Source organism: Streptomyces sp. NPDC046915 (genome assembly GCF_040644935.1).
GTDB lineage: Bacteria > Actinomycetota > Actinomycetes > Streptomycetales > Streptomycetaceae > Streptomyces.
Genome location: NZ_JBEYXB010000003.1, coordinates 454,788 through 652,282 on the forward strand (window position 1 = coordinate 454,788; position 197,495 = coordinate 652,282).

The following is a 197,495-nucleotide window of genomic DNA, read 5'->3' on the forward strand; positions in this document are numbered from 1 at the left end:
CACCTCTGAGTGGGAGGCGGGGGCCATGCGATCGGTGAGCCGCACCGGACTGGTGAGCGCGGGTCTCGGGCTCGGCGCGGTCGGCGGGTTCGTCGGCAGTCTGCTCAGGGAACGGAGCGCACTGACAGCCGCTCGCGAGACCGCGGGCGAAGGAAGCGAGGAACAGCCTTCATGGGGCGCCGGCTCGTACCGCTCACGTTGGACAACCTTCAGGACCTTCCCAAGCGCTGTCGCTCGTGCGTCTTCTGGGAACTGGACCCGGTCAGCGGCGAGGCCGCGGTAAAGGCAGGGACAGCTGCTCTGGAGAAGGAGGCGTGGATCTCCGCCGTCCTGCTGGACTGGGGATCCTGCGGCCGGGTGGTCTATGTCGATGACATCCCGGTGGGCTTCGTGCTCTACGCTCCCCCCGCCTATGTCCCCCGGTCCACCGCGTTCCCCACGAGTCCGGTGTCCCCGGACGCGGTGCAGCTGATGACGAGCTTCATCATGCCGGGCTATCAGGGGCAGGGGCTCGGCCGGGTGATGGTCCAGACGGTTGCCAAGGATCTCCTGCGCCGCGGCTTCAAAGCCATCGAGGCGTTCGGCGATGCCCGCTGGAAGGAACCGGCCTGTCTGCTGCCCGCCGATCATCTGCTGGCCGTGGGTTTCAAGACGGTCCGGCAGCACCCCGCACATCCCCGGCTGCGGCTGGAGCTCAGATCGACGCTCTCCTGGAAGGAAGACGTGGAGATGGCGCTCGACCGGCTGCTGGGAGCCGTACAGAAGGAACCGGCCCTGCGACCCCTCTGAAGCAGCGGGGGCAGCTCCTCCAAAACAGATGGGCCAACCCCGAGGGGTTGGCCCATTCGTGTTTCACGTGAAACGTCACTCGGCGATGAAGTCCTCGAGGTCGCGGACGATTGCGGCCTTGGGCTTGGCGCCGACGATGGTCTTGGCGACCTCGCCGTGCTGGTAGACGTTCAGGGTCGGGATCGACATGACGCCGTACTTCGCGGCCGTGCCCGGGTTCTCGTCGATGTTGAGCTTCACGACCTCGATCTTGTCGCCGTACTCGGCGGCGATCGCCTCGAGGGACGGAGCGATCTGACGGCACGGACCGCACCAGGCGGCCCAGAAGTCCACCAGGACGGGCTTGTCGCTCTTGAGGACGTCCTGCTCGAAGGAGTCGTCGGTCACGTTCTTCAGGTCGGCCACGGGTGGCTCCTAACGGGTGCGTGCGGTGGGGTGTAAGGGGGTCAGACAGCGGTCTTCTCGGGCTCCGGCTCCTCCTCGTCCGCGAGGGCGGAGAGGAAGCGCTCGGCGTCCAGGGCGGCGGAACAGCCCGTGCCGGCCGCGGTGATCGCCTGGCGGTAGGTGTGGTCGACCACGTCACCGGCGGCGAAGACACCGGTCACATTGGTGCGGGTGGAGGGCGCGGCGACCTTCAGGTAGCCCTCCTCGTCAAGGTCCAGCTGGCCCTTGAACAGCTCGGTGCGCGGGTCGTGGCCGATCGCGATGAACAGACCCGTCACCGCCAGGTCCGACAGCTCGCCGGTCTTGATGTTGCGCAGCTTCAGGCCGGCCAGCTTGGGGTCGCCCTGGATCTCGGCGACCTCGCTGTCCCATACGAACTTGATCTTCGGGTCGGCGAAGGCGCGCTCCTGCATGGCCTTGGAGGCGCGCAGGGTGTCCCGGCGGTGGACGATGGTCACGGACTTGGCGAACCGGGAGAGGAAGGTGGCCTCCTCCATCGCGGTGTCACCGCCACCGATCACGGCGATGTCCTGATCCCTGAAGAAGAACCCGTCACAGGTGGCGCACCAGGAGACACCGCGGCCGGACAGCGCGTCCTCGTTCGGCAGGCCGAGCTTGCGGTGCTGGGAGCCGGTGGTGACGATGACGGCCTTGGCCCGGTGGACCGTGCCCGCGGTGTCCGTGACGGTCTTGATCTCTCCGGCCAGGTCGACCGAGACGACATCGTCCGGGATCAGCTCGGCACCGAAGCGCTCCGCCTGGGCGCGCATGTTGTCCATGAGCTCGGGGCCCATGATGCCGTCGCGGAAGCCCGGGAAGTTCTCCACTTCGGTGGTGTTCATCAGGGCACCGCCGGCAGTGACGGCTCCCTCGAACACCAGGGGCTTCAGCGACGCGCGCGCGGTGTAGAGCGCCGCCGTGTAGCCGGCGGGCCCGGAGCCGATGATGATCACGTTACGGACGTCGCTCACGGCTTGATTCCTCGTCTCTGGTCTGCGTCATTCGACCGGTGGGAGCACCTTCGGAGCCCTCACCCCACCCAACGGATCCTAAGGGGCGCGCATTCCCGGTGTGTCCGGGCACACGGGGGTTCACCCACGGTACGGATTACCACGTTGGGCCGGGACGAAGCCGCCTTGTTCAGGGACGTGCGAGGGACTGCTTCGCCAGGACCTTGCCCGCCGAGACGGGCTGCCGGCTGACACAGGCGGCGTCGATGACGTAGGCCGTGACCCGGGCGGGGTCGGAGGTGTCGGACACCACGACGAGGAAGGCGTTCTTTCCCTCGTAGGTCCCTGTCTTCGCTCCGAGGACGTCACCGTCACCGTTGCCGTGGATGCCGTCCCGGACGCACTCCGGGACGGGGACGGAGGGCTGCATCAGGGTCTTGGCGCTCTCGGAGCCTCGTTGTGGCTTCTTCGTCGTCGAGAGGAGGCCGTCCACCTGACTCCTGAGGTCGCTTCCGGAGAAGGTGCCGACGGAGGCCGTCTGCCGGCCCTGTGTCGTCGAGCTCGACTTGTCGGTGCCGAGGGACTGAAGGAAGAGGGATCCGGCACCCAGGACGGCTGCGGTGAGGACGGCACCCAGGACGACGGTCCGGCGACGGCGCCCGCGTCCGTGATCCTTGCGGCCCGGCCCGGTAGCCGCCTGCGGGCGTCCGGCGGGGCGGTCTGCCGGTGTCGGTGTTTCACGTGAAACATGAGTCACCGGTGCCTCGGCGGCGAGGGCGGCATCGATGCGGTCGGCGACATCGGCGGGCATGCGGGGCGGCTCAGGCAGTGCGCCCAGAAGACCCCGGATCTCTTCCAGGGAGGCGTGGACGTCGGCGCAGAGCTCGCACTCCTCCAGATGGCGTCGTATCTCCTCGGTCCGGGACGGTGGGAGGAGGTTCTCGGTGAGGTCGGAGATCTCGGCGACGTCCGGGTGCCCGGCCGCGTCTGTCGTGGAAGTCACGCTCGCCCACCTCCGCCCTTCACTGTGTCCTGAGGCCCCGCTGCGGGTGGGACGGATGTCCCCTGCGTCCGGTTCCGTGCTTGGCCGGGTTCTTTCCCGTCGCCGGGTCTTTCCGGCCGTAGGTGGGAGAGCAGCGGCAGGAGCCTGGCTCTGCCTCGGGCGCAGCGGCTCTTCACCGTGCCCGTCGGCACATCCAGGACACGGGCGGCCTCGGCGACGGGGTAGCCCTGCATGTCCACGAGGACGAGGGCGGCGCGCTGGTCGGGCGGAAGAGTGCCGAGGGCTTCGAGGAGCTGGCGGTGCAGGTCGTTTCTCTCCGCGGGAGCCGAGGCCGCCTCGTGCGGCTCCAGCAGCTGCTCGAGGCGCTCGGTGTCGTCGACGGGAGCGGTCTTCCGTGAGGCGGCCTTGCGGGCACGGTCCAGACAGGCGTTCACCGTGATCCGGTGCAGCCAGGTCGTGACGGCCGACTGGCCCCGGAAGGTGTGTGCGGCCCGGTAGGCCGACACCAGCGCGTCCTGGACCGCGTCAGCGGCCTCCTCACGGTCCCCCAGGGTCCGCAGGGCCACCGCCCACAGCCGGTCCCGATGCCGCCGAACGATCTCCCCGAAGGCGTCGGGATCACCTTCGACGTGTCGGGCGAGGAGATCCTCGTCCTTCGCGTCGCCGTAGCCGGCGCCATCTGTCATCCGCCCCTCCCTCGGGGGCAACCTTACGGACTTCCCGGCTGGAATCCAGCCTCAGCTGGTCACCTTGATGTCCGCCACCCTGCCGCGCCACTGGCCGTCCGGCTGCGACGGCAGCTTGGTCAGCCACACCAGGACGTACCGCGACTTGAGGGACTTCCCGGGCTTGAGCTCCACGGTGGTTCCCGAGCCCGCGGCGACCTTGGTGTAGGCGGAGAAGGATGTCGGCCGAGAGCCCGGGTCTCCGCTCGCACTGCGGAGCTCGACCGACGTGTCTCCCTGGAAGGTGACGGTCACCTTCCCGACCTGCTGGGCCTTGCCGAGGTCCAGGATGATGCCGACGCCCGATTTCAGGTTGCCGAAGTTCGGGCTCAGGTAGAAGTCCGTCTGCCAGTACGTGCTTGTGCTGTTGTCGTAGGCCTTCCCTATGTCGGCCGGCTTCTCGGAATGGTCTTCGCTGAAGGGGTCGAAGTCCCAGGCCTTGGTGATGGTGATCGGCTTGCCGGAGGCGGTCGGCTTCTTCTTGCCGCCCTTGTCGCCCCCGTCCGTGGTCTGCGTGGTCGGCTTGTCCTCGGACTTGCCGTCCTGGTTCATCAGGGCGTCCGCGAGCTGCCAGCTGCCGAGGCCCAGGGCGGCGATGAGGAGGGCGGAGACCGCCCACTTCAGGGCCTTGCCGGTGCGGCTCTGTAGCGGGGGCGGAGGGGTCGTGAGCGGCTGGGTGGCGCCGGGGCGCGGCGCGGGGCGGCCGTACGTGCCCTGCTGGTAGGTCGTGCGCTGGTACTCCGGCGGGGCCGTGAACGCGGGCTCCGGCGGCCGGATGCGCGGCATCTCCCCGATCGCCTTCACCAGTTCCTCGGGAGTGGTGCAGGGCGATTCGTGCCGGGAGGCGGTGGCACCGTCGTTGGCCAGTGCCCGCATGGCGAGCTCGGACAGCCCGCGGTGCACACCGGCCCGCACCTGGTCCGGCGGGATCAGACCGATGTCCTTGGGCAGGCCGGACAGGCCGTAGGCGTCGTTCTCGTACGGCCAGCGCTGGGTCAGCGCCGCGTACAGCAGGGCGCCGATCGCCTCGGTGTCGGTGCGTTGGGGGGTGTCGGAACTGATGCCGCGCAGTGCCGCGTTGACGGCGAGACCGCGGATGCGCCACTGGCCGGTGGAGGCACGCAGTACGGCGTTCGGGTTGAGACGCAGATGGGCGAGGCCCTCACGGTGGGCGGCGGCCATGGCGGAGGACACCTGGCTGACCAGCTGGTAGGCGTCGTGCGGTTCCAGCGGCCCGGCGGACAGCAGTGTGGACAACTCGGTGGCGTCGGGCAGCCACTCGTGCACGACGTACACGAGGTCGTTCTCCTCGACCGCGTCCAGGACCTGGACGAAGCGGGGATCGCCGAGCAGCGCGGAGGAGCGTGCGGCGGCCAGCACCGAACGGGCCCGCGCGTGATCCGCGGGCAGGACGTGGACGCCGACGGCACGCCGGAGTTTCTCGTCCACCGCTCGCCAGCTGCTGAATCCGTCCAGACGGGTGACGCACTCCTCCAGACGGTAGCGTCTGGCGAGCTTGTGACCGCTGTGCAGTTCGGGAGGCGAGGCCTTTCCAGGACCGTCCGTCCCGCCGCTCCCCTCCACCTCGTCGCTGTGTGTGTCCCGCTCCGGGTTCTGGGCCACCCCGTCGGCCGTGGACTGGTCCGCCTTGGCGGTCAGCGGCTCGTCACCGCTGTTGTCTGCCACGTCGACGGCAGCCGTGCTACGTTCCGCCACCGTCGTTCCCTGCCTCCCCATCCATTGCACCCTGTCCGACGCCGAAACCAATTGTGCCCACAGTCCGCCGCTATGCACGACACGCGGCGGCGAACGATGGTTGTGCGCGTACCCCTGCCTCAGCGCCCCAGGCGCCCGCGCACCATGCCCACGAGGGAGTTGAGCTCGTCGATGCGCATGCGTCGGGCAGCGACGAAGAAGACCCCCAGGAGGACCGCGCCACCGGTCAGCAGCGCGGCGAAGGAGCCGAGAACGCCCTGACCGAGAGTGTGGCCGATTCCGTAGCAGGCCGCACCACTGAGCAGGGCGGCGGGTACGGAGGCGATGCACAGCCGGGCGTACGTCCTGGTGACCCTGGCGCCGTCCAGGTCGCCGCCGAGCCGCTTGCGCAGCCGCTTCCAGGCGACGCCCACACCGATCGCGTAGGCGAGGCCGTACGCGGCCGCCATGCCGGCGACGGCCCAGCGGGCGGGGAGCAGGAAGTAACAGGCCCCCGAGGCGCCCGCGTTGACCACGGCCACGATGACGGTGTTGTAGAAGGGCGTGCGGGTGTCCTCGTAGGCGTAGAAGGCACGCAGGACGACGTACTGCACGGAGTACGGGATCAGGCCGAGGCCGAAGGCCATCAGCATGAAGCCCATGTTGGTGGCCTCGCTGGTGCCTGAGGAGCCGAAGATCAGCGTGCACATCGGGATGCCGAGCGCGACGAAGCCGAAGGCGATGGGCACGATCGCGACCGCGGTCGTGCGCAGGCCCTGCGAGATGTCGTCGCGGACGGCGCCACTGTCGCCTTCGGCGGCCGAGCGCGAGATGCGCGGCAGCAGGGCCGCCATGAGGGAGACGGTGATGATGGCCTGCGGCAGGCCCCAGATCAACTGGGCGTTGGCGTAGGCGGCGAAGCCGGTGCCCGCGACCCCGGCGTCCTTGCCGGCGGCGGTCGACAGCTGGGTCACGATCATGGCGCCGGCCTGGTTGGCGAGGACGAACAGCACCGTCCACTTGGCGAGCATCGCGGCCTTGCCCAGGCCGTGGCCCCGCCAGTCGAAGCGCAGCCGCAGCCGGAACCCGGTCTCGCGCAGGTACGGGATCATGGCCAGGGCCTGGACGACCAGGCCGAGCAGCACGCCGATGCCGAGGAGGCGCTGGCCCTCCGGCGGGATGTTCGTGACGGTCATGTGGGAGTTGGCGGCGGAGCCGTACACCCAGATGAACATGCCGAGCGTCACGATGATGACGATGTTGTTCAGGACCGGGGTCCACATCATGGCGCCGAACTTGCCGCGCGCGTTGAGGACCTGACCCATCACCACATGGATGCCCATGAAGAAGATCGAGGGCAGGAAGTAGCGGGTGAAGGTGACCGCGACCTCGTTGGCCGCCGGGTTGGTGGCGACGGAGTTGGAGATCATCCGCACCAGCAGTGGAGCGGCGAACATCGCCAGCGCGGTGAGCGCGGCGAGAGCCACCATCACGAGCGTCAGCAGTCGGTTGGCGAAGGACTCGCCGCCGTCCTCGTCCTCCTTCATGGAGCGCACCAGCTGCGGCACGAAGACGGAGTTGAGACCGCCGCCGACGGTGAGGATGTAGATCATCGTCGGCAACTGGTAGGCGACCTGGAAGGAGTCGCCGAGGAAGCCGAGGCCCAGCGCGGAGACGATCAGCGCGGAGCGGACGAAGCCGGTGAGGCGGGAGACCATCGTGCCCGCCGCCATGACGGCGCTGGACTTCAGCAGGCCAGCGGCCTTGCCGCCCTTCTTCCCGACGGGAGCCGCGGGAGCGGCGGCCTCCTGGCCCGGGGGGCCCGGGGGGCCCGGGGGGCCGCCGGGGGCGGCTGGAGCGGGCGCGGAGGCGGAAGGACCGGCGGCGGGCGGCGCCGCGGCGTGGGAAGCGGCGCCGTACGCCCCTGGCCCGGGATACGGAGCGGCGGGGTACGAGGCCGCCGGGTACTGCCCGGCGGGCGCCTGGGGCCCGCCCGGTGCGGCGGCCGGGCCCGGTACGGACGGGGGCTCCGTCGACTGCTGCCCGCCGCCCTGCTGCTGGTCCCGGAAGAGGTGTGCGAAGGCGTCCGGCTGGTGGCGCTCCTCACCGGAGTGCGTCACCAGGTCGTCGACGCCCACGAACTGGGTCGTACGGGGGTCGTCGCCGTACGGCAGGTACTGGGTCGGGCCGGACGGTTCCGGAGCCGGGGTCTGAGCCCACAGGTGCGGGTCGGGAGCGTACGGGGACTGGGCCGGCTGAGCGTACGGCTGCTGCTGCGGATACGTGCCAGGGGGCGGCGGGGGGTGGGCGGCACGGTCGTACAGCGCCTCGGCGACCGGGTCCTGGGCGGAGAGGTCCTGTGCCCGGTAGGGGTCCTGGTCGTAGGCGTCCTGGAGGTACATGTCCGCCGCGTGCTGCGGCGGCACCTGACCGGGCTCGGGCGACTCGGGGTAGCCCGAGCCGGCCGCGGCCTGGCCGCGGTCACCGTCGTACGGCGAATTCATGGTTTACCCCACCTCATCGTCCCCGGGCCCACCGGCCACGACATCGCTCAACGGTCCACTCTCTCACCCGTCCCGGACGGGTCGGCGCTTTCCGGTGCGGTGTCCGGTGTCGGGTCACTCGGCTGCTCCGGGTCGCCTGCCCGGGAGTGCCTGTCGGATTCCTCCGTGAGACGGTCGTCGTCGCCTTCGGGGTTCTCCGGCCCCTCGGTGTCCTCCCCCGCCTCGTCGGGCCCGTCGCCCTCGGCCTGCCGGGCGGCCGCGCGCTTGCGCTGTGTGTACATGCGGAATCCGGCGAGCACGAGCAGCAGGACACCGCCGCCGATGACCAGCATCACCGTGGGCGTGACCTCGGTGACCTTCACGTCGAACTGAACCGCCTGGCCGTACTTCTGGCCGTCCTGCGTGTACAGCTGGGCGGTCACCGTCACGGGGCCGTTGGCGTTGGCCGACGTGGTGAACTTCACGGACTGACTGTGTCCGCCGGACACGGCGACGGGCTGCTCCATGTAGGCCTTGCCGCCGATCTTGAGGCGGGTCGGCATGGTCGAGGTGAGGCGCAGCATGAGGTGGTCGGCGCCCTGGACCAGGTTGTTCTGGACGGTCACCGGGATGGTGGCGCTGCGGCCGGAGAGCTTCGTCTCCGACTTGGGGATCAGCTTGACCTGCTGGGCGAGGTCGTCGATGTAGTTCTCCACGGCCTGCCGGAAGCTGTCCGCGGTGCGGCTCCGGTCCCGCCACGACAGGGACATCTCGCGGTTCATGGCCCGCCCGAAGGGGGTCACGACCCGGGACTGGTCGGTGAGGATCACCTTGAAGTTCTCGAGCTTGTCCTCGGTCCGCGCGATCTGCTCGAAGGCCGAGCGAGGCAGCTCCTGCTTGCGCAGCGAGGAGGGATAGGCGGACGTCGACGGGATCCGTGTGGTGGCGTCGGCGTCCGGCTTGGCCTTGGCCGTGGCGGCGAGATCCTGCGACTGGCTCCAGGTGCTGCCCTGGAGGGCCGTGATCGCCTGGGCCATCGCCTGGGCCTGCCCGCCGGACGGCATGCGCTGCGGGGCGACGACGATGCTGCGCTGCTTGTCCGTCTGGTGGTCGAGCTCCAGGCTCTGGGCCAGGAACTGCTGCACGGCGAGCGTGGCGGCGCCCGCCTTCGTCAGGTCGCTCTCGAACGCCGTGGACAGCCGGGCGTCCGCGACCACCGCGGTGGTGCCTCCGCCGACCGGACGGGCGGCGGAGGGCGTGTAGGACAGGCTGCCGTTCTCCTGGAGGCTGTCGCTGCGGGCGATCACCTTGTCCGCACCGGCGGAGGTGGCGACCTTGATGATCGAGGGGTCGACGGCGCCGTCCACGGGCCAGGCGAACTCGGTGCTCGGTGTGACGTGGAGCACGGTCTTCACCGTGGTGGAGGCGACGTCGGTGGCGTCCTTGAGGTGGCTCAGCGAACCGGTGACGCTCGTTCCGTTGTGGGCGAGGGAGGCCAGGTCCGGGTCGGCGAACGGCAGGGCGACGACCTCCTTGCCGGCCACCGCTTCCTGTAGATCGGCGAGCCACTGCTTGGCGACCGCCTGATGGGTGCCGGCCGTGGTGGTGTCACCCGGGCCCTGGATCTTGTAGGTGCCTGCCATCGCGTCCACGGAGGCCAGCAGGTCCGGGTCGATCACCCAGGTGACGTCGAGGTCCTTGCCCAGCGCCAGCATCTGCGCCAGGCGGCCGCCCGGGGCGATCTCCTTGGCGAGGTCGTCGTTGCGGAAGACGGGCGTCTGCTGTTCGCCGGCGCCGGTCTTCGCCGTCATGTGGACGGTGGAGATCAGCGGCCACAGATACGTGGTCTTCGTCTGGGTGTCGGCCTCGCCCGGCTGCCACGGCAGGAAGGTGCGCCGGATGCCGAGCACCTGGTCCCACGGCTGGGCGGACGTCTGGCCGGAGAGCGAGACGTCGAACTCGTAGACGCCGTCCTGGCCGAGGTCGAGCTTGTCGATCGGGACGGAGATGCTGAAGTGCTCGGCGACGCCCGGAGTCAGCTTGTCGAACTTCTCGACGTACTTGCCGCCGACCTCGGAGCCGACGGAGGTCTGGAGGTCGTCGGAGCGCTCGGCGGTGGTGTCGATCGCCGAGCGGGTGTCCAGCTGGGGACCCACCCGCAGCCCGACGTGCGCGTCGTTGACCGTCTGCTTGCCGTTGTTGGTCACCGTGCCGGAGACGGTCAGCGTGTCCCCGTCGGTGGGCGCGCTGGGGCTCAGGGAGTCAAGGGAGACGTCCACCGTGTCCGAGGCGGCGGCCTGGGCGGGAGCGGCGGCGGGCAGCTGGAGCAGGCCGGCCAGCAGCGGCGCCCCGGCGAGCAGTGCTCCGGTGCGCCGCAGCCAGCGGCGGGCAGGTGAGGGACTCATCCCCTGGAAGTCTGCCGCCTCGGCCACGCGCTCGCCCGTCCCTCGTCGTCGTCAGTGGTCGTCGGAATGTGCGTCCACGCATGGTAACGATGTGCGCCGAGGGGAAGTGCCGCGGTCTGCTCCACAAGATCCGAAGACAGTACCGCCCCGCCCGGTATTTCCCGCCACCCCACCCGGTATTTCCACTATCAAGGGGAGAACGGGCGTACGTGGCAAAGGCTGGCTTTGTGAGGAAAGACATCCCTCTGTTCCCGTGTACTTAATGGAGGCGCTGCCGGGCAGCCGGGCCACGTACCCTCTTCTGTTGTGCCGAACGCCAACGAAGACACTCCCAACGCCCTCAGCCAGGCGCAGCAGCGCGCGGTGAGCGAACTGCTGCGGGTGGCCCCTGTCGCCGACGATCTCGCCCGCCGTTTCCAGGAGGCGGGGTTCTCCCTCGCACTGGTCGGCGGCTCGGTCCGGGACGCGCTCCTCGGCCGGCTCGGGAACGACCTGGACTTCACCACCGATGCCCGGCCCGAGGACGTTCTGAAGATCATGCGGCCCTGGGCGGACGCGGTCTGGGAGGTCGGGATCGCGTTCGGCACGGTGGGAGCGCAGAAGAACGCCCGTGTCGAAGACGTTGATCGATGCTTCCAGATCGAGGTGACCACATACCGGTCGGAGGCGTACGACCGTACCTCGCGCAAGCCCGAGGTGTCGTACGGGGACTCCATCGAGGAGGACCTCGTCCGGCGCGACTTCACGGTGAACGCGATGGCGGTGGCGCTGCCGGAGAAGGAGTTCGTCGATCCGCACGGCGGGCTCCAGGATCTTGCCGCTCGGGTGCTGCGTACTCCTGGAACGCCTGAGGCGTCCTTCTCCGACGACCCGCTGCGGATGATGCGGGCCGCGCGTTTCGCCGCCCAGCTCGACTTCGAGGTGGCCGACGAGGTCGTCGGCGCGATGAAGGAGATGGCCGGGCGGATCGAGATCGTGTCGGCCGAGCGGGTACGGGACGAGCTGAACAAGCTGATCCTTTCCGCGTACCCCCGCAAGGGGCTGACGCTGCTGGTCGACACTGGCCTCGCGGACCATGTGCTGGCCGAGCTGCCCGCCCTGCGCCTGGAGAGCGACGAGCACCACCGGCACAAGGATGTCTACGAGCACACGCTGATCGTTCTGGAGCAGGCGATCGCGCTGGAGGAGGACGGTCCCGACCTGACCCTCCGCCTGGCGGCGCTGCTGCACGACATCGGCAAGCCGCGGACGCGCCGCTTCGAGACGGACGGCCGGGTTTCCTTCCACCACCACGAGGTGGTCGGGGCGAAGATGACCAAGAAGCGCATGACGGCCCTGAAGTACTCCAACGAACTGGTGAAGGACGTCTCACGCCTGGTCGAACTCCACCTGCGCTTCCACGGCTACGGCACCGGCGAGTGGACGGACTCCGCGGTCCGGCGCTACGTCCGTGACGCGGGCCCGCTCCTCGGCCGCCTCCACAAGCTGACCCGTTCCGACTGCACGACCCGGAACAAGCGCAAGGCGGCCGCGCTGTCCCGTGCCTACGACGGTCTGGAGGAGCGCATCGCCCAGCTCCAGGAGCAGGAGGAGCTCGACGCGATCCGCCCGGACCTCGACGGCAACCAGATCATGGAGATCCTGGGGGTCGGTCCCGGCCCGGTCGTGGGGAAGGCCTACAAGCACATGCTGGAGCTTCGCCTGGAGCATGGGCCCATGGGTCCCGACGACGCGGTGGCCGCGCTCAAGGGGTGGTGGGCCGAGCAGAGCTGAGGCCGTGGAAGTGGTGCATGTTTCACGTGAAACATGCATGGCGGAGCGGCCGGGACATGAAGAGGGGCGGTGTTTCACGTGAAACACCGCCCCTCTCCGCTTCGTCCTTACTTCTTGTAGTCCTTCAGGCAGAGCAGGAAGTCGCTGCCGCTCTTCTGCTCGGTGTAGGCGTACTGGAAGTCCTTGGCCTTGGTCTCACAGGAGATCTGGGCCGAGGTGCCGGAGTACGTGCCCTTGACCTTGGCCAGCACCACGAACTGGGCCTTGGACGAACCACAGTCCACGACCTCGAGGTCCGGGTTGGTGTCGTTGGTGCTGCCGCGGTGCATGCAGTCACCGACCTTCGCCGTGTCGGCGTCGTTCCGGCTCGACAGGTAGCCGCCGATGGCTGCGCCGAGGGCGATCACCACGATGACGATGGTCCTGATCATCTTGAAGCTGATCTTGCGCTTGGGAGCCTGGGGCGGCACCGGCGCGTACGGGGCGGCCTGCTGGGGGAAGCCGGGCTGGGGCGGGTACGGTGCCTGACCCTGCGGCGGGTAGGGAGCCTGACCCTGGGGCGGGTACGGAGCCTGGCCCTGCGGCGGCGGAGTAGTCACTCGGGGGTCCCCCTAGAACGTGGATGCGCGTGGCGCGAAATAAGACCCACGTAAGTTAGCGGTTGCCACTGACAACCCTGTAACCCAGGAAGCCTCTGTGGCCGTGATGTGACACTTACCGTCGCTCAAAGCGGGCCATAGCAACAGCAACCACTCCGTAGACCACGGCGACCAGGACCACCAGCACGACCGACCGGCCGTCCGGCGGGAGCATGAGGGCGGCCACGGCCGCTGCGCCGACGAAGGCGACGTTGAAGAGCACGTCGTACACGGAAAAGATCCGGCCTCGGAAGCCGTCGTCGACGGTCGACTGGACGACGGTGTCGGTGGCGATCTTCGCGCCCTGGGTGATCAGCCCCAGGACGAAGGAGGCGACCAGGAGGGGGCCGGTGGCGAAGGGCAGGCCGAGCGCGGGCTCCAGGAGCGCGGCGGACCCGGCGCACACGGCGATCCAGCGTCCGGGGCCGAGCCGTCCGACCGCCCAGGGCGTCACCGCGGCCGCGGCGAAGAATCCCGCGCCGGAGAGCCCGAGGGCCAGCCCCAGCAGACCGAGCCCCTCTTCGGGGCCTGAGGAGAGCGCGTACCGGCACAGCATCAGCAGCATGACGAGCAGCGCGCCGTAGCAGAAGCGCATCAGCGTCATCGACGCCAGCGCCCAGGCCGCTCCTCGGCGCGCGGGCGCGGCGAGGTGGCGCATTCCCGCCAGCAGATCACGTGTGGTTCCGGCGAGCGCGGCGCGCAGGCGTGGCCGGCTCGGTGCGCGCTCGGGTCCCAGCAGTCCGGGGGCCATGGTCAGTGACGCGAGGGCCGCGCACAGGTACAGCAGCGCTCCCAGCAGGACGACGGTGGCATCGGAGTCGGACACCGCCAGCCGTACGGCGAAGGCGAGGCCGCCGCCCGCGGTCGCGGCGAGCGTTCCGGCGGTCGGGGAGAGCGAGTTGGCGATCACCAGGCGCTCGGTGTCGACCACGCGGGGCAGCGCGGCGGAGAGGCCGGACAGGACGAAGCGGTTGACGGCGGTGACACACAGGGCGGAGACGTAGAAGAGCGCCTCCGGGACGTCGCCGGCCATCAGGAGGGCGGTGGCCGCCGCCAGCAGAGCACGCAGCAGATTGCCGTACAGGAGGACCTGGCGGCGCCGCCAGCGGTCGAGGAAGACCCCGGCGAAGGGGCCGACCAGCGAGTACGGCAGCAGCAGTACCGCCATGGCCGAGGCGATCGCGGCGGGCGAGGTCTGCTTCTCCGGCGAGAAGACGACGTAGGCGGCGAGTGCGACCTGGTAGACACCGTCGGCGCCCTGGGAGAGCAGGCGGACGGCGAGCAGGCGCCGGAAGTCACGCAGGCGCAGCAGGACGCGCAGGTCACGGACGACGGGCATGGGGCACAGCCTCACACAAGGGAGGGCCCCCGGGGCGGAGTACCCGGGGACCCTCTCAGCCCTGGCAGGAGCGTTTTTCGGCGTGGCCGGTCGGCTAGCGCTCGACCTCGCCGCGGATGAACTTCTCGACGTTCTCGCGAGCCTCGTCGTCGAAGTACTGCACCGGCGGGGACTTCATGAAGTACGAGGACGCCGACAGGATCGGGCCGCCGATGCCGCGGTCCTTGGCGATCTTCGCGGCGCGCAGGGCGTCGATGATGACGCCGGCGGAGTTCGGGGAGTCCCAGACCTCGAGCTTGTACTCCAGGTTCAGCGGGACGTCACCGAAGGCGCGGCCCTCGAGGCGGACGTAGGCCCACTTGCGGTCGTCCAGCCAGGCCACGTAGTCGGACGGGCCGATGTGGACGTTCTTCTCGCCGAGCTCCCGGTCGGGGATCTGCGAGGTGACGGCCTGCGTCTTGGAGATCTTCTTGGACTCCAGGCGGTCGCGCTCGAGCATGTTCTTGAAGTCCATGTTGCCGCCGACGTTCAGCTGCATCGTGCGGTCCAGCACGACACCGCGGTCCTCGAACAGCTTCGCCATGACGCGGTGCGTGATGGTGGCGCCGACCTGGGACTTGATGTCGTCGCCGACGATCGGGACACCGGCCTCGGTGAACTTGTCCGCCCACTCCTTGGTGCCGGCGATGAAGACCGGGAGGGCGTTGACGAAGGCGACCTTGGCGTCGATGGCGGCCTGGGCGTAGAACTTCGCCGCGTCCTCGGAACCGACGGGCAGGTAGCAGACCAGGACGTCGACCTGCTTGTCCTTCAGGACCTGGACGACGTCGACCGGCTCCGCGTCGGACTCCTCGATGGTCTCGCGGTAGTACTTGCCGAGGCCGTCGAGGGTGTGGCCGCGCTGGACGGTGACACCGGTGGTGGGCACGTCGCAGATCTTGATCGTGTTGTTCTCGGAGGCGCCGATGGCGTCCGCGAGGTCGAGGCCGACCTTCTTCGCGTCGACGTCGAAGGCGGCGACGAACTCGATGTCCCGCACGTGGTAGTCACCGAACTGCACGTGCATCAGGCCGGGGACCTTGGAGGCCGCGTCGGCGTCCTTGTAGTACTCGACTCCCTGCACCAGCGACGCGGCGCAGTTGCCCACGCCGACGACGGCTACGCGAACCGAACCCATTCCGGTTGCTCCCTGTGTGTACGAGTGAGGCCCTGAGTGGGTCTCACGTGGCGGTGTCGTCGGGCGTATCCGGTCCGGGGGTGTCCCCGGACCGGGGCAGGCCGCCCGGCGCTCCAGATGTGTTGTCCTGCTGAGCGGGTCCCCCGGACGCGGAACCTTTCAGGTCCCGCCCGGCCCGCTCGCTCTCGATGAGCTCGTTCAGCCAGCGCACTTCGCGCTCCACGGACTCCATCCCGTGGCGCTGCAGCTCAAGCGTGTAGTCGTCGAGGCGCTCCCGGGTGCGCGCCAGAGAGGCGCGCATCTTCTCCAGGCGCTCCTCCAGACGGCTGCGCCGGCCCTCCAGCACGCGCATCCGCACATCGCGCGACGTCTGGCCGAAGAAGGCGAAACGTGCGGCGAAGTGCTCGTCCTCGTAGGCGTCGGGGCCGGTCTGCGAGAGCAGCTCCTCGAAGTGCTCCTTACCTTCTGCCGTCAATCGGTACACGATCTTCGCGCGGCGGCCGGTCAGCGGAGCGGCGAGTGCGTCCTCGTGCGTGTTCCCCGGTTCCTCGATCAACCAGCCGTTGGCGACCAGCGTCTTGAGGCAGGGATACAGCGTCCCGTAGCTGAACGCACGGAACACACCGAGGGACGTATTGAGTCGTTTGCGCAGCTCATAGCCGTGCATCGGGGACTCGCGAAGCAGGCCGAGTACGGCGAACTCGAGGATCCCGGAACGCCGGCTCATCGTCGCCTCCCTCGTCCTTGTCTCGCTTATCTCGCTCTGATGTATCGACTCGATACATCTAGACGATAGAACGGCCGTCCGCACGCGACAAGAGGGGTGACGGTGAACGGGATCACATCACCGATTCGTAGGAGGTGAGTTGCCCTATTTGCGGCGAACCTCGGGACTCGGAGGGTTTTGACGGTGCGTAGTCTGTGCGGCATGCACACCACCGGGAACCAAGTGATGCCTGGGGAGCGTCGATGTCCTCGGTGCAGTACGGGTGAATGCAGGAACGACCGCATCCGTACTTCGGGGGGACCGGAAACCAGCCGCCGTTTCCAGGCGCGCATGGGTGCGCCTGCCCGAGGAGTAATCGTTCGATGAGCGAGCACCGTCGCAAACAGCCGCAGCCGCAGGGAGGCGGACGTGCCGCGGCCCGACGCGGTCAGTCCGGCTCGTCCTCCGGCCGCCGCGCGGCTCCGCGTGACGCCACCGGGTCCCCTTCCGACGCCTACGGCTCGGGAGGTGATGACCACCAGTACGGTGGCCGCGCCGAGACCCGCCGTGCGGCACAGAGAAACACGGGCGGCCGCCGCAGAGGGGCCGACAACACCGGACCGGGCGGCCGGCGCGGTGGTCCCGGCGGGCCGGCCGGTCCTGGGCGCGGCAGAGGCCGGGTGAGTGAGCCCGCCAGGAAACGCTTCATCGACTACCCGCGCGCGGGCAAGTACGGGTGGCGCCGCTGGATGCCGTCCTGGAAGCTCGTCTCCGGGCTGTTCATCGGGTTCATGGGCAGCCTGGTCGCCACGTTCGGCATCGCCTACGCGATGGTCTCGATCCCCAGCGAGAACGACGCGGCCAAGTCCCAGAACAACGTCTACTACTGGTCCAACGGCAAGCAGATGGTGGCCACCGGTACGGGTGCGAACCGGCAGAATATCCCTATCGAGCAGATCCCCGAGGCCATGCAGTACGCGGTGATCTCGGCGGAGAACAAGAGTTTCTACTCGGACTCCGGTGTCGACCCCATGGGCATCGCCCGCGCCCTGGCCAACATGGCGCGGGGCGGTCAGACGCAGGGTGGGTCGACGATCACCCAGCAGTTCGTCAAGAACACCTACCTGACCCAGGAGCAGTCGATCTCCCGGAAGTTCAAGGAGATGTTCATCTCCATCAAGGTGGGGACGAAGCTCAAGAAGCCGCAGATCCTCCAGGGCTACCTGAACACCTCGTACTACGGTCGTGGCGCCTACGGCATCCAGGCCGCGGCGCAGACGTACTACGGCAAGGACGCGGTCGATCTCAAGCCGAACGAGTGCGCCGTGCTCGCGGCCCTGCTCAAGGGCCCGACGTACTACGACCCGGCCGGAGCCACGGACCTCGACAAGTCGGCGACCCAGGCTGCCAACACCAAGCGTTCCAAGGACCGCTGGGGCTGGATCCTCGGCGAGATGCACAAGGACAAGCACCTCAGCGACGCCGACTACCAGACGGCCATAAGCCACTACCCCATGCCTCAGGGCCGCAAGGCGACCAAGGGCATGACCGGTCAGATCAGCTATCTGGCGGATACGGCGAAGAAGTACGTCCTGGCGCACTCCGACATCACGGAGGCGCAGTTCGACAAGGGCGGCTACCAGATCTACACGACCTTCGACAAGGACAAGGTCAGCGAGCTGACCGCGGCCGTGAAGAAGATCCAGAAGCAGCGCCTGAACCCCAAGACGCGGGAGCTGGACAAGTACGTCCAGTTCGGCGCGGCCTCGGTGGTACCCAATGACGGCGCGATCGTCGCGCTCTACGGCGGTGCCGGTTACGAGAACGGCCACTTCACCAACAACGCCGACACCTCGGGTGTCCCCGTCGGTTCGACGTGGAAGCCTTTCGTGCTGGCCGCGGCGATGGAGTACGGCACGTACAAGACCGACGGTGAAGGCATCTCACCGCTGAGCAAGTACAACGGCGATGATCACCTCAAGGTGAGACGGCCGGACGGCACGTACTTCCTGAACAAGGACAACTCGACCTTCTTCCAGAACAACGAGAGCAACCACGCCTGGGGCTACATCAGCCTTCGCAAGGCGATGGAGCAGTCCGTGAACACGCCGTTCGTGCAGCTCGGCGTGGATGTGGGTATGACGCACGTACGCGATGTCGCGAAGGCGTCCGGCATCCTGGAAGACAGCATGGCGACGGATCTCAACCCGTCGTTCGCCATCGGTACGTCGACTCCCAGCGCCATCCGCATGGCCGACGCCTACTCGACCTTCGCCGCCTCCGGCAAGCACACGGACCCGTACTCGGTGACGCAGCTCAAGTACAACGGGACGGAACAGCCCGGCTTCTCCAAGCCGAAGAGCAGCCAGGCGATGGACGCGAACATCGCGAACAACGTCACGGACACGCTGGAGAACGTGATCCAGAACGGTACGGGTCAGAACGCCAAGGCCCTGGGCCGTACGGCGGCCGGCAAGACCGGTACCACCGACAGCAACAAGTCGGCCTGGTTCGTCGGCTACACCCGGCAGCTGTCCACCTCGGTGGCGATGTTCCGGGAGAATCCGAAGGACCACAAGCTGCTCTCCATGAACGGCACGGCCGGCGTCGCCTCCATCCACGGTGGTGACATCCCGACGTCGGTGTGGACCGAGTACATGAAGGCCGCGCTCAAGGGCAAGTCGGACCTGAGTTTCCCGGATGCCGAGAAGATCGGTGAGGTCTCGGACGAGGCGGGCGCCCCCACCCCGACCCCGACGGTCACGCCCACGCAGCCGACCGAGACCCCGACTGAGTCCCCGAGCCCCACGCCCAGTGACACGCCCACCACGGAGTCGCCCTCGCCGACCGACACCTGCCAGTTCGGCTGGGGCAACTGCCAGAACGACGGTGGTACCGACGCCGGCAATACGGACGGAGGCATCACCCAGTCGCCGACACCCACGGACACCACGGGTAACGGCAACACCAGAGGTAACGGCAATGGAGGCCTCTTCGCCGGTTCGAACGGGGGCTAGACCAGGCCTCCGACCGGTTGGTGGTCATTTCGCCCGCCAAGGGTGTTTCACGTGAAACATGGGCCGCCGCACCCGCGAGGTGCGGCGGCCCTCGGCGTATTCCTAGACAGGTACGGCAGGATGTGCCCCATGCCCAGTGCAGAGACGACGCCCGCGAGCGTGCACGAGCCCGAGCCGGTGCGACCCGCCCGAGGGGAGCCGGTGCGGCCGACCAGGGAGGACGAGGTCGCCGCGGCCGGCAGTGAGCTGATCGGCGGCCCCATCGGGCGGCGCGCCCTGCTCGGGACGTCCTGGTGGACTCCCGTCCGGGTCGTGGCGCTTGTGGCGATCGGCATGTTCGCCCTCGGCCTGGTCCAGAAGGCACCCTGCTACAACAGCGGCTGGTTCTTCGGCGCCAGCTCGCAGTACACGCACGCGTGCTACTCGGACATCCCGCACCTCTATCAGGGGCGCGGCTTCTCCGACGGGCTGGTGCCGTACTTCGACAAGCTCCAGGGCGACATGCAGTACCTCGAATACCCGGTCCTGACCGGTGTGTTCATGGAGGTGGCCTCCTGGCTCACGCCCCACAGCGGCAGCATCCAGCACCAGGAGCAGTGGTACTGGTTCGCCAACGCCGGGATGCTGATGGTGTGCGCGGCCGTCATCGCCGTCTGCGTCGCCCGGACCCACGCCCGGCGCCCCTGGGACGGCCTCCTGGTCGCCCTGGCGCCCGCATTCGCGCTGACCGCCACCATCAACTGGGACCTGCTGGCGGTGGCGCTGACGGCCGCGGCGATGCTGATGTGGGCCCGGGGCCGCACGGTCGCCTTCGGTGTCCTGCTGGGGCTCGCCACGGCCGCCAAGCTCTATCCCGTCTTCCTCCTCGGCCCGCTGCTCGTGCTGTGCTGGCGCGCGGGCAAGTGGCGGGAGTACTTCACGGCCGTGGGCGGCGCGGTGGTCGCCTGGCTGGCCGTGAACCTGCCGGTGATGGTCTTCGCCTTCGACGGCTGGTCGAAGTTCTACACCTTCAGCCATGACCGGGGCGTCGACTTCGGCTCCTTCTGGCTGATCTGGGCCCAGAACTCCAGCAACCCGCCCACCACCGACACGGTCAACTTCTTCGCCACGCTGCTGGTGGCGCTGTCGTTCGTGGGCATCGCGGTGCTGACCTTCACGGCCCCGCGCCGGCCGCGCTTCGCGCAGCTGGCCTTCCTGATGGTGGCCGCCTTCATCGTCACCAACAAGGTCTACTCGCCGCAGTACGTCCTGTGGCTGGTCCCGCTGGCCGTGCTCGCCCGGCCGAAGTGGCGGGACTTCCTGATCTGGCAGGCGTGCGAGGTCTCGTACTTCCTGGGCATCTGGATGTACCTCGCGTACACGACCAGCGGGGACGCCCACAAGGGACTGCCGACCCACGGCTACCAGTGGGCGATCGCCCTGCACCTGCTGGGCACGCTGTACCTGTGCGCCGTCGTGGTCCGGGACATCCTCATGCCGGAGCGCGACGTGGTGCGCCGCTCCGGAGACGACGATCCCTCGGGCGGGGCGCTCGACGGCGCGGAGGACGTCTTCGTCCTCGGCCCGGCGGCCCACCCGCCGCGGCACGCCGTGCACCTCGAGCCGGCGTACGGCCCCCAGGTGGAGTGGGGCAGCCGAGGACCGGATTCCCCCATCGACGGTTCGCCCTGAGCGAACATGCCGGAGGCGGAGACACGTAAAAGGCCGTACACAGTGGTCCCGGAGGACCCGTGTACGGCCTTTCGGCTGCCGGCCGGCCGGATCAGCGGTCGACGATCCGGTCGAACTGCGTGGTGGTGTGCCGCAGATGGGCCACCAGTTCCTCGCCCACCTTCGGCTCGGGCGCATCCGACGGGACGAACAGGATCGACACCTGCATGTGCGGCGGCTCCGCGAACCAGCGCTGCTTGCCGCCCCAGACGAACGGAGAAAGGTTCCGGTTGACCGTGGCCAGGCCGGCCCGTGCGACGCCCTTGGCCCGCGGCATGACGCCGTGCAGGGCCTTCGGGGCCTCCAGGCCCACCCCGTGCGACGTACCGCCCGCCACGACCACCAGGAAGCCGTCCGAGGCCGCCTTCTGCTGGCGGTAGCCGAAGCGGTCGCCCTTGGCGACGCGCGTGACGTCCAGGACCGCCCCGCGGTACTCGGTGGCGTCGTGGTCCCCCAGCCACAGCCGCGTGCCGATGCGGGCGCGGAAACGGGTCTGCGGGAACTGCTGCTGGAGCCGGGCGAGTTCCTCGGCCTTGAGGTGGCTGACGAACATCGTGTGCAGCGGCAGCCGGGCCGCGCGCAGCCGGTCCATCCAGCCGATGACCTCCTCGACGGCGTCCGAGCCGTCGGTGCGGTCCAGCGGCAGGTGGATGGCGAAGCCCTCCAGCCGGATGTTCTCTATGGCCGAATGGAGCTGCGGCAGGTCCTGCTCGCTGATGCCGTGGCGCTTCATCGAGGACATCACCTCGATGACCACGCGGGCGCCCACGAGCCCGTACACGCCGTCGATCGACGACACGGACCGGATGACCCGGTCGGGCAGCGGCACCGGCTCCTCGCCGCGCCGGTACGGCGTCAGCACCAGCAGGTCCCCGCCGAACCAGTCCTTGATGCGCGCGGCCTCGTACGTCGTGCCGACGGCGAGCACGTCCGAGCCCAGTCGCGTGGCCTCTTCCGCCAGGCGCTCGTGCCCGAAGCCGTAGCCGTTGCCCTTGCAGACCGGGACGAGCCCGGGGAACTGCTCCTGCACGTGCTTGTGGTGCGCCCGCCAGCGCGCGGTGTCGACGTAGAGCGTGAGCGCCATGGCCGGACCTGGGACCTTTCTCGTGGGCTGCGGTGGGAAAGAGGTGTGAACGGTGTGAAGCCTATGGAATCAAACGGCCGGGCTCAGCGGCGCGACATGTAGATGTCCAGCGCCTTGTGGAGCAGCTTGTTGAGCGGGAAGTCCCACTCGCCGAGGTACTCCGCGGCCTGACCGCCCGTGCCCACCTTGAACTGGATCAGGCCGAAGAGGTGGTCGGTCTCGTCCAGCGAGTCGGAGATGCCGCGCAGGTCGTAGACGGTGGCGCCGAGCGCGTAGGCGTCGCGCAGCATCGTCCACTGCATCGCGTTCGAGGGCCGCACCTCGCGGCCGATGTTGTCGGAGGCGCCGTAGGAGTACCAGACGTGCCCGCCGACGATCAGCATCGTCGCGGCGGAGAGGTTCACGCCGTTGTGGCGGGCGAAGTACAGCCGCATCCGGTTGGGGTCCTCGGTGTTGAGGGCCGTCCACATGCGCTGGAAGTACGACAGCGGGCGGGGCCGGAAGTGGTCGCGCACGGCCGTGATCTCGTACAGCCGCTGCCATTCGGCGAGGTCCTGGTAGCCGCCCTGGACGACCTCGACGCCGGCCTTCTCAGCCTTCTTGATGTTGCGGCGCCACAGCTGGTTGAAGTTCTTGTGGACCTCTTCCAGGGACCGGTTGGCGAGGGGCACCTGGTAGACGTAGCGGGGCTGAACGTCGCCGAAGCCGGCGCCGCCGTCCTCGCCCTGCTGCCAGCCCATGCGGCGCAGCTTGTCGGCCACCTCGAAGGCGCGGGGCTCGATGAAGTCGGCCTCGACGTCGCGCAGGCGCTTCACGTCCGGGTCCTGGATGCCCTGCTTGATGGAGTTGGCCTCCCAGCGCCGGATGATCACCGGCGGGCCCATCTTCACGGAGAAGGCGCCCTGCTGCTTGAGGTGGGCCAGCATCGGCTGGATCCAGTCGTCCAGATTCGGCGCGAACCAGTTGATGACCGGGCCCTCGGGGAGGTAGGCGAGGTAGCGCTTGATCTTGGGCAACTGGCGGTAGAGGACCAGACCCACGCCGACCAGCTCGCCGGTCCGTCCGTCGAACCAGCCGAGGTTCTCCGAGCGCCACTCCGCCTTCACATCAGCCCAGGCCGGGACCTGCATGTGGCTCGCCGACGGCAGGCTCTGGATGTAGGCCAGATGCTGCTCTCGGCTGATGGTCCTCAGGGTCAGGCTCATTCGGGGCGCTCCTCGGGCTGGTGTGTCCCCCTGGGTACAGGGGCTCCGGCTCACGCGCCGAAGCCTACTGCGCCTTTCGAGCGCCCCGACTGGGCATGGGGCACCTGCGCCCCGGCCTGCGGCCCGCCGGGGCGTTCCACGATGTTCGGAAAGAAGTCCGGACGGACGGCGTCCGGAGGCTCAGCCGATGAGGCCGCCGAACAGTCCGCCGTTAGCCATACCGAGCATGAAGCCGACCCCCGAGGCACCGAGGCCCACGATCAGCCCGAATCGCTCGCGCGTGGTCACCGAGACCCACTGTCCGGACACGCCGGTGAGCAGGCCCACCAGGCCGGCCCAGGAGCTGAGCAGGTGCAGGCTGCCGAAGAAGCCCGTGATGAAGGCCGTCACGCCGAGCACCAGCGTCACCGCCATCAGGGCGTCCGGGAGCGGATGGGTCTTGCCGTCGGTGGCGAAGAGGGATCCGGCGGTGTTGGGTCGCAATGCCTGTTGTGCCATGGGGCACCTCCTGCGGAAGGCGGCGCACGGTAGCGCCGTACACACCCGATGTGTACAGACTGGCGGCCTTCCCGGCCGGATTTCAACCGGAAGCAGGTGTGCGGGTAGTGTGTACCGTCTGCACCGGTGTCTGCCCAGGCCTGATCGTCATCTGATCGTCAGCGGCCCTGATTCGTCAGTGGCTCTGATTCCAGTGGCGTTGTCAGTGGCGGCCGATACCGTTGCGTACGCATCACAACCCTCCTGCCACGGAACGACCGTGGCCGCTGAGTCCAAAGGAGGTGGGTTCCACATGCGTCACTACGAGGTGATGGTCATCCTCGACCCCGATCTGGAGGAGCGCGCTGTCGCCCCCCTGATCGAGAACTTCCTCTCCGTCGTCCGCGAGGGCAACGGCAAGGTGGAGAAGGTCGACACCTGGGGCCGTCGTCGTCTGTCGTACGAGATCAAGAAGAAGCCTGAGGGCATCTACTCGGTCATCGACCTGCAGGCCGAGCCTGCGGTCGTGAAGGAGCTCGACCGCCAGATGAACCTGAACGAGTCGGTCCTCCGGACCAAGGTCCTCCGCCCCGAGACCCACTGAGCTCTCCCGCTCAGTTGATCCCGGGATTCGAGTAGCACCAAGCAGCCAGCAGCAAACCCGCCGAGAGGTTCCCCCATGGCAGGCGAGACCGTCATCACGGTCGTCGGCAACCTTGTCGATGACCCCGAGCTGCGCTTCACCCCGTCCGGTGCGGCGGTCGCGAAGTTCCGCGTCGCGTCCACTCCCCGCACCTTCGACCGCCAGACGAACGAGTGGAAGGACGGCGAGAGCCTCTTTCTGACCTGCTCGGTCTGGCGTCAGGCGGCGGAGAACGTCGCCGAGTCGCTCCAGCGAGGCATGCGCGTCATCGTGCAGGGCCGGCTGAAGCAGCGGTCGTACGAGGACCGCGAGGGCGTCAAGCGCACGGTCTACGAGCTGGACGTCGAGGAAGTCGGCGCCAGCCTGCGCAACGCCACGGCCAAGGTCACCAAGACCGCCGGCCGCGGTGGCCAGGGCGGTTACGGCGGCGGTGGCGGCGGCCAGCAGGGTGGCGGCGGCTGGGGCGGCGGCCCCGGTGGCGGCCAGCAGGGTGGCGGCGCTCCCGCCGACGACCCGTGGGCGACCGGCGCTCCCGCCGGTGGTGGCCAGCAGGGCGGCGGCGGTGGCTGGGGCGGTGGCTCCGGCGGCGGCGGTGGCGGTGGCGGCTACTCGGACGAGCCTCCCTTCTAGGCCCTCGGGCCAAGGGCGGGTCGTACCCAAACTTCTTGATCACACAGGAGAAACACCATGGCGAAGCCGCCTGTGCGCAAGCCTAAGAAGAAGGTCTGCGCTTTCTGCAAGGACAAGGTCACGTACGTGGACTACAAGGACACGAACATGCTGCGGAAGTTCATTTCCGACCGCGGCAAGATCCGTGCCCGCCGCGTGACCGGCAACTGCACGCAGCACCAGCGTGACGTCGCCACGGCCGTGAAGAACAGCCGTGAGATGGCGCTGCTGCCCTACACCTCCACTGCGCGCTAAGGGAAGGGTGACCGAAACATGAAGATCATCCTCACCCACGAGGTCTCCGGCCTCGGTGCCGCGGGCGACGTCGTCGACGTCAAGGACGGTTACGCTCGCAACTACCTGATCCCGCGGAAGTTCGCGATCCGCTGGACCAAGGGCGGCGAGAAGGACGTCGAGCAGATCCGTCGTGCTCGCAAGATCCACGAGATCCAGACCATCGAGCAGGCCAACCAGGTGAAGGCCCAGCTCGAGGGCGTCAAGGTCCGCCTGGCCGTGCGTGCCGGCGACGCCGGTCGCCTCTTCGGTTCCGTCACCCAGGCCGACATCGCTTCGGCGATCAAGGCTTCCGGTGGCCCCGAGGTCGACAAGCGCCGCATCGAGGTCGGTTCGCCGATCAAGACGCTGGGCGCCCACGAGACGTCGGTGCGTCTGCACCCCGAGGTTGCCGCCAAGGTCAACCTCGAGGTCGTCGCTGCGTGATCGCTGCGCTCGGCTTGAACGGCTGAGGCAACTCGGCTTGCACGGCTGAGAGAAGGGGCCGCACCTGCTGGTGCGGCCCCTTCTTCGTTGTGTTGTCTTCGTTGTGTTTCACGTGAAACGGTGGTTTCGAAGCAGCGGTTTCACGTGAAACGGTCAGCGCGTTGCGCCGGTGACGATCCAGCGGCCCGAGCGGGTACGCAGCCACAGCGTCAGCATCCGTACGGTCATCATCAGTGTCATGGCTGCCCAGAGCGCGGTGAGTCCGCCCCCGAAGACGGGGACCAGCAGCGCCACGGGGGCGAAGACGGCAAGGGTCACCAGCATGGCTCCGGCCAGGTACGGCCCGTCCCCCGCGCCCATGAGTACGCCGTCGAGGACGAAGACCACTCCGCAGATCGGCTGGGAGAGCGCCACCATGAGCAGCGCGGGCAGTGCGGTGTCCTTCACCACGCCGTCGCTGGTGAACAGCGGCAGAAACAGCGGTCGCGTCACGATCACCAGCAGTCCGAGAAGCACCCCGACGGCCACGCCCCACTGCACCATCCGGCGACAGGCGTCCCGGGCCCCCCGGGCGTCGTCCGCGCCGAGGTAGCGCCCGATGATGGCCTGCCCGGCGATCGCGATGGCATCGAGGGCGAAGGCGAGAAGGCTCCACAGGGACAGGATGATCTGGTGGGCCGCGATGTCGGCGTCACCGAGGCGGGCCGCGACGGCTGTGGCGATCATGAGGATCGCCCGTAGCGAGAGTGTCCGGATCAGCAGGGGCGCGCCGGCATGGGCGGAGGCCCGGATGCCGGATGCGTCGGGCCGCAGGGATGCTCCGTGTCGACGGGCTCCTCGGACGACCACGGTGAGATACACCGCCGCCATCCCGCACTGGGCGATCACCGTGCCCCAGGCGGAACCGGCGATGCCGAGACCGGCGCCGTAGACGAGACCGACGTTGAGAACGGCATTGGCGACGAAGCCCGCGACGGCCACGTACAGCGGTGTCCTGGTGTCCTGGAGCCCGCGCAGGACACCGGTGGCGGCGAGCACGGCCAGCATGGCCGGGATGCCGAGGGCGGAGATCCGCAGATAGGTCGTCGCGTACGGGGCCGCGGTGGGCGAGGCGCCGAAGACGTCCACCAAGGCAGGTGCCAGGGGCAGGACGAGGGCGATGACCGTGGCGCCCAGCAGCAGCGCGAGCCAGATGCCGTCCATGCCCTGGCGGATGGCCGCCTGGAGGTCGTCGGCGCCGACGCGTCGGGCGACAGCCGCGGTGGTGGCGTAGGCCAGGAAGACGAAGACGCTCACGGCTGTCGTGAGGAGGGCCGAGGCGACCCCGAGGCCGGCGAGCTGGGCCGTGCCGAGATGGCCGACGATCGCACTGTCGGCCATGACGAAAAGGGGCTCGGCGACGAGTGCGCCGAAGGCGGGTACGGCCAGGGCGACGATCTCGCGGTCGTGCCGTCTTGGGCCGGCTCCGGGGATCGTGGAAGCCTGTGGCATGAGCACTAATCTAATCGTCCACAGGTAAGAGATGCAATCGAGTTGCGATCCTTACTTGTGGTTGTAGGTCGCATGCTTGCGCACCCCTCTTGGGGCGATCTTGGTCCGACTGGGGAAGTTTTTCTTCTGCACAGCCGGTGGACGGGAAAGGTGCTGGTCAAAGCTGTTTCGAGGAAGCGATCGAGGGCTTGTTCACAGGGCTGTCCACCGGGTCGTGCACAGGTTTCGGCGAGTTCTCCACAGCATCCGGGCCGTCGTCCACATGGCCTGTGGATAACCAGATTGGCTGACGGTGCCGACGGGCCTACCGTTGTCCGGCGCCCGCTCCTTCTCTCGGCCTCGGAAACCTCACAAAACCGACGCGATGGAACCGGAACTGGGCCTCTAAGTTGTCAGTGCCGTGCCGTACAAAAGAGGGCACGGCGAGGTCCGCCCGGGCGGACGGGAGGAGGTGGCTCGGTGAGCATTTCCGAGCCCTTGGACGATCCGTGGGCCGACAGCGGTCCCAGCGATCGTCTGCCCGCCTCCCGCCGGAGCAGCGGTGGCGGCCGCGGCCGTGACGAGCAGCACGACCGGGGCGGCGACGGCGGCGCCTGGGACGGCGGTGGTTCCTCCTTCGAGCGGGTGCCGCCGCAGGACCTCGACGCCGAGCAGTCCGTGCTCGGCGGCATGCTGCTCTCCAAGGACGCCATCGCCGACGTCGTCGAGGTCCTCAAGGGCCACGACTTCTACAAGCCCGCGCACGAGACGATCTACCAGGCGATCCTCGACGTCTACGCCAAGGGCGAGCCCGCCGACCCCATCACCATCGCCGCCGAGCTCACCAAGCGAGGTGAGATCAACAAGATCGGCGGAGCGGCGTATCTGCACACCCTCGTGCAGACGGTGCCGACGGCGGCGAACGCCGAGTACTACGCCGAGATCGTCCACGAGCGAGCGGTGCTGCGCCGCCTCGTCGAGGCCGGCACGCGCATCACGCAGATGGGATACGCGGCCGACGACGACGTGGACGAGATCGTCAACCGCGCCCAGGCCGAGATCTACGCCGTCACCGAGCAGCGCACCAGCGAGGACTACCTCCCGCTCGGCGACATCATGGAGGGCGCCCTCGACGAGATCGAGGCGATCGGGTCGCGGAGCGGCGAGATGACGGGCGTGCCCACCGGGTTCACCGACTTCGACTCGCTGACGAACGGCCTGCACCCCGGCCAGATGATCGTCATCGCGGCACGTCCCGCCATGGGTAAGTCGACGCTGGCCCTGGACTTCGCACGGGCCGCCTCCATCAAGCACAACCTGCCGAGCGTCATCTTCTCCCTCGAAATGGGCCGCAACGAGATCGCGATGCGTCTGCTGTCCGCCGAGGCCCGTGTCGCCCTGCACCACATGCGCTCGGGCACGATGACCGACGAGGACTGGACACGGCTGGCCCGCCGCATGCCGGACGTGTCGGCCGCACCGCTCTTCATCGACGACTCCCCGAACCTGTCGATGATGGAGATCCGGGCCAAGTGCCGTCGGCTCAAACAGCGCAACGACATCCGGCTGGTCGTCATCGACTACCTCCAGCTGATGCAGTCCGGCGGCTCCAAGCGTGCCGAGAGCCGTCAGCAGGAGGTCTCGGACATGTCCCGTAACCTCAAGCTGCTCGCCAAGGAACTGGAGGTCCCGGTCATCGCGCTCTCCCAGCTCAACCGTGGCCCCGAGCAGCGCACCGACAAGAAGCCCATGGTCTCCGACCTGCGTGAGTCGGGATCCATCGAGCAGGACGCCGACATGGTCATCCTGCTGCACCGCGAGGACGCCTACGAGAAGGAGTCTCCTCGCGCGGGCGAGGCCGACCTGATCGTCGCCAAGCACCGAAACGGCCCGACGGCCACGATCACGGTCGCCTTCCAGGGCCACTACTCCCGGTTCGTGGACATGGCGCAGACCTGATCGGCTCGACTTCCTGCTCGACGGCATCGCCGCGGCCAAATCAACTCGACGCCCACGGGCCTTCCGGGGTGGACTGGCGGCATGACGACATCTGAGGAAGAGCTGCTGCCCGGCACACGTCGGGCATTGCGGCACCGGATCGCCGTGGCCCAGGCCGAAGGGCGCGCGCCGTCGCTGGTCGCGGCAGTGGTGCGGGGCGGGCGAGCGGTGTGGCACGGAGCGCGGACCTGTGTGGACGGCCATGGGCCGGACGAGAACGTGCAGTACAGGATCGGTTCGATCACCAAGACGTTCACCGCCGTCCTGGTGCTGCGGCTGCGTGACGAAGGTGTGCTCGACCTCGGTGACCCGCTGGAGAAGCATCTGCCGGGCACCGGTGCGGGGGAGGCGACCATCGCCGAACTGCTCGCGCACACGGGCGGGCTGGCGGCCGAGTCGCCGGGACCCTGGTGGGAGCGGACTCCCGGTTCTCTGCGTCCGGAGCTGAGTGACGTCCTGGGTGAGCAGCCCCTGCTGCATCCGGTCGGCCGCCGGTTCCACTATTCGAACCCCGGCTACACGCTGCTGGGCGCGCTGGTGGAGGAGATGCGTGGCACCCCCTGGGAGGAGGTCCTCCGGCACGAGGTACTCGAACCCCTGGGCCTGAACCGTACGACTGCCCAGCCGCAGGCACCCCATGCGGGTGGCTGGGCGGTGCACCCATGGGCCGACGCTCTGCTGCCGGAGCCGGTGGAGGACCTCGGCCGTATGGCACCTGCCGGCCAACTGTGGTCTACGACCGGCGACTTGGCCCGCTTCGCGGCCTTCCTGGCCAAGGGCGACGACCGTGTTCTCGGTGCGGAGTCGGTGCGGGAGATGCGGACACCCGCGGCGCCGGCCGAGGCCGCGGATGTGATGGACGGTGCCACCTACGGCCTCGGTCTGCAGATCCAGCACCGCGACGGCAGGCTGCTCGTGGGGCACTCCGGCTCGTTGCCGGGCTTCCTGGCGAACCTCACCTTCAGCGTGGCGGACGATGTCGCGGCCGTGGTGCTGGCCAACTGCACTTCCGGTCCCCTGCTGTCCGTGGTGGGCGCCGACCTCGTTCGTATCGTCGCCGAGGCCGAGCCAAGGATTCCCGAGCCCTGGCGCCCCCTGTCCGAGGTCGACCGCTCGGTGCTGGAGCTGGCGGGGCAGTGGTACTGGGGCACGCATGCCTTCGCTCTGCGGGTGGCGGCCGACGGGCTCGTCTCCCTGGGGCCGCTGTCCGGCAACGGCCGCAGCTCGCGTTTCCGGGCCAACGGTGACGGCACCTGGACGGGACTGGAGGGTTACTACGCCGGAGAGCTCCTGCGGCCCGTACGGCGCCCGGACGGAGCCCTCAGTCATCTCGACCTCGGGTCGTTCGTGTTCACGCGTCAGCCGTACGACGGGGAGGCTCCCGTCCCCGGAGGGGTGGACGCGGAGGGCTGGCGGGGGATCGGTTAGCCGGCCCGCGCCGCGGGTGGCCTGTTTCACGTGAAACAGGCCCTCCCGGCCGGTCTCAGAGCGGGAGCTTGAATCCCACGTGCGAGGCCGTGAAGCCGAGCCGCTCGTAGAAGCGATGGGCGTCGGTGCGTGTGCTGTCGGACGTCAGCTGCACCAACTGGCAGCCCAGCCGCCTGGATTCCTCGATCGCCCACTCGATGAGCCGCGTGCCCAGACCGCTGCCCCGTTCGTCCGCATGGATGCGGACACCCTCGATGATCGACCGGGTGGCCCCGCGCCTCGACAGCCCGGGAATGATCGTGAGCTGAAGTGTGCCGACGACTCGGCCCTCGCGTTCCGCGACGACCAGATGCTGGTTCGGATCGGCGTCGAGCCGCTTGAACGCGGTCAGGTACGGGGTCAGGTCGTCCGGTGACTCGCGCTGTGCGCCGAGCGGGTCGTCGGCGAGCATGCCGACGACGGCGGGGATGTCGTCGGCGACGGCGGCGCGTATCTCGAAATGATCTCCCATGGGCGCAGCCTATGCGGGCACGTTCAGCGACTCCACCACGCGGACCAGCGGCGCCAGTCCAGGACTCATGGCCGCTTCGTCGAGTGCCTCCCGCAGGGCGGCGTCATTGGTGGGCCGCGCCTCGGCCAGCAGTTTGAGCCCGGCCTCGGTGACGTTCGTGTAGATGCCCCGGCGATCGGTGGGGCACAGGTAGCGCTCGAGCAGCCCGCGGTCCTCGAGCCGGGTGACCAGCCGGGTGGTGGCGCTCTGGCTGAGGACGACCGCGTCGGCGACCTGCTTCATCTGGAGGTGCCCTCCTTCGCCGTCGTGCTGCCGGCTGAGCACGTCCAGCAGGGAGTACTCGCGCACGCTCAGGCCGTGCCCGCTCTGCAGGGCGCGCTCGATGTGCGTCTCGATCCTCCCGTGCAGCAGGGACAGGGCGCACCAGCCCTGTGCGAGCGCGGTGAGCGCGGGGTCCGTCGCTGTCATGTGGCGTTCTCCTCGTCCCGGAGCGGCTGCCATCCAAGGATAGGGCAGCGCCGCAATAGCCTGCGCTTGCATATAGCCCGCGTGTGCAATTATTGTGGACGCACGCAAAGCGCACCTGCAATCGTCTGGGAAGGTGTACCCCACATGCCTCTCGCGCTTCTGGCCCTCGCGATCGGGGCCTTCGGAATCGGAACGACCGAGTTCGTGATCATGGGCTTGCTGCCCGAGGTCGCGGGCGACTTCGGGGTTTCCATCCCCGCCGCGGGCCTGCTGGTCACCGGCTACGCGCTCGGCGTGGTGCTGGGGGCTCCCCTGATGACCGCGCTCGGCACCAAGGTCTCCCGGAAGCGGATGCTGATGCTGCTGATGGGTCTGTTCATCGCCGGGAACCTGCTGTCCGCCGTCGCCCCCGTCTTCGCGGTCATGCTGATCGGCCGTGTGGTCGCCTCCCTCGCGCACGGCGCGTTCTTCGGCATCGGCTCGGTCGTCGCGGCCGACCTGGTGGCGCCGGACAAGAAGGCGGGCGCCATCGCGATGATGTTCACCGGCCTGACCGTCGCCAACGTCGTAGGTGTCCCGCTGGGCACGCTCATCGGGCAGCACATCGGCTGGCGTGTCACCTTCGGCATCGTCGCGGGCCTCGGCGTGGTCGGCCTGGCCGGCATCGCCAAGCTGGTGCCCGAGCTGCCCAGGCCCCAGGGCGTGCACCTGCGCCACGAGCTCGCTGCCTTCAAGAACGCCCAGGTTCTGCTGGCCATGGCGATGACCGTCCTCGGCTTCGGTGGTGTCTTCGCGGCCATCACCTACATCGCGCCGATGATGACCCACGTCGCCGGTTTCGCCGACGGATCCGTCACCTGGCTGCTGGTGCTGTTCGGTCTCGGCATGGTCGGCGGCAACCTGATCGGCGGCAGGTTCGCCGACCGCGCGCTGATGCCCATGCTCTACGTCTCGCTGGGCGCCCTGGCGGTCGTACTCGCGCTGTTCACGCTCACCGCGCACAACAAGGTCGCGGCAGCGGTGACCATCGCCCTGATCGGCGCCCTGGGCTTCGCGACCGTGCCGCCCCTGCAGAAGCGTGTCCTCGACCAGGCGCATGGTGCTCCGACACTGGCGTCGGCCGTGAACATCGGCGCCTTCAACCTGGGCAACGCCCTCTCCGCCTGGCTCGGCGGTCTGGTGATCAGCGCGGGCCTCGGCTACACCGCGCCCAACTGGGTCGGTGCCGTCCTCGCCGCGGCGGCCCTGGTACTGGCCCTGTTCTCCGCGGCCCTCGAACGCCGCGACAGGGCCCGCGACACCGCGGTGGCCGCCCCTGCACGCGCCGACCAGCGCGCAGCCGCCCACCACTGAACCACCGCGCTCCCCGAGCACGATGTCCGGAACACCACAAGGAGAAGCACCCCTCATGAGCACCACCACTGTCGCCCCGCTGACCACGCAGGACGCCGAAGCCCTCGTGCACGCGGCCCGCGAAGCGGCCGAGGCCACCGGAGCCACCGTGAGCGTCACCGTCCTGGACGCGGGCGGCCACCTGCTGGCCTTCCGCCGGGACGACCGTGCCGTACTGATCTCCGGTGAGACCAGCACCCGCAAGGCCTACACGGCGCTCCAGCTGAACGCCCCCACCGCCGACCTCGTCGACGCCGTCCAGCCCGGCGCACCCTTCCACACCCTGCCCACCGCGCTCGACCGGCCCTTGCTGTTCATCGCGGGTGGCATCCCGGTCCACCGCGACGGCCGCCTGATCGGCGCGATCGGCGTCGGCGGTGGCACGCCGGAGCAGGACCACGGCTTCGCCCTCACCGCAGTGGAGACGCTCGCCTGATCACGGAGTCCGTCAGCGGTGAACGCCGGCCCCGCGGTGCAGCGGTGGCCGGTGTTCCGTGTGCGGGGGCGTCTCAGCCCGCCGCCACCGTCAGTGGGGCGAATCGGCGGGTCCAGTCACCGGGCAGGTCTGTGACGCCGTACGTCATGACGGAGTTGAAGGCGACGGACTCCAGCCCGCGCTCCTTCACCCACGCCAGCAACCCTTCGTGCCGTACGTCGATGTCGGTCCGCAGCGGGCGGTCCGTGTGGGCGGCGAGCGAGGCGAGGAGGGCCCGTGCCGTCTCGGCGTCCCGGGCGATCAGCGGTCCGACGACCTGCGTGTCCATATTGGGCCAGGCGCCCGCGTACCCGGTGATCCGGCCGTTCTCCTCGGCGACTCGTAGCTGGTCGGCGAAGGCGGGAAGCCGCGTGATGATGTGGGTGCGGTCGGCCCCGAACACCTCCTCGTCGAGCCGGAGGATCGAGGTGAGGTCCTCCGCGGTTGCCGCACGTGTCGGGACGCCGTGCTCCGGCCCACCCGGGGTGAAGTGTCCCCTCACCATCTCCGCCCGGCCGGTGACCTTGAAACCGAGCTCTTCGTAGAGCGGGCGCCCGTACGGCGTCGCGTGCAAGGTCAGGGGCGTGGTTCCCATCGCGGAGACGACATGACGCATCAAGCGGCGTCCGACGCCCCGGCGGGCATGCCGCTCGGCGACCAGGACCATGCCGAGGGCGCCGAGAGCCGGGTGGTCCTGCGGGCCGTACTGCGTGACGACGCACGCCGCGACCAGACCACCGTCGGGATCGTCGATGCCGTAACCCCGTCCGGCGACGAGGAGGAAGCCCCATTTGTGTTCCTCCCGTGGCCACCCCCGGTCTTCGGACAAGTCGGCGCAGGCGGTGAGATCGCGCAGCGTCAGACGGCGAATGGGCAGAGCGTCGAGGGATGGAGTCGGCACGCAGGTCAGGCTGTCCGACCGGTGCCCTCTGCGTCCACCTGTTTCGAGGCATACGCAGGTGCTTTTGGCCATGTCGTAGCCGTCCGAGCAGCGCACGGACAGGCATGGGGTGTTTCACGTGAAACGTCGGCGAACGATGCGCATCCGGCAGGCCGCAGAAGAGTCACCAAGCCTTCCCATTAACCTCGAGGCCATGCCGAGACTTCATCTCTTCGATCTTGATGGCACTTTGCTGCATGGAACGACCGCTCCAGTGGAAATTTCCCGCCAACTCGGTTTGGAAGCCGAGGCGGTGGCCCTCGATCTGGAGATCGCGGCAAGGCGGATCGGGCCGCCGGAATACGCGATCCATGTGCGTGCGCTGTGGGCGGAACTCACCGAGGCGCATGTGGCGGCCGCTTTCGAGGGGGCTCCTTGGCTGGCCCGGATCCGTGAGGTGTGGGCGAGGATCAGGGGTGCCGGTGACTATTGCGCCGTGGTGTCGCTCTCGCCTTCCTTCTTCGTGGAACGGCTCCTGAACTGGGGAGCGCATGCGGCGTTCGGATCCCGCTTTCCCACCGTGCCGTTCACCGAGCCGGTGGACCCGGCCGGTGCGCTCAACTCCGCGGCCAAAGTGCGGATCGCGGACCAGTTGTGCAAGGAGTTCGGGGTGACCCGTGCGGACTGTGTCGCTTACGGCGACTCGTTGTCGGACCGGGATCTCTTCACGGTGGTGCCGGTGTCGGTCGCGGTCAATGGGGACGCCAGTCTGACGGGTCTCGCGACACACTCCTACACGGGACGGGATCTGTGGGATGCCTACCAATTGGTGGGCCCCGCCCGGTAATCGAGGGAATCACTGGTTCGGGTCCGAGCCGATTCGCCGGGGGAGCGAGGGGGGACTTGTGCGGCGGGCGGTGGCCGGTAGGGTCGACTGCGGTTCACGACGCAGCTCAATGAGACGGATAGATCGAAGGCCGCATTTCCGGGTATGCGGCCAGAAGTATCCGCGCCGGGGTGATGCTGCGGCCGACCGCGGGGGGAAAGCAGGCATCTTCCGATTCGGAAGTGCGCAGACCGACCGAAAGATGTTCGAGGCGAGGCACACCATGGACGCTCCGACCACCACGTCGGCGGACAACGGCACATCCGGCGGAGGTGGCTGGTTCACGCCACACACCGCACCGCCGGCGCCAGTGGACGGTGATGGACCGGAACACCCCTCCACGGATGCTCCCGCCCCCAAGGGGCACGCGGAGCCCCCCACCGCCGTGGGCGCCTCCCCGGACGCCCTCCTCATCCGCCGCACCATGGCCGAGGTCGCCCCCGTGGCCGAGCAGGTCACCTCGTACTTCTACGCCCTGCTCTTCGTACGTCACCCCGGCCTGCGACCGCTGTTCCCGCCCGCGATGGACATCCAGCGGGAGCGGCTGCTGAAAGCGCTGCTGACGGCGGTCGAGCACATCGACAACACGCCCGTCCTCGTCGACTACCTGCAGAATCTCGGCCGCGGTCACCGCAAGTACGGCACCCGGCCCGAGCACTACCCCGCCCTCGGCGAGTGTCTGATCGGCGCCCTGAGCAAGTACGCCTCCGCCGTCTGGGGCACGGAGACAGAGGCGGCCTGGGTGCGGGCCTACACGAGGATGTCGCAGATCATGATCGACGCGGCGGCCGCCGACGAACTGCGCTTGCCGGCCTGGTGGTACGCCGAGGTCGTCGCACACGATCTCAGGACGCCGGACGTAGCGGTCCTCACTCTCCGCCCGGACCAGCCCTACCCCTTCCTCGCCGGGCAGTACACGAGCGTGGAGACACCCTGGTGGCCCCGCACCTGGCGGCACTACTCCTTCGCCTCCGCCCCCCGCAGCGACGGGCTGCTGACATTCCATGTGAAGGCCGTTCCCGCGGGCTGGGTCTCCAATGCCCTGGTGCACCGGGCCCGCCCGGGGGACGTCATCCGGCTCGGTCCGCCCACCGGGTCGATGACCGTCGACCACACCACCGACAGCGGCCTGCTCTGTCTCGGCGGCGGCACCGGCATAGCGCCCATCAAGGCGCTGGTCGAGGATGTCGTCGAGCACGGCGAACGCCGTCCCGTCGAGGTGTTCTACGGCGCCCGCACGGACCACGACCTGTACGACATCGACACCATGCTGCGGTTGCAGCAGAGCCATCCCTGGCTCTCCGTCCGCACGATCGTCGACCAGCAGACGAACCTCCAGCTCCCGGACGCCGTGCGCGAGTACGGACCGTGGACCCAGTACGAGGCCTATCTCTCCGGACCGCCCGGAATGATCCGCAGCGGTGTCGACGCGCTCAGGGACGTCGGTATCCCCTCGGAGCGGATACGCCACGACTCGGTCGAGGAACTCGTGGTCGCGGGGAACTGAGACTCAGCCCAGATCCGGTGCATGCATGGCCCGCACGCCCTCGATGTTGCCGTCCAGGTAGTGCCGCAAGGACAGCGGGACGAGATGGACGGAGGCGATGCCGACCCGTGTGAACGGCACACGGACGATCTCGTACTCGCCGGTGGGCTCGTCCATTTCGGGACCGTGGCGCAGCGAGGGGTCCATGGACTCCAGCCGGCAGACGAAGAAGTGCTGCACCTTCACACCGGTCGCGCCGCCGTCCTCGCCGATGTGCTCCACGGTGTCCACGAAGCAGGGCACCACGTCGGTGATCTTGGCGCCGAGTTCCTCGTGCACCTCGCGGTGCAGGGCGTCGACGACGGTCGTGTCGCTCGGCTCGACCCCGCCACCGGGAGTGACCCAGTAGGGATCGACACCAGGCTTGGTGCGCTTGATCAGGATCAGGTCGTCACCGTCGAGGAGAACGGCACGGGCGGTGCGCTTGACCACGGGTCGGACGGTCATGGGAGAAATGTCGCCCGGTTGGTTCCACGTGAAACATCGCAAAGCGCCACCGGGCGAGCGCGCGCCGTGACCGCGGTGCGCCCCCTGCTCAGCACCAGTCGGCGGCCGCCCGCTGAAGCCACTCGTGCGCCCGCGCGATATGCGGCATCGCGAGCGTGCCGGTACGCACCACCAGGAAGTATGTCCGCAGCGGGGGCACGGCCGGCTCGTGCAGCGCGACCACGTCACCCTGCTGGACGGCGGCGGTGCACAGATAGCGGGGCAGTACCGCCAGCCCGGCCCCGGCGGTCGCACAGGCAAGAACGGCGCGCAGGTCGGGAACGATGACGGTGCCGGACGCGGAGGGGCGGGAGTCGAAGACGGAGGCCCAGTAGCGGGAGACGAAGGGCAGCGACTCGTGGACCTCGACCACGGGCAGATTCTCCAGGGCGGCGGCCCCCTTGCGGCGCGGTTTCCCCGAGTCGATCCGCTCGGCCCAGCGAGGGGCGGCGACCAGGACGTGCTCCTCATCGCACAGTGGAGTCGCCGTGAGCAGGGCACCGCGCGGACGGGCCGTGCAGATGACCAGATCATGATGCCCGGCGGCCAGCCCCTCCAGAATCTCCTCGGCGTTCCCGAACGAGGCGCGCAGTGCGAAGCCCCGCCAGTCGTCCCCGGTGAGCTCGGTGAGGGCGGGGAGCGCGCGTTCCGCGGTGAACTCGGGCGGCCCGGCGAGGTGCAGGGTACGTGACGAGGACTCGTCGTCGAGCCCGGTCTCGGCTATCTCCACGAGCGCGTCGAGATGCGGCGCGGCCTTGTGCGCGAGCTCGTCGCCGATGGTCGTGGGAGTCACCCCGCGGGCCTGCCGCAGGAACAGCGGGCGGCCCAGTTGTCTTTCCAGGGTGCGGATCTGGGAGGTGACGGCCGGCTGGGAGAGACCGAGAAGCGCGGCGGCGCGGGTGAAGGAGCCGGCCCGGTGCACGGTCACGAAGGTGCGCAGCAAGGCCAGATCCATGGAACGCCCTCCCCTTTCCCTGCCCTTCTCCCGCCCCCCGGACAGGTCCAACTATAAATAAGTCGATAGGCCCCTGTCGCTAGCGTGATTGGACACTGACAGAGAGTCAACTAGCCTTGTTCGCGCGGTTCTTCGCGCGCGGAACCGGGACGGTCCGAGCCACGAGGGGGGAGGCTCGGACCGTCCGTCGTCCACGGCCGGATCCCATCGGGTTCTCGTCCCACTGCCAGTCCGCGGTCAATCCGCTGTCAGTCCGCCGTCTCGTCCAGCGCCCGGAGCACGTCCGCCACCAGGTCCTGAGGGTCCTCGGCGCCGACCGACAGCCGGATGAATCCCTCCGGTACCGCGTCCCCGCCCCAGCGGCCGCGCCGTTCGGCCGTGGAGCGGATCCCGCCGAAGCTGGTCGCGTCGTCCACGAACCGGAGGGCGTCGAGGAAACGGTCGGCACGCGCGCGCGTGGGCAGCGTGAAGGAGACGACACACCCGTAGCGGCGCATCTGCTGTGCGGCGATCGTGTGCGCGGGGTCCTCCGGCAGCCCCGGATATCGCAGCCCGGTCACCTCGGGCCGCCCCCGCAGGGCCTCGGCGAGCGTCAGGGCCGTGGCGTTCTGCCGGTCCACCCGCAGCTGGATCGTGGCCAGGGAGCGGTGGGCCAGCCAGGCCTCCATGGGCCCGGCGATCGCCCCGGCGATCTTGCGCCAGCGGCGTACGGCGGCCATGGCCTCGCCGCTTCGGCCGGTGACGTATCCGAGCAGGAGGTCCCCGTGCCCGGTGAGCTGCTTGGTGCCGCTGGCCACGGAGAAGTCGGCGCCCAGCTCCAGCGGCCGCTGCCCGAGCGGCGTCGCGAGCGTGTTGTCGACGGCGACCAGGGCCCCACGCGCGTGAGCCGCGCCCACGAGCCGCCGGATGTCGCAGACGTCGAGCCCGGGATTGGCCGGCGACTCGATCCACAGCAGCCTCGCCCCGTCGAGGACCTCCAGCTGGGCGTCGCCGCCGGTGGGCGCGGTGCGCACTTCGATGCCGTACGCCTCCAGCTGGGCGCGCACCAGCGGCAGCGCCTGGTAGCCGTCGCTGGGCAGCACGACAGCGTCCCCGGTACGCAGCTGGGAGAACAGCACGGACGAGGTGGCCGCCATGCCGGAGGAGAAGACCAGCGTCTCCACACCGTCCCGCCCAGGGGCCTCGAGCTCGCCGATGGCGCGCTCCAGCAGGGTCCAGGTGGGGTTCTCGTCGCGGCCGTAGGTGTACGGCCCCGTGGGGTCGCCCGGCAGATGGAAGTGGGCGGCGAACACGGGCCCGGGCAGGGCGGGCTCGTGCTTGACCGGCTTGGGCAACCCGGCCCGCACCGCGCGCGTGCCCTCGCCGGAGCCGGAGCCGGAGAGACCGTACCCGGCGCCTCCAGGGCCCTTCTCCGCGCCCGGGCCGGTGTTGCCCGCAGCCGGTTCGCTCATGCCGCCCGTCCCTCCGCTTCGTGCCGTACCGCGGCGAGCAGACCGGTGCTCGCCGCCTCCACCATCTCAAGACACTCCTCGAAGCCGTCCAGGCCCCCGTAGTACGGGTCCGGTACGTCCAGGTCGTCGGCCGCGGCGGGATCGTAGGAGCGCAGCAGCCGCACCTTCCGGGCGTCCTCCTCCGTGGGCGCCAGGCGGCGCAGGGCCTTGAGGTGGCCGGTGTCGAGGGCGATCACCAGGTCGAGGCGGCCGAACCAGGACGCCTGGAACTGGCGGGCGGTGTGGCCGCTGTCGTAGCCGTGGTCGTCCAGGACGGAGACCGTGCGCGGGTCGGCGCCGTCGCCCTCGTGCCAGCCACCGGTGCCGGCGCTGTCTACCTCGATGAGCTCCTCCAGCCCCGCCTCCGCCACACGCGCGCGGAAGACGGACTCGGCCATCGGGGACCGGCAGATGTTGCCGGTGCAGACGAAGCAGACGCGGTAGGTCATGGCGGGCTCAGTCCTCATCGGGCAGGACGACGTGCAGCGCCCAGGAGACGATCGAGATGATCAGGCCGCCGAGCACGGCCGTCCAGAAGCCCTCCACGTGGAAGCTCAGGTCGAGCTTGTCGGACACCCATGAGGTCAGCAGCAGCATCAGCGCGTTGACCACCAGGGTGAACAGGCCGAGCGTGAGGATGAACAGCGGGAAGGTCAGCACCTTGACGAGTGGCTTGACCAGCCAGTTCACCACGCCGAAGACCAGGGCGACGGCAATCAGCGTGCCGGCCTTCTTGGCGGTGCTGTCACCGGTCAGAGTGATCTTGTCGAGCAGCCATACGGCAACCGCCAGGGCGCCAGCGTTGGCGATCGTCTTGACTATGAAATTCTTCATGTGTCTGATCGTGGCAGACCTGAACGGCTGCGAGCAGTAGGGCGAGGGCGACAACAGGATGAAGGCATTCCGGCTGGACGAACTGGAGGCGGAGCGCGCCGCCAACGAAGGTGCCTACCTCCAGTTCCTGCGAGAGCGGAACATGTCGGTCGGCCTGTACGCCCTCAACGCGGGCGAGCACGACCCGCAGAAGCCGCACAAGCAGGACGAGGTGTACTTCGTCGTCAGCGGCCGCGCCTCCATCACGGTCGGCCTGGAGACCACCCAGGTGGCACGGGGCAGCGTGGTTTTCGTGCCGGCCGGGGTCGCTCACAAGTTCCACCACATCAGCGAGGACCTCAGGGTTCTGGTGGTGTTCTCTCCGCCCGAGGCGTGAAGCCGTCCCCGTGATTCCCTAGGGGAACGCTCAGGGGAGGACAAGGGATGCGAGGGCCCCGCCGGGCCCGCTCGCGGACCTAGCATCGAGGCAGGACATCTGGAGCACGACTTCGAGAGCAAGGGACAAGGGCAATGCGAGAGATCTTCGCGGGTCTGCCGTGGTGGGTGAAGTGGGTCGCGGTGCCGGTCATCGCCCTCGTCGTGTTCGGCGGCCTCATAGCCACCGTCGTCGGGTTCGTGATCGGCCTGCTCTTCAAGGCGCTGGTCTTCGTGGCCCTGGTCGGCGGACTCATCTACATCGTGCGGAAGTTCATGGCGGGCTCCTCGTCGCGCAGCGACTGGTGAGGCGCCGCGGGAGCCGGTGACGGTAACAGGGATCGCCGGTTCCCTCGGGCGAGGGAAGTTTTCCGGGCGAGCGGTCCACGGGCGGTGGCGGGCCGTTAGAGTCCGGAATTCGCCACGGGGCCCAGCCCCGGGGACGGCATACACCCCACCCCGTGTTCCTGCTGCACGGGCTGCCCCCTCGCGCTTCGGGAGTGACCTCTTGGCCACGGTCGACACCGCACCCGCGGAACCGCACGCACCCCCCACCCAGCCCCACCCACGCACCGCCACACCCCCGGCCGGGCGGCCGCACACCGTGGCGATCCCCGAACAGCGGCAGTCCGCGACCCTCATCGGATCCGTGCAGCGCGCGATGCGCCTGCTGGAGACCGTCGCCGGTCACGAGTACGGGGCCCCGGCCAAGCAACTGGCCCGCGAGACCGGCCTCGCCCTCCCCACGGCGTACCACCTGCTGCGCACCCTGGTGCACGAGGGCTATCTGCGCCGGGAGAAGGGACTGTTCTTCCTCGGCGAAGCGGCCGAGCGGCTGAGCAGCAGCGGAGCGAAGCAGAAACGTCGCAGCACGGTCGCCGACGCGCTCGCGCACTGCCGGGACTCCATCGGTGTACCGGTGTACTACGCCATGTACCGCGAGGGCGAGATCGAGGTCATGTGCGTCTCCGACACCCCGGGCAACCCCGCGGTCGAGGAGTGGGCCGACTTCCGCGAGACCGGGCACGCGCACGCCATCGGTCAGTGTCTGCTGTCCCAGCTGGACGAGGAGGCCCGCCGGGACCACCTCGACCGTTACCCCGTGCAGTCCCTCACGCCGTACACGGTGCGCGACGACCGCTCCCTGCTGCGGCGCCTTGAGCGGATCCGGCGGATGGAACCGGCGACGGAGCGGCAGGAGTACGCGCTGGGCACGGTCTGCGCCGCGATCCCGATCACCGTCGGCACCACGGCTGCCACGATGGCCCTCTCCCTGCCCTCCCACCAGGCCGACCGGCTGCTGCCCGCGGTCCAGCGGCTCCAGAGAGAGGTCGGACGGCATCTGGGCTCGATCGCGCTCTCTATCAGTATCTGAAAACTCACTCCTTGTGATCTCTTGTGTACTTTCAGCAAGATTTCATCAGTGTCAAAGGGGTCATTACCGGCCAGTCGGTGTCCTATGACGGGATGGGCGATGCGCGAGTCCGTACAGGCAGAAGTCATGATGAGCTTTCTCGTGTCGGAGGAGCTCTCCTTCCGCATCCCCGTGGAACTGCGATACGAGACATGCGATCCCTATGCCGTGCGGCTGACCTTCCACCTGCCCGGTGATGCCCCGGTGACCTGGGCCTTCGGGCGCGAGCTGCTGATCGACGGGGTGGGCCGGCCGTGCGGCGACGGCGATGTGCGCATCGCGCCCGCCGGCCCCGAGGCGCTGGGCGAGGTGCTGATCCGGCTTCAGGTCGGTGCCGACCAGGCCCTGTTCCGCTCCTCGACGCCCCCGCTGGTGGCCTTCCTCGACCGTACGGACAAGCTGGTGCCGCTGGGGCAGGAGGGGGCGCTGGCCGACTTCGACGCCCACCTCGACGAGGCCCTCGACCGCATCCTGGCCGAGGAACAGAGCGCCGGCTGAAGCGTTACGGCAGGACCCGGCCCGGACGCTGCGCCTCGGCACCGGGGAGCTTGCAGTAACGCTTCTCCGCAGATCTCGCCAGCTCCTGACGGATCCTCACCGCTTCCTGCGCCTGCCCCGTCCGCCACGTGCCGGGGGCGACGAGGTCACGGTGGCCACGGCCGGCTCCGCTCCAGGACGATCGGCCGCCACCACCAGGGCCGCGAGGGCGGTGGTGACCGGTACGGAGGCCACCAGACCGATCGAGCCCACCAGCGTGCGCACGATCTCCTCCGCCACCAGCTCGCTGTTGGCGACCGTGCCCACACTGCTCTGCGCGATGGAGAACAGCAGCAGCAGGGGCAGCGCGGCACCCGCGTAGGCCAGCACGAGTGTGTTGACCACGGATGCGATGTGGTCGCGGCCGATACGGATGCCCGCACGGTACAGACCCCGCCGGCCCATCGACGGATTGGCTTCGTGCAGCTCCCATACGGCCGAGGTCTGGGTCACCGTCACGTCGTCCAGGACACCGAGCGACCCGATGATGACACCGGCGAGCAGCAGACCGCTCATGTCGATCGACGGATACAGGCCGTGGATCAGACCGGTGCTGTCGTCGGTGTTGCCGGTGAGGGCCGCCCAGCCGATGAACAGCTTGCCGAGGACGCCGATCAGCGACAGCGAGACCAGCGTGCCGAGGACCGCCACCGACGTACGGGCCGACAGACCGTGGCACATGTAGAGCGCGATCAGCATGATGGCGCTGGAGCCGACGACCGCCACGATCAGCGGGTCCGATCCGTGCAGGATCGCGGGCAGGATGAAGAAGTTGAGGATCAGGAAGCTGATGGACAGCGCGACCAGTGCCATGACGCCACGCATCCGCCCGACGATCACGACGGCGAGGGCGAAGAGCCCGGCCAGCAGCGCCATCGGGAAGCGCCGGTTGACGTCGGTCACCGAGTACTGCAGGTCCTTCGGCGCCGAGGGCTCGTAGGCGGCCACGACCTTCTCGCCCTGGTGCAGCTGCCGCGGCTGGTCCGGCTGCACGATCTCCGTGAACGTACGGCCCTTGTCCTTGCCGGTGTCGACCCGGATCGTCGCCTTCTTGCAGGTGCCACTCGCCTTCTGCTGCGTGGAGCTGCCCTCGGCGGTGGAGGCGTCGCCGGCCGGGGTGCCCCCGGAGGCGTTCGCCGACTTGCAGCTGACCTCGACGACCTTGGCGACCGTCGCCTGCTGCGTCTGCCGGTCGAAGCCGACCCCCGTTCGCTGGTGCGGAGGGGCGCCGCCGGGCCACAGCACCACGAGCCCGACCGCTACCGCCGCGGTGAACGGGATCAGAACGGCCGCGATGACCCTGCGCAGATGCTTGGAGACCGGCGTCGCGGGGCCGTGGCTGTGACTGTGGGAGTGCCCGTGTCCCCCGCCGTGTCCGTCTCCTCTGCCGCGCCCGTGCCCTTCACCGGCGTCATGACCGAATTCTGAGCCGTCGCCAGGGCGGTGCCTGTGCGGCGGCTCGGTGGGCGGGTACGGAGGCTGTTGCGTCGTGGTCACCGCCCGATGATTGCAAGAACGGGCAGAGGCGCACTGTTCACCGCGCCACAAATGACGCTAGCGTGGAGGCACCTTTGCACACGCGGGAGCTCGGAGCACCGGGCTGAGAGGGCGCTGACCTCCGTCTTCGCGATGTTTCACGTGGAACACCGACAGACGGAAACCGCTGCGTCGACCGCCGAACCTGTTACCGGGTAATGCCGGCGTAGGGAGTAGGTCTTATGACCAACAAGGACGCACGCACGCCTGCCTCCACGCAGCTCTCCAGCGACGGGGAGGCCGGGAAGTCCATCGGCTGGCACAAGGGGTATGTCGAGGGCTCACGCCCCGACCTGCGGGTGCCGGTCCGTCAGGTGCACCTCACCAACGGGCAGTCGGTCACGCTGTACGACACCTCCGGCCCGTACACCGATCCACTCGTCGAGACCGACGTCCGCAGGGGTCTTTCGCCGCTGCGGGAGAACTGGATCATCGGCCGCGGTGACACCGAGGAGTACGCGGGCCGTCCCGTCCGTCCTGAGGACGACGGGATCAAGCACACCTCGCCGCGGGGTGGCCTGCGCAACCTCGACGCGGTCTTCCCCGGACGGCCCCGCCAGCCGCGCAGGGGCCGGGACGGCCAGGCGGTCACCCAGCTCGCCTATGCCCGTCGAGGTGAGATCACGCCCGAGATGGAGTTCGTGGCGCTGAGGGAGAACGTTTCTCCCGAGGTCGTCCGCGAGGAGATCGCGGCGGGCCGGGCCGTGTTGCCCGCCAACGTCAACCACCCGGAGATCGAGCCGATGATCATCGGCAAGCGGTTCCTGGTGAAGGTCAACGCCAACATCGGCAACTCGGCGGTGACGTCCTCCATCGAGGAGGAGGTCGAGAAGATGACCTGGGCGACCCGCTGGGGCGCCGACACGGTCATGGACCTGTCCACCGGCCGCAACATCCACACCACCCGCGAGTGGGTGCTGCGCAACTCCCCCGTCCCCATCGGCACGGTGCCGCTCTACCAGGCACTGGAGAAGGTCGACGGCAAGGCCGAGGAACTGACCTGGGACGTCTACAAGGACACGGTCATCGAGCAGGCCGAGCAGGGCGTGGACTACATGACCGTCCACGCCGGTGTGCGTCTGGCGTACGTGCCGCTGACCGCGAACCGCAAGACTGGCATCGTCTCGCGCGGCGGCTCGATCATGGCGGCCTGGTGCCTGGCGCACCACAAGGAGTCGTTCCTGTACGAGAACTTCGAGGAGCTCTGCGAGATCCTCGCCGCCTACGACGTCACGTACTCGCTGGGCGACGGGCTCAGGCCCGGTTCGATCGCGGACGCCAACGACGAGGCCCAGTTCGCGGAACTCCGAACTCTCGGGGAACTCAACCGGATCGCCAAGCGTTACAACGTACAGACCATGATCGAGGGCCCGGGACACGTCCCGATGCACAAGATCAAGGAGAACATCGACCTTCAGCAGGAGATCTGCGATGAAGCTCCGTTCTATACGCTCGGCCCGCTGACGACAGACGTCGCACCGGCGTACGACCACATCACCTCCGGCATCGGTGCCGCGATGATCGCCTGGTGGGGCACGGCGATGCTCTGCTATGTCACGCCCAAGGAGCACTTGGGCCTGCCCAACCGTGACGACGTCAAGACCGGCGTCATCACCTACAAGATCGCCGCCCACGCAGCCGACCTCGCCAAGGGGCACCCGGGTGCCCAGGAATGGGACGACGCGCTGTCCGACGCCCGCTTCGAGTTCCGGTGGGAGGACCAGTTCAACCTCGCCCTCGACCCGGACACGGCACGGGAGTTCCACGACGAGACGCTTCCGGCCGAGCCCGCCAAGACGGCCCACTTCTGCTCCATGTGCGGGCCGAAGTTCTGCAGCATGAAGATCTCACACGACATCAGGCGTGAGCACGGTGGAAGCCAGGCCGAGATCGAGGAGGGTATGGCGCAGAAGTCGAAGGAGTTCGCGGCAGCGGGGAACCGGGTCTATCTGCCGGTCGTGGACTGACGCGGAGGCGCCGCCTGTCCGGCTTGCGCCCCCGGCCGGGGGCGCAAGCCGGGGGTCATTCCGGCTGGTGCTCCGGGCCGCCGAAGTCCGGGCTCGTGTAGTCCGGGCTGCTGAAGCTCGGGCGCGGGCCAGGGGTGGTGCCGTCGTCGGGGCTGCTGAATCCCGGTCGGCCGTAGCCGAGCCGGGGCATGCGTCCGGTCGGCCCCGGCGGGGTCATGCGGTGCAGTGCGCCGGTGCCGGGGGTGGCGAGCGCTTCCTGGAGGAAGGGCAGGATGCCGCGCTCCAGCAGGGCCTCGTGCCAGGCTTCCCTGGCCCGGGTCACTTCCTCGGTCGCCTCCCCATGGGGTCCGTCGAGCGAGGGGTTGTTGCGCAGGGCGGTGAGGAGCAGGCCGACGGCGGCGACCAGGATTGCGGCCGCCGTCATGGCGCCGAACACCCAGCCGGTGGTGATCATCGTCTGGGCGAAGGCCGGAGCCGGGTCCAGCATTTTCAATATGTAGCCGACGAGGAGGAAGATCGCCGCGGCGGTGCCGGCGAGCACGGGAGCGAGGACCGCGACGACGGCGACGGCGCCCGCGCCGGCGGTCTCGGCGGCCTCGCCCAGGGAGGTGGCCAGTCCCATCGGACCCGTGACCGGCTCCGCGGGCTCGGACAGGGGTACGGAGGACGGGACGGGCGGCGCCGGCCGGCGCAGTTCCTCGCGGACCTTCACGTAGTGCTGGTACTCGGTCGCTGCGGCCGCCGTGATGAGTGCGGTGGCGTTGAGCGCCATGGTGCGCAGTTGTTCGGGGTTGAGCCGCTGTCCTACAGCGGCCAGTTCCGGGCGGTGTGGTGCGGAGCGCAGCGCCTCATCGAGGATCCGCTCGTATTCCTGGCGGTCCTCGCTCAGCAGGTGCTGCGGAACGCTGTTCATGTGCATCCCCCGATGCTCCGTAGGGCTTGGGGCTCGCACGTCGACGAGCCGTCGGGCAGAAACGGAGGGGAGCCTGCTACGGATAAGCCGATGGTAGAGCCGTCACGGCGCGTGGTGACAGGGGGTTGCCAGAAATTGGGTGCCGGCCTGCACGAACGCCGCCGGGTGAACGCCTGCCCGGCGAACGCTCAGCCACCCAGGGGAAGTTGCTGGACCAGCAGCTTTCCGGCCATGGTCACTCCGCCGTCCATCGCGATGGCCAGCCCGTCCGCGTAGACGTGGGGTCCCTCGACCACGGGGCCGGTGTCCTCGTCCTCGTCCTCGGAGCCGACCTCGCCCAGGAGGTAGGGGATGGGGCTGTGGCCGTGAACGATGCGGGTGCCGCCGTACGTATCGAGGAGGGAGCGCACTGCTTCGGCGCCGCCCTCGCGGAAGGAGAAACGCTTGGTGAACTTGCGGAACAGGTCCCAGACTTCGTCCGCGTCGTTGCGCGTGATGGTCTCGCGGACGGTGTCGTTGACCCCTTCGATGGAGTCGCCGTAGTCGAGATAGGCGGTGGTGTCGGAGTGGACGAGCAGGTAGCCGTCGACCTCCTCGACGGCGTCCAGGCGGGCCATCCACTGCAGGTGGTGGTCCTGGAGGCGGTCCATGTCGGTCTTCTGGCCGCCGTTGAGCAGCCAGGCCGCCTGGAAGGTGGCGGTGCCGGCGCCCGAGTTGACGGGGGTGTCGCCGAACCGCTTGGCGCCCAGCAGCAGCAGCTCGTGGTTGCCCATGAGCGCCTTGCAGTAGCCGCCGGCCGCGGCGGCCTCGGCGGACAGCCGCATGACCAGGTCGATGACGCCGATGCCGTCCGGGCCGCGGTCGGTGAAGTCACCGAGGAACCACAGCCGGGCGGTGCCCGCGCACCACTGGCCGGCGGCGTCGATCAGGCCCTTCTCCTGGAGGGCGGCGATCAGCTCGTCGAGGTAGCCGTGCACGTCGCCGACGACGTACAGCGGGCCCGGCCCGGTGTTGGGCTGCACGGCCGGTGCGGGGCCGGGCTCGACGGTCACCTGGACGGTGTCGCCACGGTTGATGACCGGCAGGTCGCGCTCGGTGGGCGTGTACCCCTCGGGGTACGCCTCCTCGACGGCGGGCGCGGTGTCGCCGGGATGGGTGCTGCGCACGTACGGACCGGTCTCGTTGACGTACGCGGGCACCCGGAAGTCGCGCAACGTCGCCGTCCGCTCCACCTCGGGTCCCTGACCGGCCCCCTGAGTCATCAGACCCCTCCACCATCGCGCCGCATCTGCACCGCATCGGACTGCCTGGTCGCAGCGGCCCCCGCGGTGTCGTGGGCCCATCATAGGAATGCGGATCGCGCCGTGTGATGACCCAGGGGTGGTGAATCGGAGCGAGACGCCGGTTCACCGCGGCTTTCGCCCCGTTTGGGCCGGGGTTCGGCCGACTGCTGATCCCGATGCCGGCCGCCTGCGGTCCCCCCTCGGGCCGTCGGCGGGTCTCCGGACACTTCTCCTCCGTCGCGGCGCCGGGGCCGGCCGTCAGCTCCTCTCCGGCGCGCGGGGCGGGCTGATGGTGGTGCGGGGAGGCCGGCGCTGGGAGGAGGTGCGCACGATCAGCTCCGTCGGTATCACCTGCTCCACCGGGTGGTCCGAATCCACGCCCTCGATGGCGTCGATGAGTAACTGGACCACGGCCGTGCCGATGCGGCGGGGCTTGAGGGAGAGCGTGGTGATGGGCGGCTCGGTGTTGGCGTACACGGTGGACTCGCTGCAGCAGACCAGGAGCAGGTCGTCCGGGACGCGCAGGCCGTAGCGGCGGGCGGCGGCCAGCAGGTCGGTGCCGTTCGGGTCGAACAGGCCGTAGACGGCGTCCGGCCGGTCGGGCCGGGCGAGCAGCCGGTCGGCGGCGACGGCGCCGGCGCAGGGGTCGTGCGCAGGGTAGGCCTCGTACACCGGGTCCTGGCCGACCCGCTCGCACCAGTTCAGGTACGCGCTGGTCGACAGGTGCGTGTAGGTGTCCGTGGTCGTTCCGGTGAGCAGGCCGATCCTGCGGGCCCCGGCGGCGGCGAGGTGGTCGAGGATGCCGAGGACCGCGGCCTCGTGGTCGTTGTCGACCCAGGCGGTGACCGGGAGGGATCCGGCGGGGCGGCCGTCCGAGACGACCGGCAGGCCCTGCCGGACCAGCTCGCTGACCACGGGATCCTTGTCGGAGGGGTCGATGACGACCGTGCCGTCCAGGGCGACGTTCGACCACACGTCGTGGCGGGAGGTCGCGGGCAGGATCACGAGGGCGTAGCCGCGGGCGAGCGCGGCCGAGGTGGCCGCGCGGGCCATCTCGGCGAAGTACGCGAACTCGGTGAAGGTGAAAGGTTCATCCCCGTAGGTCGTCACGGTCAGGCCGATCAGACCGGATTTGCCGGTACGGAGTGTGCGGGCGGCGGCCGAGGGACGGTACCCCAGCCGGTCGGCGACCTCGCGGACATGGCGGCGGGTGGCGTCCGGGAGCCGGCCCTTGCCGTTGAGGGCGTCGGAGACGGTTGTGATGGAGACCCCGGCGGCGGCGGCGACGTCTCTGATGCCCGCCCGGCCCGGCCGACTGCCTCGACGTGAGGTTTCCGCGCGGCTCACCTGGTGCTTCCCTGCTGCTGTCATGGCGAGCCGATAGTAGGGCTCATGCGGTGGGGTAGTGCGGACGCATATGCACGCGTTGACAGGCACGTTTCTGCATGGTCATAGAGGGTCAACTACCTTGGAAACAAAGGTAGTTGAACGTTCCAAAGGCAAGACGTGACTTGTCGGCGCGGATAGGCCTGCTAAGTGTCCGATGTCTCGAAGAGGTCTCAACTCACCTTCATGGGTGATGCGCGCCAGGGCGCGAGCCACCGGCGCATAGATATATGTGCGGCGCGCCCCCGATACGTACGCCTTGGGGTGGTGATGCCCGTGATGCCGGTGTGGCGGAGCGCATGGTGCGGCGAGCCGCAGGAGGTCATCGCTCAGCTGTACGCAGAAACGCCGAATCCTCTTAAGGTGAGGAGTATTGGAAGCCGGCGGCGCTGACGGTCCGCCGGTGGTCGCGAGGAGGACTGCGGTGAGCGAGACGAGCCCCAAGCTGCGCGCCGAGCTGGAGGGTATCCCCACCTACAAGCCGGGCAAGCCCGCCGCGGCCGGTGGCCCGGTCGCGTACAAGCTGTCCTCCAACGAGAACCCCTACCCGCCGCTGCCCGGGGTGATGGAGACCGTGACGGCGGCGGCCTGCTCCTTCAACCGCTACCCGGACATGGCGTGCTCCGGCCTGATGGAGGAGCTGTCGGACCGCTTCGGCGTGCCGGTCTCCCACCTGGCCACCGGCACCGGCTCCGTGGGCGTCGCCCAGCAGCTGATCCAGGCCACCAGCGGGCCGGGCGACGAAGTGATCTACGCCTGGCGGTCCTTCGAGGCGTACCCGATCATCACGCAGATCAGCGGGGCGCGGTCGGTGCAGGTGCCGCTCACGCCGGGCGATGTGCACGACCTGGACGCGATGGCGGACGCGATCACCGACCGGACCCGGCTGATTTTCGTCTGCAACCCCAACAACCCGACGGGCACCGTCGTGCGGCGGGCCGAGCTGGAGCGCTTCCTCGACCGGGTGCCCCGCGATGTGCTGGTGGTGCTGGACGAGGCCTACCGGGAGTTCATCAGGGACCCCGAGGTGCCCGACGGTGTCGAGTTCTACCGGAGCCGGCCGAACGTCTGCGTGCTGCGGACGTTCTCCAAGGCGTACGGTCTCGCCGGGCTGCGGGTCGGCTTCGCGATCGCCCATGAGCCGGTGGCGGCGGCGCTGCGGAAGACGGCGGTGCCCTTCGGCGTGAGCCAGCTGGCGCAGGAGGCGGCGATCGCCTCGCTGCGCGCGGAGGACGAGCTGCTCGGCCGGGTCGGCTCGCTGGTGTGCGAGCGCAACCGCGTGGTCGACACGCTGCGCGCCCAGGGCTGGACCGTGCCCGAGACCCAGGCCAACTTCGTCTGGCTGCGGCTGGGGGAGCGTACGGTCGCGTTCGCGGAGGCCTCTGAGCAGCACGGTGTCGTGGTCCGGCCGTTCCCGGGCGAGGGTGTGCGGGTGACCATCGGGGAGACCGAGGCGAACGACATCTTCCTGAAGGTGGCGGAAGCGTTCCGCAAGGAGTCCTAGACGGGCCACGGGCCGGCCGGATCCTGCCTGGTGGGAACGGTCGGCCCGGCTGAAGGACCCCCCTCTCCGGTGTCGGACGGCCATGCGTCATAATGGCTTGTGAATGTGAACGCATTCACAAGCCTGTCGAGTAAGGAGGCCGGCGACGTGGAGTTGGCTTTGGCGCCGGAGACGCTGGCGCGCTGGCAGTTCGGCATCACCACCGTCTACCACTTCCTGTTCGTCCCCCTGACGATCTCACTGGCCGCCCTCACGGCCGGGCTGCAGACGGCGTGGGTGCGCACGGAGAAGGAGAAGTACCTCAGGGCCACCAAGTTCTGGGGCAAGCTCTTCCTGATCAACATCGCGATGGGGGTCGTCACCGGCATCGTGCAGGAGTTCCAGTTCGGTATGAACTGGTCCGACTACTCGCGCTTCGTCGGCGACATCTTCGGCGCCCCGCTCGCCTTCGAGGCCCTGATCGCGTTCTTCTTCGAGTCCACCTTCATCGGCCTGTGGATCTTCGGCTGGGACAAGCTGCCCAAGAAGATCCATCTGGCCTGCATCTGGATGGTCTCGCTCGGCACGGTCCTGTCGGCGTACTTCATCCTCGCGGCCAACTCGTGGATGCAGCACCCCGTCGGCTACCGGATCAACAAGGCGAAGGGCCGCGCGGAACTCACCGACTTCTGGGCGGTGCTGACCCAGAACACCGCGCTCAGCCAGGCCTTTCACACCCTCTCCGCGGCCTTCCTGACCGGCGGCGCCTTCATGGTCGGCATCTCCGCCTACCACCTCACCCGCAAGAAGCACGTCCGCGAGATGAAGACCTCGCTGCGGCTCGGCCTGGTCACGGTCGTCATCGCGGGCCTGCTCACGGCGGTCAGCGGAGACACCCTCGGCAAGGTGATGTTCAAGCAGCAGCCGATGAAGATGGCGGCCGCCGAGGCGCTGTGGGACGGCCAGAAGCCGGCGCCGTTCTCGATCTTCGCCTACGGCGATGTCGACAAGGGCCACAACACCGTGGCCATCGAGATACCGGGCCTGCTGTCCTTCCTCGCCAACGACGACTTCAGCTCGTACGTGCCCGGCATCAACGACGTCAACAAGGCCGAGCAGCAGAAGTTCGGGCCCGGTGACTACCGGCCCAACATCCCCGTCGCCTTCTGGGGCTTCCGCTGGATGATCGGCTTCGGCATGGCGTCCTTCGCCATCGGCCTGGCCGGGCTGTGGCTGACCCGCAAGAAGTTCCTGCTGCCGCAGCACCTGCGGGTGGGCGACGACGAGGTGCCGCACCTGGTCCTGCTCCCGAACAAGGCGCTCGGCCCCAAGCTCACCACCTGGTGCTGGCGCATCGCCATCTGGACGCTGGCCTTCCCGCTGATCGCCAACTCCTGGGGCTGGATCTTCACCGAGATGGGCCGCCAGCCGTGGGTCGTCTACGGCGTCCTCCAGACCCGCCAGGCGGTCTCCCCCGGTGTCTCCCAGGGCGAGGTCCTCACCTCGATGATCGTCTTCACCACGCTGTACGCCGTCCTCGCCGTCATCGAGGTCAAGCTGCTCGTGAAGTACGTCAAGGCCGGACCGCCCGAGCTCACCGAGGCCGACCTCAACCCGCCCACGAAGATCGGCGGCGACACCCGTGACGCCGACAAGCCGATGGCCTTCTCGTACTAGGCCTCGGGTCAAGGGAGCTGCACTGTCATGGAACTTCACGACGTCTGGTTCGTCCTGATAGCCGTCCTGTGGACCGGCTACTTCTTCCTCGAGGGTTTCGACTTCGGGGTCGGCATCCTCACCAAGCTGCTCGCCCGTGACCGGCCCGAGCGGCGGGTGCTGATCAACACCATCGGTCCCGTCTGGGACGGCAACGAGGTGTGGCTGCTCACCGCGGGCGGCGCGACCTTCGCCGCCTTCCCCGAGTGGTACGCCACCCTGTTCTCCGGCTTCTACCTGCCGCTGCTGGTCATCCTGGTCTGTCTGATCGTCCGGGGCGTCGCCTTCGAGTACCGCGCGAAGCGGCCCGAGGAGAACTGGCAGCGCAACTGGGAGACGGCGATCTTCTGGACCTCGCTGATCCCGGCCCTCCTGTGGGGCGTGGCCTTCGGCAACATCGTGCGGGGCGTGAAGATCGACCAGCACTTCGAGTACACCGGGAACCTGGTGGACCTGCTGAACCCGTACGCGCTGCTCGGCGGACTGGTCACCCTGACGCTGTTCACCTTCCACGGCGCGGTGTTCACGGCCCTGAAGACCGTCGGGGACATCCGGACGCGGGCACGGAAGACCGCTCTTCGGGTCGGCCTTGTCGCCGCCGTGCTGGCGCTGGCCTTCCTGCTGTGGACGCAGGCCGACAGCGGGGACGGCAAGAGCCTGGTCGCCCTGGTCGTGGCGGTCGCCGCGCTGGTCGCGGCACTCGTGGCGAACCAGGCCGGGCGTGAGGGATGGTCGTTCGCCCTGTCCGGGGTCACCATCGTGGCCGCGGTCGCGATGCTCTTCCTGTCGCTCTTCCCGAACGTCATGCCGTCCACGCTCAACGAGCACTGGAGCCTCACGGTCACCAACGCCTCGTCCAGCCCGTACACCTTGAAGATCATGACCTGGTGCGCGGCGATCGCCACGCCGATCGTGCTGCTGTACCAGGGGTGGACCTACTGGGTGTTCCGGAAGCGGATCGGGACGCAGCACATCGCCGAAGCCGCGCACTGAGGTGTGTTTCACGTGAAACCGATCGATCCGCGTCTCCTCCGGTACGCCCGCGCCACCCGGCTGTTCCTGGTGGCGGTCGTCGGCCTGGGTGCCATAGGAGCGGGACTGGTCATCGCCCAGGCCATGCTCATCGCCGAGGTGGTGGTCGGAGCCTTCCAGCACGGCCGGCCGGCCGGTGAGCTGAGCACTCCCCTGCTGCTGTTGGCGGCCGTGGCGGCCGGGCGTGCCCTGGTCTCCTGGCTCACCGAGCTGGCCGCGCACCGGGCCAGTGCGGCGGTGAAGTCGGAACTGCGCGGACGGCTCCTCGATCGGGCGGCGGCGCTCGGTCCCGGGTGGCTGAGCGGGCAGCGGACCGGCTCGCTGGTCACGCTGGCCACCCGGGGCGTCGACGCCCTGGACGACTACTTCTCGCGCTATCTCCCGCAGTTGGGGCTCGCGGTGGTCGTACCGGTCGCGGTGCTCACGAGGATCGTCACCGAGGACTGGGTGTCGGCGGCCATCATCGCCGGCACGCTGCCGCTCGTCCCGCTCTTCATGGTGCTGATCGGCTGGGCCACCCAGTCCCGCATGGACCGCCAGTGGCGGCTGCTGTCCCGGCTCTCGGGGCACTTCCTGGACGTCGTGGCAGGGCTGCCCACGCTGAAGGTGTTCGGGCGGGCCAAGGCGCAGGCCGAGTCCATCCGGCGCATCACCGGTGAGTACCGGGAGGCGACCCTGCGGACCCTGCGGATCGCCTTCATCTCCTCCTTCGCGCTGGAACTGCTCGCCACGCTCTCCGTCGCGCTGGTCGCCGTGACGATCGGCATGCGCCTGGTCCACGGCGACATGGACCTGTACACCGGTCTGGTCGTCCTGGTGCTGGCGCCGGAGGCGTATCTGCCGCTGCGCCAGGTCGGCGCGCAGTACCACGCGGCGGCGGAGGGGCTCGCGGCGGCCGAGGACATCTTCGCCGTGCTGGAGACGCCCGTTCCGGCGGCCGGGACCGGTGCGGTGCCGTCGGGTGCCTCGGCCCTCGATGCGGCCTTCGAGGTGGCCTTCGAAGGGGTGACCGTCCGCTATCCGGGGCGCTCCGGGGACGCGGTGACGGATGTGTCTTTCACGCTCGAACCCGGGGAGACGGTGGCGCTGGTCGGGCCCAGCGGCGTGGGCAAGTCGACGCTGCTGAACGTGCTGCTGGGGTTCGTACGGCCCGATGCGGGCCAGGTGCGGATCGGGGGAGTCGATCTCGCCGGCCTCGACCCCGCGCAGTGGCGGTCGCGGATCGCGTGGGTGCCGCAGCGGCCGCACCTGTACGCCGGGACGATCGCGGAGAACGTACGGCTGGCCCGCCCCGGCGCGGACGACGAGGCGGTACGCCGGGCGCTGCGGGACGCGGGGGCGCTGGAGTTCGTGGACGCGCTGCCCGAGGGTGTCGCGACGGTGCTCGGCGAGGACGGGGCCGGGCTGTCCGCCGGCCAGCGCCAGCGGCTCGCGCTGGCCCGGGCCTTCCTCGCCGACCGGCCCGTGCTGCTGCTGGACGAGCCGACGGCCGCGCTGGACGGCGCGACGGAGGCCGACGTGGTGGCGGCGGTCCGGCGGCTGGCCGTGGGGCGGACCGTGCTGCTGGTGGTGCACCGGCCGGCGCTGTTGGAGGTGGCGGACCGGGTGGTGCGGCTGGAGGTGGCCGAGTCCCCCGCGTCCCCCGTGTCCGCGGATTCCCAGTCGCGGACGTCCGCGGCCACGGGAACGGGACAGACACCGAACGGCACTCTCGCGGATAACGAGCCCGCGACCGACCTCGCGGTGTCCTCGGGGGACGTCCTCGGCCGCGTCCGTGCCCTCGCCGGTCCCCGCCGCGCACGGCTCGCGCTGGCGCTCCTGCTCGGATCGCTGGCGCTCGGCAGCGCCGTGGGGCTGATGGCGACCTCCGGGTGGCTCATCTCCCGGGCCTCGCAGCAGCCGCCCGTGCTCTATCTGATGGTGGCCGTGACGGCGACGCGGGCCTTCGGGATCGGGCGGGCGGTGTTCCGGTACGCGGAACGGCTGGTGTCGCACGACGCCGTGCTGCGGATGCTGGCCGACACCCGGGTCGCCGTGTACCGGCGGCTGGAGCGGCTGGCCCCCGCCGGACTGCGGCGGACCCGGCGGGGCGACCTGCTGACCCGGCTGGTCGCCGACGTGGACGCGTTGCAGGACTACTGGCTGCGCTGGCTGCTGCCCGCCGGTGTCGCGGTGGCCGTGTCCGCCGCCTCCGTCGGCTTCACCGCGTGGCTGCTCCCCGAGGCCGGGGCCGCGCTCGCGGCAGGACTGCTGGCCGCCGGGGCCGGGGTGCCGCTGCTGACCGGTGCCGTGGCCCGGCGTGCCGAGCGGCGGCTGGCGCCCGCCCGGGGAGTGCTCGCGACCCGGGTGACCGACCTGCTGACCGGCACCGCCGAGCTGACGGTCGCCGGTGCTCTGCCCGCCCGTACGGAGGAGGCGCGGCGAGCCGACGGCACCCTCACCCGGATCGCGCGGCGCGCCGCCACCGCCACCGCGCTCGGCGACGGGCTCACCGCGCTGTGCTCCGGCCTGACCGTCGCCGCCACCGCCCTGCTGGGCGCCCAGGCGGTCGCCGGGGACCGGCTGAGCGGTGTGGCGATGGCCGTGGTCGTCCTCACCCCGCTGGCCGCATTCGAGGCCGTACTGGGCATGCCGCTCGCCGTGCGGTACCGGCAGCGGGTGCGCCGGAGCGCGGAGCGCGTGTACGAGGTGCTGGACGCGCCCGAGCCCGTACGGGAACCGGCACGGCCCCGGCAGGCTCCCGCGTCGCCGTTCCCGGTCGTCCTCGACGGGCTGACCGCCCGCTACCCGGGAGCGGACCGGGACGCCCTCACAGGGCTGGATCTGACGCTCGCCGAGGGCCGGCGCGTGGCCGTCGTCGGACCGTCCGGGGCCGGCAAGACGACCCTCGCCCAGGTGCTGCTGCGGTTCCTCGATCCGCGTGCGGGCTCCTGGACGCTGGCGGGTGTCGACGCCCGCGCGCTCGAAGGCGACGACGTACGGCGGCTGGTCGGGCTGTGCGCACAGGACGCCCACCTCTTCGACAGCTCCGTACGCGAGAACCTGCTGCTGGCGAAGAAGGGCGCCACCGAGGCGGAGCTGCGGCACGCGCTCGCGCGGGCCCGGCTGCTCGACTGGGTGGACGGACTGCCCCACGGGCTCGACACGCTGGTCGGCGAGCACGGGGCGCGGCTGTCGGGCGGTCAGCGGCAGCGCCTGGCGCTGGCCCGTGCGCTGCTCGCCGACTTTCCGGTGCTGGTGCTCGACGAACCCGCCGAGCACCTGGACCTGCCGACGGCCGACGCGCTCACCGCCGATCTGCTGGCCGCCACGGAGGGCCGTACGACAGTGCTCATCACGCACCGGCTGGCCGGGCTGGAGGCCGTGGACGAGGTGGTCGTGCTGGACGAGGGACGGGTGGTGCAGCGAGGGCCGTACGCCGAGCTGGCCGCCGTGGACGGTCCGCTGCGCGCGATGGCTCGGCGGGAGGCGGCGGCGGAGGCGCCGGCGGGCACCCGCTGACCCCGGGCGCCCCGACCCCTTACAGCCGTTCCGCCAGCAGCCGCTCGATGATGACGGCGACCCCGTCCTCGTTGTTGGCCACTGTCCGTCCCGAGGCGGCGGCCACGACGGCCGGGTGGGCGTTGCCCATGGCGTAGGACTGGCCCGCCCAGGTCAGCATCTCCACGTCGTTGGGCATGTCGCCGAACGCGACGACCTCCTCGTGGGAGATCCCGCGCTCGGCGCAGCACAGGGCGAGCGTGCTGGCCTTGGAGACGCCGGGGCCGCTGATCTCCAGCAGGGCGCTGGGGCTGGAGCGGGTGACGGTGGCCCCGTCGCCGATGGCGAGGCGGGCGACGGTGAGGAACGCGTCTGGGTCCAGCGTGGGGTGGTAGGCCAGGATCTTCAGGACGGGCTCGTCGGGGGCCGCGCCACCGGGGGCCAGCAGATCCTCGGCGGGTGCGAGGTCGTCCGGTATCTCCATGTGGAGCTTCGGGTAGTCCGGCTCCTGGTGGAAGCCGTACGTCTGCTCGATCGCGTACACCGTGCCGGGGGCCGCGTCGCGCAGCAGACGTACGGCGTCGAGCGCGTTGGGCCTGGCCAGCTCGCGCACCTTCACGAAGCGGTGGGTGCCGGGGCCGCCGTGCAGGTCGACCACGGCGGCGCCGTTGCCGCAGATCGCCAGGCCGTGGCCGTGGACGTGCTCGCTGACGACGTCCATCCAGCGGGCGGGGCGGCCGGTGACGAAGAAGACCTCGATCCCCGCCTCTTCGGCGGCGGCCAGCGCGGCGACCGTCCGGGGGGAGACGGACTTGTCGTCGCGCAGCAGGGTGCCGTCGAGATCGGTGGCGATCAGCCGCGGCGGGACGGCGCGGGCCGGGGTCTCTGGCTGTCGAGTCGCTGAGGTCACCGCGCCATTCTCGCGCATATGCCCGCACGGCCGTGCGGGACTTCGCACAGTTGAGTCACGGCCGGTGCACGGACCGCACTCGGCCGAGGTCAGCGCAGCTGTGCCGGGGCCTCCATGGCGATCTGCTCGAAGACCTTCTCGTCGGCCGCGAAGACGGAGTCGGGGATGGGCCAGTGGAGCACGATCTCGGTGAAGCCCAGCTCCTGGTGCCGGCCCGCGAAGTCCACGAAGGCGTCCAGGGACTGAAGGGGGCGGCCGCGGTCCGGGGTGAAGCCCGTGAGCAGGATCTTGTCGAGCCCGGCCGTGTCCCGGCCGATCGCGGCGCAGGCGTCGGCCAGCTTTCCGACCTGTCCGCGCAAGGCCTCGACCGACTGCTCGGGCGTGCCGTTCTCGTACAGCTTGGGGTCGCCGGTGGTCACCCACGCCTGGCCGTGCCGCGCGGCGAGCCTCAGGCCGCGCGGGCCGGTGGCGGCCACCGCGAAGGGCAGCCGGGGGCGCTGGACGCAGCCGGGTATGTTGCGGGCCTCGTGCGCCGAGTAGAAGTCGCCCTCGTACGACACCCCGGCCGGGCCGTCCTCGGTCAGCAGCCGGTCGAGGAGCGGGACGAACTCGGCGAGCCGGTCGGCCCGCTCGCGCGGGGTCCAGGGGTCCTGCCCGAGCGCGGTGGCGTCGAAGCCGGTGCCGCCCGCGCCGATGCCGAGGGTGACCCGGCCACCGGAGATGTCGTCGAGGGAGATCAGCTCCTTGGCCAGCGTCACCGGGTGCCGGAAGTTCGGGGAGGTCACCAGCGTGCCCAGCCGGAGCCGGTCGGTGACGGACGCGGCGGCGGTCAGCGTCGGTATCGCACCGAACCAGGGGCCGTCGCGGAAGCTGCGCCAGGACAGGTGGTCGTAGGTGTACCCCGTGTGGAAGCCCAGCTGCTCGGCCCGCACCCAGGCCGAACGGCCGCCCTCGTTCCAGCGGCGGTACGGAAGGATCACGGTGCTCAGACGCAGACTCATGAGCTCGACCCTAAAGGCCGGTCCTTGTTTCACGTGAAACGGTCACCGCACGCGGCTGCTCAGCCACGGACTGAGACTGATCAGCGGCATGTACTCCTTGTGCGTACGGTCACCGGGGAGCGGGACCACCAGGAAGTAGCCCGGCGGGAAGCGGCGTGCCTTGACGTACGCCAGGCGGCCGAAGACGGAGCGGAGGAAGGCGGGTACGTCGTCGCGCGGGATGTCGGGGCACTCGACGCCCTCGACGGCGATCAGTGCGTCGTCCTCGGGATACAGCCGCACGGTCACCCTGGGCGAACCGCCGAACTCGACGAAGGCCTCGTGCGGGAGTGAGCCGTCGGGGTCGATGGTGACACCGACACCCGCCGCGGTGCGGCGCGAGGTCTGGTCGGCGCCGATGTCGTGAGTGACCTCCATCTCACGGGCGTACTCGTCGGCGATGGCACGGCAGGCGGCGACGGCGGCTTCCGTCGTGGGGAGGCGGTCCATACGACTGATCATGCCGGACAGAGGTCAGTGCGCTGTGGGGAACCGCAGGTACTGCGGCGGCACGGCCTTCGTCAGCCACACCCCGTTCGCGCTGACGTGGAAGACGTGGCCGTCGCGGTGCATGGCGGCCGCGTCGACGGGGAGGACGACGGGCCGGCCGCGGCGGGCACCGACCCGCTCGGCCGTCTCACGGTCTGCCGACAGGTGCACGTCGTGCCGGTTCATGGGCCGCAGGCCCTCGGTGCGGATCGCGTCCAGGTTGCGGGCCACGGTGCCGTGGTAGAGGTACGCCGGCGGCGTCGCCGGGGGCAGTCCGAGGTCGACGTCGATGCTGTGGCCCTGGCTGGCGCGGATCCGGGTGCCCTCGACCGCGAACCGCTTCTTGTCGTTGACGGCCACCACGTGGCCGAGTTCCTCACGCGTGAACCGGAACCCGTGCGCGGCGGCCGCGGTGATCAGCGTGTCGATCTCGACCCAGCCCCCCTCGTCGAGCGTGAGGCCTATCCGCTCGGGCTGGTGGCGCAGGTGCTTCGAGAGGTACTTCGACACCTTCACGGTGCGTCTTTCGTCCATCCCCTCAGCATGGCGGGAGAGACGGGAATCACGCATTTTGTTTTAGCGGTGAGGTTTGGTCCACAAGCAAGTGCGGTTATCCACAGGCTGGTTGGTGATTCTGTGGACAACTCGCGGCCGTTCCAGGGGAGTTCGCCGAGAAGGGGAGTTCACCGAGAAAGGGAGTTCACCGAGATCACAGGCGCGGCTCCACCCGGGCGAGCGCCCGCAGTGCCCCCGGCAGGAAGCGGGACAGCAGGTGCGCGCCACGGGCCTCCGGCGTCACCGGAACCAGGGGCTTGTTGCGGGCCACCGCGTCCAGGACGGCGTCGGCGACCTTCTCCGGCGGGAAGTTGCGCAGGCCGTACAGGCGGGTGGTCCGTTTCTGGCGCCGCTTCTGCTCCTCGGCGTCCACGCCCGCGAAGACGGCCGTCGACGTGATGTTGGTGTTGACGAAGCCGGGACAGACCGCCGTCACGCCGATGCCCTGGCCGGCCAGCTCCGCCCGCAGGCACTCGCTGAGCATGAGCACCGCCGCCTTGGAGGTGCTGTAGGCGGGCAGCACCCGGGAGGGCTGGTACGCCGCCGCGGACGCGATGTTGACGATGTGGCCGCCCTGCCCGCGCTCGGCCATCCGCGCGCCGAAGAGACGGCAGCCGTGGATGACTCCCCACAGGTTGACGTCCAGGACCCTGCGCCAGTCGTCCGGTGTCGTGGCGAAGAAGGAGCCGGACAGGCCGATGCCCGCGTTGTTGACCAGCACGTCGACCACGCCGTGCTCGGCGGCGACCCGCTCGGCCAGTTTCTCCATGGCCTGCTCGTCGGAGACGTCGACCGGTTCCGCCCAGGCTCCCGGTGCGCCGAGCAGCAGGGACAGCTCCGCGGTACGGGCGGCGGCCTCCGCGTCCCGGTCGACGGCCACCACGCGCGCGCCGGCCTCCGCGAACGCCAGCGCCGTGGCCCGCCCGATGCCGCTGCCCGCGCCGGTCACCAGGACCAGCTGACCGGCGAAGCGGTCGGCGTGCCGGCCGGTCGGCCTCGGCGCGGGGCTGCCGTCCTCGACGCCCGTGACGAACTCCCCGATCCAGGCCGCCAGCTGGTCGGGCCGGGTGCGGGGAATCCAGTGCCCGGCCGGGAGCGTATGGCGGGTCAGCCGCGGAACCCACTGCTCCAGGTCGTCGTACAGCCGCTCCGACAGGAACACGTCCTCCAGGGGCGTGATGAGCTGCACGGGCGCGTGCGCGTACGCGTCCGGGCGGGGCCTGCGCAGCCGGAACCGTACGTTGTCCCGGTACAGCCAGGTGCCGTGCGCCGCGTCCGTGGGCAGGGACGGGGTGGGGTAGTCGTCCCCGGGGAACTTCTCCACCCGCCGCAGGATCCTCGGCCAGTGCTTGGCCAGCGGGCTGCGCCAGGCCAGTTCGGGCAGGGCCGGGGTGTGCAGCAGGTACACGTACCAGGACCTGGCGCCCTGGCCGAGGACTTGGCCCACACGGCGGGGCGTAGGGCGCTTCACGCGCGCGTTGATCCAATGCCCGAAGTGGTCCAGGGACGGCCCGGACATCGAGGTGAAGGACGCGATCCGGCCCTTGGTGCGCTCCACGGTGACGAACTCCCAGGACTGCACCGAGCCCCAGTCGTGCCCCACCAGGTGCACCGGCCGGTCCGGGCTGACCGCGTCGATCACCGCCAGGAAGTCGTCCGTGAGCTTGGCCAGAGTGAAGCCGCCGCGCAGCGGTCGCGGTGCCGTGGAGCGGCCGTGGCCCCGGACGTCGTACAGCACGACGTGGAAGCGGGCGGCGAGGCGGACCGCGACCTCGGACCAGACCTCCTTGCTGTCCGGATAGCCGTGCATCAGGACGACCGTCGGCTGTCCGGGGTCGCCCAGTTCCGCCACGCACAGCTCGACGCCGCCCGTGCGCAGCCGGCGTTCGCGCGCACCCTTGAGTACCGTCACCTGTCCTCCGCCCAGCGCCGCACGTGCGGCAGATCGTCGTCCAGCCAGAAAGCGCTCTGCTCGGGATCCCTGGAGTCGGTGACGACCAGGAGCTCCTCGAACTTCGCACCCGTCCCCCGGAAGCCCAGATGCGGCTCGACCGCCCACAAGCCCGGCCTCGGCGGGTGGTCGGAGAAGCGGTACGGCGACCACAGCGGCGACCAGCCCTCCCGGTGACCGTGCAGCGCGTCGCTCGCCAGGCCCTTCAGGGACTGCGTGCCGAACCCGAGGACGTGCGGGGACCAGCGGCGTGGCCTCACCCGGTCCACCTTGTGGGCGATCACCCCGAAGGGATAGGCGCGATGCCGGTTGGCGTAGCCCTGGCGGACCATGAGGCGGTCCACGTCCTCGTAGATCTCGCGCAGCGGGCGCCGCTCGCGCACCTCGCGCAGGATCAGCTCGCGGTGCGCCTGAAGATCGGCCATGAGCCGTTCCTGCACCGGGTTGCCGCCGAGCGAGCCGGAGTAGCCGATGTCCGCGGTGTACCCCTCGTACACCGGTGCCATGTCCAGGATGAACGGCATCCCGGGCTCCAGGCGGCGGCCCGTGGGGAAGAACTGCAACGGCACCCGGAAGCCAGTGAACGCCGTGCGGTCGCCGAACCAGGCGAACGGCAGGTGGAACCAGTCCCGCACGCCCCGCGCGCGCAGCCACTCGCGCTGCATGCGGGCCGCCTCGCGTTCGGTCACGCCGGGCTCCAGCCGGGCCGCCACCGCCTGGGCGCACTCGTAGGCGAGGCGCTGCACGTGCCGGAACCCCGGCAGTCCGGCGGCGAGTCCGTGTGCCACAGCCTTCGTCATGCCACCGCCGTCCGGTCTCATTACCCGCCCGTAACCCGACCCACGCGACTGTTCCAGTTGTTAGATCGATCGTCAATAGCCCGGAAGGCGACCCGGCGGAGGGTGAGACCTCAGGGGGACCCCTAAGGTCCCGTACGACTGGAGTCTGACGCCAAGACTGCTCTCCGGTCTGACGCCCGGCGTGGCCCCCGTCACTACCTTCTATGGCGTGACTGTGATCGCGACCGAAAGCCTGAGCAAGCGGTTCCCCCGGGTGACCGCGCTTGACCGGCTCTCTGTGGACGTCGGACCCGGTGTGACGGGGCTCGTCGGTGCCAATGGAGCCGGCAAGTCCACACTGATCAAGATCCTGCTGGGTCTGTCCCCCGCCACGGAGGGCCACGCCGAGGTGCTCGGCCTCGACGTCGCCACCAAGGGCGCCACCATCCGCGAGCGGGTCGGCTACATGCCGGAGCACGACTGCCTGCCGCCCGACGTCTCGGCCACCGAGTTCGTCGTGCACATGGCCCGCATGTCCGGCCTGCCGCCCGCCGCCGCCCGCGAGCGCACCGCCGACACCCTGCGCCACGTCGGCCTGTACGAGGAGCGCTATCGCCCCATCGGCGGCTACTCGACCGGCATGAAGCAGCGCGTGAAGCTCGCCCAGGCCCTGGTGCACGACCCGCAGCTGGTCTTCCTCGACGAGCCGACCAACGGCCTCGACCCGGTCGGCCGTGACGAGATGCTCGGCCTGATCCGCCGCATCCACACCGACTTCGGCATCTCGGTCCTGGTCACCTCCCACCTCCTGGGCGAACTCGAGCGCACCTGCGACCACGTCGTCGTCATCGACGGCGGCAAGCTGCTGCGCTCCAGCTCCACCACCGACTTCACCCAGACCACGACCACCCTCGCGATCGAGGTCACCGACAGCGACACCCACCCCGACGGCACCCGCGCGGTCCGCGAGGCGCTCCACGCGCGCGGGGTGGACACCCACGCCGAGGGCGCCGGCCTGCCCGGTGCCGGACACATCCTGCTGCTGACCGCCTCCGGCGAGGAGACGTACGACCTCGTGCGCGACGTCGTCGCCGACCTCGGACTCGGCCTGGTGCGCATGGAACAGCGGCGGCACCACATCTCCGAGGTGTTCACCAGCAGCGACGAGCAGCGGAAGGAGGCCGTCGGTCATGGCGGTTGAGCATCCCCCGGCAATGCCGGGCGACCAGACCCGTATCCACAACATCGGCTACCGCAGCTACGACGGCCCCCGCCTGGGCCGCGCCTACGCCCGCCGCTCCCTGTACTCGCAGTCCCTGCGCGGCGCCTACGGCCTCGGCCGCTCGGTGAAGTCCAAGGTGCTGCCGATGCTGCTGTTCGCGGTGATGTGCGTGCCCGCGGCCATCATGGTGGCCGTGGCCGTCGCCACCAAGGCGCACGAGCTGCCGTTGTCCTACACCCGCTACGCGATCGTCATGCAGGCCGTGATCAGCCTGTACGTCGCCTCCCAGGCACCCCAGTCCGTCTCGCGCGACCTGCGCTTCAAGACCGTACCGCTGTACTTCTCGCGGCCCATCGAGACCGCCGACTACGTACAGGCGAAGTTCGCGGCGCTCGCCTCGGCGATGTTCGTCCTCACCGGCGCCCCGCTGCTCGTGATGTACGTGGGCTCGCTGCTCGCCAAGATGGGCTTCGCCCACCAGACCGAGGAATTCGCCCAGGGACTGGTCGCCGTGGCCCTGCTCTCGCTGCTCTTCGCCGGCATCGGCCTGGTCATCGCCGCCGTCACCCCGCGCCGCGGCTTCGGTATCGCCGCCGTGATCGCCGTGATGACCATCTCCTACGGAGCGGTCTCCACCCTCCAGGCCATCGCCGACGCCCACGGCAGCACCGGCGCCATTCCGTGGATCGGCCTCTTCTCGCCCATCACCATGATCGACGGGGTGCAGTCCGCCTTCCTGGGCGGCACCTCGGCCGCCCCCGGAGGGGTCGGCCCGTCCAGCGGACAGGGCGCCGTGTACGTCCTCGTCGTCCTGGGCCTGATCGCCGCCGCCTACGGCCTCCTGATGCGCCGCTACAAGAAGGTGGGCCTCTGATGACGACGCTCTCCATCGACCACGTCTCCCGCTGGTTCGGCAACGTGGTCGCCGTCAACGACATCACCATGACCATCGGCCCCGGCGTCACCGGCCTGCTCGGCCCCAACGGCGCCGGAAAGTCCACCCTGATCAACATGATGGGCGGCTTCCTCGCCCCCTCCACCGGCACCGTCACCCTCGACGGGCAGCCGGTGTGGCGCAACGAGGAGATCTACAAGCAGATCGGCATCGTCCCCGAGCGGGAGGCGATGTACGACTTCCTCACCGGCCGCGAGTTCGTCGTCGCCAACGCCGAGCTGCACGGCCTGGGCGACAAGGCCGCCCAGCGTGCCCTGGCCACGGTCGAGATGGAGTACGCGCAGGACCGGAAGATCTCCACCTACTCCAAGGGCATGCGCCAGCGCGTGAAGATGGCCTCGGCGCTGGTCCACGACCCGTCCCTGCTCCTGCTGGACGAGCCCTTCAACGGCATGGACCCGCGCCAGCGCATGCAGCTGATGGAACTGCTGCGGCGGATGGGCGACGAGGGCCGCACGGTGCTGTTCTCCTCCCACATCCTGGAGGAGGTCGAGCAACTCGCCCGGCACATCGAGGTCGTCGTCGCCGGACGGCACGCGGCCAGCGGCGACTTCCGCAAGATCCGCCGCCTGATGACCGACCGCCCCCACCGCTACCTGGTGCGCTCCAGCGACGACCGCGCCCTCGCGGCCGCGCTGATCGCCGACCCGTCGACCGCCGGCATCGAGGTCGACCTCGCCGAGGGCGCGCTGCGCATCCAGGCGGTCGACTTCGGCCGCTTCACCACCCTGCTGCCGAAGGTCGCCAGGGACCACGGCATCCGGCTGCTCACGGTCTCGCCGTCCGACGAGTCCCTCGAGTCCGTCTTCTCGTACCTGGTCGCGGCGTAGGAGGCCCACGATGTACGACCCCACAGTCGCCCGGCTCACCTACCGGGCCCTGCTCGGCCGTCGCCGGGCCCTCATCCTGGGCGCCCTGCCCCTGCTGCTGATCGTGATCTCCGTGGCCGTGCGCGCGCTGACCGGAGCCGACGACCAGACGGCCTCCGACGTCCTCGGCGGCTTCGCGCTCGCCACGATGGTGCCGATCATCGGTGTCATCGCGGGCACCGGGGCGATCGGACCGGAGATCGACGACGGTTCGGTGGTGTACCTGCTGTCCAAGCCGCTGAAGCGGCCGACGATCATCCTCACCAAGCTGATCGTGGCGATCGCCGTGACCATGGTGTTCTCCGCGGTGCCGACCATGATCGCGGGCCTGATCCTGAACGGCAACGGCCAGCAGATCGCCGTCGCCTACACCGTGGCCGCGCTGGTCGCCTCGATCGCGTACGCGGCGCTCTTCCTGCTGCTCGGCACGGTGTCCCGGCACGCCGTGGTGTTCGGGCTGGTCTACGCCCTCGTCTGGGAGGCCCTGTTCGGCTCCCTGGTGCCCGGCGCGCGCACGCTGAGCGTCCAGCAGTGGTCGCTGGCCGTCGCCCACAAGGTCGCCGGCGGGGACCTGGTCACCTCGGACGTCTCCCTGGCCACGGCGTCGGTGCTGCTGGTGGCGGTCACCGTGCTGGCCACCTGGTACGCCGGGCAGAAGCTGCGGTCGCTGACCCTGGCGGGCGAGGAGTAGGCGCCGCCCGTCGCCTTGACGGGGACTTCTTGACGGGGACTTCACCTGCGTCCGGGCAGACTGGACAAAGCGGATGAACGGCTAGGAGGCCGGGGATGGCAGAGGAGACACCGCAGAACGGCGCCTGGGACGACGTCGTCCTGGACGACGCGTTCATACGGGGCGCCGAGACCTCCGAGCCGTCCGCGAGGGCCCGCATGCTCGCCGCTCGCTGGCGCGCCGAGTCACCGGAGCCGCAGCCCTGGCGATCGGACGAGCCGCCGGCGGGCTGGTTCTTCAGCAAGGCACGTCGTCGCAGATGGCGGCGCCGGTAGCGGCCCGGGGCCGCGGTTAATTCAGTGGCGTCCAACTCGGCGGCGGGGCAGAGTGGTTGTGCCCCATCCGCCGGGAGTGTCCCGGCGCCACATTCTGGGAGAGGAGCCGGGCGATGTCCATGCACGACAGTACGTCCGGCTCCCGACAGGGCAGCCAGCGGCGGGCTCCGGTGTAGTTACCCCACTGCGGAGCCCGCCCCGCACGGGGTGCTGCCCGGGGCGGCCGCTTCGAGCACGCGATGTCGCTCTCGCGTGGGCCGCCCACCCGGAGGATTGGCCGAGTGGTAAGGCACTGGCTTGCGCTGTGTTCCATCAGAAGCAAGTCAAGGTCGGGCCTGAAAAGCCCGCGCACGTTCGATCCGTGCATCCTCCGCACAGACGAGGCTGAGAACTCAGCCGAGCAACCGTTCCAGCACCACCGCTATGCCGTCCTCCTCGTTGGAGGAGGTCACCTCGTCCGCGACCGCCTTGAGTTCCTCGTGGGCGTTGGCCATGGCCACGCCCCGGGACGCCCAGCCGAACATCGGGATGTCGTTGGGCATGTCGCCGAAGGCCAGCGTGTCCGCGGCCTTCAGGCCCAGGCGGCGGGCCGCCAGCGACAGCCCCGTGGCCTTGGACAGGCCCAGCGGCAGCAGCTCCACGATGCCCGCACCCGCCATCGCGACGGAGACGAACCCGCCCGCGGCCCGCTGGGCCGCCTCGGCCAGCTCGTCGTCCGACAGCTCGGGATGCTGGATGTAGATCTTGTTCAGCGGGGCGCTCCAGAGGTCCGACGCGTCCGTGAACGGTATCGAGGGCAGCGTGCCGGTGACCGCGTAACCCGGGCCCACCAGCACGTCGCCGTCCAGTCCGTCGCGGCTCGCCGCCAGGTACAGCGGACCCACCTCGGCCTCGATCTTGGCGAGCGCCACGCCCGCCAGCTGGCGGTCCAGGGTCACGGAGGTCAGCAGGCGGTGCTCGCCGGCGTGGTAGACCTGCGCGCCCTGACCGCAGACGGCCAGGCCGTCGTAGCCGAGGTCGTCGAGGATGTGCCGGGTCCAGGGGACCGCGCGGCCCGTGACGACGATGTGCGCGGCGCCCGCCGCGGTGGCCGCGGCGAGCGCCTCACGCGTGCGCTCGGAGACCGACTCGTCGGAGCGCAGGAGCGTCCCGTCGAGGTCGGTGGCGATGAGCCGGTAGGGAAAGCTCTCGCTCACTTGGCGACCGGCTCCAGGACCTCCCGGCCGCCCAGGTACGGGCGCAGCACCTCGGGCACCCGCACGGAGCCGTCGGCCTGCTGGTGGTTCTCCAGGATCGCCACGATCGTGCGCGGTACGGCGCACAGCGTGCCGTTGAGCGTCGCCAGCGGGCGGACCTGCTTGCCCTCACGGACCCGGATCGACAGGCGGCGGGACTGGAACTCGGTGCAGTCCGAGGTCGAGGTCAGCTCGCGGTACTTGCCCTGGGTCGGGATCCACGCCTCGCAGTCGAACTTGCGTGCGGCCGAGGCGCCGAGGTCGCCGGTGGCGACGTCGATGACGCGGAACGGCAGCCCGAGCGAGGTCAGCCACTGCTTCTCCCAGTCCAGCAGGCGCTGGTGCTCGGCCTGCGAGTCCTCGGGAGTGACGTAGGAGAACATCTCGACCTTGTCGAACTGGTGGACGCGGAAGATGCCCTTGGTGTCCTTGCCGTGCGAGCCGGCCTCGCGGCGGAAGCACGGCGAGAAGCCCGCGTAGCGCAGCGGCAGCCGGTTCCCGTCGATGATCTCGTCCATGTGGTACGCGGCCAGCGGCACCTCGGACGTGCCGACCAGGTACAGGTCGTCCTTGTCGAGGTGGTAGACGTCCTGGGCCGCCTGGCCGAGGAAGCCGGTGCCCGCCATGGACTGCGGGCGGACCAGCGCCGGGGTCAGCATCGGGGTGAAGCCCGCGGCCGTCGCCTGGGCGATCGCCGCGTTCACCAGCGCCAGCTCCAGCAGGGCGCCGACGCCGGTCAGGAAGTAGAAGCGCGAGCCGGAGACCTTCGCACCGCGCTCCACGTCGATCGCGCCGAGGAGCTGGCCCAGCTCCAGGTGGTCCTTGGGCTCGAAGCCCTCGGCGGTGAAGTCGCGGATCGTGCCGTGCGTCTCCAGCGTGGCGAAGTCCTCCTCGCCGCCGACGGGCACGTCGGGGTGGACGAGGTTGCCGAGCCGGAGCAGGAGCTGCTGGGTCTCGGCGTCGGCCGCGTCGCGCTCGGCGTCGGCGGACTTGACGTCGGCCTTCAGCTGCTCGGCGCGCTTGAGCAGGTCGGCCTTCTCGTCACCGGTGGCCTTGGGGATGAGCTTGCCGAGCTGCTTCTGCTCGGCGCGCAGCTCGTCGAAGCGGACGCCGGACGACCTGCGCCGCTCGTCGGCGGACAGGAGGGAGTCGACGAGCGCGACGTCCTCTCCACGGGCGCGCTGGGACGCGCGCACACGGTCGGGGTCCTCACGGAGCAGGCGAAGGTCAATCACGCGGTCAAGGCTACCGGTGCGGCGTTCCGGCTCACGACTCGGTATTCCGAACTGCGGTGGACTACGGCTTACATACCGTTATGGGGGAATTGCGCATCGTGTCAATAAGTGCCGTCTCACTCCCTGGGACGGGGTATGTGAGCGGCGGCACATTGACTCGATTCCCTTGTGGGAAACGGGACTTGGCGGCCCGGTTGTCCACAGCGGCGGGCGCCTCCCGAAGAGTTATCCACAGGCTGTGCGGAAGGCCTGTGGACTTCGGAATTGATCACTCCGGAAGCGTCGAACGGAGTGAAGAATTCCCGGCTCAAACTGCCCTGACACCCACTTTCGGGTGGAAAAGGGTCGCCCCAAAAGATGAACCAAAGGAAACGGGTGGACGAAGGGTGATGTGCCTGATGGTGGCCCTGGTTGCCGCCGGTAGGCCGATTTGTCGACGAAGTCGCCCTGCTCTGTCGACTTGTCCCCAGGTACACATGGGGGCCTGTGGATAACTCCTGTGGATAACGCTAGAAGCGCCCGTCCTGGCATCGCGCGACCCAGTCCGACGCCGCCATGAACTCCTCGTCGGACGTCCCGGGCAGGGCGGGCCGTACTCCTTCCGGTGCGATGTCCGCACGCGGGTACGAGCCGAGGAACCGTACCTGTAGACAGATCCGCTTCAGCCCCATCAGCGCCTCGGCCACCCGCCGGTCGGAGATATGGCCCTCGGTGTCGATGCAGAAGCAGTAGTTGCCGATGCCGGCGCCCGTCGGGCGGGACTGGAGCAGCATGAGGTTGATGCCCCGGCTGGCGAACTCCCCGAGCAGGTCGCGCAGCCCGCCGGGGTGGTCGTCACGCTGCCAGAGCACCACCGACGTCTTGTCCGCGCCGGTCGGGGCCGCGGGCCGGGCCGGGCGGCCCACCAGCACGAACCTCGTCTGCGCGTTCTCCGCGTCGTGGATCTCGGTCTCCAGGGCGGTCAGGCCGTACCGGGCGGCCGCGAACTCACCGGCGAAGGCAGCGTCGTACCGCCCCTCCTGGACCAGCCGGGCGCCGTCCGCGTTGGAGGCGGCGGACTCCCAGACGGCTTCCGGGAGGTTGGCCTTGAGCCAGTTGCGGACCTGGGGCTGGGCGGCCGGATGGGCGGTGACGGTCTTGATGTCGGACAGCTTGGTGCCCGGCCGGACCAGCAGCGCGAAGGTGATGGACAGCAGCACCTCGCGGTAGATCATCAGCGACGCGCCCGCGACCAGTTCGTCCAGGGTGGTGGTGATGCCGCCCTCGACGGAGTTCTCGATCGGTACGAAGGCGGCCTCGGCCTCTCCGGCGCGCACGGCGTCCAGCGCCGACTGCACCGAGACGTATGGGATCAGCTCCCGGGTGGCCGCCTCCGGAAGCGTGCGCAGGGCGACTTCGGTGAAGGTGCCCTCAGGGCCGAGATAGGCATAGCTCGCTGGCATGTCCTCACCCTAATGGCCGCGCGCGAACCCGGCCCCGGTGTCTCACGACTGCCCCCGTCGGGAGTGAACCGGCGTGACTTCACCCCTCCAGCAGCCGTTGCCCGACGTATTCTCCCCGGGCGGCGCCGCCGGGTACCGCGAACAGTCCGCTGGCCTCGTGCCGGATGTACCGGGACAGGGCGTCGCCCCGGTCGAGCTTGCGCTGTACGGGCACGAAGCCGCGCAGCGGATCCGCCTGCCAGCAGACGAACAGCAGGCCCGCGTCGGGCGTCCCGTCGGGGTCGATGCCGTCGTGGTACGAGAACGGGCGCCGGAGGATCGCCGCGCCCCCGTTCTGGTCGGGCCGGGTGATGCGGGCGTGGGCGTTGAGCGGGACGACGTAGTCGCCCTTGGCGTCCGCCTTCTCCAGGTCCATCGCGGTCGTCTCGGTGCCGCCCGACAGCGGCGCCCCGTTGGACTTGCGGCGTCCGATGACCGCCTCCTGGGCCGTGGTGGACAGCTTCTCCCAGTCGTCGAGGAGCATGCGGATCCGGCGTACGACGGCGTAGGAGCCGCCCGCCATCCAGACGGGGTCGCTAGAGCCGGAGGCCGGGACGAAGATCCGCTTGTCGAAGTCGGCCTCGGCGGGCTTGGGGTTGCGGGTGCCGTCGAGCTGGCCCATCAGATTGCGGGCGGTCATGGGGTGGGCGGTGGCGCCCGGGGTGCGGTTGAAGCCGTTCATCTGCCAGCGGACCCGGGCCGCGCTCCCGGCGTCCTTCTGGATCGCGCGCAGGGCGTGGAAGGCGACGAGGGCGTCGTCGGCGCCGATCTGTACCCAGAGGTCGCCGTTGCTGCGGGCCTTGTCGAGGTGGTCCGAGGAGAAGTCGGGAAGGGGGTCGAGGGAGACCGGGCGCTGCTTCTCCAGGCCGGTCCTGCCGAAGAAGCTGTGCCCGAAGCCGAAGGTGATCGTCAGCGACGACGGCCCGGCGTCCCGGGCCACGTCGGTGTCGTCGTGTGCGGCCGCCTCGCCTGCCATCAGCCGCTCGGCCGTGGCCGACCACCGGCGCAGCAGTGCCGCCGCCTCCTTGCGGCCCGCGCCCGCCGCGAGGTCGAAGGCGACGAGGTGGCCGCGGGCCTGGAGGCCGTCGGTGATGCCGGGCTGATGTTTCCCGTGAAACATCACCCGGTCGGCGCCCACCGTGGTCAGCGGTGTGGCTCCGGCGGGGGCGGCGGCGTACCCCACGGCCCCGCCCGCCGCACCGAGCACGAGGCCGGTGGCGCTGGCCGTGCCGAGGAGCTTGCGGCGTGAGAGGCCGTCCCGTGCGGAGCCGCTGTCGCGGACCTCGGCCACGGCGGTGCCGGATTCCAGGGACGTGTCGGATTCCAGGGACGTGCCGGACTCCACAGCGGTGCCGGACTCCACAGCGGCGTCGGAAGGACGAGCCTTCGGGATGGACTGGTCAGCCATGGTGCGGTTCAGCCGATCTGCGCGTTCTTGGAGACGGTCACCTGGTCGATGTCGGAGGTGCGCACGGTCACGGCGATCTTCCATTCGCCGGCCATGGGGATCTGCACCCCGGTCGCGGCCCAGTGGCCGGTCGTGATGTGGTCGGGGGTCACGGGCAGCGGCCCGATCTTCCTGGCGGTGAGGGTGAAGGCGACCTTCACCTCGGGGATGTCGAAGGCGCGGCCGTTGGGCCGCTGGACGTAGACGTGCATCTCGTTGCCGCCCACGCGCGCGGGGTCGAAGTCGAGCCGTACGACGCCCTTGCCGTCCTGGCCGCCGGTGTCGAACGGCATGTCCAGGGTGAGCGCGCCGGAGGAGGACGACGAGGACGACGACGAGGAGGACGAGGACGTGGCCGCCTTGGCCTCCTGCTCCGTGCGGCCCGGTTCGGTCTGCGTGAGCACCGTGGTGACCGCCAGCAGGACCACGGCGACGCCCGCCTCGGCGAGGACCGAGCGGCGCAGACCGAAGCGGCCCGGGTCGGCGTCCCGCATCCGCTTCTCCCGGGCGGTGTCCTCGGCGGCGCGCTGCCGGGCGAGCTGGGCGGCGCGCTTGTCGTCCCCGGCCGCGGCGGGCGCGGTCACGCGCTCCTTCACCTCGGCCTTCACTTCGGCCTTGGCCTCAGCCTCAGCCTTGACCTCGGCCTCGGTCTCGGTCTTCGCCCGTGCCTTCGTGGCCTTGGCGGACTGCTTCTGCGCCTTCGACACGGGCGCCGGGTCGGCGAGCCGTGCCGTCCACCGCCGGGAGATCGCCGCGATGCCGACCAGCAGTGCCACGAGCCCGATCTTGACCAGCAGCAGCTGTCCGTACCGGGTGTCAGTGAACGCCGACCAGGAGCCGAGCTGGCGCCAGGACTGGTAGACGCCGGTCGCGACCAGCGCGGCGACGGAGCCGAAGGCGAGGCGGGAGAAGCGGCGGACGGCCGAGGTGTCGACCGGGGTGTCGGCGGGTGCCCGGTAGAGGGCGACCAGGAGGGCGGTGAGCCCGCCCAGCCAGGTGGCGACCGCCAGCAGGTGCACCACGTCGACCGGCATGGCGATGCCCGGCTGGAGCCCGGTCGAGGCGTGCTCGGCCATCGCCCAGCTCGCCGCGAGCCCGGCGGCCACCACGGTGCCGCCGATCGCGAGCCCGAAGGTCAGGTCGCGCTTCTCCTCGTCCTCCCGCTTGTCGTAGGCGCCGAAGAGGACGGCGATGAAGAGTGCCGCCGCGGCGAGCAGCAGCAGTCGGGAGACCAGCGCGGCGCCGGTCTTGGTCTGCAGCACCTGGCCGAGCAGGTCCAGGTCGAAGATGGCGCCGACCTTGCCGGAGCTGGTGTAGGAGCCGCGCAGGAGCAGCAGCCAGAGCGTGGCCGCGGTGATCGTGAGCCAGCCGCCGACGACGAGCCGCTGCATGGCCCGTACCCCGGAGCCGCGCTGCCAGCAGGCGAGCACGAAGGCCGCGCCGCCGACCAGCACGATGTAGCCGGCGTACGACATGTACCGCCCGAACCCGTACAGCCAGCCCACGATGCCGCCGCCCGCGGTCTGGCCGGAGACGGAGACGGTGGTCTGGGACGGGGCCCCGACGGAGAAGGTGTAGGCGCCGGACACCGGGTGGCTGTCCGCCGAGACGACCTGGTAGGCGACGGTGTAGGTGCCGTCGGGCAGGCCGCTCTTGAGCTGCACGGCGTAGGTGGTCCCGCTGATGTTGGACGGCTTGCCGACGTCGACGTTCTTGCCCTTGGGGTCGAGGACGTGCAGCGAGTCGTCGTTCATCGACACCTGCTCGGAGAAGGTCAGCGACACCTGGGTGGGCGCCTTCTTGACCACCACCCCTTGTGCGGGGTCGCTGCCGGTCAGCGCGGCGTGCGCGGAGGCGGGCCCCGCACCGGCCAGCAGCGCGCCGGTTACGGCCAGGAACAGCAGCACCAGGGTGCGCAGGCGGGGGGTGATGGTCCGCGTCAAGGTGGTCCCTCCCTCAGTGTCCGGTCGACGGGTTGTACGTGGCGGACTTCACCGGCATCTCGACGGTGAGGGGTCCGGACTTCGCGAAGCTGAGCTTCAGGGTGATCGTCTGGCCCTGGGTCGGCCGGTGCTTCAGCTTCTCGAACATCAGATGGTTCCCGCCGCTTTTGAAGACGAGTTGACCATGGGCGGGGACGGGAAAGGAGGTGACCTGCTCCATCGCGCCGCCGACGGTGTCGTGCATGGTGACGTCACCGGCGGTGTCGCTGGTGACCGAGGTCAGCTCGTCCTTCGTGCCGCCCTTGTTGACGATCGTCAGGAAACCGGCCGCCATGTCGGCCGAGACCGGCTGGGGCATGTAGGAGGAGTGGACGGACAGCTCCGCCTCGGCGTCGGCGGAGCCGCCGCAGCCGGCGAGCGCCAGGGTGCCGGCGGCCGCCGTGACGAGCAGGGCGGAACGCCTCACGGCTTGGCTCCCTTGATGATCTTGGGGAGGTCCTTGGTGTAGTCGTCGACCGTGGCGTCCTCGCCGTAGAGGAGGTATCCGCCGTCGGTCTTCGGGGAGAAGGCGATGACCTGGGTGCCGTGGACGGAGACGACCTTGCCGTTCTTGTCCTTCTTCGTCGGCTCGATGGAGATGCCGAGGGAGCGGGCGCCGGCCTGGATGGTGGAGAAGTCGCCGGTCAGGCCGATGAACTGGGGGTCGATGCCCTTCAGCCACTTGCCGAGCTCGGCGGGGGTGTCGCGGTCGGGGTCGGTGGTGACGAACACCACCCGCAGCTCGGCCTGTTCGGCCTTGGGCAGCGCCTTCTTGGCGACCGCGAGGTTGTTCATGGTCAGCGGGCAGACGTCGGGGCAGTGGGTGTAGCCGAAGTAGACGAGTGTCGGCCTGCCCTTGGTCTCCTCGCGGAGGTCGTACTTCTTGCCGTGGGTGTCGGTGAGGACGAGGTCCGGCTTCTCGAACGGTTGGTCGAGAAGGGTGGCGGCCTTGTCCGAGCCGGACTCCTCGGAGACCACGGCGATGGGCGACTTGCCGTCGTCGCCGGTGCCGCAGGCGGAGAGGGTCAGGGTGGCCGCGGCGAGCAGCGCGGCCGCGGCGAACGTCTTGTTGCGCATGGAAATGTCCCAGAGTAGAGAGCTCCGGCGCGCACCGGGGCCGTGCGCAAGCGTGGCACGGGCCCCTGTGCGCGGTGCGGAGGGGATGGGGTCAGGCGGTGGTCCGGCGACGCCCGGCGAGCACGCCGTAGGCCACGCCGGCGGCGCCCACGACGATGCCGACGACGCCGAGCACGCGCGCGGTGGTGTCGCTGCCGCCGGAGTCGCCGGAGGCGGTCTCGGTCTTCGCGTCCGCCTTCTCGTCCGTCTTGTCGGAGGCGTCCTCGGCGGTGCTGGAGCCGTGGGAGTGCCCGTCCTCGGAGGCGGCGGCGAGTTCGAGCACCGGGGCGGGGTTCTCGGGCTCCTCCTGGCCGTCCTGCTGGACCTCGATCCAGCGGACGGTCTCCTTGTTCGAGTAGGTCTGGATCGCCTTGAAGACCAGTTCGTCGGTGTCCTCGGGCAGGGCGCCGACGGACAGCGGGAACTTCTGGAAGTAGCCGGGCTCGATGCCCTTGCCGTCGGCGGTCCAGGTCACCTTGGTGACCGCCTCGCTGATCTTCTCGCCGTGCATCTCCATCGGCTTGGCCAGCTTGGACTTGGTGACCTTCACCTGCCAGCCGTCGATCGGCTGCGGCATCACCGAGGCCAGCGGGTGGTCGGCGGGGAGGCTGACCTCGACCTTGGTGGTCGAGGCCTTGTCGCGCTCGTTGGGCACCTTGAAGTCGATGACCGCGTAGCCGCCCTTGGCGGCCGTGCCCTCCGGCTGCACGCTGACGTGCGCGAAGGCGGGGGCGGACAGGGCGAGCACGGAGACGCCGGCGACGGCGGTGGCGGCGGCGAGACGGGAAGCCTTGATGGCCTTCATGAAAGACAGCACTCCACTCTGAGTGAGTCCCGGGTGAGTCCCCGGTGAGTTCCGGGTGCGTTCCGGGTGGATTCCGGTGATGAAGAGGGGCACGCGCGCGTGGCGCGACGGCGGTCCCTCTCCGCACGGGATTCGTGTGGAGCGGCTCTCGTGTCGCGTCAGGCGGCGAGGTCGAGTGCGGCGGCGGGCGGCGGGCCGCGCCGGATCACCGTGTGCTGGAGTGCGGTGGTGTGCGGGGCGGGTGCGTCGTCCGAGGCGGTACGACGCTCACGCGCGCGCGGGTCGGGAGTGCCCGGGAGCCCGGCACACAGGGCGCGTGCCAGTGCGAGCGCCCCGCGCAGGGAACGTACGAGCGCCCCCTCGGCGACTCCGTGCACCGAGAGGTCCAGCAGCCGCAGCACCGCCAGATCACCGCGGCGCAGCAGCCAGCCGACGGCGACGGCCGCGATGAGGTGGCCGAGGAGCATCGGCAGGGAGGGCAACAGGGACAGCAACAGGGAGAACAGCGAGGCGGAGGAGCCCGTGGCGTCCGCCGCGTGCCGCATGGTGCTCATGCCCGTGCCCGCCGAGGAGCCCAGGTCCGCCCCGGTGGCCAGGTGCGCGTCGGCGAGGAGCCGGTACGCGTGGGCGGGCGTCAGGGAGCCCGCGCTGCTCCCGCACAGCAGCCGGGCGGCGCGGGCCACGAGGGCCTGGTCGCTCATCCCGGCCGAGGCGCCCATGGACCCGGTGGCTGTCGACCGCATGGATGCCGCGGACATCGCGCCGGAGGCCGTCGCGCCCATGGCGTGCTCGGCCAGCCCGAACAGTGTGTGCAGCGCGATCTGCCCCAGGGCGAGCAGCGCCGCGATCCCCGGCAGCGAGCGGTTCCGCCCGGCGAGCGGGGCCACCAGTACGAGGGCGGCCAGGAAGCCCGCGCCCAGCGTCCACAGCGGGACGGCGGCGCAGGCGGCCAGGCTGTGCCCCGCCGCGGCCAGCACGACGCAGACCGCGGCGAACACCGAGGCCCGCAGAATCCGGAGCTCCGCTCCGGTGCGCGTCGTGCACGGGTGGGGGGCAGTCATGGCGGGCTCATCATCGCACTGCCCTTACCCGCGCCCTACGGCAGGTCCGCGGCAAGGGCACCGCCGGGCCGCCCCTCATACACCGATTCGTCCCGAGCCGCATCCCCCGTATGGGCGGCGTCACGTCAACGGGGCGCTTACGCATGGCCACGGGCGGCAATACGTAACGGTATGTCGAGCCGCAGCCAGGAGGCTGGAGCATGAGCATCTGGTGGTCACTCCATCTGCGGCGCGAGGCCGCGAGCGTGCCGCTCGCCCGACGCCTGCTCCTGGGCACGATGGAGACGGCGGGCGTGGACCCCGACGTCTCGTACGACCTGTCCGTCGCCCTCAGCGAGGCCTGCGCGAACGCCGTCGAGCACGGCGGGGGCGGCGGGGGCGGGGCGCTCGGCGAATCCTGTGAGGCGTACCGGGTGACGGCCTACCTCGACGGCGAGAAGTGCCGTATCGAGGTGACCGACTCCGGCCCGGGACCGGCCCGCGGCACGGACGTCCGGCTCCCGCGCCTGGACGCCGAGCACGGGCGCGGCCTGTGCCTCATCCGGGAACTCGCCGACCACGTCCACATCGGGCCCAAGCCGGGCCGGGCCGGGACGGTGGTCACCTTCGACAAGATGCTCAAGTGGCGGGACGACGCGCCGCTCATGGCCGTCTAGGAAACCGGTCGCGAATCCGGCCTGGAATCCCGTCTGGAATCCGGCTGTTCAGGCACTCGGCCCCGGGCACTTCAGCTTTCTCGGCTTTCACAGCCTTTTCTCAGCCGCGGCCCATGCCCCTGACAAGCCCGGTTCCTACGTTCCTCGACCATGACGGGAAAGCACAAGAACAACATCACCCGGCGTCGCGCGATCGCGGTGACCGGCGGCACGGTCGCGGCCGGCGGGATCGCCGTCGCCGGTTACCAGTCGGCGTTCGCCGACACGACCACCGAGACCTCGGCGAGCGCGTCCGCCTCGGCCACCTCGACCAGCGGCACCTGCACGCAGCTGATGGCGAGCGTCACGGAAGGGCCCTACTACCTCGACGGTGCCTTGGTGCGCAAGGACATCACCGAGGGCAAGAGCGGCGTACCGCTGACGCTCCGTCTCACCGTCGTGGACGCCACCGACGGCTGCACCCCGGTCCCCGGCGCGGCCGTGGAGATCTGGCACTGCGACGCCTGGGGCTACTACTCCGGCTACACCACCGCCAACCCCGGCGGCTCGGCCCCGGCCGAGAGCGAGGAGGGCGACAGCGCCAACGACAAGACCTATCTGCGCGGTTACCAGATCGCCAACGCCAACGGGGTCGTCAAGTTCGAGACGATCTTCCCCGGCTGGTACACCCCGCGCACCTGTCACATCCACGTCAAGGTGCACACCGGCGGTGAGAAGGAGGACGGCACCTACGAGGGCGGCAAGGTCAACTTCACCGGCCAGCTGTTCTTCGACGACGACACCGCCGAGGCGATCTTCGCGCTGGAGCCGTACTCCAAGCACACCGGGACCTACACCGAGCTCGCCGACGACATGGTCTACGACGGCGGCGGCGCCTCCAGCGGTCTGCTGACCCTGGAGCCCGTGCACAAGAAGGACCCGTCCAAGGGCTACAAGGGCTTCCTCACCCTGGGCATCGACCCCGACGCCGAGAACACCGGCGCGGGCAGCGGCGGCGGAGGCACCCCGCCGAGCGGCGCCCCCAGCGGTGCTCCGACGGGCACTCCGCCGAGCGGCGCCCCGAGCGACAGTGCCTCCCCTTCGGCCTCCGCGTCCTCGTAAGGTACGGCCATGAGCAGTCGCGAGGACGACGCGCTGGCGCGGGCCGCGGTGGACGCGCTCACAACGCAATTGCTTCTGGCTCCCAAGCCGGGGCTGCCCGATCCGCGTGACCTGGCCGCCCGGACCACCCGCCGGGACCACGGTGCCCTGCGCTGGTCGGCGAAGGCGCTGGCGCCCGGCCTCGCGGCGATGGCCGCCTCCGCCCGCCGCACCGGCGACGTCACGCCGGCGTTACGGGCGGAACTGGGCGCGATAGGCCGCTGCGCCGAGCACTCGGTCGGCCTGGCGGGCGGCGGACACCGGGGTGCCCTGTGGACGCTGGGGCTGCTGGTCGCGGCGGCCGCGCTCGGCCCGCGGCCGGGGGCACGGGACGTGCTGACGGTCGCCAAGCGGATCGCCGCGCATCCCGACCGCCGCGCCCCGCTGCGGCCCTCGCGGGGCTCCACCGTGTCGGCCAAGTACGGCGCGGCCGGGGCCCGCGGCGAGGCGAAGGCCGGATTCCCGCACGTGCGGCGGGCGTCGGCCGCGCTCGCCGCCGCCCGTTCGGCAGGCGCCACCGAGGCCGAGGCCCGTCTGGACGCCCTGCTCACCGTGATGTCCACCCTCCAGGACACCGAACTGCTCTACACGGCCGGCCCGCTGGGCCTGCGCCATGTGCAGGCGGGCGCCCGCGGGATCATGGAGGCGGGCGGTACGGCGACGCCCGAGGGTGCCGAGGCGCTGGCCGCCCTGGACGCCGACCTGCACGCGCGCGCGTGGAGCCCACGGGGAAGCGCGGGACTGCTCGCGGGGGCCTTGTTCCTGGATTCGCTGCCGGTGGCTTGAATTCCGGAATCCGCTTTTCCGGCCCGGCGGACGCCGAGACCATGGCCACCTAGGGTGACCGCATGGACATTCCGGCCGAGAGACTGACCGACGACGTGATATTGCGGCTCGCCACGGAAGCCGATGCTCCGGCGCTCGCCGCGGCCTATGTGGAGAACCGCGGGCATCTCGCCCCGTGGGAGCCCAGGCGCCCGGAGAAGTTCTTCACCGTCGCCGGTCAGGCGGCCGTGCTCGGCGAAAAGCTGCGGCAATTCGCCGAGCGGCGGACCGTCCCGTGGGTCCTGGAATCCGCCGACGGCCGGATCGCCGGGACGATCACGCTGTCCGGGATCGTGCTCGGCCCCTGGTGCAGCGCCTTTCTCGGTTACTGGATCGCCGCCGACCACCAGGGGCGCGGGCTGGCGACCGCCGCCGTGCGGGCGGTGTGCCGCGTGGCCCGCGAGACCGTGGGGCTGCACCGCATCGAGGCGACCACCGTCCTGGACAACGCCGGCTCCCAGCGCGTGCTCGCCAAGTGCGGTTTCGAGCACATCGGTACGGCCCCGCGCTATCTGGCCATCAACGGGGCCTGGCGGGACCACCGGATGTTCCAGCGGATCCTGCACGACGACGAGCCGACCCCCTGACCTGCGGTCCCGGCCGGTTCACCCCGCGTCCAGCACCTTGGCCAGCACCTCCAGCGCTTCCGGATACGCCCGTTCGCGAGGCGTGCCGTACCCGATGACCAGGCCCTGGGGCCGGCCCTCGCCGGGGCTGTGCCAGTGGCCGCCCAGGTGGCCCACGGCCAGGCCCTCGGCCTCCGCGCGGGACAGCGTCTCCGCCTCGTCGGCGACCTCCACCAGGGCGTGCAGCCCGGCCGCGATACCCCGCACCCGGCGCCCGCCCAGCCGGTCCAGCAGCTGGTCCCGGCGGCGCCGGTAGCGCAGCCGGCACGCCCGCACATGACGGTCGTACGCGTGGCTGTCGATGAGCTCGGCGAGCGCCAGCTGACCTATCGTCTCGGTGTGGTGGTCGCTGTGCAGCTTGGCGTCGGCGACCTGGTCCACCAGGTGCGGCGGCAGCACCATCCAGCCCAGCCGCAGCGCGGGGCCGAGGGTCTTGGAGGCGGTGCCCAGGTACACGACCCGGCCCGGCGCCATGCCCTGGAGGGCGCCCACGGGCTGACGGTCGTAGCGGAACTCCCCGTCGTAGTCGTCCTCGACGATCAGCCCGCCACGCGCGCGTGCCCAGTCGGTGAGTGCCCGCCGCCGCTCGGGGTGCAGGGTCACACCGGTCGGGTACTGGTGGGCGGGCGTGACGATCACGGCCGACTCCTCGCCCAGGTCCTGCGCGCACACGCCCCGCTCGTCGACCCGTACCGGGATCACGCTCCCGCCGTTGTGCCGCACCACGTCCCGGTGGAAGGGCAGTCCCGGGTCCTCCATGGCGATGTGGCCGCCCAGCACGCGTGTGAGGAGCGCCAGGCCCTGCACGTACCCGGAGGTGATGACGATCCGGTCCGGCGGCGCGATCACCCCGCGCGCCCGCCCCAGGTAGCCCGACAGCGCCGTGCGCAGCTCGATCCGGCCGCGCGGATCGCCGTAGTCGTACGCCAGCGAGGGCGCCGTCGCGATGGCCCGGCGCAGCGCCCGCAGCCAGGCCGCCGCCGGGAACGCCCCGACGTCCGGGCTGCCGGGCCGCAGATCGAAACGCGGGGCACGCGCGCGTGCGACCGTCTCCGGCGCGTCGGGGTCCACGGAGGGCAGCGAGGCCACCCGGGTGCCCGACCCCTGCCGCGCCGTCAGGTATCCCTCGGCCACCAGCTGGTCGTACGCCGCCTTCGCGGTCCCCCGCGAGATCCCCAGCTCCACCGCGAGCCGCCGCGTCGCCGGCAACCGCGTCCCGGGCGACAGCCGCCCCTCCCGCACGGCATCCCGCAACGCCCGCTCGAGCCCGGCCCGCCGCCCGCTCTCCGCGTCCGGTTCGAGATGCAGATCCACACCGATACCGGACAAGAACTCGTTCACGAACACCCTCCCCCTAGGCACGTGAATGGCCGGGCACCCCTCCGGTACCCGGCCATCAGGCTTGTATCAGCCCTCGCTGCCGTTCAGTGACGCCATCCACGCCTCGACCTCGTCGGACCGGCGCGGCAGGCCTGCCGAAAGGTTACGGTTGCCGTCCTCGGTGACCAGGATGTCGTCCTCGATGCGGACACCGATGCCCCGGTACTCCTCCGGCACGGTCAGGTCGTCGGCCTGGAAGTACAGGCCCGGCTCGACCGTCAGCACCATGCCGGGCTCCAGCGTGCCGTCCACGTACGTCTCCACGCGCGCGGCGGCGCAGTCGTGGACGTCCATGCCGAGCATGTGACCGGTGCCGTGCAGCGTCCAGCGGCGCTGGAGGCCCAGCTCCAGGACGCGCTCCACCGGGCCCTCGACCAGACCCCACTCGACGAGCCGCTCGGCGAGCACCCGCTGCGCGGCGTCGTGGAAGTCCCGGTACTTCCCACCCGGCTGCACGGCCGCGATGCCGGCCTCCTGGGCGTCGTACACGGCGTCGTAGATCTTCTTCTGGATGTCGCTGTAGCTGCCGTTGACCGGCAGTGTGCGCGTGACGTCCGCGGTGTACAGCGTGTGCGTCTCCACGCCCGCGTCCAGCAGGAGCAGGTCGCCGGAGCGGACCGGGCCGTCGTTGCGCACCCAGTGCAGGGTGCAGGCGTGCGGGCCGGCCGCGCAGATGGAGCCGTAGCCGATGTCGTTGCCCTCCACGCGCGCGCGGAGGAAGAACGTGCCCTCGATGTAGCGCTCGCTGGTCGCCTCGGCCCTGTCGAGGACCTTCACCACGTCCTCGAAGCCGCGCACGGTGGAGTCGACGGCCTTCTGGAGCTCGCCGATCTCGAAGTCGTCCTTGACCAGCCGGGCCTCGGAGAGGAAGACGCGCAGTTCCTCGTCGCGCTCGGCGGTGACCTTGTCGGTGAGGGCGGCCTCGATGCCGGCGTCGTGGCCGCGTACGACGCGGACCGGGCCGGTGGCCTCGCGCAGCTTGTCGGCGAGGTCGCGCACATCGGCGGCCGGGATGCCGTACAGCGCCTCGGACTCGGTGAGCGAGTGGCGGCGGCCGACCCACAGTTCGCCCTGGCCGGACAGCCAGAACTCGCCGTTCTCCCGGTCGGAGCGCGGCAGGAGGTAGATCGTCTCCTTGTGGCCGCTCTTCCCGTCCGGGGTGCTCGTGGGCTCCAGGACCAGGACACCGTCCTCGGTCTGGTCGCCCGTGAGGTACGTGTACTCGACCGACGACCGGAAGGCGTAGTCCGTGTCGTTCGAGCGGGTCTTCAGGTTGCCCGCCGGGATCACCAGGCGCTCGCCCGGGAAGCGGGCGGACAGCGCGGCACGACGGCGCGCGGTGTGCCCGGCCTGCTCGACCGGCTCGAGATCGCGCAGCTCCGTGTCGGCCCAGCCGGACTTCATGTTCTCGGCGAGCTCGTCGGACACGCCCGGGTACAGGCCGTTCTTGCGCTGCTTGATGGGCTCTTCGGAATCGGTCCCCAGGGTCTCCGGGTTCTCCGGGTTCTCCGGGGTGAGCTCGTCCGCCACGGTCATCCTCCTCGACACTGCGCTGGATCCCGTCCATCGTACGGTCGTACCGGACAGGGCCACAGAGCCGAACGCTCATGACCGGGCGAGCTGCCCTCTTGACTGACCGATCAGTCGAACCGCGCCGCCAGCAGCACCACGTCCTCCTCGCTGTCCGCCGTGGCCAGTCCGTCCGGCAGCACCGTGCGCAGCACGTGGTCGGCGAGGGCACCGGGGTCGTGGCGCATGGCCCGGGGCGCGCTCGCGGCGGCCGCGTGCAGCCGGGCGAAGGCGCGGTCCATGGGGTCGCCGGTGCGGTGCAGCAGCCCGTCGGTGTACAGCAGGACGGTGTCCCCGGCCTCCGCCTGGATCTCGGCGCTCGGCGCCTCCCAGCAGGCGAGCATCCCCAGGGGCGCGGACACGGAGGTCTCCGCGAACTCCGTGCGCCGTTCGCCGATCAGCAGCGGCGGACTGTGCCCGGCACCGGCCAGGGTGACCTTGCGCAGCGCGGGCTCGCAGTAGGCGAACAGGGCGGTGGCCGAGCGGGCCGGCTCGGTCAGGCGCAGCAGCAGCTCCAGGTCGGACAGGACGGCGACCGGGTCCTCGCCCTCCATCACCGCGTACGCCCGCAGACTGGCCCGCAGCCGTCCCATGGCGGCGACCGCGCTGGGCCCGGAGCCGGTCACCGAGCCGACCGCGAGGCCCAGGGCGGCGTCGGGCAGCGGCAGCGCGTCGTACCAGTCGCCGCCGCCGCGCGGGCCGGTGCGGTGCCGGGCGGCGAGCTGGACACCGGCGACCCGCGGCAGCCGGGAAGGGAGCAGTTCCTCGGCGATGGTCGCCATGCACGCGCGCGTGCGCTCCACTTCCAGCAGCCGGGCCAGGTGTTCGGTGGCGTAGCGGACGTACAGGCCGGCCAGATGGCGGCGGCGCTCGTCCGGCTCGGCGGGCTCGTCGTAGAGCCAGCCGGCGGCGCCGAGACGGCCGGCGGCGTCGGTGGCCAGGGGGAGGGCGTAGCTGGCGGCGTAGCCGAGACGGGCGGCCACCTCGCGGTGCCGCGGGTCGAGGCCGTCCTCGGCGAACAGGTCGGGGTGGACGCTCTCGCCGCACCCGCCGGGCGGTCCGGCGGGGTCGAGGAGTTCGCCGTAGGGCAGGGCGCCGCGCGGCACGGTCTCGATGTGGCCGAGGTCGGCCCGGCCCAGTCCCAGGCCGACGGTCGTGCGGGGGCCGAGTCCGTCACCGGGTTCCAGTGCGACGAGGCCGCGCCGGGCGCCCACCAGCGCGGCTCCGGCGCGCAGCAGTTCCGTCAGCGCCGAGTCGAGGGTGCCGGTGCGGGCCAGGCGTTCGGTGAGTTCGTGGAGGGTGGTGAGGTCCGAGACCCAGCCGGCGAGCCGGTCCTGGAGCACGGCGCCGGGGGCGGGGGCGTGCGGGTTGTGCGGGGAGTTCGCCGGATGGGCGGTGGGGACCATCGGGGTGCCGGGGACGGCGGGTGCGGGTGCGGCAGTGTGGGCGGGCGTGGGAAGCGTTGAATCGATTCCGGCCACTTTCGGGGGGTGAGGGGCGTTCATGGTGTCCGGCCTTCGGACCTGTGCGTATTGCTCAAAAGCATCGCAAACCCCCATGTCTTTCTGCGCCGCTAGCAGTGTCTCCACATGTACACGCACTCGTGAGGGGATGTCCAGCATTGTCCTGCTGGGATTCCTGGTGTCCATGGGCCACTTGTGGGTACGTGCATAAGGTCTTGCATTACGGCGAAGTTGGCTTGAAACTGCCTCAGGTAACGGTTCATTGCGGTCGACTGGGCTTGCTCCACGGAGCGTCACAGCGGTCGTGATGGGTACGTACTCGGAGAAGGCCAGGGGTGGTTGGGAACTACCCGGAACCTGGCAACGGACCCGGGCGTCTTAGCCACCGACGACCGTGCCCCATCCTCCCGTGGCGGAGGCGAAGAGAAATACGCGCGACGGCAAAACGCCAGACTTCGCCACCCCCACGCCGCGGCCGTGCTTTTGATGGACGCAGTATGGACGCGGACGCGGCCAACGCTCGACCCCCTGGGGTTCCCCTTGCTCTGCGCAAGGGTGTGATGCGCCAACAGGTACGCACAGTGAAGTGATCGACACATGATGTGATGTGGTCCACGGTGTTGCCAGCGGTGCAACGGAAAGGAACGAGCGCTCATGCGCGAGATCCTCGGAAGGCGACGCAGGCTCCTGTCCGGGCGTGACGACGGGAGGCCCGAGCTGATCAGCGCGGCCCTGACCTTCGCGACGGAATGGCGGTGGCCCGTACTCCCGGGCGTGGCCCCGGACCCCCGCGGGCGGTCCCGCTGCACATGCCCCGACCAGGAGTGCACGGTACCCGGCGCGCACCCCTTCGACCCGGGCCTGCTCACGGCCACCACCGACGAGCGCATGGTGCGCTGGTGGTGGACCAATCGGCCGAGCGCGCCCATCGTCCTCGCGACCGGCGGCCAGGCGCCCTGCGCGGTCAGCCTGCCGGCCGCCGCGGCGGCCCGCGCCCTCGACGCCCTCGACCGCGTCGGCATGCGCCTGGGGCCGGTGGTCGCCTCGCCCGCCCGCTGGTCGCTGCTCGTCAAGCCCTACTCCATGGAGCAGTTGGGCGAGCTGCTGTACGCCAAGGACTTCGTCCCCGGCTCCCTGCGCTTCCACGGCGAGGGCGGGTACCTCGCCCTGCCCCCGTCCGAGACCGGCCAGGGTGACATCCGCTGGGAGCGCGCCCCGCTGCCCGGCTCGGCCGCGCCGTGGGTGCCCGACGTGGAGGCCGTGGTGGACGCCGTGGTCGACGCCCTCACTCGTACGGGTGTGAGCGCGCCCGAGTTGTAAGGGTGTCGGGCGCGCGCGAGGCCCGTGGCGCGCCCTTGGACTTATCTTCCCTGTTCATGAACGTTCGTCTGCTCGCCCTCGCGGGCGTCGTGGCGTGCGCGGTCGCGCTGCCGCTGACTGTGGCGTCCGCCGGGCAGGTGGGCGACGCGCGGCGCGCGGCCGTACGCACGTCCGAGCGCGCCGACGCCGCGGCTCCGGGCGTCGACGGTGCGGCTCCGGGCGCCGATGCCAGGGTGCCGGGCGCCGACGCCAAGGATCCCTCCACCGTGCCCACTCCCACCCCGCTGCTGCTCGGCCTGGGCCTGGCCACCGCGGCCCGCTGCGGTCCCGAACTCACCTCGCCCGCCGGTGTCGAGGGCCAGACCTGCGTCATGACGCAGAGCGCGGAAACCTGGGCACGCACCTACTACCGCAACGCCACCGGCGAGGCGCTCGACGCCGTCCTGAGCTTCATGGGGCCCGGCGGACGCACGGTGCAGATGCGCTGCGCCGTGGGCGCCGACGACGAGCCCGGCACGTGCGAGACACCCAGGGAACGCAGCCGGGGCGTACCGGACGCCTACACGGCCGTCACGGAGTTCGCGGCACGAGGCGCCGACGGTCCGCTGCTGCTGCGCTCCGGGAGCAACTCCGAAGTTCCCACGGGGAGTTGACGGACGACAGCGTTCCGTACACCGGAGGCGGACATGCAAAGACCCGGTTGCTGGCGACGGGGGATGCACCAGCAACCGGGCTACTGGAACGGTAACAAGAGATCGGCGGTTCGCAAATTCGATCTCGGCTATTCGGACACGGATTTGCCTGTCACATTGGGGAGTTGTGACAGGAGTCACCCGGTTGGGCGGCCTGACCGCGACTGACCGGCCGGTCAGTCGCGGTCCGCGTGCCGGCCGCGCGTCAGCTGAGCGTGACCTGCCGGTTGGTGAGCCCGCCGCGGGCCCGGCGCTCGTCCGCGGTGAGCGGAGCGTCCGAGGCCAGGGCGGCGGCGAGGCGCTCGGCGAACTCGGCGGCCGGCTTCTCCACATCCTCCGCGCCGACCCCGCTCGGCAGATCCCAGACCGGCACGGTGAGCCCGTGAGCGCGGAAGGAACCCACCAGCCGGGTGCCCTCACCGAGGTTCGACCGGCCCGCCGCGTGCAGCCGGGCAAGAGCGTCCAGAAGCTGCTCCTCGGCGTGCGGCATGACCCAGCGCAGGTGGTTCTTCTCCGGCGTCTCGCACCAGTACGCGGCGTCCACTCCGGTCAGCTTCACCGTCGGGATGGCGGCGGCGTTGGCCCGCTCCAGGGAGGCGGTCACGTCGGGCGTGGCGTTCTCCGGGTCCGGCACCCAGAACTCGAAGCCGCTGTGCACCACGGGTTCGAACGCGCCCTCGGGGTCGATCAGATCCTGAAGCCGCGGACCGTCGGCCGGGGCGCGGCGGCCCTGCACCGGAGTGCCCGGTTCGACGGTGAGGGCCCGCTGGAGGGTGTCGGCGAGGTCGCGGCTGATGTCACCGGACGCCGTGTCGTTCTGGAGGCCGAGCAGGATCGAGCCGTCGTCGCGGCGCAGGGCCGGCCAGGCCATCGGCAGCACCGTCGCGAGCGTGACCGACGGGACGTCCTCGGGCAGGCCGTCCTTCAGGGACAGCGCGACCGTGGCGGCGGGCACCAGCTCGCGCAGCGCCACCCAGTCGCACTCGCCCGGCAGCCCCTCGAAGGGCCGCTGGACCAGCTCGGTCACGGCGTGCGCGGCGGCCCGGCCGTGGCAGGCCTTGTAGCGGCGGCCACTGCCGCAGGGGCAGGGCTCGCGGGCGCCGACGACCGGGATCTCCCCGTCGGTGAGCTGCGGCCGCTTGGCCTTCGTCTGGGGTCGCTTCTTGGCCATCGTGGGTGTCTCCCGGTTACGGCTCGTCTCGTACGGGCGCGAGCCTAGTCGCTCACGCGGCGGCCGACGGGGAGCTGTGGACAACGTGAACTCGTGGTCAACGACAGCCTCCCCGGAGCGGCACGAGCCCGGCGGACCGGAGGCACGGCCCGTGTCCCCTTGGGGCGGTCGGGCCGGTCCGGGGCCGCGGCCGCCTCTCCCGGGCCGACGGCGGCCGGTCGGGCTTGCCGCGGGGCCCGCCGCGGGCTCGTCGGCCGTCGGCTTGTTCTGCCTCGGAGTGTTCGGTCTCGGAGTGTTCGGTCTCGGCGTGTTCAGCCGATGTCCGTCTCCGTGTGGTCAGTCGATGTCGTCGAACACGTCCGTGAAGTCCAGTTCGCCGGCCATCGCCGAGACCGGGGGCGCGGTGACGCGCGTAGCGAAGTCGTCACGACGGTGCGAGGCGTCCGGATCGTGTACGTCCTCGTGGACCACCACCCACACCGTGACCTCACCCCGGGCGTCGTCCCGGACGCCCCAGTCGTCGGCCAGCGCGGTGATGATGTTCAGCCCTCGGCCGCCGTGCGCGGTCACCGAGGGGGTGGCCGGAGCCGGGCGGGTCGGGCCGCCGCCGTCCGTGACCTCCACGGTGAGGCGGCCCCGGAGGTCCACCTGCCACGCGGCCCGCACATCGCCGTCGCCGACGGCCGCGTCACCCAGGGGACGTCCGTGCTTGCAGGCATTGCTCAAAAGTTCGGAAAGGATAAGTACGGCATCGTCGATGACCGATTCCGACACTCCACCCCCGCGCAACTGTGCGCGCATCCGGTGCCTGGCTTCCCCCACGCCCGCAGGGCCATGGGGTACGGCCATGCTCGACGACGTGGGCACCTCCTGTGCCACCACCAACGCCACCCCCGAGACCTCCTTCGCCCCACGCCACGGTGTGGATGCCCTTTTGGCCTGAACCGGAAACCGGCCAATCCACTTCCGATGACGCATTCACCGCAGTCGAATACGGATCGAACGCGCCGGAGCACTCCCTGTGAGGAGATGGCTGGATTTCGGGGATATGGCCGAAAGGGGAGGATGCTTCAGGCGGGTGTCCGGGTCAAGATCTGCGGCCGGATGAATGTCCGCGACAGGCTCAAAGCGTGCGGCCGAGTCGGTCCAGTACCGCGCGCGGGCGGTTGGTGATGATGGCGTCGATGCCCAGCTCGACGCAGAGGTCGACGTCCTCGGGCTCGTTCACCGTCCACACGTGCACCTGGTGACCGGCCCGCTTCAACCGCTCGATGTACGCCGGATGGTTGCGCACGATCCGGATCGAGGGACCCGCGATCCGCACACCGGCGGGCAGCCGTCCGTCGCGCAGCCGGGGTGAGACGAACTGCATCAGGTACACCGTCGGCAGCGTCGGCGACGCCGCCCGCACCCGGTGCAGCGAACGCGCCGAGAAGCTCATGACACGCACCTGCGACTCGGCGGCCGAGGCCGGGGCGTCCAGGCCGAACCGCTTCAGGAGCAGCAGCAGCCGCTCCTCGACCTGCCCGGCCCAGCGCGTGGGGTGCTTGGTCTCGACGGCCAGCTCCACCCGGCGCCCGGCGTCGGCGATCAGCTCCAGCAGCCGTTCCAGGGTCAGTACGGAGGTGTCCTCGCGGTCCTCGGGGCGGTGCTCCCAGTCGGGCTCCTCGTCGCGTACGCGCCAGCTCTCGCGGGTCTTCCACGAGCCGAAATCCAGCGCGGCCAGGTCGGCGAGCTCCAGGGCCGACACCGCCCCGCGTCCGTTGGACGTACGGTTGACGCGCCGGTCGTGGACGCAGACCAGATGGCCGTCCGCGGTCAGCCGGACGTCGCACTCGAGGGCGTCCGCGCCGTCCTCGATCGCCTTCCGGTACGCGGCGAGGGTGTGCTCCGGGGCGTCCTCGGAGGCCCCCCGGTGGGCGACGACCTGGATGTGTTGCTGTCGTGCGTGGGTGGTCACCGCGTCATGGTGCCACCGCGAAGGGGTACGCACGTATCTGAGAACCGTCTGAGATGTTCCGGGGATGTGACTGGTCCGTCCCTAATGTCGGATATAAGGAATAGCCGTGGACCCACAGTCACCGCTTATGGTGCTCTGACGGCCCGTGGGAAAAGCTGGGGCATACAAAAGCACATGCACAGCTGCAGCGCGCTGGGTCGACGACGAGCGTGAACGAGCGTGACCCAGTGCGACCGAGAACAACAGCCGTGGATCGAGGAGAAGAGCTGTGAGCACCGAGAACGAGGGCGGCACCGCGGTACCCCCTGCCCCGTCCGCACCTCCAGTGCCGGTGGCGACTCCCGGTGCTTCCCCGCAGGCGGCCGCGCCCGACGGGGGCGCGCCGACCACTCCACTCCCGCCGGTGCCCCAGGGCGCCCCCGGCGCGCCGGAGCAGAGCGCGGCCCAGGCGCCCCAGGGCTTCGCCCAGGAGGGGCACGCCTCCGGGCCCGCGCCCGACGGCTCCTGGCCGCCCCCACCCCCCGCGACGCCCTCGTACGCCGACGGGGGCGCGGGTGCCGGCTACGGCGGTGCGGGTTACGGCGGTGACGGATCGGGCTCCGGCTGGGGCTCCTCGTACCAGCAGCCCGCGCCGAAGTCCGGCCGCGGTCGCGGCGGGCTGGTCGCGGCGGTCCTGGTGGCCGCGCTGGTCGCGGGCGGCCTGGGCGGTGGCCTCGGCTACACCCTGGCCAAGAACAACGACGACACCGGCTCCACCACCGTCTCCGCCTCCAGCAGCGCCTCTCAGGTCAAGCGTGCGCCCGGCACGATCGCGAACGTGGCCGCCAGGGCGCTGCCCAGCACGGTCACCATCGAGGCGGAGAGCACCAACGGCGAGGGTGGCACCGGCACCGGCTTCGTCTTCGACAAGCAGGGCCACATCGTCACCAACAACCACGTGGTGGCGGACGCGGTGGACGGCGGCAAGCTCACCGCCACCTTCCCGAACGGCAAGAAGTACGACGCGGAGATCGTCGGCCACGCGCAGGGCTACGACGTGGCGGTCATCAAGCTCAAGAACGCCCCCTCCGACCTCAACCCGCTCGCCCTCGGCGACTCCGACAAGGTGGCCGTCGGCGACGAGACCATCGCGATCGGCGCCCCCTTCGGACTGTCGAACACGGTCACCACGGGCATCATCAGCGCCAAGAACCGCCCGGTGGCCTCCAGCGACGGCAGCTCCACCAGCAAGGCGTCCTACATGAGCGCCCTGCAGACCGACGCGTCCATCAACCCCGGAAACTCCGGCGGCCCCCTGCTGGATGCCTCCGGCGCGGTGATCGGCATCAACTCCGCGATCCAGTCCAGCGGCAGCGGCGGCGGTCTGGGCGGCTCCGGCCAGTCCGGCTCCATCGGCCTGGGCTTCGCCATCCCGATCAACCAGGCGAAGTACGTCGCCCAGCAGCTGATCAAGACCGGCAAGCCCGTCTACGCCAAGATCGGCGCGTCCGTCTCCCTCCAGGAGAGCACGGACGGCGCGAAGATCACCGACCAGGGCACGGGCGGCGCCGCCGCGGTCGAGTCCGGCGGCCCCGCGGACAAGGCCGGCCTCAAGCCCGGCGACGTCATCACCAAGCTCGACGACCACGTGATCGACTCCGGGCCGACCCTGATCGGCGAGATCTGGACCCACAAGCCGGGCGACAAGGTGACGGTCACCTACACGCGCGACGGCAAGGAACACACGGCCGAACTCACCCTGGGCTCCCGCGCGGGCGACAGCTGACCCCCACGCGCACCTGCCCACCCGTTACTCTTGTCCCCGCGCCGCCGATCTCGCGCGGCGCGGGGAGGCGTGCCCGAGCGGCCGAAGGGAACGGTCTTGAAAACCGTCGTGGCAGCGATGTCACCGTGGGTTCAAATCCCACCGCCTCCGCGCGATGAGCAGTGAGAACGGCCCCTGACCAGGCGTGTTGGTCGGGGGCCGCTCTCGTGAGTGCTGTCTGTCTGCCTGTCTGTCTGTTCGCCGTCAGAGTTCCTCGTCCCGGGCCAGGGCATCCCAGTCCACTCCCCGTAGTCCCGCAACCGCCTCGCTGCCCTGGGGGACCTCCGGGGTCTTCTGGAACCAGATGACCGTGAGGTTCGAGTGGTACAGGTACGGCTCCGCCTCCGGGGCGAGGGGGGTGGAGCGGAAGTTGCCGACGCAGGTCACGGGCGGCAGGAGTTCCATGGGGCCGAAGGGGCCCGGCTCCTCGTCGGGGTAGTCGCGGAGCGGCGGGACGAGGTGTACGGGGGTGGCCGGGAAGTGGCGGTGGGTGGAGCTCAGCAGGCCCTTGATCTTCATCTCGTTGAAGCGGTTGAACGGATAGCCCTCCAGGAACTCGCCGTACGTCGAGGACAGGCGGAGCGCTGTGAGGTCGATGGAGCGGCCGGACGTGAGGAGGACGTGGCTGAGCTGCATGGGCCACACCCTAGGGAGACCCGGTGGGCGGAGGCTCGCGGTTTTTACGGGCGGTGGCCGCTCATCCGGGCCGCCGAGGCGATCGTCGCGCGGGCCTCGCGTTCGGGCAGGCCCGTGTGGACGGCCGCGTCGATCAGCGGAGCGACGAGGGCGGGGCCGATGCCGTTCTCGTAGGCGCGGCAGGCGGCCCAGAAGAGACGGGTGTTGCGCTGGCCCTCGTGGGCGGCGAGGACGAACTGGATCAGGCCCTGGCCGTGGTGTCCGGTGGACGGCGGGGTGGGGTGCGGGGCGCGCGGGGGCGGGAGGAGCAGCCGGAGCAGGGCCGGTGGGCAGGCGGCGGGGACGATGTGCGCGGTGCCGGGGGCGGTGGAGTAGACGCCGTGGTCGGTGCGTGAGCCGGGGCCGACGAGGTAGCCGCCGGCGCCGCGGATGTCGATACCGGGGGCCAGCCGCCCGGCCGAGTTGGGGACGACGACGTCGGGCGGGCCGGTCAGCCAGAGGTGGCGGCCGCCGCTGGGGGTGAGGACGACGACCGTCACGGGGATCGTGAACAGGTGGCGCAGCGCCAGTTCGCGCAGGGCGGCCGAGGAGTCCGTGCCCGTTTTGGTGTCCAGGTCGACGCCGATCAGGTGGTGCGGGGGCAGGCCGCAGGCGATGCCGTAGCCGGTGGCCCAGGGTGCGGCGGCGAACAGTTCACGGATGCGCGCCGGGTCCCTGGCGGCGTCGTACACGCCGTGGCCGAAGCGTCCGCACTCGCCGTGGCAGGCGGGGGTGGTGGGGTCGTCGCGGTGGGGGGAGCGCAGGGCCGGGAGTTTGGTCCGGGACAGGGGGATGACGGCCAGGCCGCGTTCCGCGGCTGACAGGGCGTGTGCGAGGGCCAGCGTCGTGGCCTGCCGGTCGGTGGTGGCCATGTATTGATGGTCGTACGTACGTTCGAAAAAAGGAAGAGGGGGCGAGGGGCGACGCGCCGTGCGGCTCGTCCGGCGGGAGTGTTCGGCGGGGCGTGCGCCGGACGTGCGCCGGAACGATTCACCGCTTGGGGCGCCTGACCGCCACCCTGTCCTGCCGTGTCCCGTACTGTCCTGGCCTGTCACTTCCGGTGGCTAAAGGTGGCGAAAGGGGTTTATCGACTTGTCCTCACGCTTACGTGCGAACAGCGGCTTCCGGGATGGTTCGCCAGGGATTCGGTGGGCAACTCTGGAGGCGCGACGTCGTGCAGTGCACAACCGTCGGGGCGGTCGGCCAACTGCCTTGGCAGCAGCCGTACTTCATGCACGTACTTCCTTCATGCATGTTCTTCATGCACCTGTTCTGGGAGGAACACCATGGCAAGCATCCGTACCGCCCGCGTTCTCGCCGCCGTCTCCGCCCTCCCCCTCGCGGTCGCCCTCTTCGCCGGCGTCGCCTCCGCGGACAACGGCGCTTTGGCGGGCAACGGATCGAACGCGGGCGCGTCGAGCGTCTCCGGCAGCGGGGTCGGCCTCGACAACTACGGCAACTCGTCCACCACGGGGCAGAACGCGGTCGGCTTCGGCGCCTCGAACCAGAGCAATACCGCGCAGGTCAACGGATCGGTGCTCACCCCGATCCAACAGGGGAACGACAACGTGGCCATCCGCTTCACCCGCATGTGGTGAGCCCGGAGGGGGCAAGGGGGGCTCAAGTCCCTTGTGGGGTGCGCTCAGTGGGGATGTGAGACGTCTGCGCGGCGGTACTTCGGTGCCGCCGCGCAGGCGTTTTCCCCTGCCTGATGGCGACCTTGACACCCGACGGGATCTGACGGACAGTCAGAAACCATGCATCTCGCCCCCACCGAGCGCCAGCAGCGGCTGCGCGCGGAACTGCGCGCCTACTTCCGGGACCTGCTGCCACAGGGCCCGCCCGGCGGGACCGGTCACACCGGCGAAGCCGATCCGCACGAGCGCCGTACGCTGCTGCGCCGCATCGGCGCCGACGGCTGGCTGGGCCTCGGCTGGCCGGTCGAGTACGGCGGCCGGGGCCGGGGCGCGGACGAGCAGTTCGTGTTCTTCGACGAGGCGTACCGGGCGGGCGCCCCGGTGTCCATGGTCACGCTGAACACCGTTGGACCCACGCTGATGAAGTACGGCAGCGAGGAGCAGAAGGCCCACTTCCTGCCCCGGATCCTGCGCGGCGAGCTCGTCTTCGCGATCGGCTACAGCGAGCCGTCCGCCGGGACCGATCTGGCCTCGCTGCGGACCCGTGCGGTGCGGGACGGCGACGGCTGGCTGATCGACGGGCAGAAGGTCTTCACCTCGGGCGCCCAGCACGCCGACTGGATCTGGCTGGCCTGCCGCACCGACCCCGAGGCCCCCAAGCACCGGGGCATCTCCCTCCTCCTCGTGCCCACGGACGCGCCCGGGTTCTCCTGGACGCCGATCGAGACGGTGGGCGGCCAGGCGACGACGGCCACCTACTACGACGGGGTGCGGGTCCCGGCGGGCAGCCTGGTCGGTGCCGAGAACGACGGCTGGTCGCTGATCACGAACCAGCTCAACCACGAGCGGGTCGCCCTCGCCACGATCGGCATGCAGGCCGAGGAGTTCCTCGCGGCGGCGCTGACCGCCGCCCGTACCCCCGATCCGGTGACGGGGCGGCGTCGCGTTGACGAGCCGTGGGTGCGTTTTCAGCTGGCCGAGGCGCATGCCCGGCTGGCGGCATCGCGCCTGCTCAGCTGGCGTTTGGTGGCGGATGTGGGGGCCGGTCGACTGGCCCCCGGCGAGGCGAGCGGGGTGAAGTTCGCGGGAACGGAATCGGCTGTCGCGACGTATCGCATGTGTCAGCACATCGTGGGCGAGACGGGACTCGTCCGCTCCGGTTCCCCGGGCGCGTTCGGGGCCGGAGAGCTGGAGCGGCTGAACAGGGCGGCACAGATCAACACGTTCGGGGGCGGGGTGAGCGAGGTGCAGCGGGAGATCGTCGCGACGATGCGGCTCGGGATGACGAGGGGGCGGCGGTGACCGCGCCGGCCGATAAGCCGGAGGCCGGGCCGGTGACGGGGCCCGAGGCATACGCGGCGCGGCTCAAGGCGTACGAGGGGCGGGCGGCCTCCGTGGCCGGGGCCGGCAAGGACCCGGTCAACCAGCCGATGATCCGGCACTGGTGCGAGGCGATGGGCGACACCAACCCGGCGTACACCGGGCCGGACGCCCTCGCACCGCCCACCATGCTCCAGGCCTGGATCATGGGCGGCCTCTCCGGCCACGAGGGACGCACGGACGCCTACGACGAACTGCTCGGCCTGCTGGACGAGGCGGGCTGCACCTCGGTGGTCGCCACCGACTGCGAGCAGGAGTACCTGCGGCCCCTGCGGCCGGGGGACGAGGTCACCTTCGACACGGTGATCGAGTCGGTGTCGGAGCGGAAGAAGACGAAGCTCGGCACGGGGTACTTCGTCACGACCCGCACGGACGTGCGCGTGGCCGGCGACCTCGCGGGCACGCACCGCTTCCGCATCCTCAAGTACGCCCCGGCCCGGCGTAGGGCCCCCGGGAAGTCCCGGGCCCGCCGCCCCCGCCCGGTGGTCAACCGCGACAACGCCGGCTTCTGGGAGGGCGTCGCCGAGCACCGGCTGCTCATCCAGCGCTGCACGGGCTGCGGCACCCTGCGCCACCCCTGGCTGCCGGGTTGCAACGCCTGCGGCTGCCTGGACTGGGACACGGTGGAGGCCGGTGGCGAGGGAACGGTCTACTCCTACGTCGTGATGCACCACCCGCCCTTCCCGGCGTTCGCGGAATCCGATCACGCCGCCGACGCGGGAGGCCCCTACGCGGTCGGCCTCGTCGAACTGGCGGAAGGCGTGCGGATGGTGAGCAACGTGGTCGGGGTGCCGTACGACAAGGTGCGCATCGGGCTGCCGGTCCGGGTCGAGTTCCGGCGGTACGAGACCGCCGCGGCCGACGAGGGCGACGAGGGCGACGAGGGCGACGAGACCGACGAGGGCGCGCAGGTCCTGCCGGTGTTCCGGGTCTTCGAGAGCGAGGCCTGACATGGACTTCACGCCCACCGAGGAGCAGGCCGGGGCCCGTGAGCTGGCCGCGCGGATCTTCGGCGACCTGGCCACGCACGAGCGGCTGGCGGCCGCCGGCACCGGCAGCGACCCCGAGCTGTGGAAGGCCCTGTGCGGCGCGGGACTGGTCGGCGCCGTGGAGGAACTGGGCCTGCTCGGACTGGTGCTGCTCCTGGAGGAACAGGGACGCACCACGGCCCAGGTGCCGTACGCCGCCACCTGCGTGTACGGACTGCTGGCGGTCACCGCCCACGGCACCCCGGAGCAGCGGGAGCGGCTGCTGCCGGGCATCCGGGACGGATCGGCGGTGGTGAGCGGGGCGCTTCCGGCACAGGCGGGTGTACGGGTCGTCGCGCGCGGCGGGGCGACCGGCCGGGCGGAGCTGACCGGAACCGTCCCCGTCGTCCCCTGGCTCCGGGACGCCACGCACGTCCTCCTCGCCGACGGCGACCACCGGCTGTGGCTGGTGCCGCTCGTGGAGGGCGCCGACGTCACACCGGTCGAGCTGACCGCGCCCTGGGCGGCCGGGCGGCTCACGCTCGACGGGGCCCGAGCCGAGCGGCTCGGCGCGGCGGAGGCCTGCGCGGATGTCCTGGCCACCGCCCGTACCGCCTTCGCCGGACTCCAGGCGGGCGTGTGCGCGGGCTCCCTCGCCCGGACCGTGGCGCATGTGAACACCCGCGAGCAGTTCGGCAGGCCGCTGGCCACCCGGCAGGCCGTTCAGCTGAAGGCCGCCGACGCGCACATGGACACCGAGGCGATACGGGTGACCGCGTACGAGGCGGCCTGGCGGCGGGACGCCGGACTGCCGTACGCCACGCACGCGCTGACGGCCGCCTGGTGGGCGTCCGAGGCGGGGCAGCGGGTCGTGCACACGGGCCAGCACCTGCACGGCGGCGCGGGAGCCGACCTCGGCCACCCGGTCCACCGGCACTTCCTGTGGGGGCGGCAGCTGGACGCGTATCTGGGATGCGGCGGCGAAGTGCTTCAGGAACTGGGGGAGTTGATCGCGAGTGGGGAGTGAGGCGGGGAGCGAGAGGGCGAGTGGGACGGGGAGCGAGAGGGTGAGTGGGACGGGGAGTGGGACATGACGGAGGTGAAGGCCGGCGCGCAGCTGCCCCCGCTGGAGATCCCGATCACGCGCACGCTGATCGTGGCGGGTGCGATCGCGTCGCGGGACTACCAGGACGTGCACCACGATCCCGAGCTGGCGCGGCACAGGGGCTCCCCGGACGTCTTCATGAACATCCTGACGACCAACGGCCTGGTCGGCCGGTACATCACGGACCACTTCGGTCCCACCGCCGTGCTCCACAAGGTGGCCATCCGGCTGGGGGCACCCAACTACCCCGGCGACACGATGGTGCTGTCGGGCACGGTCGAGGAGGTGGCCGGCAGCACCGCCACGGTCCGTGTCGTCGGGGAGAACGGCATCGGACGCCATGTGACCGGCACGGTGACGGTCACCGTCCCACCGGAGCGTGCGGCATGAGCGGGCGGACCAGGGACACCCTCGGCGGGCGGGCGGCGATCGTCGGCATCGGGGCGACGGAGTTCTCCAAGGACTCGGGGCGCAGCGAACTCAGGCTGGCGGTGGAGGCGGTGCGGGCCGCCCTGGACGACGCGGGGCTGACGCCGGGCGATGTGGACGGGATGGTCACGTTCACGATGGACACCAGCCCGGAGATCACCGTGGCGCAGGCCTGCGGCATGGGTGAGCTGTCCTTCTTCTCCCGTATCCACTACGGCGGTGGGGCGGCCTGCGCGACCGTCCAGCAGGCGGCGCTCGCCGTCGCCACCGGGGTGGCCGAGGTGGTGGTCTGCTACCGGGCCTTCAACGAGCGGTCGGGGCGCCGGTTCGGTTCGGGAGTGCGGCACCGGGAGCCGTCGGCGGAGGGTGCGGCGCTCGGCTGGGGGCTGCCCTTCGGGCTGCTCACCCCGGCCTCCTGGGTGGCGATGGCGGCGCAGCGCTATCTGCACACCTACGGGCTGGCACCCGAGGTCTTCGGGCAGGTGGCCGTCGTCGACCGCGGGTACGCGGCGACCAACCCGGCGGCGTACTTCCACGGCCGCCCGATCACGCTCGCCGACCATGCCGCCTCGCGCTGGATCGTGGAGCCGCTGAGACTGCTGGACTGCTGCCAGGAGACGGACGGCGGGCAGGCGCTGGTGGTGACGTCCGTGGAGCGGGCCCGCGACCTGCCGCACCCGCCCGCCGTGATCGCGGCGGCCGCCCAGGGCGCGGGCCGGGCGCAGGAGCAGATGACCAGCTTCTACCGCGACGACCTGACCGGCCTGCCGGAGATGGGCGTGGTGGCCCGCCAGTTGTGGCGTACCTCGGGGCTGTGCCCGGCCGACATCGACGTGGGGATCCTCTACGACCACTTCACGCCCTTCGTGCTGATGCAGCTGGAGGAGTTCGGGTTCTGCGGCAGAGGGGAGGCGGCGGACTTCGTGGCCGCGCGGGGGCTGCCGCTGAACACCCACGGCGGCCAGCTGGGGGAGGCGTATCTGCACGGGATGAACGGGGTGGCGGAGGGCGTGCGCCAGCTGCGGGGCACGGCGGTCAACCGAATACCGGGGGCGGCCCGGGCCCTGGTGACGGCGGGTACGGGGGTGCCGACGTCGGGGCTGGTCCTCGCGGCGGACGGATGAGCCCGCACGGGTAAACCCGTAGTACAAGGGGGCCGTCCGTCCACCTTCAGGAGGTGGAGCCTGCCCCACCCCTACAACCTGAGGCGGACCTCGCTCCGGGACCTGGGGCCGATCCGCGGGAACAGGGGTCGCTCATAGCGTGGAGTCATGACCACACCCGTCTGCACCAGCGCGTCGGCCGTCGCTGCACCAGCGAGGCAGACCCGGCCGTACCCGTCGTTCTCGTCGTACGTCAGGGCTCGCCAGTCGGTGCTGCTGCGTACCGCCCGGTCGCTGACCGCGAACCCGAGCGACGCCGAGGACCTGTTGCAGACCGCGCTGACGAAGACGTACGTGGCCTGGGAACGGATCGAGGACCACCGCGCGCTGGACGGCTATGTCCGCCGGGCGCTGCTGAACACGCGCACGTCCCAGTGGCGCAAGCGCAAGGTCGACGAGTTCGTGTGCGACGAGCTGCCCGAGCCGGAGCCGGTGCTCGACGGGAACGACCCGGCCGAGCGGCAGGCGCTGCACGACGCGATGTGGCGGGCGATAGGCAAGCTGCCCGCCCGGCAGCGGGCGATGGTCGTCCTCAGGTACTACGAGGACCTGAGCGAGGCGCAGACGGCCGAGGTGCTCGGGGTGTCCGTCGGCACGGTGAAGTCGGCGGTGTCGCGGGCGCTCGGCAAGTTGCGCGAGGATCCCGAGCTCGGCCTGGTGAGATAGGCCCGCGAAGCACGCGAGTTTTCCTTCCCCTAGTGACATACCGCGCGGTATGTGCGCAGAATCAGCGCAACCCTTACTACCGCGTAGGCAATGCCGCCTCGGGAGGACGCCGTGCTGAGCACCATGCAGGACGTACCGCTGACCGTCACCCGCATCCTTGTGCACGGTGTGCTGGTGCACGGACGGTCCCAGATCACCACATGGACCGGGGAGGGTGAGCCGCAGCGACGCAGCTTCGCCGAGGCGGGGATCCGCGCGGTCCAGCTGGCGAACGCCCTCCGCGACGACCTCGGCGTGCGGGGCGACGACCGGGTCGCGACGTTGATGTGGAACAACGCCGAGCATGTCGAGGCGTACTTCGCGATCCCCTCCATGGGCGCGGTACTGCACACGCTCAACCTCCGCCTGCCCGCCGACCAGCTGGCCTGGATCGTCAACCACGCCGCCGACCGGGTGATCATCGTCAACGGTTCGCTGATCCCGCTGCTCGCCCCGCTGCTGCCCAGGCTGACCACGGTCGAGCACATCGTCGTCTCCGGACCCGGCGACCGCTCCCCGCTCGCCGGTGCCACCGCGCGGGTGCACGAGTACGAGGAGCTGATCGCGGACAAGCCGAAGACGTTCGACTGGCCGGAGATCGACGAACGCCAGGCCGCCGCCATGTGCTACACCTCCGGCACCACCGGCGACCCCAAGGGCGTGGTGTACAGCCACCGTTCGATCTACCTGCACTCCATGCAGGTCAACATGACCCAGTCGATGGGCCTGACCGACCAGGACACCTCGCTGGTCGTGGTCCCCCAGTTCCACGTCAACGCCTGGGGCCTGCCGCACGCCACCTTCATGACCGGCGTCAACATGCTGATGCCGGACCGCTTCCTTCAGCCCGCCCCGCTGGCCGAGATGATCGAGAGCGAGAGGCCGACGCACGCCGCCGCCGTCCCCACCATCTGGCAGGGCCTGCTCGCCGAGCTGACCGCCAAGCCCCGGGACGTCTCCTCCCTCACCCAGGTCACCATCGGCGGCGCCGCCTGTCCGCCCTCCCTCATGACGGCCTTCGACAATCTCGGCATGCGGGTCTGCCACGCCTGGGGCATGACGGAGACCTCCCCCCTGGGCACCATCGCCCGCCCGCCGGCCCACGCGGTCGGTACGGACGAGGAGTTCGCCTACCGCCTCACCCAGGGCCGCTTCCCGGCCGCGGTCGAGGCACGGCTCACCGGCCCCGGCGGCGAGCGCCTCCCCTGGGACGGCGAGTCGGCCGGCGAGCTGGAGGTGCGCGGCCCGTGGATCGCCGGCGCCTACTACAACGGCCCCGACGCCGAACCACTGCGCCCCGCCGACAAGTTCAGCGAGGACGGCTGGCTGAAGACGGGAGACGTGGGGACGATCTCCCCCGACGGCTTCCTCACCCTCACCGACCGCGCCAAGGACGTCATCAAGTCCGGCGGCGAGTGGATCTCCTCGGTCGACCTGGAGAACGCCCTGATGTCCCACCCGGACGTCGCCGAGGCCGCCGTCGTCGCCGTCCCCGACGACAAGTGGGGCGAGCGCCCGCTGGCCACCGTCGTCCTCAGGGAGGGCGCCACCGCCGACTTCGAGTCCCTGCGCGTCTTCCTCGCCGAGGAGGCCAAGATCGCCAAGTGGCAGCTCCCGGAGCGCTGGACGGTCATCGAGTCGGTACCGAAGACGAGCGTGGGCAAGTTCGACAAAAAAAAGATTCGCGAAGCACACAGGTTGGGGGAGCTCGACGTCACCAAGCTCAACTGACTTTCGCTGAGTCGCGTACGGAGCCCCTGGCAACCGCTGGAGGCTCTGCGCGCCGCCCTCTGCCGGAGGCTTCTCCTATCTCAGGTGTGGCGTCGACCGGCCCGCAAGGAAATGCTCGATCCAGAGCCGCTGTGTGGGCTGTCCGAGGCTCGAACGACGCCCCCGTTATGTTTTCCGCGGTCCTGCAAGAGGGCCGCTGGCCTCCGGGCCCGGCATGACTGTTCCCCCCTGTCGAACGGATGACCTGGGGGGTGGTGTCACCGGGCTCGGGAGGCGCCGTTGGAGACGCTGATGAGAGGTCCGACTACCGCCTGGCCTGGCGCAATGCCTGGCCGCTTGCAGGCGGCAGGTCTGCATAACGTGGATGCGCGCATACGACGCCAACGCCCTGGCCAGCACCGCACGAACCCCGTTCGGGAGGATGGGTTGGACGACATCGACGACGTGGGCGTCTTCCTCGGCCTGGACGTCGGCAAAAGCGCCCATCACGGGCACGGCCTCACCCCGGCCGGCAAGAAGGTCTTCGACAAGCAGCTGCCCAACAGCGAGCCGAAACTGCGGGCCGTCCTCGACAAGCTGACCGCCAAGTTCGGCGCCGTCCTGGTGATCGTGGACCAGCCCGCCTCCGTCGGGGCCCTGCCCTTGACCGTCGCCCGGGACGCCGGCTGCAAGGTCGCCTACCTGCCCGGACTCTCGATGCGGCGGATCGCCGATCTCTACCCGGGCGAGGCGAAGACCGACGCCAAGGACGCCGCGGTGATCGCGGACGCCGCACGCACCATGCCGCACACCCTGCGCTCGCTGGAACTGACCGACGAGATCACCGCCGAACTGACCGTGCTGGTCGGCTTCGACCAGGACCTCGCGGCCGAGGCCACCCGCACCTCCAACCGGATACGCGGCCTGCTCACCCAGTTCCACCCCAGCCTGGAACGCGTCCTGGGCCCGCGCCTGGACCACCCGGCCGTGACCTGGCTGCTGGAACGCTACGGATCTCCGGCCTCGCTGCGCAAAGCCGGACGTCGCAGGCTGGTTGAAGTGATCCGGCCCAAGGCCCCGCGCATGGCCCAGCGGTTGATCGACGACATCTTCGACGCGCTCGACGAGCAGACCGTCGTCGTCCCGGGCACCGGCACCCTCGACATCGTGATCCCGTCCCTGGCCCGCTCGCTCGCGGCCGTCCACGAACAGCGACGAGCCCTGGAAACGCAGATCGGACAGCTGCTGGAGGCTCACCCTCTTTCCGCGGTCCTGACCTCGATTCCGGGGGTCGCGGTCAGGACCGCCGCCACCTTGCTGGTCACCGTCGGCGACGGCACCAGCTTCCCCACCGCCGCCCACCTGGCCTCCTACGCCGGCCTCGCCCCGACCACGAAGTCCTCCGGGACCTCGATCCACGGCGAACACGCACCCAGAGGCGGCAACCGGCAACTCAAACGCGCGATGTTCCTCTCCGCGTTCGCCGCCCTGCACGATCCCGCCTCCCGCACCTACTACGACCGATGCCGGGCCCGCGGCAAGACCCACACCCAGGCACTTCTCCGCCTGGCCCGACAACGGATCAACGTGCTGTTCGCGATGCTCCGCGACGGCACCTTCTACGAACCCCGAACCCCACGCCTCGCTTGACCAAAGACATAGAGGCACCCCCCCGCCTGAGCGGCACGCGGCACGTTGCCATCCGTCGGCTGGCGTCTTACTCGCAGAGAAGGCGGTGTGGGGTCCGAAACTCCAATAGACTTGGCAGGGCTCTCAGGCGGCCCAGACGACGTCCAGCAAATCTGGATTGAACTTGCGTGCACCCCGGCCTGCAGGGTGCACGACAATGGCCTTCATATGCTTCATGACGACAGCACGCTGACGCTCGATGGGTAGCCGGTCGAATTCCTCGGGAAATTCGACCGTCGCGGCTGTAATTTTCATTTGCTCGACGCTGTGCCGGTTACGCTCGTAGGTCAACTCGGCGCGTTCCTGTTCAAGAGGCTCCAACATGGCAATTGTTGTAGCCGCCGAAATCCTCTTTCCGTTCATCGCGGCAACCAGTTCGCTGATCTCCTGCTCGACTTCGGCCAGGCGCGCAGCGCCGGGCCATTCCGCAGGTTCAGCAGCAGAAGCCTTCGATCTGGCCTCAGCCTCATGGATCAGGTTCAAAATGTACTCGTCTAGTGGCTCACCAGCGCGAGAAACCTTTCCACAACCACCATCCTTAGCGGCCGGGCAACGGTACATGAATCGACTTCCCCTGCTGCCTTCCTTCCAAGAAGAGCGCATGTTCGCAATCATGCGCGTGCCGCATTCGGAGCAACGGAGGATCCCGCTGAGCAAATACTTGTGGTTGTTGCTCAGGTTGTTCGCCCGGTATTGCGACTTGACGCCCTCAAGAACAGCCACAACGGCGTCAAGCTTATTGGGTGTGCAGATCGGCTCCCAAGCGCCCATGACCGCCTTGCCGTCCGGACCGATGTGCTTCTTTCCTTTCACCGCGCGGAATCCAGCCACGCGCGGATTCATGATAATGCCCTTTAGGGCGACGCGCGTGATCGGCTTTCCGGTGTTCCGTGAAGTGCGGATCCCTTTTTCCTGCCACTCGGTCGTGATCGTTGAAAGTCGAGTACCGGCCAGCAGTGCGTCATGCGCCTTCGTAATCAGCTGTGCCTGTTCCGGATCAACGGTGACCCGATCGGCCTTCCAGCCGAACGGCGGGAAACCTCCGCCGTTCTTCCCGGCGTCCGCAAGTTCGCGATGCTTCCGGGCCACGCGCCTACCCGCGTCAGCGCTGGCCTTGCTGGCGAACGCCACCATGACTCGAGCCATCGTCCGGCCGTCTGACGTTGACAGGTCAATGTCGTTCGTGACCGTGCAGAAGACCAGCTTCGGCCGGTCCTCGAACACGTCGATGAGCCGTTCAAGGTCGCGAGGCTGGCGGGCAAGACGGTCAAGGTCATATGCGATCACGCCGTCCATGACGCCCGTCTGCAGATCCCCCAACAGCCGCTCGAACTCGGGGCGGACCACGTTCCGCTTGAAGGCGCTCACGTCGTTGTCGATGTAGTCGCGTGCTACCTCCCAGCCTGGGCGCACCCCGGCAACCTGTCGGTAGTCGTGGCGCTGGCGCTCGATGCCCAGCTCCTCGCCGTCCTTGTCGAGGCTGATGCGGGCGTACCCGCCGAGCCGCACAACCACCGTGCCCCCTCCCCGCCCCTTCGGGCGTCGCACATATGGCAGGCTCCCCAGCCTGACCTGCGCTGATCGCAGAACAGAGGCTATCCCACAACTATGGTGGTAAGTGGAGGTTCTTGAAGAAGGTGCTGCGCGGTCAGTACGTGGAGAGTGAGCTTCTGGACGTCCAGCATCTGAGCGCACCTGAACACGCCGGGTGCGCCGATGCTCCGCACCCGGCGTGTGGCTCTCGGGTGCCGCCGTGCGACCAGGGGATCTGTCCGCTGTGCCTGGTCAGTAGTAGCCGAGGGCGGCCATACGGTCCCGCAATCGGTTCGCCGCGGTCCGGTACCGGTCTTCCAGATCCGCCATCGAGGTCGCGTACCGCTCACCCCACCGCAGATACGTGTCGACCAACTTCTGGCGCTCACTCGTGACGAGATGTTCGATGCGTACGTAAAGGCTTCTGCCGAGCAGGGCAAGCACGTAGTCCGCCTCTTCTCCTACTCGAAGCGATTTCGGCCGGCTCGGCGCGCCTGTCCGGTCCTTCAGAGGTGAACGCCAGCGGCGAATCACTCCGGAGAAGCCGTACAACACGAGCGCTCGAAAGTCGTCCTCGTGCTCCGACCACCATGAGGCCAGGGAGCCGAGCAGTTGGTATCTGTCCAGGATTCCCATGCGGAGCAGCTCTTCGCTGAGGGACGCTTCGAGCTGGTCGCGTACGTCCGCGAGTGCCACATCCTCGCGAAACAGGTCGCTGACGATCTCGTGCTGGCCGGTCCACCAACGCTCGACCCCGCTGAGGAAGTCCCGCTCCCGGGCGGCCGCCAGTTCCGGAATACGGGCCGCAGCCGCCTCGTAGCCGGCAGAGGGAAATCGGTAGTAGCCGGGCCGGACGGGATCGGGCAGGAAGAGACTGTCGACATGGATGCCGAAGGCGTGGAACAAGTCGGTCTCACGCTCTATCTCCCGCCAGGGAACGCCACCGGTGAGCGCCGCGCTGATGTCCAGCAGGGGCTCGGGGGGAGTTCCTGTGTCGACGTACCGGGGGATGTTCAGGTTGAAGTCGTTGTCCCTGATCTCCTCAAGGGAGACGACGCGCGCGAAACCGGGGACGTCGCTCCGGCCGAGGAATGCGTCCACGATCTTGGCGACGTGCTGGGCGTCGAGCCTGTTCTTGGACCGCCCCACAGTCACCTCGCGCTCCGCGTTGATGAAAAGAACGGTGCCGCGCCTGTCCGTGGCGTGGCTCCGGTCGCCCTTCAGGACGAGGATGCACGCGGGGATGCCCGTGTTATAGAAGACGTTCGCCCCGATACCAATCACGGCTTCGAGCCGGTCGTCCTCGACCAGACCTCGGCGGATCTCGCCCTCGGCGCCGCCGCGGAACAGCACACCGTGCGGCACCACCACGGCTCCGGTCCCGTTGGGACGCAGAACGGACAGCACGTGCTGAACGAACATGAGGTCGGCCTTCTTGCCGCCTTCAGGGACCCAGCCGTACCTCATACGCTCCGGATGCCTGACCTCGTCCCTGCTGTAGTTCATCGAGAACGGCGGTGACGTGAGAACCCGGTCGAAGCGGGCGAGTCCGTAGCCGGGGCTCTCGAGCGGATCGGTCAGCGAGTCGGAGCGGGACACGGATGCGTCCATGATGCCGTGCAGTAGAAGGTTGAGCCTTCCGGTGAGCCACGCCCTGCCGTTCTTCTCTTGACCGTGAAGGCGCAGGTCCGTCTGGTGCCCGCCGTGCTCAGTGACGTACTGGGCAGCACTCAGCAGCATGCCACCGGAGCCCGCGTGCGGGTCGACGACCGACTGCCCCGGCTGAGGGTCGACGAGCTCGGCCATCAACCGGGACACGGCACGGGGCGTGAAGAGCTCGGAACCCTTGCCCGAGGAGGAAGTGGTGCGCACGAGAAAGCGGTCGAAGGCCCGGCCCACCACGTCGCTGAACTCGAGATCGTCATCGCTGAGCGACAGCTGACCGATCTGGCCCACCCATTGGCCGAGAAGGCGTCGGCTCGGCGTGGGCCCGTTGAAGTTGACGGTGCTGAAGAGCCCGGTCAGCTCCGGGTTGTGGGCTTCCAGGAATTCAAGCGCCCAGTTGAGAGCCTCCCCGGGCCGATCCGAACTTCGGGCGATCATGTTTTCCCAAAGGCCGTCCTCGGGGACGCACAGGATGCCGGGCTGGTCCGAGACGCGTTTGAGTAGTAGCAGCAGGCCGATGATCTGGGCAATCTCCGGCAAGTTCACATCGCCACGCGGATGGTTCGCGGCTCGCTGCAGGAAGTCGTCGAGCTGGTCGACGGTGAGCGGTTCTCGGTGTCGTCCCATCAACTCCCTCACTCTCCTCTGGTGAGCTGGTCGAAGACCGAAGGTCGCAGGGCCACCAGACGGTCCAGCATCATTCTCTGGACCTGGATCTGCTCGTCGATGTCGGCGAGCGCGTCGATGATGTTGTGCTGACGGGCCAGGGGTGGGACCTCGATGGAGAACTCGTTGAGCATGGTGGAGTTGAGTGAGGGGACCGTTCCGGACTGGGCTTGGGCGACGAGTTCGCGCTGGACCGGGGGGTGTGTCAGATACGCGGCGAGGTACTCGGGAAGGAGGAGTTCCCGGTCGGGCCGGATGCGCAGGCACGACGAACTGTAGAACCAGCCGATGTGCTCGGCCCCAATCAGGGCCAGTCGACCGAGCGTGCCCTGCCGCACGAGGAGGATGTCTCCGGCCCGAAGGGCGAATCTCGCGAGCCGCTGGGCCTGGGATTCGGGAACCCGGCGCAGCCGACGGGTGTCCACCGTGAAGTGCTCGGTGAGATCGGGGGGCGCGATGACCGGAACGCCGCTCGGGCCCTCGTTCAGGTTGTCGAGCAGAGAGCCGGACGGGCCGGCCGTGACCTGGCAGCAGTCCCCCAACGGGAGCCAGGTGGTCCCGGAGGCACTCCAGGGCTTGTCGTGAGCCATGGATGTGTGACCTCCTCGCACAGTGCGGCCCGTCCTTCCTCAACCGCGTCGTCAGACGACGCGCAACCAGTACCTCAAAGTCGCGCGGAGCAACTCCTCCACCGCCACGGTCAGTGCGGCCAGGGCGACCGTGACCACCGCGGCCGTACCGTGCCCCGCCAGGGCGGCCAGGACCACACCGGTGACGATCACCACCAGTGTGACCGCCGCCTTCCTGGCCTGCTTGGGCATGGACCAGGCATGATGGACGTCGATGATTCTCAAGGGAACCATCCAATCTGCCCCTCAGGGGCGGTAGGGCCGCACCGTCCGTCTTGGATTAGGCCCCTGGTCGGGCGGTGCGGCTATCTCTTCTGTGTGCAGGCAGGCCACAGAAGGCGGACGTCCGCCCCCACGGCACCGCACCGAACCCGGCTACCCCAGCCTCGGTGGTCATACGGTATCACGGTTCCGCGAAGTCCTCTTCGCAGATCGCGAAGAGGACTTCGCGGAGGCGCCTCTTTCTTGAATCACCTTTGTGCGGAGCATTTTCATTGGCACGGACGCTGGATGAATTAAATGGCCGACAGCGATGCGCCGGGCCGAGGATCACCGCCCGGCCCGGCGCATCGCTGTCGGCACGCTGCGGCGCTACGGCCCAGCGGTGTACGGACAGTCCTGGACTCATTTCCGCATGGCCGTCGTGAGCCACCCGAGCGTCAGCCAGAGCGCGGCCACCGCGCAGACACCGTCCCATCCCCAGCGGCCGAAGGCGACCCCCGCGAGGACGGAGGCGAGGGCGCCGCCCGTGAATCCGGCCACGACGTAGGCGGTGTTGGCGGTCGCGGGGGCGGAGGTGGTGGTCAGGGCGAGGGTCTGGTTGGCGACGTGCGAGGCGACCAGGGCCGCGTGGACGGCGATCGCGGCCACGAACAGCGCGGTGAGCACCTGCCCGCCGAGCCAGAACAGCGGCACGGAGACGGCGGCGAGGGCGTAGGCCGACCGTACGACCTTCGCGGCGCCGAAGCGGTCCACGAGCCCGCCCGCGAGCGGGGCCACCGCGCTGGCCGTGAGGCCGAAGAGGCCGAACAGACCGGCGGTCGCGGTCGACAGGCCGTACGCCGGGCCGGTCAGCAGCAGGGCGAGCGAGGTCCACAGGGCGCTCCAGGCGCCGAACATCCCGGCCTGCCTGACGCACGCCCGCCACAGGTCGGGCGAGCGGCGGACGAGTCCGGGCAGGGCGGTCAGGCCGGCGAACAGCGGACCGGTACGGCGGCGGTGCTCCTTCGGCAGGGCGAGGGCGGTGGCGAGTCCCAGTACCAGGGTCAGCGCGCCCGCACCGGCGAACACCCACCGCCAGCCGAGGGACTGCCCGGCCAGGCCGCCGACGACCCGGGCCGCGACGATGCCGGTGAACAGGCCCGCGATGACGGCGGCGACATGGCGGGCGCGGTGGTGGGCGGGGGCGCGCTCGGCGACCAGCGGGACGAGCAGCTGCGGGACGACGGTCGCGGCGGACGCCGCGAACACGGCGACCGCGAGCGAGGTGGTGCCGGAGGCCGCCGCGCCGAGCCCCAGCGCGGCCGTCGCGGCCACCGACAGGAGGGCGACCAGCGGGCGCCGGTCGACGCGGTCGCCGAGCGGGGCGAAGAAGAGCAGCCCGGCCGCGTAGCCGAGCTGGGCGACGGAGGCGATCCAGGTCACGGCCGAGGGGACCGTGCCGAAGTCGTGGGCGATGAGGGGGAGCAGCGGGGCCGCGAGATAGATGTTGGCGGCCGTGACGGCGGTGCAGACGGCGATGAGGACCAGGAGGAAGCGGCCGGAGGCGGCCTGCTCGCGGGCGGGGACCCGGATCTCCTGTGCCTCTTGGGTGGTGGTCGCTGACGGCATGACCGGAGGTACTCCTTAGAGCCGACTCTCACAACTAACTGGTTGGTTGGAAGTGGGAACAGCGTGCCCCGCCGTGGAATTCCTTGTCAACCAAATAGTTGGTTGCCTCGGGCGCTACCCTGACCCCATGGCACCAGTGAGGGACCCCGAGGCCACCAGGGCGCGGATCTTCCAGGCGGCGGTCGCCGAGTTCGCCCGGCACGGCATCGCCGGGGCCCGCATCGACCGCATCGCCGCCGAGGCCAAGGCCAACAAACAGCTGATCTACGCCTACTTCGGCAACAAGGCGGAGCTGTTCTCACAGGTCCTCGGCACCTGCATGGTCGACCTCGCCGCCGCCGTCCCCGTCGACGCCGACGACATCGAGGGCTGGGTCGACCGCCTCCTCGACTACCATGCGGCCCACCCCGAACTGCTGCGCCTGCTCTTCTGGGAGGGCATCGAGTACGGCACGGCCGAGCTGCCCGACGAGACCGCCCGCCAGGAGCACTACACCCGCAAGGTCGCCACGCTCGAGGACGGCCAGGCCCGGGGAGTCGTCACCGACGCCATCCCGGCCGGTGACCTGCTGATCCTGCTGACCGCGCTCACCAACTGGATGGTCGTCGTCCCGCAGATGCGCCGCATTCTCGCGGGCTCCGAGGACAGCGACCGCGAGCGCCTGCGGGCCTCCGTCAAGGAGGCGGCCCGCAGGCTGGTGGCCCGGTAGGCAGGGCGGCTCGTCAGAGAGGCCGGACAGGTCCTAGTTGGTGCCGATGCGGGCCAGCAGGTCCACGATCCGGGTCTGCACCTCGCCGCTGGTGGAGCGCTCCGCCAGGAACAGCACCGTCTCCCCCGAGGCCAGCCGCGGCAGGTCGGCCTGGTCGACGGCGGCGGTGTAGACGACCAGCGGGGTGCGGTTGAGCTGCCCGTTCGTGCGCAGCCAGTCCACGATCCCGGCCCGGCGGCGGTGCACCTGCATCAGGTCCATCACGACCAGGTTCGGCCTGAGCTGCCCGGCCAGCGTCACCGCGTCCGCGTCGCTCGCGGCCCGCGCGACCTGCATCCCACGCCGCTCCAGCGTCGCGGTCAGGGCGAGGGCGATCTCCGCGTGCTCCTCGATGAGGAGGACACGCGGCGGGTGCTGCTCGCTGTCGCGCGGCGCGAGCGCCTTCAGCAGGACGGCGGGATCGGCACCGTACGCCGCCTCGCGCGTCGCCTGCCCGAGCCCGGCCGTGACCAGCACCGGCACCTCGGCCGCGACCGCCGCTTGCCGCAGCGACTGGAGCGCGGTCCGGGTGATCGGACCGGTCAGCGGATCCACGAACAGCGCGGCGGGGAAGGCCGCGATCTGCGCGTCGACCTCCTCGCGCGAGTGCACGATCACCGGCCGGTAACCGCGGTCGCTGAGCGCCTGCTGCGTGGTGACGTCCGGCGCGGGCCACACCAGCAGCCGGCGCGGGTTGTCCAGCGGCTCCGGCGGCAGCTCGTCGTCCATCGGCTGCGGGCGCGGGGGGTCCGCGACCTCGATCGCCCCGCCCGGACCGTCCAGCGGCTCGGGCCCCTCGGCGGCGTTCTCGTCCGGGGCGCCTATGGCGTACGACCGTCCGGCACCCTCGGTGGTCTGGGCGAGCCGCGACTGCCCGGCCAGGGAAGGCTGGGGGACGGGCTGCGCCACCGGCTGTGCGGCCGGTGCGATGGCCGGTGTGGCGGGCTGCGCGACCGGCTGTCCCGGCGCCTGCTCGGCGGGCGGATGCGGACGGGCACCCTGCTCCGGACGCGCGGCCGGGTCGGGCGGCGTGCCCAGCTTGCGGCGCCGCCCGGAACCGCCCGGCTGGTGCGGGGGCGGCGTGGCCGTCGGCTGCTGCACCTGTAGTGCCTGCCTGGTGAACGGCACGCCCTGCCCCAGCGTCCGCACGCTGAAGCCCCGGCCCTGCGTCGAGTTCACGTCGACAGGCGCGCCACCCGCCTCCGCGGGCAACGGCTGCGCGGCCCGAACCGGCGCGGCGGCGTGCTCCGGGGGGAGGGGGGCGCCGGGGGCGGCCGTTCCGTTGGGCGGTACGGCGACGTCCGCGGCCGGAGTCGGTGGAGGAGTCGGAGCCGGCTGGGCCGCGGGGGCCGGAGCGGGAGCGGCCGGGGTCTCGGGTGCCTGGCCTGCCGGCTGTCCTGCGGGTGCCTGGCCGGGGACGGCCTCCGCGGGCAGCGGCTGGGCGGCGGGCAGCGGCCCGGTGTTCTGCGCCGGGAGCGATACGGCGGCGGGGGCCTGGGCGGGAGCGGCCTGGACGGCTGCGGGGAGCTCACCCGGGGTGACCTGCGGCGGGACCGTCTGACCCAGCCCGCCCGGAACCGCGACCGGCTGGCCCGGGGCGATCTGGACCGAGTTTCCCGGCGCCGGAGCCGTGCCCTGGCCGGGAGCGCCCTGCGCGGGTACGACGGCACCGGGCGCGGGCGTGCCGGTGGCCTCCGCCGACTGCTGCGGGACCACGGCCCGCCGGCGGCGGCCCGTCGGCGCGCTGGTGGGATGCGGCTGGGGCGGGGTGTGGTCCTCGGCCGGGTCGTGCGCGACAGCGTCGTGCCGGCCTTCGTCGACCGGCACGGGCATACCAGTCGGCACGGGCATACCGGTCGGCACTGGCATACCGGTCGGCACCGGCGCGCCCGTGCCCGGCGCCTGCCCGGCAGCCTCCGGCTGCTCCACGGCCGGAGCCTGCACCTGCCCGGGGACCTGCACCTGCCCCGGAACCTGTACCTGACCCGGGATCTGCGGGGCCTGCGCCGGCGCGTCCGGCCCCGCGGCCGGGCGGTCCGCCTCGGCGGGCGGCAGGGCGAAGACCGTACGGGCGCCCGTCTCCTGCGCGGCGGCACGCTCGGCCGCGGCGGCGAGCGCACGGCGACGGCGCCCGGTCGGCTGCGCGGCCTCGGCCACCGGGACGGCCTCGGAGCCCGGCTGGGCGCCGGCCGCGGGCAGCGCGGGCGGCAAGGCCTGCCGCTCCCCGTCGTCACGCCGGGCACGCCGTCCGCCGGGCGCGGGCACGCCCTGCGGCGGCACGGTCCCGCCGAGTCCCGTGTTCGAGGCCGCGGTTCCCACGGCATGCTCGGCCGCCATGACGACGGCCCCCTCGGCGACCCCCTGGTCACCGTCGGCACCACCGGTACCAGCAGCACCACCGGCACCGGACCCGTCACCGGCGACCTCGGCGGGCCGTCCCCGCCGCCGCCCGGTGCCGCCGGAGGCCTCCGCGGCCTCCGCGCCCTCGGCCGTCGGCTGCGCCGACTCCTCCAGGGCACGCCTGCGGCGCCGCCCGGTCGGCGCGGGCGCCTCGGCCCCGTCACCACCGGACTCGCCCGGGACCTCGCTCTCCAGGAAGGCGTCGGTGGAGGCCCGCCGGGCCCGCCGCCGTCCGCCACCGGTGCCGTGCTCGACGGCGGCCTCCTCGTCGGCGGCCGAACCGCCCACCAGGGCCACCTGGGCACCCGGCACCCGTTCCGGTGCCGGGACGGCCCCCGCCCCGCCGCCGATCGGCACCTCCAGCACATACGCACTGCCGCTCATCCCCGGCACCTCGTGCGTCTGGAGCACACCACCGTGCGCCCGCACGATCCCGCGGACGATCGGCTCGTGCACCGGGTCTCCCCCGGCGTACGGCCCGCGCACCTCGATCCGTACGACCTCACCGCGCTGCGCGGCGGCCACGACGACCGTGTTGTCCATGTAACCGCCCGTAGAGACGGGCGCGTTGCCGGTCGCGTCGACGCCGGCGACATCCGCGACGAGATGCGCGAGCGCGGTCGCGAGCCGCTGGGGGTCGACCTCGGCCTCGATGGGCGGCGCGTGCACGGCGAACTGCACCCGGCCCGGCCCGATGAGCTCGACGGCCCCCTCGACGCCCGCGGCGACGACCGAGTCCAGCATCACCTTCGTACGGGTGACGTCCTCCGTGCCCGCGTCGAGCCGCTGGTAGCCGAGGACGTTGTCGATCAGCTGGGTGATGCGGGAGTAGCCGGCGGAGAGGTGGTGCAGCACCTGGTTGGCCTCGGGCCACAGCTGCCCGGCGTCGTCCGCGGCGAGCGCGGCCAGTTCCCGGCGCAGCTCGTCCAGCGGGCCGCGCAGGGAGCGCGCGAGCAGCGTCAGCAGCTGCTCGTGCCGCCCGGCCAGGGCTTCGTAGCGGTCTTTCTCCCGCTCGCCGAGCGCGGCGTACCGCTCCTCGCCGGCCGCCAGTTCCTCGGCGTGCCGCTCTTCCAGCTCCTCGATCCGGGTGACGTGCTCCTGACGCAGCGCGGTCAGGTCGGAGGCGTGCTCCTCGGAGAGCTTCTCCAGCTCCTCGGCGTGCGCCTGCTCCACGGCCGCCTTCTCCTCGGCGAGCGTGTCGTAGGGCCGCCGGTCGGTGAAGGTCATCACGGCGCCGACCAGCTGATCACCGTCGCGCACGGGCGCGGTGGTCAGGTCGACCGACACCTCGTCCCCGGACTTGGACCACAGCACCTGCCCGCGCACCCGGTGCTTGCGCCCGGAGCGCAGGGTGTCGGCGAGCGGCGACTCGTCGTACGGGAAGGGCGAGCCGTCGACACGGGAGTGCAGTACGAGGGTGTGCAGCTCCTTGCCGCCGAGCTCGCTGGCCCGGTAGCCCAGTATCTGCGCGGCGGCCGGATTGACGAGCACGATCCGCCCGTCCGTGTCCGTGCCCACGACGCCTTCCGCCGCGGCCCGCAGGATCATCTCGGTCTGCCGCTGCGAGCGGGCCAGCTCCGCCTCTGTGTCGACGGTGCCGGACAGATCGCGTACGACGAGCATCAGCAGCTCGTCGCCGGTGTAGCCGTAACCGTCGTAGGCCTGCTGCCCGTTCTCCAGATTCGCGCTGGTGACCTCGACCGGGAACTCGGTCCCGTCGGTCCGCCGGGCGGTCATCCGCGTCGGCTTGGTCCGGCCGTGCGGGTCCATCTGGTCGGGCCGCCGCATGGAGCCCGGGATGAGCCTGGAGTCGAACTCCGGCAGCAGATCGAGCAGCCCGCGCCCCACCAGAGCCGTCCCCGGAGTCTCGAAGGCCTCCAGGGCGATGGTGTTGGCGTTGACGACGGTCCCATTGGCGTTGACCAGCACCAACGCATCGGGCAGCGCGTCCAGTATGGCTGCGAGGCGAGCAGCGCCTCGGGATGGCCTGCTGCTCACGAAACGCTTCCTCCCTGTTACCGCACCTTGCCGACCGCTCGGGCCATCTTGCCAACCGGCCCGCTACGTGTCACGCGAGGGAGTCTAAGGGCAGCGGTTGTGCTCGCGACGCCGGATGAGAGGGAGGTCGCACGACGAAGTGACGGGGAACGTGTGAGCGTCCTCCCCGGCCTCCGCTCTGCCTCGGGCTTTGGGCCGCGAGACTTTCGCAGGACCTTTACGGGACCGGGGATTCCGCCTCGAAAAGCCTGTGGTCGGCCGCTACGCGCGCAGGTCGTGCGGGTCGCGCAGGTCGGGCAGAAGGGGAACGAGCCGGTCCCACCGGTCGATCTCGCACCCGTCGCTCCGGTCGTACGTCGCGTCGACCGGCCGCCCGGCCCAGATCCCCGTCACATGGGCGGTGGCCGGGCCCCCGTACAGCATCGTGCACATCTGGCCCGGTGCGACCGGCGCGAAGGTGTCCCGCCCCCACCGTGTGTTCCGGTCCAGCGTCCGGCAGGCGCCACCCACATCCGGGTGACTGCCGGCCCCCGGATGACAGGACAGCCGGTACCGGCCGTCCCGGCCACCGCCCGCGTGCCGGACGGTGACGGTCAGGTGATCGCCGGAGGTGGCGGCGGCCCGGTCCTCGGGGCGTACGGGCGGGGGCGCCGAGACGCCGGTGTGTACGCCGGTGTGTACGGCGGCGGGCGCGGCGGCGAGAGCGGGCGCGGCGGCGACGGCGGAGGCGGAGAGAGCGGCGGCGGTGGCGGCGGTGACGGCCACGGCGGCGACGGGCACCCGGCCCGCCACGCCTGCCACGCCCGCCGCGACCGTCCGCGAGATGACCTGCAACATGTCCTGCCCAACGCTCCGGCCGCCCGGACGTTGCGCTCCCGGCCCCGACCGGCTCGCCGACACGGATTGGCTTTGCCCTGCGGCCCGCCTGCCTAGTACCGTGGGAGCCGATTGGTGACAGCACGCTCGACTGTGTCATCATCTGCACGCACCACTCGCGCGCTCGCGTGAGCGGTTGTGCTGGAGGCGTCGCCTAGTCCGGTCTATGGCGCCGCACTGCTAATGCGGTTTGGGCCTTAAAGCCCATCGAGGGTTCAAATCCCTCCGCCTCCGCACCTGATCACCGAAGCCCCGGTCCGAACGGACCGGGGCTTCGGTGCTCTACACACTCCCGACATTGCCGTTTCCCCAGGTCACAAGGGGTACGCGGAACGGATTTCACATGGCGGCGGCAGTCATGTAATGTTCTTCCTGTCGCCGCGAGCGGGCCGGAAGGGCCGGGAGCGGGGACAAAAAACAAAACAAGCACTCGTAGCTTAACGGATAGAGCATCTGACTACGGATCAGAAGGTTGCAGGTTCGAATCCTGCCGAGTGCACAACAGTTCAGAGGCCCCGGATCACTCCGGGGCCTCTGGCGTTTCCGGCCCGTCGCCGTGCGCCAGGGCTACGGCCCGCGCCGCGACCCGGCCGGCTGACGGTCCGCTCAGCACTCCCCGCCGCCGGGCTCGCCCTTGTTCAGCTTCTCGAGGTACTCGTGGGCAAGGGCGGTGGCGCGGGTGAACCAGTCGTTGATGACGGCGAGTTCGTCGGGCGAGTAGTCGGCGAAGAGGGTGTTCAGGCGGGCGTAGTGGCCCGCGTACACGGCTGTGACCCGCTCGACCGCCTCGGGGAGGGCGGCCACGCGGACGCGGCGGCGGTCGGTGGGGTCGGGGCGGCGGGTGACGTAGCCGCCGCGTTCCAGGCGGTTGAGGATTCCGGTGACCGCGCCAGTGGTGACGTGGGCGCGGGCCGCCAGGTCGCCGGCCGTGAGCAGTTCGTCGCCCGCCTCCAGGACGAAGGCGAAACAGGTCAGGTCGGTGACGTTCAGGCCCAGCCGCCGGGCCAGTTCCTGGTGTCCGATCAGGTGGGCCGCGATGAGGTGGTCCATCGCGGACAGCGCCTGTGCCGGGGTGGCGGGAGGACGCGGCGTGCCGTGCATCTGTCGATTTCCCTTAGCTGGTGAGAGATTTAGGTGCTAAGTTTCTTACGTCGTGAGGGATTGCTGGCCTCCAGTGTCCCTCACGTCCTGGCTGATTCCGCTGCCTGGGCATGCCCTGGGAGAGGGAGGCGGGTACATGAGCGCGCATCTGTACGACGAGGGGCACACGGCCGCCGGCTGGACCGGCTTCGGCATCGCGACCGGCGGGAGCGGGCTGGTGGGGCTGGGGGTGTGCACGGCCTCGCTCGCGGCCGTCGTCGGCGGGCTGGCGGCCGTCGCCCTCGGCGTCCTCGTCACCTGGGGCCTGCATCTGTCGGGCTGGGGCAAGCCGCCGGGGGTGCGGCCTCGGGAGCAGTGGGGGATGCGGGTGCGGGATCCGCTGGCCCGGGAGGGGCATGCGGGCTGTGTGGCCTGCCGGCTGGCGGGGCGGGGGCGGCGGCGTGCGGACCTGGTGCCGACCTCCTCGGCCTCTCTGTCGGCAGAATCGATACCGCTGTCACCTTTCGAGTGAACGTCCACCGGTTCCGGCCGGCCGTACCCGCGACGGAGGCCCCCTCCATCACGCCCCAGGAGCTGCTGGCCGGCTGGCGGGCGAGGAACCTGGTCGTCACGGAGGACGTGCACGCGGTGGCGGCGTATCTGGCGCCGGCCCTGGTGCGGGGACCGGTCCGGTGTCAGTTGGAGGACGTCGCCACACGCACGGGGCTGACGCTCGACCGTGTCCGTGACTGTCTGCGCATGCTGATCAGGCGTGGCTGCATGCGGCAGACGGGATGCACGCCGGACGGGGCGCCCGTCTACGTCCTGCCGTAAGGGACGACAAGGGACGACAAGGGACGACAGGGGACGACGACGAAGGCCCGAAGTCGCAAGACGAAGTTGCGGCTTCGGGCCTTTGCGTACGGTATCGCCTTCTGGTCGTCTTGGGGGCGTTGTCAGTGGGTCGTCCTACTCTCGGGGGTGATGGCACAGGCGTGGAGATGTACGGGGCTGCGGTGGTCGGCGGGCGGGCCCGTGCTGGTGTGGGACGGCGGGCGGAGCAGCGCGCTGTCGTGGGGGAAGCGGGTGGCCTTCGGGGTCGGGGAAGGGGGAGTGCGGACATGTGTGGGGGCGCGGCGGTATCCCTGTCCGGTGCGGGCGGCGGTGCCGGGGCGGAGTACGGGGGCGCGGTGCGAGGAGTGTGCGCGGCTGGACCGGGCGCACTCGGTGGCGGCGGACACGATCGCCGACGATCCCCGGCCGTACCGCGTATATCTGGCGTGGTTCGGGCCCGGCATGGTCAAGGTCGGGATCACCGCGGCCGAGCGGGGCCCGGCGCGGCTGCTTGAGCAGGGGGCCGTCTGCTTCAGCTGGCTCGGCACGGGGCCGTTGATGGCGGCGCGGCGCACCGAGGAGTTGCTGCGCGCCGCGCTCGGGGTGCCGGACCGGATTCCGTACGCCGAGAAGCGGGCGGTGCGGGCCGCGTTGCCCGCGTCGGCGGAGGAGCGGGCGGCCGGGATCGGGGAGCTGCACGCGCGGGCCGTCGCGCTGGCCGGCTGGCCGGACTCGCTCGTCCGGGCGCCGTACCAACCCGTCGATCACATGGGCGTGTTCGGGCTGGACCGGCTGCCGCCCGCCGCCCTGGCGGTGACCGAGCTGGTCGCCGGCGGTTCGGTGAACGGTGAGCTCGTGGCGGCCGCCGGGCCGGATCTGCATCTGGCGACCGGGGGCGGGGTCGTGGTGCTCGATACGCGGTTGGTGACCGGGTGGGAGCTGGTGCGCGCCGGCTCCGGTGAACTGACCGTGCCGACCCGGCAGTGCGTCAGACCGAGGAGTACGCAGGACGAGCTGTTCTGAAGGGGTGCTGACGGCGCTGACAGGATTCAGAAAGCGCGTTCACAGGTGATGCAAATCACGTGCCTAGGTTTGTGCGTGCCAAAAGGGCTGCAACTGCTGGAAATAGCCCAGGAGTTCGGGGTTCCCTGAGAGATCCCTGTGCGTTTCTCAGGAAAATCACAGACAAGAGAAAGCGTCTTCTCAGCGGACCCCGACAAGGTGTCCACCATGACCACGACCTCGCCCCAGGGGCGCACCGAACTGCTGAGGCCGGACGGGAGCCCCGTCCGAGTGCTTGTGGTGGACGACGAACTGTCGATCACCGAACTCCTGTCCATGGCCCTTCGCTACGAGGGCTGGCAGATCAGGAGTGCGGGTGACGGGCAGGGGGCCGTCCAGACGGCCCGCGAGTTCCGGCCCGACGCCGTCGTCCTGGACATGATGCTCCCCGACATGGACGGGCTGACCGTCCTCGGCCGGCTGCGGCGCGAACTGCCCGACGTGCCGGTGCTGTTCCTGACCGCCAAGGACGCGGTCGAGGACCGTATCGCCGGGCTCACCGCCGGGGGCGACGACTACGTCACCAAGCCGTTCAGCCTCGAAGAGGTCGTGGCCCGGCTGCGCGGGCTCATCCGACGGTCCGGTGCGGCCGACCGGCGGTCCGACTCCGTGCTGGTCGTCGGCGATCTGACCCTCGACGAGGACAGCCATGAGGTGTCGCGGGCCGGGGAGTCCATACACCTCACCGCCACCGAGTTCGAACTCCTGCGCTTCCTCATGCGTAATCCGAGGCGTGTACTCAGCAAGGCACAGATCCTCGACCGCGTGTGGTCCTACGACTTCGGCGGTCAGGCCAACGTCGTCGAGCTCTACATCTCGTACCTGCGGCGCAAGATCGACGCGGGGCGTGAGCCGATGATCCACACCCGGCGTGGGGCCGGTTATCTGATCAAGCCCGCCGCGTCATGAGCGGGCGACGACGGCCGCGTGCGCAGAGGCGAGCAGGTAAGCCGCGTACCCTGCGGACGCGGCTCGTCGTCTCGACGGTGACGCTGATCGCGGTGGTGTGCGCGGTGATCGGCACGGTGACGACCGTCGCGCTGAAGCAGCACCTTTACAACCAGCTGGACGAAAAGGTCCGCGACACGGCCATGCGTGCCGGGGGCGGCCATATGCTGCCGAAAGACCCGAACGCGACGAATCCCGCGGCCCCTGGGGACCCGGGCGCCCCGCAGAACGCCGACCTCTCGCCGAGCGCCAAGGTGAACAAGCTCGTCACCAGCGGTCCCGTGCAGGACAAGACCATCGCCGCCTACGTCAAGAACGGCAAGGTCACCAACGCGGCCGTCGCCAAGCGGAAGAACGACGACAACGGCTCCTTCCAGAAGATGAACGCCGGCTCCCTCGACGCGGCGCAGATGGCGGCCATCAACACGGTGCCGAAGGACCAGAAGCCGCACTCCGTGGACATCCCCGGCCTGGAGCAGTACCGAGTCGAATACATCGAGAGCCGCGACAGCAGCGACGCCTACTACGTCGCCCTGCCGACGGCGGATGTCGACGGCACCGTCAACACCCTGATCCTCGTCGAGATCAGCATCACCGCCGCCGGTCTCGCCGCCGCTGTCATGGCGGGCTACGTCCTCGTGGGCCTGGCCACCCGCCCCCTCCGCAAGGTCGCCGCCACCGCCACCCGGGTCTCCGAACTCCCCCTGCACACCGGCGAGGTGAACCTCAGCGAGCGGGTGCCCGAGTCCGAGACCGACCCGCACACCGAGGTCGGCCAGGTCGGCGCCGCGCTCAACCGCATGCTCAACCATGTGCACGGCGCGCTGCACGCCCGCCAGCAGAGCGAGATGCGGGTACGGCAGTTCGTCGCCGACGCCAGCCATGAGCTGAGGACGCCGCTCGCCTCCATCCGCGGGTACGCCGAGCTCACGAGACGTGGACGCGAGCAGGTCGGGCCCGACACCCGGCACGCGCTCGGGCGTATCGAGTCCGAGGCGGGACGGATGACCCTCCTCGTCGAGGATCTCCTGCTCCTCGCCCGGCTCGACGCCGGACGGCCCCTTCAGTTCGAGCAGACCGACCTGATCCCCCTGGTCGTCGACACGATCAGCGACGCCCGCGCGGCCGGCATGGACCACAACTGGCGGCTCGACCTGCCCGACGAACCGGCGCTGGTGTCGGCGGACGCGGCGCGGATCCAGCAGGTGCTGGTCAATCTGCTGGGCAACGCCCGTAAGCACACCCCGTCCGGTACGACCATCATCGCGCGCGTGCAGCGGCGCGGCCCGTGGATGTGCGTGGACGTCGAGGACAACGGCCAGGGCATCCAGCCCGACCTGCTGCCGCACGTCTTCGAGCGGTTCGCGCGAGGCGACGCGGCGCGGTCCAGGGCGACCGGCTCGACCGGTCTGGGGCTCGCCATCGTCCAGGCGGTCGCGACCGCGCACGGCGGTGCCGTGACCGTGGACAGCGTGCCGGGGCGGACCGTGTTCACCGTGCACCTGACCGCACTGGGCCCGGCCGTGCCGCGGCCGGCGCCCGAAACGGACTGGCAATCGCACTCACAGGCACAGCACAGTGCCACCACATGGGTGCAACAGGGCGCTTGACCAGAGTCGTTCTCATGCGAACCGACTCTTCTCCCGGCACCCTGCCGGCGCGGGAGCACCTCCCGGCCGGCGACGCCGGTACGCCTGTCCTGGACGTAGTGATCCCCGTCTACAACGAGGAGAAGGACCTCCAGCCATGCGTGCTCAGACTGCATGAGCACCTCACGCGCACCTTCCCGTACGCGTTCCGCGTCACGATCGCGGACAACGCGTCCACGGACACCACCCCCCAGGTGGCGGCGCGGTTGGCGGCGGAGATCCCGGAGGTCACCAACTTCCGCCTGGAGCAGAAGGGCCGGGGCCGCGCCCTGCGGACCGTGTGGTCCGCGTCGGACGCCCCGATCCTCGCCTACATGGACGTCGACCTGTCCACCGACCTCAACGCGCTGCTGCCGCTGGTGGCACCGCTGATCTCGGGCCACTCCGACCTGGCGATCGGTTCCCGGCTGGCCCGCTCCTCGCGGGTGGTGCGCGGTCCCAAGCGGGAGTTCATCAGCCGCGCCTACAACCTCATCCTGCGCGGCTCGCTCCAGGCCCGCTTCTCGGACGCGCAGTGCGGGTTCAAGGCGATCCGGCGTGATGTGGCGCAGGTGCTGCTGCCGCTCGTCGAGGACACCGGCTGGTTCTTCGACACCGAGATGCTGGTGCTGGCGGAGCGCGCGGGCCTCAGGATCCACGAGGTGCCGGTCGACTGGGTCGACGACCCGAACTCGACCGTGCACATCGTGAAGACGGCGACCGACGACCTCAAGGGTGTGTGGCGGGTGGGCAAGGCCCTGGCCACCGGTTCGCTGCCACTGGACCGGGTCGCACGGCCGTTCGGCGACGACCCCCGCGACCGTGAGATCCAGGACGTACCGAAGGGGCTGGCCCGCCAGCTGGTCGGGTTCTGCGTGGTCGGCGGTCTGTCCACCCTCTTCTACCTGGTCCTGTACAGCGTCTGCCGGCAGTTCTCCGGCTCGCAGACGGCCAACGCGCTGGCGCTGCTGGTCTCGGCCGTGGCGAACACGGCGGCCAACCGGCGGCTGACCTTCGGGGTGCGCGGCCGGGGCGGGGCCGTCCGGCACCAGGCGCAGGGCCTGGTCGTCTTCGGTATCGGTCTCGCGCTGACCAGCGGCTCGCTCGCCGCCCTGAACGCGGCCACCTCCGACCCCGCGCACTCCACCGAGCTGGCGGTGCTGATAGCCGCCAACCTCGCGGCGACGGTGCTGCGCTTCCTGCTCTTCCGCGCGTGGGTGTTCCCGGACCGCGGCGACGCCGACCAGGAGTCCACGGTCGTGGCCGCGCACCACCCGTCCTCGCCGGCCTACAGCACGGTCATCCCGCAGCAGACCGGCCCGTACGCGCCGCTGCCGCAGCGCCCGACGGCGCACCAGACCCGCACCACGTACGACACGACGAACCAGTTCCGCGCCGGTGAAGCCGCGGACGGCACCTGGAGGGACGCGACGATGCAGCTTCAGCCGGTCCGTCCCCACGACACCGATCCGAGGGACGCCCGATGACCACCCACCCCGACCAGACGACCTATCCGGGGAGCACGGGTCCCTCCGGCTGGGGCCCGTCCCCGGCCACTCCGCACACGCAGCAGCCGCAGCAGCCGCCCGCGGCACCGGCGCCCGGTTCGGGTGAGCCGCAGCAGCCCTTCGTACGGAGACTGTGGCGCGGCCGGCCCGAGGACCCGCGCTGGGTGCGCCCGGCCTTCCTCGGCCTGCTGGCCGCGACCTTCCTGCTGTACCTGTACAACCTGAGCGCCTCCGGCTACGCCAACTCCTTCTACTCGGCGGCTGTGCAGGCGGGCAGCAGGTCCTGGAAGGCGTTCTTCTTCGGTTCGCTGGACGCGGGCAACGCCATCACCGTCGACAAGCCGCCGGCCTCGCTGTGGCCGATGGCGCTGTCGGTCAGGATCTTCGGCCTCGACTCGTGGGCGATCCTGGTCCCCGAGGTCATCATGGGCGTCCTGACGGTCGCCGTGGTGTACGCGGGCGTGCGTCGCCGGTTCAGCCCGGTGGCCGGTCTGGTCGCGGGTGCGGTGCTCGCGCTCACCCCGGTCGCGGCGCTGATGTTCCGGTTCAACAACCCGGACGCGATGCTGGCGCTGCTGATGGCCCTCGCCTGCTACCTGGTGGTCCGGGCCCTCGAGGACGGCCGTACGAAGTGGCTGGTCTGGGCGGGTGTGGCGATCGGCTTCGCGTTCCTCGCCAAGACACTTCAGGCCTTCCTGATCCTGCCGCCGCTGGCGATCGTGTACGCGGTGTGCGCGCCGGTGTCGCTGCGGAAGCGGTTCGGGCAGCTGGCCGCGGCGACGCTCGCGCTGGTCGTCTCCGGCGGCTGGTGGGTCGCGATCGTCGAGCTGTGGCCCGCCTCCTCCCGCCCGTACATCGGAGGCTCGCAGAACAACTCCTTCCTGGAGCTGACCTTCGGCTACAACGGCCTCGGCCGGCTCAACGGCGACGAGACCGGCAGCGTCGGCGGCGGTGGTGGCGGTGGCGGTGGCAACAGCGGTCAGTGGGGTGAGACCGGCTGGGACCGGATGTTCAACTCCGAGATCGGCGGCCAGATCTCCTGGCTGCTGCCGGCCGCGCTGATCCTGCTCGTCGCGGGCCTGGTGGCCACCCGGAGGCTGAAGCGGACGTCCGTCACGCGTGGTTCGTTCCTGGTGTGGGGCGGCTCGCTGCTGATCACCATGGTGGTCTTCAGCTACATGGCGGGCATCTTCCACCAGTACTACACGGTGGCCCTCGCCCCCTACATCGCGGCCGTGATCGGCATGGGCGTGGGGCTGCTGTGGGAGAAGCGGCAGGAGATGTGGGCGTCGATCACCCTCGCCGCCGCCGTGGTCGCTGCCGCGGCCTGGGGCTACGTACTGCTCAACCGCACCTCCGACTACCTGCCCTGGCTGAAGTGGCTGGTGCTGATCGGCGGCCTGGCCGCCGCGCTCGGCCTGGTCTTCGCGGGCCGGGTGAGCCGCCGGCTCGCGCTCGGGGCGGCGGCGGTGGGCCTGGTGGCCGCGCTGGCGGGTCCGACCGCGTACACGCTGAGCACCCTTCAGGAGGGCCACACCGGTTCCATCGTCACGGCGGGCCCGGCGGGCGCGAGCATGATGGGCGGCGGCCGTGGCGGTCCCGGCGGCGGAGGCGGTGGCGGTATGCGCGGCGGCTTCGGCGGCGGCATGCCCGGCCAGAACCAGCAGAACCAGCAGGGACAGCAGGGACAGCAGGGGCAGCAGGGGCAGCAGGGGCAGCAGGGGCAGCAGAACGGCAACGGGAACACCCAGGGTCAGGCCCCGGGCGGCCAGGGCAACGGCACCGGTGGTTTCCCCGGCGGCGGTATGCCGGGCCAGAACCAGCAGAACGGCGGCGGCACCACGCAGAACCAGCAGAACGGCGGCGGTTTTCCCGGCGGCGGCCAGATGGGCGAGGGCGGCGGAATGGGCGGCGCCGGTGGCGTCGGCGGTCTGCTGAACGGTGCCAGCGTCAGCTCCGCGGCCAAGAAGCTGCTCGAGACGGACGCCGGCAAGTACACCTGGGTCGCCGCGTCCATCGGCTCCCAGAACGCCGCGAGCTACCAGCTGGCCACCGGTGACCCGGTGATGGCGATCGGCGGCTTCAACGGCACCGACCCGTCGCCGACGCTGGCCCAGTTCAAGAAGTACGTGGCGGAGGGCAGGATCCACTACTTCATCTCCGGCGGCGGCATGGGCGGCAGCGGCAACAGCGGTACGTCGTCGCAGATCACCTCCTGGGTGCAGAGCAACTTCAAGAAGGTGACGGCCGGTTCGGCCACGTTCTACGACCTCACGCGGAAGACCGGCAGCTGACGGCAGCCACGACGGCCGGCCACGGAGACCGGTACGCGGAAAGAGGCGGCGACCGGGAGGTCGCCGCCTCTCTCGTGGTCGGTCAGGTCCTGCCGTCGCGGGCCTAGCATCGTGAGAAGTGGCCCCGAATGGTTTTCTGGAAGGTGCGCCGATGGTGAAGGCCGGCGAACGTTCGGCGCGGTCCAGTGTCTGGCTGGAAGGGAAGGCACGCCGGGGCGGGCGCGGCGGTGGGCAGCCGTCCGGGCTGGACCGGGAGCGGATCACCGAGGTGACCGTGCGGCTGCTGGACGCGGAGGGGCTGGCCAGGTTCTCGATGCGGCGGCTGGCCGCCGAGCTGAACGTCACCGCGATGTCCGTGTACTGGTACGTCGACACCAAGGACGACCTGCTCGAACTGGCCCTGGACGCGGCCTTCGGCGAACTGCGGCTGCCCGATGCGGGGGACGGCGGCCAGGAGTGGCGCGAGCAGGTGCGGGCGCTGGCCACCGAGTACCGGCACCTGCTGGTGCGCCATCCCTGGCTGTCCCCGCTCGCCGGGCGCTACCTGAACATCGGCCCCAACTCGCTCGCCTTCTCGCGTGTGGTGCAGCGGGTCATACGGCGCACCGGGCTGCCGACGCACCGGGTGACGGGGGCGATCTCGGCCGTCGTCCGGTTCGTCTACGGCTACGGCACGATCGAGGGCCACTTCCTCGCCCGGGTCGCGGACGCCGGGGTGAGCCCCGACGACTACTTCCGGCAGGCCATGAGCGCGGTCTCCGAGGCCCCCGAGACCGCGGCCGTCATCCAGGAGTCCAAGGAGATCATTGCGGCCCGCGGCGGCGACACGGTCGCGGAGATGATGGACCGCGACTTCACCTTCGCCCTCGACCTACTGGTGGCCGGCATCGAGGCGATGGTGGCCCGCGGCTGACCGATACCGCCGGGCGACCCGGGCTACTCCCCGGCCACCAGCCGCGCCGGGAAGCCCCCGGTGGCCACCGGGCCCCAGCGTTCGGGGGTGATGCGGATGATGGACTTGCCCTGCTTGAGCATGGCCTGGCGGTACTCGGCCCAGTCCGGGTGTTCGCCGGCGATGTTGCGGTAGTACTCGACCAGGGGCTCGACGGAGTCGGGGGTGTCGACGACCTCGGCGGTGCCGTCGATCTGGACCCACGGACCGTTCCAGTCGTCGCTGAGCACGATGAGGCTGACGCGCGGGTCCCGCTTGGCGTTGCGGGTCTTGGCGCGTTCGGGGTACGTGGAGACCACGATCCGGCCCGAGTCGTCGACCCCGCAGGTCAGCGGCGACCCCTGGGGACCGCCGTCGGCCCGCCGGGTCAGCAGGATGGCGTGGTGGCGGGGGCGGACGAAGTCCAGCAACCCGTCGAGGGACACGGCGGTGTTGGTCGCGATGTTCGGTGCCATGCGGCCCAGCGTAGGCCGTCGGCACCGCGATCACGGGTACCGGGCGGTAAGCGCATCCACCAGGTCGTCGTACACCGGGACGTCCCGTCGTACGCCGGTCAGTTCCAGGACGCGGCCGGGAAGCTCCCAGGGGTGGGCGACCACGCGTACCTCGGTGTGCGGGGGCAGCCGGCGGCGTATGTCGTGGATCAGGCGGGCGCCCTGCGAGTCGAGGAAGGCGGTACGGGTGAGATCCAGGACGAGCACGCGCAGCCGGTCGGCGCGGGAGTGGCTGACGGAGAGGACGTGGTCGAGCAGGACGTCCGCGTTGCTCAGGTCGATTTCCGGGGGGAGCGTGATCAGTGTGCGACCGGGCAGGCCGCGCGGGTCGCGGGGAGTCGGGAGGAGGGTCACGGCACTCACCTGACGGCAGGGGTCGTCCGCATTCCTGACGGAATGGAACCCGGCCGCTTCCTGACCCACGGCCCATTCCACCACGCCCCGTCCGGGCAGGGAAGCGTGCCGCCGCCGGACCGTCGGGCGAAGGTCACCTCGCCGCAACAGAGCAGCTAAAGTGCTGTACGTCCTGTGCTCGCAGTCGGGAATGTGCTGCGGAGCTCTCCTGCGCATGGCCGTATGGCCGTGCATGCCGAAGAGGTTCGTGGTGGCTGCGTCCGACTTTTCTGATGTGCCCGGTTTGCCGGTCGGCTTCGAGCTGGCCGAGGCGCTCACGGTGGCGGCGCAGCAGCTGCACGAGACCACCACCCCGCACGGCACCCTGCGCACCGCGGTCGACCTGGCGGTGCACCTGCTGCCCGGCGCCGAGCACGCCGGGATCTCCGAGATCCAGCGCGGCGAACTGCGCCGGACGATCGTCTGGACCGACGAGGTCGTGCGCACCGCCGAATCCCCGAACGGCGACGGAAGCGCCCGGCACTGGGAGCAGTTGTGGAACGCGCCGGTGGCGCGGATAGAGGACAGCGGGACCGACGGCGGCGGTGGTCTGCTGTCCGACCTGGGCCTGCGCTCGGTGCTCTCCCTGCGGTTGCGCGCCGACCGCCGCCGGCTCACCGTGCTGACCGCCTACTCCCGCAAGCCGCGCGCCTTCGACGAGGCCTCCACCCGGGTCGGCCGGCTGTTCACCGCCCATGTCAGCCTGGCCCTCCAGTCGGTGACCGTCCGCGAGCAGCTCACCGAGGCCATGCGCACCCGGGACCTGATCGGCCAGGCCACCGGCGTCCTCATGGAACGCCTGGACATCGACGCGGCGGAGGCCTTCGACAGCCTGGTCCGCACCTCCCAGCGCGAGAACATCAAGCTCCGCGATCTGGCCCGCCGCATCGTGGGCGGCACGGAAGGGGCTTGAGGGCGCCGGTCCCGGGACATCCGGTAGGGCATGAGCCCTGAGACCCCCGACACGCTTGACCGGGCGATGGCGCGCAGCGGTGGTCTCGACACGCTGCTGCGCGATCTGGCCGACCGGGCCGTGCACGAGGTGCCCGGCGCGGTGGCGTGCAGTGTGACCGTGCGCCGCGCCGACCGGCTGCTCACCCTGGCGGGCAGCGGCGGTATGCCCGGCGGGCTGGACCAGCGGCAGTACGAGAACGGCTCGGGCCCGTGCGTCGACGCGGCCTCCTCCGGGCAGGAGCGGTACGCGGCGGATCTGGCCCGGGAGACTCGCTGGCCTTCGTACCGGAAGTACGCGCTCTCCGTCGGCGTCCGCAGTGTGCTGGCGCTGCCGCTCGACGTCGAGGGGGAGACGGGTGCCGCCCTCAACCTCTACGCCGCCGAACTGGATGTGCTGGCCTCCTGCCGGGAGCAGGCCCGGCACTTCGCGGCGCGGGCCGCGGAGGCGGTCAACGTGGCCGTGCTCGTCGAGCGTGAGCACCAGTCCGCCGCCGATGTGCGTGTCGCCCTGCTCTCCCGCAGCGTCATCGACCAGGCCATCGGCATCCTGATGGCCCGTGAGCGCGTCGACGCCCAGAACGCCCTGGAGCGGCTGCGCCGCGCCTCACAGGACCGCAACGTCAAACTCCGCGACCTGTGCACCGACTTGGTCACCCGAGTCGGCGGCACCCCACCCCTCCCGACCGAGCACCGGCCCCCGCCCGACGGCGGCGGCCCGGCCGACGCGAGCCGCGGTTCGTCCAGGCCGGGTGGGTGAGCGGACGTCCGCGGCGGGTCCGTGTGCCGTCGTGCCGGGATCCGGTGGCCGGGCCGGTGGCGGCACCTCGTCGCCTTCGGCCGAGCGGTAGGGGTCCGGTCGGGGCGAGTCGTTGTCGGCCGAGCGGGGGCGGTCCGGTCGGCGCGAGTCGTGGGTCGTCGTGGCCGGGTGGGTGAGCGGGCGTCCACGGTGGGTCTGCGTCTTGTCTTGCCGGGATCCGGTGGCCGGGCCGGCACGAGACGTTGTCGGCCGAGCGCCGGCGGTCCGACGGGCGTGAGCCGGTTTCAGCCGAGCGGGAGGGTCTCGCCCTGGACCGCCTGGATGTCCAGTTCCACCTTGAGTGTGGTGCCGATGGCCGCGATGCCTGCCTGGAGGACCTGGTTGTAGTTCATCGCGAAGTCCTCGCGGTGGAGCTCCGCCGTCGCGCGGAAGGCGGCCCGGGTGCCGCCCCACGGGTCGGCGCCGGTGCCGAGGTAGGCGAGGTCGAGGTCGACCGGGCGGACGATGCCGTGCATCGCCAGTTCGCCCTGCACCGTCCAGCGGTCGGAGCCGGCCGCCGTCAGGCCCGTCGACCGGAAGATGATCTCGGGGTGCCGTTCGACGTCCAGGAAGTCCGCGGAGCGCAGGTGGGTGTCGCGCATGCCGTTGCCGGTGTCGATCGAGGCGGCCCGGATGACGGCCTCGACGCGGGACTTGGTGACGTCGTCGGGCGCGATCTCGATCGCCCCGGTGAAGTCCGTGAAGCGGCCGTGCACGCTGGAGATCCCCAGGTGCTGGGCGACGGCACCCACCGAGGAGTGCGCCGGGTCGACGGTCCACGGGCCGGGCGGGGGCAGCTCGGTGCCGCCCTGCCGGGCCAGCGTCACCGTCCCGACCTCGGCCCGCCCGCTGGCGGTGACGAGCGCGCTGGCGGCGGCGGGCGCGTACCCGACGGCCGTGACGATCACCGTGTACGCCCCCGGGGCCAGCTCCGTGGCGTCCCGGACCGCGCCCTCGGTGTCGGCCTCGGCGCGCAGCACCTGCGTGCCCGTCATGTCGGTCACCGTGACGACCGCGTGCGACACGGCCCATCCGTCCCGGGTGCGGATCCTCGCGGTCAGTCCCATCCCGTTGTCTCCCTGAAAAGCCTTGTGAGTTGCGCGTGGTCGCGGGGCATGAAACCGGCCCGTGGCGAGCGCGTCCTTGCGGGTGCGCCTGCCACGGGCCGGGGTCGGACTACTCGCCGGGGTGGGCGAGTTCGATGTCGTGGCCGTCGACTCCGGTGCCGGAGACCGTCAGGGCCGTGGCCACCGGCGGGTAGCCCGTCGCGATGACGGTGTACTCGCCGGTGTCCAGGTCGGCGAAGGCGTACGCCCCGTCCGTTCCGGTGGTGGCCGAGCCGACCACGTTGCCCGCCGCGTCCACCAGCGTCACGCGGGCGTCGGCCAGCGGACCGTGCGGGGCCCGTACGACACCCTGGAGCTGGGCGCCGGCGTCCAGGTCGACGTCGATCCGGGTGACGCCGGCGGCGCCGATCTCGACGGGCAGGGCGCGCGGCCGGAAGCCGGTGGCGTTGACCGCGACGGTCACCACGCCCGGCACCAGCTCGGCGAAGCCGAACTCGCCCTGCTCACCGGTGTTCCCGGTGGCCAGCAGGTCGCCGCGCACATCGGTGACGATCACCATGGCGTCCTTGACCGGCAGCGCGCTCCCGGCCGCCCGGACCACACCGTTCAGCCCGCTGGTGCCGCTGAGCAGGACGTCGTACGCCACCGGCTCCTCGCCCACCACCACGGTGGACGCCTGCGGCTGGTAGCCGTCGGCGGAGGCGATCAGGACGTACGATCCCGCGCCCGGCGCGTCCAGGGCGTAGGAGCCGTCGGCCTGCGCGACCGAGCGGCCCAGCTGGCGGCCGGCGAGGGAGATCAGGGTGATCGCGGCCTGCGGGACCGGGGCGCTCTCGGCGCCGCGGACGAAGCCGTGCAGCGGGGTGCCGCCGCCGCTGCCCGCGGCGGTGGGCTCGGCGACCGTGGCGACGGCCGCGAAGCGCTGCGTGCCCTCGGGCCCCGCCTCGGCGGCGGAGGTCGCGGCGGCCCAGCTGGGCACCCGCTCGTCGGCGGGCTCGGACACCACGGCCACGGGGGCCTGGGCCTCGGCGACGACCGGGGCGGCGGCCGGGTCCACGGCCGGGGCCGCGCCCTCGGCGGCCTGCGCCAGCGCACCCTTCGTCTTCAGCGGGACCTCCTTGATGAACAGCGTGATCAGGAAGGCGATGGCCGCCAGGCCTCCGGCGATGAAGAAGACGTCGGCGATGCCGTGGCCGTAGGCGCTCTCCAGCAGCGTCCGGATGGGCGCCGGCAGCTTGTCCATGTCCGGGATGGTGTCCGTGGAGCCCGAGCCGGCCATGGCGGCCTGGTACTTGGGGCTCAGGGCGGCGATGCCGTCCTGGACGTAGTGCGTGATCCGGTGCGACATCACCGCGCCGAGGGCGGAGACGCCGACCGCACCGCCCAGCGAGCGGAAGAAGGTGACCGTGGAGCTGGCCGAGCCGAGGTCGGACGGCGCCACCTGGTTCTGCGTGGCGAGCACCAGGTTCTGCATCATCATGCCGATGCCGAGACCCAGCAGGCCCATCCAGATGGCCATCTTCCAGTACTCGGTGTCGTAGCGGATGCTGCCCAGCATCAGCAGGCCGGCCGTCACCAGGACGCCACCGCTGACCAGCCACGCCTTCCAGCGGCCGGTGCGGGTGATGAACTGACCCGAGACGGTCGAGGAGATGAACAGACCGCCGATCATCGGGATGGTCATGACGCCGGACATCGTCGGGGACTTGTCGCGGGCCAGCTGGAAGTACTGGCTGAAGAACACCGTGCCGGTGAACATCGCGACACCGACGAACAGCGAGGCGAGCGACGCCAGCGTGATGGTGCTGTTCTTGAACAGGCGCAGCGGGATGATGGGCTCGCTCGCCTTGGACTCGACGAGGACGAACAGCGCGCCGAGGACGACCGAACCGCCGACCATCGCGTACGTCTGCCACGACACCCAGTCGTACTTGTCACCGGCGAAGGTGACCCAGAGGAGCAGCACGGAGACGGCGGCGGAGATCAGGAACGCGCCGCCCCAGTCGACCTTGACCTCGCGCTTGACCACGGGCAGGTGCAGGGTCTTCTGGAGCACGATCAGCGCGATGACCGCGAAGGGCACGCCGACGTAGAAGCACCAGCGCCAGCCCAGCCACGAGGTGTCGGTGATGACACCGCCGAGCAGCGGGCCGCCGACGGTGGCGACGGCGAAGGTGGCGCCGAGGTAGCCGGAGTAACGGCCGCGCTCACGCGGGGAGATCATCGCCGCCATGACGATCTGTGCCAGGGCGGAGAGACCGCCGACGCCGATGCCCTGCACAACGCGGCAGGCGATCAGCATGCCGGCGTTCTGCGACAGACCGGCGGCGGCCGAACCCAGGACGTAGATGACCAGGGCTATCTGGACGAGCGCCTTCTTGCTGTACAGGTCGGCGAGCTTGCCCCACAGGGGAGTGGCCGCGGTCATCGACAGCAGGGCCGCGGTGACCACCCAGGTGTAGGCGGACTGGCCGCCGCCGAGGTCGCCGATGATGTGCGGCAGGGCGTTGGAGACGATCGTGGACGACAGGATCGCCACGAACATGCCGAGCAGCAGCCCGGAGAGCGCCTCCATGATCTGCCGGTGTGTCATCGGGGCGTGGGCGTCCGCGCCTCCCCCGTGCTTGGCGTGAGCCCGCACACCGGCTGGTGTGGTCGTTGCCATGGGCTTCCTTTTCTTACGTCTTATGCGGGTGTACGGGTGGTCGTTTCGATTACGGGTGCGGTGGCCCCGGTGGGGGTGGCCCGGCTGTGGGTGGTCCGGCAGTCGCCGAAGCTCGCCCTGAGCCGCGTCATGAGCCGGATCAACTGGCCGACCTCGTCGTCGGACCAGTCGCTCAGCCGCTCGGCCAGCAGCTCGGTGCTGCGCCGGGACAGCTCGCAGACCTTGGCCTCGCCCGCCGGGGTGAGCCGCAGGATGCGCGAGCGCTTGTCCGCCGGGTCGGGTGCCCGTTCGATCCAGCCCCGCTCGGCGACATGCGTCACGTGCCGGCTGGTCACCGACATGTCCACGGAGAGCAGCTCGGCGAGCTTGCTCATGCGCATGTCCCCATGCCGGCTGAGCAGCGTCAGCACGCCGGCGGAACCGGCCGGGCAGTCGGACGGCAGGATCCGTCCCAGGTCCCGTTTCACGGCGCCGAAGGCGCTGAGCTGACGCGCCAGCTCCTCGAACTGCGCCTGCTGCGCCATCACACCTCCCGTATTCGTTGCTTGGGGCAACCATAGACTTGTTTGGTTGCTACAGGCAAACAAGTTCGGGGGTGACGGGACAAAAACTTGGTAAAGGCAAGTATTGCGAACGTAAATACGCAGGTGGGCTGGGCTCCAGGGTGCATGCCCACCCGCCCTGCCCCCCACTTGGGCCGCACTGCCGGATTCGCTAGTGTCTCGGGCCATGGCTAACACCCAGGGCCCCCAGGGCAACTACGACCCCGCCGGCAGCACCCAGATGTTCCGCGCGTTCGTCGACGAGGCCCCCCAGGGCCGGCAGCAGCAGGCGGTCGCCTCGTCCGGCCCCCGCATCGGTCTGATCGTCGGTGTCGTCGCGGCGATCGCGATCGTGGCGGCGGTCGCCTGGCTCGCGCTCATGTAACCGCTCCGACTACTTCCACCCCCCACTGCTTTCACTCCACTGCCTTCACTCCACTGCTTCCACCCCGCTGCTTCCACTTCGCTACTTCCACTTCACGTGCACGTCGCGCGTCTCGACGTGCATGCCCAGCGGCACTTGCCACGCGTCGACGCACACCGTCCAGGTGTGGTCCTTCCGCGCCCCGGCGCCGATCGGCGCCGGCAGGTCCTCGGTCGACTCGACCGTCGCCCAGTCGATGCCGAGCGCGTCGATGACGTGCGTGCCGAACGTCAGCGTGCCCGAACGCACCGCCGTGCCGCCGGAGTTGTGGAAGCTCATGGTCACGTCCTCGCACCACCGCTGCTCCGTGGCCTCCCGTGCGGGCGCGCCCCAGGTGAGGGCGGCGGGGAGGGGAGCCGGTGTGGGAGAGGGTGACTCCGACGTCGGAGACGGCGGCTCGGGAGTCGTACGACCGGGCTCAGGGGGCTCGGCGACCGCCGATGAGGCCGGGCCGGAGCTCCGGCCGGACGCGGTCCGTTCGGGACGGCCTGCCGTCGCCGCGCCGCCCGCCCGGGGAGCGTGGCTCTCCCGGTCGGCGGTCTCGCCGCCACTCCTCGTGGGGCCGTCCAGCGGCACCAGCGTCACCGCGTCCGTGGGGCCCGCCGCGGCAGCGCTCGGCGAGCCGCCCACCGGGCCGACCGCGGCGTAGCCCTCGCCGCCGCCGCTTCCGCACGCGGTCAGGGCCGCGCCCAGAAAGACGACGGCCGCCGACGCCGCCGTCACAACGGCGCATCGGCGGCCATGAGTCGAACCGGACCCTGTCGCTCCCGTCGCTCGAAGCATCGCGCCATACTGGCTGACGCCCCGTCAAATAGGAAGGGTCAGTCGGAGATGAGGCCGTCCCTGAGCTGAGCCAGGGTCCGGGTCAGCAGCCGGGAGACGTGCATCTGGGAGATGCCGACCTCCTCGCCGATCTGGGACTGGGTCATGTTGGCGAAGAAGCGCAGCATGATGATCCGCCGCTCCCGGGGCGGGAGCTTGGCCAGCAGCGGCTTCAGGGACTCCCGGTACTCCACGCCCTCCAGGGCGGTGTCCTCGTAGCCGAGCCGGTCGGCCAGGGAGCCCTCGCCGCCGTCGTCCTCGGGGGCGGGGGAGTCCAGCGAGGACGCCGTGTAGGCGTTGCCGACCGCCAGGCCGTCGACCACGTCCTCCTCGGAGACGCCCAGGACGGCGGCGAGTTCGGTCACCGTCGGGGAGCGGTCCAGCTTCTGGGAGAGCTCGTCGCTGGCCTTGGTGAGGGCCAGCCGCAGCTCCTGGAGGCGGCGCGGGACGCGGACCGACCAGGAGGTGTCGCGGAAGAACCGCTTGATCTCGCCGACGACCGTGGGCATCGCGAAGGTCGGGAACTCCACGCCCCGCTCGCAGTCGAAGCGGTCGATCGCCTTGATCAGGCCGATCGTGCCGACCTGGACGATGTCCTCCATCGGTTCGTTGCGGCTGCGGAAGCGGGCCGCCGCGTACCGGACGAGGGGGAGGTTGAGCTCGATCAGCGTGTCCCGGACGTAGGCACGCTCGGGGCTGTCCTCGTCGAGCGCGGCCAGCCGCAGGAACAGGGAGCGGGACAGGGTGCGGGTGTCGATGTCCGCCGAGGCCGGCAGGGCCGGGGCATCAGCGGCCGGAACGGCCGGGGTCGAAGCGGGCTCGAGGGGCGTGGCGTCGTCGAGGACGTCGAGCGCATCGAGCTCCTTGGGTGCTGCCTCGCTCAGCGGCGTGAGCACCTTCGAGCTGCCCTGTTCTGCGGACATGCCACCCCCTTTGGGTCGCGGGACGGTACGGCGGCGCTCCCACGAAGGAACGCAGCCCTCACCTGAATACCGGAGCCGGAGCCACGGCAAACGCGCTTCCCGCAGAATGTCACATGTCGGCAACACGCTGTAGTGACATGTCGACACACCGGAAGCGAATCGGCCCTGGAAAGAAGGGGTCTGACGCTCTTTCGGGGCACAACTGTCGGGAAGTGCCCCGGTGGGTGATTCGCTCGCGCCGGTTATGCCTCGATCCTGCTTGCGAGTCTTATCCGTGACCCCCCGGATGAGCCCGTGCCCCACTTCGGTGCGCCCCTGCGCCCCTTCGTGCCCCGGCTTATGCCTCGATTCGGTTCGCGGAACGCAGTCGCTGGAAGCTGCGGGCGAGGAGGCGGGAGACGTGCATCTGGGAGACGCCGAGTTCCGCGCTGATCTGAGACTGGGTGAGATTGCTGTAGTAGCGCAGGAGCAGAATTCGCTGTTCCCTCTCGGGGAGCTGGACCAGGAGGTGGCGTACGAGGTCGCGGTGCTCGACCCCGTCCAGGGCCGGGTCCTCGTAGCCGATGCGGTCGAGCAGTCCCGGCAGCCCGTCGCCCTCCTGCGCCGCCTCCAGCGAGGTCGCGTGGTAGGAGCGGCCGGCCTCGATGCAGGACAGCACCTCCTCCTCGTTGATGCGCAGCCGCTCGGCGATCTCGGCGGTGGTCGGGGTGCGGCCCAGGGCCGTGGTGAGGTCCTCGGTGGCGCTGTTGACCTGCACCCACAGCTCGTGCAGCCGGCGCGGTACGTGGACGGTGCGGACGTTGTCCCGGAAGTATCGTTTGATCTCGCCGACGACCGTGGGCATCGCGAAGGTCGGGAACTGCACGCCACGGTCCGGGTCGAAGCGGTCGATGGCGTTGATCAGGCCGATGGTGCCGACCTGGACCACGTCCTCCATCGGCTCGTTGCGGGAGCGGAAGCGGGCGGCCGCGTAGCGCACGAGCGGGAGGTTCGCCTCGATGAGCGCCCCGCGCACCCGGTCGTGCTCCGGGGTGCCCGGTGTCAGGTCCTTGAGCTCGGCGAAGAGCACCTGGGTGAGGGCGCGGGTGTCGGCACCGCGGCGCTTCTCGGGGGCGGGGGCGGGGGCCTCCTCCTGGGGTGGCGCAGTACTGGCCGACACGGTCAACGCCACCTCTTCATCGGTCAATCAGCCGCCAAAAGCGGTCATAGCATCACAAGACATGTGCACTGTGCGCAAGCACCTCATAACGCCGTGTTGAACGCAATTCATGACGAAAACCATCCATAAGAAGCAGTGCGGCCCCCGCCGTCCCGGCGGGGGCCGAAGGGCTGCGAGGACCCTCGGTGCTCAGAACTCGTAGTCGGCGATCACCCACGTGGCGAACTCCCGCCACAGGGCGACGCCCGACTGGTGCTCCGGGTGCTCGACGTAGCGGCGCAGCGCGTCCGGGTCGTCGAAGGCGGAGTTGATGGCGAAGTCGTACGCGATGGGCCGGTCGCTGGTGTTCCAGCCCAGCTCCCAGTGGCGGATCTCGGGGATCTCGCCGGCCAGGGCGCGGAAGGCCCGCTCGCCCGCCACGACCCGAGGGTCGTCGCGCCCGACGCCCTCGTCGAGCTTGAACAGGACCAGGTGGCGGATCATGGGCTCCAGCTCTCTCTGCTAGCTCTTAGCCCCGTCGGCCACCCAGGTCATGAAATCGCCTATGGCCTTGGCGGCGTCCGATATGCCCTCGAAGCCTATCTTGACGTAATCGGCCGCCTTGGCTGGGTCTGTGATGATCACGTACATCACGAAGACCACGAGCACGTACACGGTGATCTTCTTGGCGTTCACCGCCACCGCGGCCTCCCCTGTCGCTGACTGGCTCGAGCGCTGTTGATAATCGCACAAAGGGCCCCGTCCAATGGACGGGGCCCTTTTACGGCGGTAGCGGAGGGATTTGAACCCTCGGTGACTTGCGCCACACTCGCTTTCGAGGCGAGCTCCTTCGGCCGCTCGGACACGCTACCGAGGGAGACCTTACAGCACGGTGGGCCTTGCTCTGAAATCCGTTTCCGGGCGCACCCGGAAAGCCGGGCTTCGACGTCCGGCCTCAGCGTTCCCGGAAGAAATCGGTGAGGAGCCGGGAGCATTCGTCGGCCAGCACGCCCCCGACGACCTCGGGGCGGTGGTTGAGCCGCGGGTCGCGGACGAGGTCCCAGAGCGAACCGGCCGCGCCCGCCTTGTCGTCACGGGCGCCGTACACCACCCGGTCCACGCGGGACTGCACGAGCGCGCCCGCGCACATCGTGCAGGGCTCCAGCGTGACCACGAGCGTGCACCCGCCCAGCCGCCATTCGCCCAGCTTGGCGGCGGCCCGCCTGAGGGCGATCATCTCGGCGTGGGCCGTGGGGTCGCCGATGGCCTCGCGCTCGTTGTGCCCGGTCGCGAGCACCGTCGTACCGTCCGTGGACAGCACGACGGCGCCGACGGGAACGTCCCCGCCCCGGACGGCCGTACGGGCCTCGTCCAGGGCGAGCCGCATCGCGGCCCGCCAGCGGTCGCGTACCGGATCCGGTGCCCGGCCCCACGGCGTCCCGTCCGGGGCGGTCAGCGGACGGTCTCCAGCACCTCCGAGGCACCCAGGGCCTCGGCGATCGCACTCAGCGCGTCGTCCGCGTCCAGGGCGCGCAGCTCCTTCTCGCCGATACCCAGGTCGTCGAGGATCTCGCTGTCGCCCACCGGGCTGTGCGGCACCGCGTCGGCGGAGGTGCCGTCCTCGTCGTCCTCGTCCTCGGACTCGCCGTCCTCGGTGCCGTCGAGGTCCAGGGCGTCCAGGTCGGGGCCGTCGGAGCCGGGCTCGCGGCCGAGCAGTTCGTCGGTGAGCAGTAGCTCGCCGTACGCACTGCGGGCAGCGGCGGCGGCGTCCGAGACGTAGATGCGAGGGTCGTCCTCGCCGTCCACGCGGACGACGCCGAACCAGGCGTCCTCCTGCTCGATCAGGACGAGCACCGTGTCGTCATCGGGATTGGCCTCCCGTGCCAGGTCGGCCAGATCCGACAGGGTTTCCACATCGTCGAGCTCTGTGTCGCTCGCTTCCCACCCGTCTTCGGTGCGCGCGAGCAGTGCGGCGAAGTACACCGTGACTCTCCCACTGGTCATAGGCGTGCCGGTTGGGGGTCCCCCCGGCGGAGGTTCTTGGGCGGGGAGAGTTCAGGCTCCGAGCCCCACCCACTCGGAATCGTGGCAGAAACAAGGCGTTCAGGGGACGTCTTCCGCTCCCTGTGTCTGGCAGTTCTGCTCGCACGGACGCGCAGAGACCTCCGCGTGTCCGCGACCGAATCACCAGCGCACTCGTTGCCGCCACCTGCGGATCGTACGCGGCTTTTCCCGCGGTCCACGCACGGCGTTACCGGGAACACCCCGGGGAAGACGGATCTTCCTACCGGCTACCAGCGGAACGTGCGCATGCGCATGGCGTGTCGAAGCCGGGCCGTCTTCGCCCGGCGGGGCTGGACACGGTCGCGCAACTCCCGGGCCTCGGCCAGCTCGCGCAGGAACCGGGCCCGGCGGCGCCGGCGTTCGGCATCCGTCTCCGGCGGCGGCACCCGGTGCCGCCTCCCGGTGGTGTCCTCGGGCATGTCGGATTGGTTCTCTGGCAGGTCAGACACAGTCACACCACCCCAGTCCGTCCCTCCACTTTCCCCCGGACGGGCGGTTTGATGCCAGCGCGAGGTGCGGGTCGGCGCGGTTACTGTTATGGGCATGCGTCTCCACGTCGTCGACCACCCCCTGGTCGCCCACAAGCTCACCACGCTGCGCGACCAGCGCACCGACTCCCCGACCTTCCGCCGGCTGGCCGACGAACTGGTCACCCTGCTCGCCTACGAGGCCACGCGGGACGTGCGCACCGAAGCGGTCGACATCGAGACCCCGGTCGCCGCCACCACCGGTGTGAAACTCGCCCGCCCGCGCCCGCTGGTCGTGCCGATCCTGCGCGCCGGCCTCGGCATGCTGGACGGCATGGTGCGGCTGCTGCCGACCGCCGAGGTGGGCTTCCTGGGCATGATCCGCAACGAGGAGACGCTCCAGGCCTCCACGTACGCCACGCGCATGCCGGAGGACCTCTCAGGCCGTCAGGTGTACGTCCTGGACCCGATGCTGGCCACCGGCGGCACCCTGGTCGCGGCGATCCACGAGCTGATCAAGCGCGGCGCCGACGACGTCACGGCCGTGGTGCTGCTCGCCGCGCCCGAGGGCGTCGAGCTCATGGAGCGCGAACTGGCGGGCACCCCGGTGACCGTCGTGACGGCGGCCGTCGACGACCACCTCAACGAGCACGGCTACATCGTCCCCGGCCTGGGAGACGCGGGCGACCGGCTGTACGGGGCGGCCGAGTAGGGCCGGGTCCGTCCTAGCAGTCCTTCTTCTTCACGGCGGACGCCACGGGCGCGGTCAGTGCGGCCACGGCCTTGTCGGCGTCCGCCCGCTTGCTGAGGTCCTTGAACCCGTTGCCGATGAACAGGTCCACGGCGTCGCCCTTACGGGTGGCGTCGGTGCGCTGTTCGGCGCCGGCGAGCTGGGCGGCGAGGACCGGCAGCGAGGTGTTCAGGGCCGAGGCGGGGCCGAGGAGCATCCCGCTGCCCTTGATCTTCTTGTCGTACTGCTTGGTCGCGTTGCCCACGTCGCCGATGCGGAAGCCGCGCTTCTTCAGCTCGTCCGCGGTCTGCTTGGCCAGGCCGGTGCGGGCCGTGGCGTTGTAGACGTTGACGGTGATCTTCCCGGGCTCCGGCAGCGCCTTGGTGCGCGCGGCGGGGCTCACCTTCGTACTGGCCGGGCAGTCCGCCTTGGCACCGGACGCGGTGTCCTTGTCCCCGCCGCCGGTGAACACGTCGATGAGCTGCACGGTTCCCCAGCCGGCGACCCCGAGTGCGGTGACGCAGACGACCGTCAGGAAGACGAGCCTGCCGCGCCGGCGAGGAGGGCGCATCCGCGGGTACTTGCCCCCCGTGATCCGGTACTGGCCGCCCATGCCGGGAGGAGTCAGCATGCTCATGTGCGCAGCGTAGTGTGCCCGGGCGGCGATGCCTACTAGATGATCATTCGACGCCGGTCGGCAGAACCCGAAAGGGGCAACAACACCCGAAAAGGCGAGTGATTCCGGGTGATCAGTCGAGTTCGAGTACGCGCGCGTGCAGGACCTGACGCTGCTGGAGTGCCGCGCGGACCGCGCGGTGCAGGCCGTCCTCCAGGTACAGGTCGCCCTGCCACTTCACGACGTGCGCGAAGAGGTCACCGTAGAAGGTCGAGTCCTCGGCGAGGAGGGTTTCCAGGTCGAGCTGGCCCTTGGTCGTCACGAGCTGATCGAGGCGGACCGGGCGCGGCGCGACGTCCGCCCACTGCCGGGTGCTTTCCCGGCCGTGGTCGGGGTATGGCCGGCCGTTTCCGATGCGCTTGAAGATCACACGGAAAGCCTACCGGTCCTGACGTTCCGGGCGCAGCCTAGGCGACGCAGTGCGACGCTGGAAAAGACGCCGTATTCCGGTCATACCGGGAACAGCCGGAGCCGGGGCCTGCGATGAGTGCCAGTGAGACCGTGGCCCGCCACCCCTCCCGAGGCCCCCGCCGGTGACCGGGCCCTTCCCGCCGAGGCCTTGCGGATCGCCGCCGGTTACGCCTTCACGGGCGCGGCCCTCGACCTGGGAGCCCCGGCGCCACCGGTGCCGGCAAGACCAGGACGCTCCAGCTGGTCGCCGAGCAGCTGTCGGCGCAGGGCGTGCCGGTGTTCCTGGCGGACGTCAAGGGTGATCTGTCCGGGTTCTCGGCGCCGGGCGTGTCGAACGACGGGGTCCGCTCCCGCTCCGCCGAGGTGAGGGCGCTCTGGAGCAGCGGGTCGTGACGGTGAGTTGAGAGCTCTGGGGTCGGGCGGGTCATCGGCGTTGGGCGCGGCGATCGCGTCCAGCGCGCGCTCCGTCGTTATGCACAGGCTGTGGACCGCAAGCCCCACGGCACGGCGGAGGCGGTGGGCCCGCCCCCGCCGGTGCGTCAGCGGTCCCGGTGCCTCTCGGGCGGGACCTGCGGCTGGGGTTTCTTCACGTCCGGTCTGACCGTGCTGCGTACGGCCTCGGCGCGCAGCAGGGCGCGCAGGACCGCGTAGGGGTCTGTGGGCATGCCTGTGTTCCTTGCGTCGTGATGTCGTGACTGGGCGGCTGACTGGGCGTTCGGGGCGGGGCCCGTCAGCAGCGCAGGACCACGGAGCGCAGGGAGTACGAGGTGTGCGGGGGCCGGGGCGGCGCGGGAAGGGGGCGGCCCCGCGGGTGGCCGGGGGCCGGGTCGGGAAGGGGCGCGGGGCGCAGGGGTGAGCCGGCCCGGTGTACGGAGCAGGAGGGTGGCCGCAGGGCCGACTCGAGGAGGTCGTGCTCGACGGTTTCGCCCGACGGCACGGACGGCACGGACCACCCGGGCGGCGTGGACGGCGCGGAGGGCATCGGGACGGCCTGCGTCTGCGTGCCCGGCACCGACAGCGCCAGCAGCAGCACGAGCACCCGCAGGGCTTGGCGCCCCGGGCGGTTCACACGCTGACCGGAATCTGCTTGGCCCGGCTTCGGATGCCGATCGAGGTGACGATCTCGACGATGCCGACCACCACCAGCCACCAGCCGGCGACGACGGTGAGCACGGCGACCGACCGGAACGGCGAGACGACCAGCACGATCCCGGCGACGAAGGTGACGATCCCGAGGAAGATCTGCCAGCCGCGGGCGGGCACGGTGCTGTCGTGGGCGGCGGCCAGGGTCTGGGTGATCCCGCGGATCAGCCAGCCGATGCCGATCCACAGGGCGAGCAGCAGGATCGACTGCATCGGTCCGCGGAAGCAGAACAGGCCCAGCAGGATCGACAGGGCGCCGCTGATGAAGGCCAGGACGCGCAGCGAGGTCGCCTTGTGCGTGCCGAACGCGGCGCCCAGCTGGAAGACGCCGCTGATGAGCAGGTAGAGCCCGAAGAGCACACCGGCGGCGAGCAGGGAGGGGCCCGGCCAGACCAGCACCAGGATTCCCAGGATCAGCGACGCGACGCCGGTGACCAGGACGACCTGCCAGGCGGCGCGGGACAGGGCGTGCAGCGGCCCCTCGAACGGCGGCTCCGGCTCGTGCCCGCCCGTGGCCCGGCCGGCCGTGTGCGCATGCGCGGCCCGGTCGTCGAACTCCCGTCCCCAGGTGGGATCACTGCTCGGTGACTCGGTCATGCTCCATGCTCGGCCCGCCCGGGAGCGCCCCGCCATCCGAGCGGGTCCGCACGGATGAGCTCGGGTTTCCGCCGTGCGTGCGGCGGACGCCGCCTGATCCGGCCCTCCCTGGGGGCGGGGGTACGTCGCGACCCGCGGCGCGGCGGCCGGCGCCGGATCCTCGCCCCCGCCGCCCCTACCCTCCCCGTCCCCCAGGGGCTCCGCCCCTTCGACCCCGCCGGGGCTGCGCCCCTGTACCCCGCCGGGGCTGCGCCCCTGTACCCCGCGGGGGCTGCGCTCCTGTAGGCCCACGGGGCTGCGCCCCTGTAGGCCCACGGGGCTGCGCCCTTGCACCCCGCCGGGACTGCGCCCCTTCGACCCGACGGGCGGCGCCCCCGATCTCACGGGGCTGTGCCCCTGTACCCCCACGGGACTGCACCCCTGCACCCCCACGGGACTGCGCCCTTGCACCCCGCCGGGACTGCGCCCCTTCGACCCGACGGGCTGCACCCTCGACCTCACGGGGCTGTTCCCCCGTACCCCCGACGGGACTGCACCCCTGTACCCCCGACGGGACTGCACCCCTGTACCCCGACGAGACTGCACCCCCTGCACCCCGCCGGGACTCCGCGGCGCGGCCCCGGCCCGGTGAGGGCGGCTACAGTCCGTTCCGCCTACTTGCCGGAGGCCTTCGCGGCCTTCATTTCCTGTTTGTGGGCGCGGACCTTGGCCAGGGAGTCCGGGCCGGTGATGTCGGCGACGGAGCGGAAGGACTTCGGCTCGCCGTAGGTGCCGGCGGCCTCGCGCCAGCCCTTGGGCTGTACGTCGAGCTGCTTGCCGAGCAGGGCGAGGAAGATCTGGGCTTTCTGCTTGCCGAAGCCCGGGAGGTCCTGGAGCCGCCGCAGCAGTTCCCGACCGTCGTCGACGCCCTTCCAGACGAGCTCGGCGTTGCCGTCGTAGTGCTCGACGAGGTACTGGCAGAGCTGCTGGATGCGCTTGGCCATGGACCCGGGGTAGCGGTGGACGGCCGGCTTCTCCGACAGCAGGGCCGCGAAGGCCTCCGGGTCCTGGGCCGCGATGTCGTGCGCGTCGAGGTCGTCGGCGCCCATGCGCCGGGCGATGGTCGACGGCCCCTTGAACGCCCACTCCATCGGGACCTGCTGGTCCAGCAGCATCCCGGTCAGCGCGGCGAGCGGGGACCGCCCGAGGAGCTCGTCGGCCTCGGGGTCCTGGGCGAGGTGCAGGGTGACGTCCATGACCCCGATCATCCCTCGAAGCGGCTCGTGACGCCGCCCGCCTCGATGCGGGCGCATCGCGTACGATCTCCGAGGTGAGTTAGGGAAGGCTAACCTAAAGAAGAAGGGGGGTCCGCGGGGTGATCAACGGGACCTACCGCGACGCCTGGGGAATTCCGCATCTGCGCGCCGACAGCGCACGCGAACTCGCCCGCGCCCAGGGCCGCGTCACCGCCCGCGACCGGGCCTGGCAGCTGGAGGTGGAGCGGCACCGGGCGCAGGGCACCTCGGCCTCCTTCCTCGGCGCGCAGGCCCTCGCCTGGGACGTCTTCGTCAGACGGGCCCGCCTCGACGACACGGCCCGACGCTGCTTCGCGGCCCTGGAGGGACAGGACCCCGAGACGGCGGACTGGCTGCGGGCGTACGCCGACGGCGTCAACGAAGGGGTGGCCGGAGGCGGCGCCCCGGAGTTCGCCCGCACCGGCCTCACCCCGGGCCGCTGGGAGCCCTGGACCCCGCTCGGCGTCTGGCTGTCCACCCACATCCTCTTCGCGGGCTTCCCGGCCAAACTCTGGCGCGAGCAGGCCGTACACCACCTGGGCCCGGAGGCCGTCGGCCTGTTCGCCACCGACGGCCCCGGCACCTCCGGCAGCAACGGCTGGCTGCTCGCCGGCGAGCGGACCACGACCGGTCACGCCCTCATCGCGGGCGACCCGCACCGCTTCATCGAGGACCCGGGCGTCTACCAGCAGATCCACCTGTCCTGCCCGGAGTTCGACGTCGTCGGCCTCGCCGTCCCCGGCGTCCCCGGCATCGCCCACTTCGGCCACACCGGCACGGTCGCCTGGGCCATCACCAACGCGATGGCCGACTACCAGGACCTCTACCGGGAGCGGTTGCGGCGCACCGGCGCCGGGGTGGAGGCGCTCGGCCCCGACGGCATCTGGCGCCGCGCCCACCGGCACACCGAGACCGTCCATGTCGCGGGGGAGGAGCCGGTCGAGGTCGAGGTGATCGAGACGGAGCGGGGGCCGGTGATCGCCGGCGGGCCGGAGGGCCTCGACGGACACGACCCCGCCGCCGACCTCCTCGGAACGCCCACCGCCCTCGCCCTGCGCCACCCGCCCCGGGTGACCGGGGACCTCGGCTTCAGCGCCCTCCTGCCCCTCCTGCGCGCCCGCCGGGTCGCCGACGTGGACCGCGCGCTGGACGCCTGGGCCGAGCCCGTCAACGTCGTACAGGCCGCCGACACCGAGGGCGGCCTGCTGCACCGGGTCGCGGGCAGTGTGCCGGTCAGGGCGGAGGCCAACCGCGTCCGGCTGGTGCCCGCCTGGGAGCCGGGCCACGAGTGGCGGGGCCGGCACGGGACGCCCCGCGCCGGGCTCACCGACGGCATCGCGGTGATGGCCAACCAGCGCGGCCCCGCGACCCCCCTCGGCGTGGAGTTCGCCCCGCCGCACCGCGCCGACCGCATCACCGCCCTGCTGCGGGAGAGGGGGCAGTGGTCGGCCGGTGACATGCCCGCCATCCACATGGATACCCATCTCGCCTCCGCCGGCCCCCTGATCCAGTACCTGGCGGCCCTGGACGGACTGCCCCCCGGTGCCGCCGCGCTGCGGGACCGGCTCCTCGCCTGGGACCGCCGCATGGACGCGGCCGGCGCGGACGCGGCGGCCTACGCGGCGGTGCGCGGCGCGGTCGTACGCCGGCTCGCCGCCCACCCCGCGTTCGCCGCCCTGACCGAACCGCCCGCCTACCCCGAGGTCCTCCTCCCCTGGCTCGCCCTCCTCCCGCGGATCGGGTTCGCCCTCGAACACCTGCTGACCGCCGAGGACCTGTACGGCATCGACCGCCCCGCCGCCGTCCGCGCGGCCGTCGAGGAGGTCGCCGCCGCGGAGCCCGCCGGCACCTGGGGCGACCGCCACCGCCTCGCCCCCTGGCGGGCGCTGCCGACGACGTCGTACGACGCACCGGGGCTGTCCGGCGACCACGACTGCGTGCTGTGCACCTCCGCCGTGCCCGGCCTGACCGACCTGAGCGCGCGCGGCCCGGCCGCCCGGTACGTCTGGGACCTGGCCCGGCGCGAGGACAGCCGCTGGGTGGTGCCCTTCGGCGCCTCGGGTGTGCCCGGTTCGCCCCACCACCACGACCAGCTCCCGCTGTGGCTCGCGGGGGACCTGGTCCCCGTCGTCACCGACTTCGACCTGCTCACGAAGGAGCCCGAGGTGAGTCCGACGCCTGACCCGTACGCCACCCGCGAGGCCGTCCACGAGCAGGTGATCGACGGCTTCGGCACCGTCCGCGTCCTGCCTCTCGACCCGCACGCCGACGCCGGGACGGTCCACGCCTGGGTGAGCGAGGAACGGGCCGTCTTCTGGGGCATGACGGGCCTGACACGGGACCAGGTCGCCGAGATCTACGCCCACATGGACACGCTCGACACCCACCACGCCTTCCTCCTCCTCAAGGACGGCGCCCCGGCCGGACTCCTCCAGACGTACGAGCCGGAGGCCGACCGGGTCGGCGAGTGCTACGACGTCCGCCCCGGCGACATCGGCCTCCACCTGCTGCTCGCGCCCGCGGGACCGGGCGGCGCGCGCACCGGCTGGTCGTCCCATCTGCTGACCGTCGCCAGCGCGTACGCCCTGCGGGGCCCGGACCGGCGGCGGATCGTCGTCGACCCCGACGTGCGCAACGAGAAGGCGATCGCCCGCTTCCTCAGGCAGGGCTTCGAGGCGGGCGAGGCGGTCGTACTGCCGGAGATCGACATCCCGGACGTGTACCTGCCGGCGAAGCGCGCCCAACTGGCCTTCCTGACCAGGGCGGTAGCCTGCCCGGATGACGGTGACTCATGACGGGCCGGTGACCCCCGACGGGCCGGTGACGCCCGCCTTCCTGGTCGCCCGTTACGGCCTGGAGCCGATACCGCGCGAGGGCGGGCTGTTCCGGCAGACCTGGGCGGGGCCGATGGGGGTGCCCCCGGCTCGAGCGAAGCCGAGAGCTGGGGAGGGCCGACGGCCGGCCCGAAGGGACGGCGATCGTCGCCCTGCTCACCGCGGACGACTGCTCGGCCCTGCACCGCCTGCCCACCGACGAGGTCTGGCACTTCTACCTCGGCGACCCGCTCCACCTGCTGCTCCTCGCCCCCGACGGGACATCGGCGAGCCCCGTGCCGGGACCCGGCGTCCTCGCCGGGCAGCGCCCGCAGCTCACCGTGCCCGCGGGCACCTGGATGGGCGCGCGGGTGACGCCCGGCGGCGCCTGGTCCTTCTTCGGCTGCACGATGGCACCCGGATTCACCTACGCGGGCTACGAGCACGGGAACGCGGCGGACCTCACGGCGCGTTATCCGTCCGAGGCGGACCGGATCGCGCAACTGTGCCGCCCATGAGCCTGCTTCAGGGACAGGTCGCGCTGGTCACGGGCGCCGACGGCGGCATCGGCCGGGGGATCGCGCTGCGCTTCGCCGAGGAGGGCGCGGCGGTCGCCCTGCACTGTCGTACGGCGCTGGAGCCCACCCGGGAACTCGCCGCGGCCATCGAGGGCCTGGGCGGACGGTCCGTGGTGCTCCAGGCCGACCTCACCGACGAGGACGCCTGCCACCAGTTGGTCCGCGAGGCCGCGGCCTGGGGCGGCGGGCGGCTGACCGCGCTGGTCAACAACGCGGGCGTCCAGCCGGTCCGGCCGCTGCCCGGCATGCGGGCCGCCGAGTGGCGGGCGGTCGTGGACACCAACCTCGCCGGCGTCTTCGCCTGCACCCAGGCCGCCGCCGAGGTGATGCGGGAGCGCGGCGGCGGCAGCGTCACCCACATCGCCTCCATCGAGGCCGCCCATCCGGCCCCCGGCCACGCCCACTACAGCGTGTCCAAGGCGGCCGTCGTGACGCACGCCCGCGCCGCCGCCCTGGAGTACGGCCCCCACGGCATCCGCGTCAACACCGTCTCGCCCGGCCTGATCGACCGCGCGGGCCTGGCCGAGGACTGGCCGGACGGCGTACGCCGGTGGCGACAGGCGGTGCCCACCGGCCAGCTGGGCCGCCCCGAGGACGTAGGCGACGCCTGCGTCTTCCTCGCCTCCCCGCGCGCCTCCTGGATCACCGGCCACGACCTGGTGGTGGACGGCGGGGTGTCGGCGCGGCCCACATGGTGAGCACAAAGGTTGTTCGCCGCGTACATACAGGGAAGTACGCGAGTCCGAAGACGGAGCGGTGACGTGGGCGAAGTACGAGGACCAGAGGCACGAGGCGGTGTCGCGCATGGCGGAAAGCGGCGAGTCCGGGGGCTGGTGCTGCTGGGCACCATGCTGGTCCTGCTCCTCCTCGGCGGAGCCGGCCCCGCCTCGGCGCACGCCGCCGTCCGCAGCACCGACCCCGCCGACGGAACCGTCCTCAAGTCCGCTCCCCGGTACGTCACCCTGACCTTCACCGAGTCCGTCGCCCTGCTCGACGACTCCTTCCGGGTGTTCGACCCCACCAACCACCGGGTCTCCACGGGCGAGGCGCAGCACGCCGGAGGCCGTTCCGACACCGCCCGGGTCACCCTTCCCGCCAAGCTGGGCAAGGGCACGTTCACCGTGGCCTGGCGGGTGGTCTCGGCCGACAGCCACCCCGTGTCCGGCGCCTTCACCTTCTCCATCGGCAAGGCCTCCCCGACCACCGCCCTGCTGGACCCCGGACAGACCGAGGACCCCGCCACCGGCAGCCTCTACAACATCGGGCGGTACGTGGCCTACATGGCCGCGGCCCTGCTCATCGGCACGCTCGCGTTCGCCGCGATCTGCCGCCCGCCCGACTTCACCCCGCTGCGCAAGGCGGTCAGGGCCGGCTGGTGGACGCTGGCCGGCGCCACCGTCGTCCTGCTGGTGCTGCGCGCCCCGTACGAGGAGGGCACCTCACCGGCGACCGCCTTCGACATGTCCGCGCTGTCCCGCACCGCGACCGGCCGTCCGGGACTGCTCCTGCTCACCCGCCTGGCCCTGCTGCTCGTGGCGGGCGCCCTCCTGCTGCTCCTGCGCCGCCGGGCCACCCCGCCCGGCCGCCCCGTCCTCGCGGCCGGCGCCGTACTCGCCGTCGGCCTCGCCCTGACCTGGGCGGCCGCCGAGCACGCCTCGGCCGGCATCCAGGTGCCCGTGGCGATCACCTCCTCCGTGCTGCACCTGCTGGCGATGGCGGTGTGGCTCGGCGGACTGACCGCGCTGCTCACCCTGCTCAGCCGGACGGCCGAACCCGTCACCGTGCCGACGGCCACGGTGACCCGCTTCTCCCGTCTCGCCTTCGCCTCGATGACCGTCCTGGTCGTCACCGGCGTCTACCAGTCCTGGCGCGGCCTCGGCTCCTTGCAGGCGCTCGCCGACACCTCGTACGGCCGGCTCCTGGTCACCAAACTGGCCGCGGTGACCGTGCTGTTGCTGATGGCGGCCCTCTCGCGGCAGTGGACGGCACGGCTGGCGACGGTGGAGGTGAGCGAGGCCGTACGGGAACGGGTGCCGGAGCCGGTCGGGGCGCGGCCCGCCCTGCCGGAGACGGAGGCGGAGCCGGAGCCCGCCGCGGAGCCCGGTGACGAGTCCGCCCCGCCCACCCGGACCAGCCCCGCCTCGCCTTCCTCGCCCTCCCCGCTCGACGTGCACCGGGCCCTGCGCCGCTCGGCCCTGGCCGAAGTGGCCGTGGCCGTCGCCGTGCTGGGGATCACCACGGTCCTCACGGGCACCCTGCCCGCCCGGGCGGAGGCCGCGGCCGCGGCGGACGGCTCGGCGCCCGCCGTCGGTATCCAGACCGCCTCCGTCACCGTGGTCCCCTTCGACGTCGGCCCGGGCCGCCAGGGCAAGGTGCAGATCACCCTCGACCCCGGCAGGGTCGGCCGCAACTCCGTCGAGGCGGTGGTCTACGGCCCCGACGGCGGCCTGTCCACCGTCCCCGAACTCCGCGTCTCCCTGAGCCTGCCCGCCCAGAAGATCGGCCCGCTCGACACCAAGGTCACCAACCGCGGCGGCTACTGGGGCACCGACTCCCTCAACGTGCCCATCCCCGGCACCTGGACGATGAAGGTGACGGTACGGGTGTCGGACCTGGACCAGGTGACCGTGTCGAAGACGGTACGGATCACGCGCTAGGCCAGGCCCCAGGGGCGGCCACGAGCGCCGCCCCGGCTCACAGGGCGGAGTCGGCGGGGTCGCCGAACTGTTCGAGGAGGACGTCCACCGGGGTGTGCTCCGCCAGCCCGGAGGCTTCGCCGTGGACGTCCTGCTCCGCCCAGATGACCTTGCCGCGGGCGGTGTACCGGGTCCCCCACCGCTGCGCGAACTGGGCCACCAGGAACAGTCCCCGGCCACCCTCGTCGGTGGTCGCCGCCCGCCGCAGCCGGGGCGAGGTGCTGCTGCCGTCCGACACCTCGCAGATCAGACAGCGCCCGTACAGCAGCCGCACCCGGACCGGCTGTGATCCGTACCGGATCGCGTTCGTGACCAGCTCGCTCAGGATCAGCTCCGTGGTGAACCCGGTCTCGTCCAGTCCCCACGCCCGTAGCTTCCGCCTGCACTCGCTCCGCACCGAGGGCACCACCGCCGGGTCCTGCGGCACGTCCCACTCGGCCACGCGGGAGGACGGGAACAGCCGGGTACGGGCCGCCAGCAGCGCGATGTCGTCGCTGCGGTGGGCCGGCTTCAGCGCGTTGATCACCGCCTGGCAGGTCTCCTCCGGGGCGCGTCCCCCGGCACCGCCCAGCGCCCGGCGCAGGCTCGCCAGCCCGACGTCGATGTCGCGGCCGCGGTCCTCCACCAGGCCGTTGGTGTACAGCACCAGCTGGGAACCCTCCGGCAGGTGCAGTTCGGCGGTCTCGAAGGGGTAGCCGCACAGACCGAGCGGGGCCGACGCCGGCACCTCGGGACAGACGACCGTACCGTCCGGACGCACCACCACCGGGTCGGGATGCCCCGCGCGGGCCGCCGTGCACGTCCCCGATACCGGGTCGTAGATCGCGTACAGGCACGTCGCCCCCGACACTCCCTCCCCCTCGTGGCCCTCCGCGCCGGTGCCTTCCTCGTTGTCCATGCGCACGACCAGCTCGTCCAGGTTCCCGAGCACCTCGTCCACCGGCAGGTCCAGCGCGGCGAAGTTGTGCACCGCCGTGCGCAGCCGTCCCATCGTCGCCGCCGCGCGCAGCCCCCGGCCGACCACATCGCCCATCACCAGTGCCACGCGCGCGCCCGGCAGCGGAATGACGTCGAACCAGTCCCCGCCCACCCCCGCCTCGGCCGGCAGATACCGCCAGGCCACCTCCAGCGCGTCCTGCTCCGGCTGCCCCCGGGGCAGCAGACTGCGTTGCAGGGTCACCGCCATCGTGTGCTCCCGGGCGAACCTGCGGGCGTTGTCGATGGCCACCGCCGCCCGCGCGGCCAGCTCCTCCGCGAAGGACAGATCGTCCGGTTCGAAGGCCGAGGAGTCCGCCGTCCGGTAGAAGTTCGCCACGCCCAGCGACACGCCCCTCGCCCGCAGCGGCACGGTCACCAGCGAACGCAGACCGCTCTGAAGCGCCTTGCGGACCCGGTCCGGGTCCTGCTCCTGCCAGCCGGACGCCTGCCGCAGGTCCGTCTCCAGCACGCCCCGGCCCTCCCGCAGCGTCCGCATCTGCGGGGTCGCGACCGAGAACGTGATCACTTCGCCCAGCTCGTACACCGGTATCGTCCGGTGATCGCCGCCGATCGCCACGCGCCGCAGATGCCGCCACCCCTCGGCCGTCGGCTCCCAGCCGCGCAGCACCGTGTCCAGCAGATCCACCGTGACGAGGTCGGCGAACCGCGGCACCGCAACCTGCGCCAGCTCCCGGGCCGTACGCTCCACGTCCAGCGTCGTCCCGATCCCCACCCCCGCCTCGTACAGCAGGTTCAGCCGCTCCCGCGCGACCTCGGCCCGGCCTGTGATCGTCGCCAGCTCCGTGGTGTCCCGCAGGGTCACCACGCTGCCGCCCGGTCCCGCGCGCGGGAACGTGGGCCGCTTGTTGACCGCCACCAGCCGGTCGCCCACGAAGAACACCTCATCGTTGACCGCCTCCGGTGCCGTCAGCAGGCGCTCGAGCGACGCCGGCAGCCCCAGCTCCGTCACCTGCCGCCCCTGTGCCTCGGGCGGCAGCCCCAGCAGCCGCGCCGCCTCGTCGTTGGCCATCACCAGGCACCCGTCGGCGTCGGTGATCAGCACGCCCTCGCGCACCGCGTGCAGCACCGCTTCATGGTGGTCGTACATCGCCGCGAGCTCCGCGGGCGCCAGCCCACGCGTCTGCCGCAGCAGGCTCTGGGCCACCAGCGTCGTCCCGGCCCCGGCCAGCACCAGCGCGACCGCACCGGCGCCCAGGGCGATCGGCACCTGCGGTATCCACATCCGCAGCACGTTCCTGACCGTGATCCCGGCGGACACCAGTCCCACGATCCTGCCGCGCGCGTCGGTCACCGGCACGATCGCCTGCACGGCCGTCCCCCGGCCCGTCGGCAGGGGTGGTCCCCCGGCCTGTTCGACGACGGTACGACCGTGCAGCGCGGGCTCGATGTTGCCGACGAACTTCTTCCCGATCTCTTGCGGATAGGGGTACGTGTACCGGATCCCCCGGGTGTTCACGACGACCACGAAGTCCACGCCCGCCCGCTTCCGCGCCTCCTCGGCCCGCGGCTGGAGCACCGCGGACGGATCCGGGGCGCGCAGCGCCTGCACCATGCCCGGCGCACTCGCGAACGACTGGGCCGCGATGACCGACTCCCGCCGCCCTTGCGCCACCGCGTCCCGCGCCGCCTGGAGCACCACGGCCGCCACCGCGGCCAGCACCAGCAGCACCACGATCCCGACCTCGATCAGGAACACCCGTCCGGCCATGGTGCGCGGATCGAACAGCGAAACACGCCGCTCACGCGACGACCCGACGCCCACCGGCCCGGCAGGGCTCCGAGCGCGCCCGGAAAATACCCTCATGCACCCTTCATAACACCGGCGCGCGACACCGGCGCGCGTCCTTCACCGTGCGACCGGAACGAAGAGCGGTCCGGTTTCACCCGCGGGGGGTGAGGTCGCCGGCCCGGCGGCGCCCGACGCTTGGCCTGCGCGGTCGCGACGGGGGTCTGCCCGAGCGCGGACGCGCGTCAACGCGCAGGAGGTCCAGTGTGAACCGGTACCCGCCCATCGCGGAGCACGGCATGGTCGGCGATCTGCAGACCGCGGCCCTCGTGTCGTCCGGCGGCACGATCGACTGGTGGTGCACACCCCGCTTCGACTCGCCCAGCGTCTTCGCCTCCCTGCTGGACAGTGAGCGAGGAGGCCACTGCCGTCTCGCCGCGGAGCTCCCGGACGGCGACGGAATGACGGCCCGGCAGCTGTACCTGCCGGACACGGCCATCCTGGTCACCCGCTTCATGGCGCCCGGCGGTGTCGGCGAGACCGCCGACTTCATGACCCCCGTCGACTCCTCGAAGCCCACGGACCGGCACCGCCTGATCAGGGTCGCCCGGGTCGTCCGGGGCAGCCTGCCCTTCACCCTCACGTGCCGCCCGCGCTTCGACTACGGACGTGCCCCGCACACGCTCACACGGAACGACGACCACTCCGTGGTCTTCCACGGACCGGGCACCGACCTGCATCTCCAGTCCACCACCGGCATCCTGCTGCGCCCGGACGACGACGACATCACCGCCCGCTTCACCCTCTCGGCCGGTCAGGCGGCCGCCGTGGTGCTGACGAGCACGGTGAGCGGCGGCTCCGCCCCGCCGGCGCCCTCCCTCGACGGCATCGCCGAGGAGGTGGAGGCGTGCCGCGACTTCTGGCTGTCCTGGCTGCGTTCGTGTACGTACCGGGGCCGCTGGCAGGACATCGTGAACCGTTCGGCGATCACGCTCAAGCTGCTCACGTACGCCCCCACGGGAGCGCCGATCGCCGCCGCCACCATGGGGCTGCCCGAGCAGGTCGGCGGTGAGCGCAACTGGGACTACCGGTACACCTGGGTCCGCGACGCCGCACTGTCCGTCAGGGCCCTGATCGACCTGGGTTTCGAGTCGGAGGCGCAGGCCTTCCGCCGCTGGCTCCGCGACCGCATCGAGGCCGGAGGCACCGCCTCGGGCGACCCTCTCCAGATCATGTACCGCGTCGACGGCGACCCGCACCTGACCGAGGAGACCCTCGACCACCTGGAGGGCTACCTGGGCTCACGTCCCGTGCGGGCGGGCAACGCGGCGGCCGACCAGCTCCAGCTCGACATCTACGGCGAGGCCGCCGACGCCCTCGTGGGCGGCGACATGGGCGCGATCCGCGGCTGGAAGGCGCTGCGCGGTGTCCTGGACTGGCTCGCCGACCACTGGGACCGGCCCGACGAGGGCATATGGGAGACGCGTGGCGGCCGGCAGAACTTCACCTACAGCCGGCTGATGACCTGGGTGGCCTTCGACCGCGGCATCCACGCGGCCGCCGAGTTCTCCCGGCCCGCCGACGTCGAGCGCTGGACCGAGGTCAGGGACAAGGTGTTCGACCAGATCGTCGAGCACGGGTGGCACGAGAAACGGCAGGCCTTCGTGCAGCACTACGACACGGACGTGCTCGATGCCTCGCTGCTCCTCATGCCCCGGGTCGGTTTCCTCTCCCCGCGTGACCCGGACTGGCTCAGCACGCTCGACGCCATGGAGGAGGAGCTGGTCAGCGACAGCCTGGTCTACCGGTACGACCCCCACGCGTCTCCGGACGGCCTTCGGGGTTCCGAGGGAACCTTCAATCTGTGCAGCTTCTTCCACGTCGAGGCGCTGGCCCGCACCGGCCGGCTGAACCAGGCCCGGCACGCCTTCGACAAGATGCTCACCTACGCCAACCACGTCGGGCTGTTCGCCGAGGAGATCGGGCCGTCGGGGGAGCAACTGGGGAATTTCCCCCAGGCGTTCACGCATCTCTCGCTCGTCGTCGCGGCGATGGCGCTGGATGAGGAACTGTCGAAGGCGGAGGCCCGGCCGGGAGCCGGTGGCAACGGACACCCGGCCACCTTCGGTCTGACGGCGCCGGCCGAGGGCGGGGGCGGTGCAGATGGCTGAGCCGGTCGGCGCACGGTCGTCAGGACAGGCGCCGGGAGCGGCGTCAGGGGGGCAGGGACGGGTTCTCGCCGCTCTGGCGCTCGCGCAGTTCATCTGTAGTTTCGCCGGCTCCAACATGAACGTGATGATCAACGACATCAGCAAGGACCTGGACACCACGGTCCAGGGCGTGCAGGTGGCCATCACGATCTTCCTGCTGGTCATGGCCGCGCTGATGATCCCGGGCGGCAAACTGACCGACCGCCACGGCCGCAAGCGCTGCTTCCTGACCGGCCTCGTCGTCTACGCGATCGGCGCCCTGCTCAGCGCCGCCGCACCGGGACTCGGTGTGCTGATCCTCGGGAACTCGATCCTCGAAGGCATCGGCACCGCCCTGCTCATCCCGCCCGTCTACATCCTCACGACCCTGCTCCACCCCGATGTCACCTCCCGGGCCCGAGCGTTCGGGATCATCATGGCGCTGGGCGGCGTCGGGGCCGCCGCCGGACCGCTGATCGGCGGGCTCATCACCACGGCGATCAGCTGGCGCGCGGCCTTCGTGTTCCAGGCCCTCGTCATCGCCGTGATCGTCTGGCTCAGCCGGCACATCGACGATCCCCTGCCGCCCGATCCGACCCGCTCCTTCGACACCGGCGGGGCCGTACTCTCCGCCGCCGGACTCGTCCTCGTCGTGATGGGCATCCTGGCCGCCGACAACAGCATCTGGCTGATGATCGGCCTGCTGGTGCTCGGGGCCCTCGTACTGATGTGGTTCTTCCACTGGGTGCGTGCCAAGGAACAGTCCGGCAGGGAGCCCTTGCTGTCGCTCGGCCTGTTCCGCGACCGCACGTCCAACCTCGGGCTCGTCACCCAGAACGTCCAGTGGCTGCTGCTGATGGGCGCCTCGTTCACGGTGGCGGCCTACCTCCAGGTCGTACGCCACTACGACGCCATCCGGACCGGGGTCATCTTCACCGCGGCCACGCTCGGCCTGCTGGCCACCTCCCTGTCCGCCGAACGCCTCGCCCAGCGGCGCCCCCAGCGCACGCTCATCATGACCGGCTTCCTCGTGACCGTCGTGGGCATCGCGGTACTCATCGCCCTGGCCGCCGGCTCCACCAGCGCCTGGGCCTTCGTCCCCGGACTCCTTCTGATCGGGCTCGGCCTCGGTGTGATGCTCACCCCGTCGGTCAACGTCGTCCAGTCGAGCTTCCCCGAGGAGCAGCAGGGCGAGATCTCCGGCCTGTCCCGCAGCGTCTCCAACCTCGGCTCCTCGTTCGGCACGGCGATCGCCGGCACCATCCTGGTCTCCGGCCTCACCAGCGGCGCCTACGCGGCCGCCATGATCACCCTGGCGGTCATCGGTCTCGGCGGCTTCGGCGCCGCGGCCCTCCTGCCACGGCCGGCGCGGCGACCGCAGACGCACCGGGGGACCGGACCGCTGTCACCTTCCGGCCCTCCGGGCCGGCGGAGGGCCCGGGACGTGAACTCCTGAGGGGCCGCCCCTCACACCCGTGCGGCCGCCGTCGCCGAACAGCCCTCCCGGTCGGTGCGACCATGGACGACGAGCACACGACGAGCACACGCCGAGGGGGAATGCCGGATGCGGGCCGACGCGCAACGCAACGCGGAGAAGCTGCGGACGGCGGCAGCCGAGCTCTTCCGCGAACGAGGCCTCCAGGCCCCCCTGAAGGAGATCGCCCGCCGGGCCGGCGTGAGCCACGGCACCCTCTACAACCTCTTCGGCAGCCGCGAGGCGCTCATCGACGAGGTCGTCGCCGACCTGGCCGCGGACCGGCTCGAGGAGGTCGCCGAGCAGGCGCTGGCCCACGAGGACGCCTGGGACGGATTCGCGTTCTACATCGAGAAGATCTGCGAGCTACAGGTCGCCGACCCGGCGATCAGCGACGTGGTCACCGGCCGCTACCAGCACGCCGAACGCCTGATGGCCCTCTGCGAGCGTTCCCACGACAACGCCGGGCGCATCATCGAGCGGGCCCGGCAGGCCGGTGTCCTGCGCCCCGATTTCACCAGCCAGGACCTGCTGTTCGTCTTCGGCACCCACGCCCTGCTGTCCCCGGCCGCCAGGAACACGGCCCCCGACGCCTGGCGCCGGGGCATCGCCTTCCTGCTCGACGGCCTGCGCACCGAGGCCGCCCACCCACTCCCCGCCGACCCGATGACTCCGCAGCAGCTCAACGAGGTGATGGCCAACCTCAGCGGTATGCGGTGACCGCCGAAAGGGAGATCGTGTCCGGACGGACACCCCTCACTGGTTCGCCTTGCGCCGCGCCACACGCGTGCCCGCGGCGGGCTCCGGTGCGTCGTCGAACGGCAAGGTCTCTTCTTCCCCGAAGTCGGGGGCCTGGAAGGGGTTGGTCGCCGGTGGCGGCGATGCCGCGGTGGAGCAGCGGGGTTGCCCTTCCAGGGCGGAGAACAGCGACGTCAGATCGATGAGATGACTCTCTTTCGGTACAGGCCCCTGAAGGAGCCTGGTGTGCCGTGACCGGGCACAGCGGTCCTACAGCTTGGTCATCTTGGCGTACGGGCTCAGGATCCGCATCTGCGTCGAGCCGAAATCCACGAGCGCCGCGACCCCGTCCTCCATGCCGACCACGCGGCCGAGGCCGTACATGTCGTGGGTGACCTGGTCGCCCACGGCGAAGTGCTTGGGAGCCGGTGTGACCGGGGCCTTGAAGGGGCTGGTAGGCAGATGACGCTTCGGTGCAGCAGGCTTTGTCATGGTTCAGTATGAGCCTACGCGCGGCCTGTTCACTGTGGCCGTCGGCACAGATCCACATCGCAGCAACCGCTCCATGCCACTGACCTGGGACTTCGAGACCCGGTGAGACGAAATTGGAACGGACGGACCACGACCGGACAACGTCGAAGGGCCCCACCGCGAACGGTGGGGCCCTTCGACGTCGTGCCCGGTGAGGCACTGGCGGAGGATACGAGATTCGAACTCGTGAGGGGTTGCCCCCAACACGCTTTCCAAGCGTGCGCCCTAGGCCTCTAGGCGAATCCTCCGCCGGAAACATTACATGACCGAGGGGAGTGCTCGCGAACTCGTTCCCGCAGGCCGGCATCGGGTACTCTGTGCGGAGCCCCTCACGCGGCGCTATCTGACTGAACTCCCCCAGGGCCGGAAGGCAGCAAGGGTAGGTCGGCTCTGGCGGGTGCGTGGGGGGCGCTTGCGTTGTGGGCCGGGGCGAGGGGGTGCCGGGCTCGGGCGGGGCTCGTTGTCGGTGAGCGCCTATAACCTCGTAAGCGTGTCGTCTCTCGCGCTGTACCGCCGCTACCGCCCGGAGTCCTTCACCGAGGTCATCGGGCAGGAGCATGTCACCGACCCGCTGCAGCAGGCGCTGCGGAACAACCGGGTCAATCACGCGTACCTGTTCAGCGGGCCGCGCGGTTGTGGCAAGACGACCAGCGCGCGGATCCTGGCCCGCTGCCTGAACTGCGAGAAGGGGCCGACGCCGACCCCGTGCGGGGAGTGCCAGTCCTGCCGGGACCTGGCCAGGAACGGGCCGGGCTCGATCGACGTCATCGAGATCGACGCCGCTTCGCACGGTGGTGTGGACGATGCCCGTGAGCTGCGCGAGAAGGCCTTCTTCGGGCCCGCGAGCAGCCGGTACAAGATCTACATCATCGACGAGGCCCACATGGTCACGCCGGCCGGGTTCAACGCTCTGCTGAAGGTCGTCGAGGAGCCCCCGGAGCATCTGAAGTTCATCTTCGCCACCACCGAGCCCGAGAAGGTCATCGGGACGATCCGGTCGCGGACCCACCACTACCCGTTCCGGCTCGTGCCGCCCGGGACACTCCGGGACTACCTCGCCGAGGTGTGCGGGAAGGAGAACATCCCCGTCGAGGAAGGTGTCCTTCCGCTCGTCGTGCGGGCCGGCGCGGGCTCCGTGCGTGACTCCATGTCCGTCATGGACCAGCTGCTCGCCGGCGCCGGGGAGGAGGGTGTGACGTATGCCATGTCCACCTCGCTGCTCGGGTACACCGACGGGTCGCTGCTCGACTCCGTCGTGGAGGCCTTCGCCACCGGGGACGGCGCCGCCGCCTTCGAGGTCGTGGACCGGGTCATCGAGGGCGGCAACGACCCCCGGCGGTTCGTCGCCGACCTGCTGGAGCGGCTGCGGGACCTGGTGATCCTCGCCGCGGTTCCGGACGCCGTGGACAAGGGGCTCATCGACGCCCCCGCCGACGTCCTGGAGCGGATGCAGGCCCAGGCCGGCACCTTCGGCGCCGCCGAGCTCAGCCGTGCCGCCGACCTCGTCAACGAGGGCCTGACCGAGATGCGCGGGGCCACCTCGCCGCGTCTCCAGCTCGAACTCATCTGCGCGCGCGTGCTGCTGCCCGCCGCGTACGGCGACGAGCGCTCCGTCATGGCCCGCCTCGACCGTCTGGAGCGGGGGGTCAACTTCTCCGCGGGGCCTGCGGGCGCGCCCGCCGCGGGGTACGTCCCCGGTCCCGATGCGCATGCCCACGCGGGCGGCGGCGGTGCCGGAGGCGATGGCGGTGTCGGCGGCGGCGGTGTGCAGGTACCGCCCGGTGGCGGGGTCGCGGCGGCCCGCGCCGCCGTGCGCGGCTCCGGCGGCAGCGGCGCGCCCGCCGCCGCCACGCCCGCGCCCGCCCCCTCCCCGGCACCCCCGGCGCCCGCGGCGCCCCCCGCTTCCCCACCGGCCCCCGAACGCACCCCGACCCCTGCTCCGGCGACCGCTCCGGCCCCCGGTGCCTGGCCCACCGCCGCATCCGCCGGCGGCGGCCGACGGCCCGGCGGCTGGCCCACGGCGGCCCCGGCAGGCGGCGGACAGCCGTCCCCGCCGCCCACGGCCCCCCCTGCTCCGGCCCCTGCCCCTGCCCCGGCAGCCGCCCAGCCCGCACCCGCGCAGCAGGCCCCCGCCGCCCCCGGTGGCCTCGACCCGCGCATGCTCTGGCCGAACATCCTGGAAGTGGTGAAGAACCGCCGCCGCTTCACCTGGATCCTGCTCAGCCAGAACGCCCAGGTGGTCGGCTTCGACGGCACCACCCTGCAACTCGGCTTCGTCAACGCCGGCGCCCGCGACAACTTCGCGAGCAGCGGCAGCGAGGATGTGCTGCGGCAGGCGCTGGCCGAGCAGTTCAACGTGCAGTGGAAGATCGAGGCCGTCGTCGACCCCTCCGGCGGTTCGGCGCCCCCGCCGGCCGGCGGCTTCGGCGGAGGCGGCGGCACCGGTGCCGGTAGTGGCTACGGCGGCGCCGGTCCCGCGAGCGCCTCCCCGCAGCGCCCGCCCGCTCCCCAGCCGTCCGCGTCGGCACCGTCCCGGTCGCAGGCCGGGTTCTCGGCCCCGGCCGCTCCGGCCCCCGCCCCCCGCCAGGCCTCCGCCCCCGAGCCGGCCCCCGTCTCCCCCGAGGACGACATCCCCGAGGACGACGACCCCGACCTCGACGAGTCGGCCCTCTCCGGCCACGAACTCATCGTGCGGGAGCTGGGGGCGACGGTGATGGAGGAGTTCACCAACGAGTAGCCCTCCGGGACGAGTAGCCCTCCGGGGCCCGCGTCGGCTTCGGCTCCCTCCGTCGCCTTCGTAGGAACGCACAAGCTCCCCACCCCCCGGCTCTCATGAGGAACGCCAGATAGGCTGACCCCCGTGAAGGTCCTCGTCATCGGCAGCGGTGCCCGCGAACACGCCCTGTGCCGCTCCCTGTCCCTCGACCCCGACGTCACCGCGCTGTACTGCGCCCCCGGCAACGCCGGCATCGCCGAGGTCGCCGAGCTGCGCCAGGTCGACGCGCTCGACGGCAAGGCCGTGTCCGCGCTGGCCACCGAGCTGGGCGCCGACCTGGTGGTGGTGGGCCCGGAGGCCCCGCTGGTCGCCGGGGTCGCCGACGCCGTGCGCGAGGCGGGCGCCGCGGTGTTCGGCCCCTCCCAGGAGGCCGCGCAGCTCGAAGGGTCCAAGGCCTTCGCCAAGGACGTGATGGCGGCGGGCGGCGTACCGACCGCTCGCTCGTACGTGTGTACGAACGCCGACGAGGTCGCCGAGGCCCTCGACGCCTTCGGCGCCCCGTACGTGGTCAAGGACGACGGACTGGCCGCCGGCAAGGGCGTCGTGGTCACCTCCGACCTCGACGCCGCGAAGGCCCACGCGGCCGGCTGTGAGCGCGTCGTCATCGAGGAGTTCCTCGACGGCCCGGAGGTCTCGCTCTTCGCGATCACCGACGGCCGGACGGTGGTCCCGCTTCAGCCCGCCCAGGACTTCAAGCGTGCGCTGGACGGCGACGAGGGCCCCAACACCGGCGGCATGGGCGCGTACTCCCCGCTGCCGTGGGCCGACCCGAAGCTGGTCGAGGAGGTGCTCCAGACCGTCCTCCAGCCGACCGTCGACGAGATGCGCCGCCGGGGCACGCCGTTTTCCGGCCTTCTCTACGCCGGTCTCGCGATCACCAGCCGGGGCGTACGGGTCATCGAGTTCAACGCCCGCTTCGGCGACCCGGAGACCCAGGTCGTGCTGGCCCGTCTGAAGACCCCGCTGGCCGGAGTCCTGCTCGCCGCCGCGAACGGCACCCTGACCGACCTCGAGCCGCTGCGCTGGAGCGACGACGCGGCCGTCACCGTGGTCGTGGCCTCGCACAACTACCCCGGCACCCCGCGCACCGGCGACCCGATCACCGGCCTCGACGACGTGGCGGCCGTGGACGCCCCGCACGCCTACGTCCTGCACGCCGGCACCAGGCGCGACGGCGACACCGTCCTGAGCGCGGGCGGGCGTGTGCTGTCCGTCACAGCCACCGGCAAGGACCTGACCGAGGCGCGCGACCGGGCGTACACCGCCGTCGCCCGGATCCGCCTCGACGGCTCCCAGCACCGTAAGGACATCGCGGCGAAGGCGGCCGTGGACGCGGCGGGCGCGTAAAACCGCCGGTCGTGAGCACCTTGTGGACAGCCGGGCCCCGGATGCGAATCCGGGGCCCGATCGTTGCTGTGTGTCGTACAGCTCTGACCATGGCCATTCCATCGAGTGACCGATGCCCCATCCGGCTGACGGGGGCGCAGGCCCCAACTAGGGTGCGGCGCAAGCGTTCCGGCACTTGGCCCACCGGCATTGCGATGTCAGTGACGGGTGCCACAGTGGGGGAGTGACCAACGCCAGGACAGCGCGAGGACAGCACGGAGGGGGTGAGGTCCGGTCGTGACCGGTATGGGTGTGGAGGCGGGCGCACAGGCCGCGCGTTCCCGGGCCCTGGCCGTGCTGCGGGTGCGCGGCCGGGCGCTGGCCGTCGCCGTACTGCCCGCGGCGGTCGCCGTGATCCTGCTGGCCGGCGATTCCAGCGGTCACCTCGTCGGCCGGGGCTGGGACATCGCCCGCTGGGTCGTGAGCGTGCTGGCGCTGGTGGTGCTGCTGGCCGCCGTGGGCATCGGCCTGGTCGTCGCCCGCGCCAGGCCCGCGGAGACGCCCACGGTGCCGATCGCCGAGGACTCCGCGCCGGACCTGTACCGCATGGTGCGTGACCTCGCCGACCGCCTCGACGTGCCCGTGCCGTCCGCGATAGCGCTCACGCCGGACTGCGACAGCTGGCTGGAGGACCGTACGCACCCGGCCCACGGCCCGCCGCCGCGCGAGTCCGGCGACGAGATAGCCGGGCCGGGGCGGCGCCATCGCCGTACGCCCGCCGCGCCCGTCCTCGTCATCGGCTCCCCGTTCCTGTGGTGGATGCGGGTCGGTGAGCTACGGGCGGTCCTCGCCCCGGTCGTCGCCGGTACGGGACCCTCCGCCCACCCGGACATAGCCGCTGCCCGGCGTTTCGTACGGGGGCTGGACGCGGCGGTGGCCGTGGCCTCGACCCCCGGCCGCTGCGCGCTGACCCGGGGAGTGTGCGCGGGCCTCGGCTGGGTGGCCCGGCTGCTGCTGCGGGGCTGCCGGGAGCACGCGGCCCTGATGGAGCGCGGGGTCGCGGCCGCGGCCGCCGAGCGTGCACAGGCTGTGGATTACGGCCTGCGGATCGTCGCCCAGGAACAGGTGGGACTGGCGTACGCGGGCTGGGACCGGCTGCTGACCCGGGTCGCGCTGCCCGCCTGGCGGATGGGCCGCTGGCCGTCCCGGCTGGACGCGGGCGTCGTCGCGGCGCTCACCGAGCTGTCCCGGCGCGACCGGCTGGCCGAGGGCTTCGCCTCCCGGCTGGGCGAGCGTCCCGCCTGCGATCTGCTCGAGGAGCCCGGCGCGGTGGACGAGGCCGCCTCCCTGCTCGCCGCCCGCCTCTTCCACGGCGGCCCCGCCGAGCCCTGCCCGCAGTGGTCCCCGGTCGACTGGCAGGAGTACCCGGACGAGGTCGTCGACCGCACCTGGCGCACCGACGCGGCCCGTCTCCACCGGGTCCTGGACTCCCTGGGCGTCCGCCCCGCCCCCGCCCCCACGGCGGCCTACGGCCCGACCCTGTCCCGGGTACTGGACCACCTCGCGTCCCCGCCGGCCGCCGGCACCGCGCAGGCCGAACCGGGCGAGCACCGGCCTCCCTATGCCGAGGCCGCCGAATTCGGCCACGAGCCCGCCGACGCCGACCCGCTGAACGAGCGCAGCGCCACGCTCGCCGCCAGACTCGGCGCCGAGGTGGCCCGTGAGGAGGCCACCGGGTCGGGCCCGGCAGCCGCGGCCGGACCGGGCGCCGCGGGCCAGAGCCCCGCCACCGCCCTCTGGGACGACGGCGCGCTCCCCCTGTTCCCGCTCCAGCCCCCGCGCGCCGACCGCGACCTGCTCGCCGACCACGTCACGGCGATGGTGTGCTGCGCCGCGGTCGACACGGCCGGCGCGAGCCCGGGGCTGGACTGGCTCGACGGCCCGCTGCTTCTCGTCAACGGCGAAAGAGCCGCCGACCTCTCCTCCCGGGTGCTCAGCCTGATCGAGGAGGGGGATCCGACCCCGCTGCGGGCCTGGCTGGTGGAGTCGGGCATACGCCCGGAGAAACCGGTACGCCTCGTCTGACGGCCGCTGTACCGGAGCAGGCACTTCCAGTTCAGGTCAATTCGCAACGAATAGTGACCGTACGCGTGCTGAATGTGATGTGCTGGGACCGACCACGCGCATGGCAAGCGCATACGACATACGACAGACACACGAGCGCACAGGCGCACGGCCCGTACACGGGCCCACAGGCTCACAGACCGAGTCGCACAGACGAGACCACGGGGGCACGAGGGAGGGGAGCGGCCATGGCCTCTGACCACATCCGCCGCTGGGAGTCGGGAGCACTCGCGCACGCCGTCACGGACCCCTTCGGGCAGGGCCCCGTCCCCTGGCTGCGGGGCAGCGAGACGTACTTCGACGACACCGGACACGTCGTCCCCTGGTACGTGGACACCACCCAGCAGCACACACAGACGACCCGCGGCGGCCGGGACACCCCGCGCGTCCCGGCGCCCCGCGCCTCCGGCGGCGGTCCGCGCTCCGCCGACGACGTGCACCGCCAGATCAAGGGCTTCACCTCCACCGGAGCGGTCGCGCCCGGCGAGGCCGTCGACTTCCACATCACCGTCGACCCGCCCCAGCAGTTCAGCGTGGACATCTACCGCATCGGCCACTACGGCGGCGACGGCGCGGCGAAGATCACCACCAGCCCCCGCCTCTCCGGCATCGTCCAGTCCCCGCCGCTGACCGCCGACCGCACGGTCTCCTGCCACCACTGGTGGCTCTCCTGGCGCCTCCAGGTGCCGTCGTACTGGTCGATCGGGGCGTACGTCGCGGTGCTCACCACGGCCGACGGCTACCGCTCCCACGTGCCGTTCACCGTCCGGGACAACCACCCGGCGGACCTGCTCCTGCTGCTGCCCGACATCACCTGGCAGGCCTACAACCTCTACCCGGAGGACGGCCACACCGGCGCCAGTCTCTACCACGCCTGGGACGAGAAGGGCCTCCTGCTGGGCGAGGCCGACGCGGCGACGACGGTCTCCTTCGACCGCCCGTACGCGGGCGCGGGCCTGCCCCTGCACGTCGGTCACGCCTACGACTTCATCCGCTGGGCCGAGCGCTACGGCTACGACATCGCCTACGCCGACGCCCGCGACCTGCACGCCGGCCGCGTCGACCCCACCCGCTACCGAGGGCTGGTCTTCCCCGGCCACGACGAGTACTGGTCCACGCAGATGCGCCGCACGGCGGAGCTGGCCCGGGAGAACGGCACGTCCCTGGTCTTCCTCTCCGCCAACACCATGTACTGGCAGGTCGAGCTCGGCCCGTCCCCCTCCGGCGTCCCCGACCGTCTGCTGACCTGCCGCAAACGCAGGGGCCCTGGCAAGCCCGTGCTCTGGCGCGAGATCGACCGCCCCGAGCAGCAGCTGGTCGGCATCCAGTACGCGGGCCGGGTCCCCGAGCCGCATCCCCTGGTCGTGCGCAACGCCAAGCACTGGCTGTGGGAGGCGACGGGCGCACACGAGGGCGACGAGATTCCCGGCATGGTCGCAGGCGAGGCCGACCGCTACTTCCCGCGCACCCCGCTCCCCGAGCACGAGGAGCGCATCCTGCTCTCCCACTCCCCGTACACCGACGGCGAAGGCGTCCTGCGCCACCAGGAGACCTCCCTCTACCGCGCCCCCTCCGGCGCCCTGGTGTTCGCCGCCGGCACCTTCGCCTGGTCGCCGGCCCTGGACCGCCCCGGCCACACGGACCCGCGTATCCAGCGCGCCACCGCCAATCTGCTGGACCGTATCTGCAAGCGCGACTGACCGCCGTCCGCGATCGCGACCGACCCGCCGTCCGTGGCGGACGTCCCATACGGGACAATCAAGCCATAGGACAGAACCACGGGGAGGAACCGTGTCCGGATTCGTAGAAAAGCCCGAACCGATCCAGGTTCCGGGGCTGGTGCATCTGCACACCGGCAAGGTGCGCGAGCTGTACCAGAACGAGGCGGGGGATCTCGTGATGGTCGCCAGCGACCGCATGTCCGCCTACGACTGGGTGCTGCCGACCGAGATCCCCGACAAGGGCCGGGTCCTCACCCAGCTCTCCCTGTGGTGGTTCGACCAGCTGCGCGACCTGGTCCCCAACCATGTGATCAGCACCGAGCTGCCCGCCGGCGCCCCCGCCGACTGGCAGGGCCGCACTCTGGTCTGCAAGTCCCTGAAGATGCTCCCGGTCGAGTGCGTGGCCCGCGGCTACCTCACCGGTTCGGGCCTCGCCGAGTACCAGGAGTCCCGTACGGTCTGCGGCCTCGCCCTCCCCGAAGGCCTCGTCGACGGCTCCGAGCTGCCCGCCCCGATCTTCACCCCGGCCACCAAGGCCGAGGTGGGCGAGCACGACGAGAACGTCTCCTACGAGGAGGTCGCCCGCCAGGTCGGCGCCGACACCGCCGCCCGGCTGCGCCAGGCCACCCTCGCCGTCTACACCCGCGGCCGGGACATCGCCCGCGACCGCGGGGTCATCCTGGCCGACACCAAGTTCGAGTTCGGCTTCGACGGCGACACGCTCGTCCTCGCCGACGAGGTCCTCACCCCGGACTCCTCCCGCTTCTGGCCGGCCGACCAGTGGCAGCCGGGCCGCGCGCAGCCCTCGTACGACAAGCAGTTCGTCCGTGACTGGCTGACCTCCGCCGAGTCCGGCTGGGACCGCAGGAGCGAGCAGCCCCCGCCCGCGCTGCCGCAGCAGGTCGTGGAGGCGACCCGGGCGAAGTACGTGGAGGCGTACGAGCGTCTGACGGGCGTCAGCTGGTCGTAGGACACGAAGAAGCCCCCCGGCGGAAACCGGGGGGCTTGATCAGAGCGGACGACGAGGCTCGAACTCGCGACCTCAACCTTGGCAAGGTTGCGCTCTACCAACTGAGCTACGTCCGCAGTGCGCCGTGGCGCGAGAGCAACTATACCCAACCTCGCTCCCGGGCGAGACGGACAGCCGTGTGCCGGTTCTCCGCCCCCAGCTTGGTCGCGGCCGAGGAGAGGTAGTTCCGCACGGTCCCCGGCGACAGCGCGGCACGCTCGGCGATCTCCGCGACCGGCGCCCCGTCGGCGGCCAGCTCCAGCACCTCCGCCTCCCGCGCGGTCAGCGGCGAGTCCCCGGCGGAGATCGCGTCGGCGGCCAACTCCGGGTCGACGTAACGGTTCCCGGCGTGCACGGTACGGATGATCTCCGCGAGCCGCTGCGCGCTGACCGTCTTGGGTACGAATCCGCGCACACCCGCCGCAAGGGCCCTTTTCAGATGTCCGGGCCGCCCGTGACCGGTGACGATCAGCACCTGGCAGCCGGGCAGTTCGGCGCGCAGGGCTGTGGCGACCTTCACACCGTCGGCGCCCGGCATCTGGAGGTCCAGGACCGCCACATCGGGTGCGTGGGCCCGCGCCATCGCCAGCGCCTCCGGGCCGGTGGCCGCCTCCGCGACGACCAGGAGGTCGTCCTCCAGCGCGAGCAGCGCGGCCAGCGCGCCCCGGATCAGATGCTCGTCGTCGGCGAGCAACAGGCGTACCGGAGTACTCATGACGCGACCTCACTCACACCGGTCACACGCGCCAGGGGCACCTCTGCGACCAACCTGAACCCGTCCGCCCCGACGGGCCCCGCCTCCAGCGTCCCGTCGACCGCCGCCAGCCGTTCCCGCAGCCCGGCGAGGCCCGAGCCGCCGCTCCCGCCGGGACCGGCGACCCCGTCGTTCTCGACCGTCAGCACCACAGACCCCTCCCGTACCCGCAGCCCCACCGCGCACCGCCCCGCGTCCCCGTGCCGCAGCACGTTCGTCGTCGCCTCCCGCACCACCCAGCCGAGCGCGGACTGCACGTCGGGGGGCAGCCCGTCGGCGTTCCCGGTGATCTCGCAGTCGATCCCGGCCGCCGCCAACACACCCTGGGCGCCAAGGAGTTCCACGCCGAGATCGGCCTCCCGGTAGCCCCGTACGACCTCCCGCACCTCCCGTTGGGACTCCTGCGCGATGCGCTGCACCTCGATCATCTGCTCCACCGCCTCCGGCCGCCCGCGCCGGGCCAGTTGCACGGCCAGTTCGCTCTTCAGCGAGATGACGGACAGGTTCCGCCCCAGCACGTCGTGCAGATCCCGCCCGAACCGCAACCGCTCCTCGGCGACGGCGAGCCGGGCCCTGGTCTCGCGGGCGGCGTCGAGTTCGTAGACGGCGTCGAGCAGCCAGATGGAGAAGATCGAGGTGAAGGCGAGGAAGCCGGCGCCGAGCAGCACCATCACCATCGTGACCAGGGTGTCGGCGCCGGGCATGCCCATGGGGAAGGCCACGGAGGCGCCCGCGGAGAAGCCCGCCACGATCGCGAACACACGCCTTCGGTTTCGCACGCCCAGCGCGATGGTGCCGGCACCGAAGACCAGGACGATTCCGAAGATCGTGTCCGCAGCGGTGTCGACGCCGTCGCCCTTCGGGCCGCGCTCGGCGACCCCGATCGCGGTGACGGCGGCCACCGCGGTGACGGCAGCGAGCATCCACAGCGTGCGCAGGGGCTGTTCGCGCCGCCCCCGCGTCCAGTCCAGCGCCCGCGACGCGGTCACGGCCGCCGCGGTGGCGTGTCCGCACACCATCAGCAGCAGCACGGTCGCGAGCCGCGGTCCCGTCTGGCTGAAGACGGGCAGTCCGACCACGGTGACCTCGACCAGCGCGAAGAAGTGGAACGACCACCGGGTGTACGTCTCGACCTTCTCCGGTGTGCTCTTGCGCCGCCACCAGCCGGCGGGCCTGCCCGTGTCCCTCATGCCCTGCCCCCCGTACGTCACCGCCGCGGTTCCCAGCGGAACCACCGCCGTACAGCAAACACCGCCACGAGGGTCCAGGCCAGCGCGGTCGCCAGGGCGCCCAGCGCCTCGTACGCGCTCAGCTCGCCGGTCCAGCCGGCGCGGACCAGCCGGATCGCCGGGGACAGCGGGAGGAGTTCGCAGACGGAGGCGAGGCGGTCGGGCATGATCTCCGCCGGGATCGCGATGCCCGAGCCCATCATGGAGACGAGCACCAGCGGCAGCGCGGTCACCTGGGCGCTCTCGGCGGTCCTGGTGAGGGAGGCGGTGAGGGCCGCGAGCGCGGCGGACAGCACCAGGCCCAGCAGCAGCCCCAGGACGGTCAGATACGGCGCCTTGGGCGCCCCGGTGTCCAGGAGCGCCGTGCAGGCCGCGGCCAGCAGCAGCGACTGGGTGAGGCCGAGGCCGACCGCGGGCAGGGCGGTGCCGGTGAGGATCTCGGCGTCGCCGAGTTCGCCGGTGCGCAGCCGTTTGAGGACGAGTTCCTCGCGGCGGGCGACGAACGCGCTCACCAGGGAGGTGTACACGGAGAAGAGGAAGGAGAAGCCGACCGCGGAGGTCAGCATCACCGCACCGACGGTCAGCCCCTCGGCCTTCAGGTCCATCTGGTCGATCGCCGGCCGCACGCAGAACGGCACCGCGAGCGGCACGAGCAGCGCGGTGGTCACCGCCCCGCGGTTGCGGCCGAGCAGGGCGAGTTCGGCGCGGGCCAGGGCACGCAGCCGCCGGGCGACGGGAGTGAGGGCCAGGGTGCTCATGCCATCGCCTCCTGCTCCCGCGCGATCCCCAGGAACGCTTCCTCCAGCGAGGCCGACCGCACGTCCAGTCGGCGCAGTTCCACTCCGGCCCGCTCGGCCCACACCAGCAGTCCGGTCGCGGTGCGCTGGAGTTCACGCGTGCGCAGCCGTACGGCCCTGCCGGTCACCTCGTGTCCGCACACCCCCAGCTCGGCGAGCGGGGGCAGGTCCCCGAGGAAGTAGCCCTCGGGCAGGTCGAAGGAGATCCGCGAAGGCCGGCCGGCGGTCACCTCGGCGGGTGTCCCGGCGACCGCGACGCGCCCCTCGTGCAGGATCGCGAGCCGGTCGGCGAGGCCCTCGGCCTCCTCCAGGTAGTGGGTGGTCAGCAGCACGGTGGTGCCGCTGTCGCGCAGCGCCCGCACCAACTCCCAGGTGTCGCGGCGCCCTTCGACGTCCAGGCCGGTCGTCGGCTCGTCCAGGAACAGGACTTCCGGTTCGCCGAGCAGGGCCAGCGCGAGGTCCAGCCGCCGCCGTTCACCCCCGGACAGCTGCTTCACCCGCACCCCGGCCTTCCCGGCCAGCCCCACCAGGCCCAGTGCCTCTCCCTCGGGCCGGGCCCCGCTCGTGCACCCCGCCCACATCCGCGCGGTCTCGGCGACCGTCAGTTCGGAGGGGAAGCCGCCCTCCTGGAGCATCACTCCGGTGCGCGGGCGTACGGCGGCCCGCTCCAGGTAGGGATCGTGGCCGAGCACCCGCACCCGGCCCCCGGCCGGTGCCGCGAGCCCCTCCAGGAGTTCGACCGTCGAGGTCTTGCCCGCGCCGTTGGTGCCGAGCAGCGCGAAAACCTCCCCGCGGGCCACGGAGAAGCTGATTCCGCGCACCGCCTCGAACCCGCCCCCGTACACGCGCCGGAGGTCGGTGACCTCGATCACGCGCTCGTATTCGTCGCTGTGTGTGCCGTCCGCGCTGTCCGTGCTGTCCATGTGTCCCCTCTGGTCCATGGATTCAGCGTCCGGGCGGCCGGGGCCGGGCAGCAGTGCGCGGTGTCATCACTCGGCATGACAAATGTCAGACGGCGCCGGGTCCGTGTTCGTGGCAGGTTCGCGGCATACGAAAAAACCCCGGTCGTGATGACCGGGGCTTCTCTGGAGCGGACGACGAGGCTCGAACTCGCGACCTCAACCTTGGCAAGGTTGCGCTCTACCAACTGAGCTACGTCCGCACTGCCCCCGACCGGCTCCCACCGATCGGTGCGAGCACCAGCCTACCTGATCCACAAGCTGATCAGGACCGGCGGTGCAGAGCGGGTGACAGGAATTGCACACTGCGCCTTCCCCCTGGAAGGGGGATGTTCTACTACTGAACTACACCCGCATGTACTCCGTGGGCTCCGGCTTTTCGGCCTTGCCCCTCGGCGTGCTCCAGACATTAGCTGATCAGCAGGGGGGTTGCGCAAGTCGGCTGCTCCCGGGGGCCGCCTCCCGCGCAACTCGGCTGCTCCCAGGGTCCGCTGACGGGCCCTGGGAGCTCACCCCTCGCGGGCGTCACTGTGCCGCGCTGAACGCCTCGTAGACCTTCTTGGGGATGCGGCCGCGCGCGGGCACGTCCATCTTGTTCGCCTGCGCCCAGGCGCGGACCGCCGCGGGGTCGGGGGCGACCTCCGTCTGGCGGTACGCCTTGCCCGACTTCGACCGCTTGCGGCCGGCCGTCACGTAGGGCTCAAGAGCCTTACGCAGTTTCTTGGCATTGCCCTGGTTCAGGTCGATCTCGTACGACTTGCCGTCGAGTCCGAAGGCGATCGTTTCCGCCGCTTCCGAGCCGTCGATGTCGTCAAAGAGAGTGACCACGACCTTCTGCGCCACGAATATCGGTCCCTTCGTGCGACACCTCGCCGGTGATGACGTGCCAAGACGCCCGGAAGATGTCGACTGTCCGCCTGTTATTGGGCAAAGTATCGACTATTGCCAATTCATTTGTACAGTGCCCGGCATTGCAAAGTGAAGCCCGACTAAATCCGTCCGCGTGTCCGAGCGCAATAGAGGCCGTGGATCGATCCCGGAACTTTCCCAGAATTTTTCGCGCTGGTCGCCGTCCGACACCGGATCGTGATGGCCCTCACGTAGGTTCCTACAACTCTACCCGCGTAGAAATTTTGTGCGGGTAGTCTGAAGGAACCTGCTCAGCACCACACACCGGGAGTGCCAGTGGCACGCGTCGTAGTCGACGTCATGCTCAAGCCGGAGATCCTCGACCCCCAGGGCCAGGCGGTGCAGCGCGCACTGCCGCGACTGGGTTTCGAAGGCATCTCCGACGTACGTCAGGGAAAGCGATTCGAACTGGAAGTTGACGGGCCGGTCGACGAGGCCGCGCTCGCCCGCATTCACGATCTTGCCGAATCCTTCCTCGCCAACACCGTGATCGAGGACTTCACCGTCAAGGTGGAGGAAGTCGCGGAGGCCACGAAGTGACCGCTCGTATTGGCGTCGTCACTTTCCCGGGAAGCCTCGATGACCGGGACACCCAGCGGGCGATCCGTCTCGCGGGTGCCGAACCGGTCGCCCTCTGGCACAAGGACAAGGACCTCAAGCAGGTCGACGCCGTGGTGCTGTGCGGAGGTTTCTCCTACGGCGACTATCTGCGCGCCGGTGCCATCGCCCGTTTCTCGCCGGTGATGGAGCCCCTCATCGAACAGGCGAAGGCCGGCCTGCCGGTCCTCGGCATCTGCAACGGCTTCCAGATCCTCACCGAGGCCCACCTGCTCCCGGGCGCGATGCTCGGCAACGACCACCTCCACTTCATCTGCCGCGACCAGAAGCTGCGGGTGGAGAACGCGGAGACCTCCTGGACCAGCGACTACCGCGCGGGCCAGGAGATCCACATTCCGCTGAAGAACATGGACGGCCGGTACGTCGCCGACGAGTACACGCTCGACAAGCTGGAGGCCGAGGGCCGGGTCACCTTCCGGTACATGGTCCGCGGCGAAGCCGCTGATGGATACGGCAATCCGAACGGTTCGCTCCGGGACATCGCCGGCATCAGCAACGAGGCCGGGAACGTCGTGGGGCTGATGCCGCACCCGGAGCACGCCGTCGAGCCCCTCATCGGGTCCGGCCGTACCGACGGTCTCCCCTTCTTCACCTCGATCCTCAAGAAGCTGGTCAACGCATGAGCCGGACGCCTCTGGACACGGTCGAGCACGCGGCCGCGACCCCCGACGTCGAGCTGCCCTGGGCCGAACTCGGCCTGAAGAAGGACGAGTACGAGCGGGTCGTGGAGATCCTGGGCCGCCGGCCCACGGGTGCGGAACTCGCGATGTACTCCGTCATGTGGTCCGAGCACTGCTCGTACAAGTCCTCCAAGGTCCACCTCCGCCAGTTCGGCGAGAAGGCCCCGGAGTCCGACGCCCTCCTCGTCGGCATCGGCGAGAACGCCGGCGTCGTCGACGTCGGCCAGGGCTACGCGGTCACCTTCAAGGTCGAGTCGCACAACCACCCGTCCTACGTCGAGCCCTACCAGGGCGCGGCCACGGGTGTCGGCGGCATCGTCCGCGACATCATCGCGATGGGAGCCCGCCCGGTCGCCGTGGTCGACCCGCTGCGCTTCGGCGCGGCCGACCACCCGGACACCAAGCGCGTCCTGCCCGGTGTCGTCGCGGGCATCGGCGGCTACGGCAACTGCCTGGGCCTGCCCAACATCGGCGGCGAGGTCGTCTTCGACGCCTGCTACCAGGGCAACCCGCTGGTCAACGCCGGTGCCATCGGTGTGATGCGGCACGAGGACATCCACCTCGCGAAGGCGTCCGGCGCCGGCAACAAGGTCATCCTGTACGGGGCCCGGACCGGCGGCGACGGCATCGGCGGCGCGTCGATCCTGGCGTCCGAGACCTTCGACGACGCGAAGCCCTCCAAGCGCCCTGCCGTCCAGGTCGGCGACCCCTTCCAGGAGAAGCTCCTCATCGAGTGCACCCTGGAGGCCTTCAAGGAGAAGCTGGTCGTCGGCATCCAGGACCTCGGCGCGGCCGGCCTGTCCTGTGCCACGTCCGAGCTCGCCTCCAACGGCTCCGGCGGCATGCGCGTGACGCTGGACGACGTCCCCCTGCGTGACTCCACGCTCTCGCCCGAGGAAATCCTCATGAGCGAGTCGCAGGAACGCATGTGCGCGGTGGTGGAGCCGGAGAAGGTCGACCGGTTCCTGGAGATCTGCGAGAAGTGGGACGTCATCGCCACCGTCATCGGCGAGGTGACCGACGGCGACCGCCTCGAGATCTACTGGCACGGCGGCAAGATCGTCGACGTCGACCCGCGCACGGTCGCGCACGAGGGCCCCGTCTACGAGCGCCCGTACGCCCGCCCGTCCTGGCAGGACGAGCTCCAGGCCGACGACGCGAACAAGCTGGCGCGGCCGGCGACCTCCGAGGAGCTGAAGGACCAGGTCCTCAAGCTGGTCGGGTCGCCGAACCAGGCCTCCAAGAAGTGGATCACCTCGCAGTACGACCACTTCGTGCAGGGCAACACCGTCCTCGCCCAGCCCGAGGACTCCGGCATGATCCGCATCGACGAGGAGACCGGCCTCGGCGTGGCGATCGCGACCGACGGCAACGGCCGGTACGCCAAGCTCGACCCGTACACCGGCGCGCAGCTGGCCCTCGCGGAGGCCTACCGGAACGTGGCGACGACCGGCGCCAAGCCGCTCGCCGTCTCCGACTGCCTGAACTTCGGCTCACCCGAGGACCCGGCGGTGATGTGGCAGTTCGCGGAGGCCGTGCGCGGTCTGGCGGACGCCTGTCAGCAGCTGGGCACCCCGGTGACCGGCGGCAACGTCTCCCTCTACAACCAGACGGGCGAGGCCGCCATCCACCCGACCCCGGTCGTGGCCGTCCTCGGCGTCATCGACGACGTCGCGCGCCGCACGCCGGTCGCCTTCCAGGAGGAGGGCCAGCTGCTCTACCTCCTCGGCGACACGCGTGAGGAGTTCAGCGGCTCCGCCTGGTCCCAGGTGATCCACGACCACCTCGGCGGCCTGCCCCCGAAGGTCGACCTGGAGCGCGAGCGGCTGCTGGCCGAGATCCTGATCTCCGCCTCCCGCGACGGCATGATCGACTCCGCGCACGACCTGTCCGACGGCGGTCTGATCCAGGCGGTCGTGGAGTCGGCGCTCCTCGGCGGCACGGGCGCCCGTCTGGTCGTCCCCGACGGCCTGGACGCCTTCACCTTCCTCTTCTCCGAGTCCGCGGGCCGCGCGATCGTCGCCGTGCCGCGTTCGGAGGAGGTCCGCTTCAACGACATGTGCGGCGCGCGGGGCCTGCCGGCCACCCGCGTCGGTGTCGTCGACGGTGACTCGGTGGACGTCCAGGGCGAGTTCGAGCTCGGCCTGGAGGAGTTGCGGAAGGTCCACGAGGAGACCATTCCGGCGCTGCTCAAGTAGTCGTCGTAGGCAGGTGAAGGCCCCGTCCGGGATTCCGGGCGGGGCCTTCGCTCGTGCCCGCTCACGCCGCCACGGCCTCCCGCACCGGCTCCGCCTGGGCCGGCCGGTGCTTCGGCAGCAGCAGTGCCAGCGCCACGCACACGCCCATCACGCCCGCCCCGCACAGGAACACCGCGTCCATCGCGTCGACGTACGCCGACACGCCCGCCGCACGTGCCGGACCCCGCAGCGAGGCCAGGGCGCCGATGTCGCCGGGGCCGTCGTAGAGGCGGGTGAGGAGGGTGCCGAAGAGGGCGGCGCCGAGGGCGGTGCCGAGGGTCTGGAAGAAGCGGACGCCGGTAGTGGCGACGCCCAGCTGGTGTCGGGGAGCCGCGTCCTGGACCAGCTGGATGAGCTGGCCGATGAGCTGGCCGAAGCCGATGCCGAAGAGGAGGAGTTCGGCGCGGATCGCCCACAGGGACGTGCCGGTGCCGGTCGTGGACAGCAGGAGGAAGGCGACCGCGGTGACGGCCGCGCCGCCGATGACGAAGGTCCGCTCGGGCCGGCCGCGTTCGGTGAGCCTGCCGACGACCACGCCGACGATCCCCATGCCGGCCGCCATGGGCAGCAGGTAGAGCCCGGCCGCGGAGCTCGCGATGCCGCGCGCGACCTGGAGGTAGACCAGCACGTAGTACATCGCCCCGGCCATGCCCGCGCCGACCAGCCCCTGGATGGCGAAGCCCCAGCGCAGCTCCGGCACGCGGAACATGGACAGCGGCAGGATCGGCTCGGCGGCCGTGACCTGGCGCCGCAGGAACAGGCCGAGCGCGGCCGTGGCGGCGAGGGCGAGGCCGAGGATCTGGGGTGAGGACCAGGCGTGCTGCTTGCCGCCCCACTCGGTGACCAGCAGCAGCGCGGTGGAGAAGGCGGCGGCGAGGGCGGCGCCGGGGAAGTCGATCGAGCGGCTGCGCGTGTGCCGGGGCAGTTTCAGCACGAGCGCGCCGACGGTCAGGACGGCGAGGCCGAGCGGCAGGTTGACGTAGAAGATCCAGCGCCAGCTCGCGTGGTCGGAGAGCACTCCGCCGATCCAGGGCCCGATCGCCATGCCGCCGCCGGCGACGATCCCGCCCATCCCGGCGCCCTTGCCGTCCTTCTTCGCGCCGGGCTCCTTGAGGTGGGCCATCACGACCATCGTCACGCTCATCAGGCCGCCCGCGCCGAGGCCCTGCACCGCCCGGGCCGCGATCAGCTGGCCGATGGACCGGGCGGCTCCGCACAGCGCCGAGCCGAGCAGGAAGGTACCGATGGCGCCGAGGAACACCCGCTTGGCGCCGAGCGCGTCGCACAGCCTGCCGTACAGCGGGAGCATCGCGGCCGACGCCAGCGAGAAGGCGCTGACCAGCCAGGGAATTCTGTCGATGCCGTGGTGGGGGTCGAGGTCCCGGACGATCGGGACGGTGGCCGCGGACACGATCTGCATGTCCAGGACGGCCAGGACGATCGTGACGAGGCAGACGAGCATGCCGATCTTGCGCTGGGTTCCGGTCATGGACAGCACCATGCCCGATGTTCGTGTACTCGGTCAATGTTTTATCTAGGATTAAATTTCATCCAGGCCTAAATTTCGGCTTGGTACAATGGCGTCATGGCTGACCAGGCGATGGGGCTGCGCGACCGGAAGAAGATGCAGACGGCTCGGCGGATCTACCGCGTGGCGATCGAGCTGTTCATCGAACGGGGATTCGACAACGTCTCCGTGCAGGAGGTCGCCGATGCCGCCGAGGTCTCGAAGATGACCGTCTTCAACTACTTCGGCACCAAGGAAGACCTGATCTTCCGGCCCATGGAGGAGCACTTCGGCGACGCGGCCCGCGCGGTCCGCGAGCGGAAGCCCGGTGAGTCCGCGGTGGAGGCCGTGCGCCGGCAGTTCCTGGAGATGGTCGCCGGCCGCGACCCCTCGGTCGGGCTGAACCCCGAGCCCTTCGCCCGTCAGGTCCGTCGGCTCGTCGTGGAGACCCCGGTCCTGATGGAACGCGCCTTCGTCGCCTCCCAGAAGGGCACCCGGGAGCTGGCCGACCTGCTGGCCGCCGAGACCGGCGACCTGATGTGCGCCACCATCGCCGCCGCCACCCTCAGCGCCGCCCGCAACGCCCTCGTCGAGGAGCACCACCGCCGTGTCGCCGAGGGCGAGAGCCCCGACCAGGTCGCCGCCGACGCCGCCGAACGCGTCCGGCAGGCCTTCGGCCTGATCGAAAACGGCCTGAGCGGCTACGCCGTGAAGCAATAGGCTCCCCGTCATGCCCACGGCCAAGAAGCGCACCCGGACGTACGACCCCGTCAAGATCCGCTCGGCGGTCCTCGGGCAGCTTGCCCACGTACAGGAAGCCGTCCGCGGGCTCACGCCCGAGCAACTCGCGCTCCCCACCCGGCTCGGCGGATGGACCGTACGGGAACTGGTCGCGCACATGGGGATGGCACTCACGGCCGTCGAGCGCTCCCTCGGCCTGCCGGAGCCGGCGAAGCAGGACGCCGCCCCGCTCGACTGGCCGTTCGCGACCTCCGCCAACTCCTCGGCCATCGACGAGTTCACCCGGCGGGTCGCCGGGCAGCACCCCGACCTGGAGGCCTACCTCGCCGACGTCGAGGACAGCCTCCGCACCCTCCTCGCCGAACACCCCGGGACCCGGCTGCTCGCCACCAACGCGGGCGCCCTGCCGCTCGCCGACTACCTCGTCACCCGCGCCGTCGAACTCGTCGTCCACACGGACGACCTGAACGCCGCCGTGCCCGGCCTGGAGGTGCCGTACGAGCGTCAGGCGCTCGCCGCCACCACCCGGCTCCTCGCCGACGCGCTCGCCGTGAAGGCCCCCGGCGGCTCCACCGAGGTGCGCGTCCCGCCGTACGCCGTCGTGCAGTGCGTCGAAGGGCCCCGGCACACCCGGGGCACCCCGCCCAACGTCGTCGAGACCGACCCGCTGACCTGGATCCGGCTCGCCACCGGCCGGCTGGCCTGGAAGGACGCCCTGGCGGAGGCCCGGGTCAGCGCGAGCGGGGAGCGGGCGGACCTCGGTGAGCTGCTGCCGCTGATGTCGTGACCCGGGACCGTCGTGACCGGGACCGTCGTGACCGGGACCGTCGTGACCGGGACCGTCGTGACCGGGACCGTGTTGGCCGGCGCCGCGCGGAACCGGGCGGGTGCGAATCCCGTCGAATCGTCATGAACCGGATCAGGAAGCAGCGCATCATCCGGACCGCGGCCGCCGCCTTCGTCCCCCTCGCGGTGGCCTGTGGCAGCGAGCGGGCCGGCAGCGGCTCGGTGGCGGTCCGGGAACCGGTCACCGGCGTCGACTGGCACGTCGACAGCGTCTCCGCCGCCGGCACCACCCACCGTGCCCCCGCCTCCGCCCGCCTCCGCGTCGACGAGAGCGGCAAGGCGGCCGGCAACCTCGGCTGCAACCAGTTCAGCGCAAGGGCCAGCGTCCACGGCGACCGGATCACCTTCGGCGACCTCCTCACCACCCGGATGGCCTGCGACCGCCCCCGTATGACCTTCGAGCGCATGCTCACCCGCGTACTCGCCGGCCAGACCCTCACCGCCAGGACCGACGACGGGAAGCTCACCGTCACCAACGGTCACGGTGACCGCGTGCACCTCACCCGTGGCACACCCGAATGATGTGCGACAACTCACTCATGGATGGCCACGAGAGCCCGGCGACGGCCCCTCAGCGCATGCACGGCAGTCGAGCCGTTCGGGGGCGCAATGCTCTGACCAGGGAGGACGTAGAAAGATCCAAGGTGATCCACACCGCCTGCCCGGTTACGGGTACGTATCCCCAATTCGGACCAGTGGTCGATCTCGCCTACACTCGGGAGCGTGCCACGTGGTGACGGTCGACTCAATCACGATCTGCTCCCCGGTGAGAAGGGCCCCCAGGACGCGTGTGGCGTCTTCGGTGTCTGGGCTCCGGGTGAAGAGGTCGCAAAGCTCACGTACTTCGGGCTCTACGCCCTCCAGCACCGGGGTCAGGAATCCGCGGGAATCGCGGTCAGCAACGGCTCCCAGATCCTCGTCTTCAAGGACATGGGCCTTGTCTCCCAGGTCTTCGACGAGACCTCGCTCGGTTCGCTCCAGGGTCACATCGCGGTCGGACACGCCCGCTACTCGACCACTGGCGCCTCCGTGTGGGAGAACGCCCAGCCGACGTTCCGGGCCACCGCGCACGGCTCCATCGCGCTCGGCCACAACGGCAACCTGGTCAACACGGCGCAGCTCGCCGAGATGGTCGCCGACCTGCCCAAGGACACCAACGGGCGGTCCACGCGGGTCGCGGCCACCAACGACACCGACCTGCTCACCGCGCTCCTCGCGGCCCAGGTCGATGACGACGGCAAGCCGCTGACCATCGAGGAAGCCGCACACACGGTCCTGCCGAAGGTGCGCGGCGCCTTCTCCCTCGTCTTCATGGACGAGCACACCCTCTACGCCGCCCGCGACCCGCAGGGCATCCGCCCGCTGGTCCTCGGCCGCCTGGAGCGCGGCTGGGTCGTCGCCTCCGAGTCCGCCGCGCTCGACATCTGCGGCGCCAGCTTCGTCCGGGAGATCGAGCCGGGCGAGTTCGTCGCCATCGACGAGAACGGCCTGCGCACCTCCCGGTTCGCGGAAGCGAAGCCCAAGGGCTGTGTCTTCGAGTACGTGTACCTGGCCCGCCCGGACACCGACATCGCCGGCCGGAACGTCTACCTCTCGCGCGTCGAGATGGGCCGCCGGCTGGCGAAGGAAGCCCCTGCCGACGCAGATCTGGTCATAGCGACCCCGGAATCCGGCACCCCGGCGGCCATCGGCTACGCCGAGGCGTCCGGCATCCCCTTCGGCAGCGGCCTGGTGAAGAACGCCTACGTCGGCCGGACCTTCATCCAGCCCTCGCAGACCATCCGCCAGCTGGGCATCCGGCTGAAGCTGAACCCGCTGAAGGAAGTCATCAAGGGCAAGCGCCTGGTGGTCGTCGACGACTCCATCGTGCGCGGCAACACCCAGCGTGCCCTGGTCCGGATGCTCCGCGAGGCGGGCGCCGCCGAGGTCCACATCCGGATCTCCTCGCCGCCCGTGAAGTGGCCCTGCTTCTTCGGCATCGACTTCGCCACCCGCGCGGAGCTCATCGCCAACGGCATGACCACCGACGAGATCGGCACCTCGCTGGGCGCCGACTCGCTGGCGTACATCTCCATCGACGGCATGATCGAGGCGACCACCATCGCCAAGCCGAACCTGTGCCGCGCCTGCTTCGACGGCGAGTACCCGATGGAGCTCCCGGACCCCGAGCTGCTCGGCAAGCAGCTGCTGGAGACCGAGCTGGCGGCCGGTCCGGCGGCCACGGCTGCCGCCGACGCGATCCGTCGCCCGTAAGCCCCGTCGTACGACACGAAAGTTCTCAAGGTCATGTCTTCCGAGACCAGTAATGCCGTGGGCGGCGCCAGCTACGCGAGCGCGGGCGTCGACATCGAGGCGGGCGACCGCGCGGTGGAACTCATGAAGGAATGGGTCAAGAAGACCCGGCGCCCCGAGGTCCTCGGCGGCCTCGGCGGCTTCGCCGGGCTCTTCGACGCCTCCGCCCTCAAGCGCTACGAGCGCCCGCTGCTCGCCTCCGCCACGGACGGCGTCGGTACCAAGGTCGACATCGCCCGGCAGCTGGGCGTGTACGACAGCATCGGCCACGACCTGGTCGCCATGGTCATGGACGACATCGTCGTGTGCGGTGCCGAGCCGCTGTTCATGACCGACTACATCTGCGTCGGCAAGGTGCACCCCGAGCGGGTCGCCGCCATCGTCAAGGGCATCGCGGAAGGCTGTGTCCTGGCCGGCTGCGCCCTGGTGGGCGGCGAGACGGCCGAGCACCCGGGTCTGCTGGGCGAGGACGACTTCGACGTCGCGGGCGCCGGTACGGGCGTCGTGGAGGCCGACCGGCTGCTCGGCGCGGATCGCATCCGTAAGGGTGACGCGGTGATCGCCATGGCGTCCTCCGGGCTTCACTCGAACGGGTACTCCCTGGTCCGCCATGTGCTGCTGAAGACCGCGGGTCTCTCGCTCGACTCGCGGATCGAGGAGTTCGGCCGCACGCTGGGCGAGGAGCTGCTGGAGCCGACGAAGATCTACTCCCTGGACTGCCTGGCCCTCACCCGCACCGCCGAGGTGCACGCCTTCAGCCACATCACCGGCGGCGGGCTGGCCGCCAACCTGGCCCGGGTGATCCCGGACACACTGCACGCGACCGTCGACCGTTCCACCTGGACGCCGGGCCCGGTCTTCGACCTCGTCGGCAGGACCGGCAGCGTCGAGCGCCTGGAGCTGGAGAAGACCCTCAACATGGGCGTCGGCATGATGGCGATCGTCCCCGGGGAGTCGACGGACGTCGCCCTCGACACACTGGCCGACCGCGGGGTCGAGGCCTGGGTGGCGGGCGAGATCACGGACCGGGGCGAGCACACCACCGGTGCCGAACTGGTCGGGACGTACTCACACTGAAGGCGCCACGAGCCCTGGACCTGCGGGTAGCACAGAACCCGGTCGGTGACCGGAGTCACCGACCGGGTGAGTGCTCAGTACAAGGTCAAGCGCCGCGACGGTGTTGAGAAGGACCTTCGTCCTCATCCTCGTCGTCGTCCTCATAGAGGTCGGCGTACCGAGAATAAAGATCGTCCTCGTCATCCTCATCGTCCTCGAACGGCTCGCCGTTCGGCGGCTGGTTCGAAGTCGATGCGCCCAGTTCATTGGCCAGACGTGACAGATCAGTCCCACCGCTGTTGTACTTCAGCTGGCGGGCGACCTTTGTCTGCTTGGCCTTGGCCCGGCCGCGCCCCATGGCTCGACCCCCTCGGTGACGGGGCTCGATGGCCCCAGAGTCTGACACGCGTTCATGATCCGGAACGGACCCTCCGCAGAGAGGCCGGTCCGTAGGGCTTCCACGGTACCTGAGCCCGCGCCCATACGGTACGTCGCCCGCAGCACGCGCGTGTGCACAGGAGCTTGGAGTTGCCCTGTCCTTGCTGGTCAGTGGCGATTTTAACCACTTATCCGGGGGCGACCCGCCGACGGAAGTGAGAGTTCTCTCCAAGTTCCCGCCGACGGGTACCGCTCAGCTGTGCGAAGCCCTGCCCTCGGCCATCCGCTGCTCGGCGATCCGGTCGGCCGCGGCGGCCGGCGGAATACCGTCTTCCTTCGCACGTGCGAATATGGCCAGCGTGGTGTCGAAGATCTTCGCCGCCTTCGCCTTGCACCGGTCGAAGTCGAACCCGTGCAGCTCGTCGGCCACCTGGATGACCCCGCCGGCGTTCACCACGTAGTCCGGCGCGTAGAGGATCCCGCGGTCGGCGAGGTCCTTCTCCACGCCCGGGTGGGCGAGCTGGTTGTTGGCGGCGCCGCACACCACCCGGGCGGTCAGCGCCGGCACGGTGTCGTCGTTCAGCGCCCCGCCGAGCGCGCAGGGGGCGTAGATGTCGAGGCCCTCCACGCGGATCAGCGCCTGCGTGTCCGCGACGGCCGTGACGCCCTCGGCGTACTGGTCGAGGACGCGCCGTACGGCGTCCGCGCGCACGTCCGTGATCACGACCTCGGCGCCCTCGTCCCGCAGGTGCCGCACCAGGTGGTGCCCGACCTTGCCGACGCCCGCGATGCCGACCCTGCGGCCGCGCAGCGAGGGGTCTCCCCACAGGTGCTGGGCGGAGGCCCGCATGCCCTGGTAGACGCCGAAGGCGGTGAGTACGGAGGAGTCGCCGGCCCCGCCGTTCTCCGGGGAGCGGCCCGTCGTCCAGCGGCACTCGCGCGCCACGACGTCCATGTCGGCGACGTACGTGCCGACGTCGCAGGCGGTGACGTACCGCCCGCCGAGCGAGGCCACGAACCGACCGTAGGCGAGCAGCAGCTCCTCGGTCTTGTGCAGCTCGGGATCGCCGATGATCACGGCCTTGCCGCCGCCGTGGTCGAGACCGGCCATGGCGTTCTTGTACGACATCCCGCGCGCGAGGTTGAGGGCGTCGGCGACGGCCTCCGCCTCGGTCGCGTACGGGTAGAAGCGCGTACCGCCGAGCGCGGGGCCCAGGGCGGTGGAGTGGATGGCGATGACGGCCTTGAGTCCGCTGGCGCGGTCCTGACAGAGCACGACTTGCTCATGACCGCCCTGGTCCGAGTGGAACAGGGTGTGCAGTACATCAGCAGGTGCGCCGGTTACGTCGGTCACTGTGGTGACTCCTGAAGCGAGTAGCGGCGGTGGTTCCGAGACCAAGCTCCCGTGCGGGTGGCGGGTGCTGTGGCATGAGCGTAGAGCCTGTGCCCGCACACCATCCGTGCAGTGTTCAGGATCACTCTCCGACGCCTTCCGCGCACGTATCGGCGTGGCACGATTTGCAGTGTTTCCCGTCCGCGTCGAGCCCGTCTCGTGCGGATCCCGTGCCCGTCCCGCGAGGGTTTCGAGCCGAATCCGGTGGGGAGGGAGCAGGCGTGCCCAAGGTGTCCTCGGTGATCGTCCCCTACGCCACGTACCTGCGCGTGTACGAACCGCTGGCCGCCTTCCCCGAGCCGGAGCGCAGCCACTGGACGCGGTACGCCCGGCGTCCCGACCGCCCCTCCTACCAGGACGAACTCCGTCGCTCCCTGGCCGACCTGCTGCCCACCCCGCCGGTCCCGGTGCCGGTGCAGGAGAGCGGCGACGCCTTCGTCCTCGACGTCGACGGCGTGGTCTGCGTCTGCCCCTGGCGGACCCGGCTGCGCGGCTGGCAGGCGCTCGGCGATCTGGCCGAGGAGCTGCCGCCGCCGGTCCTGGACGCGGTGCTGCCCCCGCTCGTACGCCAGCAGGCCGGCCGGGACTACGAGCGCTGGCTCGCCCGCAACCCCGACGCCCGCCCCTGGATCCGCACCGCGACCTGGCAGGTGCCGATCAACTGGTTCGTCCTGGTCTCCGACGAGGAGCGGGAGTACGTCAAGGGCACCGGGGACGCCGGGGCGGCCGGCGCCGAGCCGCCCGTGCTGCGCTACCGCACACCCATGGTCCAGGCCCGGCGGCGGGTGGCGCGCGGGCTGCGCGCGCTGAAGGACGCCATCGAGGAGGGGCCGCTGATCGACGGCCTGGTGGACGTGGGCCGTTGGCTGGAGGAGTTCCACCCGCGCTCGCTGGTGGAGCTGGACTACGGCGGCCTGGTGCACGTGCTGCCCGCCGGCGAGCTGGAGGGCGACCACTCGGCGGCCGACGTGGCCGAGGGCATCGACGCGCTGCGCCGCGGGGACGGGGCCGCCGCCGGGGAGGCGTACGGGCGGCTCGTGGAGCGCTGGCGGTCGGTTCGGGACAGGCGTTCCGCGAACTGACGAGGCGTAAGTGACGTACGTCACGGCCCATACCGCGTCGAACAGCGTACGGTAACGCCACCTTGGTGACCTGACGGGACGTTGGTCTCGATCCGGTCTATTGCGCCGAGGGTGACACAAGGGTGATGGACTGCACGTACACCGCTCTTGCGCCACTTGCCCCCCCTCATGCCAAAATAGGACAAGGAGTCCGGGGAGGGCTCCATCCGTCCACTTGTGCTTGATTGTGGGGGGAATCTCAGCATTGCACGCTTTGGGGGGTCTCGTGACTCCTGATCGTCCTGTGACTGATCGTCACAGTGGCGTGACTGTCCGCTATGGCATGGTCCATCGGCTTCCGTCGCTGATGAACACCTGGGAGGGCAATTCCATCGGTTTGGCCGACGCGGCTGGACAGATGGTGTAGTTGTAGTGCCGAGGACAAGCCGTTCGTCCTATAACCGACTCGACTCGCGTCCGCCATTTCGGGCAACGCGGGTCAAGGTGCAGAATTTAGAGGAAAGAACCGAGAAGGTTCGGTTCTCCCGAGGAGGCCGCTCATGACCGCTCGCACCCCTGATGCCGAGCCGCTGCTGACCCCGGCTGAGGTCGCCACCATGTTCCGCGTCGACCCCAAGACGGTCACGCGGTGGGCGAAGGCCGGCAAGCTCACGTCGATCCGTACGCTCGGCGGGCACCGCCGCTACCGCGAGGCAGAGGTCCGCGCGCTGCTCGCGGGCATCCCGCAGCAGCGCAGCGAGGCCTGAACAACTGAATACCGGGTGGTGCGGCAGGTCCCCCAATCGGCCGAAGCACCCGAAACCCTAGCTCCAAGCGACGCGGGACCTGCCCCAACAGGCCCCTCTCCCAAGCCGAACAGAACTTCCTAGGCGAGCGACACAGGGTGCGTCGTAGATCGCGCTGGACTCCGCCGAGTCCAGCGCGATCTTTTTTGTGCGCCGAACCGGGTGCGTGCGGGGTCCCTGTGAGCGGGCTTGTCGGACTCTGGGGGGCGGTGTCGGATCCGCTGTGGGTGAGCTCCCGAGCTGGTGCAATTGCACATATTAAATTGACCAGTTGTAGGAGGTGTGTAAATACCTCGGTTCCGGAAACTCATGCGGTGACACCCGTCACATGCCAGAACGCTTGTTGCCGCTGGCGTATGTGCGCTAACAGTCAAGCCCTGGACGGGTTTTCGTCCTCGGCGGCCTCGTCCGGGGCCTGTGCGCCGGGCGGGGCGGAGTCCAGTGCCAGGCGCTGCAAGCGGTGGCAGATCGGGCAGCGGCGGGTGAGGTGCCGGTAGGACGTGGCGGCCGACAGATGCGCCCTGAGCAGCGCCCGCGTCTCGTGCCTGGCCGATGCCGCCATACGCCACCTCCGGGGCCGCTCGGGGGAACCGAGCGCTGTTTTCTGGGTACCGGTGGAATGTGACGCCGTCAAGACCGCCGCGTGGCTCCGCCGGTTCCGCGGTGTGGCTGCGCCGGGCCGGCGCTGACCGGTGAGGGCGGTCGTGTGGCCGCGTCCCGGGGGCTGCCGCCCTGGCTCCGCCGGGGTTTTCGGCCGGTTGGTTCGACTGGGCCGGCGCTGACCGGTGCGGGCGGTCGTGTGGCCGCCTCCTGGGGGCTGCCGCCCCCAGACCCCCGCTTCGGCCTGAACGGCCTCGTCCTCGAACGCCGGACGGGCTGGATCATGCGGACCGGCGCCGAGAGGCGCTGGCGTGCTCGGACATGAGAGAGGCCCGCGTCCCTCGCGGGATGCGGGCCTCTCTCATGATTGCGGTCCTGACGGGATTTGAACCCGCGGCCTCCACCTTGACAGGGTGGCGAGCACTCCAAACTGCTCCACAGGACCAGGTTTCGCGGCGCTTTTCGTGCGTTGCGCTGCGAGAAGAGACTGTACAGGAGGGTGAGGGTCCTGGTCGAACTCACCCACCGTACGCGGGCGATTACGGGACAGCCGCGTCGATCGCCTTCACGATCCGCTTGTCCGAGACGGGGTACGCCGTGCCCAGCGCGTGGGCGAAGTAGCTGACCCGGAGCTCCTCGATCATCCAGCGGATGTCCAGGACGGAGGAGGGGACGGGGCGGCCCCCCGGGAGCTGTTCCAGGAGCCAGGCGTACTCGTCCTGCATCTCGTGGACCTTCTGCATGCGCGTGGTGTCCCGCTGGACGTTCGTCGGCATCTGCTGGAGCCGCCGGTCCGCGGCCACCAGGTACCGCATGAGGTCGGGGAGGCGCCGTATGCCCGCCCAGGTCACGAAGCCGGGCTTCACGAGGGCGTCCAGCTGCTTGCGTACGTCCGTCAGGTTCGCCAGCAGCACGGGGCTGCGCACGGACTTCAGGCGCCGCTCACAGGCCTGCCAGGCGGCCAGCACCTGCTGCACCTGGCCCACGGTCCGCACGGTCGTGTCGACGATCTCCGCGCGCACCTTGTCGTAGAGCTTGCGGTACGACTCCTCGTCCCACGCCGGCCCCCCGAAGTCCCCGATCAGCTTGTCCGCCGCCGCCATCGCGCAGTCGTCGAACAGCGCCTGGATCGAACCGTGGGGGTTCGCGGACAGCCCCAGCTTCTGGGCGTTCGTCAGCTTCTCGGACGCGAACTTCGCCGGATTCACCGGGATGTTGCGCAGGATGAGGCGGCGGGTGCCCTTCCACATCGCCTCGGCCTGCTCCGCCTCCGTGTCGAAGAGACGGACCGAGACGGTGTTCGCCGTCGGTCCGTCGTCCACCAGCGCCGGGTACGCCTTCACCGGCTGCCCGGCCCGGCGGGTCTCGAAGACCCGGCTGAGCGTGCCGATGGTCCAGTCGGTGAGGCCCTCGCGCTCCAGGGACTCCCCGCCCTGGCGGGACGCGGTGGCCGCCGCGGCCTGCGAGATGGCCTGCCTCGCCTTCGGCTTCAGGCGCAGCTTCAGCGACTCCAGGTCCTTGTCCTCCGCCAGCTTCCGCCGCCGCTCGTCGACGATCCGGAAGGTGATCCTCAGGTGGTCGGGGATCCTCGCCCAGTCGAAGTCGGCGGCCTCGAAGGGCACGCCGACCATGAGCCTCAGCTCACGCGCCATGGTCGTGGTGAGGGGCTCGGCGAGCGGGGCCGCCTTCTCCAGGAAGGCCTTCGCGTAGTTCGGCGCGGGCACGTAGTGGCGGCGGATCGGCTTGGGCAGGGAACGGATCAGCTCCGTCACCAGCTCCTCCCGCAGCCCCGGGATCTGCCAGTCGAAGCTCTCGTCCGTGACCTGGTTCAGGACCTGGAGGGGGACGTGGACCGTGACGCCGTCGGCGTCCGCGCCCGGCTCGAACTGGTACGTGACGCGGAACTTCAGCGGGCCCTGGCGCCAGGAGTCCGGATAGTCGGCCTTCGTGACCGCCTCCGCCGACTCCCGGATGAGCATCTCCCGCTCGAAGTCCAGGAAGTCCGGCTGCTCCTGCCGCTTCCGCTTCCACCACGAGTCGAAGTGGGCACCGGACACGGCGTGTTCCGGCACCCGCTGGTCGTAGAAGTCGAACAGCGTCTCGTCGTCGACCACGATGTCCCGGCGCCGCGCCCGGTGCTCCAGCTCCTCGACCTCGCTGAGGAGCCGGCGGTTGTCGGCGAAGAACTTGTGGTGCGTCCGCCAGTCGCCCTCGACCAGCGCGTTCCGGATGAACAGCTCGCGGCTGACCTCCGGGTCGATACGGCCGTAGTTGACCTTCCGGTCGGCGACGATCGGCACGCCGTACAGCGTGACCTTCTCGTACGCCATCACGGCCGCCTGGTCCTTCTCCCAGTGCGGCTCGCTGTACGTCCGCTTCAGCAGGTGGCCGGCGAGCGGTTCGACCCACTCGGGTTCGATCTTCGCGTTGACCCGGGCCCAGAGCCGGGAGGTCTCCACCAGCTCGGCGGACATGACGAACCGGGGCGTCTTCTTGAACAGCGCCGAGCCCGGGAAAATCGCGAACTTGGCGCTGCGCGCGCCCAGATACTCGTTCTTCGCGCCGTCCTTCACGTCCTTCATGCCGATGTGCGAAAGCAAACCGGCGAGGAGCGAGACGTGGATGCGGTCGTCCGGGGCGTCCTGGTCGTTGAGGTGGATGCCCATCTGCTTGGCGACCGTGCGCAGCTGCATGTAGATGTCCTGCCACTCCCGGATGCGCAGGAAGTTCAGGTACTCCTGCTTGCACATCCGGCGGAAGGACGACGAACCCCGCTCCTTCTGCTGCTCGCGGATGTACCGCCAGAGGTTGAGGTAGGCGAGGAAATCGCTGGTCTCGTCCTTGAAGCGGGCGTGCTGCTGGTCGGACTGGGTCTGCTTGTCGGCGGGGCGTTCGCGCGGGTCCTGGATGGACAGCGCGGCGGCGATCACCATGACCTCGCGGACACAGCCGTTCCGCTCCGCCTCCAGCACCATGCGCGCCAGACGCGGGTCGACGGGCAGCTGGGCGAGCTTGCGGCCGGTGTCCGTCAGGCGCTTGCGCGGGTCCTTCTGGGCCGGGTCCAGTGCGTGCAGCTCCTGGAGCAACTGCACGCCGTCGCGGATGTTGCGGTGGTCCGGCGGGTCGATGAAGGGGAACTTCTCGATGTCGCCGAGGCCGGCCGCGGTCATCTGGAGGATGACGGAGGCCAGGTTCGTACGGAGGATCTCCGCGTCCGTGAACTCCGGGCGGGAGACGAAGTCGTCCTCGGTGTAGAGGCGGATGCAGATACCGTCGGACGTACGCCCGCAGCGGCCCTTGCGCTGGTTGGCGCTGGCCTGCGAGACCGGCTCGATGGGCAGCCGCTGCACCTTCGTGCGATGGCTGTAGCGGCTGATCCGGGCGAAGCCGGGGTCGATGACGTACTTGATGCCGGGGACGGTCAGGGACGTCTCCGCCACGTTGGTCGCGAGCACGATCCTGCGACCGGTGTGCTGTTGGAAGACGCGGTGCTGCTCCGCGTGGGAGAGGCGGGCGTAGAGGGGGAGTACCTCCGTGAACCTGTACTTCTTTCTCTCCAGCGCGTCGGCGGTGTCCCTGATCTCGCGCTCTCCCGAGAGGAAGACGAGGATGTCCCCCTTCCCCTCCGCCATCAGCTCCTCGACGGCGTCGGTGATCGCGGTGATCTGGTCGCGGTCGGCGTCGTCCGAGTCCTCTTCCAGGAGGGGCCGGTAGCGCACCTCCACCGGGTACGTCCGGCCGCTGACCTCGACGATCGGCGCGTCGCCGAAATGCCGGGAGAAGCGCTCGGGGTCGATGGTGGCGGAGGTGATGACGACCTTGAGGTCCGGCCGCCTGGGCAGCAGCTGGGCGAGGTAGCCGAGCAGGAAGTCGATGTTCAGGGACCGCTCGTGGGCCTCGTCGATGATGATCGTGTCGTAGGCGCGCAGCTCGCGGTCGGTCTGGATCTCGGCGAGCAGGATGCCGTCCGTCATCAGCTTGATGAAGGTCGCGTCCGGGTTCACCTGGTCGGTGAAGCGCACCTTCCAGCCGACGGCCTCACCGAGGGGCGTGTCCATCTCCTCGGCGACGCGCTCGGCGACGGTCCGGGCGGCGATCCTCCTGGGCTGGGTGTGCCCGATCATGCCGCGCACACCGCGCCCGAGCTCGAGACAGATCTTCGGGATCTGGGTGGTCTTACCGGAACCGGTCTCACCGGCGACGATGACGACCTGGTGATCGCGGATGGCGGCCGCGATCTCGTCCTTCTTCTGGCTGACCGGCAGCTGTTCGGGGTAGGAGACGGCGGGCACGCCGGCGCGCCGCTCGTCCATCCGGGCCTCGGCCTTGCCGACCTCCGCCTCGATCTCGGCGAGGACGGCGGCGCGGGCCTCCGGCTTACGGATCTTGCGCGCGCCCTCGAGCCTGCGCCCGAGCCGGTGCGCGTCGCGCAGCGACAGCTCGGTCAGGCGGGGGGCGAGGGTGCCGAGGGCGGAGGCGGGGTGCGTAGACATACGGGGTCCAGGATCTCACCTCGCCGAAATTCCTGGCTAACGATTTGCCTCCGGCGGTTCGGCAGGGGGTTCTCACCCACCCGCCCACCCGTACAACTCTCGTCGTCGGGTGCGGGTGGTCGCTGCGGGGGTTGACGGCCGTCGGTGGCTGCGGGGGCGGTCGTCTGGGCCGGGGGGTGTGTGTTGCGTGCGACTCTCGTCGTCGGGTGCGGGTGGTCGCTGCGGGGGTTGACGGCCGTCGGTGGCTGCGGGGCGGTCGTCCGGGTCGGGTGTGTGTGTTGCGTGCGGCTTTTGGGGTTGGGTGTGGGTGGCCCCGCGGGGGTTGACCGCCGTCGGCGCCGGAGCGACGTAGTCGGCCTGGCTGCGGGCAATCGTGCCGCAGGGCGGCACGGGTGGGCGCAGCGGCACCCCGTTGCGCCGGGTTGCGTGACCCTCGCCCCGGGGGCTACCCCGGGCAGCTTTCTACTCGCTTCGCTGGGTCTGGGGCGTCGCCGCCGCCGGAGGCTCGCGGCGGGCGCCGTCGCCCAGGGCGATCGACCTCGCCGTGTTGGAGATGGCCTTGATCCCCAGGTAGGCCGTGGTCATGCTGCTCACCGCGGTGAACGCGGACGTCAGCACGCCGACGATCACCGCCTTGTCCCCGTCGAGCCGCCACACCCCGAAGATCGCGACCCCGGCGATCGCGAGGTTGCTCACGATCACCGCGAGCAGCCCGTACCGCGCCCGGTCCTTCTCCAGCTCGGCGTCCCGAATGGCTTTCGCCTCGTCCCGGCTCATCGTCCCCCGCCCCCAGAAATCACGGTCGATCGGCCAGAACGTAGCGCCGGTCGGCCCCGCTGCCAAGCGACCGTACGGTCAGAAGACCGGCCCCGTGCCCCGTAGCTCCGCCACCCGTGCGTCGACCTGCGCCCGGTCGTACCCCCGCCGCACGATGTCGAAGGCGGGCGGCGGCACGTCGGGTCCCGCGCCGGCCGTCAGCAGCGCCAGATACGCGTCGACCTGGTCCCGGTCGTAACCACGCCGAGCGATGTCGAACCCCTGCAAAGCGTCCCCCAAACGAGTCCGTCCGTATGCGTGGGCACCCTCACCTGCGCAGGCTGGAGAGTGCCGCAACCCGTACCCACAGTGAGGGACGATGATCGTATCGGTGATGTCGATGCCGGAAGGGACCGTCACTCAAACGCACGTGTCCGAGGCACGAGAGCGTCTCGCGGCATCCCGTTTCCTGTTCGTCGACATCGAACTGCCCGAGCCGGCCCGGCCCGACGAGACCCCGGTGGCCCGCCTGCTCGGTCTGGAGGACGTGGACCTGGCGTGGTTCGGTACGGAGGGCGAAGCCGCGCGGGCCGAGTTCTTCGGGGACAGCGCCGGATTCGTCGTACCCGTGGTCGAGGACGACCAGGTCACTCATGTCCATGCCTTCGTCACCGAGCGGTACCTGATCACGGTTCACCGAGGACCGATCGGCCTGATGCGCGGTGTGGCGGCCCGGCTGCCGCGCGAGAGGCCCCCGGACACCGTGGCCACGCTGTTCCTGCTCCTCCAGGAGGCCCTGGAGTCCTTTCGCCGGTCGGCCGTGGACGCCCTGCTGGAGGTGGAGGAGCTCGAGGACGAGATGTTCCAGCGACGGAACCCCCAGCAGATCTACCGGCTGGCACTGCTACGACGCCGCTCGGCCCTGCTGCACCACACGCTCCTCCCCTACCTACAGGTGACGGACGAGGTCTTCACGCGCAGGATGATGAACCCCCATTTCCCTGAGGAGCGGCGGCGGCTGGCTCGTGCCTTCCAGCACAGCTCGAGGCTGGTGCTGAGGGACATCGAATCCCTCCAGGACGCCTCCCGGCGGGCCTTCCTCAGTTACTCCACCCTCGTGTCCGGCGAGCAGAACGGCGTGATCAACCGGCTGGCCATCGTGTCGGTGATCTTCCTGCCGCTGTCGTTCCTCACCGGGTTCTTCGGCATGAACTTCACCTACATGACCGACGAGTTGGAGAGCAGGGCCGTCTTCTGGCTGCTCGCCGTGGGGCTTCAGGCGACCGTCCTGTTCGTCGCCCTCTACGTACTCCACCGCACCCGCCTCTGGCGCAAGCTGCGCGACGACGGTCCCGAGGACTCATGACACGAGAACGGCCCCACCGGATGATCTCCGGTGAGGCCGTTTGCCCTGGTAGGGCGGTTGTGGCTGGGGCCGGGGTCGAACCGGCGACCTATCGCTTTTCAGGCGATCGCTCGTACCAACTGAGCTACCCAGCCACGGGGTTTCACGTGAAACAAAACCCCAGCGGTCCTGACGGGATTTGAACCCGCGGCCTCCACCTTGACAGGGTGGCGAGCACTCCAAACTGCTCCACAGGACCAAGCGTTGTGTACAACAGTGTCGCACACGGTATTGCGTGCCCCCAACGGGATTCGAACCCGTGCTACCGCCTTGAAAGGGCGGCGTCCTAGGCCGCTAGACGATGAGGGCTATCGGCCCGCCTGGGCGCTTCTCAGCGCGTCGGGGACGTGAGAAGCATATGGGATGGCGAGGGGTATCGCCAAAACGGTTTACGGCGACACGGACGAGGGAGTGGACGGCGGGGTTGACGAGGTGGACGACGAGGGCGTCGGATTCGTCGGGCTCGGGGTCGCGCCCGGCTGGTTGTCCTCCGGGAGGTGGCGGCTGACCTCGGCCGTCGTCAGGCCCAGGCCACCCAGCTTGATCGCGTCCCAGGCCTGGAGGCGACGGGTGTCCCGGTCGAAGTAGAGGATCGACGCCTCGATCGGAGCCGGGTACTTGTGCTCGACGGCGCGCAGCCCGCTGCCGCCCGTGGAGCCCTCGATACGCAGCCGGGTGCCGTGCTTCATGATCTCGTCGCCCTCGTGGTGGAGATGCCCGGCCAGCACCAGGGGCACCTCGCCGTCCGTCTCCCGCGCCGCGGAGGGCTCGTGGATCATGGCGACGTCCACCGGGGTCCCCGCCGTCCGCTGGTCGCGCAGGGCGGAGGCCAGCCGGTCGCCCGCCAGCCGCTCCTCGTCGTCGCTGAGGTGGCCCGAGCGGTCGGGGGTGAACTGCGGATCGCCCATGCCCGCGAAACGCAGGCCGGCCACCGACTCCGCCTTGCCGTCGTCGAGGATGTGCACGTTCTTCATCCGCCCCAGGTACTTCTGGGTGACCCGCGAGTCGTGGTTGCCGCGCACCCACACGTACGGCACGCCCAGGTCGGCGATCGGGTCCAGGAAGCCGTTCTCGGCCGCCGTGCCGTGGTCCATGGTGTCCCCGGTGTCCACGATCACGTTCGCCTTGTACTCCGCCACCAGCGAAGTGATGATCTTCCAGCTCGCCGGGTTGAGGTGGATGTCCGACACGTGCAGCACCCGGATGGTGCTGGGGTCCGGCTGGTAGGCCGGCAGCGTGGAGGTGACGTCGTACAGCTTCGTCACGTTCGTCACCAGGCGGGCCAGCTCCTTCTGGTAGACGTCGAACTCCGTCACGATGCTGCGCGCGTTGCCGACCAGTGAGGGCGCGGAGGACAGCAGGCCGGAGAAGCGCGGCTCCAGGACCGACTCGGGGTTCCAGGTGGCGTACGCCGTCGCGCCGGACGCCGCGAGGAGGGTGAACGCGAGTCCGCCGGCCGCCAGGGCGCGGCGCGGGCGGCGGTAGACCGCGAGGCCGAGCGCCGTCGCGCCGGAGACCACGGCGACGCAGGAGCGTACGGCCAGGTCGACGGTGCCGTGCTCGACGTCCCGGGCGATCTCGTCCTGGAGGCCGGCGATGCGTTCGGGGTGGTCGACCAGCGCCTGGGAGCGGACCGGGTCGAGCTGGTCGACGCTGACGTCGAGGCGGACCGGCGCGATGTGGCTGTCGAGCGAGAGCGCGCCGAGCGGCGCGACGTTGATCTTGGTGCCGCCGGTCAGGGACGGGCGCAACGTCATCGTCGTGTTCATCGGGCCGACCGGGGCCCGTACGTCGCCCACGATCAGCAGCCCCAGCCAGGCGCCGACCAGCACGACACCCGTCAGCCCGAGGGCGCGGACCCAGGGGTGCGGCCGGGCGGCGAGTTCGAGCGCGGGCAGGGCGCGGGTGCCCTTCCGGGGGCGGGCGTTCCGGGTGCGGGGTTTCCCGGTACGGCGGATGCGGTTCTTGGTCCGGTTCAGCATGCGGTCCAGGGCTGCGACGGGGACGCGGGCCATTGGTGCCGTATGCCCGGGTTCCGGCATGGGTATGCGGCGGTCCGCGACTCTCGTACGACGGTGTCGTACCGGACAATGGCCCTGTGCTGGAGATGACGCGCGAGGAGTTCGAGGAACTGGTCGCCGAGGCGCTCGACCGGATCCCGCCGGAGCTGACGCGGCTGATGGACAACGTCGCGGTGTTCGTCGAGGACGAACCGCCCACCGACGATCCCGAGCTGCTCGGGCTGTACGAAGGGACCCCGCTGACCGACCGCGGCGAGTGGTACGCGGGCGTGCTGCCGGACCGGATCACCGTCTACCGGGGGCCGACGCTGCGGATGTGCGAGACGCGGGAGGACGTCGTCGCGGAAACCGAGGTGACCGTGGTGCACGAGATCGCGCACCACTTCGGGATCGACGACGAGCGGCTGCACACGCTCGGCTACGGCTGAGTCGTCGCCGCCCCTTTCGTCGCCGGCCTCGTTCGTCGCAGGCCCCTTTCCGGCGGGTCGCGTGTCCTCTTGTGGGCGGCGGGAGTTGGGCAGGTTGACTCCTTCACTCCGCCATCGGAGGTGGCCGCCGTGCGCCCCTTGCCCGTACCCGTCCGTCTGGCCGCCACGGCGATGGCCCTCGCCGCCACCTCCGGCTGTGTGAATGTGGGCGACGACGCCGGCCCGGCCAGACCGTCCCACTCGGCGGGGCAGCGGGGCGGCGACGCGCCCGACGGCCTGACGGTGGTGTCGGGGCGCGGCGGGGGATACGGCGGCGAGGCGGCCGACGGCAAGCACGGGCACGGCGCGAAGCCCAAGCCGGGGAAGTCGGCCTCCGCCTCGGCCACGCCGTCGGCGAAGAGCAGCGCTCCCGCGACCGCGCCGACCGAGCCGGGCAGGACCGAGAAGCCGGGCGACCCGGCGCCGACCAAGGCCCAGCCCACCCCCACGCACACCCCCGAGCCGACGCCCACGCCGCCGCCGCCTCCGCCACCGCCACCCGCGTCCAGTGAGCCGCCGACCGCCGAGCCGTCCTCGTCGGCGCACGAGGAGACGGGGCCGCAGCTGGCCCAGCGGGAGCCGGCGCCGGTGGCCGGGTCGCCGGTGTAGGGAGCCTCCGGGTGCCGGGCCGTGTGACGTACTCCCCGTGTGTGACGTACGTCTACCGGGCTCGGTTTGCCTTCAGGGGTGGAGGGTGCGTATGGTGGTAGATCGTTTGATCCCATTTGCCCGGCGCCACTGCAGAGCGCGCCGTGTGGCGCGTACTCTCCCTTGCCGTGGCGGACCGCATAGAGGCGGTCATCATGCGACTCACGGAGTTGACGGGCGCGTGCCGACGAGACTCCGGAAGGTTTCGCATTCGCATGTCCATTTCCAGTACTGATCACGTCGTCGTGCCCGAGAACACCGAGGCCGAGACCAACGACGAGACCAGCACGCCCGAGGTCACCTTCGCCGACCTCGGTCTCCCCGAAGGCGTCGTTCGCAAGCTCGCGCAGAACGGCGTGACCGTCCCCTTCCCGATCCAGGCCGCGACCATTCCGGACGCCCTGGTCGGCAAGGACATCCTCGGCCGCGGCCGCACCGGCTCCGGCAAGACCCTCTCCTTCGGTCTGCCGACCCTGGCCACGCTGGCCGGCGGCCGCACCGAGAAGCACAAGCCGCGGGCCGTCATCCTCACGCCCACCCGTGAGCTCGCCATGCAGGTCGCCGACGCGCTCCAGCCGTACGGCGACGTCCTCGGCCTGAAGATGAAGGTCGTCTGCGGCGGTACGTCGATGGGCAACCAGATCTACGCCCTGGAGAGGGGCGTCGACATCCTGGTCGCCACCCCGGGCCGCCTCCGCGACATCATCAACCGCGGCGCCTGCTCCCTGGAGGACGTGCGGATCGCGGTCCTCGACGAGGCCGACCAGATGTCCGACCTGGGCTTCCTGCCCGAGGTCACCGAACTCCTCGACCAGGTCCCGGCCGGCGGCCAGCGCATGCTGTTCTCCGCGACGATGGAGAACGAGATCTCCACGCTGGTCAAGCGCTACCTGGTCGACCCGGTCTCGCACGAGGTCGACGCCGCCCAGGGCGCGGTCACGACGATGTCCCACCACATCCTGATCGTGAAGCCCAAGGACAAGGCGCCGGTCACGGCCGCGATCGCCTCCCGCAAGGGCCGCACCATCATCTTCGTCCGCACCCAGCTCGGCGCCGACCGCGTCGCCGAGCAGCTGCGCGACGCGGGCGTGAAGGCGGACGCGCTGCACGGCGGCATGACCCAGGGCGCCCGTACCCGCACGCTGGCCGACTTCAAGGACGGCTACGTCAACGTCCTGGTCGCCACCGACGTCGCCGCCCGCGGCATCCACGTCGACGGCATCGACCTGGTCCTGAACGTCGACCCGGCGGGCGACCACAAGGACTACCTGCACCGGGCCGGCCGCACCGCCCGCGCGGGCCGCACCGGTACGGTCGTCTCCCTCTCCCTCCCGCACCAGCGGCGCCAGATCTTCCGCCTCATGGAGGACGCCGGCGTCGACGCCGGGCGCCACATCATCCAGGGCGGTGCCGCCTTCGACCCGGAGGTCGCCGAGATCACCGGCGCCCGTTCCATGACCGAGGTCCAGGCCGAGTCCGCGGGCAACGCCGCCCAGCAGGCCGAGCGCGAGGTCTCCCAGCTCACCAAGCAGCTGGAGCGCGCCCAGCGCCGCGCCGCCGAGCTCCGCGAGGAGGCCGACCGGCTGGTCGCCAGGGTCGCCCGTGAGCGGGGCGAGGACCCGGAGGCGGCGGTCGCCGAGGCGCAGGCCGAGGCACAGGCCGTCGCCGAGGCCGCGGTCCCGGAGCAGCCGGCCGCGCCGGACGTCGACCGGGCCGAGCGCGAGGAGCGTACGGCGGGTTCGTCGTCGTACGAGCGTCGTGAGCGCCGGGACGGTGACCGTGGCGGTTTCCGTCGTGACGACCGTGGTGGGCGTTCCTTCGAGCGTCGTGACAACGACCGTGGTTTTGAGCGTCGTGACAACGACCGCGGTGGTTTCCGCCGGGACGACCGTCGCGACGGTGACCGTGGTGGCTTCCGTCGTGACGACCGTGGTGGGCGTTCCTTCGAGCGTCGTGACAACGACCGTGGTTTTGAGCGCCGTGACAACGACCGCGGTGGTTTCCGCCGGGACGACCGTCGCGACGGTGACCGTGGTGGCTTCCGTCGTGACGACCGTGGTGGGCGTTCCTTCGAG

The 197,495-nt window shown here is 70.7% G+C and carries 174 protein-coding genes, 13 tRNA genes, 1 other RNA gene, 2 pseudogenes and 1 riboswitch; of the genes and pseudogenes, 89 read left to right on the forward strand and 101 right to left on the reverse strand.

Annotated features, from left to right (window positions below; all coding sequences use genetic code 11):
- The first annotated feature begins 171 nt into the window (after positions 1-171).
- Positions 172-789, forward strand: coding sequence for a GNAT family N-acetyltransferase (locus ABZ915_RS10260; RefSeq protein WP_361798873.1), 618 nt, complete (start codon positions 172-174; stop codon positions 787-789).
- Positions 790-864: 75 nt separating this feature from the next.
- Here the strand turns inward: ABZ915_RS10260 and trxA are convergent, their stop codons facing one another.
- The 7 genes from trxA to ABZ915_RS10295 form a co-directional block, all read right to left on the reverse strand.
- The gene (gene trxA, locus ABZ915_RS10265; protein ID WP_355929580.1) at positions 865-1,194 is read right to left on the reverse strand and encodes a thioredoxin; all 330 of its coding nucleotides are present in this window, start codon (positions 1,192-1,194) and stop codon (positions 865-867) included.
- A gap of 41 nt (positions 1,195-1,235) precedes the next feature.
- Positions 1,236-2,204, reverse strand: a complete 969-nt coding sequence (trxB, locus tag ABZ915_RS10270; protein ID WP_361798877.1) for a thioredoxin-disulfide reductase — start codon at positions 2,202-2,204, stop codon at positions 1,236-1,238.
- Between the two features lie 169 nt (positions 2,205-2,373).
- Positions 2,374-3,186: a hypothetical protein gene (locus ABZ915_RS10275; protein WP_361798880.1), complete on the reverse strand. Its 813-nt coding sequence runs from the start codon at positions 3,184-3,186 to the stop codon at positions 2,374-2,376.
- The gene (sigM, locus tag ABZ915_RS10280; protein ID WP_361798883.1) at positions 3,183-3,872 is read right to left on the reverse strand and encodes an RNA polymerase sigma factor SigM; all 690 of its coding nucleotides are present in this window, start codon (positions 3,870-3,872) and stop codon (positions 3,183-3,185) included. Before sigM ends, ABZ915_RS10275 begins: the two co-directional genes overlap by 4 nt.
- A 51-nt stretch (positions 3,873-3,923) precedes the next feature.
- Positions 3,924-5,627: a protein kinase family protein gene (locus ABZ915_RS10285; RefSeq protein WP_361798886.1), complete on the reverse strand. Its 1,704-nt coding sequence runs from the start codon at positions 5,625-5,627 to the stop codon at positions 3,924-3,926.
- A gap of 119 nt (positions 5,628-5,746) precedes the next feature.
- The gene (gene murJ / locus ABZ915_RS10290) at positions 5,747-8,110 is read right to left on the reverse strand and encodes a murein biosynthesis integral membrane protein MurJ (RefSeq protein WP_361798889.1); all 2,364 of its coding nucleotides are present in this window, start codon (positions 8,108-8,110) and stop codon (positions 5,747-5,749) included.
- Positions 8,111-8,157: 47 nt separating this feature from the next.
- The gene (locus ABZ915_RS10295) at positions 8,158-10,521 is read right to left on the reverse strand and encodes a DUF6049 family protein (protein WP_361798892.1); all 2,364 of its coding nucleotides are present in this window, start codon (positions 10,519-10,521) and stop codon (positions 8,158-8,160) included.
- A 279-nt stretch (positions 10,522-10,800) separates the two neighbouring features.
- Between ABZ915_RS10295 and ABZ915_RS10300 the strand changes: the two genes are divergently transcribed.
- Positions 10,801-12,267, forward strand: a complete 1,467-nt coding sequence (locus tag ABZ915_RS10300) for a CCA tRNA nucleotidyltransferase (RefSeq protein ID WP_361798895.1) — start codon at positions 10,801-10,803, stop codon at positions 12,265-12,267.
- Positions 12,268-12,374: 107 nt separating this feature from the next.
- On the opposite strand, the gene ABZ915_RS10305 is transcribed toward ABZ915_RS10300, so the two are convergent.
- The 4 genes from ABZ915_RS10305 to ABZ915_RS10320 form a co-directional block, all read right to left on the reverse strand.
- Positions 12,375-12,866 carry a hypothetical protein gene (locus ABZ915_RS10305; protein WP_361798898.1) on the reverse strand — a complete coding sequence of 164 codons (492 nt, stop codon included), beginning with the start codon at positions 12,864-12,866 and terminating at the stop codon, positions 12,375-12,377.
- Between the two features lie 115 nt (positions 12,867-12,981).
- On the reverse strand, positions 12,982-14,244 hold the full coding sequence (locus ABZ915_RS10310) for an MFS transporter (protein WP_361798901.1): 1,263 nt from the start codon (positions 14,242-14,244) through the stop codon (positions 12,982-12,984).
- Between the two features lie 94 nt (positions 14,245-14,338).
- A complete protein-coding gene (locus ABZ915_RS10315; protein ID WP_361798904.1) occupies positions 14,339-15,421 on the reverse strand; it encodes an inositol-3-phosphate synthase in 1,083 nt (360 codons plus the stop codon).
- A gap of 43 nt (positions 15,422-15,464) precedes the next feature.
- Positions 15,465-16,148: a helix-turn-helix transcriptional regulator gene (locus tag ABZ915_RS10320; RefSeq protein WP_361798907.1), complete on the reverse strand. Its 684-nt coding sequence runs from the start codon at positions 16,146-16,148 to the stop codon at positions 15,465-15,467.
- Between the two features lie 728 nt (positions 16,149-16,876).
- On the opposite strand from ABZ915_RS10320, the gene ABZ915_RS10325 reads away from it, so the two are divergent.
- Positions 16,877-19,144: a transglycosylase domain-containing protein gene (locus tag ABZ915_RS10325; protein WP_361799492.1), complete on the forward strand. Its 2,268-nt coding sequence runs from the start codon at positions 16,877-16,879 to the stop codon at positions 19,142-19,144.
- Between the two features lie 129 nt (positions 19,145-19,273).
- Positions 19,274-20,815: a glycosyltransferase 87 family protein gene (locus tag ABZ915_RS10330; RefSeq protein ID WP_361798909.1), complete on the forward strand. Its 1,542-nt coding sequence runs from the start codon at positions 19,274-19,276 to the stop codon at positions 20,813-20,815.
- A 91-nt stretch (positions 20,816-20,906) separates the two neighbouring features.
- On the opposite strand, the gene ABZ915_RS10335 is transcribed toward ABZ915_RS10330, so the two are convergent.
- The 3 genes from ABZ915_RS10335 to ABZ915_RS10345 form a co-directional block, all read right to left on the reverse strand.
- Positions 20,907-21,938, reverse strand: a complete 1,032-nt coding sequence (locus tag ABZ915_RS10335) for an alanine racemase (protein ID WP_361798911.1) — start codon at positions 21,936-21,938, stop codon at positions 20,907-20,909.
- Positions 21,939-22,021: 83 nt separating this feature from the next.
- Positions 22,022-23,143: a peptidoglycan bridge formation glycyltransferase FemX gene (gene femX / locus ABZ915_RS10340; RefSeq protein WP_361798914.1), complete on the reverse strand. Its 1,122-nt coding sequence runs from the start codon at positions 23,141-23,143 to the stop codon at positions 22,022-22,024.
- A 180-nt stretch (positions 23,144-23,323) separates the two neighbouring features.
- Positions 23,324-23,641 (reverse strand): hypothetical protein, encoded by a 318-nt coding sequence (locus tag ABZ915_RS10345; RefSeq protein WP_361798917.1) that lies wholly within the window; start codon positions 23,639-23,641, stop codon positions 23,324-23,326.
- 292 nt (positions 23,642-23,933) lie between these two features.
- Between ABZ915_RS10345 and rpsF the strand changes: the two genes are divergently transcribed.
- The 4 genes from rpsF to rplI all read left to right on the forward strand — a co-directional run bounded on the left by rpsF (position 23,934) and on the right by rplI (position 25,652).
- Entirely contained in the window at positions 23,934-24,224 is a 291-nt protein-coding gene (gene rpsF / locus ABZ915_RS10350) for a 30S ribosomal protein S6 (protein WP_005482942.1), read from the forward strand.
- Between the two features lie 75 nt (positions 24,225-24,299).
- Complete coding sequence (locus ABZ915_RS10355) at positions 24,300-24,893, forward strand: single-stranded DNA-binding protein (protein ID WP_361798920.1); 594 nt, start codon at positions 24,300-24,302, stop codon at positions 24,891-24,893.
- Positions 24,894-24,950: 57 nt separating this feature from the next.
- The gene (gene rpsR, locus ABZ915_RS10360) at positions 24,951-25,187 is read left to right on the forward strand and encodes a 30S ribosomal protein S18 (RefSeq protein WP_003949403.1); all 237 of its coding nucleotides are present in this window, start codon (positions 24,951-24,953) and stop codon (positions 25,185-25,187) included.
- 18 nt (positions 25,188-25,205) lie between these two features.
- Positions 25,206-25,652 carry a 50S ribosomal protein L9 gene (gene rplI, locus ABZ915_RS10365; RefSeq protein WP_361798923.1) on the forward strand — a complete coding sequence of 149 codons (447 nt, stop codon included), beginning with the start codon at positions 25,206-25,208 and terminating at the stop codon, positions 25,650-25,652.
- 153 nt (positions 25,653-25,805) lie between these two features.
- Here rplI and ABZ915_RS10370 read toward each other — a convergent pair whose 3' ends face one another.
- Positions 25,806-27,143, reverse strand: a complete 1,338-nt coding sequence (locus ABZ915_RS10370) for an MATE family efflux transporter (RefSeq protein ID WP_361798926.1) — start codon at positions 27,141-27,143, stop codon at positions 25,806-25,808.
- Positions 27,144-27,602: 459 nt separating this feature from the next.
- Here ABZ915_RS10370 and dnaB point away from each other — a divergent pair, with 459 nt between their 5' ends.
- The gene (dnaB, locus tag ABZ915_RS10375) at positions 27,603-29,081 is read left to right on the forward strand and encodes a replicative DNA helicase (protein WP_361798929.1); all 1,479 of its coding nucleotides are present in this window, start codon (positions 27,603-27,605) and stop codon (positions 29,079-29,081) included.
- An 81-nt stretch (positions 29,082-29,162) separates the two neighbouring features.
- Entirely contained in the window at positions 29,163-30,548 is a 1,386-nt protein-coding gene (locus tag ABZ915_RS10380) for a serine hydrolase domain-containing protein (protein ID WP_361798932.1), read from the forward strand.
- 55 nt (positions 30,549-30,603) lie between these two features.
- Here ABZ915_RS10380 and ABZ915_RS10385 read toward each other — a convergent pair whose 3' ends face one another.
- Both ABZ915_RS10385 and ABZ915_RS10390 read right to left on the reverse strand, forming a co-directional pair.
- Positions 30,604-31,059, reverse strand: a complete 456-nt coding sequence (locus ABZ915_RS10385; protein WP_361798935.1) for a GNAT family N-acetyltransferase — start codon at positions 31,057-31,059, stop codon at positions 30,604-30,606.
- A 9-nt stretch (positions 31,060-31,068) separates the two neighbouring features.
- The gene (locus ABZ915_RS10390; protein WP_361798938.1) at positions 31,069-31,527 is read right to left on the reverse strand and encodes a MarR family transcriptional regulator; all 459 of its coding nucleotides are present in this window, start codon (positions 31,525-31,527) and stop codon (positions 31,069-31,071) included.
- Between the two features lie 144 nt (positions 31,528-31,671).
- Here ABZ915_RS10390 and ABZ915_RS10395 point away from each other — a divergent pair, with 144 nt between their 5' ends.
- Positions 31,672-32,880 carry an MFS transporter gene (locus tag ABZ915_RS10395; RefSeq protein WP_361798941.1) on the forward strand — a complete coding sequence of 403 codons (1,209 nt, stop codon included), beginning with the start codon at positions 31,672-31,674 and terminating at the stop codon, positions 32,878-32,880.
- Positions 32,881-32,935: 55 nt separating this feature from the next.
- Positions 32,936-33,355 carry a heme-binding protein gene (locus tag ABZ915_RS10400; protein WP_361798944.1) on the forward strand — a complete coding sequence of 140 codons (420 nt, stop codon included), beginning with the start codon at positions 32,936-32,938 and terminating at the stop codon, positions 33,353-33,355.
- Between the two features lie 73 nt (positions 33,356-33,428).
- Here the strand turns inward: ABZ915_RS10400 and ABZ915_RS10405 are convergent, their stop codons facing one another.
- Positions 33,429-34,295 (reverse strand): GNAT family N-acetyltransferase, encoded by an 867-nt coding sequence (locus tag ABZ915_RS10405; protein ID WP_361798947.1) that lies wholly within the window; start codon positions 34,293-34,295, stop codon positions 33,429-33,431.
- A 193-nt stretch (positions 34,296-34,488) separates the two neighbouring features.
- Here ABZ915_RS10405 and ABZ915_RS10410 point away from each other — a divergent pair, with 193 nt between their 5' ends.
- Complete coding sequence (locus ABZ915_RS10410; protein ID WP_361799495.1) at positions 34,489-35,121, forward strand: haloacid dehalogenase-like hydrolase; 633 nt, start codon at positions 34,489-34,491, stop codon at positions 35,119-35,121.
- Positions 35,122-35,362: 241 nt separating this feature from the next.
- Positions 35,363-36,667: a globin domain-containing protein gene (locus ABZ915_RS10415; protein WP_361798950.1), complete on the forward strand. Its 1,305-nt coding sequence runs from the start codon at positions 35,363-35,365 to the stop codon at positions 36,665-36,667.
- Between the two features lie 3 nt (positions 36,668-36,670).
- Here the strand turns inward: ABZ915_RS10415 and ABZ915_RS10420 are convergent, their stop codons facing one another.
- From ABZ915_RS10420 to ABZ915_RS10440, 5 genes are all read right to left on the reverse strand, one after another.
- Positions 36,671-37,153 carry an NUDIX hydrolase gene (locus ABZ915_RS10420; RefSeq protein WP_361798953.1) on the reverse strand — a complete coding sequence of 161 codons (483 nt, stop codon included), beginning with the start codon at positions 37,151-37,153 and terminating at the stop codon, positions 36,671-36,673.
- Positions 37,154-37,241: 88 nt separating this feature from the next.
- A complete protein-coding gene (locus ABZ915_RS10425) occupies positions 37,242-38,147 on the reverse strand; it encodes a LysR family transcriptional regulator (protein WP_361798956.1) in 906 nt (301 codons plus the stop codon).
- Positions 38,148-38,395: 248 nt separating this feature from the next.
- The gene (locus ABZ915_RS10430; protein WP_361798959.1) at positions 38,396-39,598 is read right to left on the reverse strand and encodes a cystathionine gamma-lyase; all 1,203 of its coding nucleotides are present in this window, start codon (positions 39,596-39,598) and stop codon (positions 38,396-38,398) included.
- Entirely contained in the window at positions 39,595-40,086 is a 492-nt protein-coding gene (locus ABZ915_RS10435) for a low molecular weight protein-tyrosine-phosphatase (RefSeq protein ID WP_361798962.1), read from the reverse strand. Before ABZ915_RS10435 ends, ABZ915_RS10430 begins: the two co-directional genes overlap by 4 nt.
- Positions 40,087-40,093: 7 nt before the next feature.
- Positions 40,094-40,471, reverse strand: a complete 378-nt coding sequence (locus ABZ915_RS10440; protein WP_361798965.1) for a phage holin family protein — start codon at positions 40,469-40,471, stop codon at positions 40,094-40,096.
- 58 nt (positions 40,472-40,529) lie between these two features.
- Here ABZ915_RS10440 and ABZ915_RS10445 point away from each other — a divergent pair, with 58 nt between their 5' ends.
- The 4 genes from ABZ915_RS10445 (at position 40,530) to ABZ915_RS10460 (ending at position 42,797) form a co-directional block, all read left to right on the forward strand.
- A complete protein-coding gene (locus ABZ915_RS10445) occupies positions 40,530-40,847 on the forward strand; it encodes a cupin domain-containing protein (RefSeq protein WP_361798967.1) in 318 nt (105 codons plus the stop codon).
- A gap of 134 nt (positions 40,848-40,981) precedes the next feature.
- Positions 40,982-41,194 (forward strand): DUF5326 family protein, encoded by a 213-nt coding sequence (locus ABZ915_RS10450; RefSeq protein ID WP_361441945.1) that lies wholly within the window; start codon positions 40,982-40,984, stop codon positions 41,192-41,194.
- A 340-nt stretch (positions 41,195-41,534) separates the two neighbouring features.
- Positions 41,535-42,260: an IclR family transcriptional regulator C-terminal domain-containing protein gene (locus ABZ915_RS10455; RefSeq protein ID WP_361799498.1), complete on the forward strand. Its 726-nt coding sequence runs from the start codon at positions 41,535-41,537 to the stop codon at positions 42,258-42,260.
- A 99-nt stretch (positions 42,261-42,359) separates the two neighbouring features.
- Positions 42,360-42,797 carry an SsgA family sporulation/cell division regulator gene (locus ABZ915_RS10460; RefSeq protein WP_361798970.1) on the forward strand — a complete coding sequence of 146 codons (438 nt, stop codon included), beginning with the start codon at positions 42,360-42,362 and terminating at the stop codon, positions 42,795-42,797.
- Between the two features lie 96 nt (positions 42,798-42,893).
- Here the strand turns inward: ABZ915_RS10460 and ABZ915_RS10465 are convergent, their stop codons facing one another.
- Positions 42,894-44,333, reverse strand: coding sequence for a YibE/F family protein (locus tag ABZ915_RS10465; RefSeq protein WP_361798973.1), 1,440 nt, complete (start codon positions 44,331-44,333; stop codon positions 42,894-42,896).
- A gap of 72 nt (positions 44,334-44,405) precedes the next feature.
- Positions 44,406-44,562, forward strand: a riboswitch (TPP riboswitch).
- Between ABZ915_RS10465 and thiC the strand changes: the two genes are divergently transcribed.
- Positions 44,555-46,339 carry a phosphomethylpyrimidine synthase ThiC gene (gene thiC / locus ABZ915_RS10470; RefSeq protein WP_361798976.1) on the forward strand — a complete coding sequence of 595 codons (1,785 nt, stop codon included), beginning with the start codon at positions 44,555-44,557 and terminating at the stop codon, positions 46,337-46,339. Its footprint overlaps the riboswitch before it by 8 nt.
- A 55-nt stretch (positions 46,340-46,394) precedes the next feature.
- Here the strand turns inward: thiC and ABZ915_RS10475 are convergent, their stop codons facing one another.
- From ABZ915_RS10475 to ABZ915_RS10485, 3 genes are all read right to left on the reverse strand, one after another.
- The gene (locus ABZ915_RS10475; RefSeq protein ID WP_361798979.1) at positions 46,395-47,258 is read right to left on the reverse strand and encodes a hypothetical protein; all 864 of its coding nucleotides are present in this window, start codon (positions 47,256-47,258) and stop codon (positions 46,395-46,397) included.
- Positions 47,259-47,440: 182 nt separating this feature from the next.
- Positions 47,441-48,514 (reverse strand): metallophosphoesterase family protein, encoded by a 1,074-nt coding sequence (locus tag ABZ915_RS10480; protein WP_361798982.1) that lies wholly within the window; start codon positions 48,512-48,514, stop codon positions 47,441-47,443.
- A 279-nt stretch (positions 48,515-48,793) separates the two neighbouring features.
- On the reverse strand, positions 48,794-49,906 hold the full coding sequence (locus ABZ915_RS10485) for a LacI family DNA-binding transcriptional regulator (RefSeq protein WP_361798985.1): 1,113 nt from the start codon (positions 49,904-49,906) through the stop codon (positions 48,794-48,796).
- A gap of 439 nt (positions 49,907-50,345) precedes the next feature.
- Between ABZ915_RS10485 and hisC the strand changes: the two genes are divergently transcribed.
- The 4 genes from hisC to cydD all read left to right on the forward strand — a co-directional run bounded on the left by hisC (position 50,346) and on the right by cydD (position 57,653).
- Positions 50,346-51,425 carry a histidinol-phosphate transaminase gene (gene hisC / locus ABZ915_RS10490; protein ID WP_361798988.1) on the forward strand — a complete coding sequence of 360 codons (1,080 nt, stop codon included), beginning with the start codon at positions 50,346-50,348 and terminating at the stop codon, positions 51,423-51,425.
- 147 nt (positions 51,426-51,572) lie between these two features.
- Entirely contained in the window at positions 51,573-53,081 is a 1,509-nt protein-coding gene (locus tag ABZ915_RS10495) for a cytochrome ubiquinol oxidase subunit I (RefSeq protein WP_361798990.1), read from the forward strand.
- A 27-nt stretch (positions 53,082-53,108) separates the two neighbouring features.
- Entirely contained in the window at positions 53,109-54,113 is a 1,005-nt protein-coding gene (gene cydB / locus ABZ915_RS10500; RefSeq protein ID WP_361798993.1) for a cytochrome d ubiquinol oxidase subunit II, read from the forward strand.
- Between the two features lie 12 nt (positions 54,114-54,125).
- The gene (gene cydD, locus ABZ915_RS10505; protein WP_361798996.1) at positions 54,126-57,653 is read left to right on the forward strand and encodes a thiol reductant ABC exporter subunit CydD; all 3,528 of its coding nucleotides are present in this window, start codon (positions 54,126-54,128) and stop codon (positions 57,651-57,653) included.
- A gap of 19 nt (positions 57,654-57,672) precedes the next feature.
- Here cydD and ABZ915_RS10510 read toward each other — a convergent pair whose 3' ends face one another.
- From ABZ915_RS10510 to ABZ915_RS10535, 6 genes are all read right to left on the reverse strand, one after another.
- A complete protein-coding gene (locus tag ABZ915_RS10510; protein ID WP_361798999.1) occupies positions 57,673-58,560 on the reverse strand; it encodes an HAD hydrolase family protein in 888 nt (295 codons plus the stop codon).
- 71 nt (positions 58,561-58,631) lie between these two features.
- Entirely contained in the window at positions 58,632-59,543 is a 912-nt protein-coding gene (locus ABZ915_RS10515; protein WP_361799002.1) for an LLM class flavin-dependent oxidoreductase, read from the reverse strand.
- Positions 59,544-59,585: 42 nt separating this feature from the next.
- Positions 59,586-60,044: a hypothetical protein gene (locus ABZ915_RS10520; protein WP_361799005.1), complete on the reverse strand. Its 459-nt coding sequence runs from the start codon at positions 60,042-60,044 to the stop codon at positions 59,586-59,588.
- A 12-nt stretch (positions 60,045-60,056) separates the two neighbouring features.
- Positions 60,057-60,605 carry an RNA 2'-phosphotransferase gene (locus tag ABZ915_RS10525; RefSeq protein ID WP_361799008.1) on the reverse strand — a complete coding sequence of 183 codons (549 nt, stop codon included), beginning with the start codon at positions 60,603-60,605 and terminating at the stop codon, positions 60,057-60,059.
- 175 nt (positions 60,606-60,780) lie between these two features.
- A complete protein-coding gene (locus ABZ915_RS10530) occupies positions 60,781-62,538 on the reverse strand; it encodes an SDR family oxidoreductase (protein WP_361799011.1) in 1,758 nt (585 codons plus the stop codon).
- Positions 62,535-63,377, reverse strand: coding sequence for a M24 family metallopeptidase (locus tag ABZ915_RS10535; RefSeq protein ID WP_361799014.1), 843 nt, complete (start codon positions 63,375-63,377; stop codon positions 62,535-62,537). Before ABZ915_RS10535 ends, ABZ915_RS10530 begins: the two co-directional genes overlap by 4 nt.
- 214 nt (positions 63,378-63,591) lie before the next feature.
- On the opposite strand from ABZ915_RS10535, the gene ABZ915_RS10540 reads away from it, so the two are divergent.
- The 6 genes from ABZ915_RS10540 (at position 63,592) to ABZ915_RS10565 (ending at position 67,780) form a co-directional block, all read left to right on the forward strand.
- Positions 63,592-64,557, forward strand: a complete 966-nt coding sequence (locus ABZ915_RS10540) for an ABC transporter ATP-binding protein (protein WP_361799501.1) — start codon at positions 63,592-63,594, stop codon at positions 64,555-64,557.
- Positions 64,547-65,452, forward strand: coding sequence for an ABC transporter permease subunit (locus ABZ915_RS10545; protein ID WP_361799017.1), 906 nt, complete (start codon positions 64,547-64,549; stop codon positions 65,450-65,452). The genes ABZ915_RS10540 and ABZ915_RS10545 overlap by 11 nt, the downstream gene beginning before the upstream one ends.
- Positions 65,452-66,363, forward strand: a complete 912-nt coding sequence (locus ABZ915_RS10550) for an ABC transporter ATP-binding protein (RefSeq protein ID WP_361799020.1) — start codon at positions 65,452-65,454, stop codon at positions 66,361-66,363. The genes ABZ915_RS10545 and ABZ915_RS10550 overlap by 1 nt, the downstream gene beginning before the upstream one ends.
- Positions 66,364-66,373: 10 nt before the next feature.
- On the forward strand, positions 66,374-67,093 hold the full coding sequence (locus tag ABZ915_RS10555) for an ABC transporter permease (protein ID WP_361799023.1): 720 nt from the start codon (positions 66,374-66,376) through the stop codon (positions 67,091-67,093).
- 95 nt (positions 67,094-67,188) lie between these two features.
- A complete protein-coding gene (locus tag ABZ915_RS10560; protein WP_361799025.1) occupies positions 67,189-67,407 on the forward strand; it encodes a hypothetical protein in 219 nt (72 codons plus the stop codon).
- A 267-nt stretch (positions 67,408-67,674) separates the two neighbouring features.
- Positions 67,675-67,780 (forward strand) — tRNA-OTHER (locus tag ABZ915_RS10565).
- A gap of 19 nt (positions 67,781-67,799) precedes the next feature.
- Here ABZ915_RS10565 and ABZ915_RS10570 read toward each other — a convergent pair.
- The 9 genes from ABZ915_RS10570 to ABZ915_RS10610 all read right to left on the reverse strand — a co-directional run bounded on the left by ABZ915_RS10570 (position 67,800) and on the right by ABZ915_RS10610 (position 77,769).
- Positions 67,800-68,603: an HAD family hydrolase gene (locus tag ABZ915_RS10570; protein WP_361799028.1), complete on the reverse strand. Its 804-nt coding sequence runs from the start codon at positions 68,601-68,603 to the stop codon at positions 67,800-67,802.
- Positions 68,600-69,877 (reverse strand): serine--tRNA ligase, encoded by a 1,278-nt coding sequence (serS, locus tag ABZ915_RS10575; protein WP_361799031.1) that lies wholly within the window; start codon positions 69,875-69,877, stop codon positions 68,600-68,602. The genes ABZ915_RS10570 and serS overlap by 4 nt, the downstream gene beginning before the upstream one ends.
- Before the next feature lie 509 nt (positions 69,878-70,386).
- Positions 70,387-71,319 carry a prephenate dehydratase gene (pheA, locus tag ABZ915_RS10580; RefSeq protein WP_361799034.1) on the reverse strand — a complete coding sequence of 311 codons (933 nt, stop codon included), beginning with the start codon at positions 71,317-71,319 and terminating at the stop codon, positions 70,387-70,389.
- Between the two features lie 79 nt (positions 71,320-71,398).
- Entirely contained in the window at positions 71,399-72,766 is a 1,368-nt protein-coding gene (efeB, locus tag ABZ915_RS10585; protein WP_361799037.1) for an iron uptake transporter deferrochelatase/peroxidase subunit, read from the reverse strand.
- Between the two features lie 8 nt (positions 72,767-72,774).
- Entirely contained in the window at positions 72,775-74,748 is a 1,974-nt protein-coding gene (locus tag ABZ915_RS10590; protein ID WP_361799040.1) for a copper resistance protein CopC, read from the reverse strand.
- Positions 74,749-74,761: 13 nt separating this feature from the next.
- A complete protein-coding gene (locus ABZ915_RS10595) occupies positions 74,762-75,214 on the reverse strand; it encodes a copper chaperone PCu(A)C (protein WP_361799043.1) in 453 nt (150 codons plus the stop codon).
- Positions 75,211-75,864, reverse strand: coding sequence for an SCO family protein (locus tag ABZ915_RS10600; protein WP_361799046.1), 654 nt, complete (start codon positions 75,862-75,864; stop codon positions 75,211-75,213). The genes ABZ915_RS10595 and ABZ915_RS10600 overlap by 4 nt, the downstream gene beginning before the upstream one ends.
- 91 nt (positions 75,865-75,955) lie before the next feature.
- Positions 75,956-76,699 carry a YcnI family protein gene (locus ABZ915_RS10605; protein ID WP_361799504.1) on the reverse strand — a complete coding sequence of 248 codons (744 nt, stop codon included), beginning with the start codon at positions 76,697-76,699 and terminating at the stop codon, positions 75,956-75,958.
- Positions 76,700-76,866: 167 nt separating this feature from the next.
- On the reverse strand, positions 76,867-77,769 hold the full coding sequence (locus ABZ915_RS10610; RefSeq protein ID WP_361799049.1) for a hypothetical protein: 903 nt from the start codon (positions 77,767-77,769) through the stop codon (positions 76,867-76,869).
- Positions 77,770-77,969: 200 nt separating this feature from the next.
- Here ABZ915_RS10610 and ABZ915_RS10615 point away from each other — a divergent pair, with 200 nt between their 5' ends.
- From ABZ915_RS10615 to ABZ915_RS10630, 4 genes are all read left to right on the forward strand, one after another.
- Complete coding sequence (locus ABZ915_RS10615) at positions 77,970-78,425, forward strand: ATP-binding protein (protein WP_361799052.1); 456 nt, start codon at positions 77,970-77,972, stop codon at positions 78,423-78,425.
- 150 nt (positions 78,426-78,575) lie between these two features.
- Complete coding sequence (locus tag ABZ915_RS10620) at positions 78,576-79,526, forward strand: intradiol ring-cleavage dioxygenase (protein WP_361799055.1); 951 nt, start codon at positions 78,576-78,578, stop codon at positions 79,524-79,526.
- A gap of 9 nt (positions 79,527-79,535) precedes the next feature.
- Positions 79,536-80,351, forward strand: coding sequence for a triphosphoribosyl-dephospho-CoA synthase (locus ABZ915_RS10625; RefSeq protein ID WP_361799058.1), 816 nt, complete (start codon positions 79,536-79,538; stop codon positions 80,349-80,351).
- A gap of 62 nt (positions 80,352-80,413) precedes the next feature.
- Positions 80,414-80,977: a GNAT family protein gene (locus tag ABZ915_RS10630; protein WP_361799061.1), complete on the forward strand. Its 564-nt coding sequence runs from the start codon at positions 80,414-80,416 to the stop codon at positions 80,975-80,977.
- Between the two features lie 18 nt (positions 80,978-80,995).
- On the opposite strand, the gene ABZ915_RS10635 is transcribed toward ABZ915_RS10630, so the two are convergent.
- The 3 genes from ABZ915_RS10635 to ABZ915_RS10645 all read right to left on the reverse strand — a co-directional run bounded on the left by ABZ915_RS10635 (position 80,996) and on the right by ABZ915_RS10645 (position 85,587).
- Positions 80,996-82,357: a PLP-dependent aminotransferase family protein gene (locus ABZ915_RS10635; RefSeq protein WP_361799064.1), complete on the reverse strand. Its 1,362-nt coding sequence runs from the start codon at positions 82,355-82,357 to the stop codon at positions 80,996-80,998.
- Positions 82,358-82,423: 66 nt separating this feature from the next.
- Complete coding sequence (locus ABZ915_RS10640) at positions 82,424-83,932, reverse strand: aminopeptidase P family protein (protein WP_361799067.1); 1,509 nt, start codon at positions 83,930-83,932, stop codon at positions 82,424-82,426.
- 104 nt (positions 83,933-84,036) lie between these two features.
- Positions 84,037-85,587: a PP2C family protein-serine/threonine phosphatase gene (locus ABZ915_RS10645; protein WP_361799507.1), complete on the reverse strand. Its 1,551-nt coding sequence runs from the start codon at positions 85,585-85,587 to the stop codon at positions 84,037-84,039.
- A 495-nt stretch (positions 85,588-86,082) separates the two neighbouring features.
- Between ABZ915_RS10645 and ABZ915_RS10650 the strand changes: the two genes are divergently transcribed.
- Complete coding sequence (locus ABZ915_RS10650) at positions 86,083-86,748, forward strand: bifunctional DNA primase/polymerase (protein ID WP_361799070.1); 666 nt, start codon at positions 86,083-86,085, stop codon at positions 86,746-86,748.
- Between the two features lie 56 nt (positions 86,749-86,804).
- Positions 86,805-87,401: a hypothetical protein gene (locus ABZ915_RS10655; RefSeq protein WP_361799073.1), complete on the forward strand. Its 597-nt coding sequence runs from the start codon at positions 86,805-86,807 to the stop codon at positions 87,399-87,401.
- A gap of 244 nt (positions 87,402-87,645) precedes the next feature.
- On the opposite strand, the gene ABZ915_RS10660 is transcribed toward ABZ915_RS10655, so the two are convergent.
- From ABZ915_RS10660 to ABZ915_RS10670, 3 genes are all read right to left on the reverse strand, one after another.
- The gene (locus tag ABZ915_RS10660) at positions 87,646-88,611 is read right to left on the reverse strand and encodes a DUF5926 family protein (protein WP_361799075.1); all 966 of its coding nucleotides are present in this window, start codon (positions 88,609-88,611) and stop codon (positions 87,646-87,648) included.
- A gap of 336 nt (positions 88,612-88,947) precedes the next feature.
- Positions 88,948-89,502 carry an ATP-binding protein gene (locus tag ABZ915_RS10665; protein WP_361799078.1) on the reverse strand — a complete coding sequence of 185 codons (555 nt, stop codon included), beginning with the start codon at positions 89,500-89,502 and terminating at the stop codon, positions 88,948-88,950.
- A 232-nt stretch (positions 89,503-89,734) separates the two neighbouring features.
- Positions 89,735-90,571 carry a glycerophosphodiester phosphodiesterase gene (locus tag ABZ915_RS10670; protein ID WP_361799081.1) on the reverse strand — a complete coding sequence of 279 codons (837 nt, stop codon included), beginning with the start codon at positions 90,569-90,571 and terminating at the stop codon, positions 89,735-89,737.
- 268 nt (positions 90,572-90,839) lie between these two features.
- Between ABZ915_RS10670 and ABZ915_RS10675 the strand changes: the two genes are divergently transcribed.
- The gene (locus ABZ915_RS10675; RefSeq protein WP_361799084.1) at positions 90,840-92,336 is read left to right on the forward strand and encodes a trypsin-like peptidase domain-containing protein; all 1,497 of its coding nucleotides are present in this window, start codon (positions 90,840-90,842) and stop codon (positions 92,334-92,336) included.
- A 63-nt stretch (positions 92,337-92,399) separates the two neighbouring features.
- A tRNA-Ser gene (locus tag ABZ915_RS10680) sits at positions 92,400-92,486 on the forward strand.
- Positions 92,487-92,579: 93 nt separating this feature from the next.
- Here ABZ915_RS10680 and ABZ915_RS10685 read toward each other — a convergent pair.
- Together ABZ915_RS10685 and ABZ915_RS10690 are read right to left on the reverse strand one after the other, a co-directional pair.
- Positions 92,580-93,011, reverse strand: a complete 432-nt coding sequence (locus tag ABZ915_RS10685; protein WP_361799088.1) for a hypothetical protein — start codon at positions 93,009-93,011, stop codon at positions 92,580-92,582.
- Between the two features lie 44 nt (positions 93,012-93,055).
- The gene (locus tag ABZ915_RS10690) at positions 93,056-93,922 is read right to left on the reverse strand and encodes a bifunctional DNA primase/polymerase (RefSeq protein ID WP_361799091.1); all 867 of its coding nucleotides are present in this window, start codon (positions 93,920-93,922) and stop codon (positions 93,056-93,058) included.
- Between the two features lie 414 nt (positions 93,923-94,336).
- Here ABZ915_RS10690 and ABZ915_RS10695 point away from each other — a divergent pair, with 414 nt between their 5' ends.
- The 9 genes from ABZ915_RS10695 to ABZ915_RS10735 all read left to right on the forward strand — a co-directional run bounded on the left by ABZ915_RS10695 (position 94,337) and on the right by ABZ915_RS10735 (position 103,797).
- Entirely contained in the window at positions 94,337-94,648 is a 312-nt protein-coding gene (locus ABZ915_RS10695) for a hypothetical protein (RefSeq protein WP_361799094.1), read from the forward strand.
- 159 nt (positions 94,649-94,807) lie between these two features.
- Complete coding sequence (locus ABZ915_RS10700) at positions 94,808-95,989, forward strand: acyl-CoA dehydrogenase family protein (RefSeq protein ID WP_361799097.1); 1,182 nt, start codon at positions 94,808-94,810, stop codon at positions 95,987-95,989.
- Between the two features lie 32 nt (positions 95,990-96,021).
- On the forward strand, positions 96,022-97,017 hold the full coding sequence (locus ABZ915_RS10705) for an OB-fold domain-containing protein (RefSeq protein WP_361799510.1): 996 nt from the start codon (positions 96,022-96,024) through the stop codon (positions 97,015-97,017).
- Between the two features lies 1 nt (position 97,018).
- The gene (locus ABZ915_RS10710) at positions 97,019-98,062 is read left to right on the forward strand and encodes an acyl-CoA dehydrogenase family protein (RefSeq protein ID WP_361799100.1); all 1,044 of its coding nucleotides are present in this window, start codon (positions 97,019-97,021) and stop codon (positions 98,060-98,062) included.
- Positions 98,063-98,134: 72 nt separating this feature from the next.
- On the forward strand, positions 98,135-98,530 hold the full coding sequence (locus ABZ915_RS10715) for a MaoC/PaaZ C-terminal domain-containing protein (protein ID WP_361799513.1): 396 nt from the start codon (positions 98,135-98,137) through the stop codon (positions 98,528-98,530).
- Entirely contained in the window at positions 98,527-99,693 is a 1,167-nt protein-coding gene (locus ABZ915_RS10720) for a lipid-transfer protein (protein ID WP_361799103.1), read from the forward strand. The genes ABZ915_RS10715 and ABZ915_RS10720 overlap by 4 nt, the downstream gene beginning before the upstream one ends.
- 147 nt (positions 99,694-99,840) lie before the next feature.
- Positions 99,841-100,398, forward strand: a complete 558-nt coding sequence (locus tag ABZ915_RS10725; protein ID WP_361799106.1) for a SigE family RNA polymerase sigma factor — start codon at positions 99,841-99,843, stop codon at positions 100,396-100,398.
- A 90-nt stretch (positions 100,399-100,488) separates the two neighbouring features.
- Positions 100,489-102,168: a long-chain fatty acid--CoA ligase gene (locus ABZ915_RS10730; RefSeq protein WP_361799109.1), complete on the forward strand. Its 1,680-nt coding sequence runs from the start codon at positions 100,489-100,491 to the stop codon at positions 102,166-102,168.
- Between the two features lie 426 nt (positions 102,169-102,594).
- Positions 102,595-103,797 (forward strand): IS110 family transposase, encoded by a 1,203-nt coding sequence (locus tag ABZ915_RS10735; protein ID WP_361799112.1) that lies wholly within the window; start codon positions 102,595-102,597, stop codon positions 103,795-103,797.
- A 123-nt stretch (positions 103,798-103,920) separates the two neighbouring features.
- On the opposite strand, the gene ABZ915_RS10740 is transcribed toward ABZ915_RS10735, so the two are convergent.
- The 5 genes from ABZ915_RS10740 to ABZ915_RS10760 all read right to left on the reverse strand — a co-directional run bounded on the left by ABZ915_RS10740 (position 103,921) and on the right by ABZ915_RS10760 (position 110,159).
- Positions 103,921-105,351: a recombinase family protein gene (locus ABZ915_RS10740; protein WP_361799115.1), complete on the reverse strand. Its 1,431-nt coding sequence runs from the start codon at positions 105,349-105,351 to the stop codon at positions 103,921-103,923.
- A gap of 270 nt (positions 105,352-105,621) precedes the next feature.
- Positions 105,622-107,661, reverse strand: a complete 2,040-nt coding sequence (locus tag ABZ915_RS10745; RefSeq protein WP_361799118.1) for an N-6 DNA methylase — start codon at positions 107,659-107,661, stop codon at positions 105,622-105,624.
- A gap of 8 nt (positions 107,662-107,669) precedes the next feature.
- On the reverse strand, positions 107,670-108,290 hold the full coding sequence (locus ABZ915_RS10750; protein WP_361799121.1) for a restriction endonuclease subunit S: 621 nt from the start codon (positions 108,288-108,290) through the stop codon (positions 107,670-107,672).
- A 51-nt stretch (positions 108,291-108,341) separates the two neighbouring features.
- On the reverse strand, positions 108,342-108,563 hold the full coding sequence (locus ABZ915_RS10755; RefSeq protein WP_361799124.1) for a hypothetical protein: 222 nt from the start codon (positions 108,561-108,563) through the stop codon (positions 108,342-108,344).
- A 390-nt stretch (positions 108,564-108,953) separates the two neighbouring features.
- Entirely contained in the window at positions 108,954-110,159 is a 1,206-nt protein-coding gene (locus tag ABZ915_RS10760) for an MFS transporter (RefSeq protein ID WP_361799127.1), read from the reverse strand.
- Positions 110,160-110,286: 127 nt separating this feature from the next.
- Between ABZ915_RS10760 and ABZ915_RS10765 the strand changes: the two genes are divergently transcribed.
- Positions 110,287-110,868: a TetR family transcriptional regulator gene (locus ABZ915_RS10765; protein WP_361799130.1), complete on the forward strand. Its 582-nt coding sequence runs from the start codon at positions 110,287-110,289 to the stop codon at positions 110,866-110,868.
- Between the two features lie 33 nt (positions 110,869-110,901).
- On the opposite strand, the gene ABZ915_RS10770 is transcribed toward ABZ915_RS10765, so the two are convergent.
- Together ABZ915_RS10770 and ABZ915_RS10775 are read right to left on the reverse strand one after the other, a co-directional pair.
- Positions 110,902-115,305: a PAS domain-containing protein gene (locus ABZ915_RS10770; RefSeq protein WP_361799133.1), complete on the reverse strand. Its 4,404-nt coding sequence runs from the start codon at positions 115,303-115,305 to the stop codon at positions 110,902-110,904.
- Positions 115,306-115,566: 261 nt separating this feature from the next.
- Positions 115,567-116,142, reverse strand: coding sequence for an SSI family serine proteinase inhibitor (locus tag ABZ915_RS10775; protein WP_361799136.1), 576 nt, complete (start codon positions 116,140-116,142; stop codon positions 115,567-115,569).
- 182 nt (positions 116,143-116,324) lie between these two features.
- On the opposite strand from ABZ915_RS10775, the gene ABZ915_RS10780 reads away from it, so the two are divergent.
- Together ABZ915_RS10780 and ABZ915_RS10785 are read left to right on the forward strand one after the other, a co-directional pair.
- A tRNA-Ser gene (locus ABZ915_RS10780) sits at positions 116,325-116,415 on the forward strand.
- A gap of 192 nt (positions 116,416-116,607) precedes the next feature.
- Positions 116,608-116,680, forward strand: a tRNA-Arg gene (locus ABZ915_RS10785).
- A 107-nt stretch (positions 116,681-116,787) separates the two neighbouring features.
- Here the strand turns inward: ABZ915_RS10785 and ABZ915_RS10790 are convergent.
- Positions 116,788-117,282 (reverse strand): MarR family winged helix-turn-helix transcriptional regulator, encoded by a 495-nt coding sequence (locus tag ABZ915_RS10790; RefSeq protein ID WP_361799139.1) that lies wholly within the window; start codon positions 117,280-117,282, stop codon positions 116,788-116,790.
- A 136-nt stretch (positions 117,283-117,418) separates the two neighbouring features.
- On the opposite strand from ABZ915_RS10790, the gene ABZ915_RS10795 reads away from it, so the two are divergent.
- From ABZ915_RS10795 to ABZ915_RS10830, 8 genes are all read left to right on the forward strand, one after another.
- Positions 117,419-117,793 (forward strand): HGxxPAAW family protein, encoded by a 375-nt coding sequence (locus ABZ915_RS10795; protein WP_361799142.1) that lies wholly within the window; start codon positions 117,419-117,421, stop codon positions 117,791-117,793.
- Positions 117,790-118,095, forward strand: coding sequence for a hypothetical protein (locus ABZ915_RS10800; protein WP_361799145.1), 306 nt, complete (start codon positions 117,790-117,792; stop codon positions 118,093-118,095). The genes ABZ915_RS10795 and ABZ915_RS10800 overlap by 4 nt, the downstream gene beginning before the upstream one ends.
- Before the next feature lie 150 nt (positions 118,096-118,245).
- A complete protein-coding gene (locus ABZ915_RS10805) occupies positions 118,246-119,118 on the forward strand; it encodes a DUF2797 domain-containing protein (protein ID WP_361799148.1) in 873 nt (290 codons plus the stop codon).
- A 207-nt stretch (positions 119,119-119,325) separates the two neighbouring features.
- Positions 119,326-120,066: a response regulator transcription factor gene (locus ABZ915_RS10810; protein WP_055710393.1), complete on the forward strand. Its 741-nt coding sequence runs from the start codon at positions 119,326-119,328 to the stop codon at positions 120,064-120,066.
- Complete coding sequence (locus ABZ915_RS10815) at positions 120,063-121,715, forward strand: HAMP domain-containing sensor histidine kinase (protein WP_361799151.1); 1,653 nt, start codon at positions 120,063-120,065, stop codon at positions 121,713-121,715. The genes ABZ915_RS10810 and ABZ915_RS10815 overlap by 4 nt, the downstream gene beginning before the upstream one ends.
- Positions 121,716-121,729: 14 nt before the next feature.
- Positions 121,730-123,220 (forward strand): bifunctional glycosyltransferase family 2/GtrA family protein, encoded by a 1,491-nt coding sequence (locus tag ABZ915_RS10820; RefSeq protein ID WP_361799154.1) that lies wholly within the window; start codon positions 121,730-121,732, stop codon positions 123,218-123,220.
- A complete protein-coding gene (locus tag ABZ915_RS10825; protein WP_361799157.1) occupies positions 123,217-125,535 on the forward strand; it encodes a glycosyltransferase family 39 protein in 2,319 nt (772 codons plus the stop codon). Before ABZ915_RS10820 ends, ABZ915_RS10825 begins: the two co-directional genes overlap by 4 nt.
- Before the next feature lie 151 nt (positions 125,536-125,686).
- Positions 125,687-126,448, forward strand: a complete 762-nt coding sequence (locus tag ABZ915_RS10830; RefSeq protein ID WP_361799160.1) for a TetR/AcrR family transcriptional regulator — start codon at positions 125,687-125,689, stop codon at positions 126,446-126,448.
- Between the two features lie 23 nt (positions 126,449-126,471).
- Here the strand turns inward: ABZ915_RS10830 and ABZ915_RS10835 are convergent, their stop codons facing one another.
- Together ABZ915_RS10835 and ABZ915_RS10840 are read right to left on the reverse strand one after the other, a co-directional pair.
- Positions 126,472-126,942 (reverse strand): PPOX class F420-dependent oxidoreductase, encoded by a 471-nt coding sequence (locus ABZ915_RS10835; RefSeq protein WP_361799163.1) that lies wholly within the window; start codon positions 126,940-126,942, stop codon positions 126,472-126,474.
- A gap of 30 nt (positions 126,943-126,972) precedes the next feature.
- Positions 126,973-127,335, reverse strand: coding sequence for an STAS domain-containing protein (locus ABZ915_RS10840; RefSeq protein ID WP_361799166.1), 363 nt, complete (start codon positions 127,333-127,335; stop codon positions 126,973-126,975).
- Between the two features lie 232 nt (positions 127,336-127,567).
- On the opposite strand from ABZ915_RS10840, the gene ABZ915_RS10845 reads away from it, so the two are divergent.
- Both ABZ915_RS10845 and ABZ915_RS10850 read left to right on the forward strand, forming a co-directional pair.
- Positions 127,568-128,287, forward strand: a complete 720-nt coding sequence (locus ABZ915_RS10845; protein WP_361799516.1) for an ANTAR domain-containing protein — start codon at positions 127,568-127,570, stop codon at positions 128,285-128,287.
- Between the two features lie 30 nt (positions 128,288-128,317).
- Positions 128,318-129,085, forward strand: a complete 768-nt coding sequence (locus tag ABZ915_RS10850) for a GAF and ANTAR domain-containing protein (RefSeq protein WP_361799169.1) — start codon at positions 128,318-128,320, stop codon at positions 129,083-129,085.
- A gap of 284 nt (positions 129,086-129,369) precedes the next feature.
- Here the strand turns inward: ABZ915_RS10850 and ABZ915_RS10855 are convergent, their stop codons facing one another.
- The 3 genes from ABZ915_RS10855 to ABZ915_RS10865 all read right to left on the reverse strand — a co-directional run bounded on the left by ABZ915_RS10855 (position 129,370) and on the right by ABZ915_RS10865 (position 133,380).
- A complete protein-coding gene (locus ABZ915_RS10855; protein ID WP_361799172.1) occupies positions 129,370-130,191 on the reverse strand; it encodes a YceI family protein in 822 nt (273 codons plus the stop codon).
- A 109-nt stretch (positions 130,192-130,300) separates the two neighbouring features.
- Positions 130,301-132,856 carry an MFS transporter gene (locus tag ABZ915_RS10860; RefSeq protein WP_361799175.1) on the reverse strand — a complete coding sequence of 852 codons (2,556 nt, stop codon included), beginning with the start codon at positions 132,854-132,856 and terminating at the stop codon, positions 130,301-130,303.
- Positions 132,857-132,876: 20 nt separating this feature from the next.
- On the reverse strand, positions 132,877-133,380 hold the full coding sequence (locus tag ABZ915_RS10865; RefSeq protein ID WP_361799178.1) for a MarR family transcriptional regulator: 504 nt from the start codon (positions 133,378-133,380) through the stop codon (positions 132,877-132,879).
- Positions 133,381-133,585: 205 nt separating this feature from the next.
- On the opposite strand from ABZ915_RS10865, the gene ABZ915_RS10870 reads away from it, so the two are divergent.
- Positions 133,586-133,783 (forward strand): hypothetical protein, encoded by a 198-nt coding sequence (locus ABZ915_RS10870; RefSeq protein WP_361799181.1) that lies wholly within the window; start codon positions 133,586-133,588, stop codon positions 133,781-133,783.
- An 81-nt stretch (positions 133,784-133,864) separates the two neighbouring features.
- Here the strand turns inward: ABZ915_RS10870 and ABZ915_RS10875 are convergent, their stop codons facing one another.
- The 9 genes from ABZ915_RS10875 to ABZ915_RS10915 all read right to left on the reverse strand — a co-directional run bounded on the left by ABZ915_RS10875 (position 133,865) and on the right by ABZ915_RS10915 (position 139,188).
- A complete protein-coding gene (locus tag ABZ915_RS10875) occupies positions 133,865-134,545 on the reverse strand; it encodes a hypothetical protein (protein ID WP_361799184.1) in 681 nt (226 codons plus the stop codon).
- Positions 134,546-134,643: 98 nt separating this feature from the next.
- Positions 134,644-135,567: an RNA polymerase sigma factor SigF gene (locus tag ABZ915_RS10880; RefSeq protein ID WP_361799188.1), complete on the reverse strand. Its 924-nt coding sequence runs from the start codon at positions 135,565-135,567 to the stop codon at positions 134,644-134,646.
- A 337-nt stretch (positions 135,568-135,904) separates the two neighbouring features.
- Positions 135,905-136,732 (reverse strand): RNA polymerase sigma factor SigF, encoded by an 828-nt coding sequence (locus ABZ915_RS10885; protein ID WP_361799519.1) that lies wholly within the window; start codon positions 136,730-136,732, stop codon positions 135,905-135,907.
- Positions 136,733-136,915: 183 nt separating this feature from the next.
- Positions 136,916-137,209 carry a Dabb family protein gene (locus tag ABZ915_RS10890; protein WP_361799191.1) on the reverse strand — a complete coding sequence of 98 codons (294 nt, stop codon included), beginning with the start codon at positions 137,207-137,209 and terminating at the stop codon, positions 136,916-136,918.
- An 18-nt stretch (positions 137,210-137,227) separates the two neighbouring features.
- Positions 137,228-137,407, reverse strand: a complete 180-nt coding sequence (locus tag ABZ915_RS10895; protein ID WP_361799194.1) for a hypothetical protein — start codon at positions 137,405-137,407, stop codon at positions 137,228-137,230.
- Positions 137,408-137,492: 85 nt separating this feature from the next.
- A tRNA-Ser gene (locus ABZ915_RS10900) sits at positions 137,493-137,577 on the reverse strand.
- Between the two features lie 83 nt (positions 137,578-137,660).
- A complete protein-coding gene (gene tadA, locus ABZ915_RS10905) occupies positions 137,661-138,092 on the reverse strand; it encodes a tRNA adenosine(34) deaminase TadA (RefSeq protein WP_361799197.1) in 432 nt (143 codons plus the stop codon).
- 65 nt (positions 138,093-138,157) lie between these two features.
- Positions 138,158-138,688: a hypothetical protein gene (locus tag ABZ915_RS10910; protein WP_361799522.1), complete on the reverse strand. Its 531-nt coding sequence runs from the start codon at positions 138,686-138,688 to the stop codon at positions 138,158-138,160.
- Positions 138,689-138,996: 308 nt separating this feature from the next.
- On the reverse strand, positions 138,997-139,188 hold the full coding sequence (locus ABZ915_RS10915) for a hypothetical protein (RefSeq protein WP_361799200.1): 192 nt from the start codon (positions 139,186-139,188) through the stop codon (positions 138,997-138,999).
- A 124-nt stretch (positions 139,189-139,312) separates the two neighbouring features.
- Here ABZ915_RS10915 and upp point away from each other — a divergent pair, with 124 nt between their 5' ends.
- Positions 139,313-139,948 carry a uracil phosphoribosyltransferase gene (gene upp / locus ABZ915_RS10920; protein ID WP_361799203.1) on the forward strand — a complete coding sequence of 212 codons (636 nt, stop codon included), beginning with the start codon at positions 139,313-139,315 and terminating at the stop codon, positions 139,946-139,948.
- A gap of 13 nt (positions 139,949-139,961) precedes the next feature.
- On the opposite strand, the gene ABZ915_RS10925 is transcribed toward upp, so the two are convergent.
- Positions 139,962-140,579, reverse strand: coding sequence for a LytR C-terminal domain-containing protein (locus tag ABZ915_RS10925; RefSeq protein ID WP_361799525.1), 618 nt, complete (start codon positions 140,577-140,579; stop codon positions 139,962-139,964).
- 136 nt (positions 140,580-140,715) lie between these two features.
- Positions 140,716-141,012 (reverse strand): type II toxin-antitoxin system VapB family antitoxin, encoded by a 297-nt coding sequence (locus ABZ915_RS10930; RefSeq protein WP_003999914.1) that lies wholly within the window; start codon positions 141,010-141,012, stop codon positions 140,716-140,718.
- Positions 141,013-141,201: 189 nt separating this feature from the next.
- Here ABZ915_RS10930 and ABZ915_RS10935 point away from each other — a divergent pair.
- Positions 141,202-141,419: pseudogene (locus tag ABZ915_RS10935) on the forward strand (helicase HerA-like domain-containing protein); the annotation flags it as partial.
- A gap of 173 nt (positions 141,420-141,592) precedes the next feature.
- Here ABZ915_RS10935 and ABZ915_RS10940 read toward each other — a convergent pair.
- The 4 genes from ABZ915_RS10940 to ABZ915_RS10955 all read right to left on the reverse strand — a co-directional run bounded on the left by ABZ915_RS10940 (position 141,593) and on the right by ABZ915_RS10955 (position 144,028).
- Positions 141,593-141,718: a hypothetical protein gene (locus ABZ915_RS10940; protein WP_361799206.1), complete on the reverse strand. Its 126-nt coding sequence runs from the start codon at positions 141,716-141,718 to the stop codon at positions 141,593-141,595.
- Positions 141,719-141,783: 65 nt separating this feature from the next.
- Positions 141,784-142,122 carry a hypothetical protein gene (locus tag ABZ915_RS10945; protein ID WP_361799209.1) on the reverse strand — a complete coding sequence of 113 codons (339 nt, stop codon included), beginning with the start codon at positions 142,120-142,122 and terminating at the stop codon, positions 141,784-141,786.
- Positions 142,119-142,793 carry an HdeD family acid-resistance protein gene (locus tag ABZ915_RS10950; protein WP_361799212.1) on the reverse strand — a complete coding sequence of 225 codons (675 nt, stop codon included), beginning with the start codon at positions 142,791-142,793 and terminating at the stop codon, positions 142,119-142,121. The genes ABZ915_RS10945 and ABZ915_RS10950 overlap by 4 nt, the downstream gene beginning before the upstream one ends.
- 653 nt (positions 142,794-143,446) lie before the next feature.
- Positions 143,447-144,028 (reverse strand): HhH-GPD-type base excision DNA repair protein, encoded by a 582-nt coding sequence (locus ABZ915_RS10955; protein ID WP_361799215.1) that lies wholly within the window; start codon positions 144,026-144,028, stop codon positions 143,447-143,449.
- 119 nt (positions 144,029-144,147) lie between these two features.
- Between ABZ915_RS10955 and ABZ915_RS10960 the strand changes: the two genes are divergently transcribed.
- The 4 genes and pseudogenes from ABZ915_RS10960 (at position 144,148) to ABZ915_RS10975 (ending at position 150,115) form a co-directional block, all read left to right on the forward strand.
- Positions 144,148-146,862, forward strand: a complete 2,715-nt coding sequence (locus ABZ915_RS10960; RefSeq protein ID WP_361799218.1) for a GNAT family N-acetyltransferase — start codon at positions 144,148-144,150, stop codon at positions 146,860-146,862.
- A gap of 25 nt (positions 146,863-146,887) precedes the next feature.
- Positions 146,888-147,398 (forward strand): annotated as a pseudogene (locus ABZ915_RS10965) (cupin domain-containing protein).
- Positions 147,395-148,156: an SDR family NAD(P)-dependent oxidoreductase gene (locus ABZ915_RS10970; RefSeq protein ID WP_361799221.1), complete on the forward strand. Its 762-nt coding sequence runs from the start codon at positions 147,395-147,397 to the stop codon at positions 148,154-148,156. Before ABZ915_RS10965 ends, ABZ915_RS10970 begins: the two are co-directional and overlap by 4 nt.
- A gap of 135 nt (positions 148,157-148,291) precedes the next feature.
- Positions 148,292-150,115, forward strand: coding sequence for a copper resistance protein CopC (locus ABZ915_RS10975; RefSeq protein WP_361799528.1), 1,824 nt, complete (start codon positions 148,292-148,294; stop codon positions 150,113-150,115).
- Positions 150,116-150,152: 37 nt separating this feature from the next.
- Here ABZ915_RS10975 and ABZ915_RS10980 read toward each other — a convergent pair whose 3' ends face one another.
- Positions 150,153-152,861 (reverse strand): SpoIIE family protein phosphatase, encoded by a 2,709-nt coding sequence (locus ABZ915_RS10980; protein WP_361799224.1) that lies wholly within the window; start codon positions 152,859-152,861, stop codon positions 150,153-150,155.
- A gap of 284 nt (positions 152,862-153,145) precedes the next feature.
- Between ABZ915_RS10980 and ABZ915_RS10985 the strand changes: the two genes are divergently transcribed.
- The 3 genes from ABZ915_RS10985 (at position 153,146) to ABZ915_RS10995 (ending at position 157,262) form a co-directional block, all read left to right on the forward strand.
- Positions 153,146-155,050 (forward strand): glycoside hydrolase family 15 protein, encoded by a 1,905-nt coding sequence (locus ABZ915_RS10985; protein ID WP_361799227.1) that lies wholly within the window; start codon positions 153,146-153,148, stop codon positions 155,048-155,050.
- Entirely contained in the window at positions 155,043-156,524 is a 1,482-nt protein-coding gene (locus ABZ915_RS10990; protein ID WP_361799230.1) for an MFS transporter, read from the forward strand. The genes ABZ915_RS10985 and ABZ915_RS10990 overlap by 8 nt, the downstream gene beginning before the upstream one ends.
- Before the next feature lie 108 nt (positions 156,525-156,632).
- A complete protein-coding gene (locus ABZ915_RS10995) occupies positions 156,633-157,262 on the forward strand; it encodes a helix-turn-helix domain-containing protein (protein ID WP_361799233.1) in 630 nt (209 codons plus the stop codon).
- 288 nt (positions 157,263-157,550) lie between these two features.
- Here the strand turns inward: ABZ915_RS10995 and ABZ915_RS11000 are convergent, their stop codons facing one another.
- Positions 157,551-157,772, reverse strand: coding sequence for a hypothetical protein (locus ABZ915_RS11000; RefSeq protein ID WP_361799236.1), 222 nt, complete (start codon positions 157,770-157,772; stop codon positions 157,551-157,553).
- A gap of 199 nt (positions 157,773-157,971) precedes the next feature.
- Positions 157,972-158,059, reverse strand: a tRNA-Ser gene (locus ABZ915_RS11005).
- Between the two features lie 72 nt (positions 158,060-158,131).
- On the opposite strand from ABZ915_RS11005, the gene ffs reads away from it, so the two are divergent.
- From ffs to ABZ915_RS11035, 6 genes are all read left to right on the forward strand, one after another.
- An RNA gene (gene ffs, locus ABZ915_RS11010) (signal recognition particle sRNA small type) lies at positions 158,132-158,230 on the forward strand.
- 71 nt (positions 158,231-158,301) lie between these two features.
- On the forward strand, positions 158,302-160,548 hold the full coding sequence (locus ABZ915_RS11015) for a DNA polymerase III subunit gamma and tau (protein ID WP_361799238.1): 2,247 nt from the start codon (positions 158,302-158,304) through the stop codon (positions 160,546-160,548).
- Positions 160,549-160,671: 123 nt separating this feature from the next.
- Positions 160,672-161,934 (forward strand): phosphoribosylamine--glycine ligase, encoded by a 1,263-nt coding sequence (gene purD, locus ABZ915_RS11020; RefSeq protein ID WP_361799241.1) that lies wholly within the window; start codon positions 160,672-160,674, stop codon positions 161,932-161,934.
- A 285-nt stretch (positions 161,935-162,219) separates the two neighbouring features.
- Positions 162,220-163,998 (forward strand): hypothetical protein, encoded by a 1,779-nt coding sequence (locus ABZ915_RS11025; RefSeq protein WP_361799530.1) that lies wholly within the window; start codon positions 162,220-162,222, stop codon positions 163,996-163,998.
- Between the two features lie 227 nt (positions 163,999-164,225).
- On the forward strand, positions 164,226-165,737 hold the full coding sequence (locus ABZ915_RS11030) for a N,N-dimethylformamidase beta subunit family domain-containing protein (protein ID WP_361799244.1): 1,512 nt from the start codon (positions 164,226-164,228) through the stop codon (positions 165,735-165,737).
- A 91-nt stretch (positions 165,738-165,828) separates the two neighbouring features.
- Positions 165,829-166,728, forward strand: a complete 900-nt coding sequence (locus ABZ915_RS11035; protein ID WP_361799246.1) for a phosphoribosylaminoimidazolesuccinocarboxamide synthase — start codon at positions 165,829-165,831, stop codon at positions 166,726-166,728.
- 43 nt (positions 166,729-166,771) lie between these two features.
- Here ABZ915_RS11035 and ABZ915_RS11040 read toward each other — a convergent pair.
- The 8 genes from ABZ915_RS11040 to ABZ915_RS11075 form a co-directional block, all read right to left on the reverse strand.
- Positions 166,772-166,844, reverse strand: a tRNA-Gly gene (locus ABZ915_RS11040).
- A gap of 23 nt (positions 166,845-166,867) precedes the next feature.
- Positions 166,868-167,482 (reverse strand): response regulator transcription factor, encoded by a 615-nt coding sequence (locus ABZ915_RS11045; protein ID WP_361799249.1) that lies wholly within the window; start codon positions 167,480-167,482, stop codon positions 166,868-166,870.
- Positions 167,479-168,711 carry a histidine kinase gene (locus ABZ915_RS11050; RefSeq protein ID WP_361799252.1) on the reverse strand — a complete coding sequence of 411 codons (1,233 nt, stop codon included), beginning with the start codon at positions 168,709-168,711 and terminating at the stop codon, positions 167,479-167,481. Before ABZ915_RS11050 ends, ABZ915_RS11045 begins: the two co-directional genes overlap by 4 nt.
- A gap of 17 nt (positions 168,712-168,728) precedes the next feature.
- Positions 168,729-169,508: an ABC transporter permease gene (locus tag ABZ915_RS11055; protein WP_361799255.1), complete on the reverse strand. Its 780-nt coding sequence runs from the start codon at positions 169,506-169,508 to the stop codon at positions 168,729-168,731.
- A complete protein-coding gene (locus ABZ915_RS11060) occupies positions 169,505-170,470 on the reverse strand; it encodes an ABC transporter ATP-binding protein (RefSeq protein WP_361799533.1) in 966 nt (321 codons plus the stop codon). The genes ABZ915_RS11055 and ABZ915_RS11060 overlap by 4 nt, the downstream gene beginning before the upstream one ends.
- Before the next feature lie 163 nt (positions 170,471-170,633).
- A tRNA-Gly gene (locus ABZ915_RS11065) sits at positions 170,634-170,709 on the reverse strand.
- 80 nt (positions 170,710-170,789) lie between these two features.
- A tRNA-Gly gene (locus ABZ915_RS11070) sits at positions 170,790-170,861 on the reverse strand.
- Between the two features lie 170 nt (positions 170,862-171,031).
- Entirely contained in the window at positions 171,032-171,349 is a 318-nt protein-coding gene (locus tag ABZ915_RS11075; RefSeq protein ID WP_361799258.1) for an Lsr2 family protein, read from the reverse strand.
- A gap of 342 nt (positions 171,350-171,691) precedes the next feature.
- Here ABZ915_RS11075 and purS point away from each other — a divergent pair, with 342 nt between their 5' ends.
- From purS to purL, 3 genes are read left to right on the forward strand one after another with little or no spacing between them, the layout of a single operon-like run.
- Positions 171,692-171,955 (forward strand): phosphoribosylformylglycinamidine synthase subunit PurS, encoded by a 264-nt coding sequence (gene purS / locus ABZ915_RS11080; protein WP_266517159.1) that lies wholly within the window; start codon positions 171,692-171,694, stop codon positions 171,953-171,955.
- Positions 171,952-172,656: a phosphoribosylformylglycinamidine synthase subunit PurQ gene (gene purQ, locus ABZ915_RS11085; protein ID WP_361799261.1), complete on the forward strand. Its 705-nt coding sequence runs from the start codon at positions 171,952-171,954 to the stop codon at positions 172,654-172,656. The genes purS and purQ overlap by 4 nt, the downstream gene beginning before the upstream one ends.
- Entirely contained in the window at positions 172,653-174,911 is a 2,259-nt protein-coding gene (purL, locus tag ABZ915_RS11090; RefSeq protein ID WP_361799264.1) for a phosphoribosylformylglycinamidine synthase subunit PurL, read from the forward strand. Before purQ ends, purL begins: the two co-directional genes overlap by 4 nt.
- Positions 174,912-174,972: 61 nt before the next feature.
- On the opposite strand, the gene ABZ915_RS11095 is transcribed toward purL, so the two are convergent.
- The gene (locus tag ABZ915_RS11095) at positions 174,973-176,439 is read right to left on the reverse strand and encodes an MFS transporter (RefSeq protein ID WP_361799267.1); all 1,467 of its coding nucleotides are present in this window, start codon (positions 176,437-176,439) and stop codon (positions 174,973-174,975) included.
- A 96-nt stretch (positions 176,440-176,535) separates the two neighbouring features.
- On the opposite strand from ABZ915_RS11095, the gene ABZ915_RS11100 reads away from it, so the two are divergent.
- From ABZ915_RS11100 to purM, 5 genes are all read left to right on the forward strand, one after another.
- Complete coding sequence (locus ABZ915_RS11100; protein WP_361799270.1) at positions 176,536-177,177, forward strand: helix-turn-helix domain-containing protein; 642 nt, start codon at positions 176,536-176,538, stop codon at positions 177,175-177,177.
- Between the two features lie 10 nt (positions 177,178-177,187).
- Positions 177,188-177,985 (forward strand): sterol carrier family protein, encoded by a 798-nt coding sequence (locus ABZ915_RS11105; RefSeq protein ID WP_361799273.1) that lies wholly within the window; start codon positions 177,188-177,190, stop codon positions 177,983-177,985.
- Between the two features lie 122 nt (positions 177,986-178,107).
- Complete coding sequence (locus tag ABZ915_RS11110; protein ID WP_361799276.1) at positions 178,108-178,566, forward strand: META domain-containing protein; 459 nt, start codon at positions 178,108-178,110, stop codon at positions 178,564-178,566.
- A 201-nt stretch (positions 178,567-178,767) separates the two neighbouring features.
- Positions 178,768-180,297 (forward strand): amidophosphoribosyltransferase, encoded by a 1,530-nt coding sequence (gene purF / locus ABZ915_RS11115; RefSeq protein WP_361799279.1) that lies wholly within the window; start codon positions 178,768-178,770, stop codon positions 180,295-180,297.
- 33 nt (positions 180,298-180,330) lie between these two features.
- Positions 180,331-181,413, forward strand: coding sequence for a phosphoribosylformylglycinamidine cyclo-ligase (gene purM / locus ABZ915_RS11120; protein ID WP_361799282.1), 1,083 nt, complete (start codon positions 180,331-180,333; stop codon positions 181,411-181,413).
- Positions 181,414-181,498: 85 nt separating this feature from the next.
- On the opposite strand, the gene ABZ915_RS11125 is transcribed toward purM, so the two are convergent.
- Positions 181,499-181,750 carry a DUF3073 domain-containing protein gene (locus ABZ915_RS11125; RefSeq protein ID WP_361799285.1) on the reverse strand — a complete coding sequence of 84 codons (252 nt, stop codon included), beginning with the start codon at positions 181,748-181,750 and terminating at the stop codon, positions 181,499-181,501.
- Between the two features lie 273 nt (positions 181,751-182,023).
- Positions 182,024-183,124 carry a Glu/Leu/Phe/Val dehydrogenase dimerization domain-containing protein gene (locus ABZ915_RS11130; RefSeq protein ID WP_361799288.1) on the reverse strand — a complete coding sequence of 367 codons (1,101 nt, stop codon included), beginning with the start codon at positions 183,122-183,124 and terminating at the stop codon, positions 182,024-182,026.
- 260 nt (positions 183,125-183,384) lie between these two features.
- Here ABZ915_RS11130 and ABZ915_RS11135 point away from each other — a divergent pair, with 260 nt between their 5' ends.
- A complete protein-coding gene (locus ABZ915_RS11135) occupies positions 183,385-184,245 on the forward strand; it encodes a hypothetical protein (protein WP_361799291.1) in 861 nt (286 codons plus the stop codon).
- A gap of 539 nt (positions 184,246-184,784) precedes the next feature.
- Positions 184,785-184,991: a developmental transcriptional regulator BldC gene (gene bldC / locus ABZ915_RS11140; protein ID WP_003949541.1), complete on the forward strand. Its 207-nt coding sequence runs from the start codon at positions 184,785-184,787 to the stop codon at positions 184,989-184,991.
- Positions 184,992-185,400: 409 nt separating this feature from the next.
- On the opposite strand, the gene ABZ915_RS11145 is transcribed toward bldC, so the two are convergent.
- The 5 genes from ABZ915_RS11145 to ABZ915_RS11165 all read right to left on the reverse strand — a co-directional run bounded on the left by ABZ915_RS11145 (position 185,401) and on the right by ABZ915_RS11165 (position 191,179).
- Positions 185,401-185,592, reverse strand: coding sequence for a DUF6274 family protein (locus ABZ915_RS11145; RefSeq protein WP_361799294.1), 192 nt, complete (start codon positions 185,590-185,592; stop codon positions 185,401-185,403).
- Positions 185,593-186,000: 408 nt separating this feature from the next.
- Positions 186,001-186,075, reverse strand: a tRNA-Asp gene (locus ABZ915_RS11150).
- Between the two features lie 94 nt (positions 186,076-186,169).
- Complete coding sequence (hrpA, locus tag ABZ915_RS11155) at positions 186,170-190,123, reverse strand: ATP-dependent RNA helicase HrpA (protein ID WP_361799297.1); 3,954 nt, start codon at positions 190,121-190,123, stop codon at positions 186,170-186,172.
- A 462-nt stretch (positions 190,124-190,585) separates the two neighbouring features.
- Positions 190,586-190,900, reverse strand: a complete 315-nt coding sequence (locus ABZ915_RS11160) for a hypothetical protein (RefSeq protein ID WP_361799300.1) — start codon at positions 190,898-190,900, stop codon at positions 190,586-190,588.
- A gap of 78 nt (positions 190,901-190,978) precedes the next feature.
- Entirely contained in the window at positions 190,979-191,179 is a 201-nt protein-coding gene (locus ABZ915_RS11165) for a DivIVA domain-containing protein (protein ID WP_361799303.1), read from the reverse strand.
- A 130-nt stretch (positions 191,180-191,309) separates the two neighbouring features.
- On the opposite strand from ABZ915_RS11165, the gene ABZ915_RS11170 reads away from it, so the two are divergent.
- Positions 191,310-192,245, forward strand: a complete 936-nt coding sequence (locus tag ABZ915_RS11170) for a CorA family divalent cation transporter (protein WP_361799306.1) — start codon at positions 191,310-191,312, stop codon at positions 192,243-192,245.
- Positions 192,246-192,305: 60 nt separating this feature from the next.
- Here the strand turns inward: ABZ915_RS11170 and ABZ915_RS11175 are convergent.
- The 4 genes from ABZ915_RS11175 to ABZ915_RS11190 form a co-directional block, all read right to left on the reverse strand.
- A tRNA-Phe gene (locus ABZ915_RS11175) sits at positions 192,306-192,379 on the reverse strand.
- 29 nt (positions 192,380-192,408) lie between these two features.
- Positions 192,409-192,483 (reverse strand) — tRNA-Asp (locus tag ABZ915_RS11180).
- 37 nt (positions 192,484-192,520) lie between these two features.
- Positions 192,521-192,593 (reverse strand) — tRNA-Glu (locus tag ABZ915_RS11185).
- A gap of 80 nt (positions 192,594-192,673) precedes the next feature.
- Positions 192,674-194,299, reverse strand: a complete 1,626-nt coding sequence (locus tag ABZ915_RS11190; protein WP_361799309.1) for a metallophosphoesterase — start codon at positions 194,297-194,299, stop codon at positions 192,674-192,676.
- An 83-nt stretch (positions 194,300-194,382) separates the two neighbouring features.
- Between ABZ915_RS11190 and ABZ915_RS11195 the strand changes: the two genes are divergently transcribed.
- From ABZ915_RS11195 to ABZ915_RS11205, 3 genes are all read left to right on the forward strand, one after another.
- The gene (locus ABZ915_RS11195; protein WP_361799312.1) at positions 194,383-194,733 is read left to right on the forward strand and encodes a metallopeptidase family protein; all 351 of its coding nucleotides are present in this window, start codon (positions 194,383-194,385) and stop codon (positions 194,731-194,733) included.
- A gap of 129 nt (positions 194,734-194,862) precedes the next feature.
- Positions 194,863-195,381: a hypothetical protein gene (locus ABZ915_RS11200; RefSeq protein WP_361799315.1), complete on the forward strand. Its 519-nt coding sequence runs from the start codon at positions 194,863-194,865 to the stop codon at positions 195,379-195,381.
- 254 nt (positions 195,382-195,635) lie between these two features.
- Positions 195,636-197,495: DEAD/DEAH box helicase (locus ABZ915_RS11205; RefSeq protein WP_361799318.1), on the forward strand; the 1,860-nt coding region annotated here is incomplete at its 3' end.

What these genes read in the sequence shown, in the direction of transcription:
- ABZ915_RS11190 (WP_361799309.1), bottom strand. Translation starts at nt 194,299, where the DNA reads ATGGCCCGCGTCCCCGTCGCAGCCCTGGACCGCATGCTGAACCGGACC.
- ABZ915_RS11030 (WP_361799244.1), top strand. Translation starts at nt 164,226, where the DNA reads ATGGCCTCTGACCACATCCGCCGCTGGGAGTCGGGAGCACTCGCGCAC.
- ABZ915_RS10380 (WP_361798932.1), top strand. Translation starts at nt 29,163, where the DNA reads ATGACGACATCTGAGGAAGAGCTGCTGCCCGGCACACGTCGGGCATTG.
- ABZ915_RS10925 (WP_361799525.1), bottom strand. Translation starts at nt 140,579, where the DNA reads ATGGGCGGCCAGTACCGGATCACGGGGGGCAAGTACCCGCGGATGCGC.
- ABZ915_RS10420 (WP_361798953.1), bottom strand. Translation starts at nt 37,153, where the DNA reads ATGACCGTCCGACCCGTGGTCAAGCGCACCGCCCGTGCCGTTCTCCTC.
- ABZ915_RS11060 (WP_361799533.1), bottom strand. Translation starts at nt 170,470, where the DNA reads ATGGACAGCACGGACAGCGCGGACGGCACACACAGCGACGAATACGAG.
- ABZ915_RS10435 (WP_361798962.1), bottom strand. Translation starts at nt 40,086, where the DNA reads ATGACCTACCGCGTCTGCTTCGTCTGCACCGGCAACATCTGCCGGTCC.
- ABZ915_RS10315 (WP_361798904.1), bottom strand. Translation starts at nt 15,421, where the DNA reads ATGGGTTCGGTTCGCGTAGCCGTCGTCGGCGTGGGCAACTGCGCCGCG.
- ABZ915_RS10325 (WP_361799492.1), top strand. Translation starts at nt 16,877, where the DNA reads ATGCCGTCCTGGAAGCTCGTCTCCGGGCTGTTCATCGGGTTCATGGGC.
- ABZ915_RS10310 (WP_361798901.1), bottom strand. Translation starts at nt 14,244, where the DNA reads ATGCCCGTCGTCCGTGACCTGCGCGTCCTGCTGCGCCTGCGTGACTTC.
- ABZ915_RS10385 (WP_361798935.1), bottom strand. Translation starts at nt 31,059, where the DNA reads ATGGGAGATCATTTCGAGATACGCGCCGCCGTCGCCGACGACATCCCC.
- purM (WP_361799282.1), top strand. Translation starts at nt 180,331, where the DNA reads ATGTCTTCCGAGACCAGTAATGCCGTGGGCGGCGCCAGCTACGCGAGC.
- ABZ915_RS10650 (WP_361799070.1), top strand. Translation starts at nt 86,083, where the DNA reads ATGCGCGAGATCCTCGGAAGGCGACGCAGGCTCCTGTCCGGGCGTGAC.
- murJ (WP_361798889.1), bottom strand. Translation starts at nt 8,110, where the DNA reads ATGAATTCGCCGTACGACGGTGACCGCGGCCAGGCCGCGGCCGGCTCG.
- ABZ915_RS10855 (WP_361799172.1), bottom strand. Translation starts at nt 130,191, where the DNA reads ATGGGACTGACCGCGAGGATCCGCACCCGGGACGGATGGGCCGTGTCG.
- ABZ915_RS10845 (WP_361799516.1), top strand. Translation starts at nt 127,568, where the DNA reads ATGCCGAAGAGGTTCGTGGTGGCTGCGTCCGACTTTTCTGATGTGCCC.
- ABZ915_RS10645 (WP_361799507.1), bottom strand. Translation starts at nt 85,587, where the DNA reads ATGCTGGACATCCCCTCACGAGTGCGTGTACATGTGGAGACACTGCTA.
- ABZ915_RS10345 (WP_361798917.1), bottom strand. Translation starts at nt 23,641, where the DNA reads ATGGCACAACAGGCATTGCGACCCAACACCGCCGGATCCCTCTTCGCC.
- ABZ915_RS10425 (WP_361798956.1), bottom strand. Translation starts at nt 38,147, where the DNA reads ATGGATCTGGCCTTGCTGCGCACCTTCGTGACCGTGCACCGGGCCGGC.
- rpsR (WP_003949403.1), top strand. Translation starts at nt 24,951, where the DNA reads ATGGCGAAGCCGCCTGTGCGCAAGCCTAAGAAGAAGGTCTGCGCTTTC.
- sigM (WP_361798883.1), bottom strand. Translation starts at nt 3,872, where the DNA reads ATGACAGATGGCGCCGGCTACGGCGACGCGAAGGACGAGGATCTCCTC.
- ABZ915_RS10915 (WP_361799200.1), bottom strand. Translation starts at nt 139,188, where the DNA reads ATGCCCGAGGACACCACCGGGAGGCGGCACCGGGTGCCGCCGCCGGAG.
- upp (WP_361799203.1), top strand. Translation starts at nt 139,313, where the DNA reads ATGCGTCTCCACGTCGTCGACCACCCCCTGGTCGCCCACAAGCTCACC.
- ABZ915_RS10950 (WP_361799212.1), bottom strand. Translation starts at nt 142,793, where the DNA reads ATGACCGAGTCACCGAGCAGTGATCCCACCTGGGGACGGGAGTTCGAC.
- cydB (WP_361798993.1), top strand. Translation starts at nt 53,109, where the DNA reads ATGGAACTTCACGACGTCTGGTTCGTCCTGATAGCCGTCCTGTGGACC.
- ABZ915_RS11110 (WP_361799276.1), top strand. Translation starts at nt 178,108, where the DNA reads ATGAACCGGATCAGGAAGCAGCGCATCATCCGGACCGCGGCCGCCGCC.
- ABZ915_RS11105 (WP_361799273.1), top strand. Translation starts at nt 177,188, where the DNA reads ATGCCCACGGCCAAGAAGCGCACCCGGACGTACGACCCCGTCAAGATC.
- ABZ915_RS10520 (WP_361799005.1), bottom strand. Translation starts at nt 60,044, where the DNA reads ATGATCAGTCGTATGGACCGCCTCCCCACGACGGAAGCCGCCGTCGCC.
- ABZ915_RS11045 (WP_361799249.1), bottom strand. Translation starts at nt 167,482, where the DNA reads ATGAGTACTCCGGTACGCCTGTTGCTCGCCGACGACGAGCATCTGATC.
- ABZ915_RS10640 (WP_361799067.1), bottom strand. Translation starts at nt 83,932, where the DNA reads ATGACCGTGGCGGACGAGCTCACCCCGGAGAACCCGGAGAACCCGGAG.
- ABZ915_RS11125 (WP_361799285.1), bottom strand. Translation starts at nt 181,750, where the DNA reads ATGGGGCGCGGCCGGGCCAAGGCCAAGCAGACAAAGGTCGCCCGCCAG.
- femX (WP_361798914.1), bottom strand. Translation starts at nt 23,143, where the DNA reads ATGAGCCTGACCCTGAGGACCATCAGCCGAGAGCAGCATCTGGCCTAC.
- ABZ915_RS10335 (WP_361798911.1), bottom strand. Translation starts at nt 21,938, where the DNA reads ATGGCGCTCACGCTCTACGTCGACACCGCGCGCTGGCGGGCGCACCAC.
- ABZ915_RS10725 (WP_361799106.1), top strand. Translation starts at nt 99,841, where the DNA reads ATGACCACACCCGTCTGCACCAGCGCGTCGGCCGTCGCTGCACCAGCG.
- bldC (WP_003949541.1), top strand. Translation starts at nt 184,785, where the DNA reads ATGACCGCTCGCACCCCTGATGCCGAGCCGCTGCTGACCCCGGCTGAG.
- ABZ915_RS10955 (WP_361799215.1), bottom strand. Translation starts at nt 144,028, where the DNA reads ATGGACGTCACCCTGCACCTCGCCCAGGACCCCGAGGCCGACGAGCTC.
- ABZ915_RS10630 (WP_361799061.1), top strand. Translation starts at nt 80,414, where the DNA reads ATGGACATTCCGGCCGAGAGACTGACCGACGACGTGATATTGCGGCTC.
- ABZ915_RS10615 (WP_361799052.1), top strand. Translation starts at nt 77,970, where the DNA reads ATGAGCATCTGGTGGTCACTCCATCTGCGGCGCGAGGCCGCGAGCGTG.
- ABZ915_RS10660 (WP_361799075.1), bottom strand. Translation starts at nt 88,611, where the DNA reads ATGGCCAAGAAGCGACCCCAGACGAAGGCCAAGCGGCCGCAGCTCACC.
- ABZ915_RS11100 (WP_361799270.1), top strand. Translation starts at nt 176,536, where the DNA reads ATGGCTGACCAGGCGATGGGGCTGCGCGACCGGAAGAAGATGCAGACG.
- tadA (WP_361799197.1), bottom strand. Translation starts at nt 138,092, where the DNA reads ATGCGGCTCGCCCTGGACGAGGCCCGTACGGCCGTCCGGGGCGGGGAC.
- ABZ915_RS11000 (WP_361799236.1), bottom strand. Translation starts at nt 157,772, where the DNA reads ATGACAAAGCCTGCTGCACCGAAGCGTCATCTGCCTACCAGCCCCTTC.
- ABZ915_RS10390 (WP_361798938.1), bottom strand. Translation starts at nt 31,527, where the DNA reads ATGACAGCGACGGACCCCGCGCTCACCGCGCTCGCACAGGGCTGGTGC.
- ABZ915_RS10865 (WP_361799178.1), bottom strand. Translation starts at nt 133,380, where the DNA reads ATGGCGCAGCAGGCGCAGTTCGAGGAGCTGGCGCGTCAGCTCAGCGCC.
- ABZ915_RS10810 (WP_055710393.1), top strand. Translation starts at nt 119,326, where the DNA reads ATGACCACGACCTCGCCCCAGGGGCGCACCGAACTGCTGAGGCCGGAC.
- ABZ915_RS10710 (WP_361799100.1), top strand. Translation starts at nt 97,019, where the DNA reads ATGGACTTCACGCCCACCGAGGAGCAGGCCGGGGCCCGTGAGCTGGCC.
- ABZ915_RS10545 (WP_361799017.1), top strand. Translation starts at nt 64,547, where the DNA reads ATGGCGGTTGAGCATCCCCCGGCAATGCCGGGCGACCAGACCCGTATC.
- ABZ915_RS11055 (WP_361799255.1), bottom strand. Translation starts at nt 169,508, where the DNA reads ATGAGCACCCTGGCCCTCACTCCCGTCGCCCGGCGGCTGCGTGCCCTG.
- purL (WP_361799264.1), top strand. Translation starts at nt 172,653, where the DNA reads ATGAGCCGGACGCCTCTGGACACGGTCGAGCACGCGGCCGCGACCCCC.
- ABZ915_RS10450 (WP_361441945.1), top strand. Translation starts at nt 40,982, where the DNA reads ATGCGAGAGATCTTCGCGGGTCTGCCGTGGTGGGTGAAGTGGGTCGCG.
- ABZ915_RS10445 (WP_361798967.1), top strand. Translation starts at nt 40,530, where the DNA reads ATGAAGGCATTCCGGCTGGACGAACTGGAGGCGGAGCGCGCCGCCAAC.
- pheA (WP_361799034.1), bottom strand. Translation starts at nt 71,319, where the DNA reads ATGCCAGCGAGCTATGCCTATCTCGGCCCTGAGGGCACCTTCACCGAA.
- ABZ915_RS10795 (WP_361799142.1), top strand. Translation starts at nt 117,419, where the DNA reads ATGAGCGCGCATCTGTACGACGAGGGGCACACGGCCGCCGGCTGGACC.
- ABZ915_RS10830 (WP_361799160.1), top strand. Translation starts at nt 125,687, where the DNA reads ATGGTGAAGGCCGGCGAACGTTCGGCGCGGTCCAGTGTCTGGCTGGAA.
- ABZ915_RS10860 (WP_361799175.1), bottom strand. Translation starts at nt 132,856, where the DNA reads ATGGCAACGACCACACCAGCCGGTGTGCGGGCTCACGCCAAGCACGGG.
- thiC (WP_361798976.1), top strand. Translation starts at nt 44,555, where the DNA reads ATGACCAACAAGGACGCACGCACGCCTGCCTCCACGCAGCTCTCCAGC.
- ABZ915_RS10720 (WP_361799103.1), top strand. Translation starts at nt 98,527, where the DNA reads ATGAGCGGGCGGACCAGGGACACCCTCGGCGGGCGGGCGGCGATCGTC.
- ABZ915_RS10755 (WP_361799124.1), bottom strand. Translation starts at nt 108,563, where the DNA reads ATGGTTCCCTTGAGAATCATCGACGTCCATCATGCCTGGTCCATGCCC.
- ABZ915_RS10995 (WP_361799233.1), top strand. Translation starts at nt 156,633, where the DNA reads ATGCGGGCCGACGCGCAACGCAACGCGGAGAAGCTGCGGACGGCGGCA.
- hrpA (WP_361799297.1), bottom strand. Translation starts at nt 190,123, where the DNA reads ATGTCTACGCACCCCGCCTCCGCCCTCGGCACCCTCGCCCCCCGCCTG.
- ABZ915_RS10700 (WP_361799097.1), top strand. Translation starts at nt 94,808, where the DNA reads ATGCATCTCGCCCCCACCGAGCGCCAGCAGCGGCTGCGCGCGGAACTG.
- efeB (WP_361799037.1), bottom strand. Translation starts at nt 72,766, where the DNA reads ATGGCTGACCAGTCCATCCCGAAGGCTCGTCCTTCCGACGCCGCTGTG.
- ABZ915_RS10835 (WP_361799163.1), bottom strand. Translation starts at nt 126,942, where the DNA reads ATGGCACCGAACATCGCGACCAACACCGCCGTGTCCCTCGACGGGTTG.
- ABZ915_RS10485 (WP_361798985.1), bottom strand. Translation starts at nt 49,906, where the DNA reads ATGACAGCAGCAGGGAAGCACCAGGTGAGCCGCGCGGAAACCTCACGT.
- ABZ915_RS10260 (WP_361798873.1), top strand. Translation starts at nt 172, where the DNA reads ATGGGGCGCCGGCTCGTACCGCTCACGTTGGACAACCTTCAGGACCTT.
- ABZ915_RS10415 (WP_361798950.1), top strand. Translation starts at nt 35,363, where the DNA reads ATGTTCGAGGCGAGGCACACCATGGACGCTCCGACCACCACGTCGGCG.
- ABZ915_RS10600 (WP_361799046.1), bottom strand. Translation starts at nt 75,864, where the DNA reads ATGCGCAACAAGACGTTCGCCGCGGCCGCGCTGCTCGCCGCGGCCACC.
- ABZ915_RS10355 (WP_361798920.1), top strand. Translation starts at nt 24,300, where the DNA reads ATGGCAGGCGAGACCGTCATCACGGTCGTCGGCAACCTTGTCGATGAC.
- ABZ915_RS10555 (WP_361799023.1), top strand. Translation starts at nt 66,374, where the DNA reads ATGTACGACCCCACAGTCGCCCGGCTCACCTACCGGGCCCTGCTCGGC.
- ABZ915_RS10775 (WP_361799136.1), bottom strand. Translation starts at nt 116,142, where the DNA reads ATGTTGCAGGTCATCTCGCGGACGGTCGCGGCGGGCGTGGCAGGCGTG.
- ABZ915_RS10850 (WP_361799169.1), top strand. Translation starts at nt 128,318, where the DNA reads ATGAGCCCTGAGACCCCCGACACGCTTGACCGGGCGATGGCGCGCAGC.
- ABZ915_RS11050 (WP_361799252.1), bottom strand. Translation starts at nt 168,711, where the DNA reads ATGAGGGACACGGGCAGGCCCGCCGGCTGGTGGCGGCGCAAGAGCACA.
- ABZ915_RS10730 (WP_361799109.1), top strand. Translation starts at nt 100,489, where the DNA reads ATGCCGCCTCGGGAGGACGCCGTGCTGAGCACCATGCAGGACGTACCG.
- ABZ915_RS10330 (WP_361798909.1), top strand. Translation starts at nt 19,274, where the DNA reads ATGCCCAGTGCAGAGACGACGCCCGCGAGCGTGCACGAGCCCGAGCCG.
- ABZ915_RS10685 (WP_361799088.1), bottom strand. Translation starts at nt 93,011, where the DNA reads ATGCAGCTCAGCCACGTCCTCCTCACGTCCGGCCGCTCCATCGACCTC.
- ABZ915_RS10990 (WP_361799230.1), top strand. Translation starts at nt 155,043, where the DNA reads ATGGCTGAGCCGGTCGGCGCACGGTCGTCAGGACAGGCGCCGGGAGCG.
- ABZ915_RS10560 (WP_361799025.1), top strand. Translation starts at nt 67,189, where the DNA reads ATGGCAGAGGAGACACCGCAGAACGGCGCCTGGGACGACGTCGTCCTG.
- ABZ915_RS10550 (WP_361799020.1), top strand. Translation starts at nt 65,452, where the DNA reads ATGACGACGCTCTCCATCGACCACGTCTCCCGCTGGTTCGGCAACGTG.
- ABZ915_RS10535 (WP_361799014.1), bottom strand. Translation starts at nt 63,377, where the DNA reads ATGACGAAGGCTGTGGCACACGGACTCGCCGCCGGACTGCCGGGGTTC.
- ABZ915_RS10820 (WP_361799154.1), top strand. Translation starts at nt 121,730, where the DNA reads ATGCGAACCGACTCTTCTCCCGGCACCCTGCCGGCGCGGGAGCACCTC.
- ABZ915_RS10760 (WP_361799127.1), bottom strand. Translation starts at nt 110,159, where the DNA reads ATGCCGTCAGCGACCACCACCCAAGAGGCACAGGAGATCCGGGTCCCC.
- ABZ915_RS10880 (WP_361799188.1), bottom strand. Translation starts at nt 135,567, where the DNA reads ATGTCCGCAGAACAGGGCAGCTCGAAGGTGCTCACGCCGCTGAGCGAG.
- ABZ915_RS10510 (WP_361798999.1), bottom strand. Translation starts at nt 58,560, where the DNA reads ATGCGCGAGAATGGCGCGGTGACCTCAGCGACTCGACAGCCAGAGACC.
- ABZ915_RS10695 (WP_361799094.1), top strand. Translation starts at nt 94,337, where the DNA reads ATGGCAAGCATCCGTACCGCCCGCGTTCTCGCCGCCGTCTCCGCCCTC.
- ABZ915_RS11095 (WP_361799267.1), bottom strand. Translation starts at nt 176,439, where the DNA reads ATGACCGGAACCCAGCGCAAGATCGGCATGCTCGTCTGCCTCGTCACG.
- ABZ915_RS10475 (WP_361798979.1), bottom strand. Translation starts at nt 47,258, where the DNA reads ATGCACATGAACAGCGTTCCGCAGCACCTGCTGAGCGAGGACCGCCAG.
- ABZ915_RS10980 (WP_361799224.1), bottom strand. Translation starts at nt 152,861, where the DNA reads ATGGCCGGACGGGTGTTCCTGATCGAGGTCGGGATCGTGGTGCTGCTG.
- ABZ915_RS10790 (WP_361799139.1), bottom strand. Translation starts at nt 117,282, where the DNA reads ATGCACGGCACGCCGCGTCCTCCCGCCACCCCGGCACAGGCGCTGTCC.
- ABZ915_RS10690 (WP_361799091.1), bottom strand. Translation starts at nt 93,922, where the DNA reads ATGGCCACCACCGACCGGCAGGCCACGACGCTGGCCCTCGCACACGCC.
- ABZ915_RS10400 (WP_361798944.1), top strand. Translation starts at nt 32,936, where the DNA reads ATGAGCACCACCACTGTCGCCCCGCTGACCACGCAGGACGCCGAAGCC.
- ABZ915_RS10440 (WP_361798965.1), bottom strand. Translation starts at nt 40,471, where the DNA reads ATGAAGAATTTCATAGTCAAGACGATCGCCAACGCTGGCGCCCTGGCG.
- ABZ915_RS10825 (WP_361799157.1), top strand. Translation starts at nt 123,217, where the DNA reads ATGACCACCCACCCCGACCAGACGACCTATCCGGGGAGCACGGGTCCC.
- ABZ915_RS10970 (WP_361799221.1), top strand. Translation starts at nt 147,395, where the DNA reads ATGAGCCTGCTTCAGGGACAGGTCGCGCTGGTCACGGGCGCCGACGGC.
- ABZ915_RS10395 (WP_361798941.1), top strand. Translation starts at nt 31,672, where the DNA reads ATGCCTCTCGCGCTTCTGGCCCTCGCGATCGGGGCCTTCGGAATCGGA.
- ABZ915_RS10815 (WP_361799151.1), top strand. Translation starts at nt 120,063, where the DNA reads ATGAGCGGGCGACGACGGCCGCGTGCGCAGAGGCGAGCAGGTAAGCCG.
- ABZ915_RS10765 (WP_361799130.1), top strand. Translation starts at nt 110,287, where the DNA reads ATGGCACCAGTGAGGGACCCCGAGGCCACCAGGGCGCGGATCTTCCAG.
- ABZ915_RS10805 (WP_361799148.1), top strand. Translation starts at nt 118,246, where the DNA reads ATGGCACAGGCGTGGAGATGTACGGGGCTGCGGTGGTCGGCGGGCGGG.
- rpsF (WP_005482942.1), top strand. Translation starts at nt 23,934, where the DNA reads ATGCGTCACTACGAGGTGATGGTCATCCTCGACCCCGATCTGGAGGAG.
- rplI (WP_361798923.1), top strand. Translation starts at nt 25,206, where the DNA reads ATGAAGATCATCCTCACCCACGAGGTCTCCGGCCTCGGTGCCGCGGGC.
- ABZ915_RS10515 (WP_361799002.1), bottom strand. Translation starts at nt 59,543, where the DNA reads ATGAGTCTGCGTCTGAGCACCGTGATCCTTCCGTACCGCCGCTGGAAC.
- ABZ915_RS10480 (WP_361798982.1), bottom strand. Translation starts at nt 48,514, where the DNA reads ATGACTCAGGGGGCCGGTCAGGGACCCGAGGTGGAGCGGACGGCGACG.
- ABZ915_RS10890 (WP_361799191.1), bottom strand. Translation starts at nt 137,209, where the DNA reads ATGATCCGCCACCTGGTCCTGTTCAAGCTCGACGAGGGCGTCGGGCGC.
- ABZ915_RS10620 (WP_361799055.1), top strand. Translation starts at nt 78,576, where the DNA reads ATGACGGGAAAGCACAAGAACAACATCACCCGGCGTCGCGCGATCGCG.
- ABZ915_RS10625 (WP_361799058.1), top strand. Translation starts at nt 79,536, where the DNA reads ATGAGCAGTCGCGAGGACGACGCGCTGGCGCGGGCCGCGGTGGACGCG.
- ABZ915_RS10430 (WP_361798959.1), bottom strand. Translation starts at nt 39,598, where the DNA reads ATGAGCGAACCGGCTGCGGGCAACACCGGCCCGGGCGCGGAGAAGGGC.
- ABZ915_RS11160 (WP_361799300.1), bottom strand. Translation starts at nt 190,900, where the DNA reads ATGAGCCGGGACGAGGCGAAAGCCATTCGGGACGCCGAGCTGGAGAAG.
- ABZ915_RS11145 (WP_361799294.1), bottom strand. Translation starts at nt 185,592, where the DNA reads ATGGCGGCATCGGCCAGGCACGAGACGCGGGCGCTGCTCAGGGCGCAT.
- ABZ915_RS10320 (WP_361798907.1), bottom strand. Translation starts at nt 16,148, where the DNA reads ATGAGCCGGCGTTCCGGGATCCTCGAGTTCGCCGTACTCGGCCTGCTT.
- ABZ915_RS10525 (WP_361799008.1), bottom strand. Translation starts at nt 60,605, where the DNA reads ATGGACGAAAGACGCACCGTGAAGGTGTCGAAGTACCTCTCGAAGCAC.
- ABZ915_RS10370 (WP_361798926.1), bottom strand. Translation starts at nt 27,143, where the DNA reads ATGCCACAGGCTTCCACGATCCCCGGAGCCGGCCCAAGACGGCACGAC.
- ABZ915_RS10940 (WP_361799206.1), bottom strand. Translation starts at nt 141,718, where the DNA reads ATGCCCACAGACCCCTACGCGGTCCTGCGCGCCCTGCTGCGCGCCGAG.
- ABZ915_RS10750 (WP_361799121.1), bottom strand. Translation starts at nt 108,290, where the DNA reads ATGGCTCACGACAAGCCCTGGAGTGCCTCCGGGACCACCTGGCTCCCG.
- ABZ915_RS10655 (WP_361799073.1), top strand. Translation starts at nt 86,805, where the DNA reads ATGAACGTTCGTCTGCTCGCCCTCGCGGGCGTCGTGGCGTGCGCGGTC.
- ABZ915_RS10610 (WP_361799049.1), bottom strand. Translation starts at nt 77,769, where the DNA reads ATGACTGCCCCCCACCCGTGCACGACGCGCACCGGAGCGGAGCTCCGG.
- ABZ915_RS10460 (WP_361798970.1), top strand. Translation starts at nt 42,360, where the DNA reads ATGCGCGAGTCCGTACAGGCAGAAGTCATGATGAGCTTTCTCGTGTCG.
- ABZ915_RS10870 (WP_361799181.1), top strand. Translation starts at nt 133,586, where the DNA reads ATGGCTAACACCCAGGGCCCCCAGGGCAACTACGACCCCGCCGGCAGC.
- ABZ915_RS10745 (WP_361799118.1), bottom strand. Translation starts at nt 107,661, where the DNA reads ATGGGACGACACCGAGAACCGCTCACCGTCGACCAGCTCGACGACTTC.
- ABZ915_RS11025 (WP_361799530.1), top strand. Translation starts at nt 162,220, where the DNA reads ATGGGTGTGGAGGCGGGCGCACAGGCCGCGCGTTCCCGGGCCCTGGCC.
- ABZ915_RS10410 (WP_361799495.1), top strand. Translation starts at nt 34,489, where the DNA reads ATGCCGAGACTTCATCTCTTCGATCTTGATGGCACTTTGCTGCATGGA.